This is a genomic window from Streptomyces sp. NPDC051315 (assembly GCF_044455165.1).
Lineage (GTDB): Bacteria > Actinomycetota > Actinomycetes > Streptomycetales > Streptomycetaceae > Streptomyces.
Map to the genome: position 1 here is coordinate 1 of NZ_JBITEN010000011.1, position 224,912 is coordinate 224,912.

Consider the following 224,912-nt stretch of genomic DNA (forward strand, 5'->3'; position numbering starts at 1 on the left):
CATATCTGGCGTTGACTTTTGGCACGCTGTTGAGTTCTCAAGGAACGGACGCTTCCTTTGTACTCACCCGAGAGACTCTCTCGCGGCTTTCCTCCAGGCGCTTCCCTTCGGTCTTGCGTTTCCGACTCTATCAGATCTTTTCTCGATCCGATTCCCTGTCGGCGGGTTTTGCCTCGGGCTTTCGGCTTTCGCCTGTCGGCCTTTCGACATTCACTACGTTAGCCGATTCCCTCGCCAGCTCATAATCGAGCTCCGCCGAGTTCGAATTCGGGCATGCGGACATACCGAATTCGACCCCGCTGAGGGGCGTCGTAGGTAGTGGGTTGGCCGCTTCCGGCTGCAGGCGATCGCCGTACCCGGTTCAAGCGGCTCGGGCTACGTTACGCCCCGGCCCTGAGCGAGTCAACTTCGTCGGCGCCGCGGGACATGGGCCCGATAGGGGCTCACCGTCGGGTCGTTGGCGACCCAGTAGCGCCACGGGTGGACGGCGCCGTCGCCGGAGACTCCCGTGCGGGGTCCGTTGCGTACCTGGTCGGCTGGTACGGGGGTGCCCTTGAGGATGCGGAGGGGGGTGTCTGCCGGGGTGCAGGCGTCCGTGCCGTCGAGGGCTCGGTCCACGTCGAGGGCCGTTGCCAGGCGGGCGGGGCCTTTGGCCAGTTCCTTGTCGTTGCGGGCCGAGAGTCGACGGGCGCGGGCCAGTTCGGCGCCCTCGACGATCTCGCCGGCGCGGAGGAGGACGGCGCTCGCGCTGCCGTCGGGGCCGCAGACGAGGTTCATGCAGTGCCACATGCCGTAGGTGAAGTAGACGTACACGTGTCCGGGGGGACCGAACATCACGCTGTTGCGGGCCGTGCGGCCTCGGTAGGCGTGGGAGCCCGGGTCGTTCGGGCCGTCGTAGGCCTCGACCTCGGTGAGGCGGAGGGTGATCGGACCGTCCGGGGTGGTGCGGACGAGGAGGCGGCCGAGAAGGTCGGGGGCCACTTCCAGGACGGGGCGGTCGAAGAAGGACCGGGGAAGGGGCGTACGGTCGGCAGTCGCGATCATGCCCTCCGAGCGTAGTGCAGACGGCTGGGTGCGTCGGGGTGGTCGGCGGGCACTCGGGTTGCCAGGGTGTGACTCGGAACCGGCCAGTGCCGGATCGCGTTTGTAGGGATCAAGGAACCCGTCGTAGAGGTCGTAGAGGGAGAGTCATGGCGTTCAAGAAGCTGCTCGCGAGTCTCGGAGCCGGTGGGGCTTCGGTCGAGACGGTGCTGACGGAGGTCAACGTCGTCCCGGGCGGCGTCGTGCAGGGTGAGGTGCGGATCCAGGGCGGGTCCGTCAACCAGCAGATCGAGGGGCTGTCGGTCGGGCTGCAGGCCAAGGTCGAGGTCGAGAACGGCGACCAGGAGTACAAGCAGGACATCGAGTTCACCAAGCAGCGTCTCGGCGGGGCCTTCGAGCTGCAGGCGAACGCGGTGCACGCCGTGCCGTTCGGGCTGGAGATCCCGTGGGAGACCCCGGTCACGATGATCGACGGGCAGCCGCTGCGCGGCATGAACATCGGTGTGACCACCGAGCTGGAGATCGCGCGGGCCGTGGACTCCGGTGACCTGGACCCGGTGAACGTGCACCCGCTGCCGGCGCAGAAGGCGATCCTGGATGCCTTCATCCAGCTGGGCTTCCGTTTCAAGAACGCGGACCTCGAGCGCGGTCACATCCGGGGTACGCGCCAGAAGCTGCCGTTCTACCAGGAGATCGAGTTCTTCCCGCCGGCCCAGTACCGGGGGCTGAACCAGGTGGAGCTGAGCTTCGTGGCCGACGCGCAGGCGATGGACGTCGTGCTGGAGATGGACAAGAAGCCGGGGCTGTTCAGCGAGAGCAGCGACACCTTCCGGTCTTTCCAGGTGGGGCTGAACGACTACCAGGGGACGGACTGGACGGTGTACCTCAACCAGTGGCTGTCCGAGGTCGGCAGCAAGCGCAACTGGTTCTAGGCACAGGGTTGTGGAGACGGGGAAGGCCCGGAGCGCCGTGCGGTGCTCCGGGCCTTCCCCGTCCGGCCTCACATGCGGGCGTAGCCCTGCGCGGTGACCTTCTCGAAGGGGAGGTGGACGACCGTGCCCCCGTCTGTGGGAGCGGTGTTCGTCTCGCGCAGCGTCGTGATCTCGTCCGCGGTCAGGGTGCGGCGGATCTGGCGGAACTCGTCGAGGGAGCCGGTGAGGCGGGTCGAGGCGGCGCCGTCGGGGCGGACGCCGAGGTGGATGCCGGTCACGTCGAAGGTGTCGCCGTAGTGAGGGAGCCCGCCGGGACGGTGCCGGGGGTGCCGCTCACGCCGTCGATGGACAGGGTGAGGCGGGTGCCCTCGCGTTGGAGGACGACGTGGTGCCACTGGGCGCCGGTGCGGAAGGGGGTGTCGGGGGCGTAGGCGGTGGGGCGGCGGCGCTCTCGGTCTGGACGAGGGCGGCGAGGCGGCGGGAGCCGGGTTCGGCCCGCAGCCAGAGCTGGCGTTCGGCGGCGCCCATGCCGTAGACCCAGGCCGTCGAGGGAGCCGGTGAAGGTGTCACTGCCGTCGGCGGGTTTGGCGCCGAGGCGGATGCCGTCGACTCCGGAGGCGCGGGGTGAGGTGAGCGAGCCGGTGGGGCCGGTGCGGGTGACGGTGGTGCCGTCGACAGCGAGGCGGACCTGGTCGCCGACGCGGACGAGGGTCAGGTGGTGCCAGGCGCCGTCGCGGTGGGCCGCCGAGCCGTCCGGGGCCTGGAGGGTGAGGCTGATGCGGCTGCCGGATCCTTCGGCGCAGGGCGAGGACCGAAGCCAGGGCTCTCGTACGCGCCGACGACCAGGCGGCCGGCGTAGGGGCCGTTCCTGAGCTGGATGCCGTGGGCGGGGCCGGTGGCGAACGAGCCGGTGGTCCTGCCGCTGAGGCGGGTGAGGGCGCGGGATGCGCCGAAGGTGAGGCCGTCGTCGGTGCTCTTCTGGACGTACGGCGGGCGGGTGCCGCGGGTGGCCGGTTCGCCGGTGGAGACGAGGGAGACGTCTCCGGTCTGCTGGTCGGCGACGGGGTGGCGTTGTCGCGGGTGTACGGCGCCTCGGTCGGTGGGGCTGCCGGACAGGACGGTGCGGATCGGGCTCAGGTGCGGCCGTCGTTGGTGGAGCGGCGTACGACGAGGTCGATGGGGCCGCGGTCGGCGCGGGACGGGGAGGACCTGCCTTCGGCGAAGGCGAGGAGGGTGCCCGCCTTGGTGCGCACGAGGGAGGGGATGCGGAAGCAGCCGTAGCCGCCGGTGCCGGAGCGGAAGAGGGTCTGCTGGGTTCCGGTGAGCCGGTCGTCGGAGATGCGGGTGCCGCTCGCGTCGGCGGGCGGGGCGGTGACGAGCGTGGCGGCCATCGAGAGCAGAACAGTGGCCAGGGTTCTTCGGCGGGCAGGGCGTGACACTGATCGCTGGTGAGGCATGGGGGAACGGTATGTGACGGTGTGAAAGCCGTAGGCTCGCAGGTGGAATCCGTTTCCGATCGATCAGGAGGTATCGAGGTGACCGAGCTGAAGAGGCGGCCGCTGCCCCACGACTTCCATCCGCCGGTGCCGTCGTTCACGGTCACGAGCGAGGACGTGCGGGAGGGCGCGACGCTCAAGAGCGCTCAGGTGCACTCCGAGGGGAACACCTCGCCGCAGCTGCGGTGGGAGGGTTTCCCGCCGGAGACCAAGAGCTTCGCCGTGACCTGCTACGACCCGGACGCGCCGACCGGCAGCGGGTTCTGGCACTGGGTGCTGTTCGACATCCCGGCCTCGGTGACCGAGTTGCCGGTGGGTGCGGGCAGTGGCAGGTTCGAGAAGTTGCCGGAGGGTGCTGTTCACGCCCGCAACGACTACGGCACCAAGGACTTCGGCGGGGCGGCGCCGCCGCCCGGGGACGGACCGCACCGGTACGTCTTCACGGTGTACGCGGTGGACCAGGAGAAGCTCGGCCCGGATTCCGACGCCTCGCCGGCGGTCGTCGGTTTCAATTTGCGGTTCCACACGATCGCGCGGGCCCAGCTGATCGGTGAGTACGAGAACCCCGCGCAGAGCTGAGACGGCGGCCCGAGTAAGCTCATCGTTCATTCAACGTTTGCCCGTCCCTGGTCTTGGAAGTGATCAGGGGCGGGCATTTTTGTTGCCGGGGGTCGCGGGGGTCACCCCCCGTGGAGCAGCAGATATTGCGTTGTCCATCTCGGCGTGCCCGGCCAGAGTTGGTCCCAGCCCGCCACGGGGTGGGCCGGTGCACACGGGAGGTGGGCTGGTATGCGGGACACGCTGGTACTGAACGCAAGCTTCGAGCCGCTGTCGACGGTGACGTTGAACCGAGCCGTCGTTCTGGTGCTTCAGGACAAGGCCGTCGTCGAGCAGGCCCACCCCGAACTGCGGATGCGCGGGGCCGCCGTCGACATACCGGCGCCCCGGGTGATCAGGCTGTGCAGGTACGTACGGGTGCCGTTCCGAAGACAAGCACCGTGGTCGAGGCGGGGTGTGCTGATCAGGGACCGCCACCGGTGCGCTTACTGCGGCCGGCGGGCGACCACGGTGGACCACGTGGTGCCTCGGGCTCAGGGTGGTCAGGACTCCTGGCTCAACACGGTCGCCTCGTGCGCGGAGGACAACCACCGCAAGGCGGACCGGACTCCGGAGCAGGCGGGGATGCCTCTGCTGAGGCAGCCTTTCGAACCGACCCCCCAGGACGCGATGTTGCTGGCGCTGGGCCAGGAGGACTTGGCCGCGCTGCCTCAGTGGTTGTCCGTGGACGCGGCTTAGCGGTTCGCCCTGGGGGTCTTCGTCGTCCGTTCGGCTCGGGCCGTACGTGGCGGGTCACCCGGTTCCCCGCATCCCCTCAAGTGGGTGCGGGGAACGGTTTTTTCCAGCTGCCGTCAGTCGATCGACGGCTTCTCCCGGCGTTCCGTCGTCCTTTCGGAGCCGCCGCCGTTCGAACCGCCGCCCAGGGAGCCGAAGTTGCCCATGGCGCCGGAGAGCCCCTTGAGGGCGTCGCCGATCTCGCTGGGGACGATCCAGAGCTTGTTGGCGTCGCCCTCGGCGATCTTCGGGAGCATCTGCAGGTACTGGTAGGACAGGAGCTTCTGGTCCGGGTCGCCGGCGTGGATCGCCTCGAAGACCGTACGGACCGCCTGGGCCTCGCCCTCGGCACGCAACGCGGCTGCCTTGGCCTCGCCCTCGGCCTTGAGGATGGCGGACTGCTTCTCACCCTCGGCGGTGAGGATGGCGGCCTGGCGCGTGCCTTCGGCGGTGAGGATGGCGGCGCGCTTGTCACGGTCGGCGCGCATCTGCTTCTCCATCGAGTCCTGGATGGAGGTCGGCGGCTCGATCGCCTTGAGCTCGACGCGGTTGACGCGGATGCCCCACTTGCCGGTGGCCTCGTCGAGGACGCCGCGCAGGGCCGCGTTGATCTCCTCGCGGGAGGTCAGGGTCCGCTCCAGGTCCATGCCACCGATGATGTTGCGCAGTGTGGTGACGGTGAGCTGCTCGATCGCCTGGATGTAGCTGGCGACTTCGTACGTGGCGGCGCGGGCGTCGGTCACCTGGTAGTAGATGACGGTGTCGATGTTGACGACCAGGTTGTCCTGGGTGATCACCGGCTGCGGCGGGAACGGCACGACCTGTTCCCGCAGGTCGATGCGGTTACGGATGGTGTCGATGAACGGCACGACGATGTTGAGGCCCGCGTTGAGCGTGCGCGTGTAGCGGCCGAAGCGCTCCACGATGGCGGCGCTCGCCTGCGGGATGACCTGGATCGTCTTGATCAGGGCGATGAAGACCAACACCACCAGGATGATCAAGACGATGATGACCGGTTCCATCGTGCTCCCCGTACCCTTCTCCGCCTCGGCGCTTTCGGAAGATCTTAGGCTTGTTGAAGATCTTGCTGGTCGAGTCTGACAGACCGTCGTGCGGCGCGTGGTGTGTTCGGTTCACTTGCGTCGTGCGGGAGTTGTGCAAGGTCAGATGACGAGCGCCGTGGCCCCCTCGATGTCCACGACGTCCACTTCCTGGCCCACCTCGTAGGTACGGTCGGTGTCGAGGGCGCGCGCGGACCAGACTTCGCCGGCGAGCTTGATGCGTCCGCCGGAGCCGTCGACGCGCTCGAGCACGACGGCCTGTTTGCCCTTCAACGCGTCGACACCGGTGGCGAGTCGGGGTCGCTGCGCGCTGTGCCGGGCCGCGATGGGCCGTACGACGGCGATGAGGGCGACCGAGACGGCGACGAAGACGAGCACCTGGGCCACGGTGCCGAGGCCGAAGCCCGCGGCGACCGCGGCCGCGACGGCGCCGACCGCGAGCATGCCGAACTCCGGCATCGCGGTCACCACGAGCGGGATTCCGAGCGCTGCCGCGCCGACGAGCCACCACACGTACGCGTCGATGTCGTTCACGCGTTCATGGTAGGACCGTGGGTCCTGCCGCCGACAGGGCGCGAAAGGGGGCGGTCGGCAAGGCGGTCAGGACAGCGGCAGGCCCTGGGCGGTCCAGCGGTCGCCGACCTGTTCCACGACGAGGGGCAGGCCGAAGCAGTGGGAGAGGTTGCGGGAGGTGAGTTCGAGCTCGACCGGGCCGGCGGCGAGGACCTTGCCCTGGCGGATCATGAGGACGTGGGTGAAGCCGGGGGCGATCTCCTCGACGTGGTGCGTCACCATGATCATCGACGGGGCGATGGGGTCGCGGGCGAGGCGGCCGAGGCGGCGTACGAGGTCCTCGCGGCCGCCGAGGTCCAGGCCGGCGGCGGGCTCGTCGAGGAGCAGCAGTTCGGGGTCGGTCATCAGGGCCCGGGCGATGAGGGTGCGCTTGCGCTCGCCCTCGGAGAGGGTGCCGAACCTGCGGTCGAGGTACTCGCTCATGCCGAGGCGGTCGAGGAAGGCGCGGGCGCGCTGCTCGTCGACGGCCTCGTACTCCTCCTGCCAGCCGGCCGTCATGCCGTACGCGGCGGTCAGGACGGTCTGCAGGACGGTCTGGCGCTTGGGCAGCTTGTCGGCCATGGCGATGCCGGCCATGCCGATGCGGGGGCGCAGCTCGAAGACGTCGGTGCCGGGCGTGCCGAGGGTCTCGCCGAGGATGGTGGCGGTGCCCTTGCTGGGGTAGAGGTAGCTGGACGCGACGTTCAGCAGGGTCGTCTTGCCGGCTCCGTTGGGGCCGAGGATGACCCAGCGCTCGCCCTCCTTGACCGACCAGGAGACCTGGTCCACCAGAGCCCGGCCCTCGCGGACCACGGATACGTCCTGAAGCTCCAGAACATCGCTCATGAGCGCGTTGTCTCCCCTTGCAGTGTGGCCGGACTCGGTCGTCGCGTACGCCTGTGGCTCGGACCGCCGCGCGCGGGTGGGCGCGGCCCTCCGGGAAAATCTACGCCACCGGCCGGGTGAGCCGTTCCATCGGTCCGCTCCTTAGGCTGGGGGCATGCTCTCGGAACCGCGCTCTGGTCGCCTTGCCGCTTGGGGAAATGCCCTGTTGGCCGGATTTGCCTCACCGGACGACGCCATGCTCGCCGTCGTCGGGGAGGACGCCGTGCACCGGGTGGAGGGGGTGCCGGGTGAGACGGCGCCCGTCGGGCTCACGCTCGCGTTGGGGCGGCTGCGGGCGCTGGGGGTGAAGGGGCTGCGGGTGGCGCTGCCGGCGCCCGGGCATCCGCTGGGGCTGAGCGGGCCGCCGGAGTTCAACGCGCGGGCGCTGGAGGCGGAGGAGGCGGTGGTGTGCCACGGGGCGGCCCTGGGGCTGGTGCCGGAGGTCTACGAGGCCGGGCCCGAGGGTGATGTGCACGTCGAGGTGGTGTGGCACTGCCTCGCGGTACGGGAGGCTCCGCCGGCGGATGTGCCGTCGCTCGGTGAGGCGGAGCGGGAGCTGGCGGAGGCGTTGCGGGAGGCCACGGCGGTGTTGGCGCGGTTGGACGTGGCGGCGTCGGGGCCGGTGGCGGAGGCGGCGATCGACGCGTACCGGGCTCGGGCCGAGCGGGGGCGGGAGGTGCTGGCCCCGGGGTATCCGCCGCGGGCGGTGCGGGTGCTGGAGCTGGCGCAGCGGGTGGGGTTGTTGATCTCCCTCGCCGTGGAGAACGGGCACGGGGGCGCGGTGAGCGCGTCGGAGATGGCGGCGCGCAGGGAGGCGCTGCGGCCGGTGGAGCGGACGGCTCGGCGGGCGCAGGTCGCCGCGTACAACGCGTATGTGGAGGAGTTGGAGCGGGGGGTCCGGTGACGGAGGCGGCCCGGTGAGGACGGGGTGAGGTGAGCGTCGGTTCGAGCGGTGGCCGGGGGCGGTGCCGGCGGGTGGGGTGCGCGGCCCGGCGCTGACGGGGCCCGTCGCGCGGCCCGTGTCGCCGGGGCGGTTCGGCTGCCCGGGGTCGGGCTGCCCGCGGTACGGCAGGGTCGGCCGACTGCGGGCGCCGGTCTCGGGGACGGCCGGGCGGGGGTTGGGGACGGCGAGCAGGCCGGCCTCCCCCGGAGTGGGGCCGGGGGAGGCCGGGGGCCCTGCGGTCCGGAAGGGACCTCGGGGGGCGAGGGACGTCAGTGGTTGAGGCCCGTGTTGCCGAAGGCCGGGTTCAGCACGCCGATGACGTTGGCGCTGTTGCCGACGGCGTTGACCGGGATGTGCACCGGGGCCTGGACGAGGTTGCCCGAGACGACGCCCGGCGAGCCCTTGGCCTCGCCTGCGGCCGAGGCGCCGCCGGCGGCGGAGGCCATGCCGGCGCCCGCGGCCACCAGCCCGCCGGCCACCATCGTCACGGCCGCCGCCTTCTTCAGGTTCTTCACTGCTGAGCCCTCCTGGCCCTCTGGCGATCGCCGCGGCGGTCGCCGCGGCACACACGGGAGAACGCCGGCGCTCGCCGGAGGATGCGCCATCCGGGGGACATTCCCACGACGGTATGAATCTCGGACCGGCCGGGACGCCTCCGGACGGGCGTCCCGGCGTGCCCCCGGGCGTGCGCCGGAGCGCGTCTCAGCCGGTCACGCCATGGCGTACGGCCCACAGGGCGGCCTGGGTGCGGTCGGCGAGGTCGAGTTTCATCAGGATGTTCGAGACATGGGTCTTCACGGTCTTCTCCGACAGCACCAGGGCGCGGGCGATCTCGCGGTTGGAGCGGCCGTCCGCTATCAGGCCCAGCACCTCGCGCTCCCGTTCGGTGAGCGAGCCGCCCCTTCCCTGCCCGGAGTTGGCCTCCTCCTGGGAGAGCAGGGCCCCGGCGACCTCCGGCTGGAGCAGGATGTGGCCGGCGTGGACCGAGCGGATGGCCCCGGCCAGGGCGTCGGGGTCCACGTCCTTGTAGACGTACCCGGCGGCCCCCGCGCGCAGGGCGGGGACGACGGTGCGCTGTTCGGTGAAGCTGGTGACGATCAGCACGCGGGCGGGATGGTCGAGTTCGCGGAGCCTGCGCAGGGCCTCGACGCCGTCCATGCCGGGCATCTTGACGTCCATCAGGACGACGTCGGGCTTCAGCTCCTCGGCTCGGGCGACTCCCTCGGCGCCGTCGGAGGCCTCGCCGACGACCTCGATGTCGTCCTGTACCTCCAGGAAGGTGCGCAGGCCCCGGCGGACGACCTGGTGGTCGTCGACGAGCAGCACCTTGATTGGGTCAGCCACCGGGGGCCTCCATCTCGATCGTGGTGCCCTTGCCGGGCGCCGATTCCACCGTCAGGCTGCCGCCGACGCCACTCGCCCGGTCCCGCATGGACACCAGGCCGAGATGGCGGCCGGCCCTGCGGATCGCCGTGGGGTCGAAGCCGCTGCCGTCGTCCGTGATGCGCAGCACGGTGTCGGGGCCGCGCTTGTGCAGGGTGACGTCGACGTGCTCCGCGCCGGAGTGGCGCAGCGCGTTGTGCAGGGCCTCCTGGGCGACGCGCAGCAGGGCCTCCTCCTGGGCGGCCGGGAGGGCGCGCACGCCGTGGCTGGTGAAGGTCACGCGCGCGGAGTGGGCGCGGTCGAGGACCTGTACCTGGGTGCGGAGGGTGGCGACGAGTCCGTCCTCGTCGAGCGCCGCGGGCCGCAACTCCACGACGGCGGCGCGCAGTTCGTCGGCGGCCTCCGCGGCGAGCGCGGCGACCTGCTGCAGCTCGCCCTTGGCGCGGGACGGGTCGCGGTCGACGAGGGCGGCGGCGGCCTGCGCGGTCAGGCGCAGGGAGAACAGCTTCTGGCTGACCGCGTCGTGCAGTTCGTGGGCCAGCCGGGAGCGCTCCTCGGCGATGGTCAGTTCACGGCTGCGCTCGTAGAGGCGGGCGTTGGTCAGGGCGATCGCGGCGTGCTGGGCGAGGATGGCGAGGAGTTCCTCGTCGTCCTCGGTGAAGCCGCAGCCGCCCGCGGGCTTCGCGCAGTTCTTGTTCGCGAGGAACAGGGCGCCGATGACCTCGTCGCCGTCGCGGATGGGCAGGCCCAGGAAGTCGGACATCTCCGGGTGGGCGGAGGGCCAGCCCTCGAAGCGCGGGTCCTCGCGCACGTCGGCGAGGCGCTCGGGCCTGGCATCGTGGAGCATCGCGGCCAGGATGCCGTGCTGGCGGGGCAGGGGGCCGATGGCCTTCCACTGCTCCTCGCCGACGCCGTCGACGACGAACTGGGCGAACCCTCCGTGGTCGTCCGGGACGCCGAGCGCGGCGTACTGCGCGTCGAGCAGCTCGCGGGCCGAGGCGACGATCGTCTTGAGGACGTCGCGCACCTCGAGGTGCCTGCTCATGGCCAGCAGCGCGGAACTCACCGCGGCGAGGCCGGACCGGGGGCCTTGACTCATGTCCTCACGGTACCGGCGGGGTGTGACAGCCGGGATCGGACCTGTGGCGGCGGTGGGGTAGGGCCCTGGACCTAGGGCCGGGGTCCCCTGCGCAGGGCGTAGGGCGAGCGGCGGGGGCACGGGGGCGTACGACGAAGGGACCCGGCGGCCCCGCCCCGCGTCCGAGGCGGGGTGGGCGGCCCGGTTCCTAGGTTGAGGTCACCGTCGAGTGGAGGCGGGTCGGACGAGGGGACGGATGGCATGCCGGTAGCGATCATCACGGGAGCGTCGAAGGGTCTGGGGCGGGCGCTGGCCGAGGCGCTGGCCGCGCGGGGCTGGGATCTGGTGCTGGGCGCCAGGACGGCGGCCGTGCTGAAGGAGACGGCGGCCGTGGTCGCGGAGCACGGGACGCGGGTCAAGGCCGTCACGGGGGACGTCACGGAGCCCGCGCACCGGTCCGCGCTGGTGGCGGCGGCCCGGCGGCTCGGCGGCTGCGACCTGCTGGTGAACAACGCGAGCGCGCTGGGTGCCGAGCCGCTGGTCCGGCTGGAGGAGCTGCCGCTGGACGGGCTGCGGCGGGCGCTGGAGGTGAACGTCGTGGCCGCGTTGGGCCTCGTCCAGGAGGCGCTGCCGCTGCTGCGCGGGGCGCGGGCGGGCGCGGTGATCACGGTCAGCTCGGACGCGGCGGTCGAGGCGTACGGGACCTGGGGCGGGTACGGGGCCTCGAAGGCGGCCCTCGACCAGCTCGCGGCGGTGCTCGGCGAGGAGGAGCCGGGACTGCGGGTGTGGGCGGTGGACCCCGGGGACATGGCGACGGACCTGTACGCGGCGGCCGTACCGGACGACGCCGGTACGCGGCCGGAGCCGGGCGGTGTGGTGCCGGGGTTCCTGCGGTTGCTGGACGAACGGCCGGCGAGCGGGAGGTACGGGGCGCCGGCCCTGCTGGAGGGACGGCGATGACACTGGCCCTGCGGGTACCGGAGGAGTTGTCGGCGCGCGTTCCGGCGGAGCAGCGGGGGCCCGGGCGCGAGCGGGACTCCGTACGGCTGCTGGTGTCGCGGGGGACGCAGGTGGCGCATCACGTGTTCCGGGAGCTTCCCGGGCTGGTGCGGGCCGGGGACCTGCTGGTGGTGAACACCTCCTCCACGCTGGCGGCCGCCGTGGACGGGTGGATCGGCCACGCGCGTGTGGTGGCGCACTTCTCCACGCGGGGGGACGACGGGCGGTGGGCCGTCGAGCTGCGGGATCCGGACGGGAGGGGCACCACGCGTGCGCGTGCGGGCGGGCCCGCCGGGACGGAGGTGCGGCTGGCCGGGGGTGTGCGGCTCGTGTGCGAGGAGCCGCTGAGCGGGGGCAGTGGGCGGCTGTGGTGGGCGCGGGTGTCCGGCGGGACCGTACCGGGGCTGCTGCGGGAGCACGGGCGGCCCATCCGTTACTCCTATACGGAGCGGGAGCAGCCGTTGTCCGTCTACCAGACGGTGTTCGCGCTGCCGTCGGACGACGGGTCGGGCAGTGCGGAGATGCCGAGTGCGGCGCGGCCCTTCACGGCGCGGCTGGTGGCGGAGCTGGTGAGCCGGGGGGTGTGCTTCGCGCCGGTCACGCTGCACACCGGGGTCGCCTCGGCGGAGGTGCACGAGCCGCCGTATCCGGAGCGGTTCGCGGTGCCGGAGGCGTCGGCGCGCTTGATCAACGCCGTCAGGGCGGGTGACGGAAGGGTGATCGCGGTGGGGACGACGGCGGTGCGGGCCGTGGAGTCGGCGGCCGGGCCGGACGGAGTCGTCCGCGCGTGTGAGGGGTGGACGGACCTCGTCGTCACGCCCGGGCGCGGGGTGCGGGTGGTGGACGGGCTGCTGACCGGGCTGCACGAGCCGGAGGCCTCGCATCTGCTGATGCTGGAGGCGGTGGCGGGGCGGGCCGCGATCGACCGGGGCTACGCCGAGGCGCTGCGCGGACGCTACCTGTGGCACGAGTTCGGGGACGTGCATCTCGTCCTGCCGGAGGAGCCTCACACAGAGCATTGCGACAGCAACATGCTGTGAGAACGGCGGGTGTCGGATGTGAGCCCGAGCATAGGGTGCACATCACGTACGAAGGACCATAGGAGTCAAAAGGGTCAGGCGTGAACGGGACAGACGGTGTGGTCTGTCCCGTTTTGCCCTTCCCTGATCCACTACCCGGGATCGTACGTCACACCGTTGCCTCCGAATTTTGCGCCCGCTAACAATTACCCCCGTCGCTCAGCGCTGCGGGTTCCCCCGCGGCGCTCGTGCCGAAAGCACCCGTGTCCACCGACGGACAAAGAGAGCGACCTCCGCGCTATTCGAAGAGGTCCTTCACTCATGCCCAAGAACACTCACAAGATCGCGATCGCCGGTGTCGCCACGCTCGGTGCTGCCGCCCTCGCCTTCTCCGTGGTGCCGGCCGACGCTCAGACGACCACGACGGAGACCGTCGCCTCGTCCCGCGTCGCCTACGGCTCCGAGCAGGTGAAGGACCTCAAGCCCAGCGTGACCGACCAGATGGCCGGCGCCGCCCTCAAGGTCGAGGCCATCGCGGCGAAGAAGAAGGCCGCCGCCGACGCCGCTGCCGCCGTCGCCAAGAAGAAGGCCACCGCCGACGCCGCCGCTGCCGCCGCCAAGAAGAAGGCCGCCGCCGCGACCGCCGCGAAGAAGGCCGCCGCCCGCAAGGCCGCCGCACAGCGCACGGCCCAGGAGACCGCGAGCCGGACCGCGAACCGCGTCGCGATCAAGAAGGCCGCCGCGAAGTCCTACCCCGACAACCTCGACGGCTGGATCCGTGAGTCGCTCGACATCATGAAGAAGCACGGCATCCCGGGCTCCTACTCGGGCATCCACCGCAACATCATGCGGGAGTCCTCGGGCAACCCGAACGCCATCAACGACTGGGACATCAACGCCATCAACGGCGTCCCGTCGAAGGGCCTGCTGCAGGTCATCCCGCCGACCTTCAAGGCCTACCACGTGCCCGGCACGTCCTGGAACATCTACGACCCGGTCGCCAACATCACCGCCGCCTGCAACTACGCGGCCGACCGCTACGGCTCCATGGACAACGTCAACAGCGCGTACTGAGCCTGTCCGCCGACGCCGAAGGGCGGCACCCCGGTCGGGGTGCCGCCCTTCGGCGTCGTGCGCGACACGACTACTTCCGCATGACCTCGGGCTCGTGGCGGCGCAGGAAGCGGGCCACGAAGAAGCCGCAGATCACACCGAGGGCGATCAGGGCGGCCATGTCCATGGCCCAGGCGCCGACGGTGTGCTCCCACAGCGGGTCGTTGCCGGCGCCCTCCTCGGGCGGGCTGATCTTGTTGAAGTCCAGCGTGGCGCCCGCGGCGGCGACCGCCCAGCGCGAGGGCATCAGGTACGAGAACTGGTTGACCCCGATCGAGCCGTTCAGGGCGAACAGACAGCCGGTGAAGACGACCTGGATGATCGCGAACATGACCAGCAGGGGCATGGTCTTCTCGGCGGTCTTCACCAGCGCGGAGATGATCAGGCCGAACATCATCGAGGTGAAGCCGAGCGCCATGATCGGCAGCGACATCTCGAGGAGCGTCAGCTTGCCGAGGACCAGGCCCTCTTCGGGGATCTCCCGGCTGGAGAGGCCGATGACGCCGACCAGCAGACCCTGGAGCACGGTGATCATGCCCAGCACGAACACCTTGGACATCAGGTACGCGGAGCGCGACAGGCCGGTCGCGCGCTCCCGCTCGTAGATGACCCGTTCCTTGATCAGCTCACGGACGGAGTTCGCGGCACCGGCGAAGCAGGCGCCGACGGCGAGGATCAGCAGGACCGTGGTGGCCGTGCCGTTCGGGATGACCCGGCCGGTCTGCGGGTTGGCCGGGTTCGGCAGCAGCCCGCGGTCCGGGTCGATGAGCAGGCTCACCGCGCCAAGGACGGCCGGCAGGATCACCATCAGGGCGAGGAAGCCCTTGTCGGAGACGATCACCGAGATGTAGCGGCGCACCAGCGTGACGAACTGGGACATCCAGCCCTGCGGCTTCGGCGGCTTCATCGCCTGCATCGGCGGCACCTGTACGGACTGCGGCGCGATGGCGTCGATGTCCGCGGCGTACATCTGGTAGTGCTGCGAGCCCTTCCAGCGGCCCGCCCAGTCGTAGTCGCGGTAGTTCTCGAAGGCGGAGAAGACGTCGGCCCAGGTGTCGTAGCCGAAGAAGTTCAGCGCCTCCTCCGGCGGGCCGAAGTACGCCACGGCGCCGCCCGGCGCCATCACCAGCAGCTTGTCGCACAGGGCGAGTTCGGCCACGGAGTGGGTGACGACGAGGACCGTACGACCGTCGTCGGCGAGGCCGCGCAGCAGCTGCATGACGTCGCGGTCCATACCCGGGTCGAGACCGGAGGTCGGCTCGTCCAGGAAGATCAGCGACGGCTTGGTGAGCAGCTCCAGGGCCACCGAGACACGCTTGCGCTGGCCGCCGGAGAGGGAGGTGACCTTCTTCTCCTTGTGGATGTCCAGCTTCAGTTCGCGCAGCACCTCGTCGATGCGGGCCTCGCGCTCGACCGCCGTGGTGTCGGCGGGGAAGCGGAGCTTGGCCGCGTACTTGAGGGCCTTCTTGACGGTCAGCTCCTTGTGCAGGATGTCGTCCTGCGGAACCAGACCGATGCGCTGGCGCAGCTCGGCGAACTGCTTGTAGAGGTTCCGGTTGTCGTAGAGCACGTCGCCCTGGTTGGCGGGCCGGTAGCCGGTCAGCGCCTTGAGCAGGGTGGACTTGCCGGAGCCGGACGGGCCGATGACCGCGATCAGCGACTTCTCCGGGACGCCGAAGGAGACGTCCTTCAGGATCTGCTTGCCGCCGTCGACCGTGACGGTCAGGTGGCGGGCGGAGAAGGAGACCTCACCGGTGTCGACGAACTCCTCGAGGCGGTCGCCGACGATCCGGAACGTCGAGTGGCCGACACCGACGACGTCGGTCGGGCCGAGCAGCTGCGAGCCGCCCTTGGCGATCGGCTGACCGTTGACGTACGTGCCGTTGTGCGAGCCGAGGTCGCGGATCTCCATGCGGCCGTCGGGCGTCGAGTGGAACTCGGCGTGGTGACGGGAGACCTGGAGGTCGGAGACGACCAGGTCGTTCTCCAGGGAACGGCCGATGCGCATGACGCGGCCGAGGGAGAACTGGTGGAACGTGGTCGGGCTGCGGTCGCCGTAGACCGGCGGCGCCCCCGCGCCGACGCCGGAACCCTGCTGCTGCGGGATGGGCGCCGCGGCCTGCTGCGGCTGCTGCCAGCCGGCCTGCACGGCCTGCGGCTGCGGCGCCTGCTGGGCCCAGCCCTGGTTCGCCCCCTGCGCGGCGTACGGCTGCTGCTGCGGCTGGGCCTGCGGCGCTCCGGCCTTCGCGGCCGCCGCGGAAAGGCTCAGGCGCGGTCCGTCGCTCGCGTTGCCGAGGTGCACCACCGAGCCGGGGCCGACCTCCACCTGCTGGATCCGCTGACCCTGCACGAACGTGCCGTTGGTGCTGCCGGGGTCCTCCAGCACCCAACCACGGCCGTTGAAGCTGACCGTGGCGTGACGCCAGGAGACCCTGGCGTCGTCGAGGACGATGTCGCCCTGCGGATCGCGTCCGAGGGTGTAGGCCCTGGACGGATCGAGCGTCCAGGTGCGTCCGTTCAATTCCAGTACGAGTTCCGGCACTCCATGCCCCACTGAGTAGTCCCCCGAGTTACCCCCATCACAGGGAGTCTAGGGATGTCGAACATCGTCGGGAACTATTTCAGGCGCGGCCCCCTGACCGAAAGTCGGGCCTTGTGAAGACCGGGCACAAGCTCATCGGCCGTTGCCGTTGACGGGGTTGAAACCGGGCCGGAGAGTGGTAAACGCACGCGAGGGGGGACGGAAGCGGCGATCTTCGCCGTTCCGCGCCGCGGATCGGGGGGTCTGCATGAGTTCCGGCACGGGTGTCGGGTCCGTCGGGAGCGCGGAGTACGGCGGGGGCGTGCCGTGGGCGGATGTGCTGCTGTCCGCGATCGCCGCGGTGAGCTGGGCGTTGATAGGAATGGCGGGGACCGCGGCGCTCGGGCTGCATCTGCTGGAGGCGGACGCGGGAGGCTCGTTGGGCCCGATGACGGCGGCGGTGGTGGCGCTCGGGGCGGGTGGTTCGGTGACGCCGTCGGGCGACGTGTCGGCGTTCGGCCTCACGGGCGCGGCAGGGAACACCGCCATCGAGATCACGCCACTGGGCGTGGGCCTGGTCGGGGCGCTGCTGCTGTCGTGGTTCTTCCTGCGGTCCCTGCGTACGGCGGGAGTTGTGGTCGCGCCCGCCGAACTCCTCGCGCGCGGGGGCACGGTGGTCGCGTTGTTCGTGGCGACACTGGGCGGGCTGGCCTGGGCGGGGCACGACGTCATCACGATCGACGGTGGGGCACTGGGCCTCGACGACCTGCCCGACGGGGACGGTGGGGGCGGCGGTGCGGGGTTCCCCGTGCCGGGCGGCCTCAAGGACATCGACGGGCTGCTGCCGGACCGGATCGGGGACCTGGTGGACGCGCGGGCGGCCGTGGGTTTCACCGTCGACACGGCCCCGACGCTGCTCGGTGGGCTGTTCTGGTCGGCGGGGGTCCTGCTGATCGCCCTGCTGGCCTCGCGCCGTACACCGCTGCCGCGCGGGTGGGGGGCCGTGCACCGGGTGGTGCGGCCCGCCGTGTCCGCCGTCGTCACCGTGCTGCTGGTGGCCGTCGCGGCCGGGTTCGCCGCGGCCGCGTACGCGGCGATCGGCGACGACCATCCGAGGCGGATCGCGGGGGCGGCGCTGCTCGGCGCGCCGAACGGGGTCTGGCTGGGCGTCGGCATCGGCCTGTTCGTGCCGTGGGACGGCCGGGCCACGGGCCTTCCGACGCACTTCCTGCCGCATCCGATGGACGACTTGCTGGGCGTTCCGGGCGAGCACTCGGTGACGCTGGCACGGCTCGCCGGACTCGACGGCCGGGTGTGGCTGTTGGGGGTCGCCGCGGCCTTGATGACGCTGTCGGCGGGGGTGTTGGTGGCCGTACGGACGCCTGTCGGCGGGGTGCGGGGTCCGTCCGTCCCCGGCTTCGTCGGGTGGTGCGCGCTGCGGCTGGGGGTGGTCACCGCGGTGACGCTGCCGCTGCTCGCCCGACTGACGGACGTGTCCGTGGACGCCTCCCTGTCGGTGCTCGGGTTCGACGCGTTCGAGGCCGGGATCGAGCTGCACGGGCACCTCGGTATGGCCGTGCTGCTCGGCGCCGCGTGGGGCGCGGGGGCGGGCGCCGCCGGCGCGCTGCTGGCCTGCGCGACCGGGGCGGCGGGCGGCCGGGCGGCGCCGTTGGCACTGGGTGACAGCGGGGTACGCGCGGCGCGGGGCGAAGGCGACTGGCGGACGGGGGCGGGGACTTGGGGGGTCGGCGGGGGTGCCGGTGCGGCCGGTGCCGGGGGTGCCGGTGCCGGCGGGAGTGCCGGTGCGGCCGGTGCCGGGGGTGCCGGTGCCGGCGGGAGTGCCGGTGCGGCCGGTGCCGGAGGTGCCGGCGGCGGTTCGGATGTGGCTGCGGCTGCGGGGCAGGGGGCCTATGGGGAGGGCCGGGGTGTGGTGGCGGGGCCGCCGCCGTACGGGGAGGGCCGGGGCCCGGCAGCCGGGAGGGCCGGCGAGGGCTCGGGCGATGCGTCCTTGCCGGACGGCGGACGCACATCGGCGGGGCCTTCCGTCGGGGGAGTCGGGCATCCGTCGTCCGGGGACGACCGGTCCGGGCCGTACGCGCCGAGTACGCCGTACCGGCCGCCCAACCCTGCGACCAATCCGTATCTGCGGGTGCCGGAGCACCTGAGGGAACCGGAGGACGCGCCCGGCCGGCCCGACGCGGGCCGGCCCGTGGACCCTCCGGCCGGGTCCTGGTCCGTGAGCCGCCGACCCGCACAGCCTCCCGCCGGGCGGCGACCCCGCGCGGGACGGCTCACGCCACCCCCGCCCGACTCCGAGCCCGGCACGGGCCGACCCGCGTCGCCCCCGGGCGGCTCCCGGCCAGGCGAAGGCCGCCCCCGCCCTGCAGGCCCCCAGCTCGACGAAGGCCGGCCAACACCGCCCCCACCCGACTTCCAGCCCGGCACAGGCCGACCGACGCCACCCCCGGGCGGCTCCCGGCCAGGCGAAGGCCGCCCCCGCCCCACACGCCCCCAGCCCGGCGAAGGCCGGCCAACACCACCCCCACCCCGCTCCCGGCCCGGCTCCGCAGGGCAGGGCGGGGCTTCGGACGGAGGGCCGGCGGCCGAGCCCTCCGGTGCCGGGGAGGAGCGGGGGACGGACGTGCCGCCGCCCCTGGGGGACCTGTACGACGCGCCCACGATGGTCCGGCCCGTCGGGCGGCCACCCCGGCGGCCCACCCCGCCTCCGCGTTCCGGGGAACGGTCGTCGCCGCCCTCGGACGACGGACCGCCGCCACCCCCTTCCCCACCTCCGGCCGCTCCCCCGCCGGACAGGCCGAGGAGGCCTCGCTGAGGCGTCAGGCGCGCGCCATCCGCACGTCACGCACTGTTCGGTGTCCGCTAGACGGACCTCAGCGGCGGCAGGCACTCAGTGCCGGATACGGTGGGTACACCATGAGCGCTGAGCAGACCTCGCCGACCGACGTCCCCACCCTCCTTGTCAAGATCTTCGGCAAGGACAGGCCGGGCATCACGGCCGGCCTCTTCGACACCCTCGCCGCCTACTCCGTCGACGTGGTCGACATCGAGCAGGTCGTCACCCGTGGCCGCATGGTGCTGTGCGCGCTGGTGACCGAGCCTCCGCGCGGGCTGGAGGGGGACCTGCGGTCGACCGTCCACAGCTGGGCGGAGTCGATGAAGATGCAGGCGGAGATCATCTCCGGTATCGGTGACAACCGTCCGCGTGGCCTCGGCCGCTCCCTCGTCACCGTGCTGGGGCACCCGCTGACCGCGGAGGCGACAGCCGCCGTCGCCGCCAGGATCACCAAGGTGGGCGGCAACATCGACCGTATCTTCCGGCTGGCGAAGTATCCCGTCACGGCCGTCGAGTTCGCGGTCTCCGGCGTGGAGACGGAGCCGTTGCGCACCGCCCTGGTCACGGAGGCGGCCGCGCTCGGGGTCGACGTCGCCGTCGTGGCGGCGGGCCTGCACCGGCGGGCCCAGCGGCTCGTCGTCATGGACGTCGACTCCACGCTCATCCAGGACGAGGTGATCGAGCTCTTCGCCGCCCACGCCGGCTGTGAGGAGGAGGTCGCCGAGGTGACGGCGGCGGCGATGCGGGGCGAGCTGGACTTCGAGCAGTCGCTGCACGCGCGCGTGGCGCTGCTGGAGGGGCTGGACGCGTCGGTCGTCGAGAAGGTGCGCGCGGAGGTGCGGCTGACGCCGGGCGCACGCACCCTCATCCGGACGCTGAAGCGGCTCGGCTACCAGGTGGGTGTCGTCTCCGGTGGCTTCACCCAGGTCACCGACGACCTGAAGGAGCGGCTCGGGCTCGACTTCGCCCAGGCCAACACGCTGGAGATCGTCGACGGGAAGCTGACGGGCCGGGTCACCGGGGAGATCGTGGACCGCGCGGGCAAGGCACGGCTGCTGCGCCGGTTCGCCGCGGAGGCGGGCGTACCGCTGTCGCAGACCGTGGCGATCGGTGACGGCGCCAACGACCTGGACATGCTCAACGCGGCCGGTCTCGGTGTCGCCTTCAACGCCAAGCCCGTGGTGCGCCAGGCGGCGCACACCGCGGTGAACGTGCCGTTCCTGGACACCGTGCTGTATCTGCTGGGCATCACCCGCGAAGAGGTCGAGGCCGCGGACACGCACGACGAGTAGCGGCCCGACGTCGACGACAGGCCCGGCGCCGTGGTGGCGCCGGGCCTGTCGCGTGGTGGAAGACCTACGCCCGGTGGGCGGTCACTCCGACGGGGTCCAGTAGTCGAGCAGGGTGCCCACGCCCGGCTCCAGGGACTTCCAGGAGCCGTCGAAGGACACGACGGCGAAGGCGGCGGCCGGGAAGCCACGGCGGTTCATTCGCTCCCGGGCGTCGCCCTCGTCGTTGCCGGAGAGGATGTCGGCGAGTCCCTGGATACCCGGGTTGTGGCCGACGAGGAGGATGTTGCGGACGTCGTCGGAGGTCTCGTTGAGCAGGGCGATCAGCTCGCCCGGGGAGGCCTCGTAGATCCGCTCCTCGTAGACGGTTTTCGGCCGGTGCGGGAACTCGTGGACGGCGAGCTTCCATGTCTCGCGGGTGCGGGTCGCGGTGGAACACAGGGCCAGGTCGATGGGGATACCGGTGTCGGTCAGCCTGCGTCCGGCGAGTGCGGCGTCCTGACGACCCCGCTCAGCGAGGGGCCGCTCGTGATCGGTCACCTGGGGCCAGTCGGCTTTCGCATGCCGGAAGAGGACGATCCTGCGGGGTTCTGCGACGCTCATGGCTCCCAGCTTCGCACGAAACAGGCCACGGGGCGCAGGGAGTTGACATGGGCCTTCGCCGGTGGACCGGGGTGTGAAGGGTGTGCCCGGGGCGTGATCGACACGGCTAGCGCGCGAGCAGCTGCCGCACGCGCTCGAGGAGCTGTGTGATCGCCGGGTCGCCGGCGGCCGCCTGGGCGTCGGCCGGGTTCAGTATCAGCGCGAGCAGGGTGACGAAGGCGAGGGTCGGGAGGGCGAGGGCCCACCAGGGCAGCCGGGTGCCGACGCCGCCGCCCGTGGCGACCGGGTGGGGCCGGGTGTGCGTAGGGGCCGACATGGGTGCCTCCGCTGTCCTCGAGTGGTCCGTGGTCCGCCTCGCGCGGTCACTCTTCGAAGGTACGGATCCGGCGGCCCCCAACCCATCCGGTGGTCCACCCACTTGACCCTGACCCTGACCCCCTAGGGGACAGGGGGGCTAGCCCCACCATGGCCGGCCGGGGCGGATCCGTCAGGGTGAGGCGATCGTCGCGATGACGGCGATGATCACGAAGATGAGGAGGAACGAGCCGAAGACGATCAGCATCTTCTTCTGGCCGTTCTGGGGGTTCGGATCGAGCACTGGCATGGGCTCAGTCTCGCACCTCACGGCCGCGCCGGTCGCCGCGGGGTCGGCGGGGCCACCTCGTCCTCCACGGTGCGGTCCCGCCCGGCCAGGACGCCCACGACCATCTGCGGGACCATCAGGGCCGCCATCAGCGCGAGGGGCAGCCCCCAGCCTCCGCTGTGCTGGTAGAGCACGCCCACCAGCAGCGGGCCCGGGATCGAGATCAGATAGCCGGTGCTCTGGGCGAAGGCCGACAGCTGCGCCACGCCCGCGCCGGTCCTGGCCCGCATGCCGACCATGGTGAGGGCGAGCGGGAAGGCGCAGTTGGAGACGCCGAGCAGCAGCGCCCAGGCCCAGGCGCCACCGGCGGGCGCGAGGTAGAGGCCGGCGTACCCGGCGAGGCCGCAGACGCCGAGCGTGAGCACGATCGGGCCCTGGTGCGGGAGCCGGGCCGCCACGCGCGGGATGACGAAGGCCAGCGGCACGCCCATCACCATCGTGACGGCGAGGAGGAGGCCCGCCGTGCTCGCGGCCACACCCGCGTCCCGGAAGATCTGCGCCATCCAGCCCATGGTGATGTAGGCGGCGGTGGCCTGGAGTCCGAAGAAGACGGCGAGCGCCCAGGCGGTACGGCTGCGGGTGACGCGCAGCCCGGCCGGTGGCTCCGCGGGCGCGGTGGCCTGCGCCTCGGGCGCCGCCTCCCGCGCGCGCACCAGCGGCAGCCACGGCAGTACGGCGGCCGCCGCCAGCCCCGCCCAGACCGCGAGCCCGGACTGCCAGTCGCCGCCCAGCGCCCCGGTCACGGGCACGGTGGCCGCCGCGGCGGCCGAGGTGCCGAGCGCGAGGGCCATCGAGTACAGGCCGGTCATGGAGCCGACCCGGTCGGGGAACCAGCGCTTGACGATGACCGGCATCAGGACGTTGCTGACGGCGATGCCCATGAGGGCGAGGGCGCTGGCGGCCAGGAAGCCCGCCGTACCGCCGGCGTACGGCCGCACGAGCAGGCCCGCGGTGATGGCCGCCATGCCGGCGCAGACCACCGCGCGCGGTCCGAAGCGTCGGGCGAGGCGGGGGGCCGTGACGCCGAAGACGGCGAAGCAGAGCGGGGGCACCGAGGTGAGCAGGCCGGCCACGCTGCCGCTCATGCCGAGGCCGTCGCGGACCTCTTCGAGCAGGGCGCCGAGGCTGGTGATGGCGGGGCGGAGGTTGAGGGCGGACAGCACGATGCCGACCACGAGCAGCCGTGTCGGCCACGCGCGCGTGGCCGCGCGGGTGGACGCGTCCGCCCCCTCGTCCGCCGACGGAGTCCGCGGGACCGGGGGCGTGGTCGTCCGGGGTGCTTCGGTACGGGGTGCTGCCGATGTCGTCGTCCGGGTTTCTCCGCTGGCCATGGCACCCATCATAGAATCATAGGATGATTGGCTGTCCAGGGCCGAGTGCCCCTCCCCCGGCCCGCGCGTGCGAAGGTGTGCCATGCCCCTGAGCCATCCCCGTCGCTCGGCGCTGTCCGAGCAGGTCATCGCCGAGCTGCGCGCCCAGATCACCTCGGGCGAGTGGCCGGTGGGTTCGCGCATCCCGACGGAACCCGAGCTGGTCGAGCAGCTGGGTGTCGCCCGCAACACGGTCCGCGAGGCCGTCCGCGCGCTCGCGCACAACGGTCTGCTGGACATCCGGCAGGGCTCGGGCACGTACGTCGTGGCGACCAGTGAGCTGGCGGGCGTGATGCACCGCCGCTTCGCCGACGCCGACCCCCGGCACATCGCCGAGATGCGCTCCACGCTGGAGTCCGGTGCGGCGGGGCTGGCGGCCGAGCGGCGCACGGAGAAGGACCTCAAGCAACTGGACGCGCTGCTGCTGCGGCGCGAGGAGGCGTGGGAGTCGGGCGACGCGGAGGCGTTCGTCGCTGCGGACGCGACCTTCCACCTGGCCGTGGTGGCCGCCTCCCACAACGACGTCATGACCGCGATGTACGCGGACCTCGGCGAGGTGCTGCGGGACTGGCTGCGCGAGGACGTCGGCGAGGAGCTGACGCCGGAGACGTACATGGACCACGCACGGCTGGTGGACGCGATCCGGGCCGGGGACGCGGAGCGGGCGGCCGTGGAGGCGGCGAGCTATCCGTTCCTGTGCCGGCCCGGGCGGTTCACGGCCTCCGGTGGCTGACCCAGGCCGTGGCGACCTCCTTCCAGCACCGGCCGGTCAGCCGTACGGTCATGGCGGGCCCGGCGTCGACGGGGGCGCCGTCGGTGTCGAGATCCCACCAGCGGGCGCACTCGATGTGCAGGCGCACGCGGTCGGTGTCGGCGTAGGGGTTGTGGCAGTGGGCGACGACATGGGAGCCCTGGACTGCGACACGGCACTCCGCGCCGAACGGCTCCGGCGTGGCGGTGGGTTTCGATGCCGCCACGCGCGCGTGGGGCAGGGCGTCGTACGGCAGTACGAGGACGAGGCAGACGGCGACAGTCACTGGGGCCAGGCTGCGAGACAGGCGCACAAGGGGACCTCCTCGGCCGTGCTGGGGAGGGAAACCTGCGGAACGCTTACTTCATCGTGCCTGGTGATGGCCGTCCGGCGCCCGGCCGAGTGGGCCGAACGAGTGACGCCCCGTCCCCCGCACGGGTGCGGGGGACGGGGCGTCGACGAGGACGGGGCGGGGATCAGGCGCCGATGGCGTGCAGACCGCCGTCCACGTGGATGATCTCGCCCGTGGTCTTCGGGAACCAGTCGCTCAGCAGGGCGACGACACCGCGGCCGGCCGGCTCGGGGTCCTTGAGGTCCCACTCCAGCGGGGAGCGGGAGTCCCACACGGAGGCCAGGTCGGCGAAGCCCGGGATGGACTTGGCGGCCATGGAGCCGATCGGGCCCGCCGAGATGAGGTTGCAGCGGATGTTCTGCTTGCCCAGGTCGCGCGCCATGTAGCGGCTGGTGGCCTCCAGGGCGGCCTTGGCCGGGCCCATCCAGTCGTACTGCGGCCAGGCGAACTGCGCGTCGAAGGTGAGGCCGACGACCGAGCCGCCGTTCTGCATCAGCGGCAGGCACGCCATGGTGAGCGACTTCAGGGAGTACGCCGAGACGTGCATGGCCGTGGCGACCGACTCGAACGGCGTGTTGAGGAAGTTGCCGCCGAGGGCGTCCTGCGGGGCGAACCCGATGGAGTGCACGACGCCGTCGAGGCCGCCGAGCTCCTCGCCGACGATGTCCGCGAGGCGGCCGAGGTGCTCGTCGTTGGTCACGTCGAGCTCGATGACCTTGGTGGGCTTCGGCAGCTTCCGGGCGATGCGCTCGGTCAGCGTGGGCCGCGGGAACGCGGTCAGGATGATCTCGGCACCCTGCTCCTGGGCCAGCTTGGCGGTGTGGAAGGCGATGGAGGACTCCATCAGCACACCGGTGATCAGGACGCGCTTGCCCTCGAGAATTCCGCTCATGGTGATCAGTGACCCATTCCCAGTCCGCCGTCAACGGGAATGACGGCTCCAGTGATGTACGAGGCGTCGTCCGAGGCGAGGAACCGCACCGTCGCGGCGATCTCCTCCGGCTGCGCGTACCGGCCGAGCGGGACCTGCGAGACGATGCCCGCGCGCTGCTCGTCGGTGAGCACCTTGGTCATGTCGGTGTCGACGAAGCCGGGCGCGACGACGTTGAAGGTGATGTTGCGCGAACCCAGCTCACGGGCGAGGGAACGCGCGAAGCCGACCAGGGCGGCCTTGGAGGCGGCGTAGTTCGCCTGTCCAGCGGAGCCGAGCAGCCCGACGACCGAGGAGATCAGCACGACGCGGCCCTTCTTGGCGCGCAGCATGCCGCGGTTGGCACGCTTGACGACCCGGAAGGTGCCGGTGAGGTTGGTGTCGACGACCGAGGTGAAGTCCTCCTCGGACATGCGCATCAGGAGCTGGTCCTTGGTGATGCCGGCGTTGGCGATGAGGACCTCGACGGGGCCGTGCGCGTCCTCGATCTCCTTGTAGGCCTGCTCCACCTGCTCGGGGTCGGTGATGTCGCACTTGACCGCGAGGCAGCCCAGATCCGTGAGGGCGGCCGGCGGCTCCCCCGAGCGGTACGTGATCGCGACCTTGTCGCCGGCGTCGGCGAACGCGCGGGCGATGGCGAGGCCGATGCCCCGGTTTCCTCCGGTGACGAGAACCGAGCGGCTCAACGGATCACCCTTTCGATAGGGGTCTGACACACCGCCCGAACGCTGGGTGACAGGCGGCTTCCTTCGAAACCTATCGGTCCGCCCCGGCCGGGGAACATTCGGGCACCGACAGTGGGGCAGGGGCGCTGCTGTCGGATTCCTACAGTCGTGACGTGTCACGGCCCCGTCGGGGATCGGTCGCCGTCGGTTCGGCGCACAGATCGTCGAGGCCCTCGCCCGCGAGCACCCGTCGGTGCGCCGGCCCGGTGCGCGCCTCGACCAGGGTCGTGCGGGCGGTGGAGTCCGCGCCGGGCCCGCGCGCGGTGACGGGATTTTCCCGCACTCGGGGCCGTGGGGACATGATTCACTCCCAGGAACGGTCCTCGAACGGTCTTCACAGGCGACAGCGCGAAGGGAAACCCATCCGTGCCCCATGAAATCGACCAGTCATTTCTGGCACTGCCCCTACGCGCCCTGGCCGACGCCGCGCTCGCACGCGCGCGTGCGCTGGGGGCGGAGCACGCGGACTTCCGGTTCGAGCGGGTGCGCAGCGCGTCCTGGCGGCTGAGGGACGCCAAGCCGGCCGGGTCGTCGGACACGACCGACCTCGGGTTCGCGGTGCGGGTGGTGCACGGCGGCACGTGGGGGTTCGCGTCCGGCGTGGACCTGACGATGGACGCGGCGGCCAAGGTCGCCTCGCAGGCGGTGGCGATGGCCAAGCTGTCCGCCCAGGTCATCAAGGCCGCCGGGTCCGACGTGGGGGCGCCTCCCACGCCTTTCGGGCAGTGGGGGAGGGTCGAGCTCGCCGACGAGCCGGTGCACACCGACAAGACGTGGATCTCGTCGTACGAGATCGACCCGTTCACCGTGCCCGACGAGGAGAAGTCGGCGCTGCTCGCGGACTGGAGCACACGGCTGCTCGCCGCCCAGGGGATCAACCACGTGGACGCCTCGCTGCTCACCGTCCACGAGAACAAGTTCTACGCGGACACGGCGGGGACGGTGACCACGCAGCAGCGCGTGCGGCTGCACCCGCACCTGACCGCGGTGTCGGTCGACGAGTCCAGCGGTGAGTTCGAGTCGATGCGGACGATCGCCCCGCCGGTGGGGCGGGGCTGGGAGTACCTCACGGGCACCGGCTGGGACTGGGACGACGAGCTGGAGCGCATCCCGGACCTGCTCGCCGAGAAGATGCGGGCGCCCAGCGTCGAGCCGGGGCTGTACGACCTGGTCGTGGACCCGTCCAACCTGTGGCTGACCATTCACGAGTCCATCGGGCACGCCACCGAGCTGGACCGGGCCCTCGGCTACGAGGCCGCCTACGCCGGCACGTCCTTCGCCACCTTCGACCAGCTCGGCAAGCTGCGCTACGGCTCGGACCTGATGAACGTCACCGGCGACCGCACCGCCGAGCACGGCCTGGCGACCGTCGGCTACGACGACGAGGGCGTGGAGGCGCAGTCCTGGGACCTGGTGAAGGACGGCACGCTCGTCGGCTACCAGCTGGACCGGCGGATCGCGAAGCTCACCGGGTTCGAGCGCTCCAACGGGTGCGCGTTCGCCGACTCCCCCGGTCACGTGCCGGTGCAGCGCATGGCGAACGTGTCGCTGCTGCCTGATCCGGCGGGCATGTCCACGGAGGACCTCATCGGGGGCGTCGACCGGGGCATCTACGTCGTCGGGGACCGGTCCTGGTCGATCGACATGCAGCGGTACAACTTCCAGTTCACCGGGCAGCGCTTCTTCCGCATCGAGAACGGGCGGATCACCGGCCAGCTGCGGGACGTGGCCTACCAGGCGACGACCACCGACTTCTGGGGCTCCATGGCCGCGGTCGGCGGCCCGCAGACCTACGTCCTCGGCGGCGCCTTCAACTGCGGCAAGGCCCAGCCGGGACAGGTCGCGGCCGTGTCGCACGGCTGCCCGTCGGCCCTGTTCAAGGGCGTCAACATTCTGAACACCACGCAGGAGGCCGGCCGATGAGCGCGCGCACCGACAAGGCGAACAAGCCGCACGAGGTCGTCGAGCGGGCCCTGGAGCTGTCGCGGGCCGACGGCTGTGTCGTCATCGCCGACGAGGAGTCGACCGCCAACCTGCGCTGGGCGGGCAACGCGCTCACCACCAACGGTGTGACGCGTTCGCGCACGCTCACCGTGATCGCGACGGTCGACGGCAAGGAGGGAACCGCCTCCGGGGTCGTCTCGCGGGCGGCCGTGACCGCCGACGAGCTGGAGTCGCTGGTGCGGGCCGCCGAGGCCGCCGCGCGCGGGGCCGGCCCCGCCGAGGACGCGCAGCCGCTGGTCACGGGGGTGGCGCAGTCCCCGGAGTTCACGGAGGCGCCCGCCGAGACCTCGTCCGCGGTGTTCGCCGACTTCGCGCCGTCGCTGGGCGAGGCGTTCGCACGCGCGCGTGCGGGGGGCCGCGAGCTGTACGGCTTCGCGCAGCACGCGCTGGTGTCGACGTACCTGGGCACGTCGACGGGGCTGCGGCTGCGGCACGACCAGCCGAACGGGACGCTGGAGCTCAACGCCAAGTCTCCGGACCGTACGCGCTCGGCGTGGGCGGGGCGGTCGACCCGGGACTTCAAGGACGTCGACCCGGCGTCGCTCGACGCGGAGCTCGCCGTACGCCTGGGCTGGGCCGAGCGGCGGATCGAGCTGCCCGCCGGGCGGTACGAGACGCTGTTGCCGCCGACCGCCGTCGCGGACCTGATGATCTACCAGCTGTGGTCGGCGTCGGGACGGGACGCGGCCGAGGGCCGGACGGTGTTCTCCAAGCCGGGCGGCGGCACCCGCCTCGGCGAGAAGCTGACCGAACTGCCGCTGACCCTGCGCAGCGACCCGCACGAGCCGGGTCTGGAGTCGGCTCCGTTCGTCGTCGCGCACTCCTCCGGCGGTGATCAGTCGGTCTTCGACAACGGGCTGCCGATCCGGGCCACCGAGTGGATCGACGGGGGCGAGCTGAAGCACCTCGCGACCAGCCGGCACAGCGCGGCCCTGACCGGTCTGCCGGTGGCTCCCGCGGGCGACAACCTGATCCTGGACGGCGGCGACGACCGCTCGCTGGACGAGATGGTGGCGAGCACCACGCGCGGGCTGCTGCTGACCTGTCTGTGGTACATCCGCGAGGTCGACCCGGCGACGCTGCTGCTGACCGGCCTGACCCGGGACGGCGTGTACCTCGTGGAGAACGGCGAGGTCGTCGGTGAGGTCAACAACTTCCGGTTCAACGAGTCGCCGGTCGGCCTGCTGAGCCGGGCGACGGAGGCGGGGCGCACGGAGAAGACGCTGCCCCGGGAGTGGAGCGACTGGTTCACCAGGGCCGCGATGCCGGCGCTGAGGGTGCCGGAATTCAATATGAGCTCTGTCAGCCAGGGCGTATAACCTCGTACCTGACCACGAGCCCATTCCAAGGAGATACGAGAACCGTGACGGACATCGTCGACGAGCTGAAGTGGCGGGGGCTGTTCTCCCTGTCCACTGACGAGGACGCTTTGCGCAAGGCGCTCGCGGACGGTCCCGTCACGTTCTATTGCGGCTTCGACCCGACCGCCCCGTCCCTGCACGTCGGACACCTGGTGCAGGTGCTGACCGTGCGCCGGCTCCAGCAGGCCGGGCACCGGCCGCTGGCTCTGGTCGGCGGGGCGACGGGCCTGATCGGCGACCCCCGCCCGACGGCGGAGCGCACGCTGAACGACCCGGAGACGGTCGCCGGCTGGGTCGACAGGCTGCGCGGGCAGATCGAGCCCTTCCTCTCCTTCGAGGGGGAGAACGCGGCCGTGATGGTCAACAACCTCGACTGGACGGCCGGCCTGTCCGCGATCGAGTTCCTGCGGGACATCGGCAAGCACTTCCGCGTCAACAAGATGCTGACGAAGGACTCCGTGGCCCGCCGCCTGGAGTCCGACCAGGGCATCAGCTACACCGAGTTCAGCTACCAGATCCTCCAGGGCATGGACTTCCTCCAGCTCTACCGGCGTTACGGCTGCACACTCCAGCAGGGCGGCAGCGACCAGTGGGGCAACCTCACGGCCGGCCTGGACCTGATCCACCGGCTTGAGCCGGACGCCACCGTGCACGCGCTGGCGACGCCGCTGATGACGAAGGCGGACGGCACCAAGTTCGGCAAGACCGAGGGCGGCGCCGTCTGGCTCGACCCGGAGATGACGACGCCGTACGCGTTCTACCAGTTCTGGCTGAACGTGGACGACCGGGACATCTCGAAGTACATGCGCATCCTGTCCTTCCGCTCCCGTGAGGAGCTGGAGGAGCTGGAGCGGCAGACCGAGGAGCGGCCGCAGGCGCGGGCCGCCCAGCGGGCGCTGGCCGAGGAGCTGACGACGCTGGTGCACGGCGCGGATCAGACGGCCGCCGTGATCGCCGCGTCCAGGGCGCTGTTCGGGCAGGGCGAGCTGGCCGAGCTCGACGACCGGACGCTGGCGGCGGCCCTGTCCGAGGTGCCGCACATCCGGGTCGCCGAGCTCGGACCGGTCGTGGACCTGTTCGCCGAGGTCGGCCTGGTGGCCAGCAAGTCCGCCGCGCGGCGCACGGTGAAGGAGGGCGGTGCCTACGTGAACAACGTCAAGGTCGCCGCCGAGGACGCCGTACCGGCCGAGGAGGACCTGCTGCACGGGCGGTGGCTGGTGCTGCGGCGCGGCAAGAAGAACCTGGCGGCTGTGGAGGTCACCGGGGCCTAGCCGGTCGTGATCGGCGGCCCGCCGGGTCCGCGCGCACGGGTCCCCGCGCCCCTCGGAGCGTCTGCTGCTGTCGGCGGCGTCCGCTCCGGGGGGCGCGCCGTCGTGGTGCCTGGCGTCAGGTGGTGCGGTGCCCGGGTGTGGGCGGTGCGGTGTCCGGCGTCAGGTGGTGCGGTGGTGCTTGCGCTTGCCCAGCGTCGCCATGTATAGCATGTCGCCGAAGGCCACGATGATGATCGCGGCGATCAGCTGGAAGATGTGGCGGCTCCAGTCGATGCCGGGAGTCTCGTCGACGCCGAAGCCGCGGGCGACGGCGTTGCCCACGATGGCGCCCAGGATGCCGAAGATGGTGGTCAGCCAGAGCGGACTGTGCTGCTTGCCCGGGATGACCGCCTTGGCGATCAGGCCCAGCACGAATCCCACGATGATCGCCCACAACCAGCCCATGGCTGCCTCCTCGTACGGCTCGACGTGAGCATTGCACCCAGTCTGGCGCCGTGCGCCGTACGGCGCATGTCGGGTACGGCCGTACGCGGTACGGCGCACCGGGACCGCTCGGGCGGGGGGGTGCCCCGGTCTCGAAGGCGGCCGAGGCGCGGCGTACCGTGGGTGCCGGGGAGAGTTCGATGCGGTCGGATGGTGGAACGTGATGCGGAAGCAGAGTGGCGGCGGCAACGTCCAGGTGTTCCGGATCACTGGAGCCCGGCAGGGGCTCCAGGACGACGTGCGCGGCCGGCAGCGGCGGTACGTGATCTCGATGTCGATCCGCACCCTGTCCGTGATCCTCGCGGCGGTGCTGTGGAACGTGGAGCGCCATGTGGCTGTGGTGGCGCTGGTCCTCGGGGCGGTCCTGCCCTACATCTCGGTGGTGATCGCGAACGCCGGGCGGGAGAACGCGCCGGGGCTTCCCTCGACGTTCCTGACCACGCCGGTACGGCCGATGCTCACGCCGCCGCACGCGGAGGACGGTCCGGGTGCGTCCGGGCCGGAAGAGGAGCGCTTCACGGAATCCGTCCGTACGGACGGGGAGGCCGGTCCGGCCGAGCGGCGGCCATGATCCGGCCATGAGTCGACTGTGCGCCAAGCTCAGGAAAAGCTCAGATCAATCATGCTGTTCCGGTGCCCTGGGGCTGGTTACCCGTGACATACTTCGTACGCGCTCCGCATCCCCCGTCGGAGCGACGGACCGACGCCGGGCAGCTCCCCCCGTGGCTGCTCGGCGTCGCCTTTGTCTGCCCACCTGTGAGACGAATCTGTGAGTGACGCGATCTGCTCCGCCAAGGGTTGCCGTGCCGATGCCGTGTGGGTGCTGGCCTGGAACAACCCGAAGATCCACACGCCGGAACGGCGGAAGACGTGGCTGGCGTGCGAGGAGCACCGCGAACACCTGTCCCAGTTCCTCGGTGTCCGGGGTTTCCTGAAGGACGTGGTGAAGTTCGAGGAGTGGGAAGCACCCGAAGGCTCGCAGCCGTAGCGGGTGTCGCGTGATCTTGTCCGGGGCCGCGGTCCCTGGCACGCGCATCTGTCGCGTTGTCGTCGGTTGTCCTCGTCGGTTGTCCCGTCGGTGTCCACTCCCCCACGCCCGGCTGCGCTCGCGCGGGAGGACCTCCATCGCGTCGACGCCCTCCTCCGCCGTGCCGTTGCACGCACCCGTTCCTCTCGGCCAGGCCGAGAGGAACCCGCACCCGAAGCCGACCTGATCCACCGCCCGGGAGCGACGGGTCTCAGCCCCCGATCGCCGACATCGGTCGGTCCGGCTGGACGAACGACGGGTCGTCGAGGCCCGCGCCGGCCTTCTTGCCCCACATGGCCAGGCGCCAGATGCGGGCTATCTCCTCGTCGGGGGCGCCGGAGCGCAGGGCCGCTCGGAGGTCCGTCTCCTCGCGGGCGAAGAGGCAGGTGCGGATCTGGCCGTCGGCCGTGAGGCGGGTGCGGTCGCAGGCGGCGCAGAACGGGCGGGTCACGGAGGCGATGACGCCGACGACATGCGGGCCGCCGTCCACCAGCCAGCGCTCCGCCGGGGCCGAACCGCGTGCCTCGTCGCCCTCGGGGGTCAGGTCGAAGCGGGTCCGCAGGGAGGCCAGGATGTCCCCGGCGGTGACCATGCCCTCGCGCTTCCAGCCGTGCTGGGCGTCCAGGGGCATCTGCTCGATGAAGCGCAGCTCGTAGTCGTGCTCGACGGCCCAGGCGAGCAGGTCGGGGGCCTCGTCGTCGTTCAGGCCCGGCATCAGGACCGAGTTCACCTTCACCGGGGTCAGGCCGGCCTCGCGGGCGGCCTGCAGGCCTTCGAGGACGTCCTTGTGGCGGTCGCGGCGGGTGAGGGTCTTGAAGACGTCCGGGCGGAGCGTGTCGAGGGAGACGTTGACCCGGTCCAGGCCCGCGGCCTTCAGGGCGGTCGCCGTGCGCCTGAGACCGATGCCGTTGGTCGTCAGCGACATCTGGGGGCGTGGCTCGAGGGCGGCGACCCGCTCGACGATGCCGACGAGGCCGGGGCGCAGCAGGGGCTCGCCGCCGGTGAAGCGGACCTCCTCGATGCCGAGCGTGCGGACCGCGATGTCGATCAGGCGGACGATCTCGTCGTCCGTGAGGAGGTCGGGCTTCGCCAGCCACTGCAGGCCCTCCTCGGGCATGCAGTACGTGCACCGCAGATTGCACCGGTCGGTCAGCGAGACCCTCAGGTCGGTGGCCACTCGGCCGTAGGTGTCGATGAGCACGCGGGCCCCCTCCCTCGTAGCGGATCGCATGTGTCCCTCCTCTGCGAGCCTACGTGACGGCGCCGACAACGACAGCCGCCGATCCCACGACGTAAGACGCGGCCGCGTCGTAGGGATCTACGACGCGGCCGCTTCGGTGACGTGGCTCAGTGGGCGCCGGTGCCGGTCAGGGACCGCACCTCCAGCTCCGCGTACTTGCCGACGTCCGGCTCCTCCTTGGACAGGACGGTGCCGAGGAAGCCCATCAGGAAGCCGAACGGGATGGAGATGATGCCGGGGTTCTTCAGCGGGAACCAGGCGAAGTCGACGTCGGGGAACATCGCCTTGGGGTCGCCGGAGACCACGGGCGAGAACAGCACCAGGCCGACCGCCACGATCAGGCCGCCGTAGATCGACCACAGGGCGCCCTGGGTGGTGAACCGCTTCCAGAACAGGCTGTAGAGGATGGTCGGCAGGTTCGCGGACGCGGCGACCGCGAAGGCCAGCGCGACCAGGCCGGCGACGTTGAGGTCGCGGGCGAGGGCGCCCAGGCCGATGGAGACGACGCCGATGAAGACGGTCGCCCAGCGGGCCGCGCGGACCTCCTCCTTGCCGGTGGCCTGGCCCTTGCGGATGACGTTGGCGTAGATGTCGTGCGCGAAGGACGACGACGAGGCGAGGGTGAGGCCGGCGACCACGGCGAGGATCGTGGCGAAGGCCACCGCCGAGATCGTGGCGAGGAGGATCGCGCCCCAGGCCGAGTCGACGCCGCCCAGGTGGAGGGCGAGCAGCGGCGCGGCCGTGTTGCCGGACGGGTTGGAGGCGATGATCTCGTCCTGCGAGATCAGGGCCGCGGCGCCGAAGCCGAGCGCGATGGTCATCAGGTAGAAGCCGCCGATGATGCCGATCGCCCAGTTCACGGACTTCCGGGCGGCCCTGGCGTCGGGGACCGTGTAGAAGCGGATCAGGATGTGCGGCAGGCCGGCCGTGCCGAGCACCAGGGCGATGCCCAGGGAGATGAAGTCCAGCTTGGAGGTGCCGGTCGCGCCGTACTGGAGGCCGGGCTCCAGGAAGGCGGCGCCCTTGCCGCTGTTCTCGGCGGCCGTGCCGAGCAGGTCGGAGATGTTGAAGTTGAACTTCAGCAGCACCAGGAAGGTGATCAGCAGGGTGCCGCCGATGAGCAGCACCGCCTTGACCATCTGCACCCAGGTGGTGCCCTTCATGCCGCCGATGGAGACGTACACGATCATGAGCAGGCCGACGAGGGCGACGATCAGGATCTTGCCGGCGTCGGAGGTGATGCCGAGCAGCAGGGAGACGAGGACGCCCGCGCCCGCCATCTGGGCCAGCAGGTAGAAGATCGAGACGACGATCGTGGAGGTGCCGGCCGCGGTACGGACCGGTCGCTGGCGCATGCGGTACGCCAGGACGTCGCCCATGGTGTAGCGGCCGGAGTTCCTCAGCGGTTCGGCCACCAGGAGCAGCGCCACCAGCCAGGCGACGAGGAAGCCGATGGAGTACAGGAAGCCGTCGTAACCGAAGAGGGCGATCGCGCCGGCGATGCCGAGGAACGACGCGGCCGACATGTAGTCGCCGGAGACCGCGAGGCCGTTCTGGAAGGCGCTGAACTGACGGCCGCCCGCGTAGAAGTCGGCGGCGTCCTTGGTCTGGCGGCCCGCCCAGATGGTGATGACGAGTGTCGCGACGACGAACACCGCGAACAGACTGATGATCAGTGGCCGGTGCTCGCTGGCCTCGCCGGCTGCCAGAGTGATCGCGGGGCTCATGCGCCGCCCTCCATCCGGGACTTGATGGCATCGGCCTTGGGGTCGAGCTTCGCGGCGGCGTGCCGCGAGTACCACCAGGCGATGAGGAACGTGGTGACGAACTGGGCGACGCCGAGGACGAAGGCGACGTTGATGTTGCCGAACAGCTTGGTGCCCATGAAGTCGCCCGCGTAGTTGGACAGCAGGACGTACAGCAGGTACCAGGCGATGAAGGCCACGGTCAGCGGAAAGGCGAAGCTGCGGTAGGAGCGGCGCAGCTCACCGAACTCCGCGCTCTCCTGCACCGCGCGGAACTCCTCGGTGGAGGGGAGTTGGGCTGAGGTTTTCGAGGGGGGCGGTGTCTCGGTGGCCACGGGGTCTCCTCGCATTGCGGATGGCGGGTGTGCGGGGGGCTCGATCGTCCTCGGGCTCCCTGCCCAAGGTCACGGCGGCGCGCGTGGACCGGTTCAACTCGATCGGCTTCAACTCGATCGGGTTCCACTCGATGGGGTTCGCGCCGATCGGGTTCTTCCCCGTCGGGATCTCCCGGCCGGGTTGATCCCTGTCGGGTTCTTCCCTGCCGGGTTCCTCCGGTCGGGTCGTTCCCGGTCGGGATGCTCCGGTCGGGTCGTTCCCGGTCGGGATGCTCCGGTCGGGTTGCTCCGGTCGGGTTCTTCCCGGTCGGGTTGCTTCGATCGGATCTTCCGATCGGGTCTTCCATCGGGTTCTTCCCGCCGCGGACCGGACTCTTCGGGAAGTCATCGCCGTAGGTCATTGCTGGCCGGCGAGTCAGGAAGATAGCTTCAGGCCTGCACCACCCGTCATGTACCTGCCCAGGCGCGACCGCGTCCCGGGCCGGTCTCGATTCCGGATGATGTGGAGACCCCATGGCTCATCTGCCTTCCAGACGCCGCCTCGCCCTCGCGGTGCCCGTCGTGCTCTCGCTGACCGCCTCCCTCGGCTTCCTGCCGACGGCGGCCTCGGCGGCCCCGGTCACGACCTCCGCCACGCAGACGGCCGACGCCGGGACCCTGGCGTACGTCGTCAACACGAAGGTGGACCACCGCACGATCGAGTCGGTGAAGAAGGCGATCGCCGCGGCCGGCGGCACCGTCACCGTGGCGTACGAGAAGATCGGCGTGCTCGTCGCGCACTCGGCCAACCCCGACTTCGGCCCGGCGATACGCGCGGTACGCGGGGTGCAGTCGGCGGGCGCGACCCGGACCGCACCGCTGTCGCTCGCGGGAACCACCGACGAGGGTGCGGCCCAGCTGCTGTCCAAGGCGGACGCCGCGAGGACCGCGACCGCGTCGGCCGCGGCGGGCGAGAGCGAGCCCCTCGAGGCCGACCAGTGGGACCTGCGCGCGATCGGCGCCGACAAGGCGGCGGAGATCAACCCGGGCAGCGAGAAGGTGACGGTCGCCGTCATCGACACCGGCGTCGACGACACCCACCCGGACCTCGCCCCGAACTTCTCCGCGTCCCAGTCGGCCAACTGCGTCGGCGGCGTCGCGGACACCTCCGAGGGCGCCTGGCGCCCGTACACCGCCGAGGACTACCACGGCACGCACGTCGCCGGTGAGATCGCGGCGGCCCGCAACGGCGTCGGCGTGGCCGGTGTCGCGCCCGGCGTGAAGGTCTCCAGCATCAAGGTGAGCGACCCCAAGGACGGCCTCTTCTACCCGGAGAACGTCGTCTGCGCCTTCGTGTTCGCCGCCGACCACGGGGTCGAGATCACGAACAACAGCTACTACGTCGACCCGTGGCTGTACAACTGCATGGACGACCCCGACCAGAAGGCGATCGTCGACGCGGTCAACAGGGCGCAGCTGTACGCGCAGAAGAAGGGCACGCTGAACATCGCCTCCGCGGGCAACTCCAACCACGACCTGGACGCGGACGAGATCGTCGACACCAGCAGCCCCGACGACTCCACGCCGGTGACCCGGACGGTCGACCCGCACGTGTGCCTCGACGTGCCGACCCAGCTGCCGGGGGTCGTCACGGTGAGCGCGACGGGCGTCAAGGGCACCAAGTCGTACTACTCCAGCTACGGCCTGGGCGTCACCGACGTGGCGGCGCCGGGCGGCGACCGGTACCAGATCCCGGACACCCCGTCGGCCAACGGCCGCATCCTGTCGACGATGCCGAACAACGCGTACGGCTTCCTGCAGGGCACCTCGATGGCGTCCCCGCACGTCGCCGGTGTGGCCGCGCTGCTGAAGTCGACCCACCCGTACGCCTCCCCGGCGATGCTCCAGGCGCTGCTCAAGGCCCAGGCGGACAACCCGGGCTGCCCGACCGAGCCGTACGACGGCAACGGTGACGGCGTGGTGGACGCCACCTGCGTGGGCGGCAAGCGGGTCAACGGGTTCTTCGGCTTCGGTGTCGTGAACGCGTTGCGTGCGGTGAAGTAGGCGAGCAGGCGAGGTGTTGTGGGGCCGGGCGGGGATCCGTCCGGCCCCTTCCTCGTCCTGTCTCCCCGTGCGGACAGCCTTGTTCCGTGCGGGCAGCCCTCTCCCGTGCGGATATCGACGTTCTGTGCAGACATCAGGTCAGTATGTTGATTGGATCAATACTGCATAGTTCAGTCATGACTGACATCGAGTTCGCCTGGTCGGAACTGGACGGCGATCCCGCCCTCCTCGCGCGCGTGTCGACCGTTGCGCGCGAGGGCGCCCTCGCCGCACGGCTTCCCGTACGGGAGTTGGCGCGGGCCTGTACCGGTGTGTGCGCGCTGGCCGGTGCCGAACTGGCCGCACGACGGTCCGACTCGGCGGAGGTGCCCCGGGTGCGGGTGGACGACGGTGCGGTGGCCACCGCGTTCGTGAGTGAACGGCATCTGCTGGTCGACGGCAGGGCGCCGGTCGCCTTCGCGCCGCTGTCGCGGTTCTGGCGGACGGCCGACGGGTGGGTGCGCACGCACGCCAACTACCCGCACCACCGCACCCGGTTGCTGCACGCCCTGGGCCCGGGCCTGCCGGAGGATCCGGCCGCCGTCGGGGCGGCACTCGCCGAGCGCTCCGCCCTGGAGGTGGAGGAGACGGTGTACGCCGCCGGGGGCCTGGCCGTGGCGCTGCGGACGCCGGAGGAGTGGGCCGCGCACGAGCAGGCGGTGGAGATCGCACGGCGGCCGCTCGTCGAGAGCGCGCGTCTGGACACGGCACGCGCGCGTGCGCTCCCGCCCCTGGACGGCACTCCCCTGCTGCCCGCCGCCGGGCTGCGCGTGCTGGACCTGACGCGGGTCGTCGCCGGCCCGGTCGCCACCCGCACTCTCGCCCTGCTGGGCGCCGACGTTCTGCGTCTCGACGCCCCCCACCTGGCCGAACTTACCGACCAGCATGCCGACACGGGCTTCGGGAAGCGGTCGGCGACCCTGGACCTCCGCGCCGACCGGCGGACGTTCGAGGACCTGCTCGCCTCGGCGGACGTCGTCGTCACCGGCTACCGCCCCGGTGCCCTGGACCGGTTCGGCCTCTCACCCGAAGCACTGACCGAGCGCCGGCCCGGGCTGGTCGTGGCGCAGTTGTCCGCCTGGGGGGCGTACGGGCCGTGGGGCGGGCGGCGCGGCTTCGACAGCCTCGTCCAGGCCGCGACCGGTGTCGCGGCGATCGAGGGGACGGCCGGGCGGCCCGGAGCGCTCCCGGCCCAGGCGCTGGACCACGGCACGGGCTACCTCCTGGCGGCGGCGGTCCTGCGCGCGCTCACCGAACAGTCGGCGGAGGGCTACGGCCGGGTCGTGCGGGTGGCGTTGGCCCGGACGGCGGCCTGGCTGACGGAGGGGGCGCGGCGGGACCCGGGTGAGGGCGAGGCCGGCGCCGCCTACGACGGCCCGGAGCCGTGGCTCAACGAGACCGGCGAGACCGACGGCCGCTCCGGACGGCTGCGGTACGCCCTGCCGCCGGTCTCCTTCGACGGCGGACCCGGCGACTGGACACGGTTGCCGGGGCCGTGGGGGGGCGGACCAGGCTCGATGGCTGGGTGAACCGGTGGGCTGATCAGCGGATAGGGCCCGCCAGGGAGGGCTGGAGCAACGCGCCGGACGTACCGGGTCGGGCGACGCACCGGGAAGGGCGGAGTCCGCGCCCTGGCCGAGTCGGCGCGCCGGGCGAAGTCCGCGCGCCGGGCCGAGTCCGCGCCCCGGACGTAGGCGGCACGCCGACGGACGCAGGCGGCGCGCCGGACGGGCGGAGCCGTCCCCCGACCCGGGACGTCGTCGTCCTCCCGACCCGGGACCTCGTCGTACCCCCGACCCGGGACCGTCGTACCCCCGACCCAGGACGTCGTAGTCCTCCCGTGCGACCCCGGTCAGTGCCTCAGTCGGTGACCATGACCTTGAGGGCGACGCGCTCGTCCATCGCCTTGTAGCCCTCCGGTACGTCCTCGATGCCGACGGTCATGTCAAAAACGGGCGAGGGGTCGATGGTGCCGTCCAGGACGTCGGGCAGCAGCTCGGGTATGTAGGCGCGGACCGGGGCGACTCCGCCGCGCAGCGCGATGTTGCGGTCGAACATGACGCCGAGGTCGAGCCCCGTGCCGCTGCCGTGCGGCACGCCGACGAAGCCGATGGCGCCGCCGTCGCGCGTGATGTTGACGGCCGTCCGCATGGACTGCTCGGTGCCGACCGCCTCGACGACGGCGTGCGCGCCCCGGCCCCGGGTGAGGGCGCGGACGGCCTCGACGGCGGCCTCCCCGCGCTCGGCGACGACGTCGGTGGCGCCGAAGCGGCGCGCCAGGTCGGTGCGGGCCTGGTGGCGACCGAGCGCGATGATCCGTTCGGCGCCCAGTCGCCTGGCGGCGAGGACCGCGCACAGGCCGACGGCTCCGTCGCCGACGACGGCGACCGTGGCGCCCGGGCGGGCCCCCGCGCCGAGGGCCGCGTGGTGACCGGTGCCCATCACGTCGGAGAGGGTCAGCAGCGCGGACAGCAGGTGGTCGTCGGAGGCCGCCTCCTTGGGCAACTGGACGAGGGTGCCGTCGGCGAAGGGCACGCGCACCGCCTCGCCCTGGCCGCCGTCGTAGCCGACGGAGCCCCAGAAGCCGCCGTGCTCGCAGGAGGTGGTGAGACCCTCGCGGCAGTAGTCGCAGACGCCGTCGGACCACATGAAGGGCGCGACGACCAGGTCGCCGCGGCGCACGGTGCGCACGTCGGAGCCGGTCTCCTCCACCATTCCGAGGAACTCGTGTCCGATCCGCTGCCCCGGCTGCCGGGCCGCCTCACCGCGGTACGCCCACAGGTCGCTGCCGCAGATGCAGGCGCGCACCACCCGGACCACCGCGTCGGTGGGCAGTTGTACCACGGGGTCGGGAACGTCCTCCACGCGCATGTCGAACGGGGCGTGGATGGTGGTGGCACGCATGACGAGGGTCCTTCTCTCTGCTCTGCTGGGTGCGCTCAGCGGGTGGTCGAGGGCACCTCACCGTACGCCGTCGTCGGCGCGGGGCTCGCTTCGAGGGCGCCGCGGGCCAGCAGGACCTGTGCGGCGGCGTACGTGAGCATGATCCAGAAGTCGGGACGCGGGGGCTGCGGCCAGTCGGCGACGCCGGTCGCGATGAGGGTGTCGGAGAGCAGGAACAGCGCGCCGCCGAGCCCGGCGACGAGGCCGAGCCGGGTGGCGGCGGTGTACGCCATGGCCGTGAGCAGGGTGCTGTAGCAGGCGACGGGGACGCGGAGGTCCGCCGGGAGGTCCGGCCACAGCAGGACGACCGTGGCGATCAGGGCGGTGGCGTAGCAGGGGGCGAGGAGGCCGGCACACGCGCGTGGAGGCCTGTGTCCGCGTCCGTGTCCGCGGAAGAGGACGAGGTAGCAGACGTGGCCGGCGGCGAAGGAGGCCATGCCGGCGAGGAAGGCGGGGTCGGCGTCGAAGAGGAGCAGGGTGTCGCCGCCCCAGCCGCACAGGAGGGCGGCGACGAGCAGCCGGGGCGCGCCGCCTACGGCGGCCCAGGCGGCGAGCAAGGGCATCAGCAGGGGCTTGGCGACCAGGTGGCCGGTCCCGAAACCGACCGCGAGGCTGACCAGGTCCGCGGCGGTGGCGACGGCGAAGGCGGCGAGGAGGAGACGGGAGCGGGTCACGCGGGCGTGGTCTCCTCGACCGACGCGGAGGAGGACTTCGAGGTGGTCGCGGGACCGGTGGGAGTGGTCGTGGTGGCGGGGTCGGTCGTGGTGGCGGGGTCGGTCGTGGTGGCGGAGGCGGTCGTGATGGCGGGGTCGGTCGTAGCGGCGGAGGGGGTCGTGGTGGCGGGCGCCGCCTGCCAGCCAGGTCCGCCGAACACGCGTCCCGCGCGCTCGCGCCAGCTGCGGGCCGCCCTCAGGTCCTTGGCGATGGCGACGTACTCATGGGTGGCCACCTTGATCGGGTTGAACGTGTTGATGTTCTTCGTCAACCCGTAGACGGGCCGCTCGACCTCCGGCACGAACGACCCGAAGAGCCGGTCCCAGACGATGAGGATGCCGCCGAAGTTGCGGTCCAGGTAGCCGCCCTGGGAGGCGTGGTGGACGCGGTGGTGGGAGGGCGTGTTGAACACGAACTCGAACCAGCGGGGCATCTTGTCGATGCGCTCGGTGTGGATCCAGAACTGGTAGACGAGGTTCGCGGAGGAGCAGAAGGCGAGCGCGGCCGGGTGTACGCCGGCGGCGACGAGGGGGACGTAGAACGGCCAGACGGTCAGGGAGGTCCAGGGCTGGCGCAGGGCTGTGGTGAGGTTGAACTTCTCGCTGGAGTGGTGGACCACGTGACAGGCCCACAGGATGCGGATGACGTGATGGCCGCGGTGCGACCAGTAGTAGAAGAAGTCCTGCGCGAGCAGCATCAGCGGGATCGTCCACCACAGGACGGGGACCCGCAGCGGGGTCAGTTCGTACAGCGCGGTGTAGATCGCGACGATCGGGATCTTCCAGAGGAAGTCGAAGCCGAGGCTTCCGAGCCCCATGCCGATGCTGGTGGCCGCGTCCTTGGCCTCGTAACCGGCCGCCTCCTCATCGGGATGGAGGCGCACACTGATCATCTCGACCACGGTGAGCAGCACGAAGGCGGGTATCGACCACAGCACGACATCGGGCAGGTTCGGCATGGGGGCACCGTAGAACCGCTGGTGGGCTGCGGCTAGACGTTGTTACTGACAAGTATTACCGACGGTACGCGCTTGCTTCTTGGTGATCCCGGCCAACAGGGCGGCCCGGAGGGCGCCGTTGCGCGGCGGCCGGTCGCAACGATTGCCCGGAGGCCGGCGCCGACTGGGCCCGCGGCGCCGGCCGTCGAGACCGACACGGCGGTCCTGCTGATGGCGGCGACGCAGGAGGGGTGGCCGGCAGGGGCCGAGAAGCGGGGCGCGGTGATCGCACCGGACCGACCACCAGGGGCCGGGGAGGCCCCGATGCCCCGCCCCCTCAACGCCCCGCCCCGCCGGGCGGGTGAAGGAGAACAGTCATCGACACGGGCCCCGCCACCGCTCCCGCACGCGTACGCGTCCCGGCAGAAAAAACAGTGGCGGGTCTTTTCCCGACTGTCCTACAGTCATGCCAACGGGGGCGGCTCCGCCGCGTGCTTCCTTCTTCACTTCCTATGAATCCGTAGCGCGCCCACTCTCCGCCCCCGTCTCAGCCGGTCGTTCGACCGGCTTCTCGACCGGCCTTTCGCCCCGACGGCTTCGGGGCTCTCCACGCGTTCCGGGGGATTTCCGCTTGTCCGTACTCGCGTCCGTGCTGCTCCGCCGTCTCCGTACCGTCTACGTCGACCAGGCCGGGCCACGGCCGGGCGACCCGTCGACGGACGAGGGGCTCGTCGCGCTCGAAGCCGAGCTGCTGGATCGGGGGTTCGCACCGAACGCGCAGTTGCGGGCGGCGCTGGCGTGGCTGGGGCCCGCCGGGCTGGCCGACGCCGGGCGGCAGCTGATCGCGCACATCGACGCCGAACTGGGCGCCGACCGCACGCACATGCCGCTGTTCCGCAGCTTCCCGGCCTCGGTGCCCGACGACACGTTCCAGCTGTGGATCGACCGCGTCTTCACGCTGCTGTTGCAGTGGCCGAAACAGCCGTGCGTGCTGTGCGGCACGGTCGGCAGCGTGCACGCGGTGTCGCCGTGCGCGCATCTGGTGTGCCGGGAGTGCTGGGACGGCGCCGACTACTCGGGCTGCCCCCTCTGCCACCGCCGTGTGGACCCCGCCGATCCGTTCCTGAAGCCGGCGCATCCGCGGCACGCGCGCGAGGTGTCCGTGGGGCCGCTGAAGCTGCTCGCGCTCGGCCGGGACGCGCGCGCCGACGCCGTGACGGCGCTGCGGACGCTGCTGGCCCGGCGCACGCCGCTGCCCCCGCGGGACCGGGAGGACCTGGCGGTGCTGCTGGCCCACGCGCCCGCGGGGGTGGCGTGGTTCCCGCGGGAGATCCCGGTGCGGGAGACGAAGGCGCTGGTACTGGGCCGGATGCTGCGCGTACGTGAACGCCGTGCCGACGCACTGGAGTTGATCGACGAGCATCTCACGACCGCGACGGACGTGCTGCGGCTGCTGTGCGTGTGGTCCGGGGGCGAGGCCGACCTGATCGATCCGCCGCGGATGCGGTCGCTGCCGCGCGCGCTGCGCCGCCGGCTGCTCGCCGTGCTCGACGGGCTGCCGGCGCCGTCGCTGGTGGAGGACGTACTGCGGCATCCGGTCCTGTGGAAGCGCGCCGCGGAGATCCTGCATCCGCACGAGCGGTTCGCCCGGCATCCGAAGGCCGCGCTGGCCTTCGCGGTACTGCGCGGGACGGACGTCTCTCCGGCGGCCGGGGGCGGCGCGGGCACCCCGGGGGCGGCGCTCGGCGAGGCCCTCCTGCGGACCGCCGCCACCCACCCCGACGCCGTACGCGTCGACGGCGGCCGGCTGCGTGCCGTCACCTGGAGTGCCCGCGTCGAGCAGGCGCTGGCCGAGAAGGACACCGAGGGCGCCCTCGCGCTGCTGGCCGGGCGCCCCGGTGAGCTGCTGCGCCGCCTCGACCACCTGCTGCGGCTGCGCGAGCTCGACGTCCTGCCGGAAGGCTTCGCGGACGTGCTGCGGCGGGCCTTGCCCCAGGCCGGTCCGGCGCCGCTGCTGGCCGCGCTCGGGCGGCTGCGGATCCGTCACCTGCCTTCTGAGCGACGGGTGTTCTTCCCGCGCGGCCAGGTCACGCACGCGTACACCCTCGACGACACGCGCGCCCCGCTGTCGCCGGCGGTGACGCGCGAGGTGTGCGCGCTGCTGGAGGCGGAGGCGGTGCGCCGGCTGGCCGCCGCGCCGCGCGTGGAACTGGCCGTGCTGGACTCGGCGCTCACCGGCCTCGCGGTGCCGGCCACCGAACGCGCCGACACCAAGTCCCTGGTCGCGGTGCCGCGCGGCAGCACGCAGCCGCTTCCCGACGGCGAGGTCATGCGGCTGTTCCTGCACTGGACGCAGCCCGCGAAGACCCGCGTCGACCTCGACCTGTCGGTGGCGCTGTACGACGAGAACTGGGAGTTCGTCGACCTGTGCGACTACACCAACCTCGTGTACGGCGACCGGTGGGCGGTGCACTCCGGCGACCTGACGTCGGCCCCCGCACCCCAGGGTGCGACCGAGTACGTCGACCTGGACCTCACCTCGCTCGGCGACCTCGGCGTGCGGTACGCGCTGCCCGTCGTCTTCAGCTTCAACGACATCCCGTTCGAGCGGCTCCTGGACGCCTTCGCGGGCTTCATGACGCTCCCCTCGGCCGCAGAGGAGGCACAGGACGCGTCGTACGACCCGCGCACCGTGCGCCAGCGCTACGACCTGGTCGGCGACTCCCGTGTCCACGTCCCGCTCGTGGTGGACCTGCGCCACCGCACGTTCCTGTGGACGGACCTGCACCTGTCGGCCGCCGAGGGCTACCACAGCGTGCACCGGCACGCCGCCGACCTGGGCCGGGCCGGCCGGGACCTGCACCAGTACTTCGCCTCCGGCCGTACGACGCTGTGGGACCTCGCGGTGTGGCACGCCGCCGCCCGCGCGGACGAGGTGGCCGTGGTACGGCGCGCGCCGCGGCCGGGCGTCGGCGACGAGCTGTGGCACTACGTGCGGCGGGACGGCGAGACCGACACGGCGTTCGCGGCACGCGTGCGTGCGCTGGACGCACCCGAGCGACGCGAGCGGCCGGAGACCGGCGGCGCCCCCGCCGACGAGCTGGCCGCCGAAGCCGCCGCCAAGAAGCGCGTGTTGCTCGCACTGGTGCACGGCGGCGTGGCACCGGAGCGCGCCACCGGAGAGGTGTACCGGCTGCTGCCCGGCCCGGTCGACGGGTGCGGCCTGACGCCGCTGGCAGCCGGGGACCTGGTCGCGGCGCTGGGTTGACGGTGCCCGCCCGTACGGGTGGGCCGCGCGGCCCCGCACCCTGCTCGGTCCGGCGCCGGTCCACGGCGCTGCCGAACTGTCGTACGCCTCGGGCACCTTCCGTCCGCCTTCGTCCCGCACGCGCGTGTGGCCGTGCCGGTGCGGTACCGGGAGGTGTGCGCTGCGTGTCAGTGGCGGCCCGTATCCTCAGGGACCATGCTCGAAGACCGTATGCCCACCGTGTCCTCCCCGATGGAGTGGCCGGCCGCGTATCCCCAGGGATACGCGGTCGTTGACGTGGAGACCACCGGCCTGGCCCGCGACGACCGGATCATCTCCGCCGCCGTCTACCGGCTGGACGCGCGCGGTGAGGTCGAGGACCACTGGTACACGCTGGTCAACCCGGAGCGCGACCCGGGTCCGGTGTGGATCCACGGTCTGACGAGCGAGGCACTGGAGGGCGCGCCCCTGTTCCGGGAGGTCGCCGAGGAGTTCGCGGCCCGGCTCGCGGACCGGGTGCTCGTGGCGCACAACGCCGTCTTCGACTGGCAGATGATCGCGCGGGAGTACGCGCGCGCGGAGCGAGAGGCCCCGGTCAAGCATCGGCTGTGCACCATCGCGCTCTCCAAGGAGCTGCGCCTGCCGCTGCCCAACCACAAGCTGGAGTCGCTGGCCGCCCACTTCGGCGTCGTCCAGCGGCGTGCGCACCACGCGCTCGACGACGCGCGCGTGCTGGCGGAGGCGTTCCGGCCGAGCCTGCGGGCCGCGGCGGCGGGCGGCGTACGGCTGCCGCTGCACGAGTGCCGTCCGCTGACGGAGTGGCAGGACCGCCCCCTCCCCCGGATCGGGCAGCAGGCGGGCGGTTCCGGCGGATACGGCGGCGGCTACCGGCCCAGCAGTTGGCGCCCGTCCCGGAAGAGGCCCGCGTGCCCGTATCCCAATCCCGGACGGTACGAAGAGGGCAAAAGGCTCAAGCAGGGCATGCGGGTGGCCTTCTCGGGCGACACCTCGGTCGAGCGCGATCTGCTGGAGGACCGGGCGACCGAGGCGGGGCTGCACGTGGCGACGAGCCTGTCGCGGCTGACCAGCCTGCTGGTCACCAACGATCCCGACTCGGGCACGTCCAAGGTGGTCAAGGCGCGGCAGTTCGGGACGCCGGTCGTCGACGAGGCCGCCTTCGGGCAGCTGCTGCGGGACGTGGAGCCCGCGGCGGGGGACGCGACACCGACGACGGGAGGCACGACACACGCGGCGGGGGACGCGACCCCACCGCAGGAAGCGTGACACGCGCCACGAGGGACGCGACACCCACCACAGGGGGCGTGACGCGCGCCACGGGGGACGCGACACCCACGGTGCCGGAGGAACGACGCGCGCGGCGGGAGAGGTGACGTCCGCGGGCCGGTGACCCGTACGTACGGGTGATTGCCGCGCGACTCGCCCGGCGCCCGCTCGCCCGCGCCACGGCGACCACTCACCCTGTGGCGCATGGCGAGATGCGAAGTTTGTGGCAATGACTACGGAATGACCTTCGAGGTGCACGCGCAGGGCGCCGTGCACGTCTTCGACTGCTTCTCCTGCGCGATCCACCGCATGGCCCCCATCTGCGAGCACTGTCGCGTGCAGATCATCGGCCAGGGCGTCGAGGTCGAGGGTCACTGGTACTGCGGCGCCCACTGCGCGCGGGCGGAGGGGAAGGTGGGCATCGTCGACCGCGTCTGAGCGCACCCTGCCGGAGGCACCCCACGGCCCGAGAGGTACCGTCGTGGGGTGTACCGCTTCCTGTTGTCCCGGCAGTGGGTGATCCTCACGCTGGTCGCCCTCCTCCTCATCCCCACGATGATCAGGCTGGGCTTCTGGCAGATGCACCGCTACGAGGAGCGCACCGCCCGGAACCAGCTGGTCTCCGAAGCGCTCACCGCCGAGCCCGTGCCGGTGGAGCGGCTGACCTCCCCGGGACACACCGTCACCAGCGGCGAGCGGTACCGCAGGGTGACCGCCACCGGCCACTTCGACACCGACCGGGAAGTCGTCGTCAGGCGGCGGGTCAACGCCGACGAGGAGGTCGGCTTCCACGTCCTGACCCCGTTCGTCCTGACGGACGGCAAGGTGCTGCTGGTCAACCGCGGCTGGATCCCCGCCGACGGCCCGAGCCAGACCGCCTTCCCCGAGGTCCCCGCGCCACCCGCGGGCCGGATCACCGTCACCGGCCGGCTGATGCCCGACGAGACGACCGCCGCCAGCGGCATCAAGAACCTCCAGGGACTGCCGGACCGGCAGGTCATGCTCATCAACAGTGAGCAGCAGGCCGAGCGGCTCGGCGCCCAGGTGCTCGGCGGCTACGTCGCGCAGACCGCCCCCGAGCCCAGGGGCGACACCCCGGAGCTGATCGGCAGGCCCGGCGACGAGGACGCCGCGCTGAACTACGCGTACGCCGTCCAGTGGTGGCTGTTCTCCGCGTGCGTGCCCGTCGGATGGGTGATCCTGGCCCGCCGCGAGCGGCGCGACCGGGCGGAGGCGGCGCGCCAGGAGACGGAGCGGTCCCAACCGGCGACGGTGTAGCCCGGCGACGGTGTGGCGGGACGGCTGCGGGGCCCGCCCGCGGCACGGGTACGCGCCTCCCGGCCGGCGGCGGCTCCGCCGGTGCCCCTCGCGTCCCGCGCGCGGCGGCCGGTCCTCGCGGCGGGCCGCGAGCCGGGACCGGCGTGTCTCCTCGGGCGTCGACGGCGCGGTGGGCCTGCGCCACTCCCGCGGCCGCGGCCCTGATTGCCCCCCGCTCCCACCGGGAACCCGCACCCCGTGCACCCCCGTATCGAGGACTACGCCCTCATCGGCGACGAACAGACCGCCGCCCTGGTCGGCCTGGACGGCTCCGTCGACTGGCTGTGCCTGCCCCGCTTCGACTCCGCAGCCTGCTTCGCCCGCCTCCTCGGCACCGAGGACAACGGCCACTGGCGGATCGCGCCCAAGGGCGTGCGCGGCCCCTGCACGCGCCGCGCCTACCGCCCCGGCACCCTCGTCCTGGACACCGTGTGGGAGACGGACGAGGGCGCCATCCGCGTCACCGACCTGATGCCGCAGCGCGACCGGGCCCCGGACGTCGTACGCATCGTGGAGGGCCTGCGCGGCCGGGTCACCGTCCGCAGCACGCTGCGGCTGCGCTTCGACTACGGCTGGGTCGTCCCCTGGATGCGCCGGGTCGACGGGCACCGGGTGGCGATCGCCGGACCGGACGCGGTCTGGTTCCGCAGCGAACCGGACGTGCGTACCTGGGGTGAGGACTTCAGCACGCACTCGGAGTTCACCGTCGCCGCGGGCGAGTCGGTCGCGTTGGTGATGACCTGGCACCCCTCGCACCACCCGCGCCCACCGCTCGTCGACCCGTACGAGGCGCTGCGGGGCAGCGTCGAGGACTGGCAGGCGTGGTCGGCCCGCTGCTGCTACCGAGGACCCCACCGGGACGCCGTCCTGCGCTCCCTGATCACGCTCAAGGCCCTCACCTACGTGCCGACCGGCGGGATCGTCGCCGCGCTCACCACCTCCCTGCCCGAGGAGATCGGCGGGGTGCGCAACTGGGACTACCGCTACTGCTGGCTGCGGGACTCCACCCTCACCCTCGGCGCGCTGCTCGCGGCCGGATACCAGGAGGAGGCGGAGGCCTGGCGCAACTGGCTGCTGCGCGCCGTCGCGGGCGACCCGGCGGACCTGCAGATCATGTACGGGCTGGCGGGTGAGCGGCGGCTGCCCGAGTGCGAACTGCCCTGGCTGTCCGGTTACCTGGGATCCACGCCGGTACGCATCGGCAACGGCGCCGTGGACCAGCTGCAACTGGACGTCTACGGCGAGGTCATGGACTCGCTGTCGCTGGCCCGCACCGTCGGCATGTCGCCCAGGCCGCACATGTGGTCGCTGCAGCGCGCGCTGATGAAGTGGCTGGGCGAGCACTGGCGGCAGCCGGACGAGGGGCTGTGGGAGGTGCGCGGCGGACGCCGCCAGTTCGTGCACTCCAAGGTGATGGTGTGGGTGGCGGCCGACCGGGCCGTCCGCGCCATGGAGCACTACCCCAAGCTGCGCGGCGACCTGGAGGCCTGGCGGGCGCTGCGCGACGAGGTCCACCGCGAGGTGTGCGAGAAGGGCTACGACCCGGAGCGCAACACCTTCACCCAGTACTACGGCTCCCGCGACCTGGACGCCTCCCTGCTGCTGATCCCCCGCGTCGGCTTCCTGCCGCCGGACGACCCGCGCGTGGTCGGCACCGTGGACGCGGTCCGCGCGGAGCTCGGCCACGGCGGGCTGGTACGCCGGTACAGCACCGACGACACCGCGGTCGACGGTCTGCCGGGCGGCGAGGGCACGTTCCTGGCGTGTTCGTTCTGGCTCGCCGACGCGCTGCACATGACGGGCCGCACGAAGGAGGCACGCGAGCTGTTCGAGCGGCTGTGCGGGCTCGCCAACGACGTCGGCCTCCTGGCGGAGGAGTACGACCCGGTGACCGGCCGCCACCTCGGCAACTTCCCGCAGGCGTTCAGCCACATCGGCCTGGTCAACACCGCCCTCACCCTGTTCGACGGCGAGGAGGCAGGATAGGGCCATGGATCTTGGACTGAAGGACCGGGTGTACGTCGTCACCGGGGCCACGCGCGGTCTCGGCAACGCCGCCGCGCGCGAGCTGGTCGCGGACGGCGCGAAGGTGGTCGTCACCGGACGGGACGCGCAGCGCACCGCCGACGCGGCGAAGGAGCTGGGGCCGAACGCCGTCGGGGTCGCCGTGGACAACGCCGACCCGGAGGCACCCGCACGGCTGATCGCGGCCGCGCGCGAGCACTTCGGCGGGTTCGACGGCATCCTCGTCAGCGTGGGCGGACCGCCGCCGGGGTTCGTCGCCGACAACACCGACGAGCAGTGGCAGTCGGCGTTCGAGTCGGTGTTCCTGGGCGCGGTGCGGCTCGCGCGGGCGGCCGCGGCCGGGTTGGAGGCCGGGGGTGTCATCGGGTTCGTGCTGTCCGGGTCGGTGCACGAGCCGATTCCCGGGCTGACCATCTCGAACGGGCTGCGTCCGGGGCTCGCGGGGTTCGCGAAGTCCCTCGCGGACGAGCTGGGGCCGCGGGGCATCCGGGTCGTGGGACTGCTGCCGGCGCGGATCGACACGGACCGGGTGCGTGAGCTGGACGGGTTGTCGGCCGATCCGGAGGCCACCCGGGCCGCGAACGAGGCGCGGATCCCGTTGCGGCGGTACGGGACGCCGGAGGAGTTCGGGCGGACGGCGGCCTTCCTCCTGTCGCCGGCCGCTTCCTACCTGACCGGGATCATGATTCCGGTCGACGGCGGGATGCGGCACGGCTTCTGACGGACCGGGACCGGCCTCAGCCGACCCTCTCCGCCCGGTGCCTGGCCGTCCTCAGCCGACCGACCCTCTCCGCCCGGTGCCTGGCCGTCCTCAGCCGGACCTTCGCCGGGAGGGCCTTCAGGGCCGCCGAGTCCCTCGCGTGGGCCAGGGACTCGGCCGTCAGGTGGTGCAGGGCGTCCGCCGGGTTCACATGGGGCTCCAGCACGAGCCGCACACGGGCGTCGGGGGCGTCCCTGCGGCCCGTCAGGTGGGCGTGCGCCTGCGCCACGCCGTCCAGGCGGGCCGCGTCGGCGGCCAGCACGTGCTCCAGGGCCCGGCCTCTCAGCAGGGCTCCCGCGCCGTCGCCGGTGTCGACGAGGACCTCGTGGAGCCGGCGGCGGCGCAGGTTCGCGACCAGCCACCACAGGGCGAGCAGGACGAGGAGGGTGAGGACGGCGAGGACCACCGGCCACCACCAGGTCTCGGCCCGCCAGCGGGTGCGTTCGGCGGTGGTGAGCAGGACGTCGTGCGGGCCGTCGTGGATCCACCAGGAGGGCGGGGAGGCGCCGAGGCCGACAGCCAGCACCGCGCCGCCGACAACGGCCAGGACGAGCCCCACGAGCCCCAGTGCCACACGGTTGACCGTCCTGAGCACCGCCCTCACCCCTTCCGTCCGGGCCGGCGCACGCGCACCGACAGCGCGGGCGGGCGGGCCAGGCCCAGGCCGCGGACCGCGTCGCCGAGCACGGCGTCGAGGTCGGCGCGGACGTCGTCCACGTCGCGGAAGTGGGAGACCGCGCGGACGTCGGCCCGGCGGCGGCCGGTGCGCACCCGTACCGACTGCACACCGGCGACCTCCAGGGCCCGGTCGCGCAGCACCAGCGCGGCGGCGCCCCGGTGGAGGCCGGCGCGGACGTCGGGGTGGCTGCGGTGCATCGGCAGGAGGTCGCGCAGGCCCGGGGTGAGGGCGAGGGCTAGCAGCCACAGACCGAGGGCGGCGGCGACGCCCGCGCCGACGAGCACCCAGATGTCGTCCAGGGGCCGTTCGGCGAGCTGCCGGGCCAGTTCTCGGCGGGCGTACAGGGCGGGCCGGTGGGCGCGGACGGCGGCGATGTCGTAGAGGAAGGCGCCCGCCAGGCCCATGAGCAGGAACGCGACCACGGCCGCCGGGACGCGGCGCGTCGACCAGAAGCGGCCACTGCTCGCCGCGGGGGCCGCCCGGGTCTCCGGTACGTCCTCGGAATCCAGAGCCTTCTCCAGGACCGGCAGTCTTTGTGTGGTGCCCTCGGAGCTCCGGGGCTCGCTCATCGCGTCCTCCCGTGTACCGCGCCGTGTGCCGCCGTCGGGTGCAGCCGTTCGACCCGGACGGCGACCTCCGGGACCTTCATGCCCACCAACGCGCCTACCCGCTCGGTGACATGACGACGCACCGCGTGACAGCGCGGGCCGATGTCGGTCGGGTAGTCGAGTTCCAGATGGACGCTGATGCGGGCGACGTCGTGGTGGACGGCGACGGTGGCGTGCGGGTGGGCGGCCCCGGGCGGCAGCGGGCCGACGGCCTCGCGTGCCGCCTGGGCGGCGATCTTCGCCACGACCCGGTCGGCGATCCGGGTCGCGCCCCGCTCGCCCGGCGGGACCCCGGTCGGCCCGGTGCCGAGCCCACCGGTCCCCTCACTCACGTACGTCACCGACGTCTGTTCTCACGCGTACGGAAGAAGTCGCCGGGCTCCAGGTCCCCCTCGAGGAACCGGCCGACGACGAACCCGACGGCGCCCAGGGCCGCCACCAGCAGGAAGGCCCCGAACCCCCCGAAGTATCCGGCGAAGCCCAGTGCCACGCCGGCGATCATGCCGACCACGGCCATGTTCACGGTGCACTCCCCTCAGCGGTCCGGTTGTCCGGTTGCCGGCACGTCACTGGAGCCGGGACTCCGGCTCCTCGTCCTCTTCCTCGAGCAGCTTGACGTCGCTCACCGCGATGTTGACCTCGACCACCTCGAGACCGGTCATCCGCTCCACGGCCGCGATGACGTTCTCGCGCACGTCCCCCGAGACGTCGGTGATCGACACTCCGTAGTCGACGACGATCTCGAGGTCCAGCGCGGTCTGCACCTCGCCGACCTCGGCCTTGACGCCCCGCGTCACCGACTTCGACCCGCCGGGCACCCGGTCGCGCACGGCGCCGAAGGTGCGGCTGATGCCGCTGCCCATCGCATGGACGCCCATGACGTCCCGGGCCGCCAGTCCGGCGATCTTCTCCACGACGCCGTCGGCGATCGTGGTGCGCCCTCGGGAGGCGGGGTCTCCGCCGCCGCGACGGGCGGTCCTGCGGGTCTGCACGGCCTCGGAGCCGCTGTCGGGGATCTGTGTCCGGTTCTGCTCCGTTGTCTCACTCATCGCCGTACGTCCTTTTCGGTCGTCCTCCTTGGACCACCGTAAGCGCGGTTGCCGCGCGGCGCCCCAGGGATGCGGCAGGCTGGAGGAATGACGGCGGACAGATGGACGCGTGCGGTGCGCGAGCAACTGGGTCTGGGCAGGCTGCTGCCCCTGGGCGGGCCGCGGGACGGTGCGTGGATCGCGGAGCATGCGGCGGATGCGGTACTGCGGCGGGCGGTGCGGGGGATGCCGGGGGTGCGGCTGGGGCAGGTGCGCATCGCGGTGGCCGATCCGGACACCGTGTACGAGCCGGTCGTACCGCCTCCGCCGAGCGCGCTGCCGCCGGGACCGCTGCGGGTGACGGCGGACTTCGCGGCGGCGGCCTCCGAGCCGTTGCCGACGACGGCGGCCCGGCTGCGGACGGCCCTGGCGACGGCCGCGGCGGAGCGGCTGGGGCTGGTGGTGGCGGAGGTGGACCTGCGGGTGACCGCGCTCCTGGAGGAAGGCGCCGGGGAGGAGCCGCGGGAGGTGCGCGCTCCGCGGCCCTCCAGGGCGGTGCCGGAGGGCGACGAGGGGCGCGCGGCCGCGGCGGCTCTCTCCGTGCCCGGCGTGACGGGGCTGACCGATGTGCTCGGGCGGGCGGCCCGTGTCGAGGAGCGGCAGGACGGGACCGCCGCCCTGCCGCGTCGGCACGCGCGCGTGGAGATCGCGGTGGCCGCGGACCACCGGGCGCTGGACGTGGCCCGGGAGGTCCGCGGCGTGGTGTCGGAGGCGTTGCGGGATCAGCCGACGGTGACGGTGCTGGTGACGGCGGTGGGCTGAACGCTATTCGCCCACGCCGGCGAGGTCGCGCAGGCGTCGTGCCTGGGCGGCGCGCTCGGCGGCCCGCTGCTCGTCGTAGGAACGGTCGCCCGCGCCGCGCAGCAGCGCCTTGGTCTCGACGACGGCGTCCCGGGGCGCGGCGAGGATCGCCGCGGCCAGTTCACGGACCGTGGCGTCCAGTTCGGCCACGGGCACCGCGATGTTGGCGAGCCCGGAGCTCACCGCCTCCTCGGCGTGGACGAAGCGGCCGGTCAGGCAGATCTCGGCGGCGCGGCCGTAGCCGACCAGGGAGACGAGGGGGTGCGTGCCGGTGAGGTCCGGTACAAGGCCGAGGCTGGTCTCGCGCATGGCGAACTGCACATCGTCGGCGACGACGCGCAGGTCACAGGCGAGCGCGAGCTGGAAGCCCGCACCGATGGCGTGGCCCTGGACGGCGGCGATGGAGACGAGGTCGTTCCGTCGCCACCAGGTGAAGCCCTCCTGGAACTCCGCGATGGCAGCGTCGAGTTCGGTGTCACCGCTGCGCGCGAGGTCGATGAAGGACGGCTCGCCCTCGATCCCCTCGGGCGTGAACATCTGCCGGTCGAGGCCGGCGGAGAAGGACTTGCCCTCGCCGCGCAGCACGACGACCCGGACGGAGCCCGGCAGGTGCCGCCCGGCTTCGGCGAGCGCGCGCCACATCGCGGGGCTCTGCGCGTTGCGCTTGGCCGGGTTGGTCAGCGTCACCGTGGCGAGCGCGTCGTCGACGGTGAGCCGTACGCCGTCCTTGTCCAGCAGGGGAGCGAGTTCCTGGTCGGGCGAAGCCATGGGGCGCCTCCGATGAGTGCGGTCAGCAGAGCAGAGCTGCTAGCGATGCCAAGTGACTGCACAGTAACCACCCGGCCGATCTGGGAGTCCCCCGGGTCCCTCAAGGGCCCGGCAGGAGATCGACCGGGTGGCCACCATCGAAGCCGGTGGGCCGCCCGGGATCAGGACGAGGCGGCCTTCTTGCCCCGCGTCGCGCCACCACGCCCACGGAGCGTGACGCCCGACTCGCTGAGCATCCGGTGTACGAAGCCATACGAGCGGCCGGTTTCCTCGGCCAGTGCCCGGATGCTCGCACCGGAGTCGTACTTCTTCTTCAGGTCTGCCGCGAGCTTGTCGCGCGCGGCGCCGGTCACCCGGCTGCCCTTCTTCAGAGTCTCGGCCACCCGTGCCTCCTCATGGGAAGTGCGCTCTGGTCTCCTCATGATCACCCCTCCGGGGCGTGATGGCCACCCATTCGGCAAGGTCCGTGCGACAGGGTTGTGACGACAGGAGCGCGCCCCCACAAGTGGAACCTGTCATTCCACGCGGTGATGTTCGTGGGGCCGAACGGGTTCTTTCGCGAAGTACCAGGTCAGAGACGCACGACGGCCGATCCCTTGTCGACAAGGGATCGGCCGCAGAATCGGTGTAGGACACACCTCGATACGAGGAGATCTCACACAGATGATGGATCACCGGTAGGCGGAATGATCCATACACCGTGGATCACGCATTCGATCAAGCCAGGGCGACAAGATCCGCGTAGTCGGAACCCCACAGGTCCTCGACGCCGTCCGGCAGCAGGATGATCCGCTCGGGCTGCAGCGCCTCGACGGCGCCCTCGTCGTGGGTGACCAGGACGACCGCGCCCTTGTAGGTGCGCAGCGCGCCCAGGATCTCCTCGCGGCTGGCCGGGTCGAGGTTGTTGGTGGGCTCGTCGAGCAGCAGCACGTTGGCCGAGGAGACCACCAGGGTGGCGAGGGCGAGCCGGGTCTTCTCGCCGCCGGACAGGACACCGGCCGGCTTGTCGACGTCGTCGCCGGAGAACAGGAACGAACCGAGCACCTTGCGGACCTCCACGAGGTCCATGTCGGGGGCGGCGGAGCGCATGTTCTCCAGGACCGTGCGGTCCGCGTCCAGGGTCTCGTGCTCCTGGGCGTAGTAGCCGAGCTTGAGGCCGTGGCCGGGGACGACCGCGCCGGTGTCGGGCTGCTCCACGCCCGCCAGCAGCCGCAGCAGGGTGGTCTTGCCGGCGCCGTTCAGGCCGAGGATGACGACCCGGGAGCCCTTGTCGATGGCCAGGTCGACGTCGGTGAAGATCTCCAGCGAGCCGTAGGACTTCGACAGGCCCTCGGCCATCAGCGGGGTCTTGCCGCAGGGCGCGGGCTCGGGGAAACGGAGCTTGGCGACCTTGTCGGACTGACGGACCGCCTCCAGGCCGGCGAGCAGCTTGTCGGCGCGGCGGGCCATGTTCTGCGCGGCGACCGTCTTGGTGGCCTTGGCGCGCATCTTGTCGGCCTGCGAATGCAGCGCGGCGGCCTTCTTCTCCGCGTTGGCGCGCTCGCGCTTGCGGCGCTTCTCGTCGGCCTCGCGCTGCTGCTGGTACAGCTTCCAGCCCATGTTGTAGACGTCGATCTGGGAGCGGTTGGCGTCCAGGTAGAACACCTTGTTGACGACCGTCTCGACCAGGTCGACGTCGTGGGAGATGACGATGAAGCCGCCGCGGTAGGTCTTGAGGTAGTCGCGCAGCCAGATGATCGAGTCGGCGTCGAGGTGGTTCGTCGGCTCGTCCAGCAGCAGGGTGTCCGCGTCGGAGAACAGGATGCGGGCCAGTTCGACACGGCGGCGCTGACCGCCGGAGAGCGTGTGCAGGGGCTGCCCGAGGACGCGGTCGGGCAGGTTGAGCGCGGCGGCGATGGTGGCGGCCTCGGCCTCGGCGGCGTACCCGCCCTTGGTGAGGAACTCCGTCTCCTGGCGCTCGTACTGCCTCAGGGCCTTCTCTCGGGTGGCGCCCTGGCCGTTGGCGATCCGCTGTTCGTTGTCGCGCATCTTGCGGATCAGGACGTCCAGGCCGCGCGCGGAGAGGATCCGGTCGCGGGCGAGGACGTCGAGGTCGCCGGTGCGGGGGTCCTGCGGGAGGTAGCCGACCTCGCCTGAACGGGTGACGGTGCCGCCGGCCGGGATGCCCTCGCCGGCCAGGACCTTGGTCAGGGTGGTCTTCCCGGCACCGTTGCGGCCGACCAGGCCGATGCGGTCACCCTTGGCGACACGGAAGGAGGCGTTCTCGATGAGGATGCGGGCACCGGCGCGCAGCTCGATGCCGGAGGCGGAGATCACGGACAGACTCCAGTGCGGGGTCGTTGGCGGGATGGGCGGCTGAGGACGTTCCCGCCGTCTAATGCGCGAGGAGAATGGCCATGGGGGCCAGTCTAACGGTGCCGTGCAACCAGTTTTCCGGGGTTCGGGTGTTCGATCACCCCGCGCTCCTCCGCGACTGCGTGCGAGGGGCGTTGTCGGTGGGGGCTGCCAGACTGGGCAGTGGATGACATTTCCGGCGGGGATCACAAGGGAGTGATCGGCATGGCGGGGACGAGCGGCGGGCGTCCGAGCATCTGTCCGACGGTGCTGTACCGGGACGCGAAGGCGGCGATCCGGCAGCTCACGGAGGCCTTCGGATTCACCGAGCTGTCCGTGTACGAGGGTGAGGACGGCCTCGTCCTCCACGCCGAGCTGGCGCAGGGCAACGGCGCGGTGATGCTGGGCTCGAAGGGCCGCGGCGGTGTCTTCGACGCCGCGATGAAGGACGCGGGCCCGGCCGGGGTGTACGTCGTCGTGGACGACGTCGACGCCCACCACCGGCGGGCCGTGGAGCACGGCGCGGAGATCCTGATGCCCCCGACGGACCAGGACTACGGCTCCCGGGACTACATGGCCCGGGACGCCGAGGGCAACATCTGGAGCTTCGGCACGTACGCGCCCGACATACAGGGCTGACGGCCGCCCTCGGCCGTCAGGGGTCAGTTGCCCCCGGTGTGGACCTGGAAGGCGGCCCGGCGGACGGCCTTGGCCAGGGCCGGGTCGGGGTGGGCGGCGGCGAGCGCGACCAGGACCTGCACGGTGCGCGGGTGTCCGACGGCGCGCACCTCGTTCAGGAGGGCGGGGACGGTCGGCTGGAGCGCCGACTCCAGGTGCCGCACCAGCATCGGCGCCTCGCCGTGGTCGGCGACGGCCGCGGCGGTGTCGACCCACAGCCAGGTCGCCTCCTCCCGGGTCAGCACCTCGTGCGCGTCCTCGGGGTCCACCCCGTCGTGCTCGGCCAGCCACAGCAGCGCGTACGGCCTCAGGGCCGGCTCGTCGACGACGGCGCGGACGTCGGGCTCGGCGGGGGCTCCGACGACGCGCAGCGCCTCGAAGGCGAGGCCGCGCAGCAGGGCGTCCTCACCGCGGGCGGCCGACAGCAGCTCGGTGACGGCGCTGCCGACGGGGCGGGCGGCGAGCCAGGCGCGGTACTCGGCGCGGGCCGCGTTCGGGCGGAGCTGGGCGCAGCCGCGGAGCATCTCCTCGGCGGAGACCTCGATGTTGCCGGCGGGGCTCTGCGCGGCGACGCAGATCTGCTCCAGCTTGACCCACACCGCCCAGTTGCCGAGCGGGGTGAGCGTCGCCTGGCCGTCGCCGTAGGTCAGGGCGCCCACGGAGGCCAGGGCCCGCAGGGCCCAGTCGAGGAGGGGCGCGAGTTCGGCGGCCTGCGCCGGCTCCGCGGGGTCGGCGTCCGCGGAGGGGGCGGGGAGGGGGACCGTCGCGGGAGTCGCGGGCGGGGGCGCGGCCGGGGTCTCGGGGCTCGTGGTGACGGCCTCGGGGCCGTAGGAGACCTCGCAGCGCTCGGTGCGCAGTTCGGTGACGCGCTGGCGCAGGAGGTCGAGGAGCTGGTCCACGGGGACCGGGCCGGCGGACAGCTGGAGGAAGGAGAGCACCTGCGGCATGGCCGAGACGACCTCGGCGACGGCGGCGGCCTCCAGGTCGGCGGGTTCCGGGGTGGCGAGCGACCAGGCGTCGAAGAGGGCGACCCAGCCGCGCAGTACGGCGCTGTCGTCGCGGTCCCAGGCGCGCAGGCGCCAGCCGGGGCGGGCGCTGTCGCCGTGCACCTCGACGAGGCCGGCCAGGCGGGCGGTGTCCCAGTCGGCGCGGACCTGAGCCGGGGTCAGGCCGAGCTCCGCCGCCGCCCGTTCGGCGGTCGCGTCGGAGAGGGTGGCCTTGCCGTCGTCGGTCGCTCCGTTGCGGCCGGGGCCGAGGGCGGCGTCGGCCCAGCGGGCGACGCGGGCGGCGTCGGCGAGACCTGAGCGCGCCATTCTGGCCAGCTCCGCCGGGGCCGGGGTGCCCTCCGGCGGTCGGGGCGCGGGGCGGCGCGGGCGCCGCTGGTTCACAGCTGAGGGGGCGGCGGCCAGGGGTCGCGGGCGGACGAGTCGAAGCCTGGAGTCGCGCGGGATACGGGACGTCACGGGTGCAGTCTTCCGGTTGACGGTCCGAAAACCCAAACGGAACGTCACGGGGGGCTTGGGGAGGGGGGCGGGGATGGGGGTGGGAAAGGGTGAGAAGTGTGATCAAGCCAGTGGTACGGGCTTAAACGGAACCGTGGAGGGGTGGGCGGGGGCAGGACATGGGTCCGGGGTGGAGCGGGCTCCGGGGTGGAGCGTGGTGTGGTCGGGGGCGGTCGCCTCGCGCGCGGGTGGTGGATGGGTCGGGGCCGTGGCGGTGCGGCGAGCCCGTCGCGTGTGGGGCGTACGGCTGCCCGTCGGTGGGAGTGGGAGTTGGCTGTGCAGCGCTGAGCGACGGGCTGCGCCGCACCGCCACGACCCGCTCCCGGCGCCTCGCGGGTGCGGGAGCGTTCGGGGCGGTTCCACTCGCTCCCGCCGTCTCGGGGGTGCGGGAGCGTTCGGGGGCGGCCCGGCTGCTCCCGCCGGCTCGCGGGGTTCACATCAACGGCGTCAGGAAGCGGCGTAGGGCTTCTTCGTAGGGGGCGGGGTCGGCGTTCCACATGGCGGCGTGGGGGGCCTGGGGGACGCGGCGGAGGGTGATCAGGTCGGGGCGGCGGTCGGCCAGGTGGCGGGTGGCCGTCCAGGGGGCGACCGTGTCGTCGGGGCCGTGGAAGACCAGGGCCGGGACGCGGAGGTGGGACGGATCCGTGGCCTCGTCGGGGTGGCCGGCGGGCAGGCCCGTGCGGCCCTGGGCGGCGCGGACGGCCAGGGGCAGCAGCACGCCCGGGGTGTGGCGGGCGGCGGCCAGGGCGCGCAGGGTCGCCTGCCAGTCGAGGACCGGCGAGTCCAGGACGAGGCCCGTGACCAGGTCGCGCAGGCCCGAGCGGGCGGCGGCGCGCAGGGCCATGGTGGCGCCGGTGGACCAGCCGAGCAGGACGACGCGTTCGGCGCCGCTCCGGGCGGCGAACCGCATCGCCGCGTCCACGTCGCGCCACTCGCTCTCGCCGAGGTGGTTGAGGCCGTCCGGGGGGCGGGGCGCGCCGAGGTCGCCGCGGTAGGCGAGGGCGAGCACCGGGAAGCGGCGGCGGTGCAGGAAGCCGACGAGGTTGAGGGCGTGCTCGCGGGTGGTGCCCAGGCCGTGGACGGCGATCACCCAGGTGCGGCGGGCGCCGGGGACGAACCAGGCGGGCAGCGTGCCGAGCTCGCCGGGGATGTCGACGTCGGAGTAGTCGAGCCCGAGGGCACTGCCCGGGTCGCCGACGTGCAGGTTGGGGGTGAGCCACACCGCGTCGCCGGGATTCAGCGTGCCGTGGGTGACGCGTTCCAGGCGGCGTACGACCGTGTCGGCGGAGTGCGGCGCGGTGGCCAGGACGGGGCCGACGACCGCGTGGGAGCCGTTGCCGGCGAGGCCGTAGGTGCCGGGGCGCAGGGCGGCCAGATCACGGGTGAGCGTGATCTGGCCGGCCGCGGTGCCGTGGACGGTGAGGCGGGGTTCGGTGGGCAGGGGTCGGCCGGGCGGCGCCTTGAGTGCGGCGTCGCTGGCGAACCGGCCGACGGCGACACTGGCGGCGCCGGCGGCCAGGGCTGCGGTGACGGCGGCGGCCGTCGCGGTGACAGTGCGCACCCGTCCAGTGTCCTGGCCGATCCTGTTACCGGCCAGTGGTGCGGCGGGCGAAGGGTGCCGTCACCCCTTCTGGCCGTAGCCGCGCAGCCGCTCCCCCACCTCCGCCAGCTGTTCGTCGGTCAGGAGGGACGGCGTGCGGCCCGGTACTGACGACGCCGTCAGCCACAGCCGGCACATCCACTCCAGCTGGGCGGTGCGGTCGTAGGCCTGGTCGAGGGTGGTGCCGTAGGTGAGGGTGCCGTGGTTCTGGAGGAGGCAGCCGGAGCGGTCGGTGAGGGCCTCGAGCATGTTCTCGGCCAACTGCCGGGTGCCGTAGGTCGCGTAGGGGGCGACCCGGACGGGTCCGCCGAGGGCGCTGGTCATGTAGTGGACGGACGGGAGCACGGTCACGAGGGTGGAGACGGCCGTGGCGTGCACGGCGTGGGTGTGGACGACGGCTCGGGCGTCGGTGGTCCGGTAGACGGCGAGGTGCATGGGCAGCTCGCTGGTCGGGATCAGGGTGCCGAGCACCTGTCGGCCGTCGAGGTCGACGCCGGTGATGTCGTGCGGTGCGAGGCGGTCGTAGGGCACGCCGGAGGGTGTGACCAGGACGGTGTCGCCGACCCGGACCGAGACGTTGCCGGAGGTGCCCACGACCAGCCCGTCGGCGACGGTCCGGCGGGCCGTCACCACGAGCGCCTCCCACGCCCGCGTCTCCTGCGCGCTGGGTGCGATGTCCTTGCCGTCACGGGTGTTCCGCTGGTCTCGTCGCTGCTCAGCCATGCGGTGATCCTGCCAGGAGGGGCGCGGGTTGTGCCGCGGCCCGTACCACTTCGCCCGGCCGGACAGGGGCTGCGGCACCGCCCGGGCCGCTCGCTCCGGGCGCGGCACCGCCCGCCCCTGACATCGCATACAACCCGTACGGCCGCGAGCGGCGGTGCCGGGGCCCGAGCAGGGCGGCGGGCGGTCGCCCGGATCCGTGCGTTCGGCGGCGAGGGGACGGTCGTGGCGGGTGCCACGGCCGGGGCGGCGTGCGGGGTGACCAGAATCTCTTCGCCTGCTCCGCGGACGGGTCGGGGAGGCGCGTCGAGGGCCCTTGGCCGTGCGGCGCACGGGTCGCGGCGGTGGGGCGGGGTGGAAAGCATCCCTCCCGGTCACCGTGATGCCCGCCCCAGTTCACCTTCCGTTCACTCAGGTTACCTACGTTCAATCAGCCAATGACCTCGAACGATTGCCTGGGTAAATGGAAAGCTTCTCGCTGATCCTCGCGATTGTGGTGGTAACCGCACTCGCGTTCGATTTCACGAACGGTTTCCACGACACCGCCAACGCGATGGCCACGACCATCTCGACCGGTGCGCTCAAGCCCAAGGTCGCGGTGGCCATGTCCGCCGTGCTGAACCTTGTGGGTGCCTTCCTCTCGGTGGAGGTCGCCAACACGATCTCCAAGGGTCTCGTCGACGAGACCGGCATACGTCCTGAGGTCATCTTCGCCGCCCTGGTCGGCGCGATCCTCTGGAACCTGCTGACCTGGCTCGTGGGCCTCCCGTCCAGTTCCTCGCACGCCCTCATGGGCGGCCTGATCGGTGCCACCATCGCCTCGGCGGGCGTCGGCGCGGTCCACGGCGACGTGCTCGTCACCAAGGTCCTCATCCCGGCGATCGCGGCCCCGCTGGTCGCGGGCGTCGCCGCGATGCTCGCGACGCGTCTGTCGTACTCGCTCGGCCGCAAGGCCGACGGCAAGGCGGCGGAGAAGGGTTACCGCGCGGGCCAGATCGCCTCGGCCGGCCTGGTCTCCCTCGCCCACGGCACCAACGACGCGCAGAAGACGATGGGCATCATCACCCTCGCCCTGGTCGCCGGCGGCGCCGTCGCCCCCGACTCCGACCCGCCCCTGTGGGTCATCCTCTCCGCCGGCATCGCGATCGCGCTCGGCACCTACCTCGGCGGCTGGCGCATCATCCGCACCATGGGCAAGGGCCTCACCGACCTCCAGCCGCAGCAGGGCTTCGCCGCCCAGACCAGCGCGGCCACCGTCATCCTCGCCTCCTCCCACCTCGGCTTCTCCCTCTCCACCACGCACTCGGTCTCCGGTGCGGTGATGGGTGCGGGCCTCGGGCGCAAGGGCGGCGTGGTCCGCTGGTCGACGGCGACCCGGATGTTCGTGGCCTGGGGTCTGACCCTGCCGGCCGCGGCCCTGGTCGGCGCGATCGCCGAGTACGTGACCGGCTTCGGCGACTGGGGCACGGCGGTCGTCGCGGTCTTCCTCGTCGGATCCAGCGCCGCCATCTGGAAGATCTCCCGCCGTGAGGTCGTCGACCACACCAACGTCAACGACTCCGAGGAGCCGGCCGGCGTGGTGACCGCGGCGATCGCCGCGGTGACCCCGCCTCCGGTGGGTACGGTGGCCGACGACCTGACGGCCACGATCCCGGCCCCCGCGAGCGAGCCGGCCCCGCCGGCCGCCACCACCACCGTCTGAGCCCGGCCCCCAGGTACGAAGGAAGAGAAGCATCATGAAGATCGACTGGGCGGCCCTCGGCTCCGTCTTCGGCGTCAGCCTCGTGGTCACGGTGGCCCTGGTGGGCCTGTTCACCCTCGGCATCATGGGCCTGTCGCGACGCGAGCGGGCCGTGGCACAGGGTGACTCCGCCGCGTTCGCGGTCACCGGGGCGTACGCGTGCTTCGCGGCTTGTGCGGCTGCGGTGGCGTACGGGATCTCGTTGATCGTGGCCTGACCCACGGCCGACTCGGTCCGCCCTGTCCTGGCCCTCATCGGGGATCGGGACAGGGCGGAGTCATGTCCGCGTCCGGGGAGACCCCGAGGGACTCGGCGGCCACGAACTCCGTCACGTCCGGGGGGCGGGGGCCGCGAAGGCGGCAGAGCGGCTCGATCACGACGCCCGCAAGAGGGGGAGCACTCCGGCGCGGACCAGCGACGACTTCCCGACCCCGGACGCCCCGGCCACCGGGACGAAGGGGTGGACGCGGAGGGCCACCGCGATGCGTTCGCTGTCCGCCCTGCGGGCGAAGAACACACCGGCGTCCTGCTCCCGGAAGGGTTCCGGGCCCGCGAAAGGGTGAGGGGCGCAGCGCCGGGTCCAGGCCCAGCAGCAGCGCGGCCGGGAGAAGATACGCCGTCGTCGCGCCCGTGCCCGTCTCCGCCGCCACCGTCATGCCCACCACCCCGCCCTGGTCGGTGTCCCACACCGGGGCGCCGCTGAAGCCCCGGCCGACGGGTGGGCCGCCGGGGAGGGGGCGGGCCTCCATCGCCGTCCAGCCCTTGCCGACGGGGGCGCGGAGGCGGCCGTCCACCCAGACGCCGTGGTCGTCGGTGCGGGCGGGGAAGCCCAGGACGCGGAAGGCGTGGTCCCAGGTCGCCGTGCCGCCGGCGAAGCGGACGGGGGCGGTGCCGGGGGCCGCGTCCGCCAGGGTCAGCAGGGCGATGTCGCCGCCGCCGTCGGGTCTGACGGGGCGCCAGTGGGTGACCGTGGCGCGGAGGTCGGAGGGTGGGGTGAGCGGGGGGAAGTCGACCGTCACCGGGGCGGCCGGCGGTGTCTCGGCCGCTCGTCGGTGCCCTGGGCGCTCGCCACCAGGTGGGCGCAGGTGCACAGTGTCCGGCGCGCGATCAGGAAGCCGCTGCCGGTGACCCGGCCGTCGGCGCTCCGGAAGCGGGCGATGGCGCACGGGAGTTCGTCGTCAGCGGTGGTCGGTGCCATCGCGCTGTCCGGGGAGGGCGGATTCGTCCTGCTGCGTCCAGTGCATGCTCACCGTGAAGTGGGCCTCGGTGGGGCCCCGCGCCACCACGACGCCCGCCTCGGCGCTGAGCGTGATGCCGAACTCGACGCTCACCGAGGCCGGCGGTCTCGGCAGGCCCCGCGCGCCGTCCAGGACCGCGCCGAGCGCCGGGCGCACCCGGGCCAGGGCCTGCTGGAGGGTCTCGGCCGCCCCGGCGACGGCCCCGCCGCGGGAGACGCGCTGGACGCCCGCCGGGCCGTCCCCGGCCACCTCCCGCAGCAGGATCTGCCCGTCGTCCAGCACCATTTGGCCCACGTACGCCACAGTGAGTCCCTCTCCCGCCCGTCCCGTCGTCCACGGGATTCACGGGGTATTGCAGGTGTTCGCGGCGGGCCGTCGCAAGCGGAGTCCGGCAGGACCACCTGGGTGAGGGGAATGCGGCCCGAGCGGCTCCCGCCGGTTCGCCCGCCGTGCTAGCGGTGTGGGGTTCTGCACACTCTCCCTGTGCAGGTCAACAGCAAGTTGACGGCTCTTCCGGGCCCGTGGTGGACTGCCGGGGCCATGTACGGCGACAGGAGAGGAAGCCGGTGTGAGTCCGGCGCGGTCCCGCCACTGTCACCGGGGTAGGTAGCCCCGGGAGCCAGGAACTCTCGTCGCCGGTCTCGTCGAACCAGGGCGTGGACACCCTGAGTGAGGACATATACGCCATGCTCGGCTGCCGTTCGAGGTACAGCACCCTGTCGTCGCCCGACTCCGCGGTCGGCTGAGCCGATGGGTGCCGATCGCGTTCACGCGTACGGCGCCGCCGCCGGCCTCCTGGGGGACCTGCTCCTCGGCGATCCGCGCCGGGGACATCCGGTCGCCGTGTTCGGGCGGGCCGCGGCCGGCGTGGAGCGGGTGCTGTGGCGGGACCACCGCGGGTGGGGCGCGCTGCACACCGTCGTGTGCGCCGGCGGGGCCGTCGCCCTGGGAGCCGTCGCCTCGCGTGCCGTACGGTCCTCCACCGCCGGCTCCGCCGCCCTCACCGCCGCGGCCACCTGGGCGGTGGTCGGGGGGGCCTCCCTCGTGCGGGAGGCCCGAGCCGTCGGGCGGGCCCTCGAGGCGGGGGACGTGGAGGGCGCGCGGGCGCGGTTGCCGCATCTGTGCGGCCGGGATCCGCAGGCGCTCGACGCGGACGGGATCGCCCGGGCGGTCGTGGAGTCCGTCGCCGAGAACACGTCCGACGCCGTCGTGGGGGCGCTGGTGTGGGGCGCCGTGGGCGGGGTGCCGGGGCTGCTCGGGTTCCGGGCCGTCAACACCCTCGACGCCATGGTCGGGCACAGGTCGCCGCGTCATCTGCGGTTCGGGTGGGCGTCGGCGCGGCTCGACGACCTCGCCGGGTGGCCGGGGGCGCGGCTGACGGCCGTACTCGCCGCCGTGGCGGGGGACGATCCGCGGGGCGCCGTACGGGCCTGGCGGGCCGACGCCGGCAAGCACCCCAGTCCCAACGCGGGGCCGGTGGAGGCCTCGTTCGCGGGCGCCCTCGGGGTGCGGCTGGGCGGCACCCTCTCCTACGGCGGCCGGGTCGAGCACCGGCCCGTGCTCAACGGGGCGGCGGGGCGGCCCGTCGTCCCGCACGACATCGAACGCGCCGCACGGCTCTCCCGCCGCGTCGGCCTGCTCGCGCTCGGCGTCACGGTCGCCGCGCGGGCCATCGCCACGAGAGCGAAGGGGCGTACGTCATGAGCGGGGGTCTCCTCGTCGCCGGCACCACCTCCGACGCCGGCAAGAGCGTCGTCACCGCCGGGATCTGCCGGTGGCTGGTGCGGCAGGGGGTCAAGGTCGCGCCCTTCAAGGCGCAGAACATGTCGCTGAACTCGTTCGTCACCCGCGAGGGTGCCGAGATCGGGCGGGCTCAGGCCATGCAGGCGCAGGCCTGCCGGGTGGAGCCCACCGCGCTGATGAACCCCGTGCTGCTGAAGCCGGGTGGGGAGCAGAGCAGTCAGGTGGTGCTGCTCGGGAAGCCCGTGGGTGAGCTGAGTGCCCGGGGCTACCACGGGGGGCGGCAGCAGAAACTGCTGGGGACCGTGCTGGAGTGTCTCGCCGAGTTGCGGGGCACGTATGACGCGGTGATCTGTGAGGGGGCGGGCAGTCCGGCCGAGATCAATCTGCGCCGGACGGACATCGTGAACATGGGGATCGCCCGGAATGCCGGGCTTCCGGTCCTCGTCGTCGGCGACATCGATCGCGGCGGTGTCTTCGCCTCCTTCTTCGGGACCGTCGCGCTGCTCTCGCCCGAGGACCAGGCGCACGTCGCCGGGTTCCTCGTGAACAAGTTCCGGGGGGACGTGTCCCTGCTGGAGCCCGGGCTCGACATGCTGCACGGCCTCACCGGACGGCACACGTACGGCGTCCTGCCCTTCCGGCACGGCCTCGGCATCGACGAGGAGGACGGGATGGCGGTGTCCCTGCGGGGGGCCGTGCGGGAGTCGGACGTCGCCCCGCCCGTGGGCCAGGACGTGCTGCGGGTCGCCGTCTGCGCGATCCCGCTCATGTCCAACTTCACCGATGTGGACGCGCTGGCCGCCGAACCGGGCGTCGTGGTGCGGTTCGTGGACCGGCCGGAGGAACTGGCGGACGCCGACCTCGTGGTCGTCCCGGGGACCCGGGGGACCGTACGGGCGCTGGAGTGGCTGCGGGAGCGGGGGCTGGCGGACGCGCTGGTGCGCAGGGCCGCCGAGCACAGGCCCGTCCTCGGCATCTGTGGCGGCTTCCAGATCCTCGGCGAGCGCATCGAGGACGACGTCGAGAGCCGGCTCGGTCAGGTGGAGGGCCTGTCGGTCCTGCCGGTCCGGGTGCGGTTCGCGCGCGAGAAGACGCTCACCCGGCCCGTCGGCGAGGCCCTCGGCGAGCGGGTCGAGGGGTACGAGATCCATCACGGGGTCGCCTCGGTCGACGGGGGCGAACCGTTCCTGGACGGCTGCCGGGTCGGGCAGACCTGGGGCACGCACTGGCACGGTTCGCTGGAGTCGGACGGTTTCCGGCGGGCCTTCCTGCGCGAGGTGGCGGCCGCCGCGGGCCGCCGTTTCGTGCCGGCCCCGGACACCTCGTTCGCCGCGCTGCGCGAGGAGCAGCTCGACCGGCTCGGCGACCTGATCGAACAGCACGCGGACACGGACGCGCTCTGGCGGCTCATCGAGTCGGGCGCGCCACAAGGACTGCCTTTCATTCCACCGGGAGCGCCCGCATGAGCACAGTGTTGTTGTTGTCGACCGCCGACACCGATCTGCTGGCGGCCCGGGCCGCCTCCGGTGCCTCCTACCGGATCGGCAACCCCACCCGGGTGGACGTGGCCGAGGAGCTCCCCGGCCTGATCGAGGGCGCCGACATCGCCGTCGTACGGCTGCTGGGCGGCAAGCGGGCCTGGGAGGACGGGCTCGCCGCGCTGCGGGCGTCCGGTGTGCCGACCGTGCTGCTGGGCGGGGAGGCCGTTCCCGACGCGGAGTTGATGGCCGAGTCGTCGGTACCGGCCGGTGTCGTCGCGGAGGCCCTGAAGTACCTCGTGGAGGGCGGGCCGGACAACCTGACCGAGCTGGCGCGGTTCCTGTCGGACACCGTGCTGCTGACGGGTGAGGGGTTCGTCGAGCCGCGGAAGATGCCCGAGTACGGGGTGCACGGGGAGCGGGACCTCGTCGAGGGCCGGCCGACCGTGGGGGTGCTCTTCTACCGGGCGCACGAGCTGAGCGGCAACACCGCCTTCGTGGACACGCTGTGCGACGCGATCGAGGCGCGGGGCGCCAACGCCCTTCCCGTTTTCTGCGGTTCGCTGCGGGGTGCGGAGCCCGGGCTGTACGAGATCCTCGGGCGGGCCGACGCGCTCGTCGCCACCGTCCTCGCCGCCGGCGGCACGCACGCCTCGCACGCCTCCGCGGGCGGCGACGAGGAGGCCTGGGACATCGGGGCGCTCGCCGACCTAGACGTGCCGGTGCTGCAGGGGCTGTGCCTGACCTCGTCGCGGGCCGCCTGGGACGAGTCCGATGCCGCCCTCTCCCCCATGGACGCGGCGATGCAGGTCGCGATCCCGGAGTTCGACGGACGCCTGATCACGGTCCCCTTCTCCTTCAAGGAGCAGGGGCCGGACGACGTGCCGGTGTACGTCGCCGACCCGGAGCGGGCCGCGCGGGTCGCCGGGATCGCCGTACGGCACGCCCGGCTGAAGCACAGGGCGAACGCCGACAAGAAGGTCGCGCTGGTCTTCACCGCGTACCCGACCAAGCACTCGCGGGTGGGCAACGCGGTGGGTCTGGACACGCCCGCGTCGGCGGTGCGGGTGCTGGACGCGCTGCGGGACGCCGGGTACGTCGTCGAGGGGTACCCCGACAACGGTGACGAGCTGATCCACCGGCTCATCGAGGCCGGCGGCCACGACGTGGAGTGGCTGACCGAGGAGCAGCTGTCCGCGGCGCCGGCGCGCGTGCCGTTGGCCGACTACCGGGCCTGGTTCGACCGGCTCGACCCGGGGCTCAGGGAGGCGATGACCGAGGCGTGGGGCGAGCCGCCGGGTTCCCTCTACGTCGACGGCGACGACATCGTGCTCGCCTCCCTGCGGTTCGGGAACGTCGTCGTGATGATCCAGCCGCCGCGCGGCTTCGGCGAGAACCCGATCGCGATCTACCACGACCCGGACATGCCGCCGTCCCACCACTACATGGCGGCCTACCGCTGGCTCGAGAACAGCTTCGGCGCCGACGCGATCGTCCACATGGGCAAGCACGGCACGATGGAGTGGCTGCCCGGCAAGGGGCTGGGGCTGAGCGGCGGGTGCGCCCCGGACGCCGTGCTCGGCGACCTGCCGCTGATCTACCCGTTCATCGTCAACGACCCCGGTGAGGGCACCCAGGCCAAGCGGCGCGGGCACGCCACCGTCGTCGACCACCTGGTGCCGCCGATGGCGCGCGCGGACACCTACGGCGACCTGGCCAAGCTGGAGCAGCTGCTCGACGAGTACGCCCTCGTCTCCGACCTGGACCCGGCCAAGGCGCCGGCCGTGCGGGCGCAGATCTGGACGCTGGTGAAGGCGGCCGAGCTCCACCACGACCTGCATGTCGACGAGCAGCCGGACGACGACACGTTCGACGAGTTCGTCATGCACATCGACGGCTACCTGTGCGAGATCAAGGACGTGCAGATCCGCGACGGCCTGCACATCCTGGGCGGCGGGCCGGTCGGTGAGCCCCGGGTCAACCTCGTCCTCGCCGTGCTGCGGGCCTCGCAGGTGTGGGGCGGGCAGGCGAACGCGCTGCCGGGGCTGCGGGCCTCGCTGGCCGCTCACTTCGGGCTGGTGGAGAAGGAGCTACTGGCCGAGCCGGGCGCGCCGGTGAAGGTGCCGGTCGAGCTGACCGACCTGGTGGAGGGGCCGTCGCGTACGGCCGCCGACGCGATCGACCTGCTGGAGCAGTTGTGCCGGCGGCTCGCGGAGGCGATGGAGGCGCGGGACTGGGCGGTCGCGGAGAGCGCCGCGCTGGTCCGTGAGGTCCTCGGTACCGAACTCCCCGCCGCCGTGGGGGTGCTGGAGTTCGCCTGCGCCGAGGTCGTGCCGCGGCTGGCCCGGACCACCGACGAGATCGGCCACATCCTGAGGGCGCTCGACGGCGGGTACGTCCCGGCGGGTCCGTCCGGTTCGCCGACGCGGGGGCTCGTCAACGTCCTGCCGACCGGCCGGAACTTCTACTCCGTCGATCCCAAGGCCATTCCCTCCCGGCTGAGCTGGGAGGTGGGGCAGTCGCTCGCCGACTCGCTGGTGCAGCGCTACCTCCAGGACACCGGTGAGTACCCGACGTCCGTCGGCCTGACGGTGTGGGGCACGTCCGCGATGCGGACGCAGGGCGACGACATCGCCGAGATCCTCGCGCTGCTGGGCTGCCGCCCGGTGTGGGACGACGCCTCGCGCCGGGTGACCGGCTTCGAGATCGTGCCGCTCACCGAGCTCGGCCGGCCGCGCATCGACGTCACGGTCCGAATCTCCGGCTTCTTCCGGGACGCCTTCCCGCACGTCGTCGGTCTGATCGACGACGCGGTGCGGGCGGTGGCCGACCTCGACGAGCCCGCCGAGTCCAACTTCGTCCGCGCGCACGTCGACGAGGACGCGGCCGGGCACGGCGACCGGCGGCGGGCGACCGCCCGTATCTTCGGCTCCAAGCCGGGGGCGTACGGCGCCGGGCTGCTGCCGCTGATCGACGCCCGGAACTGGCGGTCGGACGCCGACCTCGCCGAGGTGTACGCGGTGTGGGGCGGGTACGCCTACGGGCGCGGACTGGACGGGCGGGCGGCCCGCGGGGACATGGAGACCGCGTTCAGGCGGATCGCCGTCGCCGCGAAGAACGTCGACACGCGTGAGCACGACCTGGTCGACGCCGACGACTACTTCCAGTACCACGGCGGCATGGTCGCCATGGTGCGGCACCTGACGGGCGCCAACCCCGAGGCGTACGTGGGCGACTCGGCGACACCGGACCAGGTGAGGACCCGCACGCTGGGCGAGGAGACGCACCGTGTCTTCCGCGCCCGGGTGGTCAACCCGCGCTGGATGGCGGCGATGCGGCGGCACGGCTACAAGGGCGCCTTCGAGATGGCGGCGACCGTCGACTACCTGTTCGGCTACGACGCCACGGCCGGCGTCGTCGACGACTGGATGTACGAGAAGCTCAGCGCGGAGTACGTCTTCGACGCGGAGAACCGCAACTTCATGAAGAAGTCCAACCCGTGGGCGCTGCGCGGGATCACCGAGCGGCTGCTCGAGGCCGCCGACCGGGGGCTGTGGGCCGAGCCGGACGCGGACACCCTGGAACGGCTGCGGGCCACCTACCTGGAGCTGGAAGGCGACTTGGAGGGCGACCAGTGACCACCCCGTTCCCGTTCACGGCCGTCGTCGGCCAGGACGACCTGCGGCTCGCGCTGCTGCTGAACGCCGTGTCCCCGGCAGTCGGCGGGGTGCTGGTGCGCGGCGAGAAGGGCACCGCCAAGTCGACGGCGGTGCGGGCCCTGTCGGCGCTGCTGCCCGAGGTCGACGTCGTCGCCGGGTGCCGCTTCTCGTGCGACCCGGCGTCCCCCGACCCGACCTGCCCGGACGGACCGCACGAGGCGGCTCCCGGAGTCCGGCGCCCGGCGCGGATGGTGGAACTGCCCGTCGGCGCCTCGGAGGACCGGCTGGTGGGCGCGCTGGACATCGAGCGGGCGCTCGCCGAGGGCGTGAAGGCCTTCGAGCCGGGCCTCCTCGCGGACGCGCACCGCGGCATCCTCTACGTCGACGAGGTCAACCTCCTCCACGACCACCTGGTCGACCTGCTGCTGGACGCGGCGGCGATGGGCGCCTCGTACGTCGAGCGCGAGGGTGTCTCCGTGCGGCACGCGGCACGGTTCCTGCTGGTCGGCACCATGAACCCCGAGGAGGGCGAGCTGCGGCCGCAGCTGCTCGACCGGTTCGGGCTGACCGTCGAGGTCGCGGCCTCGCGGGAGCCCGACCAGCGGGTGGAGGTCGTCCGGCGGCGGCTGGCCTACGACGACGACCCGGCCGGCTTCGCCGCGCGGTGGGCGGACGAGGAGGCCGCCGTACGGGCGCGGGTGGTGGCCGCGCGGGCGCTGCTGCCGCGGGTGCGGCTGGGTGACGGGGCGCTGCGGCAGATCGCGGCGACCTGTGCGGCCTTCGAGGTGGACGGCATGCGGGCCGACATCGTGATGGCGCGGACGGCGACGGCGCTGGCCGCCTGGGCCGGGCGGACCGACGTACTGGCCGAGGACGTGCGGCAGGCCGCGCTGCTGGCGCTGCCGCACCGGCGGCGGCGCAACCCCTTCGACGCGCCGGGACTCGACGAGGACAAACTCGACGAGACGCTGGAGCAGTTCTCCGGCGACGACGATCCCGACGCCGATCCCGATCCCGACGGGCCGGACGGACCCGGCGGGGGCGGTGGGCAGCCGTCGCCCAACGAGGGCCCGCAGGGCGGTGACACGGGCGCGCGGCCCGAGGCCGGTGAGGGCGGGGAGCCCCGGGCCTCGGGTTCCCGGGAGCAGGCCGCGGCGCGTGCCGCCGAGCCCTTCCGCACCAAGGTGCTGAGCGTGCCCGGGATCGGTGAGGGTGCCGCCGGGCGGCGTTCGCGGGCGCGGACCGAGCACGGCCGGACGACGGGTGCCCGGCGGCCGAGGGGGGCGCTGACCAAGCTGCACCTGGCGGCGACCGTGCAGGCGGCGGCGCCGCATCAGCGGGCCCGGGGGCGCTCGGGGCCGGGGCTGGTGGTGCGGCGGGACGATCTGCGGCAGGCGACCCGGGAGGGGCGTGAGGGGAACCTCGTGCTGTTCGTGGTCGACGCCTCCGGGTCCATGGCGGCGCGGCAGCGGATGAGTGCCGTGAAGGGGGCCGTGCTGTCGCTGCTGCTGGACGCCTACCAGCGGCGGGACAAGGTGGGGCTCGTGACGTTCCGGGGGGCGGACGCCGAGGTGGCGCTGCCGCCGACGTCGTCCGTCGACGCCGCGGCCGTCCGGCTGGAGTCGCTGCCCACCGGTGGGCGGACGCCGCTGGCCGCCGGGCTGCTCAGGGCGCACGACGTGCTGCGGGTGGAGCGGCTGCGGGATCCGGCTCGGCGGGCGCTCGTGGTGGTCGTGACGGACGGGCGGGCCACCGGTGGGCCCGAGCCGGTCGCGACGGCCGGGCGGGCGGCTCGGCTGTTCGCCGCCGACGGCGTCGCGTCGGTGGTCGTGGACTGCGAGTCGGGGCCCGTGCGGCTGGGGCTCGCCGGGCAGCTCGCGGGTGAGCTCGGCGGTACGGCGGTGACGCTGGACGAGCTGCGGGCGGACTCCATCGCCGGGCTGGTGCGAGATGTGCAGGGGACTTCGAGGAGGGCCGCGTAAATGCCGCAGGGACAGCCGAGTGTCGTGCCGGACGACGGACTGACGACGCGCCAGCGGCGTAATCGTCCGCTGGTGGTCGTGCACACCGGGATCGGGAAGGGCAAGTCGACCGCCGCCTTCGGGCTCGCGCTGCGCGCCTGGAACCAGGGGTGGCCGATCGGGGTGTTCCAGTTCGTCAAGTCGGCGAAGTGGAAGGTCGGCGAGGAGAACGCGCTGCGGGTCCTGGGAGCCTCCGGTGAGGGCGGTTCCGTCGACTGGCACAAGATGGGTGAGGGATGGTCGTGGGTGCAGCGCGACCGGCAGATGGACAACGAGGAGAAGGCCCGGGAGGGCTGGGAGCAGGTCAAGCGGGACCTCGCCGCCGAGACGTACCGGCTGTACGTGCTGGACGAGTTCGCGTACCCGATGCACTGGGGGTGGGTCGACACCGATGAGGTGATCGACGTGCTGCGGAACCGTCCGGGGACCCAGCATGTCGTGATCACCGGGCGGAACGCGCCCGACAAGCTCGTCGACCTCGCCGACCTCGTGACCGACATGTCCAAGGTCAAGCACCCCATGGACGTCGGTCAGAAGGGGCAGAGGGGCATCGAGTGGTGATGTCCTCGTCCGTGCCCCGGCTGGTCGTCGCCGCGCCCTCCTCGGGCAGCGGCAAGACCACCGTCGCCACGGGGTTGATGGCCGCGCTGAGCGCGCGGGGGCTCGCCGTGTCCCCGCACAAGGTCGGGCCGGACTACATCGACCCCGGGTACCACGCGCTCGCCACCGGGCGCGCGGGGCGCAACCTCGACGCGTACCTGTGCGGGCCGGAGCTGATCGCTCCGCTGTTCCGGCACGGGGCCCGGGGGTGCGACATCGCCGTCGTCGAGGGCGTGATGGGGCTGTACGACGGGGCCGCGGGGGAGGGTGAACTGGCGTCCACCGCGCAGGTGGCGAAGCTGCTGCGGGCGCCGGTGGTGCTGGTGGTGGACGCGTCGTCGCAGTCGCGGTCGGTGGCTGCGCTGGTCCACGGGTTCGCTTCGTGGGATCCGGAGGTCCGGATCGGGGGCGTGATCCTCAACAAGGTCGCGTCGGACCGGCACGAGTCGTTGCTGCGGGAGGCGCTGGACGCGGCCGGGGTGCCGGTGCTGGGGGTGCTGCGGCGGGTCGCCCAGGTGGGTACGCCGTCGCGGCATCTGGGGCTGGTGCCGGTCGCCGAGCGGCGGGCTCAGGCCGTGGAGGCGGTCGCCGCCATGGCGGAGCAGGTGCGCGCGGGGTGCGATCTCGAGGCGTTGGTCGCGCTGGCGGGGAGTGCCGGCGCGCTGTCGTGCGCGGCCTGGGACGCGGCTGAGGTGCTGGCTTCCTCGCCCCCTCCCTCCCTCACCGCCCCGATCCCGGGGGCCACCGCCCCCGGATCCCCGCTGTCGGCCCCGGACGGGCCCGGTCCTCACGCGCCGGACGGGCCGAACACCGCCGGCCCGGACTCGAAGGTGAGAGTCGCCATGGCAGGCGGTCCCGCCTTCACCTTCTCCTACGCCGAGCACGCCGAACTCCTCACCGCCGCCGGTGCGGACGTCGTTGCGTTCGACCCGCTGCGCGACGAGCGGCTTCCGGACGGCACCCGCGGACTGGTCATCGGCGGCGGGTTTCCCGAGGTGTACGCCGCCGAGCTGTCCGCCAACGAACCCCTGCGCGAGGCCGTCGCGGCCCTCGCGAAGAGCGGCGCTCCCGTCGCCGCCGAGTGCGCGGGGCTGCTGTACCTGTGCCGTGAGCTCGACGGGCAGCCCATGTGCGGGGTCCTCGACGTCACCGCGCGCATGTCCGAGCGGCTCACCCTCGGGTATCGGGACGCCGTGGCCGTCAGCGACAGCGTGCTCGCCGAGGCCGGGACGCGGATGCGGGGACACGAGTTCCACCGGACCGTGGTGGAGCCCGGGTCGGGGGAGGTCGCCGCCTGGGGTGTGCGCACCCCCCGACGGCGACTCGAAGGTTTTGTACAGCAAGGTGTGCACGCGAGTTATCTGCACACGCACTGGGCGGCCGAGCCCGGTGTGGCCCGTCGGTTCGTGGAGAGGTGCCGGACGTCATGAGCAGCAGGCTGGTCGGAGTCGGGGTCGGGCCCGGTGATCCGGAGCTGGTGACCGTCAAGGGCGTCAACGCGCTGCGTGCGGCCGACGTCGTCGTCGTACCCGTGATGGACACCGGGGAGCGGGGGCGGGCCGAGGCGACCGTCCTGCACTACGTGCCCGAGGAGAAGGTCGTCCGGGTCGTGTTCGCGCTCAACGAGCGCAGTGACCGGGCGCGGCGGGAGGCGGCCTGGGATGCCGCCGGGGAGCGGGTCGCGGGGTTGCTGGAGCGGCACGGCCATGTCGCGTTCGCGACCATCGGGGATCCCAACGTGTACTCGACCTTCACCTACCTCGCCCAGACCATCGGGGAGTCGGTGCCGGGCACCGTCATCGAGACCGTGCCCGGCATCACCGCCATGCAGGATCTCGCGGCGCGGTCGGGGGCGGTGCTGACGGAGGGCACCGAGCCGTTGACGCTGGTGCCCGTGACCGCCGGTTCCGCCGTGCTGAAGGACGCGCTGGCCGGGCCGGGCACCGTCGTCGCCTACAAGTTCGGGCGGCAGGCCGCCGAGGTCGCCGAGGCGCTGCGGGAGACCGGGCGGATCGGGGACGCCGTGTGGGGGGCGGCGCTCGGGCTGCCCGAACAGTCGATCCGGCCCGCCGCCGACCTCGGTGCGGAGCCCCTCCCCTACCTCTCCACGCTCATCGCGCCCGCCCGGCGTGACGGCGGACGGGGCGGCAAGCTGTGAGACCGTCCCCCTCAGCCCGCCAGGCCCACCACCAGCCAGATGAACGCCACGCCCGCTACCGTGCACAGCAGGGTCGAGCGGGCGGGGTGTGTGTGGTGGGCCTCGGGGAGGATCTCGGCCGCCGCGAGATACAGCAGCGCGCCGCCGAACAGACCGAGATAGGCGCCGAGCAGGTGCTCGGGGATCGTGACGAACACGGTCGAGGCGGCGCCGGCCACCGGGGCCACCGCGTCCGCGAACAGCATGATCAGGGCCCTGCGGCGGGCGTTCCCGTACACGCTGGTGATCGTGTACGTGTTGAAGCCGTCCGCGAAGTCGTGGGCGACGACGGCGAGCGCGACGGCCGCGCCCATGCCGCCGCCGACCTGGAAGGCCGCGCCGATCGCCACGCCGTCCATGGCGCTGTGGCCGACCATCGCCGCGGCCGCCGTCAGGCCCACCTCGGGGGTACGGCCGTCGTCCTCCTCGGCGCCGTGCGCGGCCTGACGGTGGGCGAGAAGACGTTCCACCAGATGGGCGAGGAGGAAGCCCGCGACGAACAGCAGCAGGGCGGCCGGAACGCCGAAGATGTCGGTGCCGGCCGCCTCCAGGGCCTCCGGCAGCAGGTCCAGGCCGACCACGCCCAGCATCAGGCCGCCGGCCAGGCCCAGCACCAGATGGCGGCGGTCGGTGACCCGCTGCGCCGTCCAGCCGCCGGCCAACGTCATCAGGAACGCGCCGAGCGCGACGATCACCGCCATGTGCCCTTCGTATCCGATCGGGCCCCGGCCCCGCGCATCCGGCCACCGCGCGTGTCCGGCCCGGGGCGGGGCGCGGACGGCCGCCGTGCGCTCACATCCGGTGGGGGCCCGGCCGCGCGCGCCCGGCAGCCGCTCGTCACCCGTCCGGCCCCGGCCCCCCGCATCCGGCACCCGCTCCTGACCGCTCCGGGCCCGGCCCCCCGCACCCGGACCCCGCTCACCCCCAGTCCAGCCCCGGCCGTTCCCGTCCGGGCCCCTTACCCCATCCCGTCATGAGAGGACCCGAACCCATGGCCGACGCCCCCACCGGCAAGGTGACCTTCGTCGGTGCCGGCCCCGGTGCCGCCGACCTGCTGACGTTCCGTGCCGCGCGGGCCATCGCCGAGGCCGACGTCGTGATCTGGGCCGCGAGCCTGGTCCAGGCGGAGGTCCTCGACCACGCCCGCGAGGGTGCCGAGATCCTCGACTCGGCGACCATGTCCCTGGAGGACGTCGTCGCCGTGTACGAGCGCGCCCGCGTGGAAGGGCTGCGCGTCGCCCGGATCCACTCCGGTGACCCCGCGCTGTGGGGCGGTACGCAGGAGCAGCTCGACCGGTGTGACGAGATCGGGATCGAGACGGAGATCGTGCCGGGTGTGTCCTCGTTCTCGGCCGTCGCCGCGCTGGCCCGGCGGGAGCTGACGATCCCCGAGGTGGCGCAGTCCGTGATCCTCACCCGGCTCGGCGGCGGCAAGACGCCGATGCCGCCCGGGGAGGAGGTGCGGGAGTTCGCCAGGCACGGCACCACCATGGCGATCTTCCTGTCCGCCGCCCGCAGCGGACAGCTCGTGCGGGAGCTGCTGGAGGGCGGCTATCCGACCGCCACCCCGGTCGTCATCGCCTACCAGGCGACCTGGCCGGAGGAGCTGGTCGTGCGCTGCACGGTCGGCACGCTGGAGGAGACCGTCAAGGAGCACAAGCTCTGGAAGCACACGCTCTTCCTCATCGGCCCGGCCCTCGACGCGCACGGCACCCGCTCGCACCTGTACCACCCCGGCCACTTCCACGGCTACCGCAAGGCCGACCCGGCCGCCCGCAGGGCGCTGCGAGAGCGGGGTGCGAGTACGTGAGCCGTCCGATCACCGTCGTCGGGACGGGGACCGGGGCGCCGCCGGGCGAGGACGTCCTCGCGGGCGCCGACCTCGTCGTCGGCGGGCGCCGGCATCTGGACGCCGCGGTGCTGCCCGCGCGCGCCGGACGGATCGTGCTCGGCCCGCTGGCGCCGGCCCTCGACGCGATCGAGGAGTACGTCGTCGAGGAACGGCCGGTGGCCGTGCTGGCGTCCGGGGATCCCGGGTTCTTCGGGATCGTGCGGGCGCTGGCCGAACGGTTCGGGGCGGAGCGGCTGGAGGTGCGGCCCGGGGTGTCGTCCGTGGCCGCCGCCTTCGCCCGGCTCGGACTGACCTGGGACGACGCCGTGGTCGTCAGCGCGCACGGGCGGGATCCGCGGACGGCCGTCCACGTGTGCCGGGCGCATCCGAAGGTCGCCGTGCTGACCGGGCCCGGGTCGGGCCCCGCCGAACTGGGTGCCGCGCTCGCCCGGACCGCCCCCGGGCGGGTCCTCGTCGTCGCGTCCGCACTGGGCGACCCCGAGCGCGAGCGCGTCGAGCGGGTCACCCCGGCCGAGGCCGCGGACCGGGACTGGGGCGCGGCGGTGAGTGTGGTGCTGTGCCTGGACGAGGCGCGGCTGCTCGGTCCGGTGCGCACCCTCGCGGGGCCGGCGCGCCGGCCCGCCGGATGGGCGCTGGACGAGGCGGACTTCGCCCACCGCGACTCGATGATCACCAAGTTCGAGGTGCGGGCGCTGGCGCTGGCCCGGCTGGGCCCGCGGATCGGCGACCTGGTCTGGGACGTCGGCTCCGGGTCGGGGTCCGTGGCCGTGGAGTGCGCCCGGCTGGGGGCCGCCGTCAGCGCGGTCGAGAAGGCCGGGGACGGTGTCGCGCGGATCCGCGCCAACGCCGACGCGCACGGGGTCGACGTGCACGTGGTGCACGGGGAGGCGCCACAGGCGCTGGCCGGGCTCGACGATCCGGACGCCGTGTTCGTCGGGGGCGGCGGGCGGGAGCTCGCCGACATCGTCGGGGTGTGCGCGCGGCGGGCCCGGCGGTCCGTGGTCGTCGCCATGGCCGCGCTGGACCGGGTGCCGGCGGCGCGGGCCGCCCTCACCGACGCCGGGTTCGACTGCGACGGCGTGCTGCTGCAGTCCTCGCGGCTCGCGCCGCTGCCGGGGGACGTGACCCGGCTGGCGGCCACCAATCCCGTTTTCCTGCTGTGGGGCGTCCGGCCCCCGGCCTGCGACGTAGAAGGAGTTGCTCAGTGATCGGCCTCATTTCCGCCACCGCGGCGGGGGCGGCGGCGCGGGACCGGCTGGCCGCGGCGTGGCCGGACCGCACGCGCGTGTACGACGGTCCTGTCGGGGACGCCGTACGGCGGGCGTTCGCGGAGTGCGAGCAGCTCGTGTGCTTCCTGGCGACGGGGGCCGTGGTACGGCTCCTCGCGCCGCTGCTGGACGACAAGGCGTCCGATCCGGGTGTGGTGTGCGTCGACGAGGCCGGGCGGTTCGCTGTCTCGCTGGTCGGCGGGCACGGCGGCGGCGCCAACGAACTGGCCCGTGCCGTGGGCGGGGTGCTGGGCGCCGAGCCCGTGGTGACGACGGCGACGGACGCCGTCGGCATCCCCGGCCTGGACACCCTCGGACTGCCCGTGGAGGGAGATGTCGCCGGGGTGACGCGGGCCCTGCTGGACGGGGAGCCGGTCGCGCTCGAGACCGAGGTGGCCTGGCCGTTGCCGCCGCTGCCGTTCGCCGGCCCGGACCGGGACCGGGGGACGTACACCGTGCGGGTGACGGACCGGGCGGTGGAGCCCGGCGCCCACGAGGTCCTGCTGCGGCCGCCGTCCCTGGTGGTCGGGGTCGGTGCGTCCAAGGGAGCCCCGGCCGGGGAAGTGCTCGACGTGATCGAGGGTGCCCTGCGGGAGGCGGGGCTGTCCGCGGCCGCCGTGGCCGAGCTCGCCACCGTCGACGCGAAGGCGGACGAGCCCGGCGTTCTCGCGGCCGCCTCCCGGCTCGGCGTGCCCGTGGTGACGTACTCCGCCGGGGAGCTGGCCGCCGTAGAGGTGCCGAACCCGTCCGACGCACCCCTCGCCGCCGTCGGCACACCGTCCGTCGCGGAGGCCGCGGCGCTGGTGCGCGGCGGCGAACTCCTCGTGCCGAAGCGGAAGTCGGAGCGCGCGGATGGCCGGCCCGCCATGGCGACCTGCGCGGTCGTACGGCGTCCGGGGCGCGGGCGGCTCGCGGTGGTCGGGCTCGGGCCGGGCGCCCGCGATCTGCTCACGCCGCGCGCGAAGGCGGAGCTGGAGCGTGCCGCGGTGCTGGTCGGGCTCGACCAGTACGTCGACCAGATCCGTGACCTGCTGCGCCCCGGTACCCGGATCCTGGAGTCGGGACTCGGGGCCGAGGAGGAGCGGGCCCGCACGGCCGTCGCGGAGGCGCGCAAGGGGCAGGCCGTCGCGCTGATCGGCAGCGGGGACGCGGGCGTGTACGCCATGGCGTCGCCCGCGCTCGCCGAGGCCTCCGACGACATCGACGTGGTCGGGGTGCCGGGGGTGACCGCCGCGCTGGCCGCCGCCGCGCTCCTGGGCGCGCCGCTGGGCCACGACCACGTGTCGGTCAGCCTGTCCGACCTGCACACGCCGTGGGAGGTCATCGAGCGGCGGGTGCGGGCGGCGGCCGAGGCCGACATCGTGGTGACCTTCTACAACCCGCGCAGCCGGGGCCGTGACTGGCAGCTGCCGAAGGCGCTGGCGATCCTCGCCGAGCACCGGGAGCCGTCGACTCCGGTGGGTGTCGTGCGCAACGCCTCGCGGCCGGACGGGTCGAGCCGGGTGACGACGCTGGCCGGCCTGGACCCGGCGACGGTCGACATGATGACGGTCGTGACGGTGGGCAACACCGCGACCCGGACCATCGCGGGGCGCATGGTGACGCCGCGCGGCTACCGCTGGCAGGAGGAGCCCAAGTGAACCGTGTGGTCCACCCGATCGAGCAGGAGTCCTTCCGGCGGCTGCGGGCCCGTCTGGACACCGCGCACTTCCCGCCGCTGACCCGGGCGGTGGTGGAGCGGGTCATCCACTCCGCCGCCGACCTGGAGTACGCGAGCGATCTCGTGATGGACGAGGCGGACCTGGTCGCGGCGCACGCCGCGCTGCACGCCGGGGCGCCCGTCGTGGTGGACGTGGAGATGGTCGCGGCCGGCATCACCCGTCGCGAGACCGTCTGCCGTCTGAAGGACGCCGAGTCCGGCCCCGGGCTGACCCGTTCGGCGCACGCGGTCCGGCTCGCGTACGAGGAGGTCGGGCCCGGCGCCCTGTGGGTGATCGGCTGTGCGCCCACCGCCCTGGAGGAGCTGCTGACGCTCGACGCCTCCCCCGCGCTCGTCATCGGTCTGCCCGTCGGCTTCGTCGGCGCGGCCGAGTCCAAGGCCGCGTTGCGGGAGAGCGGGCTGCCCGCCGTGAGCAACGTGTCCGAGAAGGGCGGGTCGGCGGTCGCCGCCGCCGCGCTCAACGCCCTCCTATACCACCCCGTTCCGCATTCCGAGGAGACTTCGTGACCACCCCGCCGCCCGCTCTGCTCATCGCCGGCCATGGCACCCGGGACGACGCCGGTGCCGAGGCGTTCCGTGACTTCGTCCGGGAACTGGGGCGCCGCCACCCCGAACTGCCCGTCGCGGGCGGCTTCATCGAGCTGTCCCCGCCGCCGCTCGGCGAGGCCGTCACCGAACTGGTGGAACGGGGCGTACGGCGGTTCGCCGCCGTACCGCTGATGCTGGTGTCCGCCGGGCACGCCAAGGGGGACATCCCGGCGGCGCTGGCCCGCGAGAAGGAGCGGCACCCGGGGATCTCGTACACCTACGGGCGTCCGCTCGGCCCGCACCCGGCGCTGCTGAGCGTGCTGGAGCGACGGCTGGACGAGGCGCTGGGCGGGGCCGGGCGCACGCCCGACGACCGGTCGGACGTGACCGTGCTGCTGGTCGGGCGCGGCTCGACCGACCCGGACGCCAACGCCGAGGTGTACAAGGCGGCCCGGCTGCTGTGGGAGGGGCGCGGATACGCGGGGGTGGAGACGGCGTTCGTGTCGCTGGCGGCGCCGGACGTGCCGAGCGGGCTCGACCGGTGTGTGCGTCTGGGCGCGCGGCGGATCGTCGTCCTGCCCTACTTCCTGTTCACCGGAATCCTGCCGGACCGGGTGCGGCAGCAGACCGAGGGCTGGGCGGCCGCGCACCCGGAGACCGAGGTGCTCTCGGCGGACGTCATCGGGCCCGAGCCGGAGCTGCTGGACCTGGTGATGGAGCGGTACGAGGAGGCCGTCAAGGGCGATCTGCGGATGAACTGCGACTCGTGCGTGTACCGCATCGCGCTGCCGGGCTTCGAGGACAAGGTGGGGCTGCCGCAGCAGCCGCACTTCCACCCCGACGACGACGGCCACCATCACCACGGGAACGGTCACCACCACCACGGAGGGCACGCGCACTCCCATGCACACTGACGGGCACGACCTGCGCCACCACGGTGACGCGGAGATACGCGACGACGGGTCGGCGCTGGTCGACCTCGCGGTCAACGTCCGCGCGGACACGCCTCCGGAGTGGCTGCGCGAGCACATCGCCGCCTCCCTGGCCGGTCTCGCCGCCTACCCGGACGGGCGGGCGGCGCGGGCGGCGGTGGCGGCGCGGCACGGGCTGCCGGCCGAGCGGGTCCTGCTGACGGCGGGTGCGGCGGAGGCGTTCGTGCTGCTGGCGCGCGCGCTGAGGACCCGGCGGGCGGTGGTGGTGCACCCGCAGTTCACGGAGCCGGAGGCGGCGCTGCGGGACGCCGGGCACGCGGTCGAACGGGTGCTGCTGCGGGAGGCGGACGGTTTCCGGCTGGCTCCGGGGGACGTGCCGGAGGACGCCGACCTGGTGGTGGTCGGCAACCCGACGAACCCGACGTCGGTGCTGCACCCGGCCGGTGTCCTCACCGGACTGGCCCGTCCCGGGCGGACGCTGGTGGTCGACGAGGCGTTCATGGACGCGGTGCCGGGTGAGCGCGAGGCGCTGGCCGGCCGGACGGACGTGCCCGGCCTGGTGGTCCTGCGCAGCCTGACCAAGACGTGGGGGCTGGCCGGGCTGCGCATCGGCTACGTCCTCGCCGCCCCCGACACGATCGCCGAGCTGGAGCGGGCCCAGCCGCTGTGGCCGGTCTCCACGCCGGCGCTGGCCGCGGCGCAGGCGTGCGTGTCGCCGCGGGCGCTGGCCGAGGCCGCCCACGCGGCGCACCGGGTGGCCGCGGACCGGGCGCACCTGGTGGCGGGGCTCGCGGAGTTCGCCTCCGACGGGCTGCGGGTCGTCGAGCCCGCGGAGGGGCCCTTCGTCCTGGTACGGCTGCCGCGGGCGGCGGCTGTCCGGCACCATCTGCGCACCCTGGGTTTCGCCGTCCGCCGGGGAGACACCTTCCCCGGGCTGGGCGAGGAGTGGCTGCGGCTCGCGGTGCGGGACCGCAGCACGGTGAACCGGTTCCTCCAGGCCCTGGACCAGGCACTGGCGCTGGCGTCCCGCTGAGCGGGGGGCGCCGCCCCGGCCGCCCTGCCCTTGTCGTCCCGGGCCCTGGGCCGGGGGTCCGGGAGCGGGCCCCACGGACCGGCCGGGGCAGGGGGTTCGGGGGCGGAGCCCCAGGACCGGCCGGGCAGGCCTGAGGGGCCGAAGGACCGTCCGGGCACGGTCTGAGAGCGCAACCCCGGGACCGGCCGGGCAGGGATCCGAGAGCGGACCCACGAAGACCGGCCGGGCAGGGGATCCAAGGGGTCCCGAGGACCGGCCGGGCAGGCGGTCTGAGAGCGCAGCCCGAGGACGGGCCGGGGCGGCGGTGGGGAGCGCCTCGTCAGCCCCCCGTCCGGCCCCGTCGCCGCGCCAGCGCCACCGCTCCCCCGCCCATCGCCAGCAGGGCGACCGCGGTACCAGCGGCGTACGGAGTCGCCGATCCGCCGCCCGTCACCGCGAGGCCGGACTCGGCGGGGGCGCCCTGCGGCTCGATCGCACCGCCCGGCCGAGCGCTCGCCGGCGCCGGCTCCACCGCCGCCTCCACCGCGGGCGCCTCGCACGTCGCCCGCGCCACCGTCACCGTGCCGGTCACCTCGGTGACGTTCAGCTTCAACGGGTTCACGGAGACGGTGAGTTCCAGGGCCGTGGCCGCGGCCGTGCGGGAGGTCGTCGCCCGCTGCGACAGGTCGAGCCGCACCTCGCCCGCCCCGGGCACCTTCACCTCGCTCGGCCCGCCGACGGAGAGCGACACCCGCTTGCCGAGGACCGTCACCGGGCCGAGCAGGTTCGAGGAGGCCACCGGCGCCTTCCCCGCCTCGCAGACGGCCTTCGAGGAGACCCCCTCGAGCTCGACGACCGACAGCGACGGCATGCCGGGGACGTGCAGCCGGGCGTGGGCGAGCCGGGTGGAGGCCTCGGCCTTGCCGTCCGTCACCGTCGCCGTCGCCTCGGCCACGTCGGCGCGCAGCACGTCGGCCGGACGGCCGCCGTCGACACCGTCGAGCGCGACCGTCAGCGCCGTCCGCCGCGCGCTGCCCGGCGCCCGGACCTCGTTGAGGGAGGCGGTGAGCGGCACGTTCACGCTCTTGTCGAGCAACGCCACGTCGAGGCCGGTGCGCAGCACGACGGCGTCGGCACGCCCCTCGTCGGTCGCGTGCGCGCGGTTCGCGCCGGCCAGGGCCGCGGGCCCGGCGACCAGGGCCGTGGCCGCGACGACGGTGGCGCAACGGCGTGCGGGCATGCGGAAGTTGTTGCCGTTCACGGTGGTGGGACCCCCAGGGAGAACAATCTCGGGACCTCGAAAGGATGTCGCCCCATCGGTCGTTCGACAGCGATCCCACCGGAGTTCACCCCATCGTGGCGCATCCGCGCACGCTTTCGAGTCGCCGTTCAGCGTCCGGAGACCGTCCCGTCCCCGCGGCTCACCCCACGACCCGCCCGTTCACCACCACCCGTGAGGGGGCCCCCAGTACGCGTACGTCCGTGCGGGGGTCCCGTTCGTACACCACCAGGTCCGCCGCCGCGCCCTCGTCCAGGCCGGGGCGGCCCAGCCACGCGCGGGCCGACCAGGTCGTCGCCGACAGGGCGTCCACCGGGGGGATCCCCGCCGTCACGAGTTCCGCGACCTCCTCCGCCACCAGGCCGTGCGGCAGGGTGCCGCCCGCGTCCGTGCCGACGTACACCGGGATGCCGGCGTCGTAGGCGTTGCGGACGGTGTCGTAACGGCGGGCGTGGAGGCGGCGCATGTGGGTGGACCAGCGGGGGTACTTGGACTCGCCGCCGGCGGCCAGCTTCGGGAAGGTGGCGATGTTCACCAGGGTGGGGACGATCGCCACGCCGCGCGAGGCGAACAGCGGGATCAGGTCGTCCGTCAGCCCCGTCGCGTGTTCGATGCAGTCGATGCCCGACTCCACCAGGTCCTGGAGGGAGTCCTCGGAGAAGCAGTGGGCGGTGACCCGCGCGCCCAGGCGGTGGGCCTCCGTGATCGCCGCCTCGACGGCGTCCCGGGGCCAGCAGGCCGACAGGTCGCCCGCCTCACGGTCGATCCAGTCGCCGACCAGCTTGACCCAGCCGTCGCCGCGCCGGGCCTCCCGGGCGACGTGGGCGACCAGGTCCTCCGGCTCGATCTCGTGCGCGTAGCCGCGGATGTAGCGGCGGGTGCGGGCGATGTGCCGGCCCGCCCGGATGATCTTCGGGAGGTCCTCGCGGTCGTCGATCCAGCGGGTGTCGGAGGGCGAACCCGCGTCGCGGATCAGCAGTGTCCCGGCGTCCCGGTCCGACAGGGCCTGCTTCTCCGCCTCGTCCCTGTCGACCGGGCCGTGCGCGCCCAGGCCGACGTGACAGTGGGCGTCGACCAGACCGGGCAGCGCCCAGCCCTCCACCGTGCGCACGTCACGCGCGGCGGCGGGACGGTCGTAGGTGATCCTGCCGTCGACGATCCACAGGTCGTCGCGGACGTCCTCCGGGCCCACCAGGACCCGGCCCTTCACGTGCAGCACCGGCTCATCGCTCATGTACCGCACCTTAGAGCCCCGAGCAAAAGGGGCCCGGCTCGCGGCGTCCGGCACACACGCTCGCCGCGTTGCCGGAAGGCCCTGGTAGCTCCGCTGCGAGGGCCTTCCGGCGCCTTGCGATCGCACGCACCGGACGCCGCGAGCTGATCGGACTCCCCTTTTGTCCGGAGCTCTCGGTCAGGCGCCGCCGCCCACCTGGTCGGACCTCTCCTCCTCCACCTCCGCCATCGCCGGGTCGAGCAGCCTCGACAGGAAGTGGCGGGTGCGTTCGTGCCGGGGGTCGCCGATGACCTGCTCGGGGGTGCCGTCCTCGACGATCACGCCGCCGTCCATGAAGACGACCCGGTCGGCGACCTCGCGCGCGAAGGTCATCTCGTGGGTGACGACCATCATCGTCATGCCGTCCCGGGCGAGCATGCGCATGACCGCGAGGACGTCGCCCACCAGTTCCGGGTCCAGTGCCGACGTCGGCTCGTCGAACAGCATCACCTCGGGACCCATCGCGAGGGCGCGGGCGATGGCGACCCGCTGCTGCTGGCCGCCGGAGAGGGAGGACGGGTAGGCGTCCGCCTTCTCGGACAGGCCGACGCGTTCCAGGTTCTCGGCGGCCACCCTCGCGGCCCGCGCCTTGTCCCGCCGGAGCACCCGGCGCTGCGGCAGGGTCAGGTTCTCGGTCACCGTCAGGTGCGGGAAGAGGTTGAACTGCTGGAAGACCATGCCGATCCGGCGCCGTACGGCGTCGATGTCGACGTCGGGGTCGGTGAGCTCGGTGCCGCCCACGAAGACCTGGCCCCTGGTCGGCTCCTCGAGGAGGTTCACGCAGCGGAGCAGCGTCGACTTGCCCGAGCCCGAGGGGCCGATGACGCAGACGACCTCGCCCTGGCCGATCTCCAGGTCGATGCCGCGCAGGACCTCGTTCTCCCCGAAGGACTTGTGCAGGCCGCGTACGGCGATCTCCGGTCGGCTCATTTCACGGCCTCCTGGGCCTTCGCCTCCATACGGCGCACGACGAAGCCGAGCGGGATCGTGACCAGCAGGTAGCACAGGCCGGCGACGAGGATCGGCGTGGAGTTGGCGGTCGTACTGGCCAGGTCACGGCCGTACTTGGACAGTTCGCGCTCCTCCAGGGTGACACCGAGGAACAGCACCAGGGAGGAGTCCTTGAACAGCAGCACCAGCTCGTTGGTGAGCGGCGGGAGGATGATGCGGAAGGCCTGCGGGATGATGATCGAGACCATCGCGCGGGCCGGGGAGAAGCCCAGGGAGCGGGCCGCCTCCATCTGGCCCTTCGGGACCGCCTGGATGCCCGCGCGGATCGTCTCCGCCATGTAGGCCGCCGCCACCAGGCCGAGCGCGAGGGCGACCTTTCCGTAGGTGCCGCCGACGATCTCGGTCCCCGGGAACGCCAGCGGCACGGCCACGCCGATGAAGATGAAGATCAGCAGGGCGGGCAGACCGCGGAAGATCTCGATGTAGACGCCGGCGAGCCAGCGGTAGGGCCCCACGGACGACAGCCGCATCAGCGCGATGACCATGCCGAGGGCCAGCCCGACGGCGAAGCCGGACAGCGTGTAGAGCACGGTGTTCTTCAGCGCCAGCGTGATGACGTCCGGGAACATCTGCTCGGCGATGTCGGCCTGCGCGAACTGGTTCTGCAGCCGGTCCCAGTCCGCCGAGACCGCGAAGGCGATCACGGCGGCGACGAAGACGGCGTACTGGACGCCGCGCGAGACGCCGCGCTTCTGGCGGCGGGTCAGCCCCTTGCGGCGGGGTGGTGTCCCGAGCTTCGTGTCCTCACTCATGAGGCGGACGGAGAGGCCGCGGACGCGTCGTAGGGGCCGATCCACTGCTCGTACAGCTTCTTGTACGTGCCGTCGGCCTTGGCGTCGGCGATCGCCTTGTTGATGGCGGAGACGAGCTCGGTGTTGCCCTTCTTCACGGTGAAGCCGTACTGCTCACCGGTGTTGAGGTTGTCGACGACCTCGAAGGCGCCGGCGTTGGCCTTGTCCTTCAGCCAGCCCTGGACGACCGGGTAGTCGATGACGACGGCCTTGACCTGGCCGGTGCGCAGGCCGTTGAGGACGGCGTCGGAGGACTCGAAGGAGACCGGGTCGAAGCCCTGCTTCGTCACGTAGTCCTCGCCGGTGGTCTGGGCCTGGGCGCCGAGCTTGACCTTCTTGGACTTCACGTCGGCGAGGGAGGTCACGCCGGCCTTCTTGTCGACCAGGACGGCCTGGGTGGCGTCGAAGTACGGGTCGGAGAAGTCGACGTTCTTCTTGCGCTCCTCGGTGATGGTCATGCCGGCGGCGGCCAGGTCGCACTCGCCGGAGTTGAGGAAGGCGCCCGTCTTGAAGTTCTCGAAGGGGGTGTCGAGGATCTCCTGCTTCACGCCCAGGTCCTCGGCGACCAGGTCGACGAGGGCGACGTCGAAGCCCTGGACCTTGCCGTCGATCTCCGACTGGAAGGGCGGGTACGGCAGGTGGGTGCAGGTGGTGAGCTGCCCGGCCTTGACGAGCTCGACACCACCGGCCGCGGTCTTGGAGCCGCTGCCGCCGTCGTCGCTGGACGTGCAGGCAGCCACGAGCAGCAGCCCGGCCGTCGCGGTGGTGGCGGCCAGGATGCGGGTCCGGCGCCCGGGGAGCGTGTTCACGGCGGGCCTTCCTGTAAGAGAACTGTGGGTTCCGATTATAAGGAGAGGTTTGAGTCTCTCAAACCAAACCGATGGTTCGGGAGCCCTTCGACCTACGAAGTCGCCGTCGGAGCAAGGAGACACATCCCGGTTACTCTCGTCACCTCTACCCCGTGAGTGAAGAGAGCACCGCCGTGACACACCCGTTCCTGGACCTGACTCCGCTGAGTGCCGCCCACTTCGCGTCGATCGAGGACCGCGTGGCGCGCCTGCTGAGCACCGAACAGAACGTCGTGATCATGCAGGGCGAGGCGCTGCTGCCGCTGGAGGGCGCGATCCGGGCGACGGCCGGTCCCGGCACCACGGCGCTGAACGTCATCACCGGTCCGTACGGGCAGACCTTCGGCGACTGGCTGCGGGACTGCGGCGCCACGGTGATCGACCTGGCGGTGCCCTTCCACACGGCGGTCGGCGCCGGGCAGATCCACCAGGCCTTCGCCGAGCACCCGGAGATCGACTTCGTGTCCCTGGTGCACGCGGAGGCGGCCACCGGCAACACCAACCCCGTCGCCGAGATCGGCGAGGCGGTGAAGGAGCACGGCGCGCTGTTCTACCTGGACGCGGTCGCCTCCGTGGGGGCCGAGCCGGTGCTGCCGGACGCGTGGGGCGTGGACCTGTGCGTGATCGGCGCGCAGAAGGCGATGGGCGGCCCGGCAGGCGTGTCGGCGGTGTCGGTGAGCGAGCGCGCGTGGGCCCGGATGGCCGCGAACCCGGGCGCGCCGCGCCGCTCGTACCTCTCCCTCCTCGACTGGAAGGAGCGGTGGGTCGACGGCGGCCGCAGGACGCTGCTGCACGCGCCGGCGCAGCTGGAGATGCTGGCGCTGGAGGCGTGCCTGGAGCGCATCGAGGCGGAGGGCCTGGAGAAGGTGATGGCCCGGCACGCGTCCGCCGCCGCGGCGACCCGCGCGGGCGCGACGGCGCTGGGGGGCGGTCTGGAGCCGTACGTGTACGACGCGGCCGAGGCGGCTCCGGTCGCCACGACCCTGCGCTCCCCGTCGGGTGCCGTGGCCTCGGAGCTGGTGGCGCGGGCCCTGGCGAGCGACCCCGCGCTGCCGCTCTCGGCGGGCGGGGGCGCGCTGGCCAAGGAGATGATCCGGGTCAACCACTACGGCGCCGACGCGACGCCGGGCGCGGTCCGCGGCAGCCTGACGGCCCTGGGCGCGGCCCTCGCGGAGCAGGGGCTGGACGTGGACCTGGCGGGCGCGCTGCGGGCCGCGGACGCGGCCTGGGGGTAGACGCCCCGGCAGGTCTTCGGTGAGCGGCGCCGGGTCGGCGAACCCGGCGCCGCCGCCGTGTCACCTCCGCGACGGCACCGCCGGCGGCGGGTCCGGTCCGGCGGCCCGCGCCGTTGTCAGGGGGTGGTGCGGATACATCTCATCGAGAAGTACGCGCGGCACAACGGTCATGCGGACATTCTTCGGGAGCGTATCTACGGGGTTACCGAAGCCTGAATTCACGGCAATACACGAGCAATTCGAGCGGGTGGATTTCCGTTACTCTTCTGCCCGCTTTCCCCGGCGCTAAACGCAAAGATTTCGCGAACGTCGAGAGGCGCGATTCGCGCAGATCTCGTGAGGGTTTCAACCATGTGACACGTTCCACAGCGCGCCCGTTTTGCGACTTTCCTGGCGGATAAATCATCCCATAGCACCCGACCGTCACCTCCACCTCACGCTCGCGCGAATAACACAGGAACAGCCTTCACGTAACCCCCTCCCCCCATGCATTTTTTAATTTCCCTCGGTAAATTCAATCCGCATGACTGCCACACAAGCAGACCTGCAGATCGACCGCCCTTCGGTGGCGGACGGGGCCGCTCTCTGGCGTATCGCCAAGGAATCCGGGAAGCTCGACCTGAACTCGTCCTACAGCTATCTGCTGTGGTGCCGTGACTTCGCCGGCACCTCGGCGGTGGCGCGCGCGGAGGACGGCGAGCCCGTCGGGTTCGTCACCGGCTACGTCCGCCCGGAGGCCCCGGACACCCTGCTGGTCTGGCAGGTGGCGGTCGACTCCGCGTACCGCGGCCGTGGCCTGGCCGCGGCCCTGCTCGACGGACTGACCGCGCGGCTCACCGCCGAGCGCCCGATCACCACCGTCGAGACCACGATCACGCCGGGCAACACCGCCTCCGAGCGGCTGTTCACCTCCTACGCCGCCCGGCACGGGGCGGACGTCACCCGTGAGGTGCTGTTCGGCGCGAGCCTCTTCCCGGACGGCCCGCACGACCCCGAAGTGCTGTACCGCATCGGCCCGTTGACCTCTGCCTGACCCCCACCCTCCCCACCGTCGCTTTGAGGAGCGTTTCGCCGTGACCATCACCCAGCCCGATCTCAGCGTCTTCGAGACCGTCGAGTCCGAGGTGCGCAGTTACTGCCGCGGCTGGCCCGTCGTCTTCGACCGCGCCCGGGGCAGCCGTATGCACGACGAGGACGGCCACCAGTACCTCGACTTCTTCGCCGGCGCCGGGTCACTCAACTACGGTCACAACAACCCCGTTCTCAAACGGGCGTTGCTCGACTATCTGATGCGGGACGGCGTCACCCACGGGCTCGACATGTCCACCGTCGCCAAGCGGTCCTTCCTGCAGACCTTCCAGAACCTGGTGCTGCGGCCGCGCGACCTGCCGTACAAGGTCATGTTCCCGGGGCCGACCGGCACCAACGCCGTGGAGTCCGCGCTGAAGCTGGCGCGGAAGGTGAAGGGCCGCGAGGCGATCGTGTCGTTCACCAACGCCTTCCACGGGATGTCGCTCGGCTCCCTCGCCGTCACCGGCAACGCCTTCAAGCGGGCCGGGGCGGGCATCCCCCTCGTGCACGGCACGCCGATGCCGTTCGACAACTACTTCGACGGCACCGTTCCCGACTTCCTCTGGTTCGAGCGGCTGCTCGAGGACCAGGGGTCCGGGCTGAACAAGCCCGCCGCCGTGATCGTCGAGACCGTGCAGGGCGAGGGCGGCATCAACGTCGCCCGCCCGGAGTGGCTGCGGGCGCTGGCCGGACTGTGCGAGCGCCAGGACATGCTGCTGATCGTCGACGACATCCAGATGGGCTGCGGCCGCACCGGGGCCTTCTTCTCCTTCGAGGAGGCCGGGATCGTCCCGGACATCGTCACCGTGTCCAAGTCCATCAGCGGCTACGGCCTGCCCATGTCGCTGTGCCTGTTCAAGCCGGAGCTCGACGTGTGGGAGCCGGGCGAGCACAACGGCACCTTCCGCGGCAACAACCCGGCCTTCGTCACCGCCACCGCCGCGCTGGAGACGTACTGGGCCGACGGCTCCGCCATGGAGAAGCAGACCCGCGAGCGCGGTGAGCAGGTCGAGCGGGCGCTGATCTCGATCACCGAGGAGAACCTCGCCGACATCAAGGAGTACCGGGGCCGCGGCCTGGTGTGGGGCCTGGAGTTCCACGACAAGGCGCGGGCCGGACGGGTGGCGCGGCGCGCCTTCGAACTCGGGCTGCTGGTCGAGACGTCCGGGCCGGAGAGCGAGGTCGTCAAGCTGCTGCCCGCTCTCACCATCACCCCGGAGGAGCTGGACGAGGGCCTGAGCGTCCTCGCCCGCGCCATCCGGGAAACCGTCTAGTCAGGAGGAAGTACACCACTGTGATCGTCCGTTCGTTCAAGGACATCGAAGGCACCGACCGGCATGTGAAGGCGGCGTCCGGCACCTGGGAGAGCAAACGCATCGTCCTCGCCCGGGAGAGGGTCGGCTTCTCCCTCCACGAGACGGTCCTCTACGCGGGCACCGAGACGTCGATGTGGTACGCGAACCACGTCGAGGCCGTCGTCTGCGTCGAGGGCGAGGCCGACCTGACCGACCACGAGACCGGGCGGACGTACACCATCACGCCCGGGACCATGTACCTCCTCGACGGACACGAGCGGCACACGCTGCGCGTCAAGGAGGACTTCCGCTGCCTCTGCGTGTTCAACCCGCCCGTGACGGGACGCGAGGACCACGACGAGAACGGCGTCTACCCGCTGCTCACCGAGCCCGAGGAGGTGTGAGATCCCCATGACCACTCACCTGACCACCGCGACCGCCGCCCCCGCCGCGACCGCCTTCCCCGACCTCTACCCCAGCCGCGGCGCCACCGAGGTGACCGTCCCGCGCCAGGACCCGGTCGTCTGGGGCGCCCCCGACGCGCCCGGCCCGTTCGAGCCGCTCGACCTGCATTCCTTCGAGCGTGACGGCTTCGTCGCCGTCGACCAGCTCCTCACCGACGACGAGGTCGCCGTCTACCGGCAGGAGCTGGACCGCCTGGTGGCCGACCCGGCGATCCGGGCCGACGAGCGGTCCATCGTCGAGCCGAAGTCCCAGGAGATCCGGTCCGTCTTCGAGGTGCACCGGATCAGCGAGGTCTTCGCGAGGCTCGTGCGCGACGAGCGGGTCGTCGGCCGGGCCCGGCAGATCCTGGGCTCGGACGTGTACGTCCACCAGTCGCGGATCAACGTCAAGCCGGGCTTCGGCGCCTCCGGGTTCTACTGGCACTCCGACTTCGAGACCTGGCACGCCGAGGACGGGCTGCCCCGGATGCGGACGGTGTCCGTCTCGATCGCGCTGACCGAGAACCACGACACCAACGGCGGCCTGATGATCATGCCGGGCTCGCACAAGACGTTCCTCGGCTGTGCCGGCGCCACGCCGAAGGACAACTACAAGAAGTCGCTGCAGATGCAGGACGCGGGCACGCCCTCCGACGAGGCGCTGACCGCGATGGCCTCCGAGTACGGCATCAAGCTGTTCACCGGCCGGGCCGGTTCGGCGACCTGGTTCGACTGCAACTGCATGCACGGGTCGGGCGACAACATCACGCCGTTCCCGCGCAGCAACGTCTTCATCGTGTTCAACAGCGTGGAGAACGCGGCGGTCGAGCCGTTCGCGGCGCCCGTGCGCAGGCCCGAGTTCATCGGCGCCAGGGACTTCACCCCGGTGCGGTAGCGCCCGGCCGGGCAGCCGCCCCCGACCGCCGGGCCGGGGCCTCCCCTTGCGGGACGGGAGGCCCCGGCCCGGTCGTGCGTCAGCCCGACAGCACGTCCAGCAGGCGGTCCACGTCCGCGGTCGTGTTGTACAGGTGGAAGGCCGCGCGCAGGTTGCCGGCGCGGTCGGAGACCTCGATGTCCGCCCGGCCCAGCTCGGGCTGGCGGTGACCGAGTCCGGGCACGGAGACGATCGCCGAGCCGGGGGCGGGCACGGGCTCGTGGCCCAGGGCCGCGAGCCCGGCCCGGAACCGGTCGGCGAGGGCCAGGTCGTGGGCGTGGACGGCGTCGACGCCGAGTTCCTCGATCAGGTCGAGGGAGCGGCGCAGGCCCGCCAGGGTGAACAGGGCGTGGGTCACGTCGAACCGCCGTGCGGAGTGGGCGAGTTCGGCCACCGGCCCGTAGCAGCTGTCCCACGGCCTCTCCGCCGCGACCCAGCCCGCGAGCAGCGGTGTCAGTCCCCCGAAGTCCTCCGGGACCACGAGGAAGGCCGTGCCGTGCGGTCCGAGCAGCCACTTGAAGGAGACCGAGGCGGTGAAGTCGTGGGCGCCGGCGTCCATCGGCAGCCAGCCGGCGGCCTGGGAGAAATCGACGTACGTGCGCGCCCCGTGGGCGCGGGCCGCCTCGCGCAGGGCGGGCAGGTCGGCGATCCGCCCGTCCGCGGACTGGGCGGCGCTGACCGCGACGAGCGCCGTGCCGGGGCGGACGGACTCGGCGATCCGCTCCAGCGGGACCGTGCGGACCTTGAGGTCGCCGCGGACGTGGAAGGGGTTGAGGACGGAGGTGAAGTCGTCCTCGGCGGTGAGCACCTCGGCGCCCGCGGGCAACGAGGCGGCGATGACCCCGGTGTGCGCGGCGACCGAGGCGCCGACCGCCACCCGGGAGGCCGGGACGCCGGCGAGCCGGGCGTACGCGGCCCGGCAGGCCTCCACGTCCTCGTACAGCGCGGTCAGCGGCCTGCCCTCGGCCCGCAGCAGCGCCGCCTCGTGCAGGGCGGCGACGGTACGGGCCGGGAGCAGGCCATTGCTCGCCGTGTTGAGGTAGGTGGTCTTCGGGGCGAACTCGGCGCGGACGAGGGTCTCGAAGGTCTCCGTGCGTCCCGTGCTCTCCGTGGTCTCCATGGATCCACTGTGCGGCCCGGAGAAGTAGAAGTCCATTGCGGATTCTTACGTGATTCCCCTAAGGAACGCTTATATGTGGGCGCCGCCGCCCGCGCTCCCGCCCGCGCCGCAGGCCCGCGCCGGGGCGCTCAGTGCTGCGGGACCGCGCACCCGTCCGGCCCGCAGGCCTCCGCGTCCCGCTGCTCGACCGGCTTCAGCGGCGAGCGCTCGCCCCACGCCTGGGTCAGCGCCTGCGCGAAGACCTCGGCGGGCTGGGCACCGGAGACGCCGTACGTGCGGTCGAGGACGAAGAACGGCACGCCGTTGGCGCCGAGCCGGGCGGCCTCCCGCTCGTCGGCGCGGACCTCGTCGGCGTAGGCGGCCGGGTCGGCGAGCACCCGGCGGACGGCGTCGGCGTCGAGACCGGCCTCGACGGCCAGCTCCACCAACCGCTCGTCGCCCTCGCTGAAGACGGACCGCTCCTCGGCGAAGTTCGCCCGGTACAGGATCTGGATCAGCGCGTCCTGCCGGCCCCGCTCCTTGGCGAAGTGCAGCAGCCGGTGCATGTCGAAGGTGTTGCCGTGGTCCCGGCCCCGGGTGCGGTAGGCGAGGCCCTCGGCGGCCGCCTGCGCGCCGAGGTTCTCCTCACCGGCCTGGGCCTGGGCCTCGCTCATGCCGTACTTCCTGGTCAGCATGGTGATCACGGGCTGGACGTCGTCCTTGGCGCGCCCCGGGTCCAGCTCGAAGGAGCGGTGCACCACCTCGACCTCGTCCCGGTGCGGGAAGGCCTCGAGCGCCTTCTCGAAGCGGGCCTTGCCCACGTAGCACCAGGGGCAGGCGATGTCGCTCCAGATCTCGACGCGCATGTCTCGGCTCTCTCCAGGTCGTACGGCTGCGGAGGCGTCCGGGGACGCGACCTGCGGGGTACGCGTCCGTCCGACGGACGCGACCCGTCCGGGGACACGACCGTCCGGGGACGGCGACGCCCTCCGCGCGGAGGCTCTCTCCGCCGGGTGCGTGAACGTTCAAGCAGCTCGGTTCATTCCCCGGCGCCGGGATCACCCGGTCCGCGGTCGCCCGGCCGGCCGCCACCCGGCCGGACGCACGTCACTCCGCGCTCGCGGTGACGCCCGCCTCAGCTTCCGTCGCGCAGGTCGTCCGGCCAGCTCGGGCGGAACTCCAGGTGGTCGTACGTGACCACGCACCCCTCCCCCATCGGCGCCTGCGCCATGAAGCCGACCAGGGCCGCGCCCGTCTCCTTCTCCTCGCCCAGCGTGAACAGCCGCACGAAGGTCCAGCGCTCGCCGTCCCGGGAGGCGTGGAAGGCGAACGCCCGCCCGGTCCTGCTCACCCGCAGCCAGACCGAACTGCCGTCCACCGGGAAGGAGTTGGCGTCGTCGGAGTGTCCCCGGGTGACCACCGTGCAGACGGTGGGCACGTTCGGGGAGTACTCCAGGCAGAGCTTGGCCCACGCCCGCTCGCCGACGTGGACGTACAGCACCCCCGCGTCGAAGGCGCCGTTGAACCCCACGGTGACCCGCGCGATGAGCTGGAAGTCCCCCTCGGGGGCCCCGAGCAGCCGGGGCGCGTCGGAGGCGGGCTCCAGCGCCTCCCCGGTGGGCGGCACGAACCGGTCCTGCCGGGGCCCGGCCCATCCGGTGAGGACACCGCCCTCGTAGGACCAGTTGCCGTCGGGGCCGTAGGTGCGCAGCGGGAAAGGGAGTTCGGGAAGTTCCATGTCCATGCTCAGAGTTTCCCAGCTCCCTTTCTCCCTACGGGCAGGGGGTGTTCAGCGTTCGAGGTGGTTGTTGAAGCGCCGGGGCAGGCCGAGCGGGTTGTCGTCGCGCAGCTCGGGCGGCAGCAGCGCCTCGGGGGCGTTCTGGTACACCACCGGCCGCAGCCACCGCTCGATGGCGGTCCCGCCCACGGAGGTGGACGTGGAGGTGGTCGCCGGGTACGGACCGCCGTGGTGCTGGGCCGGAGCGACGGCGACGCCCGTCGGCCACCCGTTCACCAGGACGCGTCCGGCGAGCGGCGTGAGGTCCGCGAGGATCTCCGCGCCCCGCCCCTGCCCGGCCGCCTCCTCCTCGGACAGCTGGACCGTCGCCGTCAGGTTGCCCGGCAGCCGGGACAGCACGCCCTTGACCTCGTCCTCGGAGTCGTAGCGGGCCACGACGGTGACCGGGCCGAAGCACTCCTCCAGCAGCAGGTCGTACTCGCCCTCCTCCGCCAGCCGGGCCGCCGGCACGGTCAGGAACCCGGCGCTGACGGTGTGCTCCCCGCCCGCGCCCGGCGTCACCGGCGACTCCACCTCGGGCAGCTGCGTCCGCTCGGCGACCCCCGCGATGAAGTTGTCCCGCATGCGGTGGTCGAGCAGCACGCCCGCGTCGGTGTCGCTGACGGCGTCCGTCAGCGACTTGACCAGCCCGTCGCCGGCGGCGCCGGACGGCACCAGCACGAGTCCGGGCTTCACGCAGAACTGCCCGACCCCGAGGGTCATGGACCCGGCGAGCCCCGTGCCGATCGTCTCGGCACGCTCGGCGGCGGCCGCCTCGGTCACCACCACGGGGTTCAGCGAGCCCAGCTCGCCGTGGAAGGGGATCGGCACCGGCCGGGCCGCCGCCGCGTCGAACAGCGCGCGGCCGCCCCGGATGGACCCGGTGAAGCCCGCTGCGGCGACCAGCGGGTGCTTGATCAGCTCGACGCCCGCTTCGAAGCCGTGGACGAGACCCACGACGGCCTGGTCGATGCCGTGCTCGGCGGCGGCCGACCGCAGGACGTGGGCGACCAGCTCGGACAGGCCGGGGTGGTCGGGGTGGGCCTTGACCACGACCGGGCAGCCGGCGGCCAGCGCGCTCGCGGTGTCGCCGCCGGCGACGGAGAAGGCGAAGGGGAAATTGGAGGCCGAGTAGACGGCGACGACACCCAGGGGCACCTTGTAGCGGCGCAGGTCCGGGACGGGCGGGGTGGCCGTGTCGTCCGGGTGGTTGATGACGACGTCGAGGAAGGCGCCCTCGTCGACGATGTCGGCGAAGGCCCGCAGCTGGTAGCAGGTGCGGGCGAGCTCGCCGGTCAGCCGGACCGGGCCGAGCGCGGTCTCGGCGTCCGCGACCTCGACCAGGTGGTCCCTGGACGCCTCGAGGCGGTCGGCGGCGGTGCGCAGGAAGGCCGCGCGGACGGTACGGTCGACGAGCGCCTCGCGCGTGGCGTGCGCGGCGCGGACGACGGAGTCCACCTCCTGGGCCGTGGCCTCCACCGCAACCTGTTCACGCTGCTTCCCGGTACGGGGGTCGACACTCCAGACTGGTGCTGCTGCCACCGCGGGTCCCTCCACGTTTGTTGCCGCATGCCGCATTTCCATGCCGCGCAGTACTTACGTCACCACCAGGGGCGTTCGATATACTGAACGCCGTCTGTGATGGTGAATATGCTGTTGGAGACTATTTCCCGTCGAACGAAGGGGTCAAGGGCGATGTCGGCTGGCGAGACGGGGGGCGGGGCGCAGGTCAAGTCCGCCGTGCGGACGGTTGAACTGCTCGAGTACTTCGCCGGCCGCCCCGGCATGCACTCCCTCGCGTCGGTCCAGGAGGCCGTCGGGTATCCCAAGTCCAGCCTCTACATGCTGCTGCGCACGCTGGTGGAGCTGGGCTGGGTGGAGACGGACGCGACCGGCACGCGCTACGGCATCGGCGTACGGGCCCTGCTGGTCGGCACCTCCTACATCGACGGCGACGAGGTGGTCGCGGCCGCCCGCCCGACGCTGGACCGCCTCTCGGACGACACCACCGAGACCATCCACCTGGCCCGCCTGGACGGCACCAACGTCGTCTACCTCGCGACCCGTCAGTCACAGCACTACCTGCGCCCCTTCACACGGGTCGGCCGCCGGCTCCCGGCCCACTCGACCTCCCTCGGCAAGGCGCTGCTGAGCACCTACACCGACGAGCAGGTCCGCAAGATGCTCCCGGAGACGCTGCCCGCCCTCACCGAGCACACCATCACGGACCGCGAGAAGCTCATCGAGGAGCTGCACCAGGTCCGCGAGCAGGGCTTCGCCGTGGACCGCGAGGAGAACACGCTCGGCCTGCGCTGTTTCGGCGTGGCGATCCCGTACCGTACCCCCGCGCGCGACGCGATCAGCTGCTCGGTGCCGGTGGCCAGACTCACCCCCGCGCACGAGCAGATGGTGAAGGACGCGCTGTTCGACGCGCGCGACCGGCTGACCCTGGCGACCCGGAGGCTCTGAACGGTGCAGGTGGTACTCCGCGAGGTGCACGACAGCGACCTGCCGGTCTTCTTCCGGCAGCTCAACGATCCCGAGGCGCTGCGCATGGCCGCCTTCACCCCGCAGGACCCGGCCGACCGGGACGCATTCGACGCCCACTGGCGCCGTATACGGTCCACCGCCCTGGTCCGCACGATCCTCGCCGACGGCGACGTGGTCGGCAACGCGGCTGTGTACGGGGAGCCCGGCGAGCGAGAGGTCACGTACTGGGTGGACCGCGCCTACTGGGGGCGGGGCGTGGCGACGGCCGCGCTGCGTGGACTGCTGGCCGAGGTGCCGGAGCGACCGCTGTACGCGCGGGCCGCGGCGGACAACGCCGGCTCGCTGCGCGTGCTGGAGAAGTGCGGGTTCCGGGCGACGACCCTGGCCACGGGGTACGCGCCAGCGCGCGGGGAGGAGATCGACGAGGTGGTCCTCCTCCTGGAGGCGTGAAGCGGCCGTAGATGAACGGACGATGAGAAAACCGGGCGGACGGGAACGATTCCCCTCCGCCCGCTCGTCTCCCGGACGTCATGAACAAGACGATCAGGCGCGCCTCGGTCTTCGCGCTGCTGCTGGTGTTCGCCCTGCTGGTGCGGGCGACCTGGGTGCAGTTCTACGAGGGCCGGGCGCTGGCGGACGACAAGGACAACCGGCGCACCGCGATCGAGACGTACGCGGAGCCGCTCGGGAACATCATCGTGGCCGGCGAGGCCGTCACCGGTTCGGCGGCCACGACGGACGGCGACCTCAGGTACAGACGCACGTACACGGACGGCGCGCTGTACGCGGCGGTCACCGGCTACGCCTCGCAGAGCTACGCCCCCACACAGCTGGAGGGCATCTACGCGGACCTGCTGAACGGCACGGACACCCGGCTGAAGACCGTGATGGACACGGTCACCGACGAGCGGGCCGACCCGGGCAACGTGATCACGACGATCGATCCGGCCGTGCAGAAGGCGGCCTACGACGCGCTGGGCGACACCAAGGGCGCGGCCGTCGCGATCGATCCGACGACCGGCCGGATCCTCGCGGTCGTGTCGACGCCGTCGTACGACCCGTCCTCGCTCACCGACGCCAACACCGCCGGGGCGGCCTGGAAGAAGCTCACCGCGGATCCGGACAAGCCGCTCACCAACCGCGCGCTGCGGCAGCCGCTGCCGCCGGGTTCGACGTTCAAGCTGGTGGTGGCGGCGGCCGCGCTGGAGGACGGGCTGTACACGTCGGTGGACGAGAAGACGGACAGCCCGGACCCCTACACGCTGCCGGGCACCACGACCGTCCTGCGCAACGAGAACACGTCCGCGCCCTGCGAGAACGCCTCGATCCGGGTCGCGCTGCAGTACTCCTGCAACAACGTCTTCGCCCACATGGCCGTGCAGCTCGGGCAGGACAGGGTGAAGGCGATGGCGGAGAGGTTCGGCTTCAACGACACGACGCAGGACGTGCCGGTCCGGGCCTACCCGAGTGTGTACCCGTCCGGCATGGACGAGTCGTCGACCGCGCTGACCGGCATCGGCCAGTTCGACGTGACCGCGACCCCGCTCCAGATGGCCATGGTCTCCGCGGCGATCGCCAACGGCGGCGAACTGGTCTCGCCGCACATGGTCGCGCGGATCACCGACAGCGGCGGCGACGTGCTGACCGACTACGACGGCGAGGCCTCGACCACGCGGGTCGTCGGCTCCGACACGGCCGAGCAGTTGCAGTCGGCGATGCGGACGGTCGTCGAGAAGGGCACGGGGACCAACGCGCTGATCGACGGGGTCACCGTCGGCGGCAAGACCGGTACCGCCCAGCACGGCGAGAACAACAGCAGGACGCCGTACGCCTGGTTCACGTCCTACGGCAAGGCCGACGGCAAGGAGGTCGCCGTGGCGGTGGTGGTGGAGCAGTCGGACGCGGCCCGGTCGGAGGTCAGCGGGAACGGCCTGGCGGCGCCTGTGGCCAGGGCGATGATGGAGGCGGCGCTGACCTGACCCGGCGAGGGGCGCGGGGCTGTGCCGGTCCGCGGCTCCGCCGCGTGGGCGCGATCGGCCGCGGACGTCCCGCGGCCGATCGCGCGGCGCACCTCACTTCGCGCCGAGAAGCTGCTCGATCGGGTCGATCGCGAAGTACACCACGAACAGCGCCGAGGCCCCCCACAGCAGCCAGTGGACCTCCTTCGCCCTGCCCAGCACGGTCTTGATCACCACGTAGGCGAGGAAGCCCGCGCCGATGCCGTTGGTGATGGAGTAGGTGAACGGCATGACGGCGATCGTCAGGAACGCGGGGATGGCGATCTCGTACCGGTCCCAGTCGATGCTCTTGACCTGAGTCATCATCAGGAAACCGACCGCCACCAGCGCGGGTGCCGCCGCCTGCAGCGGGACGATGGTGAGCAGCGGGGTCAGGAACAGGGCGAGGGCGAACAGGCCGCCGGTGACCAGGTTGGAGAAGCCGGTGCGCGCGCCCTCGCCGACGCCGGCCGCCGACTCGATGTAGGAGGTGGCGGAGGAGGACGAGGCCGCGCCGCCCGCCACCGCCGCCGCGCCGTCGATGAGCAGCACGCGGCCGAGGTGGGGCACCTTGCCCTCGTCGTCCAGCAGGTTCGCCTCGGCGCTGATGCCGACGACCGTGCCCATGGTGTCGAAGAAGTCGGACAGGATCAGCGTGAAGACGAGCAGGACGACCGTGATGGCGGTGGTCTCGCCGAACGCGCCGAACAGGCTGAAGTGACCGATCAGCCCGAAGTCCGGGGTGTCGACGATCCTGTCGGGCCACTGGGGCGTGGTCAGGCCCCAGGACTCGATGTCGGCCAGCGAGTCGATGACGATCGCGACGAGCGTCATCGTGACGATGCTGATGAGGATGGCGCCCTTGACCTTGCGGGCGAGCAGTCCGATGGTCAGCAGCACACCGAGGCAGAAGACGAGGATCGGCCACCCGGTGAGGGTGCCGGAGCCGCCGAGCTGGACGGGCACGGTGGTGTTGGCGGCGTCGGGGATGCGGCTGACGAAACCGGCGTCGACGAAGCCGATGAACGCGATGAACAGGCCGATGCCGACACTGATGGCCTGCTTGAGCGGCTGCGGGATGGCGTGCATGACGGCCTCGCGCAGACCGGTGACCACGAGCACGCAGATGAGCAGGCCCTCCAGCACGATCAGGCCCATCGCGTCGTCCCAGCTCATCAGCGGGGCGATCTGGAAGGCGACGACGGCGTTGAGCCCGAGGCCCGCGGCGAGCGCGAGGGGCAGGTTGCCGGCGACGCCCATGATGATCGTCATGACGGCGGCCACCAGGGCGGTGGCGGTGGTGAGTTGGACGGGGTCCAGGGACTCGCCGAACTTGTCCTTGGCGCTGCCCAGGATGATGGGATTCAGGACAAGGATGTAGGCCATCGTGAAGAACGTGGCGAAGCCGCCGCGTATCTCCCGGCCGAAGGTCGACCCCCGTTCGGAGATCCTGAAGAACCGGTCGACGCTGTTCGCCGCCGTGGGCGGGGGACTTGGCCGGTCGGTCGCCTTCTGCGTTTCGGACATGGCGGACACTCCTCGTGGCCTGCTTGATCAGTGTGCGGATGCTGGCTGGATTGTTCCCCCGTCGAACCCCGTTCAGGTTTTCACCGTGTTACGGAATCAGGGTTCGCACTACGTTCGAGCTTCCATACGACGTTCGAACCCCCGTACCGAACCAGGCAGTAGATCACTGCTACGCTTCCGGATCTCGTCCCGACCCCTCCTCGGGACATCCCCATGTCATTTACATGACACGCACAGCAGGCGCCCCCCGCCGGGCGCCGGAAGTCACCGAGAAGAGGTCACCCGTGGGCACAGTCGTCGACGACGCCGCCTCCGTGGAGTTCCATGCCTTCTTCGAACGCCACTACGCCGAACTGTCGCGCCTGGCCCACCTGTTGACCGGAGAGGCGGACGCGGCCGACGATCTGGCGGCGGACGCGCTGCTGGCGCTGTGGAACCGCTGGGACCGGGTGCGCGCGGCCGACCATCCGGTGGCGTACGCGCGCGGCGTCGTCGCGAACCTGGCCCGCACCCGGATCCGCAGCGCCGTGCGCGAGCGCCGCAGGATCAACCTGTTCTGGTCGCAGCGTGAGGAGAAGACGGAGAATCCCGATGTAGCGGGCGTGGTGGACGTGCAGTCGGCGCTGCGTAGACTCCCCTTCCGCAAGCGGGCCTGCGTGGTGCTCCGGCACGCCTTCGACCTCTCGGAGAAGGACACCGCGCTCGCCCTGGGGGTCTCGGTGGGTACGGTGAAGAGCCAGACCTCGAAGGGAATGGCCGAGTTGCAGAAGCTGCTCGGCGGCACAGCAGCTCCGCAGAAGGTGCACGCCGTGATGGCGGCCCGCACCGGTGAGTCCGGAGGAAGGGACCGATGACGATGCAGCGGGACGTGCACGACGAGCTGCGCGCCCGGCTGCACGAGGCGGCCGAGGCGCACGAGCCGAACCGCGAGCGGATCCTCGCCCGGATCGAGCGCGGCATGGCGGGACAGGAACGGACCGATCACCGGGCGACGCGTCCGCCGCTGTGGGGCTGGGCGCGGATCGTCGGCGCCACGGCCGCGGTCGCGGGCATGCTCGCGGCCGGCGGTTACGCGGTGGCGTCCGCGGTGAAGGACGACACACGGCAGCAGCAGACGGTCGCGGTCTCGCCGACTCCGGTGGAGTCCCCGGACGCCACGAGCCGTCCGCCGGTCTCCCCGAAGGCGACGCCGAGCTCCGGCGGCGGGGCGCAGGACCCGGTCGAGCCGAGCGGCCCCCCGTCGAGCCCCGAGAAGTCGACGCCCTCCGCGCCGGCCACCGTCGAGCTGCTGCCGGCCACGGACGACGACGATGACGGGCCGCTGTGGTCGGACGGCTCCGTCGACCCGCACAGCAACGACTTCTGGGCGCAGAGCAATGTCACGGTGAAGGCGAAGCAGGAGGTCACCGCGCTCACCGTGCAGCTGAGGATCGCCCAGACCGGCGGGGTCTCCTCGACCGGCGCCTGGCGCTCGCTGCCGGAGGACGACTTCACCCTCACGGTCACCGAGCAGGACGACTTCCTCGTCTACACCTGGGTGCTCAAGGAGGGCCGTACGCTCGCCGCGGGCGAATGGGTGTTCGCCGGGCAGTACGACCACGACCGCGGGGGCCGCGACGCCAAGGACGACAGCTACGTGATCGCGGGCGTGTCCGACGGCGAGGACCGTTCGCTGGGCGGCGGCTTCGCCGCCCAGGACGACGGGGACGACTCGTAGGGAGCGCGCGAGGGACTCGCGGGCGGCTCGCAGGAAGCTGCGCGAGGAGCTCGCGGGCGGCTCGTGAAAGACTTCTGCGGACGGCGGCAACCTTCCTCCCACCGGTGGCGACCACACAGCGCAAGAGTCACCACCCACTTGAGGAATCGGTACATGACTGCACCAGCAGAACCGCGCGTCCGGCACCGCCGCAGGGTCACCAAGCGGCGGGCGCTGATCGCCGGCTCCGCCGCTCTCGCCCTCTCCGGCGCGGCGGTCGTCACCACGACGATGCTCTCGTCCGCGGGCGCCGCCTCCACCTGGCCGACGGCCAGCGGAAGCAAGGCCGTCTCCTCGACGATCAAGGTGTCGGGTACGTACGACGGCAAGCTGAAGAAGTTCTACGGCTCCGGTGAGCTGGGCGGCAGCGGCCAGGAGGAGGGCCAGGACCCGGTCTTCGAGCTGGCCGACGGTGCCGTCCTGAAGAACGTGATCATCGGGACTCCGGCCGCGGACGGCGTCCACTGCAAGGGCTCCTGCACGCTGGAGAACGTGTGGTGGCTGGACGTCGGCGAGGACGCCGCCAGCTTCAAGGGCACGTCGTCGTCGGCCGTCTACAAGGTCGTCGGCGGCGGCGCGAAGAACGGCGCCGACAAGGTCCTGCAGTTCAACGGCGCCGGCAAGCTGGTCGTGACCGGCTTCCGGGTCGAGAACTCCGGCAAGCTGGTCCGCTCCTGCGGGAACTGCAAGAAGCAGTACAAGCGCACCGTCGTGCTGAGCGACATCGACGTGGTCGCGCCGCTGAAGGCGATCGTCGGGGTGAACGCCAACTACGGCGACACCGCCACGCTGTCGAAGATCCGCATCCAGGGCGACAGCAAGAAGAAGACCAAGACGTGCGTCCGCTTCCAGGGCAACAACACCGGCAAGGAGCCGACGGAGCTCGGCACCGGGGCCGACGGAACGACCTGCAAGTTCTCGTCGTCGGACATCACGTACAAGTAGGCACGCACGCGTCGGCCCTCCGCCCGGGTCCCGCCCGGGCGGAGGGTGGCCGCAAAAGCGCCCCGCCGGTGGTCACCGGCGGGGCGCTTCCACTGCCACCGTCAGTTCATCGTCGATCCGATCGTGGTGGACCCGGTGGTCAGGAACGTCGTCGCCGGAAGCGAGCCGTCGGCCTTCCGGGCGCCGTACGCGGTGGTCGCGTCCGTCGACCGGAAGGCCGGCGTCGACACCCCGCTGTCCCAGTTGTTCGCGGCCGACACGGTGGCAGAACCCAGCTTCGCCGGACCGCCCTTGTTGCCGACGGCGAGGTTGCGGGCCGGCCGGGCCTTCCCCGTCGCGAAGTAGAAGCCCGCCTGCGCGTTGACGTACGCGGTGTTGCGGTTCAGGGCGATCGCCCCGGTGTTGGAGTTCTCGGTGAACCCGTTCGCCATGTTGTCCCAGGCCGCGTTGTCGTTGACGACATGGGCGACCGCGACACCCCCGCCGCCCAGCTTGAACCCGTTGCCGTTGCCCTCGAACGCGGCGTCGTTCCAGCGGTTCTCGCCGTTGCCGAAGGCCCACGAGTGCTCGATGGTGACCGGCGTGGAGAACTGCCACAGGTCCAGCCCGTCGTCGGCGTTGTTGTAGAGACGGGCGCCCGTGATCCTGTTGCCGCTCCCCGAGCCGAACTTGACGGCGATCCCGTCCGCGTTCTGGCCGTGGCCGGCGGCGTCGTAGTTGCCGTGACTGTCCAGGTTCTGCACGAGGTTGCCGACGGTGTTGTCGCCGCGCAGGGTGAACCCGGAGTCGCCGTTGTCGGCGGTGACCAGGTTCCTGAAGACGCCTCCGGTGGAGGAGGTGACGACGAGGCCCTGGGCCGGCGCCTTCTGGAAGGTCAGGTTCTGCACGGTCCAGTAGCTGCCGTAGATCCCGGCGAGCCAGGAGCCGGCGGGCAGCCTGGAGCCGTCGATCTTCACCTTCTCGCCGCCGTGGGCCTGGAGGGTGATCCGGTTCGACGCGGTGCCGCCGGTCGTCGACTTGAGGGTGGCCGTCGGGTAGTAGGTGCCGCCGCGCACCTGGATGACGGTGCCGGCGGTCGCGTTGCGCACGGCCGACTCCAGTTGCGCGGTGGTGGAGACGGTGACCGTCGTCGACGCGGCCTGCGCACCGTCGTTCGTCAGGCCGAGGTAGACCCCGCCCGCCCCCGCGGTGAGGGCCACCGAGGCGGCGATCGACAGGGTGCGCGTCCTGCGGTGGCGTCCGGTGCTCAAGCGCACGGGGCGTTCCTTTCCTGGAGGGAGTCGGAGGAAACGGGCCGCAGGGGCCGCTCCGGCCCGTTTCCGCACAGCAGTCGCCGCCATGGCCGGAACGGGTTGCCGGGTCCGGCGAAAAAGATCGAAAGTTTCGCTCCCCTCGCGCCCCGCCTCCACCGATTGACGCCCCCGACCCCCGCTGGTGAGACTCCCAGAGCACCCCCGACCCAACAGAATCCCCCACACTCCCACAGGATGTGTCATGCGTTCCCACTCCGCCCGCACGCTCCTGGCCGTCCTCCTCGCCCTCCTGCCGGCCCTCCTGATCTCACCTCCCAGTACCGCGACCCCCGGAGCACCCCCCGTGACACATCCGCAGTACGCCGGCTACCTCTTCGCCTACTTCACCGGTGAGGGCACCGCGGACGGCGAGCAGATCCGCTACGCGCTCAGCCGGGGCAACGATCCGCTGCACTGGCGGGAGCTGAACGCCGGTGAGCCGGTTCTCACCTCGACGATCGGCGAGAAGGGTCTGCGCGACCCGTTCGTGATCCGCTCCCCCGAAGGCGACCGGTTCTACCTGATCGCCACCGACCTGCGGATGTACCGCAACAGCAGCGGCAGCTGGGACCAGGTCCAGCGGCACGGCAGCAAGTCGATCATGATCTGGGAGTCCACCGACCTGGTCCACTGGACCGACCAGCGCCTGGTGCGGGTCGCCCCCGACAACGCGGGCAACACCTGGGCGCCGGAGGCCTACTGGGACGACTCGCTGGGCGCGTACGTCGTCTTCTGGGCGTCGAAGCTGTACGCCGACGACGACCCCGGCCACACCGGGTCGACGTACAACAAGATGCTGTACGCGACCACGAAGGACTTCCGCGCCTTCAGCGAGCCCAAGGTCTGGAACGACCCCGGCCACTCGGTCATCGACTCGACGGTGGTGCGGCACAAGGACACCTACTACCGCTACACCAAGGACGAGCGGGACCCGGCCTCCGGCTCACCCTGCGCCAAGTTCATCACCGGGGAGAAGTCGACGAGTCTGACGTCGACCGCGTACGACCTCGTCGCGGACTGCATCGGCAGCGGGGCGATGGAGCGCGGTGAGGGCCCGACGGTGTTCAGGTCGAACACCGAGGAGAAGTGGTACCTGTTCATCGACGAGTACGGCGGCCGCGGCTACGTGCCCTTCGAGACCACCGACCTCGACTCGGGCAGGTGGACCCCGTCCACGGGCTACCAGCTGCCCGCCAGTCCCCGGCACGGCACGGTCCTGCCGGTGACCCGGGCGGAGTACGACCGGCTGCTGGCCGCGTATCCGACGTCGCCCACCTCCGTCGTGGACGCCACGGCGAAGGACCAGAAGGGGTACGCCGTCGTCACCGAGAGCGCCTCGAAGGTCGTCCTGCCGATGGACCCCGACGCCGACCTCTCACGGCTGGCGCCGAGGCTGTGGGTCGGTGAGGGGGCGTCCGTGAGCCCCCGGTCCGGTACCCGCCGCGACTTCCGCACACCGCAGACGTACACCGTGACGGCCGCGGACGGGACGCGGCGGACCTGGACGGTCGAGGCGGTCCGCACCCGCAGCCCGCTCCTGCCCGGCCTCAACGCCGACCCGGACGTGCACCGGCTGAACGGCGAGTACTGGATCTACCCGACGACGGACGGCTTCCAGGGCTGGAGCGGCACGCGGTTCACGGCGTACTCGTCGAAGGACCTGGTCCACTGGAAGGACCACGGGGTGGTCCTGGACCTGGGGCCGGACGTCAGCTGGGCGGACAGGTACGCGTGGGCCCCGGCGATCGCCGAGCGGAACGGCAGGTACTACCTCTACTTCTGCGCCGAGCAGCAGATCGGCGTGGCGGTGGCCGACTCCCCCGCCGGCCCGTTCCGGGACGCCCTCGGCAAGCCCCTGATCGCCAAAAACGGCGCGTTCAGCGGTCAGATGATCGACCCGGCGGTCTTCACGGACGACGACGGAACGTCGTACCTGTACTGGGGCAACGGCCACGGGTACGTCGTCCCGCTCAACGACGACATGGTGTCGTTCGACGCGTCGGAGGTCCGGGACATCACCCCGGACAACTTCCGCGAGGGGTCCTTCGTGATCAAGCGCGGGGGCACGTACTACTTCATGTGGTCCGAGGACGACACCCGCAGCGAGGACTACCACGTGGCGTACGCGACGGGACCGTCCCCGCTCGGCCCGTGGACCGAGCGCGGGACGATCCTGTCCAAGCGTCCGGAGTACGGCATCCTCGCCACGGGCCACCACTCCGTGGTGAACGTGCCCGGCACCGACGACTGGTACGTCGTCTACCACCGGTTCGCCCTGAACGGCCCCGGGAAGCCGGGCGGTGACGGCACGCACCGGGAGACCACCGTCGACCGCCTGGAGTTCGCGGCCGACGGCACGATCGAGCCGGTGGTGCCGACGCTGGAGTCGATCAGGCCCGTGCGGCGGTAGCTCCCGCTCAGTCCATCGTCGCGCCGATGGTGGTGCTGCCCGTGGTCAGGAACGTGGTCACGGGCAGCGCGCCGCCCGTCTGGCGGGCGTTGTACGTCGTCGAGGCGTCCGTCGACCTGAAGGCCGGCGTGGAGACCCCGGAGTCCCAGTTGTTCCCGGCGGACACCACCGAGGCGCCCTTGGTGACCGGGCCGCTGCCGTTGCTCACGGCGAGGTTCTTGCCGAGCCGGGCCGCGCCGGTGGCGAAGTAGTAGCCCCACTTGGCGTTGGCGTACGCCGTCGTCCGGTTGATGACGACGGCGCCCTTGTTGCTGTTCTCGGTGAAGCCGTTGCCCGCGTTGTCCCAGGCGGCCGAGTTGTTCACGACGTGCGCGACGACCTCTCCGTCGCCGCCCAGCTTGTAGCCGTTGCCGTCGCCCGCGAAGGCGGAGTCGCCCCAGCGGTTCTTGCCGTTGCCGAAGGCCCAGGTGTGCTCGATGGTGACCGGCGAGGAGAAGGACCAGAAGTCGAGGCCGTCGTCGGCGTTGTTGTAGAGCCTGGCGCCGGTGATGAGGTTGCCCGTGCCCGAGCCGAACTTCACGGCGATGCCGTCCGCGTTCTCGCCGTGGGTGGCGGCGTCGTAGTGCCCGTAGCTGTCGATGTTCCTCACGGTGTTGCCGACCGTGCCGTCCCCGGTGAGGGTGAAGCCGGAGTCGCCGCCGTTGATGGTCTTGATGTTGTTCCAGTTGGTGCCGGTGCAGGACTGGCAGACGACGGCGCTGTCCGGGGAGTTCTGGAAGGTGATGTTCGAGACGTTCCAGTAGTCGGCGGTCAGCTTGAGGATCCAGGAACCGGAGGGCAGCGACGATCCGTCGATCTTCACGGTCTCCGAGCCGTACGCGGTGAGGGTGACCGGCGCGGACGAGGTGCCGTTGGCGGTGGACTGGAGGGTGGCCGTCGGGTAGTAGGTGCCGCCGCGGACCTGGATGACGGTGCCGGCGGTGGCGTTCTTGATCGCGGCGGACAGGTCGGTGGAGTTGCTGACGACGACGGTGGCGGCCTGCGCCTGGGTGGGGAGGGCGGCGAGGCCGGCGCCCAGGGTGAGGGCCGCGAGGGCGCTGAGAGCGGTACGACGAGACATGGAGTGCGGGGTCCTTGGCGTCGGGGGGAGGGGTGGGGGGATCACAGGACGCGGTCGAGCCAGGTGAAGACCTCGTCCTGCATGCGGTCGACGAAGACATGGCCGAGGTCGGGCCAGGACTTCAGGTGCAACCGCTCCTCGGCGTGGCGGGAACGCCAGACGGCGCGCAGCTTGTCGTGGGCCACGCGGACGCCGTCGGCGGGGAACAGCGGATCGAGGCCGCCGTCGAAGAAGAGCATCGGCCTGGGTGCGGCGATGCTCGCCACGTCGGGGAAGTCGAGATGGCGGGGCAGCCCGGGGTGGAGCATGTAGTACGACGACTGCCCGCGCAGGGTGTTGTTGCCGGGCACCATCATCTCCTTGAGGCCGGTCATCCAGCAGACGGCGGCCGCGGCGGCGACGTCGTCGCTGAGCGCCGCCGTCTGCCAGGCGCGGAAGGCGCCCATGGAGAAGCCGACGGCGGCGATCCGCCGCCGGTCCACCCGGTCGAGCCGGGCGAGGAACCCGGCGGCACGGGCGTCCTCGCGGGCCATGAGACCGGCCAGGGAGGAGCCCAGATGGAAGAAGGTGGAGGCCAGGGCCTGCTGCTGGTCGTAGGCGAGGGATCCGCGGTCGCCCCAGCCGAGGGCGTCGGCGGCCAGCACCACGTATCCCCGCCGGGCCAGCTCGTCGCCGACGAAGCGCCCGCTGAAGTACTTCTCCGTCCACGCCTGGGCGGAGGCGAGCCGGGTGGCGTCGTACCAGGGCCGGACCAGTTTCTCCTTGCCGATGTCGAACTTCGCCCCGTGGTCGTGCAGGAGCAGCACGGCCGGGAAGGGGCCGGGTCCGTGCGGGGTGAGGAGGGCGGCGCGGACGCGTTCGTGGCGGGTGAGGGAGAGGGTCACCACCTCCCTCGTGTAGCCGTCGTGTTCGGAGCGATCGGCGAACTCGGGCGCGTACGGTGTCCGGTCCTCCCGGTCGACGATCAACGCCTCCTCGACCTGGGCGCGGGCCGCCCGGCGCCAGGCGCCGAAGTCGCGGATCGGGGAGTTCCCCCAGGCCAGCGGGAAGGTCAGCGCGTCCTTCAGCGCGGGGTGGAAGTCGGGCAGCGGCCCGTCCACCACGGCCGCCTCCGCCCCGGTCGCCGCCGCCCCGGCCAGCAGCGCCGCGCCCGTCCCGACCACGAACGCGCGCCGGCCCACCGCGTCACGGCCGCTCATCCGGCCTCCAGTCGCCGAGGTAGGTCCGCCGGGTGTGCCCGGCCGCCTCGGCCGCCGTCAGCTGCGGCCGGTTCTCCGGCCGGGTGATCACGGCCCCGGGACCGGAGTTGGCGTACTCACGGAAGCGCATGGACTGCCAGGGGTAGGCGTCCCGCATGTTGGTGTACGGGGCGGCCGGGTCGACACCGGGACCGATCCAGGTGTCCCGCACGACCAACGAGGGCCAGGCGGTCGTCTCGTACGACGGCACCCAGGGCCGGGCCAGCTTGTACGCCCCGTCCTCGGCGCCGGAGGTGATCCGCCCGCGGACGACGAGGAAGCCGTAGGGGTTGGCGCGGGCGGTGGCGGGGGCGAAGACCATGCCCTTGGGGGTGAAGGTCACGTCCCGCTGGAGGGTGTGGAAGTGGCAGGCGTCGAAGACGGCCCGCGCCCGGCCGAAGACGAAGTCGACGTCGCCCTCGACGAAGCAGCGGCGGTAGTACTGCCGGTCGAAGGCGTCCAGGGCGGTGGTGTCCGCGAAGAGGGTGTCCTGGTGGCCCAGGAAGCGGACGTTGTCGAAGTGGGAGCGGTCGCCGGTGACGTACGCCGCCACCGCCTGCGTGCCGGTGATGTCGGGGTGGTCGGCGCGCAGCCAGTCGTTGGCGAGGGTGAGGTCGCGGACGGTGAGGCCGGGGGCCGCGGAGGTGAAGGTGGCCGAGCCGGCCGTGCCGTAGGTGGTGCCGTCGGGCTTCTTCGTGCCGTTGGCGTTGTCGTACACGAGGACGGCGGCCCGCGGGTCGCGTGAGGCACCGCGCAGGGTCAGCCGTCCTTTCTCCGCCGGGACGTTCACGACCTCGCGGTAGGTGCCGGGGTGGACGACGATCGTCCAGCCGGGTCCGTCGACGGCGTCCACGGCGGCCTGGACGGAGTCGCCGGGCCGGACGTGCAGGACGCGGCGGGAGTGCGCGTGGGCGGGGGCCGCGACCGTCAGGGTCCCGGCGGCGAGGCCCGTGAGGAGAGTGCGCCTGCGCATGTCAGCAGGCCTCCTTCCAGGGTGTCCAGTCGCCGAGGTGGGCGGCGCGGGTCGCGGACGCGGCCTGCTCGGGGGTGAGCTGGGGCCGGTTCTCGGGGACCGTGATCCGGGCGCCCGGCCCGGTGTTGCGGTACTCGGCGAACCGCTGGTTCTGCCACGGGTGGGAGGCCGACATGTTGGTGTACGGGGCGACCGCGTCGATGCCGGGGCCGAGGTGGGTGTCGCGGACGGTGAGCATGGGGCGGGCGGTGGTGTCGGAGCTGGGCACCCAGGGGCGGGCCAGCTTGTAGAAGGCATCGGGGGCCTCGCTCGTGACGCGGCTCCCGGTCACCAGGTAGCCGCGCGGGTTGGCGCCCGCCGTGGAGGGCGCGAAGACGAAGCCGTAGGGGGCGGACGCCAGGTCGGTGCGGTTCAGGGCGTGGAAGTGGCAGTGCTCGAAGACGGCGGTCGCCCGGCCGAAGACGAAGTCGACGTCCCCTTCGGCGTAGCAGTGGGAGAAGTACTGGCGGGCGAAGGTGCCGAGGGCGATCGAGTCGGCGTACAGGGTGTCCTGGTGGCCCAGGAAGCGGCAGTGGTGGAAGGCGGAGCGGTCGCCCTGGACCTTGAGGGCGACGGCCTGGGTGCCGGTGATGTCGGGGTGGTCGGCGCGCAGCCAGTCGTTGGCGAAGGTGATCCAGCGTGCGGTGAAGCCGTCGGCCTGCACGGTGGTGGTGGCCGATCCGGTGGTCCCGTAGGTGCCGCCGCCGGGCTTGGGGGTGCCGGCCGCGTTGTCGAAGACGATCACCACGTCCCGCGGGTCCTCCGAGGCGCCGATCCAGGTCGCCTCCGTGCGGGTGACGTCGACGGCGACCGTCTCGCGGTAGGTGCCGGGTGCGATGACGAGGGTCCGGCCGGTGCCGGCGGCTGCGGTCACGGCGGCCCGGACGGAGGTGTGGTCGCCGCGTCCTTGCGGGTCGACGTACAGGGTCTGCGGGGTGAGACGGGCGGACGGTGAGCCGTAACGGCCGAACGGCCGGCGGGTGCCCGCGCGGGCGGGGGTGGCCAGGAGGCCGAGCGCGGCGCCCGCGCCGGCGCTCGCCGTCAGAAAGCCCCGTCGGGACAGGGGGAGTCGGGAGTGGGGCGAGGACATGCGGGTGCTCCTAAGCGGTGCGGCTCGTCAGGCGGGGTACCTCGGGGTGTGGGGGGTGCGGGCCGGGGCGAGGCCCCGGCCCGGTCGGTGGTGGGGACGTCAGCAGATCTTTCCGGCGCCGGCGCGGGCGCCGACGATGCCGGGGACGGCCTTGGCCGGGTCGACCTTGGTGCGCAGGGTCGGCGTCCAGCCCGCGCCGGACTGGAGGGTCTCGGCGGGGATCTCCGCGTTGTGCACGGCGATCAGGTCGACGGGCTTGCCGTTGACGTAGTTGCCGTCGGCGGTGACCGGCGCCTCGTTCCACTTCTTCAGCGTCTTGGCGGCGCTGACCCCGGCCGGCAGCGTGAACGCGTTGTGCTGGGCGACGAGCTGGGACTCCTTGCCGATGCCGAAGGTGTAGGCGTAGGAGTCGTCCGCGACGAAGTGGTTGTTGTAGGAGTCGACCTGCCCGAAGCGGACCCGGGGCGCGCGCTCGACCAGCTTCGAGAAGAGGTTGTGGTGGAAGGTGACCTTCAGCTTGCCCCGGTCCCCCACCGCGGTGGACTCGCTGTCGCTGTTGCCGATCAGGATCGTCTTGTCGTGCTCGGTGAAGACGTTCCAGGACGCGGTGACGTAGTTCGAGCCCCGGACGATGTCCAGCTCACCGTCGTGCTGCTGGTAGAGCATCCCGAAGTAGGTGGGCGCCGCGCTGTCGGGGTGGCTGCCGTCGGTGAAGGTGTTGTGGTCCAGCCAGACGTGGGTGGAGCCGTAGACGACGGCGGTGTCGTACTCGGAGTTCCAGTTGCCCTGGGAGCCGTCGGTGGGGTCCCACTGCGGGAAGCAGTCGACGGGGCTCTCGAAGGCGAGGTTGCGGATGATGACGTTGTCGACGGCGCGGATCTGCAGGCTCGCGCCCTTGAACCCCGCGTTCTTGCCGACGCCGATGATGGTGGTGTTGGCGGGGATGCTCGCCTTGATGGCCTTGTCCTGGTTGGCGGCGGAGACCCGGCGCAGCCCTTCGGGGCTGTCGGCGGGCTCACCGCTCAGGTCGGTGTCGAGCCCCCAGGTCTGCGGCGCGTACGCGGCCAGGTAGGCGTCGAAGTCGTAGCCGGGGGCGGCGAAGGCGTCGCACCCCTCGGAGACCGCGTCGATCGTGCCCTTGACCTTGATGATCTTCGGCGCGCTGCCGCCGGCGGCGAGGGCGGCCTTGAACTCGGCCCAGGTGGTGACGGTGTAGACGTGCTCGGCGTCGGCGGCGGCCCCGCCGGTGGTCCCGGTGCCGTACGACGCCCAGCCGTCGTTCGCCGGGAGGGTCTGCCGGGCGGCGTCCCGCGGCTGCGCCTGGGCGGTGGTGCCGGTGACGGTCAGGGCGAGGGCGGTGCAGCCGACCACGGCGGCGCTTGTGACATGCCCATGCCATCTCTGTGCGTTCATTGTGCGGCTCTCTCGTTCGGCGGAAGGGGGGTTACGCGGTGGCCGGGGGCCAGGTGATCCAGGACTCCGGGATCTCCGTGTCGAGCCGGCGCACGTCCCGGGGTTCCAGCACCCGGCGGCGCAGCAGCTCGGCGGCGACGAGCCGGGCCACGGCGATCGCGCCCGGCGGATTGAAGTGCGTGTTGTCCTGCTCGGTCTCGGTCCAGTTGAAGTACGTCTTCGTCCCCTCCACCCCGAGCTCCTGCCACAGCGCGAGGGACCGCGCCTGGATGTCGAGCAGCGCGACGCCCTCCTCCTCGGCCAGCGCACGCATCGCCGCCGGGTAGTCGCCGTGACTGGGCACGGCGTTGCCCGCCGCGTCGAACCTGCGCCGCTCGACGGGAGTCAGCAGCACGGGCCGCGCCCCACGGGCCCGGGCACCGTCGACGTACAGCCGCAGGTAGTCCTGGTACGTCGTCCAGGGCTCGGTGTAACGGGCCGGGTCGGTGGTCTTCTCGTCGTTGTGCGCGAACTGGATGAGCAGGAGGTCCCCCGGCCGGATGGAGGCGAGAACGGCCTCGAGCCGCCCCTCGTCGACGAAGCTCTTCGAACTCCGCCCGTTCACGGCGTGATTGGCGACGGGCCGGTCCTTGTGGAGGAAGAAGGGCAACGCCATGCCCCACCCGGTCTCGGGCGCGGCGTCGGCGAACTTCTGGGCGGCGGTGGAGTCACCGGCGATGTAGAGGGTGCGGGGGCGGTGGGAGGAGGCGCGGGCGTCAGTGGTGGCCGCGGCGCCGAGCGGAAGGGCGGCAACGGCCGCGGAAGTGACCTGTCTGCGGGTGAGGGACACGATCGTGCGCCTTTCAACAGGGGGATGTGACATGCACTCGAGGGGCGGGGGCCGTGCCGGCACGCGGCGTGCGCCGCGTGGCCGCGCCCGGCCGGGGACGGCCCGCGGCCCGCGGCGAAACGGACCGTCCCCCGGCGAGACCCGGCACCGTCAGCCGGTCTGCTGCTTCCACTCGGCCTGAGCCTCGTTCAGCTGGTCGGCGAGCGTGTCCAGGAACTGCTTGGCGCTCATCTTCCCGAGCAGCACCTTCTGGAAGTTGGGCTCGTTGTCCGCCTTGGAAATGGTGTTCCAGTCCGGCAGGTAGTACGGCAGCTGCACGATCGTCGTGGAACCGTCCGTCAGTGCCTGCGCCGCCAGCTTCGTCGGCTCGGCCTTCTGGATCCACGCGTCCGAGGACGCCTCGGTGTTGGCGGGCACCTGCCCGGCCGACTCGTTGAACTTCGAGTTCTCCGCCTTGGAGAGGGCGAACTCGATGAACTTCCAGGCGGCCTCCTTGTTCTTCGAGCTCTTGAACAGGCCGAGCCCGTCGACCGGGTTGGACACCTGGACCCGCTTGCCGCCGGGACCCGTCGGCTGCGGAATGCCACGGAACTTGTCGGCGCCGAACGCCTTCACGTGGTCCTGGTAGGAGCCGAGGTTGTGGTTGAGCATGCCGATGGTGCCGGAGTCCCACTGGGCGACCATCTTGGTGAAGTCGTTGTTGAGGTCGGCCGCCGGGGTGACCGTCTTGTAGAGGCCGGCGTACTTCTCCAGCGCCGCGACGTTCTTCGGGTCGTTGACCGTGGTCTTGTCACCGTTCCAGAACGAGGTGATCCCGCTCTGCCCGTACATCGCGTCCAGCGCCTGCGCGATGGAACCGGCGCCACCGCGGATGGTGTAGCCGAACTCGTTCTTCTTGGAGTCCGTGAGCTTCTCCGCCGCCGTGTAGAACTTGTCCCAGGTCGTCGGCTCCTCCAGGCCCGCGGCCTGGAACAGGTCGGTGCGGTAGTACAGCACACCGTTGTTGGCGGAGGTCGGGATCGAGTACAGGGTGCCGTCGCCACCGCCGGCCGCCTTCAGCGACTTGACCATGTCCTCGTTGAGCTTGCCGTTGAGGGAGGACTTGCCGAGCCGGCCGTCGAGCGGCTCGAGCGCGCCCTGCGCGGCGAACCCCGCGAGCATGGCGGCGCCCACACCGCCGACGTCCGGCAGGCCGCCGCCCTGGATGGCCGTGTCGACCTTGGACTGGTACTCGGTGGAGGCGATGCCGACGTACTCGACGTCGATGTCCGGGTTCGCCTTCTCGAAGTCGGCGATGATCTCCTTCCAGATGTCGGTGCGGACACCGCCGTTGTTGTCCCAGAAGACGATCTTGCCTTTGCCGCTGCCCTCGGAACCCTTGTCGCCGCCGGCGCCGCTGCCGTCGTCACCGCAGGCGGTGGCGGTCAGGGTGAGCACGGCGCCCAGGGCGACGGCCGTGGCGGCGCGCCTGCTTCTGCGGATGCTGATCTTCATTGGTCGGCTCTCTTCTTCTGGATCCAACTGGCTGTGACGTTGTGGGGGTCAGTGGCGGGCGTACGGAGCCCAGTCGTCCGTGCCCCGGAGGTAGTGCGCGACGGTGTGGGTCCGCGCCTGCGCGTCACTCATCTGCGGCCGGTCGGCGGTCACGGCCGCCCCGGGCCCGTGATTGCGGTACTCGGCGAACCGCGCGTCCTTCCACGAGAACCCGCTCATGTCGGTCCACGGGGCGGACTTCACCGCGGCGGGCAGCTCGGTGTCCCGGATCAGCACCTGGGCGACCGCCGCGGGTTCCCCGCCCGGGTGCCAGGGCCGTCCGAGGTGGAAGGTCCCGTCGGGTGCGTCGCTCACGATCCTCGACCGGGTGATCAGGAACCCGTACGGGTTGCCCGTCCAGGTCGAGGCGGCCGTGATGTAGCCGTTGTTGGTGGCGGACCCGCGGCTCAGCGCCCGGATCACGGAGCGCTCGATGACGGTCGTCGCCCGCCCGTAGACGAAGTCGACGTCGCCCTCGATGTAGGAGTCGCGGATGTAGACCCGGCTGACGACGTCCAGCTTGGGGCTGTCGGTCATCAGGGTGTCCTGGTTGCCCAGGAAGGCGGTGTCCTCGAAGACGATCCGGTCACCGGTCGTCTTCATCGCCAGCGCCTGCTCGCCGTTCAGCTCGTGCGCGGCCTCGTCGAAGTCGTTGCTGAAGGTGAGGTTGCGGGCGGTGACGTCGTTCGCGGCGATCCGCACGGTCGCGCTGCCGGTGGAGCCGCCGTACGCCGCGGGCGTGTCGTAGACGATGACGGTGTCCGAGCGGTCCTGTCCAGTCCCCTGCAGCGAGATGTTCGGCCTGCTCGCCGGGATGAGGACCTTCTCGCGGTAGGTGCCCGGCGCGACGGCGACGGTCACCGGGACGGAGTTGCCCTCGGGTACGGCGTCCACGGCGGCCTGGACGGTCGGGTAGTGCGCCGGGACGTGCAGGGTCACCGCGTCGCCGATCCGCTTCTGCGGGCCGGAGAAGCGGGTCACCAGCGCGGGCACGGCCGCCGCCGGGTCCAGCCGGTAGGTGTAGAAGTCCCGCGGGTCGAAGGCGGCGCCCCACTCGTCGTGCCGCCCCGTCGTGTTCCTCAGGATCGATCCGCGTTCCACCAGCTCCGCGGTGGCGTCGGCCTGGTAGGGGTGCTGGACGTCCTCGTAGTAGCTGTTCTCGATGACCATCCTCGTCCGGCCGCGCGACCAGTTCCCGTACGTCCACACCGGGTCGCCCGGGTCCGCCTGCGCCGTCAGGTAGTTGTTGTAGAGGTGCGCGTAGGCGGCGTTGTCGACGGACGGGTTGCGCTGCTTGGTGCGTGCGAACAGGTTGTGGTCGACGGTGATCTGCGTCCTGACATCGGTGGTCCAGCCCAGGCCGAAGGTCTTGTTGTTGTTCTCGAACCGGTTGTAGGAGACGGTGACGTACTCGCTGTCCTTGCGGACGTCGAGCTGGCCGTCGCAGATGTCCGAGAAGCGGTTGTGGTCCACCCACACGTGGTGGACGGTGTCCATCTGGATGCCGTCGAAGTCGGTGTCCTTGCAGTCCCAGTTGCCCTCGACCGCCGAGTCGCGGATCGTCAGGTTGCGGATGACCACGTTGTGGGTGCCGGGGTTCAGGTGCAGTTCCCCGTGCACGATCTCACCGGTGTCGCCGACACCGATGACGGTCTTGTCCGAGGCCACGACGATCTCCGCGCCGAAGGGCTGCACGGCGATCGAGCCGGCGACCCGGATGACGTACGGCTCCTCGGCGGCCGCGTACCTCGCCAGCGAGGCCTGGTCGGTGACGGTGACGACCTTGCCGCCGGCGCCTCCGGTGGTGCCGCCGGCCAGGGAGGCGAAGCCGTGCGCCCGGTCCGTCCAGCGGGAGGCGGCGGCCGGCTCGGCCCTGGTGCCGGCCGGTCCGGCCCCGGCGCCGGCCGCCTTCGCCTCGCCGACCACGCCGAGGCCGAGCGCGGCGACGAGACCGGCCACGACGGCCAGCACGACACCGCGCCTCGGCAAGCGCTTGCTCTGGAAGTGCGTCATTGCGGCTCCCAACAGGCGTACAACTACGGGGGATTACAGGGGTCTGATCCGGAATTCCGTGAACGTGGCCGCCCCGGCGTCGCCCGCTCCCTCGGGGGCGAGGGCGAACAGGCCGAGCAGGGCGCCGACCCAGCGCCAGGGGGTGGCGGCGAAGACGGGACCGGAGTACCGCAGGCCGTCGCCGACGTCGTAGGCGAAGCGGCAGCGGGCGCCGGTGCCGATCTCCACGCGCAGCCGGGCGCGTCCGCGCGGGGCGGGCCGCGGGTGGCCGGCGTCCCGTTCCCGCTCGGCGACGGCTTCCGCGAACCGGTGCACGAGGTGGACCGTCCCGTCCGCCCCGCGTTGCAGCCCGATCCAGGCGAAGGCGTCCCCGAGGACCGAGAGGCCGGCCCGGGCGCCCGGTTCCCCACCGCGCAGTTCCAGCTCCACCTCCACCGCCGAGGGCGTGCCGGGCAGCCGCTGGGTGAGCAGGTTGGGCAGTCTGCGCAGGTCGTGCGCGTCGGCCGTGCGGACGCAGCTCAGCCGCAGTCCGTCCCCGGAGTGCTGGGTGGCCCAGCCGTCCTGCGGGTTGGCCGTCCACGACCACTGGCGGCCGAAGCGTCCGCCGGGGAAGTCGTCGTCGGTGGCGGGCGCCGCGGACGGCTGCGGCGGCAGGTCGGGGCGCCGGTGGACGGTGACGGGGGCCCCGTCGTCACCGAGGACCGGCCAGCCGTCCGCACCCCACCGCATCGGCTGGAGGTGGACGACCCTGCCGTACGCGCCGCGCTGCTGGAAGTGCAGGAACCAGTCCTCGCCGGACGGGGTGCGCACCCAGCCGCCCTGATGGGGGCCGTTGACGTCGGTGTCCTTCTGCTCCAGGACGATTCTCTGCTCATAGGGGCCGAAGAAGTCCCGGGCGCGGAAGGCGCCCTGCCAGCCGGTCTCCACTCCCCCGGCGGGCGCCAGGATCCAGAACCAGCCGTCGTGCCGGTAGAGCTTGGGGCCCTCGAGGGTGAACCAGCCGGGGATGCGGTCGCCGTCGACGATCAGCTTGCCCTCGTCGAGCAACGACGTGCCGTCGGGGTGCATACGGTGGCCGGTGAGGCGGTTCTTGACGCCGGAGCGGGACTTGGCCCAGGCGTGGACCAGGTAGACCTCGCCGGTCTCGTCGTCCCACAGCGGGCAGGGGTCGATCAGGCCCTTGCCCTCCTTCACCAGGTGCGGTCGGCTCCAGGGGCCCCTGATCCGCGGGGCGTTGACCTGGAAGATGCCCCGGTCGGGGTCGCCCCAGAAGATCCAGAAGCGGTCGTCGTGGTGCCGGAGCGAGGGGGCCCACACACCGCAGTCGTGCCGGGGCCCGCTGAACTCGTCGGCGGGTTCCAGGCGTTCGAGGGCGTGGCCGACCAGGGTCCAGTTGACCAGGTCGCGCGAGTGCAGCAGCGGCAGGCCGGGGGCGCGGCCGAAGCTGGAGGCGGTGAGGTAGAAGTCGTCGCCGACCCGCACGACGTCCGGGTCGGACCAGTCGGCGTTCAGGACGGGGTTCTCGTACGTCTCGTTCCGTACCGGGTTCTCGTACGTCTCGCGTGTCATTGGCTGACCGCCTTCCGTGCCAGGGCCGCCGCCTCGTCCCGGGCAAGACGGCCGTCGGCGACGACGGTGACGACGCGGCGGACGGCGGTGTCGCCGGGCGCGATCGCGAGCCGCTCGGCGGAGGCGAGGGAGGAGCCGACGCCCGGGTACTCGGCGGTGCGGACGAACCAGGGGTCGCGGCGGGTGGCGTCGGTGGCGCCCGCGAAGACGAGCGTCCAGCCGGCGCCGGCCAGGGCGAGCCAGTCGGCGCGGGTGCCGTGGACCTCGGCCTCGCCCTCGGCGCCGGCGGTGAAGACGTCGGGGGCCGTGTCCTCCTTGCGGGCCCGCCAGAAGAAGCCGCCGTAGGCCGCGCCGGGGCGCCCGTTGGTGGCGGGGCTGCCGATCGTCACCGGGTCCGGGGTGACGTTGGTGAGGGAGAAGGTGAAGTCCAGTGCCCAGGCGGAGTCGGTCAGTCCGGTGGCCGCGACGGTACGGCGCTCGCGCAGCAGCTCGGCTCCGGCGGCCACCCAGCGCAGCTCCTCCACGAAGCCGTCGGGGTCGCGGAGCTGGAAGCCGATGTGGCGCTGGGCGCCGTGGTTGTCGAGCTCGGTCGGGCCCTGGTCACGGACGAAGGTGCGCCCGCCCCAGAAGTTGTGCCCCTCGACGTCGGGAACGGCGACACCGACGCCGAGGTGGTGGGTGTGGTCGACCGGGCTCAGTTCGGTGACCGCCGTGCCGGCCAGGGTGGTGACGGGGTGCACGTAGGGGCGCGGGGAGAGCCGCGCGGGCAGCTCGGGCCGGGTGACGTAGCGGCCGACGGGGCGGCCCGCGACGCGCAGGACGACCGGTGCGTCGGGTGCCGTCATCAGGTGCTCACCTCTTTCGGATGCGCGGTCGGGGACGCCCAGGCGGCGCCCAGTTCGGAGTAGAGGGCGAGGGTGTCGGCGGCGGCCGCGACGAGCCCGTCGATGCCGGGGACCACCCGGCGGTCCTCGTCGGGCAGCAGGTGCCAGGTGCCTTCGGGGAGCCGCACGGGGTCGGGGGCGACCCGGATCGCCTCGACGACCCGCATGAACGCCTCGGTCACGGCCGGCGGGACCAGCAGCTCGGCCCCGTCGGTGAGGTGGTCGACGAGGTTCTCCAGCAGGTCGGTGCGGCCGTACTCGAACTCCTCGGGGCCGTGGTCGGCGCGCTGGAGCAGGACGCGGTCCTGCTTGTACCAGAAGGTGATCCGGCCACGGCTGCCGTGGACGAGCACGTAGGGGTCGTCGGGGTCCTCGGCGCACAGGGTGGCCGCGACGACGACCGGGCGGCCGTCGGCGGTGGTGACCCGCACGCAGGAGGTGTCGTCGGACTCGATCGCGTTGGCGTGCGCCAGCTCGGTCTCGATGCCGGTGACGTCCTCGGCGCGGGTGGCTCCGGCGAGCGCGAGGGCGGTGGCGACGGCGTGCGCGAGCGGGTTGGTGAGGGCGCCGTCGATCACGTCGACGCCGTTCAGCCGCCGCTTGCCCGCCCAGGGCGCCCGCCGGAAGTACGACTCCGCGCGGGCCCAGGCGCCGGCCCCGCCGATCCCGGCCACCTCGCCGATCACCCCGTCGGTGATCAGCTCGCGGATGGCGGGCAGGGCGTGCGAGCCCAGCGACTGGAAGCCGATCTGGCAGACGACGCCCGCCTCGGCGACCCCGTCCGCCATCCGGCGGAACTCCGCGTACGAGGGGGCCGGCGGCTTCTCCAGCAGCAGGTGCACGCCCTTGCGGGCCGCGGTCAGCGCCAGGTCGGTGTGGGTGGGGATCGGGGTGCAGACGACGGCGATCCGGGCGCCGGTGGAGTCGAGCAGCGCGCCGAAGTCGGCGGACTGCTCGGGCGTGCCCAGCCCTTCCGGGATCTCGTCCGGGGCGAGCGGGGTCAGCTCGCAGACACCCGCGAGGCGGACGATGCCCTTGTCCTGGAGGCGGCGGATGTTGTCCAGGTGCCAGCGGCCGTGACCGCGCGCACCCGCGAGGACGATGGGTACGGTCATGGGATCCTCCCTGCGCCCGCGCCGCGTGCCACCTCTCGGTCGGCCGTCCCGGCGCTGTCGATCTTCGTGTGCAGGGTGGGCGTCCAGCCGGCGTCCGCCGTCAGATCACGCTCGCTGCCGCTGTTGTAGGCGTTGTATATGGCGAGCAGGTCGACCGGATAGCCGTTGAACAGGGTGCCGCTCTGGTGCAGGGCGGTGCCGTTCCAGCTCTTGACCAGGTCGGCGGCCTCCACGTGTCCGGGGGTGTGGAAGGCGTTGTTCTCGGCGTACAGGGCGGACTCGGTGGAGACACCCAGGGAGTAGCGGTAGTCGGCGTCGTCCTCGTGGACCACGTACCGGTTGTTGTAGAGGTGCACCTGTCCGAAGCGGACGCGCGGCGCGCGCTGGACGACCGACTCGAAGGTGTTGTGGTGCAGGGTGACCCGCAGCCTGCCGCGGTCGCCGGTCGCCGTGTCCCCGTTGCCGATGAGGATCGCCTTGTCGTGGTCGGCGAACCGGCTCCAGGAGACGGTGACCAGGTCGGAGCCGTTGGTGATGTCCAGCAGGCCGTCGTGGCGGAGGTAGTTGCGGGCGAAGTAGGTGGGTTCGGCCGCGTCGGGGTGGCCCTTGTCGGAGGCGGTGACGTGGTCGACCCACACGTGCGTCGCGCCGGCCAGCCAGACGTTGTCGTACGCCGTCTTCCAGTCGCCGAGGCCGCCGGTGTTGGGCTGCCAGACGGGGAAGCAGTCGTGGGCGTCGCGCAGGTCGAGGTTGCGGAGGATGACGTTGTCCGCGTTCCTGACCTGGAGGCTGGCGCCCTTGAGGACGGCGCCCTTGCCCAGCCCGACGATGGTGGTGTTGGAGCCGACGGGCAGGACGACCCGTTCGGCCTGCCGGGCGGCGGAGGCCTGGCGGGCCTCCTCCTGCGGGCCGCTCGGCTTGGCCGGACCCCAGGTGCGGGGGTCGTAGGCGGCCAGGTACTTCTTCAGGTCGTAGCCGTCGGTGGCGTAGTCGGCGCAGTCCAGGTGGTCGCCGTCGTCGTCGGTGTTGGCGTCGATCGTCCCCGCGATCCTGATGATCTTCGGGGTGTCGCTGCCGTGGTCGAGGGCGCGGACCAGGCCGGCGCGGTCGGTGACCGTGTACACGTGGGCGTCGTCGGCGGCCGCGCCGCCCGTGGTGCCGCCCGCGGCGGAGGCCCAGCCGTCGTTCGGGGCGAGGGTGTCGCGGCTGATGTCACGGGCCTCGGCGTGGGCCGGGACGCACAGCAGCCCCAGCGTCCCCGCCACGACGGCGATGTGACGTGCTCTCATCCCTTGACCGCCCCCGCGCTGAAGCCCGTGATCAGCCACTTCTGGATGAAGGCGAAGACGATCACGACGGGGACGGCCGCGATGATGCCGCCCGCGGCGAGCGCGCCGAGGTCGACGCTGTCCGCGCTCATCAGGGTGTTGAGGCCGACCGGGATCGTCTGCTTGTCCTGGTTGTTCAGGAACATCAGGGCGAACAGGAAGTGGTTCCAGGAGTGGACGAAGGCGAAGGAGCCGACGGCGATCAGTCCGGGGCGCAGCAGCGGCAGGACGACGATCCGGAAGGCCGTCATGCGGTTGCAGCCGTCGACCCAGGCCGCCTCCTCCAGCGAGTACGGCACGTTCTTGATGAAGTTGCTGATCAGGATCATCGACAGCGGCAGCTGGAAGACGGTCTCCGCGAGGATGACGCTGCCCAGCGAGTTGATCATCTGGAGCTCGGCGAAGATCTCGAACAGCGGGACCAGCAGCAGCGCGCCCGGCACGAACTGGGAGCAGAGCAGGGCCAGCATGAAGGCCTGCTTGATCTTGAAGTCGAAGCGGGCGAGGGCGTAGCCGCCGGCCAGCGCTACCACGGTCGTCATCACCAGGGTGGCGACACCGACGAGCAGGCTGTTCTGGAAATAGGTGCCGAAGCTGCGGTCCGTCCAGACCTTGTCGAAGTGGTCGAAGGTGACCGGCCAGGGCACGAGCGAGGTGGAGCCGGCCGGGCGCAGCGCGAAGAGCAGGATCCAGTAGAAGGGGATGAGGGTGAAGACGAGGTAGATGGACAGGGGCAGGTAGATCTGCCAGCGCGGGGCCTCGTCCCAGGCGCGGTGCTTCCGGCGCGGCCGTCGCTCGGTCTCGGTGGGGACGCTCACGGGCGTGGGCGCCACCTCGGTGGCCTCCTTGGTGATCACTTGGCCTCCCTTCCGAACTTGCTCAGCCGCAGGTAGACCATCGAGCAGAAGAGCAGGATCACGAACGCGACCGTGGTCAGGGCGGACGCGTAACCGAAGTTGTGGGCGTCGACGGAGGTGTTGGCGATGTAGAGCGGGAGAGTCGTGGTCTCGCCCGCCGGACCGCCCCCGGTCAGGGTGTAGAGCAGGTCGACGTTGTTGAACTCCCACACCGCGCGCAGCAGCGTGGACAGGACGATGGCGTCCTTCAGGTGCGGCAGCGTGATGTGCCAGAACTGCTTGATCTTGCTCGCCCCGTCGACCTCGGCGGCCTCGTACAGGTCCTTCGAGACGGACTGGAGGTCGGCGAGGATGAGGATGGCGAAGAAGGGGACACCGCGCCACAGGTCGGCGACGACCGCCGCCGGGAACACGGTGGAGGTGTCCGACAGCCAGCTGGTGCCGTAGGTGCCGATGCCCATGTCCGCGAGGTAACGGGTGATGCCGGTCTGGGAGTTGTAGAGCAGCACCCAGATCGCGGAGGTGAGCACGCCGGAGACGGCCCACGGGGAGAAGACCAGGGCGCGTCCCAGCGCCCGGCCCACGAAGGTCTGGTTGACGATGAGCGCCAGCGCCAGACCGAACAGCAGTTGCAGCCCCACCTCAACGAAGACCCACTTGGCGCTGAAGGTCAGCGTGTCCCAGAAGACCGGGTCGTCGGTGAAGGCGTGGACGAAGTTGTCGAAGCCCGCGTAGCCGTTTCGCCACGGCTTGGTGGGGTTGTAGTTCTGCAGGCTGTAGTAGAAGACGCTGATCACCGGGTAGGCGATGAAGCCCAGCATGAGCAGGGCCGCCGGGGCGATCAGCAGGTACGGCAGCCTGCGCGGCGTGGCGGAGGCACGGCGCCGCCGGGGTGGCGCGGGCGGTTTCGCCACGGCTGCGGCTTGGGCCATGACTGTTCTCCGTTTCTCGTACTTCGTGCGTGCGTCGTGCGTGCGTCGTGCGTGGAAGCGCTTTCTCCGGTGGCGCGGTCGGGTTCTGGCCGAGCGGGGGTGGCGGTGGTCAGCCCGCGTACGGGTCCTGCACCTTGCCCGGCCGGGCCAGGAACTCGAAGTCGCAGCCGGTGTCGGCCTGGGTGATCTGTTCGTTGTAGAGCGCGCCGTAGCCGCGCTCGTACCGGGTGGGCGGCGGCGTCCACTGCGCCCGGCGCCGCTCCAGCTCCTCGTCGTCCACGTTGAGCTGCAGGGAGCGGGCCTCGACGTCGAGGGTGATCGAGTCCCCCGTGCGCACCAGGGCGAGGGGGCCGCCGATGTACGACTCGGGTGCCACGTGCAGCACGCACGCGCCGTAACTCGTGCCGCTCATACGGGCGTCGGAGATACGGACCATGTCCCGCACGCCCTGCTTGAGCAGGTGGTCGGGGATGGGCAGCATGCCGTACTCGGGCATGCCCGGGCCGCCCTTGGGGCCGGCGTTGCGCAGCACCAGGACGCTGTCGGCGGTGATGCCGAGCGAGGGGTCGTTGATGGTCCGCTGCATCGTCCGGTAGTCGTCGAAGACGACCGCGGGACCGGTGTGCTTGAGCAGGTGCTGCTCGGCGGCGATGTGCTTGATGACCGCGCCGTCCGGGCAGAGGTTGCCGCGCAGCACGGCCACCCCGCCCTCGCTCGCGACCGGGTTGTCCCGGGGCCGGATCACGTCGTCGTTGTGCACCTGCGCGCCGGCGATCTGCTCGCGCAGGGTGTCGTGCGAGACCGTCGGCCGGTCGAGGTGGAGCAGGTCCCGGATCCGGGAGAGGAAGCCGGGCAGGCCGCCGGCGAAGTGGAAGTCCTCCATGAGGTACTTCTGGCCGCCGGGACGGACGTTGGCGAGGACGGGGACCGTGCGGGCGACGCGGTCGAAGTCGTCGAGGGTGAGCTTCACGCCGGCCCGGCCCGCCATGGCGATCAGGTGGATCACGGCGTTGGTGGAGCCGCCGAGGCCGAGGACGGTGGTGACGGCGTCCTCGAAGGCGTCACGGGTGAGGATGTCGTTCAGCGTCCGGCCCCTGTGGACCAGTTCGACGATGCGCAGTCCCGCCGCGGCGGCCATGCGGTCGTGTCCGGAGTCGACGGCCGGGATGCTGGACGCGCCCGGGACGGTGACGCCGAGGGCCTCCGCCGCGGCGGTCAGCGTGGACGCGGTCCCCATCGTCATGCAGTGGCCGGGCGAGCGGGCGAGGCCGTTCTCCAGCTCGGCCATCTCGCAGTCGCCGATGAGACCGGCGCGCTTGTCGTCCCAGTACTTCCACATGTCGGTGCCGGAGCCGAGGACCTCGTTGCGCCAGTGGCCCGGCAGCATGGGGCCGGCGGGCACGAAGACGGTCGGCAGGTCGACGCTCGCCGCGCCCATCAGCAGGGCGGGGGTCGTCTTGTCGCAGCCGCCCATCAGGACGGCGCCGTCGACCGGGTACGACCGCAGCAGCTCCTCGGTCTCCATCGCGAGCATGTTGCGGTAGAGCATCGGGGTCGGCTTCTGGAAGGTCTCGCTGAGGGTGGAGACCGGGAACTCCAGGGGGAAACCGCCCGCCTGCCACACCCCGCGCTTCACGGCCTGGGCGCGGTCGCGCAGGTGAACGTGGCAGGGGTTGATGTCCGACCAGGTGTTCAGGATCGCGATGACGGGCTTGCCGAGGTGTTCCTCGGGGAGGTAGCCGAGCTGGCGGGTACGGGCGCGGTGGCTGAAGGACCGCAGGCCCTCGGTGCCGTACCACTGGTGGCTGCGCAGTTCCTCGGGGCGCTTCCCGACGGGCTCGGTCATATGGACCATCCGGCGGCGATGGCGGCGACCTCGGCGCGCTCGTCCTCGGGCAGCGGCCGGCTCGGCGGGCGGACCTCACGGCGGCACAGTCCGAGGGAGGCCAGGGCCTCCTTGACGACGGTGACGTTGTTGGCGGAGCCGTTGGCGGCGCGCAGTTCCTCGAAGCGGCGGATCTGCTCCCAGACCTTCATGGCGGCCGGGTAGTCGCCGGACCGGAGCGCCTCGATCATGTTCAGCGAGACGGCCGGGGCGACGTTGACGAGGCCGGAGGTGAAGCCGGTGGCGCCCGCGGAGAAGTAGGAGGGGGCGTAGGGCTCGGCGAGGCCGGCCACCCAGACGAACCGTTCCAGCCCGGCGTCGCGGGCGAAGGCGGCGAAGCGGGCGGCGTCCGGGACGGCGTACTTCACGCCGATCACGTTGGGGCAGGCGTCGGCCAGTTCGGCGAGGCGGCCGCCGGCGAGCTGCGCGTTGCGGATGTAGGGGACGACCCCCAGCTCGGGCACGGCCTCGGCGATGGCGCGGTGGTAGTCGACCCAGCCGCTCTGCGAGACGTACGGGTGGACGGGCTGGTGGACCATCACCATCTGCGCGCCGAGCTCGCGGGCGTGGCGGGCGGAGGCGACGGCGGTGGGGACGTCGTGTCCGACACCGACCAGGATCACGGCGCGGTCGCCGGCCTCGTCGACCGTCAGCTCGGTGACCGTCCGGCGCTCCTCGGGGGTGAGGGCGTAGAACTCGCCGGTGTTGCCGTTCGGCGTGAGGGTGGTGATCCCGCCGTCGAGCAGACGGCGCAACAGGGCCCGGTGGGCGTCCTGGTCGACGGAGCCGTCCTCGGCGAAGGGGGTCACCGGGATGGCCACGACATCGGCCAGGGCCGCACGTTGGGTCTCGAACGCCACGCTGCTCATTCCTGACCTTCCTGTCCCGGCGCCGTCTCCCCTGCTTCGGGGAAGGCGCGCTGCACGAACGACGCGATGTGGGCGTGGAGAGCGCGTGCCGCACCGTCCGCGTCGCCCTCCAGGGCGAGCCGCAGGATCTCGCGGTGCTCGCAGGCCTCCCGCTCCCAGGAGGGCGAGGCCGCCCACGCCACGGCGGAGACCAGGGCGGCCTGGTCGCGGACCTCGTCGAGCATCCGGCCGAGCAGCGGGTTGCCGCACGGCAGGTAGAGGGCGCGGTGGAACTCGCGGTTGGCCAGGGACCGTTCGGCGGTGTCCGTCGCCTGGTCGGCCATGGTCAGCGCGGAACGGGCGGCCTCCAGGGAGGCACCGCGCCGAACGGCGCGCCTGAGCGCCTCGGGCTCCAGCAGCAGCCGCACGTCGTAGACCTCGCGCGCCATGTCCGCGTCCACCATGCGCACCGTGACGCCCTTGTACTGGCTCATGACGACCAGCCCGGTGCCGGCGAGCGTCTTGAGCGCTTCGCGCACCGGGGTCTTGGACACTCCGAACTGCGCGGCGAGCTCGGTCTCGACCAGCGCCTGGCCCGGCGTCAACTGCCCGGTGAGGATGCGGCGTTTGATCTCCTCCAGCACGTACTGCGTGCGGGAGGGGATCGGCGTGGGCACAGAGGTCATGCGCGCCTCTCGGATGTCGCGTATCTGATCTCGCGTATCGCGTCTCATATATGACGTACGAAGTACGACGCGTTGAACGTAGGAGGGGCCCTGTGTTTCGTCAATGCTTCTGACAGAGGAAGTTGGTGTTGCGCTGAAAAAGGTTCAGAGCGAGAGGGTGACGCCCTCGACCGCGGCACGGGTCGGGCCGCCGAACGCGACGCCGGCCCGCGCGGTCGCGCAATCCCTGGTCAGCGTGGGACCGACGTGGGTGACGACCAGCTCGCGCACCCCGGCCTTGCGGGCGGCGTCACCGGCGTCCTCCGGTGTCAGGTGCACCTGTTCGCCATCGCGATGCCGGTCGATGTCGGCCTCGCACAGGAACAGGTCGGCGCCGGAGGCGAGCGAGGTGAGCGCGTCGCACGGCCCGCTGTCCCCGGAGTACGCGAGGACACTGCCCTGGCACTCGGCGCGCAGCCCGTACGCCTCGGTGTCGTGGACCACCGCGCGGGAGGTGAGCCGCAGGTTCCAGTGCCGGACGGCATGCCCGTCGTACAGCGGCCGGAAGTCGAGAACCCCGCTCATGGAGCGGGCGTCCGGCCGCCCGAGGAAGGCGGCGAGCCGCTGGGCGCAGCCCGCCGGGGCGTACACCGGCACGGGGGCCGGCGGGGTGAGGCCGCCGTAGGCCAGCGCGTAGAAGGCGGCGAGGAGGTCGGCGCTGTGGTCGGCGTGCAGATGGGAGATCCAGATCGCGGTGAGCCGCCGCGGATCCGTGTGCCGTTGCAACTCGGCGAACGTGCCCGTCCCCGCGTCCACCCACACCTCGGCACCCCCGCCGCGCAGCAGGTACCCGGAGCAGGGACGGTCGGGCCCCGGATGCGGGGAGGCGGTGCCGAGGACGGTGAGGCTGAGGGGCATGGTGGGGAGCGTACGGTCCCCTCCCGTCGCATGCGCCCCGATCGCGTCCGTCTACGCCGTGCTCATCGCGTCGGCTACGGCGTCCAGCCCGGATCACGCCCGCTCAGCCCGACGGCCCGGTCGAGCAGCGGGGCGTCCTCGGGGACGGGGACGACGGGACCGAAGATCCCGTCCCCGCCGCCGGTCTCCTCGGCGCTCTCCCGCAGGAACGCGTAGGACGCCCGCAGCGCCGCCGGGTCGGGCACGTACTCCTGCCCGGTGGCCCGCGCCAGGTCCCACCCGTGGATCACCAGTTCGTCGGCGGCCACGGCGCCCGCGACCGCGCCGGGCAGGTCGATGCCGCCCGCCCGGGTCGCGCCCGTCCAGGCGGCGGGGTCCCTCCAGGCGTCGGCGAGTTCGTCGAGCGCCTTGGGCAGGTCCTCGCGCCAGCCGGGGCCGATGTCCGGTACGGCGGTGTCCGGGGCGGTGTCCGTCGTGGGGCCCAGGTTCTTGCGGGCGGCGTCGCGGAAGGCGACGGCGAGCCCGGTCAGGTGCCCGAGGAGGGCACGCACGGCGTATCCGGGGCAGGGCGTACCGTCCGCGAGCCGGTCGTCCCGCACCCCCTCCGCGAGGCGCGCCACGATCCGGGCCTGCGGTCCGAGGTCGAGAGGGATGGTCGTGTGGGTCATCTGCCACTCCTTCGCACGCGTGGTGGTGGCTCAGGAGGTGGACCGGCGGCGGCCCGGAAACTCATCGCCGCCTAGGGATTCCGACCGATGCCGGCCCGACCTCCTTAGATCCACGATGGCCAGGCATGAGGAAGACGACGACCTGGTCCGTGGTGCGCGTGGTGCGCGACCGCGACGCGGCGCTCCATCTGGCCGCTCTCGTGCTCTCCGGTTTCGGCACGTCCGCGCTGTGGCTGGCGTCCGGTGTGTGGGTCAAGGACCTCACCGGTTCGGACGGACTGTCCGCGCTGTGCGCGTTCGCCCTGTGGCTGCCGACCGCCGCCGGTCCCGCGCTGGGCCCGCTCGCCGACCGCACCCGCCGCAAACCCCTGCTGATCGCGCTCAACCTGCTGCTCGCGGCCGTGCTGCCGGTCCTCCTCGCCGTCGGCTCCCCGGGTGACCTGTGGCTGCTCTTCACGGTCCTGCTGGTGTACGGCACGGCGTCCGTCGTCCACGAGGCCGCGAAGTCCGCGCTGGTCGCCTCCGCCGTCGCCCCCGGCCTGCTGGGCGACTTCAACGGCCTGCGCACCACGGCCCTGGAGGGCATGAAGCTGCTGGCCCCACTGGCCGGCGCGGGCGTGTACACGGCCTGGGGCGGCCCGGGCGTGGCGCTCCTGGACGCGGCGACCTTCCTGGGCGCGGCCCTGCTGTATGCCTGCGTCCGGGTGCGGGAGGACAGGCCGCAGCCGCCGGCGACGGGCCGGTGGGAGCGGACGGCGCAGGGTGCCCGGCACCTGTGGCGGGACCGGCGGCTGCGGCCCCTGGTCCTGGCCGGCGGTACGACGATGCTGTTCGCGGGGGTCAACGGCGCGCTGGTCTACGCCGTCGTCGAGGGCCTCGGCCACTCCCCCGCGTACACCGGCGTGCTCTACGCCGTCCAGGGCGCCGGGTCGGTCGCGGTCGGGCTGGTCGCGGGGCCCGCCCTGCGCCGGCTGGGCGAGCGGGGGTTCGCGGCGGCCGGCATCGCGCTGACCGGCGTGGCGGTGGCGCTGCGGGCGGTGCCGTCCGACGCGGTGGTCCTGGCGTGCGGCGCGGCGATCGGGGCGGGTCTGCCCTGTGTGCTGATCGCCGCGCTCACCGCCGTGCAGCGCGAGACGCCGGACCGGCTGCTGGGGCGGGTCACCGCCACCGCGAACACGCTGATGTTCGCGCCGAACGCGGTCGGGCTGGCGGTGGGCGCGGCCCTGGTCGAACTGGTCGACCACCGGCTGCTGCTGGTCGTCCTGGGCGCGGCACAGCTGGCGGCGCTCGCTCAGAGCGCGCTGAGCCCCTCGCGCACGGCCGCCAGGTCGCCGTCCGACGCCAACCCGGCGTGATAGAGGCGGATCTCCGTGGCCCCCAGCTCCCGCGCGCGGGCCGCGTCGGCGGCGAGCGTGCCGGGGCTGCCGCCCATACCGGAGACGACGGTGAGGTTGGCGGCGACGACGGCGCCGTCACGGCCCTGCTCGGCGAAGGGCGTGAGCAGACCGGGGCCGCCCGCGCAGGGCACGACGACCCCGTCCGCGACGGACAGGATGTGCGCGGGGTCGACGCCCGGGTTGGCGCCGACGTGGTGGGTCACGGGGTCGGCGTGCAGCAGGACCTGGAAGCCCTCCGGTGCCGCCGAGCGGACCGCCGTGACGGCCGCCTCCTGGAGGGTCCGGGCGGTTTCGTCGCGCCACGCGCGCGTGGCCGCCGCCGTCCCCTCCCCGAGGAGCTTCTCGACGCCCGTCCAACTCCCCTCGTCGGGCGCGCCCTGCCACAGCGGCTCCAGCGCGGTCCGAACGGCCGCCGCCAGCTCGTCCGCGTCCAGGCCCTGCGCGCCGTAGCCCTCCCGGCAGGCCGGGCAGAAGCAGAGCGCCATGAGGTACTGGCCGGCTTCCCCGAGACCGACCCCGCCGGTCTTGTCGTGGGCGTGCAGGTGCTGGAGGCCGTACCAGCCGAGGGACTCCAGCTCGGTGCCGGCCGCGCCGGGCCGTACGGCGGCCTCGGCGGCCAGGTCGACGAGGTACGCGCGGGTGGCGGGCTGCGCGATGCACGGGGCCCACGGGTAGCGGTCGCCGTAGGCGTTGACGACCGAGGTGTCCGGGTGTTCGGCGCCCAGGCGGGAGTTGTGCGCGAGGACCACCCAGGTGTGCACCTCCAGACCGGCCTCGGTGAGGGCGGCGGCGGCCTCGCCCCAGGCGTCGCCGGGAGCCCAGTCGCCGGCCGGGTAGGGGCGCAGGGTGCGGCCCTCCCAGCGCTCGTCCGTCGGGTACAGCACGGCCGCGTGCTCGGCGGTGACGATGCGGTGACGCGGGTGGCGCGGGGTGAGGGCGCGGGTGGAGTGGTAGGCGGCGGCGAGCGTCACCTGCGGCACGCCGAGCGCGGCGATGCGGCCCGGTGCCTCCGGGTCCCCGTTGACGTCCCACGGGTAGACGAATGTCGACGCCTTCACTGGTCCTCCGTCGTGTCCTCTTCGAGCAGCGCGTATCCGCGCTCGATCACCTGGGCGAGCTGCTTGACATGATCCTCGCCCGGCTCGTGCAGCGGGGGCCGGACCCGGCCGACGTCCAGCCCGCGCAGCCGTACGCCGGCCTTGACCAGGGAGACGGCGTAGCCGCGGCCCTGGGCGCGCAGTTCGACGAACGGGCGGTAGAAGCCGTCCAGCAGGCGGTGCGCGGTGGTCTCGTCGCCGGTGGTGAGGGCCCGGTGGAAGGCGAGGGCGATCTCGGGGGCGAAGCAGAAGACGGCCGACGAGTAGAGGGTGACGCCGATGCCGTGGTAGGCGAGCTGGGTCTGTTCGGCGGTCGGCAGTCCGTTGAAGTAGAGGAAGTCGCCGGGCGCCTCGGTGCGGACGGCGCTGACGATCCGCTGCATGAGGTCGAGGTCGCCGAGCCCGTCCTTGAGGCCGATGACGCCCTGGGTGCGGGCCAGTTCGACGACGGTCTCCGGGGTGAAGACGGCGTTGTCGCGCTGGTAGACGATGACCGGGAGTTCTGTCGCGGCGGCCACCTCACGGTAGTGGCGCAGCAGTCCCTCCTGGCCGGCGACGACGAGGTAGGGCGGCATCGCGAGCAGGCCGTCCGCCCCGGCCGCGTGCGCGAGGCGCGCGTAGCGCACCGCGAGCGCGGTGCCGTAGCCGGCGCCCGCCACGACCGGCACCCGCCCGCCGGTCTCCTCCACCGCCGCCCGCACGCACCGCTCGAACTCCTCCGGGGTGAGCGCGTGGAACTCCCCGGTGCCGCAGCAGGCGAAGACGGCCGCCGCGCCGGCCTCGACCCCTCGGCGGACGTGGGCCCGGAAGGAGTCGAGGTCGACGGAGCCGTCGGGGCCGAAGGCGGTGACGGGGAAGAACAGCGGTCCGCTGGGGACGCGCAGGCGTGCGGCGAGCGGGGCTGACGTCACGGGCTCTCCCTGGACTGGGGCGGACTGGCGCGGCCGGCACGCCCAACACTCAAGAATCTGATCAGCGTCCATATTTCTGAACACGGTCACCCTAAGGACGCCTCCGACTGCCGGTCAAGCTCCACAAACCGCCCCCCACAGGCGGATTCACCGAATCGGCACACCCCTTGACGGCGAGTGTCGACGATCCCTAGCGTGTCCACGCATGTGAATATCGTCCATGCATGCGGCTCTGTGCCTGCGTCGAACCAAGGAGACCCGAGGATGCCCGCTCCCCGCACCGTCCTGCTCACCGGCGCCGCCGGTGGCCTCGGCACCCTGATGCGGGACCTGCTCCCCGCCCACGGCTACGAGCTGCGGCTGCTGGACCTGCGTCCGATCGAGGGCGAGCCGGACGCCGTCGTCGCGGACCTCGCCGACAAGGACGCCGTCCGGGAGGCCGTACGGGGCGTCGACGCGATCATCCACCTCGCGGGCATCTCCCTGGAAGCCCCCTTCGAGAAGATCCTCAAGGCGAACATCGAGGGCACGTACCACCTGTACGAGGCCGCCCGTGAGGAGGGCGTCGGCCGGATCGTCTTCGCCTCATCCAACCACGCGGTCGGCTTCACCCCCCGTCCCCAGGGCGACGACCCCCTGATCCCGGTCGACACCCCGCGCCGCCCGGACACCTTCTACGGCCTGTCCAAGTGCTTCGGCGAGGACCTCGCCCAGTTCTACTGGGACAAGCACGGCCTGGAGACCGTGTCGGTGCGCATCGGCTCCTGCTTCCCCGAGCCGACCAGCGTGCGCATGCTGTCGGTGTGGATGAGCCCGGACGACGGCGCCCGCCTCTTCCACGCGGCCCTGACCGCCGAGAACGTCGGCCACACCGTCGTTTACGGCTCCTCCGCCAACACCCGGCTGTGGTGGGACCTCAGCAGCGCGCGGGCGCTCGGCTACGAGCCCCAGGACGACTCCGAGCCGTACGCCGAGAAGCTGATCGCCGAGCAGGGCGAGCTGGACCCCGACAACATCGAGCACGCCTACCTGGGCGGCCACTTCGTCAGCAACCCGCCGATCTGGCCGTACTGACCGGAACACGACGTCGAAGCGGCGGGCGGGCACCGAACGGGCCCGTCCGCCGCCGCATTCGGGCACGACCGCTGCCCGCTCCCACTCGGCCCACCACAATCACGCAGGTCCGCGACGGGCCCGCGCGATCGCGAAACGGGCCCACACGGGCAGCATCGGGCCCGCAAGAGGCCTGGTCAGCGCCCGCAGACCCGCTGTAGAACTTCCCCCATGGGCCCCACCGGGCCCGAACGGGCAGACCAGCGGAGGACAGGTGACGGCCGTGAATCCGAGGACGGCGGAAGAACGCCAGCGGGCGATCGTGCGGGCCGCACGCGCCGCCGGCTCCGTCGACGTCACCGCGCTCGCGGCCGAGCTGGGCGTGGCCAAGGAGACCGTGCGACGGGATCTGCGCGCCCTGGAGGACCACGGACTGCTGCGCCGCACCCATGGCGGCGCCTATCCCGTGGAGAGCGCCGGCTTCGAGACGACCCTCGCCTTCCGCGCCACCAGCCACGTGCCCGAGAAGCGCCGGATCGCCGCCGCCGCGGCCGGGCTCCTCGGGGACGCCGAGACCGTCTTCGTCGACGAAGGCTTCACCCCGCAGCTCATCGCCGAGGCGCTCCCCAGGGACCGGCCGCTGACCGTGGTCACCGCGTCCCTGCCGGTCGCCGGCGCGCTGGCGGAGTACGACAACGTCTCGGTCCTGCTGCTGGGCGGCCGGGTCCGTGCCGGCACCCTGGCGACCGTCGACCACTGGACGACGAGGATGCTGGCCGGCTTCGTCGTCGACCTCGCCTACATCGGCGCCAACGGCATCACCCGTGAGCACGGTCTGACCACCCCCGACCCGGCCGTCAGCGAGGTCAAGGCGCAGGCCGTGCGGGCGGCGCGGCGCACCGTCTTCGTCGGCGTGCACACCAAGTTCGGCGCGGTCAGCTTCTGCCGGTTCGCGGAGGTCGGCGCGCTGGAGGCGATCGTGACGAGCACCCTGCTGCCGGCCTCCGAGGCCCACCGCTACGCGTTGCTGGGGCCGCAGGTCATCCGCGTCTGATCTTCCCGTCCACCCCCTCCAGGGCACTCCCCTGCCCGCAAGGCGCCCCTCATCTCCCCATACGTCCCCCTTTCCTGCCACCACGTTCAACTCCCCACACGTCCAGGAGCGATCCATGCGAACCCAGAGCCGACGACGGCCACCGCGAGCCCCGCTCGCCCTGGCCGTCGCAGGGACGCTGCTCGCCCCGCTGCTCTCCGGCTGCTGGGCCGGGGCGGGCGGGGCCGGATCGGGCGGAAACTCGATCAACGTCCTGATGGTCAACAACCCCCAGATGACAACGCTGCAGAAGCTCACCGCCGCGCACTTCACCAAGGACACCGGCATCAAGGTGAACTTCACCGTCCTGCCCGAGAACGACGTCCGCGACAAGATCAGTCAGGACTTCGCCAACCAGGCCGGCCAGTACGACGTGGCGACCCTCTCCAACTACGAAATACCGATCTACGCCCGCAACGGCTGGCTCCACGAGATGGACTCCTACGTCGCCGAGGACCCCGCCTACGACGAGCAGGACGTCCTCGAGCCGATGCGCGAGTCCCTCACCGGCGACGACGGCAAGCTCTACGGCCAGCCCTTCTACGGCGAGTCGTCCTTCCTGATGTACCGCAAGGACGTCTTCGCCCGGCAGGGCCTGACGATGCCCGCGCACCCCACCTGGACCCAGGTGGCCGACCTCGCGGCGAAGACCGACGGCGCCGAGCCCGGCATGAAGGGCATCTGCCTGCGCGGACTCCCGGGCTGGGGCGAGGTCATGGCACCGCTCACCACCGTCGTGAACACCTTCGGCGGCACCTGGTTCGACAAGGACTGGAAGGCCCGGCTCGACTCCCCCGAGTTCGAGGAGGCCACGAGGTTCTACGTCGACCTCGTCCGCGAGCACGGCGAGTCCGGCGCCGCCCAGTCCGGCTTCGCCGAGTGCCTGAACAACATGACCCAGGGCAAGGTCGCCATGTGGTACGACGCCACCTCCGCCGCCGGTTCCCTGGAAGCGGCGAACTCCCCGGTCAAGGGCAAGGTGGGCTACGCCCCCGCCCCCGTCGAGAGGACCGGCTCCTCCGGCTGGCTCTACACCTGGGCCTGGGGCGTGCAGAAGGCCTCCCGCAACCCCGACAAGGCCTGGAAGTTCGTCTCCTGGGCGTCGAGCAGGGAGTACGAGGAGCTGGTCGGCGAGGAGGTCGGCTGGGCCGACGTCCCCGCGGGCAAGCGCGCGTCGACGTACGAGAACGCGGCCTACCGCGCGGAGGCCGCCGCCTTCCAGGAGATGACCAGGGAGGCCATCGAGGCCGCCCGCCCGAACGATCCCGGCGTGCAGCCGCGGCCCGCGCCCGGCATCCAGTTCGTCGGCATCCCCGAGTTCACCGACCTCGGCACCAAGGTCTCCCAGGAGATCAGCGCGGCCATCGCCGGACGCCAGTCCGTCGCGTCGGCCCTGAAGAAGTCCCAGCAGCTCGCCGAGCGGATCTCCAAGGAGTACGAGGGACGATGACCGCCACCACGGCCCCCGTGGCCACCACCCCCGTCCCCGCCGCGCGGCAGCCCTCCGCCCGCCTGCGCGCCTGGGCCACCCGCGCCCCGCTGCTCCCCGCCCTCGTCTTCATGATCGCCGTGACCCAGCTCCCGTTCGTGGCCACGCTGGTGATCTCCTTCTTCGACTGGAACGCCCTCTATCCCGACGCCCGCCGCTTCACCGGACTCGACAACTACCGTCAGGTCCTGACCGACGCGGACCTGCGCCACTCGGTGTGGACGACCGTGCTGCTGACGGTGGCGGTGGTGCTGGCCAGTCTGGTCCTGGGCCTGCTGCTGGCCCTGCTGCTGGACCGCAGGTTCCGCGGCCGGGGCGTCGTCCGCACCCTGCTGATCGCCCCGTTCCTGGTGGTGCCGGTGGCGGCGGCGCTGCTGTGGAAGCACGTGCTCTACAACCCCGAGTACGGCCTGCTGAACGGCCTGCTGCACTACGTCGGCGGCCCGCAGCCCGACTGGATCTCCAGCACCCCGCTGCTGGCGGTCGAGGCCTCACTGGTGTGGCAGTGGACGCCGTTCATGATGCTCATCCTGCTGGCCGGCCTGCAGAGCCGCGACCAGCAGCAGATCGAGGCCGCCCGGGTGGACGGCGCGAGCGACTGGCAGATCTTCCGCCACCTCACGCTCCCGCACCTGCGCCGCTACCTGGAGCTGGGCGCCCTGCTGGGGTCGATCTACATCGTGCAGAACTTCGACGCCGTGTTCACGATCACCTCCGGCGGCCTGGGCACGGCCAACCTCCCCTACACCGTCTACCAGAGCTTCTACCAGGCCCACGAGAACGGCCTCGCCTCCGCCGCGGGCGTCCTGGTGGTCATCGGCTCGCTCGTCATCGCGACCTTCGCCCTGCGGGTCGTCTCGTCCCTGTTCCGCGAGGAGGTGTCCCGCGCATGAGCACACGCACCGCGCCCGTCCGCCGCAAGGCCACCGGTCTGGGCCTGCTGGCCTGGCTGGCGGGAATCGTCTTCTTCCTGCCCATCGCGTGGATGGCGCTGACGTCCTTCCACTCGGAGGAGGACGCGGCGACCAACCCGCCGTCCTTCACGGCGGCCCTGACCCTGGACGGCTACCGCGAGTTCTTCGGCACGGGCGGCGGCGCGAGCCCCTGGCCGGCGCTGATCAACTCCACGGTGGCGTCGGTCGCCTCGACCCTGCTGGTCCTGCTGCTGGCGCTGCCCGCCGCGTACGCGCTGTCGATCCGCCCGGTCCGGAAGTGGACGGACGTGCTGTTCTTCTTCCTGTCGACGAAGATGCTGCCGGCCGTGGCGGGCCTGCTGCCGGTCTACCTGTTCGCGAAGAACGCGGGCCTGCTCGACAACATCTGGCTGCTGGTCGTCCTCTACACCTCCATGAACCTGCCGATCGCGGTGTGGATGATGCAGTCCTTCCTCGCCGAGGTCCCGGTCGCGGTCATCGAGGCGGCCCGGGTGGACGGCGCCCGCCTGCCGACGGTCCTCGCGCGCGTGGTGGCCCCCATCGCGCTGCCCGGCATCGCGGCGACCGCGCTGATCTGCTTCATCTTCAGCTGGAACGAGCTGCTGTTCGCCCGGGTGCTGACCGGCGTGGTCGCCGAGACCGCCCCCGTCTTCCTGACCGGCTTCATCACCAGCCAGGGCCTGTTCCTGGCCAAGGTGTGCGCCGCGTCGCTCGTCATCTCCCTGCCGGTGCTCGCCGCGGGGTTCGCCGCCCAGGACAAGCTGGTCCAGGGCCTGTCGTTGGGAGCCGTGAAATGAAGGCCGCCGTCATCGAGTCCGTGGGCCGGGCCGTCGTCGCCGAGGTCCCGGACCCGACGCCCGGGCCGCGCGAGGTCGTCGTCGAGGTCGCCGCCTGCGGCCTGTGCGGCACCGACCTGCACATCCTCCAGGGGGAGTTCGCACCCAAGCTGCCGATCGTGCCCGGACACGAGTTCGCGGGCGAGGTGGTCGGGGTCGGCACCCAGGTCACGGAGGTGTCGGTGGGCGACCGCGTCGCGGTCGACCCGTCGCTGTACTGCCACGAGTGCCGCTACTGCCGTACCGGCCACAACAACCTCTGCGAGCGATGGGCGGCGATCGGCGTGACGACGGCCGGAGGCGCCGCCCGGTACGCGGTGGCACCGGTGGCGAACTGCGTGAAGCTGCCCGAGCACGTGCGCACCCAGGACGCGGCCCTGATCGAGCCCCTGTCGTGCGCGGTACGGGGCTACGACGTCCTGCGGTCGCGCCTCGGCGCCCACGTCCTGGTCTACGGCTCCGGGACGATGGGCCTGATGATGCTGGAGCTGGCCAAACGCACGGGCGCGGCGAGCGTGGACGTGGTCGACGTGAACCCCTCCCGCCTGGAGACGGCCCGCCGGCTGGGCGTGTCGGGGTCGGCGGCCACCGCGGACGAGCTGGACCGCCCCGAGGGCTGGGACGTGGTCGTGGACGCGACGGGCAACGCGGCGGCGATCCAGGACGGGCTGGAGCGGGTGGCGAAGGCGGGGACGTTCCTGCAGTTCGGCGTGGCCGACTACGCGACGCGGGTCACGATCGACCCGTACCGCGTCTACAACCAGGAGATCACCATCACCGGCTCCATGGCCGTCCTGCACAGCTTCGAACGCGCGGCGGAGCTGTTCGCGAACGGGGTGCTCGATCCGGATGTCTTCATCAGCGACCGGGTGCCGCTGGAGCAGTATCCGCAGGCGCTGGAGCAGTTCGCGGCGGGGGTGGGGCGCAAGATCGTGGTGGTGCCGTAGGCGGGTCCGTCACCGCGCGCACGCCGGTTCGCAGGCGCGGGGCCGACGGGGCGCAGACACCCCGCCGGCCCCGTCTCCCACTGATTGGGGACGGTAAGGGAACGGCAAAAAGCCCCCGCTCGTTCATCCGGCATGACAGCTATGACCCCCGGCTCGAACATTGCTCTCCCCGCCGTCCGCGTGACGGTGGACGTCGCCGCCCCGGTGCGGCTCGACGTTTCGGGCCTGCTGCTCACCGCCGACGGCAAGGTGCGCTCCGACGACGACTTCATCTTCTACAACCAGCCGAGCGGCCCCGGCGTGACGTACCGTTCCGGCGGCGGCACCGCCCCCGACGCGATCACGGTCGACACCTCCGCCCTCCCCCCGGGCATCGAGAAGATCGTCGTCACCGCGAGCCCGGACGCCGCCGGCCAGACCTTCCAGGGCGTCGAACCGACGGCCACGATCCGCAACGCGGACGACAACAGCGTCCTGGCCACGTTCACGCCCCCGCAGCTCGGCACCGAGACCGCGCTGGTGATCGTGGAGATCTATCTGCGCAACGGCGCCTGGAAGGCCCGCGCGGTCGGCCAGGGCTACGCCAACGGCCTGGCCGGCATCGCCACCGACTTCGGCGTCACGGTGGAGGAGCCCGCGCCGGCCCCGGCCCAGCCGGTCGCCCCGCCCACGCCCGCCCCGCAGCCGCCGGCCCCGCGGACCGCGCCGGCCGCTCCCCCGGCCCCGCCCGCGCCGCCCGCCGCGCCCGCCCCCGGCGCCGGGAAGATCAACCTCGACAAGGGCCGCGTCAGCCTGCAGAAGAACCAGACCGTCTCCCTCGTCAAGGGCGGCCGTCCGCTGCTCTCGCAGGTCAAGATGGGCCTCGGCTGGGAGCCGGCGTACCGCGGCAGGGACATCGACCTGGACGCCTCGGTCATCGCCTACGGCCCCCAGCGCAACCACGTCGACAGCTGCTACTTCGGCAAGCTGCAGATCGTCAACGGCGCGATCAAGCACTCCGGCGACAACCTCACCGGCGAGGGCGGCGGCGACGACGAGGTGATCTCCGTCGACCTCGGCCGCCTCCCCCAGGAGGTCACGGGGCTGGTCTTCACCGTCAACTCCTTCTCCGGCCAGAAGTTCACGGAGGTGGCCAAGGCCTACTGCCGTCTGCTGGACGGCACGACCGGCGAGGAGCTCGTCCGCTTCGACCTCACCAGCGCCGAGCCGCAGACGGGCGTGATGATGGCCAAGCTGATCCGCCAGTTCTCCGGCGAGTGGGAGATGACGGCCATGGGCGAGTTCGTGAAGGCCCGGACGGTACGCAACATGGTGAAGCCGGCGGCCCAGGCCCTCTGACGGCACCCCGGCGGACACCATCCGACGGCGGGGCGGCACCACGCCGACCTCCCCGGCACCGTGGCGGGCACCCCGGCGGCGAGGCGGGCACCCCAGCGGCGGCCGGGGGTGCCCGCCGCCGGGACGCCCGCCGCCCTCCGCCGTCGCTCACCGTGCCGCCCGCAACCCCTCCGTCAGCAGGGACACGTACCGCCGGATGCTGTCGCCGTCCCCGTTCGCCAGCTCCGCCGCCGTCGACACGCCGTGCGCCAGCCGCAGCACGTCGACGGGCTCGACGTCCGCCCGCAGGGTCCCCTCCCGCTGCGCCGCCTCGACGAGCCGGGTCGCCGCGTCCCGCACCCGCGTGCCGCAGGCCGTGACCGCGGCGATGTCGCCGTCCGTGACGGCCGACCCGAGCAGGGCCTTCATCCCGCGTACCTGGATGGATCCCACGCACAGCTCGTTCAGCCAGGCCACCAGCGCCTCGCCCGGCGGCAGCTCCTCGCCCAGTTCGCCGGCGCGCACGGCGAGCGCCTCGATGCGGTCGACGTACGCCGCCTCCAGCAGCGCCCGACGTGTCGGGAAGTGCCGGTACAGCGTGCCGGAGCCGACCCCCGCCCGCTTGGCGATGTCGTCGAGGGACGCGCCTTCCCCATGCTCGGCGAAGGCCTCCGCCGCCGCCTTCAGCAACCGCTCGTAGTTGCGGCGAGCGTCCGCGCGCATGGGCTTGACCTGCGTCATCCAGTTACTCCTAGCCAACTTCGGGCACGTCGTGCTGTCCGCATGGTCCACCACTTCGCCTGGGCGCACCAGACGGGCGACGCCCGGCGGCGCCGCTCTCAGAACAGGGCGCTGTACGCGTTCAGCGCCGGCTGCCCGCCCAGGTGGGCGTAGAGCACGGTGGAGTCGCGGCCGATCTCGCCGCGTGCGACCAGGTCGATCATCCCGGCCATCGACTTCCCCTCGTAGACGGGGTCGGTGACCATGCCCTCGGTCCGCGCGGCGAGCTTCATCGCCTCCAGGGTGACCTCGTCGGGGACGCCGTAGACACCGGCGTGGTACCGCTCGTCCAGCTCGACGTCCGCCTCGGTCAGCTCCCGTTCGACGCCGATGAGCCGGCCGGTGCGGTGGGCGATGCGGGCGATCTGCGCCCGGGTCTCGGCCGGCTGGGCGGAGGCGTCGACGCCGATCACGCGCCGGGGGCGTCCGCCCGCCTCCTCGAGGGCCGCGAACCCGGCGACCATGCCCGCCTGCGTCGACCCGGTCACCGAGCAGACGACCACGGTGTCGAAGAAGACGCCCAGCTCCCGCTCCTGCTCGGCCACTTCGTAGGCCCAGCCGGCGAAGCCGAGACCGCCGAGCGGATGGTCGGAGGCCCCGGCCGGGATGGCGTACGGCTTGCCGCCCGCCTCCTCGACATCGCGCAGCGCCTGCTCCCAGCTCTCCTTGAAGCCGATCCCGAACCCGGCCCGCACCAGCCGCACGTCGGCCCCGGCGAGCCTGCTGATCAGGATGTTGCCGACCTTGTCGTACACGGAGTCGGGCCATTCCACCCAGCTCTCCTGCACCAGCACGCACTTCAGCCCGGCCCGGGCGGCGACCGCCGCGACCTGCCGGGTGTGGTTGGACTGCACCCCGCCGATCGACACGAGGGTGTCGCAGCCCTGCGCGAGCGCGTCGGCGACCAGGTACTCCAGCTTGCGCGTCTTGTTCCCGCCGTAGGCGACACCGGAGTTGCAGTCCTCCCGCTTGGCCCACAGCGAGGCACCGCCGAGGTGTTCCGTCAGCCGGTGCAGCGGGTGCACCGGCGAGGGGCCGAACAGCAACGGGTGACGCTCGTACGCGGGAAACGGCGTGGCACGGGACATCGGGGTCTCCCTCAGCAGGGTCAGGGGCGGGTCAGTCGCCGGATTCGGCCAGGTCGGCCAGGGTGCGCCAGATCTCCGCCGTGACCCGGACCGCCTCGTCCACGTCACCGTCGGCGCACGCCTCGATCAGCCGGTCGTGCAGCCCGGCCGAACGGCAGGTGCCGCCCTCGCCGAAGCGCCGTCGCTCCAGCCGCCGGATCAGGGGGGTGTAGCGGGCCACGGTGGCGGCGGCCGCGCGGTTGCCGCTGACCCGGACGAGGACGTCGTGCAGGTCGTCGTCCGCGCGCAGGGCGCCGTCCACGTCACCGGCGCCGACGGCGGCGGTGAACCGCTCGTTGGCGGCGCGCATCGCCTCGACGTCCGCCGCGAAGAGCCGGGGCACCGCGGTCCGGGCGACCAGCTCGTGCATCGCCCCGACCACGGCCGCCGCGTCCCGTACGTCGGCGGCGACGACCGGGGTGACCCGGGTGTAGCTCTGCGGCTTGCTCTCCAGCAGCCCCTCGTCCACGAGCCGCGAGAAGGCCTGGCGCACCGGCGCCCGGGACAGCCCGAGCCGCTCGGCGAGGTCGGCGTCCCGCACCACCGCGCCCGGCTCGATCTCGCCGGTGACGATGGCATCCCGGAGGGCGGCGTACGCGCGCTCCCTGAGGAGGGTGCGGGGCACGGGTCGTAGGGGCTCCACGACTGAAATGTTAGATGTCAACGCTGTGCGAGGAAAGGGGCCCGCACCAGAAGTGAGTGCGGGCCCCGGGCGCCGGGACGGTCAGGCCCTCCACGGCCAGTCGGCGTCCCGGGCCGCTTCGAGCAGGGGCACCATCCGGAAAGCCGCGTCCGACAGGCCTCCGAAGGTGTGCCGGTTCCCCTCCCCCGACGGGCCGTGGCCCGCGCGGTACCCGGCGAGGTTCCAGGTGTGCACCGGCACCGTGGCCGGGACCTGCTCGGTCGGTGAGCCGTGCCGGCTGAACGCGTACTGCTCGTCGGTGACGATCAGCACCCGGTCGTGCCCGCGGTAGTGCGCGCGCACCGCCCCGGTCGTGTCGGTGCCGCCCAGTTCGCCGAAGCGCTCCAGGACCTTCAGCACCGACTCGCCCGTGCGGAACGGCACGCGGTTGCTGCCGGTCCCGAACTCGACCAGGTCCGCGTCCGCCGCCCGCAGCGCGAGCGCCGTACCGAAGACCGCCGCCGCGTCGGCGCGGTTGAGGTCGGAGCGGTCCGACAGCCGCGAGAAGGACATCGAGCCCGAGCGGTCGACGAGCACCAGCGTGCGGCCGGGCAGCGCGGGCACGTGGGCCAGCGAGTGGCCGAGCGCCTGTTCCAGCGGGTACGCCCAGCGCAGCGACGGCGCGTGCTGGTACGCGGCGAGGTACCGGAAGGGGAACTGCCGCGAACGCGCGACCTCCGCCGGGTCGCTGATCCGGGCCGCGACCCGCGCCGCGACCTCGTCGCGGACTCCGGCCTCGTCGACATTGCGCAGGTTGCGCACGAGCGCCATCGGACCCATGGACGGGATGAAGGCCTCCCAGGCCGCCTTGTCCATCGGCCCCTGCAACCAGCCCGCCAGCGCCTCCCACGTCATCCCGGCCGCGGCGAGCCGCTCGGCACCGCCCTCGGAGGTGACGACCGCGCGCCGCTCCTCGACCGGCAGCGCCATCAGCTCGCGGTGGGCGGTCAGGACCCGGCTGGAGGCGGGCGGTACGGCGGTGTCCGGGTGGTGCCGGCGGTCCAGGGCGTACCGGAAGAGCTCGCCCTGCCACGGCTTGTCCGGGTCCGGCGCCGCGTGCACGAGGTTCAGGACGTCGCCGAAGCGGTAGCCGCGGGACGCGGTGTCGTACTTCAGCAGCGACGTGCCGCCGTAGAGGCGCCGTACGGCGTCGGCGATGCCGCGCTTGACGGGCTTGGGGACGGTGCGGCCGTAGGTCGCGGTCCAGTACGCGAGCAGTTCTCCGGGCTCGTCCGGGCGCTGGAGCACCGAGTCGACGACCCGCCGGTTGGAGGGACCGTCGGTCGCGCCCGCCGCGAGGCGCGCCCTGACGTACTCGGTGGCGCCCACGACGGCGGCCGTGCGCAGGTTGCCCTCGCCGCGCAGCCAGCCGAGCAGGCCGGCCGTCCACGTCGGGTCACGGACGGCGAGCTCGCGCACGAGGCGGGCGAACCGGTCGTCGCGGTCGGCGCCGTTCTCGTGGAAGGTCCGCTGCGTCACGAAGTGGGACACCGCGAGCAGGAAGAGCTCGGAGCGTGCGTCCCGTTCGTGGCCCCGGCCGCCCTCATGCGTGCGCAGGACGCGGCCCGTGATCCGCACCCCGGAAGTGGGCTGCGCCTTGGCGGCCCGGATGTTGAAGCGCGCCATGCCGAATTCCCCCCGAATTCCCTCGCATGCCGTGCGTTCGCCAGAGAGGCGCAGCAAAGGGAGGGTGCCCGAGATCAGAAGTCGGCGACGGACTCAGCCAGATGCTCTACCCATTGAGCTACATCGACCCGAAGTCGATGACGGGACTCGAACCCGCAACTCTCCGATCCAAAGGAAGTAACCGTTGCCTGCGCTCCGGGCACCCACCGCATGCTGCGCCTCCCGAGATCAGGTCGGCTGCGGTCGGGATTCTTCGGACAGAGGAAGTAACCGCTGCCATCGCACCGGGAGGTGCGCTGTCGTGATCTCACTGTAGGCAGCGCGGGCCGCGAACGAATAATCTCCGGCCCGTGCCGATCGGAGCGGAACGGAGAATCACCGCGGGGGCCCGCCTGCGTGAACCGCGCGGACCCCCTCCCCGCAGGGGGTAACGCCTCTCACCCGCCCTGCTGCGAGCGCGCCTTGAAGGCGGCCTTGCGTGCCTCCTTGGCGATCCTCTTGTCGGGGTGGAGCCGCCCCATCGCCTCCAGGACGTCGGCCGTGGCCGGATGCTCCACCCGCCAGGCCGCCGCGAAGAAACCGCTGTGCTGCTGGGCGAGCCCCTCGACGAGTCCCTGGAGCTCCTCCGAGTTGCCCTCGGCGGCCAGTTGGGCGGCCACGGTGTCGATGGTGAGCCAGAAGACGAGGTCCTCGGAGGGGGCCGGTACGTCGGCGGCGCCCAGCTCGCTCAGCCAGACCCGGGCGAGGCCGCCGAGCTCGGGGTCGTCGAGCACCTCCCGTACCGCCGGTTCGGCCTGCCCGCCGACGAGGGAGAGGGCCTGCTGGCAGCGGAGCCGGCGCAGCGGCGCGCCCTCGTCCGCGCCGCGCGCGGCGGCGAGCAACTCCCGTGCGGCGGCGACCGGTTCGCGGCGGGCCAGCCACTGCTCGGTCTCGGCGCGCGCGGCGCGCGGCCCGTAGGAGGCGCTGCCGTCGAGGAGGGCGTCGGCGCCCTTGTCGGCGAGTTCGCCGACGGCGGGCGCCTGGAAGCCGGCCTCCAGCAGCCGGGCCCGCAGGCCGTACACGCCGAGCGGGGTGAGGCGGACCATGCCGTAGCGGGAGACGTCGGTCTCGTCGACGGGGGAGGCGGGCTCCTCCTCGGGGTCGCCCATGAGGGCCTCGTCGACGGGCTGGTAGACGACGAGCCCGATCGGCTCCAGGAGCCGGAACTGGTCGTCGAGGCGCATCATCGCCTCGGAGACCTGCTCCAGTATGTCGTTGGTGGGCTCGCCCATGTCCCCGGGGACGATCATGGAGGCGGCGAGCGCGGGCAGCGGCACCGGGCCGTCGCCGGGGCCGTCCTCGTTGACGGTGAGCAGGTAGAGGTTGCCGAGCACGCCGTCGAGGAAGGCGGCCTCACGCTCGGGGTCCCAGTCGAGCCGGGAGAAGTCGACCTCGCCCCCCTCGTCCATGGCCTCGACCAGCTCGTCGAGGTCGGGCACGCTCGCGTCGGCGAGCACCGCCTCGAGGGCGGCGAGCCAGACCGCGAGCACGTCGTGCGGGGATCCCCCGGTCAGCCGGGCGAGGTCCTCGCCGGCGGTGACGGTGCCGGCCTCCTCGTCGGTGACCTCGACGAGTCCGGCGTCCACGGCGATCCGCCAGGCCTCGCTCGCGTGGGCGGCGGCCTCGTCGCCGGTCAGTCCGAGGACCTCGGCGGCGGCCGGCAGCTGCTCGTCGACCAGTCCGCCGCCGGCGTCGACGCGGGTGTCGGGTCCGGCCCAGCGGGCGAGGCGGACGGCACGGGAGAGCAACGGGGTCGACAGCGCGTCGCGCGCCAGCTCCGCTTCGGGGTGCAGCCGTACGGGCGGCAGGGGGGAGCTGTCTGACATCGGCTGGTTCTCCTCGGACGCGTCGTGCCACTCAACCGCTCAGCCTAGACGGATTTCCACCCATGCCGCCCGGTTCATCTCCCGGTCGGCTTCCGTACATGGCTGAAACCTTGACAAGTGGCCTGAGCAGGCAGGAGATTGACGCGCGTAGAAGTTGGGGGGACAGGTGTTCACTGTTTTCTACGCGCGTCCGCGCCCCACGCCTCACCCTCGTCCCGGCGCTCATGCACGTCCCCGGAGGGAACCCGTTGCCTAGCAGGTCTTCCGCGCGCCTCGCCGCGCTCACCGTCGCCGCCGTGTGCTCCGCGGCGTCCACCGTCGTCATCGCCGCGCCCGCGCACGCGGACTCCGTACGGATTCATGACATCCAGGGCACCACGCGCATCTCGCCGTACGCCGGCAAGCAGGTCACGGACGTGACCGGAATCGTCACCGGCGTGCGCACCTACGGCTCCTCCAGGGGCTTCTGGATCCAGGACCCGAACCCGGACGCCGACCCGGCGACCAGCGAGGGCGTCTTCGTCTTCACCAGCTCCACCCCGAAGGTCGCCGTCGGCGACGCGGTCACCGTCTCCGGCACGGTCTCGGAGTTCGTCCCGGGCGGCACCTCGTCCGGCAACCAGGCGGTGACGGAGATCGTCCGCCCCACGGTGACCGTGGTCTCCGGCGGCAACGCGGTCCCGGCCGCCACCGTCGTCGGCGCGACGTCGGTCCCGGCGGCGTACGCCCCGGCGGGCGACCCGGCCGCGAACAACTCGATCAACGCCCTCACCCTGCGGCCGGGCACGTACGCCCTGGACTACTACGAGTCGCTGGAGGGCATGAACATCCAGGTCGGCGACGTGCGGGTGGTCGGCGCGACCGACCCGTACACCGAGCTGTGGGTCACGGTGAAGCCGTGGGAGAACCGCAACCGCCGCGGCGGCACGGTCTACGGTTCCTACGACTCCCAGAACACCGGCCGGCTGATGATCCAGTCGCTCGGCAAGGTCGCCGACTTCCCGACGGCGAACGTCGGTGACACGCTCACCGGCACCACCGCGGGCCCGCTGGACTACAACCAGTTCGGCGGCTACACCCTCGTCGCCCACCAGATCGGCGCCCTGAAGAGCGCCGGCCTGGAGCGGGAGACGACGCGGAAGCAGAAGAACGGCGAGCTGGCGGTCGCGACGTACAACGTCGAGAACCTCGACCCGTCCGACGCCACGTTCGCCGAGCACGCCTCCGCGATCGTGAACAACCTCAAGTCGCCCGACATCGTGTCCCTGGAGGAGATCCAGGACAACAACGGCGCGACCAACGACGGCACCGTGGCCGCCGACCGGACGGTGACCAAGCTGATCGACGCGGTCGTCGCCGCGGGCGGCCCCCGGTACGACTGGCGCGCGGTCGACCCGGCGAACAACACCGACGGCGGCGAGCCGGGCGGCAACATCCGCCAGGTGTTCCTCTTCAACCCGGACCGCGTCTCCTTCACCGACCGCGCGGGCGGCGACGCCACGACCGCCGTCGGTGTCACCACGGAGCGCGGCAAGGCGGCCCTGACGGTCTCACCGGGCCGTATCGACCCGGCGAACGCGGCCTGGAACTCCAGCCGCAAGCCGCTGGTCGGCGAGTTCGCCTTCCGGGGCCGCACGGTCTTCGTGATCGCCAACCACTTCAACTCCAAGGGCGGCGACCAGGGGCTGACCGCGCAGTACCAGCCGGTGGCGCGCAGCTCCGAGACCCAGCGCCACCAGCAGGCGGCGCTCGTCAACGCCTTCGTCAAGGACATCCTCGACACCCAGAAGAACGCGGACGTCATAGCCCTCGGCGACATCAACGACTTCGAGTTCTCCGGCACCGCCGACATCCTCGAGGGTGACGGCGAGCTGTGGTCGGCGATCAAGTCGCTGCCCAGGAGCGAGCGTTACTCGTACGTCTACCAGGGCAACAGCCAGGTCCTCGACCAGATCCTGGTCAGCCCGTCGATCCGGCGCGGCTGCGACTTCGAGTACGACAGCGTGCACATCAACGCGGAGTTCAACGACCAGATCAGCGACCACGACCCGCAGGTGCTGCGCTTCAAGCCGTGACGCCGGCCGGAGCACGGCGCGGGGCCGCCCGGACACCCGTCCGGGCGGCCCCGCCGCACGTCCGCCGCACGTCCGCCGCACGTCCGCCGCACGTCCGCCGCACGTCCGCCGGGCGTCCGCCGGGCGTCCGCCGGGCGTCAGTCCGGCACGAGACCGACGGCGTGGGTGAAGCGGCTGCCGGTGAGGCCCTTCACCCCGGGGTACGTCCGCACCCGCTCCCACGACTCCTTCTCCGGCGCGGCCACGCTCTCGTCGTAGGCCCGCGCGCTCTCCCACTCGGCGTAGTTGAGGACGTGGGTGCCGTCGGTGCTGAGGTGGAAGTGGGCGGAGATCAGGCCGCGGTGGCCGTCGGGGTCGTCGGCGAGGGACTCCAGGACGAGGTCGGCCCAGTCGGCGCGGTACTCGGCGGCGCCCGGTTCGAAGTCGATCCGTACGGTGACGATCAGTCCCGGGACCCGGGTGTCGCCGGCGGCCCGCTCACGGCTGCGGTGGCGCCGGTAGCGGCCGAGCCACTGCCGCTCGATGCCGGGCACGGCGGTGTCGATCTCGTCGTTGCGCTCCTGCCGGTGGGTCCTGACGAAGGCCTCGTAGGCCTGCTCGCTCGTCCATCGGGAATGGTGCAGCAGGGTCGAGCCGTCGTGGCCGGTGTAGAGGTGGTAACCGAGCAGGCCGGCGGTGGGCCAGGGGCGCCGCTCCCAGGTGTGCGCGACGGCCTCGACCGACCTGGCCTGGCGTTCGGGTGTGCCGACGCGCCAGGTGCTGAAGAAGGGGGCGCCGACGCGCGGGTCGGTGACGTCGGGGTGGGTGTCGGTACGACGAGTCATGTCCACCACGTTCCGACCTCAACCATGATTCAGGTCAAGTCCGCGGTTCGCGGCCCGCTTTCGGGCAACCCGCCGGACATGGACGAAGACACGGACGACATGGACGGCAGGGACAGTCCCGGCCGATTGCCCGCACGGTCGTGGTGGGCGGTGGCGCGGCGCACGGCGAAGGAGCTGCTCGACGACGAACTCTCCGACCGTGCCGCCGCGTTGACGTACTACGGTGTGCTGTCGCTGTTCCCGGCGCTGCTGGTGATGGTGTCGCTGCTGGGCGTCGTGGGACAGCGGGCCACGGACCAGATCCTCGACAACACGGGTGAGTTGGCGCCGGGTCCCGCCCGGGACATCCTGCGGGACGCGGTGGTCCAGCTCGGCGACAGCGGCGGCACCGGGAGCGTGCTCGCGGTCGTCGGCCTGCTCGCCGCCCTGTGGTCGGCGTCCGGGTACGTCGCCGCGTTCATCCGGGCGTCCAACGCGGTGTACGACCTGCCGGAGGGCCGCCCGGTGTGGAAGCTGACCCCGCTGCGGCTGGCGCTGACCGTGACGCTGATGCTGATGCTGGCGGTGAGCGCGCTGATCGTCGTGTTCACCGGTCCGGTGGCGGAGCGGGCGGGCCGGCTGGTGGGCATCGGCGACGCGGTGATCGCGGTGTGGGACGTCGCCAAGTGGCCGGTGCTTTTCCTCCTGGTCACGCTGATGATCGGCCTGTTGTACTGGGCGGCCCCCAACGTCCGTGGCCGCGGCTTCCGCTGGATCTCCCCCGGCAGCGTCGTCGCCACGCTGATCTGGCTCTGCGCCTCCGCCGGCTTCGCGGTCTACGCGGCCAACTTCTCCCTGTACAACCGGACGTACGGCACGCTCGCCGGTGCCGTCGTCTTCCTGGTGTGGCTGTGGCTGAGCAACCTGGCGATCCTGCTGGGGCTGGAGTTCGACGCGGAGCTGGCCCACGAGCGGGCGGTGGTCCGGGGCGGACGGACGGCGGCGGAGCCGTACGTGGAACCCCGTGACGTCCGCAAGTGGCCGGCGCGGCTGCGGACGGCCTGGTGCGGGGCGCGCCGTGGGGGCGGCGTGTGGAAGGCCGCGCGCCGGTGAGGCAGAGGCGGGGACGAGGGAGCGGCGGCCGCGGGGGCAGGCGAAGGGCCCGGCACCCGCGGTGGGGGTGCCGGGCCCTTCCGGCCGTCGCCCGGTCGTCCGGTGACGCCCGGCCCGCGGCTCTCTAGTGACCGGCCCTGCGCCAGGTCAGCACGGCCGCCGCGGCGAGCGTCGCGCCCGCCGCCACCATCACCACCGGCCGCGGATGCCGCACCGCGAACTGCACCGGCACGCGCAGCGGCCCGGGAACACGGTGCTCGACGGGGTGGCGGGCGTGGGTGGTCCTGTCCTGGAGGGTGTGTCCGGTCTCCCTCGCCTTGTCCTGGAGGGTGTGACCGGTCTGCTTCGCCTTGTCCTGAAGGGTGTGACCGGCACCCTTGGCCCGGTCCTGGACGGCGTGGCCCGCGCCCTTCGCCTTGCCCTGGACGGTGTGGCTCGCCTGGGCGGCGGTGCTGCGGAGCTGGACCGTCATCGCGCCGGCGCGGTCGCGGAGGTCGGCCGCGCGGGCCCGTGCCCGGCCCCGGATGTCCGTCTTCGCGGCCAGCTCCTCCACCGTCTGACCCAGCTGGTGCCTGGTCTCCACGATCTGCCGACGCAGCTCCGCGGTGCCGCCGCTCCCGGTCGCCCTGCCGTCCGGCCCTGTCCTGTCCGTCATCGGTGCGCCCTTTCCCTGATCTCCTCGACGTCCGCCCTGACGCTGCCGAGGGCTTCCTCGGGGGTGGGAGGTGCGGCCCGGCGCAGCTGGCCGCGGCCGATCGCGGCCAGTACGGCGGCGATCACGAACAGCACCGCCGTCACGATGAGCGCCGCGGCCCAGACGGGCAGCGCCAGCGAGAGGGCGGCGACACCCGTGCCGGCGAGGGCGAGCAGGCCCGCGTAGGCGAACGCGCCCGCCGCTCCGAGCAGACCGCCGCCGCGGCCGGCACGACGGCCCTTCTCTGCGAGTTCCTCCTTGGCCAGGGCGATCTCCTGCCGTACGAGCCGGGAAAGCTGCTCGGTGGCCTGGCCGACGAGTTCGCCGACCGTGTGGTGCCCGTCCTGGACGGGCCGGGTGTGCATGGTCCCGGTCACGGTGTTCCGCCTCCTCTCGGTTTCGGAACACCCGGGTACCCCGGCGGGCCGCCACTACCCCTGCGCCGTCCCGCCGCAGCCGCGCTCGCCGGGCCTCGCGGACCGGCTCCTGACACCGTCGTGCCAGGAGACAACGGGGGTGGTGCCGAGGCCGGTTCGGCGCACCCGCCGCGTCGCGTACGGCACCGCCCGCTCTGTCGCCCCCAGGACAATGTCACAGCATCCCTTACTCATACCTCGTAGAAGATTTAAGTTGAGCTTCACGGTGACGCTGCCGACACTACTCCCATGACGACCGCACGCCCCCTCAGCGCACCCTTCGGCCGCGCCCTCTGCGCGATGATCACGCCCTTCACCGAGGCGGGCGCCCTCGACCTGGACGGCGCCCAGCGGCTGGCCGCGCGGCTGGTGGCGCGAGGCTGCGACGGGCTGGTGCTGTCCGGGACGACGGGTGAGTCGCCGACGACCACCGACGCCGAGAAGACCGAGCTGGTCCGGGCCGTCCGCGCGGCCGTCGGCGACCGGGTCCCCCTGGTGGCGGGCGTGGGAAGCGCCGACACCCGGCACACCGTCGCCCTCGCCCTCGCCGCCGAGAAGGCGGGCGCGGACGGAGTGCTGGTGGTCAGCCCGTACTACAGCCGCCCGCCGCAGGACGCTCTGGAGGCCCACTTCCTGGAGGTCGCGGACGCGTGCGGGCTGCCCGTCATGCTGTACGACATCCCCGGCCGCACCGGCACCCGCATCGAGCCGGAGACGATGGTCCGGCTCGCCGGGCATCCCCGGATCGTCGCCGTGAAGGACTGCGCCTACGACCTCCTCGGCACCCAGAAGGTGCTGTCCCGAACGGAGTTGGCGTACTACGCCGGCTGCGACGAACAGATCCTCGCGCTGTACGCGGTGGGTGCCGTGGGCTACGTCAGTACCGTCGCCAACGTCGTACCGGACCGACTCCGGGCCATCGTCGACGCGTTCGACGCGGGCGACACCGGCGGGGCCGCCCGTCTGCAGCGACAGGCCATGGAGCTCATCGAGTTGCTGATGGCCGCGGGTCTGCCGGGCACCGTCACCGCCAAGGCCCTGCTGGACGACCTGGGCCTGCCGGCCGGTCCGGTCCGGCCACCGCTGCGCCCCGCCGGACGCGGGACACGCGACGCGCTGCGGGCCGCTCACGACCGGCTCGTGTCCGCCTGAGAACGAGGCGCTGCTCCCCGGCGCCTCCCGGCTGCGCCATACCCGTGAGCGGATGAAGCGCCCTCTGCCGTCCTCGACGTCGACGGCCCCCTCGGCCCGTACGCCGCGCAGCCCGAGAGGCGGCCCGCCGGCTGCACGGCGATCAGGGCCTGCGTCCGGCCCGGCCGCCCCCTGCGGGCCTGGCTGAACCCCGGGTACGGGCCAGTCACCCGCCGAAGAGGCCCGCGTCGCCCGCCACCACCCCGCACCGGTCCTGCCGCACCGCGTCGGTCCACGGACCGGGCTCCGGGAACTGGACGTCGAGGCACCGAGGCGGTTCGCCGCCACGCCACGGGACTGACACGGCGCACTCCCGGTGGGGGAAGGCCGCACCCGGGGCCACCGTCCGCGGGCGGACACCGCGCGCCGCACTGAGTACGGCTACTCATGCCGGCCCGCGCCGGGCCGAGGACGATGGGCCGTGTCGACGTACGACGGAAGGCGGGGCATGGGCAGGTTCCTGGGGGCGCTGGTGGCCGTCGTGGCGGCGGCCGCGGCACTGGTCCTCGCCTGTGTGGCGGGGACACCGCCCGCGGTGGTGTTCGCCGTCGGGGCGGGCGTGCTGAGCCTTCTGTGGCTGCTGCTCCTGCTCACGCTGCCCTGGAACCTGTACTTCCGCGCGCATGCGGTGCTGGCCGAGATCGCGGTGAGCCGTGAGAAGGGCATGGAGGTCTCCACGGCCCGGGACGCCGAGGCCACGCGCATCGCCCGCACGATGCTCCGGGCGGCGGTCGCGGGCCACGTCCTGACGGCGGCGGTGGTCCTCGCGGTCACCTGGGCGACGGGCGCGTTCACGGGGTACTGGTTCGCCGCGTTCTTCCTGCTGAGCACCTTCTTCCGTCCGGCCGGCGCCTACTTCGGCCAGCTCCGGCGGCGCCTCGGCACCCTCCTCACCGACGTCACGTATCCGCGGGACGACGTCGTCGAGCTGCACGCCCGGCTGGACCGCGCCGAGGCCGGGACACGGGTCCTGGAGGAGAAGGCGGAGGAACAGTACCGAGCCCTCGCCGAACTGCGCCGCGCCGTGGACGCGCTGGCCGTGAGCACGTACGAGCGGACCGAGGAGACGGGCCGCAGGATCGCCGCGCTGGGCAGGGAGTTCGAGTCCACGGTGAACCGCCTCACCGACAACCAGGAGATCATCGCGGGCGTGAAGGCGTTCCTGCGCCTGCTGCGCTCCACCGACGCGGCCGACGGCGCCCCGGCCTCCGGGTGACCGGGGCCGACCCCGGTCGGCGCCCGCGAGGGGTCCCGTTCGCAGCAGCCGGCCGCGGGGACCGGGCGGCGGGACGGGGCGGCGGGACCGTGCGGCGGCGCGGGAGGCCACCGCACGCGCGAGCGCCCTCCCGGGCCGTCCTCCGGCCGTGGCAGGGCGCTCGGTGACGACCGGCGTCGACCGCCGCCGACGGACGGACGGCAGGTCAGGACGCTGATCGTGCACGGCGGCCGCAGGTCACGGCCGCCGCCGCTCAGTTGTGGCTGTGCAGGATCTCGTTCAGGCCGCCCCACACCGCGTTGTTCGGACGGGCCTCGACCGTGCCGGTGACCGAGTTGCGGCGGAAGAGGATGTTGGAGGCGCCGGAGAGTTCGCGGGCCTTGACGATCTGGCCGTCGGGCATCGTCACGCGGGTGCCCGCGGTGATGTAGAGGCCGGCCTCGACCACGCACTCGTCGCCGAGGGCGATGCCGACGCCCGCCTCGGCGCCGATGAGGCAGCGCTCGCCGATGGAGATGATCACGTTGCCGCCACCGGAGAGGGTGCCCATGGTGGAGGCGCCGCCGCCGATGTCCGAGCCGTCGCCGACGACCACGCCGGCCGAGATGCGGCCCTCGACCATCGACGTGCCGAGCGTGCCCGCGTTGAAGTTGACGAAGCCCTCGTGCATGACGGTCGTGCCCTCGGCGAGGTGCGCGCCGAGGCGGACGCGGTCGGCGTCGGCGATGCGGACGCCCTTGGGGGTCACGTAGTCCGTCATGCGCGGGAACTTGTCGATCGACGTCACCTGCAGGTGCAGGCCCTCGGCGCGCGCGTTGAGGCGGACCTTCTCGATGTCGTCGACCGCGACCGGGCCGAGGGAGGTCCAGGCGACGTTGGCGAGGAAGCCGAAGATGCCGTCGAGGCTCTGGCCGTGCGGCTTGACCAGGCGGTGGGAGAGAAGGTGCAGGCGCAGGTAGACGTCGTGCGCGTCGACCGGCTTCTCGTCCAGGGAGGAGATGACCGTACGGACCGCGACCACCTCGACGCCCCGGCGGGCGTCCGGGCCGGTCGCCGCGGTCGCGCCTCCGCCGAGCAGCTCCGCGGCACGCTCGGCGGACAGCCGCTCGGTGCCGGAGGGGCCGGGCTCCGCGACCAGCTCGGGCGCGGGGAACCAGGTGTCGAGGATCGTGCCGTCGGCGGCGATGGTGGCGAGCCCGGCGGCCGCGGCGCCGGTGGTGCGAGGAGCAGTGGTGTCGGTCATGAGGGAAACCTAACCGGCGGGGGGGCGGGGACGCTAACCAGCGGGGTGGTGTCTCAGGTGGCGGGCGGGAGCCCGCGGCTCACGCCCGCCGCCGGCCGCGGGCGGACCGTGCGGGACGCGCGGTGCCCGGTGCCGCAACGAGCCGGGCCGGCATGTCCCGGGCGTACTCCTCGTCGTACGGGGTGCCCGTCAGGGCACCTGGAGGCCGGTGCCGTCCGTCAGCGCCACCGGCGCGCGTGCCGTGACGGGGTCGGTGCGGCGGGCGAGCCGGTCGGTGACGTCCTCGGCCCACTCGGCGGCGACGGGACGCGGGGCGGCGCGGGGCGGTGGGACAGAGCTCGTACTCCAGCTCGACGCGTCAGTGCGCGCCCCCGAGGTGAGGGACCACCACTCCCCCGACGATCAGCAGGATCCCGCCACTCCTGGTGCAGGTGAGGGCCTCGTCGAAGAGGACGAGGCCGAGGACGGCGCCTCGCCGCGGTGCCGACGCCGGACCGGATCGCAAGGCCGTGCCGATCCCGACCGACTTCAGGGTCTGGGCGAGCAGGACGAGGGAGACGACGTATCCGAGCGCCGTCAGGGAGGGTGGGCCAGAACCTGGTGAAGCCCTGGCTTTACTTCATGGCGGTGGTCGGGGCCGCCTCGGCCGCGACGGCTCCGGCGGGGGTCGCATATCCCATGCGGACGAACGTACCCAACGGGGGACTTGAGGCTGACGGCCTCTCACGTCGTCGCGACGGGCGGTGAGAGAACGTTGTGGAAACCGCTCACTCAAACAGCTACTCGTGAGTCACACGTTCCACTACTGTTTCACCGTTCACATACCGGGCCATCGCAGCCGCGGCCGCCGTCAGGGGCGCCGCGAGAGGAACAGCGCATGCCAGACAACGAGTCCCGGCCTTCCCTGGACCACCCCTGGGAGAACGGTTGGGCCCCGGACACCTCCCGGGCACCCGGAACGCGACGGCTGTGGCTGGCCGGCGCGCTCGCCGTGGCCACCATCGTGGCCTGCGTGACGGCGATCGGCCTCAACGACCAGCCCGCTGACGGGACGTCAGCCGCCGGTCGGGGCCGGACGACGTCCGACAAGGAGACCTCCGCGGGGCTGATCTCCTTCGCCTCCCCCTCCGCGAGCGGATCCCCCACGCCGTCGGCAGGGAGCGGGAGCCCGTCGCCGTCCGCGTCGGCCTCGGTGTCCGCCTCGCCCCGGCCGCAGGGCAGTTCGTCACCGCGTACGTCCGCCCCCGCGTCCGCGCCGACGGCCTCGCCGACCAGGGGGACGTCCGGCTCCGAGCCGGCCGCCGTGCGGCGGTCCGTGCAGTCGGTCAACTACCCCGACCGGTACTGGCATCTGAGCGACGGCTCCGTACGGCTCGACGTGATCGGCTCCGGACGCGAGCAACGGGAGGACTCCACCTTCACGTTGGTCAAGGGCCTCGCCCACTCCTCCTGCCACTCCTTCCGCACCTCGGACGGCACCTATCTGCGCCACCGCAGCTTCGTCCTGGTCAAGGACCGCGACGACGGTTCGGCCCTCTTCCGGCAGGACGCCACCTTCTGCGCCCGCGCCACCTCCTCGGGCGTGATCGCGCTGGAGTCGGTGAACTACCCCGGCCACTTCCTGCGTCACGAGCGCTTCCAGCTGAAGCTGCAGCGCTACGAGCACAACGGCCAGTACGGCGCCGACTCGGCCTTCCGGCTGGTGGAGGGGCTTGCCTGAGCCCCGGTCCGCGACAAGGGGAAAGCGGCGGCACCCGGTGGGTGTCGCCGCTTTCCCGTGTCGGTGGACCTCAGACGTTGAAGCCGAGCGCCCGAAGCTGCTCGCGCCCGTCGTCCGTGATCTTGTCCGGGCCCCACGGCGGCATCCAGACCCAGTTGATGCGCAACTCGCTGACCAGACCGTCCGTGGCGGACTTGGCCTGGTCCTCGATGACGTCCGTCAGCGGGCAGGCCGCGGAGGTCAGGGTCATGTCGACGGTCGCCACATTGGAGTCGTCGATGTGGATGCCGTAGATCAGGCCGAGGTTGACGACGTCGATGCCCAGCTCGGGGTCGACGACGTCCATCAGGGCCTCGCGGAGTTCCTCCTCCGAGGCCGGCTTCATCTCCACGGTCTCGCTCATGCCGTCTTCCTTTCGGCGTCGGCGCCCAGCGCCTGGGCCGTCGCGTCCTTCCACGCCATCCAGCTCAGGAGGGCGCACTTGACCCGGGCCGGGTACTTGGAGACACCGGCGAACGCGACCGCGTCCTCCAGCACCTCCTCCATCGCGTCGTCCGGCTCGATCCGGCCCTTGGACTGCATCAGCTCCAGGAAGGTCTCCTGGATCCTCTGCGCGTCGGACAGGTCCTTGCCGACGAGGAGCTCGTTCAGCACGGACGCGCTCGCCTGGCTGATGGAGCAGCCCTGGCCCTCGTACGAGACGTCCTCGATCGTCGTGCCGTCGTACTTCACGCGCAGAGTGATCTCGTCGCCGCACGTGGGATTGACGTGGTGTACCTCGGCGTCGCCCTCCCGAAGACCACGCCCGTGCGGGTTCTTGTAGTGGTCCAGGATGACTTCCTGGTACATGGAGTCCAGCTTCACCTTGTCAGCACGCCCCTCAGCCGAAGAAGTTCCGTACGTGCTCCAGGCCCTCGACCAGCGCGTCGATCTCGGCAGGCGTGGAGTACAGATAGAACGACGCTCGCGTGGTCGCGGGAATTCCGTAGCGCAGGCAGACGGGTCGGGCGCAGTGGTGACCCACCCGGACAGCGATGCCCTGCTCGTCCAGCACCTGGCCCACGTCGTGCGGGTGGATGTCGCCCAGCGTGAAGGAGATCGCCGCACCCCGGTCCTCGGCCGTGGTCGGGCCGATGATCCTCAGGTCCGGGACCTCCGCCAGCCGCTTCACCGCGTACTCGGTGAGCGCGTGCTCATGGGCGAGGATCCGGTCCATGCCGATCGAGGTCAGGTAGTCGATCGCCGCGCCCAGGCCGACCGCCTGCGCGACCGGCGGCGTGCCCGCCTCGAACTTGTGGGGCGCCGGGGCGTACGTCGACGAGTGCATCGACACGGTCTCGATCATCTCGCCGCCGCCGAGGAACGGGGGCAGGTCCTCGAGGAGCTCCTGCCGGCCCCAGAGGACGCCGATGCCCGTCGGACCGCACATCTTGTGGCCGGTGAAGGCCACGAAGTCGGCCTGGAGGGCCTGGACGTCGAGGGGCATGTGCGGCGCCGCCTGCGAGGCGTCGATCAGGACCAGGGCCCCGACCTCCTGCGCACGGCGCACTATCGCCTCGACCGGGTTGACCGTGCCGAGGATGTTCGACACCAGGACGAAGGAGACGATCTTCGTCTTCTCCGTGATGACCTCGTCGATGTTCGACAGGTCGAGGCGGCCGTCGTCCGTGAGGCCGAACCACTTCAGCTTCGCGCCCGTGCGCTGCGACAGCAGCTGCCAGGGCACGATGTTGGAGTGGTGCTCCATCTCGGTGATGACGATCTCGGTCTCGGAGTCCACGCGGTAGGGCTCGTCGGCCCAGCCCAGCATGTTCGCCACGAGGTTCAGCGACTCGGAGGCGTTCTTGGTGAAGATCACCTCGTCGCGGCTGGGCGCGTTGATGAACTCCGCGACCTTGTCGCGCGCGCCCTCGTACAGCGCCGTGGCCTCCTCGGCGAGGACATGCACACCGCGGTGGACGTTGGCGTTGTACCGCTCGTAGTACTCGCTCAGGGCGTCCAGCACCTGGCGCGGCTTCTGCGAGGTCGCCGCGTTGTCCAGGTACACGAGCTTCCGGTCGTCGTGGACCAGTCGGTCCAGGATGGGGAAGTCCTTGCGGATCGCCTCGGTGTCGAGGAGGCCCGGCAGCTGTGTCACGCGGATGCGCCACCCTTCGTGTATGCCTCGTAGCCCTCGTTCTCCAGCTTGTCGGCGAGCTCCGCGCCGCCGGACTCGACGATGCGACCGCCGGAGAAGACGTGGACGTGGTCGGGCTTGATGTAGCGCAGGATGCGCGTGTAGTGCGTGATCAGCAGGGTGCCGACCTCGCCGGTCTCGCGGACGCGGTTGACGCCCTCGGAGACGACCCGGAGCGCGTCGACGTCGAGGCCGGAGTCGGTCTCGTCGAGGATCGCGACCTTCGGCCTGAGCAGTTCGAGCTGGAGGATCTCGTGGCGCTTCTTCTCACCGCCGGAGAAGCCCTCGTTGACGTTGCGCTCGGCGAAGGCGGGGTCCATGTGGAGACGCTCCATGGCCTCCTTGACCTCCTTCACCCAGGTGCGCAGCTTGGGAGCCTCGCCGCGGATGGCGGTGGCGGAGGTGCGCAGGAAGTTGGAGACCGAGACGCCGGGGACCTCGACCGGGTACTGCATCGCCAGGAAGAGGCCGGCGCGGGCGCGCTCGTCGACGGACATCTCCAGGACGTCCTCGCCGTCGAGGGTGACGGTGCCGCCGGTGATCGTGTACTTCGGGTGGCCCGCGAGGGAGTAGGCGAGGGTCGACTTGCCGGAGCCGTTGGGGCCCATGATGGCGTGCGTCTCGCCCTGCTTCACGGTGAGATCGACACCCTTGAGGATTTCCTTCGTGCCGTTCTCGACCTCGACGGTGACGTGCAGGTCTCGGATTTCAAGCGTTGCCATGGGTGCCTCAGGACTCCTGGGTGAGGGAGACGAGCACGTCGTCCCCTTCGATCTTTACGGGGTATACGGGGACGGGGCGCGTCGCGGGAAGGCCGGACGGCTTGCCGGTGCGGAGGTCGAACGCGGAGCCGTGCAGCCAGCACTCGATCTGGCAGTCCTCCACCTCGCCCTCGGAGAGCGAGACGTTCGCGTGGGAGCAGATGTCGTGGATGGCGAACACCTCCCCCTCGGTACGGACGACCGAGACCGGCGTGCCGTCGAGTTCCACCCGCTTCGGGGTGTCCTCCTCCAGCTCGCTCAGCCCACAGGCGCGTACGAACGACGTCATGCGACCGACGCCTCCAGCTCCTCTTCGATCTTGGCGATCAGGCGGTCCTCGATGTCCTGGACACCGATCTGCTGGACCAGCTCGGCGAAGAAGCCGCGGACCACGAGACGCCGGGCCTCGTGCTCCGGGATGCCGCGGGCCATCAGGTAGAAGAGCTGCTCGTCGTCGAAGCGGCCGGTGGCGGAGGCGTGGCCCGCGCCGACGATCTCGCCCGTCTCGATCTCGAGGTTGGGGACCGAGTCCACGCGCGCGCCGTCCGTGAGGACCAGGTTGCGGTTCATCTCGTAGGTGTCGGTGCCCTCGGCCTTGGCCTCGATGAGCACGTCGCCGATCCACACCGCGTGCGCCGCGTCGCCCTGGAGCGCGCCCTTGTAGACGACGTTCGACTTGCAGTGCGGGGTGTTGTGGGTGACCAGGAGGCGGTGCTCCTGGTGCTGCCCGGCGTCCGTGAAGTACAGGCCGAAGAGCTCGGCCTCGCCACCGGTGCCGGCGTACTCGACGCGCGGGTGCAGACGTACGACGTCGCCGCCGAAGGTGACGACCACGGACTTGAAGGAGGCGTCCCGGCCGACGAGGGCGTTGTGCTGGGCGACGTGGACGGCCTTGTCGTCCCAGTCCTGAACCGAGACGACGGTCAGCTTGGCGCCGTCGCCGAGGATGTAGTCGACGTTGGCGGCGAGCACGGCGTCACCGGTGTGGTCGATGACGACGACGGCCTCGGCGAAGGCGCCCAGCTCGATGACCTGGTGGCCGAAGGCGGTGCCGCCCTGGCCGTGGACGGCGATGCGGATCGGCTCGGTGAGCACCGTCTCCTTGGGGACGGTGACCACGCCGGCCTTCTCGAACGACGAGTAGGCCTGCGCCGCCACGCGGTCCACGGGGGTGCCCGCCCTGCCGAGCCGGGCGTCGTCACGGCCGACGGTCTCGACGACGACACCCGCGGGGGCGTCGACCTCGACCTTCACGCCGTCGCCGGACGCGACGGCGGTGCCGTCGTGCAGTCCGCGCAGGCGCTCCAGCGGGGTGAACCGCCACTCCTCCTCGCGGCCGTGCGGGACGGGGAAGTCCGCCACGTCGAAGGACGGGGGCGCGCTCATGCGCGAGACGACGGTCGACTCAGCGGCGACCGCGATCGAGCCCGCGGTGGTCGACCCCACGGGGATGTTCTGGGCCTCAGCCATGGCTGTCGTGTTGCTCTCTTTCCTACGTCAGTGGAGATCCTCGGCCCGCCCGGAGGGGGCGGGCCGGTGCTGCCGGACGGCGGCGGTCGTCAGCCGACCGCGCCCTCCATCTGCAGCTCGATCAGCCGGTTGAGCTCCAGCGCGTACTCCATCGGCAGCTCCTTCGCGATGGGCTCGACGAAGCCGCGCACGATCATCGCCATCGCCTCGTCCTCGCTCAGACCGCGGCTCATCAGGTAGAAGAGCTGGTCCTCGGAGACCTTGGAGACGGTCGCCTCGTGGCCCATGGACACGTCGTCCTCGCGGACGTCCACGTAGGGGTACGTGTCCGAGCGGGAGATGGTGTCGACGAGCAGCGCGTCGCACAGCACGTTGGACTTGGAGCCCGGGGCACCCTCGCCGATCTCGATGAGACCGCGGTAGGAGGTGCGGCCACCGCCACGCGCCACCGACTTGGAGACGATGTTGGAGGAGGTGTTGGGCGCCATGTGGACCATCTTGGCGCCGGCGTCCTGGTGCTGGCCCTCGCCCGCGAAGGCGATGGAGAGGGTCTCGCCCTTGGCGTGCTCGCCCATCAGGTAGACGGCCGGGTACTTCATCGTCACCTTGGAGCCGATGTTGCCGTCGATCCACTCCATGGTCGCGCCCTCGTAGGCGACGGCGCGCTTGGTGACCAGGTTGTAGACGTTGTTCGACCAGTTCTGGATGGTCGTGTAGCGGCAGCGGGCGTTCTTCTTGACGATGATCTCGACGACCGCGGAGTGCAGCGAGTCCGACTTGTAGATCGGGGCCGTACAACCCTCGACGTAGTGCACGTAGGCACCCTCGTCGACGATGATCAGGGTCCGCTCGAACTGGCCCATGTTCTCCGTGTTGATGCGGAAGTAGGCCTGGAGCGGGATCTCGACGTGCACGCCCTTCGGCACGTAGATGAAGGAGCCGCCGGACCACACCGCGGTGTTCAGGGCCGCGAACTTGTTGTCACCGGCGGGGATGACGGTCCCGAAGTACTCCTTGAAGAGCTCCGGGTGCTCCTTCAGGGCGGTGTCGGTGTCGAGGAAGATGACGCCCTGCTCCTCCAGGTCCTCGCGGATCTGGTGGTAGACGACCTCCGACTCGTACTGGGCCGCGACACCGGCGACGAGGCGCTGCTTCTCCGCCTCGGGGATGCCGAGCTTGTCGTACGTGTTCTTGATGTCCTCGGGCAGGTCCTCCCAGGACTCCGCCTGCTTCTCCGTGGAGCGCACGAAGTACTTGATGTTGTCGAAGTCGATGCCCGACAGGTCCGAGCCCCAGTTCGGCATGGGCTTCTTCTCGAAGAGCTTCAGGCCCTTGAGACGCAGCTTGGTCATCCACTCCGGCTCGGACTTCTTCGAGGAGATGTCCTTGACGACGTCCTCGTTGATGCCGCGCCGCGCAGAGGCACCGGCCGTGTCGGAGTCGGCCCAGCCGTATTCGTACTTGCCCAGGCCCTCGAGTTCGGGGTGAGCAGTCTCCGTGGGGAGAGTCATGCGGGGTTCCTCCCGGCCGTGCTTGCGGATGCGTTGTGGGAAATCTTGGGGATGAACGTCGTGCAGACGCCGTCGCCGTGGGCGATGGTCGCCAGTCGCTGGACGTGCGTTCCGAGCAGCTTGGAGAAGATCTCGGTCTCCGCGTCGCAGAGCTGCGGGAACTTCTCCGCGACGTGGGCGACCGGGCAGTGGTGCTGGCACAGCTGCTCGCCGACCGGTGCGCTGCGCGCCGTAGCAGCGTACCCGTCCGCGCTCAGGGCCTTGGCCAGCGCTTCGGTGCGCTGTTCGGGGGCCGCGGCCTCGATCGCCTGGCGGTACGCGGCGGCCTGCTCGGCGATCCTCGCGCGCGCGAAGGCGACGACGGCCTCGTCCCCGCCGAACTGCTGCTGGATCCAGCGCAGCGCGTCCGCGGCGAGCTTGTCGTACGACTGGTCGAAGGCGTCGCGGCCGCAGTCGGTCAGGGCGAAGACCTTTGCGGGGCGTCCGCGGGTCCGCGCTCCGTACACCCGCTGCTCGCGGGCCTCCACGACGTCGTCGGCGGCCAGCGCGTCGAGGTGCCGGCGTACGGCCGCCTGGGTCAGCCCCAGCCGTCCGGCCAGCTCGGCGACGGTCGACGGCCCGTGGTCCAGGATGGAGCGCGCGACCCGGTTGCGCGTCGAGCGCTCACCGGTCGCTAGCTCCTCCTGAGGGGCCCCCGTGGGGGTCTCCCGAGCCTCGCCGACGTTTTTCACAACGCCATTGTTGCGTAATTCCTCGGAGGCAGGCAAGCCACGTCCGGACGGGCGGACGGTGCCCTGCGTCACTTAGGCATACCTAATCTGACCTGCGGAAACGATCTTCGGTCGATCGGCGCGCCAGGCAAAGCCCTGGCCTGCGGGGCCCGCTTCGACGACACTCCGAAACCATGCCCACACCCCCTCCGACCGGCCCACTTGTCACCCGCGACACCCTCGCCGCCACGCTGCGCCGACTGGGTGTCGAAACGGGAGAAACCCTCCTCGTCCACACCTCGCTCAGCTCCCTCGGCTGGGTCTGCGGAGGCGCCGTCGCGGTCGTACGGGGACTGCTGGACGCCCTCGGCCCGGACGGCACGCTGGTGGTCCCCACCCAGTCCGGCGACCTCTCCGACCCGGCCGTGTGGGGCAACCCGCCCGTGCCACGGGAGTGGTGGGAGACGATCCGCGCCACCATGCCCGCCTACGACCCTCTCGTCACGCCCTCCCGGGGAGTCGGCGTGCTCCCGGAGACCGTCCGCACCTGGCCCGGCGCCCTGCGCAGCGCGCACCCGCAGACGTCGTTCGCGGCGCTCGGTCCCCGTGCCGCGGAGATCGTCGAGGGGCACGCGCCCGACTGCCGGCTCGGCGAGCGCAGCCCGCTGGCCCGGCTGGAGAAGCTGGGCGCGCGGGTCCTGCTGCTGGGCGCGGGGTACGACAGCTGCACCAGCTTCCACCTGGCCGAGTACCGGATCCCGGCCCCGCTCGTCGCGGTCGGCCGCCCGGGCCCGGACGGGCGGTGGGAGGTCGTGACCGAGGTGTCGATCGACTCCGACCGGTTCGACGAGCTCGGCCATGACTTCGAACGGGACCGTCCCGTCGTACGAGGCACGGTGGGCGCGGCCGACACGCGTCTGTTCCCGGTCGCGGACGCGGTGGCCCACGCCGAACGGTGGCTGCCGCTGCACCGGCCCCGCGAGGAGGCAATCGCCCACCCGCCCGCCCGACACCCGGCCGTGCGCCGGGAGTGGTTCCCGCACCCGCCGACCTGAGCCCCCGCCCGCGAACCTAGACTCTGGACATGCGAAGTGAGCCTGTCGTCCGGGTCCAGGCCCTGGTGAAGCGGTACGGGACGAAGACCGCTGTGGACGGCCTCGACCTGACGGCCCGGCCGGGCGTCACCGCCGTCCTCGGCCCCAACGGCGCCGGCAAGACGACGACGATCGAGACCTGCGAGGGGTACCGCAGGCCGGACTCCGGCACCGTGCGGGTCCTCGGCCTCGACCCGGTGCGGCAGGCCCGCGCGCTGCACCCCCGGATCGGCGTGATGCTCCAGTCCGGAGGCGTGTACTCGGGCGCACGGGCCGACGAGATGCTGCGGCACGTCGCCAAACTCCACGCCCGTCCGCTGGACGTGGACGCCCTGATCGAGCGGCTCGGGCTCGGCAGCTGCGGCCGGACGACGTACCGGCGGCTGTCCGGCGGGCAGCAGCAGCGGCTCGCGCTGGCGATGGCCGTCGTGGGCCGCCCCGAGCTGGTGTTCCTGGACGAGCCGACGGCCGGCCTCGACCCGCAGGCCCGGCGCGCCACCTGGGACCTCGTCCGGGACCTGCGCGCCGACGGCGTGTCCGTCATCCTGACCACCCACTACATGGACGAGGCCGAGCAGCTCGCCGACGACGTGGCGATCATCGACGCCGGCCGGGTCATCGCCCAGGGCTCCCCCGAGGAGCTGTGCCGCGGCGGCGCCGAGAACACCCTCCGCTTCACCGGCCGCCCCGGCCTGGACGTCGGCTCCCTGCTCAAGGCCCTGCCCGCGGACTCCTCCGCCGCCGAACTGACGCCGGGCTCCTACCGGGTGACCGGCAAGATCGACCCCCAGTTGCTGGCCACGGTGACCTCGTGGTGCGCACAGCACGGGGTGATGCCGGACCGGATCTCGGTGGAGCGGCACACCCTGGAGGACGTGTTCCTGGAACTGACCGGCAAGGAGCTGCGCTCGTGACCACCCCTGGCACCTACACCCCCGAGCCGGGCGCGGCCCCCCTCCCCCGCATGATCGCGGCCCAGGCGGCGCTGGAGACGAAGATGCTCCTGCGCAACGGCGAGCAGCTGCTGCTCACCGTGGTGATCCCGACGCTGCTGCTGGTGCTGTTCAGCTCGGTGGACATCGTCGACACGGGCACGGGCGAGGCGGTGGACTTCCTCACCCCGGGCGTGCTCGCGCTCGCCGTGATGTCGACCGCGTTCACCGGCCAGGCGATCGCGACCGGCTTCGAGCGCCGGTACGGCGTGCTGAAACGGCTGGCGTCCTCCCCGCTCCCGCGCTGGGGCCTGATGACCGCGAAGACCCTGTCCGTGCTGGTGACGGAGGCCTTGCAGGTGGTCCTGCTGACGGTGATCGCCCTCGCCCTGGGCTGGTCCCCGCAGGGCAACCCCCTCGTCGTCGTCTCCCTGCTGGTCCTGGGCACGGCCGCGTTCTCCGGCCTCGGCCTGCTGATGGCGGGCACGCTGAGGGCGGAGGCGACGCTGGCCGCGGCCAACCTGGTCTTCCTGCTGCTGCTGGTGGGCGGCGGGGTCATCGTGCCGCTGGAGAAGTTCCCCCCGGCCGCGCAGGACGTCCTCGGCCTGCTGCCGATCTCCGCGCTCTCCGACGGGCTGCGGGACGTGCTCCAGCACGGGGCGGGGATGCCCTGGGGCGACCTGGGCGTCCTGGCCGTGTGGGCGGTGGCCGGCCTGGCCGCCGCCGGGCGGTTCTTCCGCTGGGAATGAGCCACCGGCACCCCTCGTGAACGCATGCACAAGCGGCCCCCTACGATGGAACGCGTGCCAAACGTGACCCGCGCCGACGCCGTAGCGGCCGTCCGCAACCCCCTCGCCTTCATCGCCGCCCGCTGGACCCCCACCCCCCGGACGGTCCAGCGGGCGGCGCTCACCGCGCTCGTGATGTCGGTGGTCATCGTGGTCACCGGGGGTGCGGTGCGGCTCACCGGGTCCGGGCTCGGCTGCCCGACCTGGCCGAAGTGCACCGACGACTCCCTCACCGCCACCAGCGCGATGGGCGTCCACGGCGCCATCGAGTTCGGCAACCGCATGCTGACGTACGTGCTGTGCGCGGCGGTCGGCTGGGCGATCATCGCCGCGCGCTCGGAGAAGCCCCAGCGGCGCGGCCTGACCCTGCTGGGCTGGGCCCAGTTCTGGATCGTGATGAGCAACGCGGTCCTCGGCGGGATCGTGGTCCTCGTCGGCCTCAACCCGTACACGGTCGCCGCGCACTTCGTGGCGACGTCCGCGCTGATCGCGGTCGCCACGGTGATGTGGCAGCGCACGCGCGAGGGCGACGCGGCGCCCCGTCCGCTGGTCGGCAGGTCCGTGCAGCAGCTGGTGTGGTGCCTGGTCGCGGCCTCGGTCCTGCTGATCCTGGTCGGCACGGTCGTGACCGGCGCGGGTCCGCACGCGGGCGACTCCAGCGAGGTCGAGCGGATGCCGGTCGACTGGGAGACGGTCAGCAAGGTGCACGCCGTCCTGGCCTGGATCGTGGTGTCGCTCACGTTCGCCCTGTGCTTCGTCCTCAAGGCGATCGACGCCCCCAAGGTCCCGCTCCACCGCACCCGCGAACTGTTCGTCATCCTGCTGTGCCAGGGTGCGGTGGGCTACATCCAGTACTTCACGGACCTTCCCGAAGCTCTGGTCGGCCTCCACATGCTGGGCTCCGCCGTGATGTGGATCTGGATACTGCGGGTGCTCCTGTCGCTGCGTGAACGCCCGCACACCGGCCCTGACATGCCGGTCGCCGCCCCCGGCGACCGTCTGGAGCCCGCTTCGAAGTGACGGGGGCGTGCGCCGCGCGAGGCGGGGACGAACCTCCGGACGCGTGATCGTCGGGTGTGTCCGGTACGGTCCACCCCCGCAGGCGGCGCACGCCTACTGTCCCGATGGTCGGTCCGTTCTTCAGTCACCCAGCGAATACACCCGCCGAGCGTTCCCCGCCGCCACCAGCCCCGCGACCCGCTGCGCGTCCGTCAGCGACCACGCGCCCTCCGCGACCCAGGCGCCCAGGACCCGCCCCAGCGCCTCGCGGAAGAGGCGGGCGCCCACCACGTGCAGTTCGGGCAGCCCCCGGGCGCCGGTGGAGAAGAGGATCTTGCCGAAGGGGGCCAGTTCCAGGATCTCCGCGAGGACCGTCGCCGCGCGGGCGCCGGTGCGTACGAGTGCGGCACCGGAGTCGGCGTAGACGTGCGGGAAGACGCCGGCGAGGTGGGCGGCGTGGCGGTGGTAGGGGTAGCCGTGCAGCAGGACCAGGTCCGTGCCGAGGCCGGCCGTCGCGCGGACGAAGTCCGTCAGCAGGACCGGGTCCGTGCGGTCGATGCGCAGGCCGGGCGCGCCGAGCCCCGCGTGCAGCTGGAGGGGCAGCCCCGAGGCGACGGCCATCCACAGCAGGTGGCGCAGCAGCACCGGGTCGCTCAGTTCGCCGCCGACTCCCCGCGCGGCCAGCCAGCGGCCCGCCGCGCCGCGCACCTCCCCCGGCCCGGGAGGCTCCGGCGCGAGCGCGAGGCCGTGCCGGACACCGGCCACGGAGGTGAAGGCGACGGCGTGGGCGGCGGCGCCGTGCACGGCCGCGGCGAGGTTGGCGAGGAAGGACTCGACGGTGCCGGAGGTGTCGGCGACCTGTTCGGCGAGGAGTTCCAGACGCACGATCTCGCGGGCCTGCGCGCCGCCCGCGGAGGCGATCTCGTCGGGGCCCGTGAGGTCGCCGGGCAGGCCGGTGTCGACGAGGTACGTCGCGATGCCGCTGCCGCGCAGCAGCCGACGGCCCGCCTCCAGCACGCCGAGCTCACGACGCCGGGCGAGATAGCGCGCTGGCGGACAGTGCGGCTCCAGGCCGAGGAGCGGGGGGCACCAGCGGCGTACGGCGAAACCCGTCTGGGTGTCGAAGAGGGTGGTGCCGGGGGCGGGCGGGCCCTCGGTGCGGGCCAGCTGGGTCTCGAAGGTGCCGAGACCCAGCTCCGTTCTCAGGACGCCGTGGCAGTACTGGTCCACCAGGGACGGCGTTTCGATCATCCGGGACCCCCGTCGGCTGGACCGTGTGCTCGGCGTACTCCTCACACGGCCTAACGGGTGAACCCGGTGTCAGGTGTTGCTCAGGTGCCGCTCAGGTGTTGGACGGACCGCCGACCTGGATCCCGGCCATGCGCGTCCACTCGTACGGGCCGGTCCTCACCTTGGCCGCGAACTCGCCGTCGAAGGCCTCGTGGACGGTGATGCCGGCCTTCTCCACGGCCTGGCGGGCGATCTCCACGGAGGGCGCCACGAGGTCGCCCCAGCCGCCGTCCTCGCCGACGAGCACGATCCGGGCGCCGCGCTCCCCGAGGTACGCGACCTGGCCCTCGGCCCCGCCGTGCGCCGCGGAGAAGGTGCTGATCTGCTTGGCGAGCCGGGCCACCTTGCGCCCGTCCTTCGCGTCAACCTGCTTGGTGTCTGCCATGGTCAGGATGCTACCGACGGGTAGGTCAAACGGCGACGGCCGGGGCGCGTGGCCTTGACCACGCACCCCGGCCGTCCGGCCGTACCCCGACTACCGAAGGAAGGGGTCCACCGCCAGCGCCACGAACAGCAGCGAGACGTAGGTGATGGACCAGTGGAACAGACGCATCTCCTTCAGCTTCACGCCCGTGGTCTCCGCCTTGGCGCGCTGTTGCAGGGCGTGCGCCTCCCACAGCCACCAGCCGCCGGCCGCCAGCGCGACCGCCGTGTAGAACCAGCCGGTGTAGCCGAGCGGGGTCAGCAGCAGCGAGACGGCGACCATCACCCAGCTGTAGATCACGATCTGCTTGGCGACGACCTTGTTGGAGGCGATGACCGGCAGCATCGGCACCCCGACCCGCGCGTAGTCCTCCTTCACCCTCATGGACAGCGGCCAGTAGTGCGGCGGCGTCCAGAAGAAGATGACGGCGAAGAGGACGACCGGGGCCCACGACAGCGAGTTCGTCACGGCCGACCAGCCGATCAGCACCGGCATGCAGCCCGCGATGCCGCCCCACACGATGTTCTGCGAGGTACGGCGCTTGAGGATCATCGTGTAGACGACGACGTAGAAGAGGAGCGCGCCGAGGGCGAGCCAGGCCGACAGCCAGTTGACGGTCAGGCCGAACAGGAGCGTCGAGACGACCGCGAGGGTGATGCCGAAGACGAGGCACTCGCGCGGGCTGACCATGCCGGTGACCAGCGGACGCTGCGAGGTGCGGTCCATCAGCGCGTCGATGTCGCGGTCGATGTACATGTTGAGCGCGTTGGCGCCGCCCGCGGAGAGGTAGCCGCCGAGGGAGGTGAGCAGGACCAGCCCGAGGTCCGGCACCCCCTGCTCCGCCAGGAACATCACCGGAACGGTGGTGATCAGCAGCAACTCGATGATCCGCGGCTTGGTCAGCGCCACGAACGCCTTGACGCGGGCCCCGACCGGCCGCCGACTCGGGCTCTGGCTCGTCCCGATAACCCCCGCTGGACGGGATTCAACGGCCGTCACGCACACCCCTGACAGAGACATCCCAGCGAGCCTCCCCGTGTGAAGTCCGGGTAAAGGCTCGCGCGTACCACGCCACTGTAGACGTTGCCCATACCTCGCCCTTCGCGGGGGTGGGGTCGTGTTGGCGGGGGCCACCCGGGGGTGTGTCCGGGGCCTTCCCGGCGGCCCGCTCATCGGTCGTACGCGAGCTCGATTGAGCAGTCAGATGAGCGGCTCCGTATTCAAGTGCCGACTGGGGTTCCGGCCAGTCGGGAGGCGGATCCCCCTAAGGCCCGGCAGTCTGGAATGACTCGAAAAAACGCACGTCCTCACGGGGGTAGGCTCGACAACGGCCGGTGGGCACCCAGTGCACCGGCAGCCGGTGGGCGCGTGCCCAAAGCAGCCGGTATTCGACATGTGGAGAGGAGCCCTGACTCAGGGTGAGCACCAAGCCGACCACCACAGACCTCGAGTGGACCGAGTTGGACCAGCGGGCCGTGGACACCGCCCGCGTTCTGGCCGCCGACGCCGTACAGAAGGTCGGCAACGGCCATCCGGGTACGGCGATGAGCCTGGCGCCTGCCGCCTACACCCTCTTCCAGAAGGTGATGCGGCACGACCCCGCGGACGCCGACTGGGTCGGCCGCGACCGTTTCGTGCTGTCCGCGGGCCACTCGTCCCTGACCCTCTACACCCAGCTCTACCTGGCCGGCTTCGGCCTGGAGCTGGACGACCTGAAGGCCTTCAGGACGTGGGGCTCGAAGACCCCGGGTCACCCGGAGTACGGCCACACCGTGGGCGTGGAGACGACGACCGGCCCGCTGGGCCAGGGTGTCGCCAACGCCGTCGGCATGGCGATGGCCGCCCGCTACGAGCGCGGTCTGTTCGACCCGGAGGCCCCGGCCGGCGAGTCCCCCTTCGACCACTTCGTGTACTGCATCGCCGGTGACGGCTGCCTCCAGGAGGGCATCTCCGCCGAGGCGTCCTCGCTGGCCGGCCACCAGAAGCTCGGCAACCTCGTGCTGCTGTGGGACGACAACCACATCTCGATCGAGGGCGACACCGAGACCGCCGTCTCCGAGGAGACCGTCAAGCGGTACGAGGCCTACGGCTGGCACGTGCAGCGCGTCGCCCCGAAGCCGGACGGCGACCTCGACCCGCAGGCCATCTACGACGCGATCGAGGAAGCGAAGAAGGTGACGGACAAGCCGTCCTTCATCGCGATGCGCTCGATCATCGCCTGGCCGGCCCCGAACGCGCAGAACACCGAGGCCGCGCACGGCTCGGCGCTCGGCGACGACGAGGTCGCGGCCACCAAGCGCGTCCTGGGCTTCGACCCGGAGCAGACCTTCGAGGTCGCCGACGAGGTCATCGCCCACACCCGCAAGGCGCTGGAGCGCGGCGCCGAGGCGAAGGCCGCGTGGGAGAAGTCGTTCCAGCTGTGGCGCGACAGCAACCCCGAGCGCGCCGCCGAGTTCGACCGCATCGCCGCGGGCGAGCTGCCGGCCGGCTGGGAGGAGAAGCTCCCGGTCTTCGAGCCCGGCAAGTCCGTCGCCACCCGCGCCGCGTCCGGCAAGGTGCTGCAGGCGCTCGGCGCGGTCATCCCCGAGCTGTGGGGCGGCTCCGCCGACCTGGCCGGCTCCAACAACACGACGATCGACAAGACGTCGTCGTTCCTCCCCGAGGGCAACCCGCTGCCGGAGGCGAACCCCTACGGCCGCACCGTCCACTTCGGCATCCGCGAGCACTCCATGGCCGCGGAGATGAACGGCATCGCCCTGCACGGCAACACCCGGATCTACGGCGGTACGTTCCTCGTCTTCTCCGACTACATGCGCAACGCGGTGCGCCTGTCGGCCCTGATGCACCTGCCGGTGACGTACGTGTGGACGCACGACTCCATCGGCCTCGGTGAGGACGGCCCGACCCACCAGCCGGTCGAGCACCTGGCGTCGCTGCGCGCCATCCCCGGCCTGAACGTGGTCCGCCCGGCCGACGCCAACGAGACCGCTATCGCCTGGCGCGAGATCCTCAAGCGCCACACCAAGGTCTTCGGCAAGGGCGCCCCGCACGGCCTCGCGCTGACCCGCCAGGGCGTGCCGACGTACGAGCCGAACGAGGACGCGGCCAAGGGCGGTTACGTCCTGTTCGAGGCCGACGGCGGCGAGCCGCGGGTCATCCTGATCGCCACCGGTTCCGAGGTGCACGTGGCCGTCGAGGCGCGTGAGCGGCTCCAGGCCGACGGGGTGCCGACGCGGGTCGTGTCCATGCCGTCCGTGGAGTGGTTCGAGGAGCAGGACCAGGGGTACCGGGACAGCGTGCTGCCGCCGTCCGTGAAGGCCCGGGTCGCCGTCGAGGCGGGCATCGGCCTCACCTGGCACAAGTACGTCGGGGACGCCGGCCGCATCGTTTCCCTGGAGCACTTCGGTGCTTCGGCCGACGGCAAGGTCCTCTTCCGCGAGTACGGCTTCACTGCCGAGAACGTGGCCGACCAGGCCCGGGAATCGCTCGCGGCCGCCCAGCGCTGACGCTCACACACGACCCGTAGGAGATGTAATTCCATGACAGACGCACTCAAGCGCCTCTCCGAGGAAGGCGTCGCGATCTGGCTGGACGACCTGTCGCGCAAGCGGATCACGTCCGGCAACCTCGCCGAGCTGATCGACCAGCAGCACGTCGTGGGCGTCACCACCAACCCGTCGATCTTCCAGAAGGCGATCTCGCAGGGCGACGGCTACGACCAGCAGCTGTCGGACCTCGCCGCCCGCAAGGTCACGGTCGAAGAGGCCATCCGCATGATCACGACGGCGGACGTGCGCGACGCCGCCGACATCCTGCGCCCGGTCTTCGACGCCACCGGCGGCCGGGACGGCCGTGTGTCCATCGAGGTCGACCCGCGCCTGGCCCACCACACCAAGCCGACGGTCGCCGAGGCCAAGCAGCTGGCCTGGCTGGTCGACCGGCCGAACACGCTGATCAAGATTCCCGCCACCATGGGCGGCCTGCCGGCCATCACCGAGGTCATCGCCCACGGGATCAGCGTCAACGTCACGCTGATCTTCTCGCTGGAGCGCTACCGCCAGGTCATGGACGCCTACCTGTCCGGCCTGGAGAAGGCGCGCGAGAAGGGCCTGGACCTCTCCACGATCCACTCGGTGGCGTCCTTCTTCGTGTCCCGCGTGGACACCGAGATCGACAAGCGGCTCGACGCGCTCGGCACCGACGAGGCCAAGGCCGCCCGCGGCAAGGCCGGCGTGGCCAACGCGCGCCTGGCCTACCAGGCGTACGAGGAGGTCTTCTCCTCCGACCGCTGGCTGGCCCTGGAGAAGGCGGGCGCCAACAAGCAGCGTCCGCTGTGGGCCTCCACCGGCGTGAAGGACCCGGCGTACAAGGACACCCTGTACGTGGACGAGCTGGTGGCGCCGAACACGGTGAACACCATGCCGGAGGCGACCCTGTTCGCCACCGAGGAGCGCGGCGAGATCCGGGGCGACTCCATCGCCGGCACCTACGAGCAGGCCCGCGCCGACCTCGACGCCGTGGAGAAGCTCGGCATCTCCTACGACGACGTGGTCCAGCTCCTCGAGGAGGAGGGCGTCGAGAAGTTCGAGGCGTCCTGGAACGACCTGCTCAAGTCGACCGAGGCGGAGTTGCAGCGCCTCGCCCCTTCGGAGGGCTGAGAACTTGTCGAGCAGCAACCCGCTGCGTGACCCCGCAGACCGACGGCTCCCGCGTATCGCGGGGCCGTCGGGCCTGGTCATCTTCGGCGTCACGGGCGATTTGTCACGTAAGAAGCTGATGCCTGCGGTGTACGACCTCGCCAACCGGGGTCTGCTGCCGCCGGGCTTCTCCCTGATCGGCTTCGCCCGCCGTGAGTGGGCCAACGAGGACTTCGCCCAGGAGGTCCACGACGCGGTCAAGGAGCACGCCCGTACCCCCTTCCGCGAGGAGGTCTGGCAGCAGCTCATCCAGGGCATGCGCTTCGTCCAGGGCACCTTCGACGACGACGACGCCTTCGAGCGGCTGCGCTCGACCATCGAGGAACTCGACAAGGCGCAGGGCACGGGCGGCAACTTCGCCTTCTACCTGTCCGTGCCGCCGGGCGCCTTCCCGGTGGTCATCCAGCAGCTGAAGAAGCACGGCCTGGCGGACCAGAAGGGCGGCTCCTGGCGGCGGGCGGTCATCGAGAAGCCGTTCGGCCACGACCTGAAGTCGGCCGAGGAGCTCAACGCGATCGTCCACGAGGTCTTCGCCCCGGACCAGGTCTTCCGCATCGACCACTACCTGGGCAAGGAGACCGTCCAGAACATCCTGGCGCTGCGCTTCGCCAACACGATGTTCGAGCCGATCTGGAACCGGTCCTTCGTGGACCACGTGCAGATCACGATGGCCGAGGACATCGGCATCGGCGGCCGGGCGGGGTACTACGACGGCATCGGCGCGGCCCGTGACGTCATCCAGAACCACCTGCTCCAGCTGCTGGCGCTCACCGCCATGGAGGAGCCCGCCTCCTTCGACGCGGACGCGCTCGCCGCGGAGAAGACCAAGGTGCTCGGAGCCGTGCGGCTGCCCAGGGACCTGGGCCGGGACACCGTGCGCGGCCAGTACGCGGCCGGCTGGCAGGGCGGCGAGAAGGCGGTCGGCTACCTCCAGGAGGAGGGCATCGACCCGAAGTCGAAGACCGACACCTACGCGGCGATCAAGCTGGAGATCGACAACCGCCGCTGGGCGGGCGTCCCCTTCTACCTGCGCACCGGCAAGCGGCTCGGCCGGCGCGTCACCGAGATCGCGGTGGTCTTCCAGCGCGCCCCGCACTCCCCCTTCGACCACACGGCGACGGAGGAGCTGGGCAAGAACGCGATCGTCATCCGCGTCCAGCCCGACGAGGGCGTGACGGTCCGCTTCGGTTCGAAGGTCCCCGGCACCTCCATGGAGATCCGGGACGTGTCGATGGACTTCGCCTACGGCGAGTCGTTCACCGAGTCCTCTCCCGAGGCGTACGAGCGGCTGATCCTGGACGTGCTGCTGGGTGACTCCAACCTCTTCCCGCGCACCGAGGAGGTCGAGCTGTCCTGGAAGATCCTCGACCCGATCGAGGAGTACTGGGACGCGAACGGCACGCCCGCGCAGTACCCGGCCGGCACCTGGGGGCCCGTCGAGGCGGACGAGATGCTCGAACGAGACGGACGGAGCTGGCGCCGGCCATGAAGATAGACCTCACGGACACCACGGCCAGCAAGATCAACAAAGCGCTGGTGCAGGGCCGGCGGGCGATCGGCACACCGGCCGTGGGCATGGTGCTCACGCTGGTGATCGTCACCGACGAGGAGAACGCGTACGACGCCCTGAAGGCCGCGAACGACGCCTCGCACGAGCACCCCTCGCGCACGCTCGTGGTCATCAAGCGCGTCTCCCGCTCCCCCCGCGACCGCACCCAGTCCCGCCTGGACGCCGAGGTGCGGGTCGGCGCGGAGGCCGGCACCGGCGAGACGGTCGTCCTGCGGCTGTACGGCGAGGTGGTCGACCACGCGCAGTCGGTGGTGCTGCCGCTGCTGCTGCCGGACGCGCCCGTCGTCGTCTGGTGGCCGGTGAACGCGCCTCTCGACCCGGCGGCCGACCCGCTGGGCGCGCTGGCCCAGCGCCGTGTCACCGACACCTACGCCGCCGAGCAGCCGGTACGGGACCTGGTGGCCCGCTCCAAGGCCTACACCCCGGGCGACACCGACCTGTCGTGGACCCGCATCACGCCCTGGCGTTCCATGCTGGCCGCGGCCCTGGACCAGGTCACCTGCACGGTGGAGTCGGTCGAGGTGGAGGGCGAGGAGTTCAACCCGAGCTGTGAGCTGCTGGCGATGTGGCTCGGTGACCGGCTGGGCGTGCCCGTCAGGCGCTCGCTGTCCGGCGGGCCGGGGCTCACGGCGGTGCGCATGGCGACCGACTGCGGTGCGATCGTGCTGGACCGGGCCGACGGCTCGCTGGCCACGCTCTCCATCGAGGGCCAGCCCGACCGTGCGGTGGCGCTCAAGCGCCGGGACACGGCCGAGCTGATCGCGGAGGAGCTGCGGCGGCTGGACCCGGACGACACCTACGCGTCGGCGCTGCGGTTCGGGGTGGAACGGCTGAACGCGCCGGCGGCCGAGGCGGACGCCGCCGCGGAGCAGCCGGCCGGACCGGCGACGTCCGACGAGCCGGTCGCGGTCGGGACGCCCGTCGAGGAGGCCGCGAAGGCGCCCGCCAAGCAGGCGGCGAAGAAGACCGCCCGGAAGGTCCCCGCGAAGAAGGCGACGGCGAAGTGAGTGCTCCGCAGCTCGTCGTGCACCACGACAAGGACCTCATGGCGCAGGCCGCCGCGGCCCGGCTGATCACGAAGATCGTGGACGCGCAGGCCTCCCGGGGCCACGCGTCCGTGGTCCTCACCGGCGGCCGCAACGGCAATGGACTGCTGGCCGCGCTGGCGGCCGCGCCCGCCCGGGACGCCGTCGACTGGAGCCGGCTCGACCTGTGGTGGGGGGACGAGCGCTTCCTGCCGGAGGGCGACCCGGAGCGCAATGTCACGCAGGCCCGCGAGGCCCTGCTGGACTCCGTCCCCGTGGACCCGAAGCGCGTGCACGCCATGCCCGCGTCCGACGGTCCGTACGGCGCCGACGTGGAGGCGGCCGCGGAGGCGTACGCCGAGGAGCTGGCCCGGGCGGCCGGCCCCGAGAACCACGGCGCCGTCCCCACCTTCGACGTCCTGATGCTGGGCGTCGGCCCGGACACCCACGTCGCCTCGCTCTTCCCGGAGCTGCCGGCGGTGCGGGAGACCGAGCGCACGGTGGTCGGCGTCCGCGGGGCGCCCAAGCCCCCGCCGACCCGCGTCACCCTCACCCTCCCGGCGATCCGGGCGGCCCGTGAGGTGTGGCTGCTCGCGGCCGGCGAGGACAAGGCGCAGGCGGCCGCCATCGCCCTGTCGGGCGCGGGCGAGATCCAGGCCCCGGCGGCGGGTGCCCGGGGCCGCTCCCGCACCCTGTGGCTCCTGGACGCGGCGGCGGCCTCCCAGCTGCCGCGGTCGCTGTATCCGCCGGCGTCTCCGTGACGTGAGCGGCGGCGTCCTCGTGACGGAAGGGGCGGTGGAGGTCTGGTGACCTCCACCGCCCCGCAGCTTTCCCGGGCTTCCCGCGTTACTTGACAGACCCGGCCATGACCCCCTCCACGAAGTGCCGCTGGAAGGCGAAGAACACCACCACCGGCACGATCAGTGACAGGAACGCCCCCGGCGCCAGGACGTCGATGTTGCTGCCGAACTGGCGTATCTGGGACTGGAGCGCGACGGTCAGCGGCTGGGCGGAGCTGTCGGCGAAGAGCAGGGCCACCAGCATGTCGTTCCAGACCCAAAGGAACTGGAAGATGGCGAGGCTGGCGATGGCCGGCCGTCCCACCGGCAGGACCAGGCGGGTGAAGATCCGCCACTCGCTGCCGCCGTCCATCCGCGCCGCCTCCAGCATCTCCTTGGGGATCTCGGCGAAGTAGTTGCGCAGCAGGAACACCGCGAACGGCAGCCCGTAGGCCACGTGGAAGAGCACGACACCGGGGATGGTGCCGAACAGTCCCAGCTGTCCGAAGAGTTTGGCGACCGGCAGCAGCCCGATCTGCACGGGCACCACCAGCAGCGCCACCACGACGAGGAAGATCGCTTCACGGCCCGGGAAGTCCAGCCAGGCGAAGGCGTATCCGGCGAGCGCCGCGACCACGACCACCAGCACCGTCGTCGGGACCGAGATCAGCACCGTGTTCCAGAACGCCTGGGTGATGCCCGCGTTCTGCAGCAGCGCCGCGTAGTTGTCGAAGGACAGCTGCCCGGGACTGGCGAACACCGTCCACCAGCCGCCCTTCGCGGTGTCCTCGGCGGACCGCAGTGACGACAGGAACAGTCCGGCCAGGGGGGTCATCCACGCCAGTCCGACGACCACGAGGAAGGCCTGGACGAGTCCGTTGCCCAGTCCGCGCCTGACGGCGTTCATCGCTGACTCCCTCGGAAACGGCGGACGTTGAAGACCATCGCGGGGACGACCAGCAGCAGGAGCAGCACGCCGAGCGCGCTGCCCAGCCCCTGGTTGTTGCCACCGCCGAACGACACGAGCCACATCTGCGTCGCGAGCACGGTCGCGTCCTCCTGCACGGGCCCGGGAGCGATGATGTAGACGAGGTCGAAGACCTTCATCACGTTGATCACGAGAGTCACGAAGACGACGGTCAGCACGGGTGCCAGCAGCGGGACCGTGATCCGCCGGAAGATCTGCCACTCGTTGGCGCCGTCCATCCGGGCCGCCTCCAGCGCGTCCCGCGGCAGGGTCGACAGCCCGGCGCCGATCAGCACCATGGCGAAGCCGGTCCAGATCCACAGGTAGGCCCCGATGATCGCCGGGGTGACGAGCGCCGGCCCGAGCCAGGAGATCCCGTCGTACGGCGGGGCGAAGTTCGACGCCGGCAACCGCACCGCGTAGGAGCCGTCGGCGAGCCCCTCGAAGCGGAAGGAGCCGTCGGACGCGGTGGTCGTCGTGGCGACCGTCCTCCCGTCGCGCACGGCCTCCACCGTCATCTCCGGCAGCCCGCTCTCCCGCCGGTCGACCTCGCCCTGCTTCCCTCCCCCGCCGGGCGTGAAGTCCAGGTAGACGACCCCGCGCAGTTCGTCGGGGGCGGCCTCGCGGCCCGCTGCGGCGTAGGCCGGGCCGGCGTCCCCGGGCAAGTCGTCGGGGCCCACCCCGACCAGGCCGAGCGTCACCGTGTCGCCGGGCGCCGCGCTCGCGCCCGTCCGGTAGGAGCCGTCCGTGCCGCGGGTGAGGCCCTGGCCGTCGCGGGCCCTGGCGGTCGGGTAGGACGACGTGCCCTGGAAGGCGTCGTGGACGGAGACCACGGCGGCGTTCAGCACGCCCTTGTCGGGGTCCTCGTCGTAGGCCAGCCGGAAGATGATGCCGGCCGCGAGGAAGGACACGGCCATCGGCATGAACAGCAGGAGCTTGAAGGCCGTGGCCCAGCGGACCTTCTCCACCAGCACGGCCAGGATCAGGCCGAGGCCGGTCAGCAGGGCCGGCGCCACGACCACCCAGATCGCGGTGTTGCGGATGGCCTTGACCGTCGCCGGGTCGCGGAACATCTCGGTGTAGTTCTCGCCGCCCACGAACCGGGTGCCGGAGGCGTCGAAGAGACTGCGGCCGATCGAGAACAGCACGGGGTAGACGACGAGCGCGCCGAGCAGGAGCAGTGCGGGGAGGACGAACAGCAGGGCGAGGACGCGCCCGCGCCGCCGGGAGCGCCGCGCACGCTCGGCGAGGCCGACGGGCGGTGGACTCGTCTCTTTCACCAGGGTGGCGGTCATGACCGGTCAGCCCTTGTAGGCCTGGGCCGCCGCGGCCTCCAGCCGCGCCGCGGTCCCCTTCGGGTCCGACGGGTCGCGCAGGAAGTCCTGGAGCAGCTTCCACTCGCCCGCGCCCTTGGTGCCGCCGAAGGCCGCCGGGGCCTGGTCCGACATGTCGAAGCGGACCGAGTCCCCGGCCGCGACGAGGGACCGGGCGGTCGCGCGGGTGACGTCGTCGCCGTAGGAGGCGAGGTCGAGGTTCTTGTTCGGGGACAGGAAGCCGCCCGCCTTCGCCCACACGGCCGCGGCCTCGGGGGTCGCCAGGTACTCCAGGAGCGCCTGGGCGGCCTTCTGGTTCTTGCCGTCCTTGAGGACGACCGCCGCGTCACCGCCGCTGACCACGGGTGCCTTGCCGCCCGCGACCGCCGGGAAGGGGAAGAAGTTCGCGTCCTCGCCGATCGCCTTCCCGAACTGGTCCTTGGCGACCCCGGCGACGAAGTCGCCCTCGTAGACCATGCCGGCCTCGGGCTCGGGTCCGAACACCTTCTCCACCGAGCCGGGGAAGTCGGTGTTGAGGGCGCCCTTCTGACCGCCGGCGATCAGCTGCTTGTCCTTGAAGAGCTTGCCGAGCGTGGTGAGCGCCTCGACCACGCTCGCGTCGGTCCACTTCAGCCGGTGGGCGGCGAGGGCGTCGTACTTCTCGGGCCCGGCCTGGGAGAGGTAGATGTTCTCGAACCAGTCGGTGAGGGTCCAGCCGTCCTGGCCGGCCACCGCGAAGGCGGCGAGGCCGGAGTCGGAGACGGTGCGTCCGGCGGTCAGCATCTCGTCGTACGTCGTCGGCGGCTCGACGCCGGCCTGGGCGAGGGCGTCGGGGCTGTACCACACGGTCGATTTGTGGGCGGCCTTGAAGTACAGGCCGTAGAGGGTGCCGTCGACGCTGCCGTAGTCCTTCCAGACGGGCGCGTAGTTGGTGTCGACGGACTGCTGGGTCTTCGTGGACAGCGGCTTGAGCCAGCCGTTCTGCGCGAACTGCTTGAGCACGCCGACCTGCGGGACCATCACCACGTCGGGGGCGTTGCCGCCCTCGATCTTGCTGCCGACGACGGTGGAGACGTTGTCCCCGGTGGACACGAACTGCGTCTGGGCGCCGGTCTTCTCGGTGAACGCGTCCAGCACCTTCTGGAAGTTCTTCTGCTCACTGCCGGACCAGACACCGGCCACGGTGACCGTCTGGCCGCCGAGCGCCTTGTCGCCGCCGCCGGCGGAGACCGGGCCGCCACCGCCGCAGGCGGTGGCGCCGAGCGCCAGGGCGAGGGCGGTGCAGCTCGTGAGCAGGGTGGTACGTCGTCGCATCATCGTTGATGTCCCTTCGGGGAAGAGGGCGTTGACGGAAAATCGGGGGCTCAGAGGTCGCTGACCCACCAGGCGGCCGTCGAGCCGGGCAGCACCCCGGCCGGGCAGGGGCCGCTGGACAGCAGGGGGGTGCCGGAGACCGGCGCGGGCATGGGGGCCGTACCGAAGTTGACGGCGCAGACGAGGTCGTCACCGCGGACGAAGCCGAGGACTCCGGGCGGGGTGTCCAGCCAGCGGAGCGGGCCCTCGCCCAACTGGGGCAGCGCCGACCGCAGTTGCAGTCCGTCGCGGTACAGGTGCCAGAAGGAGCGGGTGTCGGCGAGGGCCCGGTCGGTGGCGTGCTCGGCGAACCACTCCGGTTGCGGCAGCCAGGGCTTGGCGCCCTCGGCGCCGGAGGTGAAGCCGAACGGGGACGCCTGTCCGGACCACGGCAGCGGCACCCGGCAGCCGTCGCGGATCCGGGCCCGGCTTCCCGTGCGGCGGAAGATCGGGTCGGTGAGCACGTCGTCGGGCAGGTCGACGACCTCGGGCAGGCCGAGTTCCTCCCCCTGGTAGATGTACGCGGCTCCGGGCAGCGCCAGCATCAGCAGCGCGGCGGCGCGGGCGCGGGCGGCGCCGAGGCCGCTGCCCTCGGTGGCGGGTTCGCCGTAGCGGGTGACGGTGCGGACCTGGTCGTGGTTGTTGAGGACCCAGGTGACCGTGGAGCCGGTACCGGCGATGTCCTGCATGGCCTCGGAGATGACCTTGCGGAAGGCGTCGGCGTTCCAGGGGGCGCTGAGCAGGTCGAAGAAGAACGCCTGGTGGAGCTCGTCCGGGCGGACGTACCGGGCGTGTTCGCGGGCGGTGGGGACGGACACCTCGCCGACCAGCAGCCGCTCGCGGCCGTCGTGGGCGGCGTACTCGTCGCACACCGCCCGCCAGCGCCGCCACACGTCGTGCACCTCGGGCTGGTTCCAGGCGAGCGGGTTGACGGAGTCGCGGGTGCGGGCGTCGGCCTCGGGGTCCGGGGAGTCGGGCAGGTCCGGGTGCTTGAAGAGGCCGGCGGCGACGTCGATGCGGAAGCCGTCGACGCCCCGGTCGAGCCAGAAGCGGAGTATCCGCTCGAACTCCGCGGCCACCTCGGGGTTGCGCCAGTTCCAGTCCGGCTGTTCGGGCGTGAACATGTGCAGGTACCACTGGCCGGGGCGGCCGTCCGCCTCGGTGACCCGGCTCCAGGCCGGGCCGCCGAACATGGCGTGCCAGTTGTTGGGCGGCTCGGTGCCGTCCGGGCCGCGGCCGTCGGCGAAGTGAAAGCGGGCGCGGGCCGGGCTGCCGGGGGCCGAGGCGAGCGCCTCCCGGAACCACGGGTGCTCGCTGGAGCAGTGGTTGGGGACGATGTCCAGCAGCACCTTGATGCCGAGCCGCCGGGCGGCCGCCACCAGCAGGTCGAATTCGTCGAGGTCGCCGAAGAGCGGGTCGACGTCGCAGTAGTCGGAGACGTCGTAGCCGTGGTCGTGCTGCGGCGAGGGGTAGAAGGGGCTCAGCCAGATCCCGTCGACGCCCAGCTTCTTCAGGTACGGCAGCCCGGCCCTGACCCCGGCGAGGTCACCGATGCCGTCGCCGGTGCTGTCGAGGAAGCTGCGGACGTACACCTGGTAGATCACTGCGTCGCGCCACCAGCGGAGCCTGTTCAAACCCATCGACCTGTCTTTGTGAAGGGCAGCTGTTATGCATGCATGTTAGGTAGAGGTGTCGCGGGAGTGTCAATGAACAGAACAGAAGCTACCGCTGAGTTGGCCGGACATATGGGACCTTAAGGGGTCACACGGACCCGAGATGAGATGTCGGCGTTACCTAACACGTAACTAGCGACGGGCGATGGCGTCGAGTTCCCGTGCCAGTCGGCGCACCGCTGCCTCGGGCGTCTCGCGCCCGGTCATCGCGTCGTGCACGACCGCCTGCACCACCAGGCTGACCTGGTCGTAGCGCGGGCTCTTGGGCCGCGGCGCGGCCGCCAGCACACCGGCCCGCAGGGTCGGCAGGTACGGGAACTCCCGCACCAGCTCGGGATCCTCGTACAGCGCGGCCCGTACGGGCGGCAGCGCGCCGTGCGTGAGCACCTGGCGCTGGACGGGCTCACTCGTGAGGTACGCGATCAGACGCGCCGCGGAGTCGGGGTGCCGCGCGTGCGCGCTGACCGCCAGGTTGGAACCGCCGAGGACGCTGGTCCCGGGCCCGTCCGGTCCCGGCAGCGGTACGGCGCCGATCCTCCCGGCGACCGGCGAGCCCTTCGCGGAGGCCACGGCGTACGCGTACGGCCAGTTGCGCAGGAAGAGCAGCCTGCCGTCCTGGAAGGCCTGTTTGGACTCCTCCTCCTTGTACGTCAGCGCCGTCTTCGGAATCCACCCTTCGCGCACCCCGCGCGCGAGGAAGCCGATGCCCTCGCGGGCCGCCGCGGAGTTCACGGTGACCCGCTCGCCCTCGTCCCCGAGGATGGTGCCGCCCGCCGAGTAGACGGCCTCGGCCGCGTTGACGGTGAGGCCCTCGTACGGCAGGAACTGACCGGCGTAGCCGTCCAGCCCGTGCTTCGGGGCGATGGTCTTCGCGGCCCGCTCCAGTTCGGCCCAGGTGCGCGGCGGAGGCACGCCCTCCTCGGCGAGGACGTCCTTGCGGTAGAGGAGCAGGCCGGCGTTGGTGACGTACGGGACGGCGTACAGCTGTCCGTCGTAGGTCGCCGTGTCCACGACCGGCGGCAGGAAGGTCTTCAGGGGGAAGCGGTCGGGGGGCAGGGGGCGGATCCAGCCCGCGGCGGCGAACTCGGAGGTCCAGTTGACGTCGATGTTGAGGACGTCGAAGCGGCTGCGGTCGCCGGCGCGCAGGTCGGTGGCCATCTGCGCACGGGTCTCGTCGGCGGAGTCCGGGAGTTCGACGAGGGTGACCCGCTCCCCGGGGTGGGCGCGGTTCCAGCCCTGGAGGAGAGGGCCGAGGTAGCCGGTGAGGTCCCCGGCGGTGGCCAGGGTGAGCGGCCCGCGGCGGCCCGCCGCCCCGTCGTCGGCGTGCGCGCCGGAGGCGACATAACCGGTCAGGACCACCGCGAGGACGAGAAGGCCCCTACCGGCGGCGTGCATCCACCGCATAGGTTCCTCCCTGTACACCTGGCACCGGGCACCCTCGCCCGGTCAGAGGCCATGTATACCTGTTAGGTATGGGCGATACTAGGGCCTGGAGCACATTACGAGGACAGGAGGACCGCGGTAGTGCGCCTGCCCCTCCTGGCACTCCTCGCCCGTGGTCCGGCCCACGGCTACGAGCTGAAGCAGGACCTTGAGCAACTGCTGGGCTCCGCGTACCCTCAGCCGAACGTCGGCCAGGTCTACGTGACCCTCGGCCGCCTCGAGAAGCAGGGACTGATCGAGGGCGAGGACATCGCGCAGTCCAGCCGGCCCAACAAGAAGGTCTACCACCTCACCGACAGCGGGCGGGAGGCACTGCGGGCCTGGTTCGAGGAGCCCGAGGACGAGCCGCGGGTGCGGGACGAGTTCTTCATGAAGCTCGCCCTCGCCCCGCAGACCGGTCTCGCCGACCAGATCGCCCTCATCAACAAGCAGCGGCGCCAGTACCTGAACACCATGCGCAACCTGTCGAAACTGGCCGCCGCCGAGAACCGGGACAACCGTATCGCCCAACTGCTGATAGAAGGCGCGATGCTGCATCTGCAGGCCGACCTCGACTGGCTGGAGCGGTGCCAGGAAGAGCTGGAGGAACTGGAGTGAACGACGGCGCTCCCGTGCTGCGCGCCCAGGGCCTGGTCAAGACGCACCACGGCGAGGGCGCGCCGGCACGTGCCGTGCGCGGGGTCGACCTGTCCGTACGGCAGGGCGAGTTCGTGGCGATCACCGGTCCGTCCGGCGCCGGGAAGTCGACCCTGCTGCACCTGCTCGGCGGGCTGCAGCGCCCGGACAGCGGCAGCGTCTGGCTGGACGGCGAGTGCACCGACGCGTACAGCGAGGCCCGCTGGGCGGTGGAGCGCAGGAAGCGCATCGGCATCGTCTTCCAGTTCTTCAACCTGGTGTCGAACCTGTCCGTCGCCGACAACGTCGAGCTGCCCGCGCTGCTCGGCGGGGCCTCCCCCCGGCAGGCGCGCGCCGCGCGCGAGGAACTCCTCGCCGAGCTGGGGCTGGCCGGCAAGGAGCGGAGCATGCCGGGCGAGCTGTCCGGCGGCGAGCAGCAGCGGGTCGCGCTGGCCCGGGCCCTGGTCAACCATCCGCCGCTGCTGCTGGCCGACGAGCCCGCCGGCAGTCTGGACAGCAAGGGCACCCGCGAGGTGATGCGGCTGCTCTCCCGCTTCCACCGGCGCGGCCAGACGATCGTGCTGGTCACCCACGACGCCCGGCTGGCCAGCGCCGCGGACCGCGTGATCAGCTTCTTCGACGGACGCATAGCCGACGACGCGGAACTGGACGGCACACCGTCGCGCGGGACCGGTATATCCGGGGTGCTGGAGCTCAAGGACTGACATGCGGGTCCACGACGGTCGGCTCGCCCCGCGCGAGCGGAGAGGCTGAGCCCGTGCGAGCCACCCTGCGCTGGGCGCACTCCGATCTGCGCACACACCGCGGCGAGGCGCTGTTCCTCGTCCTCGCCACCGCCGGCATCGTCGCCTCCCTGCTGCTGGCCACGGCGCTCTTCGGATACGCGACCAACCCCTGGCAGCGGGTCTTCACCCAGGCGCGCGGCGCGCACGTGTGGATCCACACCGGCCCGTCCGCCGAAACGGGGAAGCTGTCCACGCTGGACGGCGTCGAGTCCGTCGCGGGCCCCTACCCCGTCGCCTCCGCCACCCTCACCTCCCGCGGCACCCGCGCCTCCGTCGAACTGCGCGGCACGCCCGAGCGGCCCGCCGTCGGCCGCCCGCTGATCACCTCCGGCCACTGGCTGGACCCCGCGACCCCCGACGGCGTGGTGCTGGAGAGCCGCCTCGCCCGCGCCCTGGTGGCCGGACCCGGCGACACCCTCACCCTGCCGGGCACCGCACGGAGACTGACCGTTCTCGGCGTCGCGGACAGCGCCGAACCCCGCTTCCGCCCGGGCGAGCACCCCGGGCTCGTCTGGGCCCTCCCGTCCGCCGTGCCCGACCCGGACGGCCAGGTGACCGGGGTGCGCCTGACCGATCCCGACGACACGGACTACGCCGTCCAGCGCGCCGTCACCGTCCTGGGCGCGGGCGCGGTCAGCGAGGTCTCCACCTGGCAGCAGGCCCGCGCCGAGGCACAGGGCGACAACCGGCTGCTCGGACAGGTGCTGGGCCTGTTCGGCCTGGGCGCGCTGGTCGCCGCCGGACTCGCCGTGCACGGCGCGATCAGCACCCGCATCCGCGGCCACCTGCGGGACATCTCGGTGCTGAAGGCGATCGGCTTCACGCCCGGGCAGGTCGTGCGGATCTTCCTGCTCCAGCACATCGCCTACGCGCTGCTGGGCGCCGTGGCCGCGGCGGCGCTCACCCAGGCGCTGGGCAGCCGTGTCCCGGGACGTCTGGGGGACGCGGTCGGCGTGTGGCAGGGGCTGCCCGCGCACACGGTGGCGCTGTTCGCAATACCGGTGGGGGCGGTGCTGTTCATCGGCGCGACCACCGGGCTCGCGGCCTGGCGGGCCGGGCGTGTGCCTCCCGTACCGGTGCCGCGGCCCGCGGCACCGGTGGGCGGACGTCTTTCCGGCGTGGCGCGCCGGGCGCTCGGACTGCGGCTGCCGCCCGCCCTGGTCCTCGGCTGGCACAAGGCGTTCACCAGGCGCCCGCGGTCGCTGGCGACGGTGGCCCGGCTCGCGCTGCCGCTGCTGCTGATCGTGGTCGCGATGAGCGCCTGGACCACCATCGACCGCTTCCAGACCAGGCCCGAGCAGATCGGCCTGCCGACCGCGCTCACCGTCCACGCGGACGCCGGCCTCACCGACCGGGAGACGCGAACCCTGCTGGAACGCGACACCCAGGTCGCGACGGCCTACCCGGGCGTGGAGGTGGCGGCCCTCGTCCCGGGCCAGACGGCCACCATCGCCCTGCGCGGCCTCGGCACCCGCCAGGACCCCTACCCGTACGCCGTGGCCGAGGGCCGCCCGGCGCGCGGCCGCGACGAGGCGGTGGCCGGGCAGGGCCTGCTCGACCTGCTCGACGTGCGCGTCGGCGACTGGGTGCGGATGACCGTGGGCGAGCAGCCGCAGATCCTGCACATCGTGGGCCGCAGCATCGAGCCGGAGAACGCCGGCCGGGTCATCTCCACCTCGCTCGACACCCTGCGCGAGAACGACCCCGGGCTCGGCCCGACCCTGTACCAGCTACGACTGCGCCCCGGCGCCGACCCGCACACGGTGGCCGGCCGGCTGGCCGCGGCAGGCCAGGGTCACCTGGACGTGCGCGCCGCGACGAACCCGGCCGACGGGCTCTCCCCGCTGCGCGGAGTCGTCGTGGGTCTGATCGCGGTCCTGGCCCTCATCGGACTCATCGAACTGCTGACCGTGATCGGCGGCACCGTGCGCGAGGGCGAACGGGATGTGCTGGCGCTCAAGGCCATCGGCCTGTCCCCGCGGCAGATCACCGCGATCACCGTCACGGCCACCGGCGGCACCGCCCTGGCCGCGGTCCTCGTCGGCACGGCGCTGGGCACCCCCCTCGCGCACTGGGTGATCGACGCCCAGGGCAGATCGAGCGGTGTCGGCGCCGGGATCGCCCAAGGCCCGTCCCCCGCCTTCCTGCTGCTGTTCTGCGCCGCGACGGTACTGGGAGCGACAGCGCTCGCCGCCGTACCGGCGACCCGCGCCGCCCGCCGCCGTCTCGCGGACACCTTGAGCGCGGTGGCCTGAGGGGTGTCGGGGGCCCCGGGTCTGCTGGGGGATCCGCGTTGGCCGGGGGCGCCGGGTTGGCCGGGGGATCCGGGTTGGCCGGGGGATCCGGGTTGGCCGGGGGATCCGGGTTGGCCGGGGGATCCGCGGAGCTCCGTGGGAGGGGGCCGCCCGTGCCGGGAGGTTCCCCAGGGGGCCGGCGCCAGGTGGTTCCCCGGGACAGAGGCCGCCCGTCGCGAGAGGCTCCGCGGGACGACGTCGCCGACCGCCGAGAGGCTCCGCGGGACGGGCGGTCGGTGCCACCGCGTCCCGCGGCGGTGGTCAGCGTCGGCCGCGCAGCTCCCGGTACCTGGCGACCAGCGCCCGCGTCGAGGCGTCCAGGCCGGGGACCTCGGCCCCCTCGGTCAGGGCCGGTTCGACGCGCTTGGCGAGCACCTTGCCGAGCTCCACGCCCCACTGGTCGAAGGAGTCGATGTTCCACACCGCGCCCTGCACGAACACCTTGTGCTCGTAGAGCGCGACGAGCTGACCGAGCACCGACGGGGTCAGCTCACGGGCGAGGATCGTGGTCGTGGGGTGGTTGCCCTTGAACGTCTTGTGGGCCACCAGCTCGTCCGGCACGCCCTCGGCCCGGACCTCGTCCGGCGTCTTGCCGAAGGCCAGCGCCTGGGTCTGGGCGAAGAAGTTGGCCATCAACAGATCGTGCTGCGCCCTGAGTTCGTCGCTCAGCTCGGCGACGGGCTCGGCGAAGCCGATGAAGTCCGCCGGGATCAGCTTCGTGCCCTGGTGGATCAACTGGTAGTAGGCGTGCTGGCCGTTGGTGCCCGGCGTGCCCCATACGACGGGCCCGGTCTGCCAGTCGACCTCCCTGCCGTCCCGGCCGACGTACTTGCCGTTGGACTCCATGTCGAGCTGCTGGAGATAGGCGGCGAACTTCGACAGGTAGTGCGAGTACGGCAGCACCGCGTGCGACTGGGCGTCGTGGAAGTTGCCGTACCAGATGCCCAGCAGGCCCAGCAGCAGCGGGGCGTTGGCCTCGGCGGGGGCGGTGCGGAAGTGCTCGTCGACGAGGTGGAAGCCGTCGAGCATCTCGCGGAACCGGTCGGGGCCGATGGCGATCATCAGGGAGAGGCCGATCGCCGAGTCGTAGGAGTAACGGCCGCCGACCCAGTCCCAGAACTCGAACATGTTGGCCGTGTCGATGCCGAAGTCGGCGACCTTCTCCGCGTTGGTCGACAGGGCGACGAAGTGCTTGGCGACGGCCGCCTCGTCGCCGAGCGCGTCCAGCAGCCAGCCACGGGCCGAGGTGGCGTTGGTGATCGTCTCGATGGTGGTGAACGTCTTGGACGCGATGATGAACAGCGTCTCGGCCGGGTCCAGGTCCCGGATCGCCTCGTGCAGGTCGGCGCCGTCCACGTTGGAGACGAAGCGGACCGTGAGGTCACGGTCGGTGTAGCTGCGCAGCACCTCGTAGGCCATGGCCGGGCCCAGGTCGGAACCGCCGATGCCGACGTTGATCACGTTCTTGATGCGCTTGCCGGTGTGGCCGGTCCAGGCACCCGAGCGGACCCGGCCGGCGAAGTCGGCCATCTTGTCGAGGACGGCGTGCACCGCGGGGACGACGTTCTCCCCGTCGACCTCGATCACCGCGTCGCGCGGGGCGCGCAGGGCGGTGTGCAGCACCGCGCGGTTCTCGGTCGTGTTGATCTTCTCGCCTCGGAACATCGCGTCCCGCAGTCCGAAGACGTCGGTGGCGGCCGCCAGCTCACGCAGCAGCCGCAGCGTCTCGTCGGTGACGAGATGCTTGGAGTAGTCGATGTGCAGGTCGCCGACCTGCACCGTGTACCCGTCGGCGCGCCCGGGGTCGGCGGCGAACAGCTCACGCAGCTGCACCTCGCCGAGTTCCTCGCGGTGCTTGGCCAGAGCGGTCCACTCGGGCGTCTGGTTGAGCCTCGTACGGCCGTCTGCGTTCATGTCGGACCCAGCCCTCTTTCCTCACCTGTCCGTACTGCGCGTGCTGTCCCGCTGCGGGTCCCAACCTAGTTGATCAGCCGGTGACGCGAGCTGCGGTGGGACCGTCCGTCGGTACAACAACAGGTACGTCCGCCTTGCCCGCCGGTATCAACGCGGTGACGGCCAGGGCGAACAGCAGGGCCGCGAGGAGTGCGGGCGCGTTCAGGCCGGAAGCCGCCGCCGCGGCTCCGCCGAGCAGGGCGCCGAGCGGGGCACCGGAGGTGGAGGCCGTGCGGAAGGCGGAGGAGATACGGCCCACCATGGCCTCGGGGCTGCGTTGCTGCATCAGGGTGACCTGGTGGACGTTCCACACCATGTTCATGACGCCGAGCAGCAGCATGCCCGCGAGAAGGGCGCCGAGATGACGGACGCCGCCGATGAGCAGCAGGGACACCGTCTGGACGGTGCCGCCGAGCAGCAGGGCCCGGGCCCGCCCGGTGCGCCGGGCGATCCGCTGGGCGACGAAGCCGCCGGCGAGGCCGCCGACGGCGTACACCGTCAGGGCGGCGGCGAACCCGGTGCTCCCCGCGTGCAGCCAGTGCGTCACATGCAGCACCAGGGTGGCGATCAGGGCGCCCATGCCGATGTTGCAGAGCAGGGTGGCCAGGCAGACGGGCCGCAGGACACGGTCGCGCCACAGGGCGCGCAGCCCCTCGCCGATCTCCGTCCGCAGGGTGCTGCCCGCGGGGCGCGGCTCCCGCCCGGGCGGGCGTATCCGCAGGGAGGCGACCAGGGCGGCGGCGAGCAGATAGGTGGCCGCGTCCGCCGCGAACGGCACGAAGGCGCCGGCGCCGAGCAGCAGCGGCACGACCGGCCCGGCGAGCAGGCCGCCGGCGAGTTGCTGACCGGTCATCAGCCGGGCGTTGGCCCCGCCCAGGGCCTCGCGCTCCACCAGGGACGGCAGCAGTGCCGTGGCCGCGTTGTCGAAGAGCGTCTGGAGGGTGGTGAGCAGGAACGCGAGGGCGAGCAGCAGCGGGATCGAGGCGTGCCCGAGGGCGACGGTGAGCGCGAAGGCGGCCACGAGCAGGCCGCGCACGGTGTCCACGGCCCACATCGCGCGCCGCTGGTCCACCCGGTCGGCGACGGCCCCGCCGAGCAGGCCGAACAGCAACCAGGGGACGTAGGCGCAGGCGGTCACGGAGGCGATGACCAGGGGGTCGTCGGTGAGCTGCACGGCGAGCAGGGGCAGCGCGGTCGTCCGTAACGCGTCCCCGAACCGGGAGATCACGGCGGCACTCCACAGTCGCCCGAAGCCACCGCGCCACGCGGGCGCGCGGCCGTCCGCCGTTCCGACCGTCGTCACAACTCCCCCTTCCGGCTGTCCGGTTCGTCCTCGTCGGGGAAACCGCGACGAGGACCACTACGAAAACCGTAGAGGGCACCACTGACAATCGGTGGGGAGGCGGCCGGCCGCCGGTGTGCGAAACAGGTCCGGCCAGGCGCCCACGGGCACCCGGCCGGTCCTCAACTCCTAGATCTCGCCCCGCAGTTTGGCGAGCGCCTCGGCGAGGATCGCCTCGCCGTCCGCGTCGCTGCGCCGCTCCCGCACATAGGCGAGGTGCGTCTTGTAGGGCTCGGTGCGCGGCGGGTCCGGCGGGTTGTCCCGGTCCTGGCCGGCCGGGAAGCCGCAGCGCGGGCAGTCCCAGGTATCGGGCACTTGCGCGTCGCTGGCGAAGCTGGGCTGCGTCTCGTGCCCGTTGGAGCACCAAAAGGAGATGCGCAGACGCGGCGCGGACTCGCCGCGCTCGGCCTCGCCCATCGGCCCCGCCCCGACCCGGCTTCCTCGGATCGCGTTGCCACTTGCCACGGTCGTAACTCCCTGCGTGATGGTGCCGCAAAGCGAGTCGGCGTTTCGCTTCGCTGCGAGCGCCTCAGTCTACGTAAGGCCCAACGCGCGTCCAGTGATTGGAGTTACAGCCCCCACACCTAGACGCAAGCCCCATGATAGGCCGCGCTCAGCTGCGCGTACCGAACATGGGGCCTTACGTGCGGAATGTGCGTTTGTGTGCGTCGCGGATCAGCTGTTCGTCTTCATCATGAGGCCGAGGACAACAATGCACGCGAACCACAGCAGACCGACCACGACGGTGATGCGGTCGAGGTTGCGCTCGGCGACCGAGGAGCCGCCGACGGAGGACTGCATGCCGCCACCGAACATGTCGGAGAGGCCGCCGCCCTTCCCCTTGTGCATCAGCACCAGCAGCATCAGCAGCAGGCTGAAGACGATCAGGGCGATCGAGAACCCCAAAACCACGGCTGGACCAACTTCCTCGGAATCGGATAACGACGGGGGCACAGCGACGGCGCTGTGCCCCCGCAAGGGTACGACGGATCGCGTCTACCGCATACTCACAGCTCGGATCACTGGTCGCGGAAACGCACGATCTTGACGAACTCCTCGGGGTCCAGCGAGGCACCGCCCACCAGCGCGCCGTCGATGTCGGCCTGCGCCATGATCTCCGCGACGTTGCCGGACTTCACGGAGCCGCCGTACTGGATGCGGACCTTGTCGGCCACGTCCTGCGAGTACAGCTCGGCGAGCTTGCCGCGGATGGCGGCGCAGACCTCCTGCGCGTCCCCGGCGCCGCAGACCTTGCCGGTGCCGATGGCCCACACGGGCTCGTAGGCGATCACGATCGTCTCGGCCTGCTCGGCCGGGAGGTCCTTCAGACCGCCCTCGACCTGGGCGAGGGTGTGCGTGACGTGGTTGCCAGCCTCGCGGACGGCCAGTTCCTCGCCGACGCACAGGATCGGGGTCAGGCCGTGCTTGTAGGCGGCCTTGACCTTGGCGTTCACCAGTTCGTCGGTCTCGCCGTGGTACTGGCGGCGCTCGGAGTGGCCGATCGCGACGTAGGTGCACCTCAGCTTGGCCAGCATCGGGCCGGAGATCTCGCCGGTGTAGGCGCCGGAGTCGTGCGCGGAGATGTCCTGGGCGCCGTACTTGATCTTCAGCTTGTCGTGCTCGACCAGCGTCTGCACGGAACGCAGGTCGGTGAAGGGCGGCAGGACGGCGACCTCGACGGCGTCGTAGTCCTTGTCGGCCAGGGCGAAGGCGAGTTTCTGGGTGTGGGCGATGGCCTCGAGGTGGTTGAGGTTCATCTTCCAGTTGCCCGCCATCAGCGGCGTGCGCGTGCTCATCTAGGTCAGTCCTCCAGTGCGGCGAGGCCGGGGAGCGTCTTGCCCTCGAGGTACTCGAGGGAGGCGCCGCCGCCGGTCGAGATGTGGCCGAATGCGTCCTCGTCGAAACCCAGGAGGCGGACGGCCGCGGCGGAGTCGCCGCCGCCGACGACCGTGAAGGCCGGGGAGTCGAGGAGGGCCTGGGCGACCGCCTTGGTGCCCTCGGCGTAGTCGGGGTGCTCGAAGACGCCCATCGGGCCGTTCCAGAAGACGGTGGCCGCGTCGGCGAGCTTCGAGGCGTACAGCTTGCGGGTCTGCGGGCCGATGTCCAGGCCCTCCTGGTCCGCGGGGATCGCGTCCGCGGCGACGGTGGTGGGGTTGGCCGGGGCCTTCGTCTTCAGGTCCGGGAACTCGGTGGAGACCAGGACGTCGACGGGCAGGACCAGCTCGACGCCGGTCTTCTCCGCGCGCTCGATGTACTCCTGGACGGCCGGGATCTGGTCCTCCTGGAGGAGGGAGATGCCGACCTCGTGGCCCTTGGCCTTGAGGAAGGTGTAGGCCATGCCACCGCCGATGAGGAGGCGGTCGGCCTTGCCGAGCAGTTCGTCGATGACGGCGAGCTTGTCGGAGACCTTGGCACCGCCCAGGGCGACGACGTACGGGCGCTCGACGTCCTCGGTGAGCTTCTTCAGGACGCCGACCTCGGTGGCGATGAGGTAGCCGGCGGCGTGCGGCAGGCGGGCCGGGAGGTCGTACACGGAGGCGTGCTTGCGGTGCACCGCGCCGAAGCCGTCGCCGACGTAGACGTCGGCGAGCTCGGCGAGCTGGTCGGCGAAGGCGCCGCGCTCGGCGTCGTCCTTGGCCGTCTCGCCCGGGTTGAAGCGCAGGTTCTCGATGACCGCGACCTGGCCGTCGGCCAGCGCCGCGACGGTGGAGCGGGCGGACTCGCCGACCGTGTCGGTCGCGAAGGCGACGTCGGACCCGAGGAGTTCACCGAGGCGGGAGGCGGCGGGGGCGAGCGAGAAGGCGGGGTCCGGCGCGCCCTTGGGGCGGCCAAGGTGCGAGGCGACGACCACCTTGGCGCCCGCGTCCGCGAGGGCCTTGACGGTCGGCAGCACGGCGCGGATGCGGCCGTCGTCGGTGATGGTGCCGTCGTCGAGCGGCACGTTGAGGTCGGCGCGGACGAAGACCCGCTTGCCGGCCACGCCTTCGGAGAGGAGTTCGTCGATCGTCTTCATGTAAAGGGCTCCCGGGAGGGCTGGTGTTGCTCCGTGATCGTAGAGAGGGCCGATCCGTACGTGAGTCAGGGCCCGGGCGGCGCGTCCCTGCGCTGCCCGAGCCCTGCCCTCACATCGAGGTACCTGCTCTGTTGATCAGAGCTGGTTGCCGACGAAGACCGTCAGGTCGACGAGGCGGTTGGAGTAGCCCCACTCGTTGTCGTACCAGCCGATGACCTTCACGTTCTTGCCCTCCTGGACCATGGTCAGGGAGGAGTCGAAGGTGCAGGACGCCGGGGCGTTGACGATGTCGGAGGAGACGATCGGGTCCTCGGTGTACTCGAGGATGCCCTTGAGCTCGCCCTCGGCGGCCTTCTGGAAGGCGGCGTTGACCTCTTCCTTGGTGACCTCGCGGCTGAGCTCCAGCACCAGGTCGGTGACCGAGCCGGTGGGGACCGGGACGCGCATGGCGATGCCGTCCAGCTTGCCCTTGAGCTGCGGCAGCACCAGGGCGGTGGCCTTGGCGGCACCGGTGGTGGTCGGGATGATGTTCTCGGCGGCGGCACGAGCGCGGCGCAGGTCCTTGTGCGGGAAGTCCAGGATGCGCTGGTCGTTCGTGTACGCGTGCACCGTCGTCATCAGGCCCTTGACGATGCCGAAGTTCTCGTCGAGGACCTTGGCCATCGGCGCCACACAGTTGGTGGTGCAGGAGGCGTTGGAGATGACGTGGTGGTTGGCGGCGTCGTACTTGTCCTGGTTGACGCCCATCACGATGGTGACGTCCTCATCCGTGGCCGGAGCCGAGATGATGACCTTCTTGGCGCCGCCGGCGATGTGCTTCTCGGCGTCGGCCTTCTTGGTGAAGATGCCGGTGGACTCGATCACGATGTCGACGCCCAGCTCGCCCCACGGGATGTCGGCGGGGTTGCGCTCGGAGAGGACCTTGATGGTCCTGCCGTCGACGGTGATCGTGTCGGCGGTGTGCGAGACCTCCTGCTTCAGGCGGCCCAGGATGGTGTCGTACTTGAGCAAGTGAGCGGTGGTCGCGGTGTCACCCAGGTCGTTGACAGCCACGATCTCGATGTCAGCACCCTGCTCCAGTAGCGCGCGGAAGTAGTTACGACCGATGCGGCCAAAGCCGTTGATGCCTACGCGGATCGTCACGAACCGATCTCCTCGTTGGTACGCCGGCCATGCGGTGCCGGCGAGCTGTATTTGGGATGTCCCCGACCACCCCCGACCCTACCTCTCCGAGGCGCCCGGGGTGACATCGAGTCGCCCCATACACGGCAGGACGGCCCGTACCCGCCAGTAGGGGTACGGACCGCCCTGGCCCGAAGGCCCGGTCACTCGTTCTGATCACATCGCGTCGCGCGGTGTTGACCTCAGCGTGTCACTCGTCAAGTGAGGCGAGGGCCTTTCCGATGAGCGCGTTGCGGTCGGCCGCCGCGGTGACGTGTTCCAGGCCGAAGCCCAGCAGCACGGTGTCGTCCGTGGTGACCGACGCGTACGTCTGGAAGAGCGCGCCGGAACGCGCCCAGTCCTTGACGACCGCGGGGCTGCCCGCGGGCGGGCCCGGCACGCTCCAGGCGCCCAGCGACGTCTCGAAGCCCTCGGTCTCGGTCGCCGTGCCACCGGTCACGAGGGACGCGTTGTCGACGAGGACGCCGCGGCCGCCGGAGCCGGGGTCGGTGATGTAGGAGAGCGCCACCTCGACGGTCTTCCCGGCGTACGCGGACAGGTCGAAGGACACCTCCTGCCAGCCGGCCGAGGCCCCGGTGAAGCTGTTCCAGGAACCGCTGGCGCCGGTGGGCGCGCAGGCCCCGCCGGAGAGCGTCAGGTACCGCCGGAGGGCGGGGTGGGCCTGGATGAGGTAGCCGGCCTCGCACTCGACGGGTACGGCGGTGCTGGTGGCGCCGCCGGTCTCCGGGAGCGTGGTCCAGTCGTCGGCCCCTGCGGTGTGCGCCTCCAGGACGGCGTGGTCGTAGCCCTCCTCCGTGTTCCACAGCATGCGGGTGCGCAGGCCCGGCTTGTCGGACGCGCTCACCCCGGTGAGGTCGATGGTGCGGGTGAGGCGGTTCCAGGCGTAGTCGCTGTGCGTGACGGCGGCCATGGAGGTGCCCTCGTAGGGCCCGTACGGGTTGGCGGTGCCGGGGTAGCGGCCCGCGCCCGCGCTGGCGAACTGTGGGAACGTGGCCACGGGCAGGGTCTCGGAGGTGACGCTGTAGGACCCGGCCTGGTTGAGCGGGTTGCCGGGCGCGGCGCCCAGGGGTCCGCCCGCGCCGGCGAGCGCGCCGGTGCCCTCGTAGGAGGTGGCGCCGGACAGGGACGTCCGGGTGTAGGCGCCCAGGTAGTACTGGCTGAAGTCGTTGGACGGGGTGCCGTCGCCGAGGTCGACGTTGCCGCCGGCCAGTTCGCCCGCCTCGATCAGCTTGCCGCCCTCGTTGAGGAAGGCGCGCAGCTCGAGCTGGGTCGGGTTGCCGGGGACGCTCGCGCCCGTGTAGTGGACGACCGTGTCGAAGTGGCCGAGCACGCCGAGCGCGTCGGGCGGGCCCTGGGTGGCGACGTCCCAGACGATCGCCCTGCGGCCGTTCGCCTTCAGCGCGTCGACGTAGGTCTGCGCCTGTGTGGCGGCCGTGCCCTCCTCGGCGACGACGAGGGTGTCGGCCCGGGGCCGCTCGGCGATGGTGTAGGTGAAGTGCTCGCTGGAGACCTTCCTGCCGCTCGGCGTCTCGCCGGTGAACCACACCTCGACCTTGTCGCCCGGTTCGCCGTCCTGCACCTTGGCCCGGTACTCGTCGAAGTAGAGGTTGTCCTCACCGCCGAAGGTCTCGCCGCCCTTCCAGGGCCTGAGCGCCTGGTCGTACGTACGGCCGCCGTTGACGCGGTACTTGAGTTCCTTGTCGCGCAGCGCCTTGCGGGCGACGACGGAGACCTCCTGGTCGGCGCCGCGGGAGTACGACGTGGTGAAGCCGGCCGGGGTGAAGTCGGCCGCGGTCAGGCCGACCGAGGACTTCGGCTGGTCGGGACGGGCGGCGCTCTCGGCGACGGAGAGCGCGAACGGGATGTTCTTCTCGAACTCCTGCTGGATCAGCTTCTCGTCGTCCGGGAAGTTGAACACCGACTGGCAGTCGGCCGCGTTCCACTGGTCGTTCGGGTCGAGGTTCGAGATCGTCTGGCAGGTCGACATCTCGGGGGTGAACATCGCGGTGCCGTTGACGTTGGCCGCGTGACCGTCGGCCTCGCCGTTGGTGGTGTACAGCTCCGAGGAGACCTGCGGGTGGTAGCCGGGGATCGCGGAGTTGTCCGGGGTGCCGGCCAGCGCCTCGTAGAGGACGTCGTCCGGGGTGTCCGTCGCGACCTGCCAGCCGACGCCGTAGAGGAGGAGTTCGGCGGCGGAGTGGTAGTTGATGCCGTACTCGAAGCCGATGCGCTTCTCGAACGCGTCCAGCGCCTGGGTCTCGGGCTCGGAGTTCGGGCCCGCGCCGCGGTAGGTCTGGCTGGTGGGGTTGGGGGACGAACCCTCGTCGTCGTAGCCCCACTTGTAGGCGAAGTTGCGGTTGAGGTCGACGCCGTCGCCGGTGGATATCACGCCGTCGGCGTTGACGTCCCGCAGGTTCTTGCGCCACAGGCGGTTGTCGGTGTCCTCGAAGGTGTAGTCGTAGCCGTCGGGGTTGGCCGACAGGACGAACCACAGCTCGGTGGTGTCGACGAGCTTCTTGATCCGCTGGTCCGTCCGGTAGTTGTCCAGGTAGTGGTGGAGCAGCCGGCGGGTCATCTCCGGGGTGATCCACTCACGCGCGTGCTGGTTGGACAGGTACAGCACGGAGGGTCTGGAGCCGTCCTTGGTCTTCTTCGCGTTCTTGGTGAGCTTGAGCGCGAGGATGTCCTGGCCCTTGATCGTCTTGCCGATGGAGACGACCTTGGTGAGGCCGGGGTTCTCCTGGCCGGTGCGGAGGATCTCCTCCTTCAGTCCGCCCTTGCCGCTGTAGGGGCGGAACACGCCGTCGGCGGCGGCTTCGACGCGGTCCTCGGCACTGGCGGACAGGGTGTGCTCGGTGAGCGGTACGCCCTGCTTCTCGAGCTTCTTCGCCTGGTCGTCGGTGAGGTAGACCTCGATGGTGGCGGTGCCCTGCTCGGGCGCCTGCTCACTGAGTTCGTGAGCGTCCTGGCCTGCAGCCAGCAGCAGGGGTACCTGCTTCTTGGTGACCTCGGCGCGGAAGACCTTGACCTCGTCCGCGTCGGATGTCCCGGACGAACCTCCGGGTTGTGCCTGGGCGATGGGTGCGATGCTCGCTCCGCCGATCAGGAGCGCGCCGACAGCGAGGATCGATCTCGCTCTACGTCTCATGAACCCCCCTAGCGTGGGTCCGCCACAGCAGCGAACACAAGCCAGGCTCATGACACTTCATGATCGAGTCAAGAGTGCCGCAAGTACGGGGAATTGGGGTCAAGGGACGGGAAAACGCCGACACCGGCGGCCCAAACGGGCGCCCGCACCGGCGGGTTGACGAACCGGGTCGGGGCTCGGGTGAGTGGACGAAGCCGGTCGGGGGCCGGTCACGTCGCCGAGCCGGGTCGCGGTCGCGGACCTGACGGGGTGAGGAAACGGGCCGAGATCCGGCGGGTCACGAACGGGGTCGGGCGGGGAACGGGCGCGTTGACGAACCGGGGTCGAGTCGGGGAACGGGCGGGTCGACGAGCCCGGGTCGGGGAACGGGCGGGATAACGACCCGGGCCGGGGATCGAGCCGCCACCGAGCCGGCGGGTGACGAGCCAGGCTGGGACCCTGGCGAGTTGACGACCCGGGTCGGGGAGCGGGGGGTTCGAGGAGCGCGGGGCAGGATGACGACCTGGGCCGGGGACCAGGCGGTCGACGGCCCCGATCGCGGACCTGGCGCAGTGACGAACCAGGCCGGAACCCGGGCGGGTCGATGACCCCGGGTCGGGAGCGGCGGGTCACCGAACCGGGTCGCGGACCCGGCGCAGTGACGAACCAGGCCGGGACCGGGACGGGTCGACGGCCCAGGGTCGGGGAGCGGCGGGTCGCCGAACCGGGTCGCGGACCCGGCGGGGTGACGACCCGTTCCCTTCGCGGTCCCGTCGCGCTCTCAGCCCGCCAGGTTGTCGGCGAGTTCCTCGCTGAGGTTGGCCTCGGTGCCCGGGATGCCGAGGTCGGAGGCCCGCTTGTCGGCCATCGCCAGCAGCCGGCGGATACGGCCGGCGACCGCGTCCTTGGTCAGCGGCGGGTCGGCGAGCGCGCCCAGTTCCTCCAGGGAGGCCTGCTTGTGCTCCATGCGCAGCCGGCCGGCGGCCGCCAGGTGCTCGGGGACCTCGTCGCCGAGGATCTCCAGGGCCCGCTGGACCCGGGCGCCGGCGGCGACGGCCGCACGGGCGGAGCGGCGCAGGTTGGCGTCGTCGAAGTTGGCGAGACGGTTCGCCGTGGCGCGCACCTCGCGACGCATCCGGCGCTCCTCCCAGGCCAGCACCGACTCGTGGGCGCCGAGGCGGGTGAGCAGGGCGCCGATGGCGTCGCCGTCGCGCACCACCACCCGGTCGACCCCGCGCACCTCACGGGCCTTCGCGGCGATGGACAGGCGGCGGGCGGCACCGACGAGGGCCAGCGCGGCCTCGGGGCCGGGGCAGGTGACCTCGAGGGAGGAGGACCGGCCGGGCTCGGTGAGCGAGCCGTGCGCCAGGAAGGCCCCGCGCCAGGCCGCCTCGGCGTCGCAGGTGGCGCCGGAGACCACCTGCGGAGGCAGGCCGCGGATCGGCCGGCCCCGGCCGTCCACCAGGCCGGTCTGACGCGCCAGTTGGTCACCGCCCGCGACGACGCGCACGACGTAGCGCGAGCCGCGGCGCAGACCGCCGGGCGCCATCACGATGAGCTCCGAGCTGTGGCCGAAGATCTCCAGGACGTCCCGCTTGAGCCGGCGGGCCGCCATCGCGGTGTCCAGCTCCGCCTCGATCACGATGCGCCCGCTCACCAGGTGGAGGCCGCCGGCGAACCGCAGAATGGCGGAGACCTCCGCCTTTCTGCAGCAGGTCCGGGTGACGGGTAGCCGGGAGATCTCGTCCTTCACCGCTGCCGTCATCGCCATGGGCCGATCCTTCCATGCATCCGAAAAATACGGTCGTACGCGGCGGCCAGCAGCTCCGGATCATGCCGCGGAGTTCCATCGGGCCGGGCCACCGGCGCCAGCTCGACCGCGGCCCCGAACCGCTTGGCGGCATCGGTCAGCGAGTCGCGGTCGGGCACGGCGGCCTCGTCGGCCAGCACCACGTCCAGGGCGAGTTTAGGGGCGTGTCGTCCCAAAACCTCCAAATGACGCTGCGGGGAGAAGCCCTCGGTTTCTCCCGGCTGCGGCGCGAGGTTCAGGGAGAGTACCCGGCGAGCCTTCGTCTCCGTGAGGGCGTCCAGCAGTTCCGGCACCAGCAGGTGCGGGATGACCGAGGAGAACCAGGAGCCGGGTCCCAGCACCACCCAGTCCGCGTCCAGGACGGCCTCGACCGCTTCGGGGACGGCCGGCGGGTCGTGCGGCACGAGGTGCACGGACTGCACCTCGCCGGGCGTCAACGCGACGGTCGCCTGCCCCCGCACCGTGTCGACGTCCTCGGGCCGCGCCGGGTCGTGCCCCTTGACCAGCGCCTGGAGCTCCAGGGGGACCGCCGACATGGGCAGCACGCGCCCGTGCGCGCCGAGGAGCTTGCCGACCAGGTCCAGGGCCTGGACGTGGTCGCCGAGCTGCTCCCACAGAGCCACGATCAGCAGGTTGCCGACCGCGTGGCCGTTGATCTCGCCCTGGGACTGGAAGCGGTGCTGGATGACCCGGGCCCAGGTCTGGCCCCAGTCGTCGTCGCCGCACAGCGCGGCCAGCGCCTTGCGCAGGTCGCCGGGTGGCAGCACGCCCAGCTCGTCGCGCAGGCGCCCGCTGGAACCGCCGTCGTCGGCCACCGTGACGACGCCGGTGAGGTCGCCGGTGATCCGGCGCAGCGCGGCGAGCGAGGCCGACAGGCCCATGCCGCCGCCGAGGGCGACGACCTTGGGCTGGGTGCCGCGGCGGCGTGGTTTGCCGCCCCGGGCCTCGACCGGCCGGCTCACGCGCCCCTCCGGCGCCGTCCCGCGCAGCCGGCCCAGCCGCAGAGTACGTCCTGTCATTCCCGTCCCATGTCCCGGTGCACGACCACCGTCTCCACGCCCTCGGCCGCGAGGCGCGCGGCGAGCTTCTCCGACATCGCGACCGAGCGGTGCTTGCCTCCCGTACAGCCGACCGCGATGGTCACGTAGCGCTTGCCCTCCCGGCGGTAGCCCCCGGCGATGAGCTGGAGGAGCTCCGCGTACCGGTCGAGGAACTCCTTGGCTCCGGGCTGGTTGAGGACGTAGGTGGCCACCTCCTCGTTCAGGCCGGTGTAGGCGCGCAGTTCCGGGACCCAGTGCGGGTTGGGCAGGAAGCGCATGTCCACGACCAGGTCGGCGTCGACGGGGAGGCCGTACTTGAAGCCGAAGGACATGACGGTGGCCCGCAGCTCGGGCTCCTCCTCGCCCGCGAACTGGGCGTCCATCTTGGCGCGCAGCTCGTGCACGTTGAGGCTGGAGGTGTCGATCACCAGGTCGGCGTCGCCGCGCAGCTCGCGCAGCAGCTCGCGCTCGGCGGCGATGCCGTCGACGATCCGGCCGTCGCCCTGGAGGGGGTGCGGGCGGCGCACCGACTCGAAGCGGCGCACCAGGGCGTCGTCGGAGGACTCCAGGAAGACGATCCGCCGGGTGACGTTCTTCGCCTCGAGGTCGGCGAGGGACTCGCGAAGGTTGTCGAAGAAGCGCCGGCCGCGGACGTCGACGACGACCGCGATCCGCGCCACGTTGCCCTGGGAGCGGGCGCCGAGCTCCACCATGGTGGGGATCAGGGCCGGCGGGAGGTTGTCGACGACGAACCAGCCGAGGTCCTCCAGACACTTGGCGGCCGTCGAGCGGCCCGCCCCGGACATGCCGGAAATGATCACCAGCTCGGGGATGGCCGCCTCGGGGATACCGGGCGGTGTGACGTCCGTACTCACCTGTGCTCCGTCTTCGTGGCCTGCGGTCTGCTCGGCGCCGCCGGGGCCCGTGCCGGGCTGGGCGGCGTCGTGCGGTGTGTCGTGCCGGGTGGGATCCTCGCCGGTTTCCCTGGGCGTCTGCTGGGGCGCTGCTGTGGGCGCCTGATCTCGGTCCGCTGTGGGCTGTGCGTCGTGCTCGGTCATGTCTCCTGCCCCCGTCGTTCTTCCGGGGCGCCCGCGGTGACGGGCTCCCCGGGGGAGTCCGCCGTCGTATCGGGCTCCCCCTCTTCCATGATCTCTCCCGTCGCCGTGTTCACGGCGGGCGCGGGCGGAGCCGCCTGGGCGAGGGCCGCGACGATCGTCTCGGCCGTCTTGCGGCCTATGCCGGGTACCTCGCAGATCTGGTCGATCGTCGCGGACCGCAGCTTCTTCACTGAGCCGAAGTGCTTGATCAGCGCCTGCCTGCGGGTCTCGCCGAGGCCCGGGACCTCATCCAGGGGGCCGGAGCGGAACCGCTTGGCGCGCTTGGTGCGCTGGTAGGTGATGGCGAAGCGGTGGGCCTCGTCGCGGACGCGCTGGAGCAGGTAGAGGCCCTCGCTGGTGCGGGGCAGGACGACCGGGTCGTCGTCGTCCGGCAGCCAGACCTCCTCCAGCCGCTTGGCGAGGCCGCAGACGGCGATGTCGTCGATGCCGAGCTCGTCCAGGGCGCGCTTGGCGGCCGCGACCTGCGGCTGCCCGCCGTCGACGACGACGAGCTGCGGCGGGTACGCGAAGCGCTTGGGCCGGCCGTCGTCGTCCTTGAGGGCATCGGCGAGGGGGGCCTCGGACAGGCCGGCGGCCTCATCGGAGGGCGTGGCGGCGAAGCCGTTCCTGCGGGCGGCCGCGGAGCCGTCGGCAGGGGCGACCGCGGAGCCGTCCGTGGAGGTGGGCTCGCCGTCGCTGGAGGTGGGCTCGCCGTCGGTCCACTCCCCCGTCCGTTCCTTCTCGGCGAGATAGCGCCGGAAGCGGCGGGTGATCACCTCGTGCATGGAGCGGACGTCGTCCTGCCCCTCGAAGCCCTTGATCTGGAAACGGCGGTACTCGCTCTTGCGCTGCAGGCCGTCCTCGAAGACGACCATCGAGGCCACGACGTCGTCGCCCTGGAGGTGCGAGATGTCGTAGCACTCGATCCTGAGCGGGGCGCTGTCCAGGTCGAGTGCCTCGGCGATCTCCTCGAGGGCCCGCGAGCGTGTGGTCAGGTCGGAGGCGCGCCTGGTCTTGTGCAGGACGAGCGCATGCTGGGCGTTGCGCTCGACGGTCTCCATGAGGGCCCGCTTGTCGCCGCGCTGCGGGACCCGCAGCGAGACGGCCGAGCCGCGGCGGCCGGTGAGCCACTCCTGGACCGGTTCCACCGGATCCGGCAGGGCGGGGACCAGGACCTCCTTGGGGACGGCGTCCCCGGTCTCCTCGCCGTAGAGCTGCTGGAGGGCGTGCTCCACGAGGGCGCCGGTGGTGATCTCCTCGACCTTGTCGGTGACCCAGCCGCGCTGGCCGCGCACGCGTCCGCCGCGCACGTGGAAGATCTGGACGGCCGCCTCGAGCTCGTCCTCGGCGACCGCGATCAGGTCGGCGTCGGTCGCGTCCGCGAGCACGACCGCGTTCTTCTCCATGGCCTTCTTCAGGGCCTCGATGTCGTCGCGCAGGCGGGCGGCCCGCTCGTACTCCATCTCCTCGGCCGCCTCCATCATCTGCTTCTCCAGACGACGCAGGTACGTGCCGGTGCGGCCGGTCATGAAGTCGCAGAACTCGTCCGCCAGTTCCCAGTGGTCGTCGGGCGAGATCCGGCCGACGCAGGGCGCGGAGCACTTGCCGATGTAGCCGAGCAGGCAGGGGCGGCCGGTGCGGGCGGCGTTCTTGAAGACGCCGGCGGAGCAGGTGCGCACCGGGAAGACGCGCAGCAGCAGGTCGACGGTGTCGCGGATCGCCCACGCGTGCGCGTACGGCCCGAAGTAGCGGACGCCCTTCTTCTTGTGGCCGCGCATCACCTGCACGCGCGGGAACTCCTCGTTCATCGTCACCGCGAGGTACGGGTAGCTCTTGTCGTCGCGGTACTTGACGTTGAACCGGGGGTCGTACTCCTTGATCCAGGAGTACTCCAGCTGGAGTGCCTCCACCTCCGTGGACACCACCGTCCACTCCACGGACGCGGCCGTGGTGACCATCGTGCGTGTGCGCGGGTGGAGACCTGCCAGGTCCTGGAAGTAGTTCGCCAGGCGCTGGCGCAGGCTCTTCGCCTTTCCGACGTAGATCACCCGGCGGTGCTCGTCGCGGAACCTGTAGACCCCGGGCGAGTCCGGGATCGATCCCGGCTTGGGGCGGTAGCTGGAGGGGTCGGCCATGTCTCACACCCTACTGGCGCGGAGTGACACTCCGACGAGGCTGTGGACAACCACGGGCAGGTGTCCCGGGCTGGGGGTGCGCCCGGCCGACGGGGCTGTGGACAACTGGCGGGTGCGGGGTGGGGCTGCGCCCCGCCGGCATCTGCCGTGGCCGGCCCCACCTGTGCTGGATCCGGCCTCACTGCCGAGCAGCCGCCTGCCGCGCCGGGCTGCCGCGCCCCTGGCTCGCACGGCGGCTCACTGGTCCGCGTTCGACGGGTGGGAAGGGCGGGACCCGGCGGTCGGTCGGGCGGTCGACAGGGCTCAGCGGTCGGTCGGCCGCGCTGGCGTCGCGCGGCGGGGCTGGTCAGTCGCGCGGCGTCGGGCGGCGGGGCTGGTCAGTCGCGCGGCAGGGCTCAGCGGTCGGCCACCCACGCGGCGTCAGCAAGCCCGCCGCGGCCTCAGTCACCCACCCGGCGACCAGAAGCACGCCTCAGCACCAGTCACCCACCCGGCGGCGGACGGCGGGGCGCCGCCGTGCGCCTCGCACACCCGGCCGGTGAACCGGCGCGGCCTACCCGTCGTCCTGGGCGTGGGCAAGAGCCCCGAGTCGGCCAACGGCAGGCCACGTTCGGGCATCAGGTGTTGTCGGGATGGGGTCAACACGCTTCAATGCGGGGGAACTGGGGGCGGTGAAGCACGCCCTACGGATGTGAAGGCGCCCCCGCGTCACCGGAGGCCCGGCCACCGACACGAACGGTCCGACCAGCCGTCGTGCGCATTCCCAGAAAGGGCCCTGCATGCCGCACGCCCCTCATCACGCGGACGCCGCCGGCCACCACCCGGACGCCGCCGTCGGCGCAGCCGCCGCGGAACTGGACACGGCCCTGCGAGGCGGCCCCTTCCACGTCGCCCTGCGTGCCGCGATCGCCGCACGAGGGCTGCCTCTGCAGCGCGTGCAGCACCACCTGTCACGGCACGGCGTGAAGGTCGGTGTCACCAGCCTGAGCTACTGGCAGCAGGGCGCCCGGCGCCCGCAGCGCCCCGAGTCACTCCGCGCCGTCCGGGCTCTGGAGGAGATACTGCGGCTGCCGGACGAGTCCCTGATCCGGCTGCTCACGCAGGCCGACGCGGACACGGTGGGCGGACACCCGACGGGCCGCTCCTACCGTTCGCTCGTGGCGGCCTCGGACGTTCTCGACAAACTGCTCGCCGAACTGGAGTGCCCTCCGGACGACGGGCTGCACACCCTCGGCCACCATGAGCGCGTCCGCATCGGCGCGCGCCGGGAACTCCTGGGGCGCGAGTCGCAGCACATCGTCCGCGCCCACCGCGACGGCGTCGACCGCTTCGTGGCCGTCCACCACGGCGATCCCGGCTGCGCTCCGGACCGGATGACGCTGCACGCCCTGGAGAACTGCCGCGCCGGCCGCGTCCGCCGGCACCACGAAACGGGCGTCCTCGTCGCCGAACTCCTCTTCGACACCCGCCTCCGGGCCGGCGACACCTTCCTCTTCCGGTACGGCGTCGAGGACGGCACCGCCGGCGCCTGCCGCGAGTACGTCCGGGGCTTCGGCACCCCGGGCGGCCAGTACGCCCTGCAGATCAGGTTCGACGAGAACACACTGCCCACCCGCTGTCACCGCTTCACCCGGCACTCGGCGGCGGCACCGCGCGGCAGCCGTCAGGAACTGCCTCTCAGCCGGCGACACCACTCCGTCCACCTCGTCGAGCCGCGGGTCCGGTCGGGCATGGTGGGCATCGGGTGGGACTGGGAGTGAGCACAGGCGGGACTGAGAGCAAGCCCGCCCCCCGGGCGAGGGCCTAACGGTCAGGCACCCGGCTCCACGACGATCCTGCCGTTCTCCGTCCTGACCGGCAGCTCGTTCAGCGGTTCGGTCGCCGGCTCCCGCACCACCTGACCGGTCGTCGCGTCGAACTCGCTGCCGTGGCAGGGACAGATCAGGGTCGTCCCGTCGAGCTTGTTGATGGGACACCGTGCGTGCGTGCAGATCGAGCTGTACGCCCTCAGCTGGCCGCTCCCGGACCGGCTGACCACCACGTTGTGGTCGCGGTAGAGCCTCGCGCCGCCTTGCGCGACCTCGCTGTCCGCGCCGAGTTCCACCGGAGCGGTGGGGGTCGCGGGCGCCGTCGTTCCACCGGTCGGCGAACAGGCGGCCAGACCGAGCGCCGCGGCGGGCGCGAGGGCCGCGGCCGGCGCGAGGGCCGCTCCTCGCAGGACGGTACGGCGGCTCGCGGAGGGTCGGCCGGGCATGCGGGCTCCACTGGTCGAAAGGCGGTACGAGGGCGGTCGCCGTGCGGCGTACGAGGACGGTCGGCGTGCAGCGGAGGGGTGCGGTGCACGATGACGCCGCGTGCCCTCCCACTGATCGACTGTGGATCAACCACTGCCGACTGCTGCCCCGCGCGCACGATACCGCCGGGGGTGGTGCGGGGGTGACGGCGGGTTGCGTTGCTTGTGACGGGTCAGGTAGACGTAAACGCTTGCGCAAGCGTTTACGCGCCTCGTCCGATGGGATACCGTCCCGCTCAGCACGGCGCCCGCCGCATTCAGGGAGGGGAGGGAGACCATGCCGACCATGGCCGACGTCGCACGGCACGCCGGTGTTTCCGTGGCGACCGTCTCGCACGTACTGAACGACACCCGTCCCGTCCTGCCCCACACCCGCCAGGCCGTCCTCGACGCCATGGACGAGCTCGGCTACACGCCCAACACCCTCGCCCGCTCCCTGGTGACCGCCCGCACCCGCTCCATCGGGCTGGCGGTGTCGGCGATCAGCAACCCCTACTTCACCGAGATCCTCCAGGGCGTCGAAGCCGCCGCCCTGGAGCAGGGCTACAGCCTGCTGATCGCCGATCCGCACGACGACCCCGCGCACGAACGCAAGGTCGTCCAGCTCCTGCACGAACGCCGCGTGGACGGCATGGTCGTCGCGCCGTCGGCGGAGCCGGGCGAATTGCTCGCCTACCTCACCCGCCACCGCGTGCCGACCGTCCTCCTCGACCGGATCGTCGACCCTTCGGCGGAGGGCGCGCCCCGCTTCGACCAGGTCTGCGCCGAGAACGCGGAACCCACAGCCCGCCTGGTCACGCATCTCGCCGGACTCGGCCACCGCCGCATCGCCCTCGTCGCCGGCCGGCCCGGCCTCAGCACCACCGTCGAACGTGTCACCGGCTACCGGCACGGCCTCGCCTCCGCCGGGCTTCCCCACGACGAGCGGCTCCTGGTGCACGGCGACTCCGAGTCGGCCGACGCCGAACGGGCCACCGCCGCCCTGCTCTCCCTGCCCACCCCGCCCAGTGCGCTGGTCACCGCCAACAACGCCATGACCCTCGGCGCCCTGCGGGCTCTGCGCGCGCACGGGCTGGCCGTGCCCGACGACATCGCGCTGTGCTGCTTCGACGACTTCCCCTGGGCGGACCTGTTCTCCCCCCGGCTGACCGCGATCGCCCAGCCCAGCAGGGACATCGGTGTCCAGGCCGTCCGTGTGCTCCTCGAACGCCTCGCCGCACCCGACCGGCCCGCCCGGACCGTGCGGCTCCCGTGCACCTTCGTCCACCGCACGTCGTGCGGCTGCCCCGACCCGCCGGAGCGGCCTTCGCAACCGCCGGGCCATGGCCTCCGGCGATCCGATCCGAGCAGTGACCAGTGAGCAGTCCGATGCCTTCGGAGAAAGGAACGACCCCTTGATCGTCGTCGCAGGTGAGGCCCTGATCGACCTGGTTCCGCAGGGCACGGGTGCCCTCGCGGGTCTGCAGCCTGCCCTCGGTGGCGGCCCCTACAACACGGCCGTGGCCCTCGGCCGCCTCGGCTCCCCCACGGCCTTCTGCTCCCGCACCTCCTACGACGCCTTCGGCGAGGCGCTGCTGGACGGACTGAGGGACGCGGGCGTGGACGTGGCGGCGGTGCAGCGCGGCCCGGAACCGACCACTCTCGCGGTCGCCACGATCGACGGGAACGGCGCGGCCGCCTACTCCTTCTACGTGGAGGGCACCGCCGACCGGCTGTTCACCGTCCCGGCCGGCCTGCCCTCCGGGACGCGGGCGGTGTCCTTCGGCACCTGCTCGCTCGTCCTGGAGCCGGGTGCGAGCGCCTACGAGGAGCTGATGCGGACCGCGGCGGCGCAGGGCGTGTTCACCGCGCTCGATCCGAACATCCGGCCCGGCCTGATTGCCGACGCCGACGCCTACCGGGCCCGCTTCAAGAGCTGGCTGCCCTCGGTGACCCTGCTCAAGCTCTCCGAGGAGGACGCCCGCTGGCTGGGCGGCACTCCTCACGAGTGGCTGTCCGCCGGCCCCTCGGCGGTGGTGATCACGCACGGCGGCGACGGGCTGACCGCGTTCACCCGGGACGGCGCCGTGTACCCGGTGCCGGGCGAGAAGGTCGACGTCGTGGACACCATCGGTGCCGGCGACACCGTGAACGCGGCGCTTCTGCACGGACTGTCGGCGTGGGACGCCCTGTCTGCGGCGGCGCTCGCAGGCCTGGGCCGCGAGGGCTGGGAGCGCCTGCTGCGCTTCGCGGCACGCGCGGCGGCGATCACCTGCTCCCGGGCGGGCGCCGAGCCGCCGTACGCCGCCGAGGTCGGCGACCTGTAGAGGGCGGGTGGGCAGTCATGCGTCCACCGGCCGGTGTGCATCAGCCGCTCACCGCGCGAAGGGCCCCGGGTCTGCGCCCGTTGAGGTGGTCCAGCGCCGTGGCCGTCGCCTCGTCGGCCGGGAGGTGGACCATCAGGCGCTGGCCCTCCTCGGGCAGGGACAGCGTCTCGTACGACAGACGTAGCCGCCCCGCCTCGGGGTGCTCCACGATGTCCGTGCCGAACCGGGCCGGCATGGACGGAACGGCCGTGAGCCGCTCGGTGAACGGGGCGCCCGCGGTGACCGTCAGCTCGTCGGCGAGCGCGGCGACGTTCGGGTCGTGCAGGGAGGCCTCGTGTCGCAGGTGGGCGACCTGCTCGTCGGCGAGACGGTCCCAGCCGGGGAACACGGTCCGGGCCCGTTCGTCGGTGAACAGGTACCTCACGAGGTTGGGCGCGCTGCCGTCGAGCACGCCCAGCGGGCGGGCGAACCGCTCGTAGCCAAAGGTGTGCGCCACGATGTCGCCGATCCAGGTGAGGAGCACGGCGGGTGTCGGCTCCAGCCGGTCGAGGAGCGCGCGCACGGTGGGACGTACCGTGCGGATCGGCGGTGCCGCCGAGGTGCACAGCACCTTGTCGGCGCCGGCCTCCTTGGCCAGCCGGCGCAGCAGGATCCGGTCCGGCACGGTCAGGCGCAGCGCGTCACCGAGGGCACCGAGCACCTGGGGCGAGGGATTGCGGTCGCGTCCCTGTTCCAGGCGGGTGAGGTACTCGACGCTGACGCCGGCGAGCGTGGCCAGTTCCGCGCGGCGCAGTCCGGGCGTACGGCGTCTGGGGCCCGTGGGCAGCCCCACCTCGGCCGGGGTGACGGCTTCGCGGCGGGTGCGCAGGAACGTGCCCAGCTCGTTGTCGCTCACCCGCCGAACGTACAACGGGATCCGCCGCCGAGGGTGGCCCTCTCACTACCACCCTCCAGCCGGTCTCCCTCCCGTCCGCCGGCGCGCGGAGGGTGAAGACATGACTCAGGACAACACCGCTCAGACGCTGACCACCACGGCCCTGCCCCTGGCGCCCGGCGACTGGGAACTCGACCCGCTGCACTCGGCGGTCAACTTCACCATCCGGCACCTCGGGATCGCCAAGGTGCGTGGCCGGTTCCGGGAGGTGACGGCCACGCTGTTCGTCGGGGAGACGGCCGACGAGGTGCGGGTGAGCGCCGAGATCGCCCTTGCCTCCATCGACACGGGAAACCCCGACCGGGACGCGCACACCCGCGCGGCCGGCCTGCTCGACGTGGAGAAGCGTCCGACGATGGCCTTCCGCTCGACGCGCGTGTTCGGGGAGGGCGAGGACTGGACGATGGAAGGGGACCTGACCATCGGGGACGTGACCCGCCCGGTCACGCTCGCCGTCGACTTCGGCGGGGTGGTGGACTCCCCTGTGGATCAGAGGAGGCACGCCGGTTTCGAGGCCACGGGTGAGATCCGGCGCAGCGACTTCGGGCTGGACTTCGGCGCCGGGTTCCTCGGTGACGTTGTCAAGGTGCAGCTGGACATGCAGTTCGTCGAACCGCAGGGCCAGGGTGGCTGATGGTGGAACGGACGGCGCCCCGCGGGGAGTTCCCGCGGGGCGCCGTGTTTCTCGCGAACTTCCGGTTTCTTCAGCACTGTTCAGGACTCGCCATGACCTGACGGACATTCCGTCGAGTCCGGCAGGCCTTGGCGGTCTTGACGTCCGCTCGCTCAGGCCTTGCGGGTCCGCGTCGTCTTCTTCGCGGGCGTCGCCTTCTTCGTGGCCCCGGCCGCCTTCTTCGTCGCCGTGTTGTTGGCGGACGTCGTGGCGGTCGCCGTCTTCTTCGTCGTCGACCTGGCCGCGACCGTCTTCTTCGCCGCCGTGGTGCGCGGTGCCTTGACCGGGGCCGCGTCGCTGATGCGGTCGGCGCCGAGTACCTCCCGCAGGAACTTGCCGGTGTGGCTGGCCGGGACTCCGGCGACCTCCTCCGGTGTGCCCTCGGCGACGACGAGGCCGCCGCCTGCACCGCCCTCGGGGCCCATGTCGACGATCCAGTCGGCGGTCTTGATCACATCGAGGTTGTGCTCGATGACGATGACCGTGTTGCCCTTCTCGACCAGGCCCGAGAGGACCTTCAGGAGCTTGCTGATGTCCTCGAAGTGCAGGCCCGTGGTCGGCTCGTCCAGGACGTAGACCGTGCGCCCGGTGGAACGGCGCTGCAGCTCGCTGGCGAGCTTGACGCGCTGGGCCTCGCCGCCGGACAGGGTGGTCGCGGACTGGCCGAGCCGGACGTAGCCGAGACCGACGTCCTTCAGCGTGTTGAGGTGACGGGCGATCGCGGGGACGGCCTCGAAGAACTCCTTGGCCTCCTCGATCGGCATGTTCAGGACCTCGGCGATGGACTTGCCCTTGTAGTGGACCTCCAGGGTCTCCCGGTTGTAGCGGGCGCCGTGGCAGACCTCGCACGGGACGTAGACGTCCGGGAGGAAGTTCATCTCGATCTTGATCGTGCCGTCGCCGGAGCAGTTCTCGCAGCGGCCACCCTTGACGTTGAAGGAGAAGCGACCGGGCTGGTAGCCGCGGACCTTCGCCTCGGTGGTCTCGGCGAACAGCTTGCGGATGTGGTCGAAGACGCCGGTGTAGGTCGCCGGGTTCGACCGGGGGGTGCGGCCGATGGGCGACTGGTCGACGTGCACGACCTTGTCGACGAGGTCGTCGCCGTCCACGCGGGTGTGCCGGCCCGGCACGTTCCTCGCGCCGTTCAGCTCGCGGGCCAGGTGCGTGTACAGGATGTCGTTGACCAGCGTCGACTTGCCCGAACCGGAGACACCGGTGACCGCGGTGAACACGCCCAGCGGGAAGGAGACGTCGATGTCCTGAAGGTTGTTCTCCCGGGCGCCGTGGACCGTGAGCTGCCGGGAGGGGTCGCGCGGGCGCCGGATGTCGGGCACGGGGATGGACTTCTTGCCGGACAGGTACTGGCCGGTCTGTGACTCGGCGTTGGCGAGCAGTTCCTTCAGGGAGCCGCTGTGCACGACCTTGCCGCCGTGTTCACCGGCGCCGGGGCCGATGTCGACGACCCAGTCGGCGACCTTGATGGTGTCCTCGTCGTGCTCCACGACGATGAGCGTGTTGCCCATGTCACGCAGCCGGACGAGGGTCTCGATCAGCCGGTGGTTGTCACGCTGGTGCAGGCCGATGGACGGCTCGTCGAGGACGTAGAGCACGCCGACGAGGCCGGAGCCGATCTGGGTGGCCAGCCGGATGCGCTGGGCCTCACCGCCGGAGAGCGTGCCGGCCGCGCGGTTGAGCGAGAGGTAGTCCAAGCCGACGTCGACCAGGAACCGCAGCCGCTCGTTGACCTCCTTCAGCACGCGCTCGGCGATCTTCTTGTCGCGGGCGCTGAGCTTCAGCTCGCCCAGGAAGTCCGCGCAGTCGCTGATGGACATCGCGGAGACCTCGGCGATGGACTTCCCCATGATCGTGACCGCGAGGACGACCGGCTTCAGGCGAGTGCCCTCACAGGTCGGGCAGGGCACCTCGCGCATGTAGCCCTCGAAGCGCTCACGGCTGGCGTCGCTCTCGGCCTCGCTGTGCCGGCGCTTGACGAAGGGGACGGCGCCCTCGAAGGGCGTGGTGTACACGCGCTCGCGGCCGTACCGGTTGCGGTAGCGGACCTCGATCTGCGTCTTGTGGCCGTACAGCAGTGCCTTCCTGGCACGCTGCGGCAGGCCGGCGAAGGGGATGTCCGTCCGGAATCCCAGCGCGTCCGCGAGAGCGCCGATCAGACGGCCGAAGTAGTCCTTGGTGTGACCGTGCGACCACGGGTGGATGGCGCCCTCGTCGAGGGACTTGTCCTCGTCGGGGACGATCAGCTCGGGGTCGACCTCCATGCGCGTGCCGATGCCGGTGCACTCGGGGCAGGCGCCGAAGGGCGAGTTGAAGGAGAAAGAGCGGGGCTCCAGCTCCTCGAAGGACAGGTCGTCGTACGCGCAGTACAGGTGCTCCGAGTACATGCGCTCGCGCTCGGGGTCGCCCTCGGGGAGGTCGACGAAGTCGAGCACGACCATGCCGCCGGACAGGCCGAGGGCGGTCTCCACGGAGTCGGTGAGCCGGCGCTTGGCGGACTCCTTCACCGTGAGGCGGTCGATGACCACCTCGATGGTGTGCTTCTCCTGCTTCTTCAGGGTGGGCGGGTTCGAGAGCTGGATCGTCTCGCCGTCCACGCGCGCGCGGGAGTAGCCCTTGGTCTGCAGGTCGGCGAAGAGGTCGACGAACTCGCCCTTGCGCTCGCGCACCAGCGGCGACAGCACCTGGAAGCGGCTCCCCTCCGGCAGCTCCAGGACCTTGTCGACGATGGCCTGCGGCGACTGGCGCGAGATCGGGCGGCCGCACTCGGGACAGTGCGGCTTGCCGATGCGCGCGAAGAGCAGACGCAGGTAGTCGTAGACCTCGGTGATGGTGCCGACCGTGGAGCGCGGGTTGCGCGAGGTCGACTTCTGGTCGATGGAGACCGCCGGGGAGAGGCCTTCGATGAAGTCGACGTCCGGCTTGTCCATCTGGCCGAGGAACTGCCGGGCGTACGAGGAGAGCGACTCCACGTAGCGCCGCTGGCCCTCGGCGAAGATCGTGTCGAAGGCCAGCGAGGACTTGCCCGACCCCGACAGGCCCGTGAAGACGATGAGCGAGTCGCGTGGCAGGTCGAGCGAGACATTCTTGAGGTTGTGCTCGCGCGCGCCACGGACGATGAGACGGTCGGCCACGCCGGTCCGCACCTTTCTTGAGAGAAGTGACAGGGGCGGGGCCCCCGTCTTTCTCAGACTAGGGGGAGCCACTGACAACGCCGGTTCGGATTCACCGGTTGACAACAATCCCCGACCATCCAGCATGCCCGACGCCGCCACCGACCATATAGCACGCGCATTCGATTTGCGGGCGCGGTCCGTCACCTTCACCCGAAGGGGTGGCGGAGCTAGGGTCAGCAGCATGACTGATCACGCTCATGACCTGGGGTCTGTACGTGAGGCGACCGAGCGACTGCTGAGCGCAGTCGCCGAACTGGACAACGCCGCTGTGGCCGAGTCGTCACGCCTGCCCGGCTGGAGCCGGGGCCATGTCCTCGCCCACCTGGCACGCAACGCGGACGCCCTCGTGAACGTCCTCCAGGGCCGTCCCATGTACGTCACCGACGACGCCCGGGACGCGGACATCGAGCGGGACGCCCAGCGCGCCCTGGACGTCCAGCTCGCGGACCTGCGTGACAGTGCGGCCCGCTTCCAGGAGGCCGCGGCCCAGCCCGCCGACTGGTCGCGCACGGTGGAGCTGCGCAACCGCGTCACCGACGCCGCGGCCCGGGTGCCCTTCCGACGGTGGATCGAGGTCGAGCTGCACCACGTGGACCTCGGCATCGGCTACGAGCTGGAGGACCTGCCGGCGGAGTTCACCGAGCGGGAGATCGACTTCCTCGCGGAGCGGTTCACCGGGCGCCCCGACGTGCCGCCGACCCGCCTGACGGACGGCACGCGCGCGTGGCGCACCGGCCGGGAGGCCGACGGCCCCGAGGTGACCGTCACGGGGTCCCCCGCCGACCTCCTGGGCTGGCTCGCCGGGCGCCGCGACGGATCCCGGCTGGCCGTCGGCGGCGGCCCTCTGCCGGCCCTCCCCCCGCTATAGGCTGGCCGTCATGACGTACAGCGGAGAGGTGACGGTCGGCGGCCCGGCGGACGTGCACGAGCTCAAGGACCTCATGATCACCAAGATCGCGGTCGGCCCGATGAACAACAACGCCTATCTGCTGCGCTGCCGGGCCACCGACGAGCAGTTGCTGATCGACGCGGCCAACGAGGCGGAGACACTCCTCGGCATGATCGGTGACGACGGCATCGCGTCCGTGGTCACCACCCATCGGCACGGGGACCACTGGCAGGCGCTCGCCGCGGTCGTGACGGCCACGCACGCGCGTACGTACGCCGGCCGGGACGACGCCGAGGGCATCCCCGTGCCGACCGACGTCCCGGTCGACGACGGAGACGTCATCCGGGTGGGGAACGTGGAGCTCACCGCCCGCCACCTGGTCGGGCACACGCCGGGCTCGATCGCCCTCGTCTACGACGACCCGCACGGGCACCCTCACGTGTTCACGGGCGACTGCCTCTTCCCGGGGGGTCCTGGTCGGACAACGCGTCCGGAAGAGTTCAACTCCCTGATGGACGGCCTGGAGACCAAGCTGTTCGACGTCCTGCCCGACGAGACGTGGATCTACCCCGGCCACGGCAACGACACCACCATCGGCACGGAGCGGCCCCACCTCGCGGAGTGGCGCGCACGAGGCTGGTAACCGTCCAACGCCGACCGCTCCAGTTTCGAGACCGAAGCGGGGGCGGTCGCGCATTCAGGCCCGTTCCGCGCTCGGGAGGGTCATGCCCCACGGACGGTGGCCTCCAGAGCACCGCACCGACGCCGGCAGCGGTGACCGCCATGGTCAGGGGGACTGTTGCATGGGCTGCGGTCTGCCGGGCGGGTTCACCTGGCAGGCAGCGGAACCTCCCCCTTCTCCGCAATCCATCCCTTCGGCTCCCAGCCGTACCACGGGCCCGAAACACCCGCACGCAGCTGGAGGCCGCGCTCAAGCGGGCTGCGACCGCCGCTGTCACCTCACGGCCCTTGGCCTCCGGGCCGCCCCGGAGGCCAGGGACGGTGAGGTGTTCCGGCAGAGGACCCGTGTCGCTGTGGACCGTGGACCACGCCCGCGCCCTGCGCGTCTCGCGCCGCCGGGCTCCTGCCCGACGCGCCTGGCGGGCGATCCGGCGGAGGCGGTGCCCGGCGACCCGGCGGACGGCGTCCCCGGCGATCCAGTGGACGCCCCGCCGGCGATCTAGCGGATGGCCCCGGTGTGCTCCCGCACAGTCGCCGCCTCGCTCGCCGCCGTCCCGGCCCCCGGCTCGGCGCTCTTCCCCGCGAACCCGCGCCGGCCCGGCAGGATGGCGAGGACGATCAGTGTTCCGGCGGCCATGATGATCCCGCCGATGAGGCTGGTCTGGGCGACTCCGTGGGCGAAGGCCTGGTGGACGGCGTCCACGGCGGCCTGGGCCTGCTGGGGCCCGGCGGAGGGATCCTGCGCGACCCGCTCCGCGACGGCCAGGCCGGCGCCGACCGAGTCCTTGGCGGTCTCCATCGCCTGCGCCGGGAGCCGGTTGCCCACCAGGTCGGTCAGCTCGTCCCGGTAGGCCGTGCCCAGCAGCGAGCCCAGCACCGCGATGCCCAGCGCCCCGCCCAGCTCCAGCGCGGTGTCGTTGACACCGCCGCCGACGCCCAGCTCGGACTCGGGGAAGGAGCCCATGATCGTGTCGGTCGCCGGGGAGATGGCCAGTCCGAGCGCGAGGCCCAGCATCATCAGCGGCGCCAGGAAGTCCCCGTACGTCGACCCCTTGTCGATCTGGGTGAGCAGAAACATGCCCGCCGTGCCGACGGCCATGCCGGTCACGGCCATCACCCTCACCCCCAGCTTCGGGGCGAGCACCCCGGTCACCGCGGACCCGAGGAACACCGCACCGCCCAGCGGCAGCAGCCGTACACCCGTGTCCAGGGCGCCGTAGCCGAGGACGAACTGCAGGAACTGCGTCGAGTAGTAGATCACGGCGAACATGCCGAAGAAGAAGAACATCACCGCGAGCATCGAGCCGCTGAAGGGCCGCAGCGCGAACTTTCGGACGTCCAGCATCGGGTGCGGGTGCCGCAGCTCCCAGGCGACGAAGGCGACCAGACCGACACCGGCGACCGCGGCGGCGGTGACGGGGCCGGCGCCCCAGCCGGAGTGCGGTCCCTCGATGGCGGCGTAGATCAGGGAGCCGACGGTGACGATCGACAGCAGACCACCGACGTAGTCGATCCGGCCCATGCCCTCCGCCTTGGACGGCGGTACCAGGGCGAGCGCGCCGAACACGGCGAGGACGGCGATCGGCACGTTGATCAGGAAGGTCGAGCCCCAGGCGTGGTCCTCAAGCAGCCAGCCGGAGACCAGCGGGCCGACGGCTACCGCCAGCCCGGAGGTCGCGGCCCAGGCGGTGATGGCCTTGGCCCGCTCGCTCCGGGGGAAGGTCGCGACCACGAGGGACAGCGTGGCCGGCATCACGACCGCGGCACCGATACCCATGATCGCGCGGGCCACGATGACCAGTGAGGTCTCGTCGACCATGCTCCCCATCACCGAACCGCCGGCGAAGATCAGCAGACCCAGCACCAGCGCGCCGCGCCGGCTGTACTTGTCGCCGATCGCGCCCAGTACCAGCATCAGCGCCGCGTACGGAACGGTGTAGGAGTCGACGACCCACTGCAGATCACTGCTGCTCAGGCCCAGGTCGGTGGTCATGTCGGGGGCGGCGACGATCAGCGACGTGTTCGCCATCACCGTGATCAGCAGGCTCAGGCACAGCACGAGCAGCGCCCACCAGCGCCGCGCGTACGGCCCGGTCATCTTCTCCACGGGGGTGTTCGCAAGGAAGGGCATCAGTAGCTCCTGAGGGGGACGGGGCGGACGAGCGGAATCACTTGATTGCCCGTGAGGCGAGCGGGCGACGGGCTGAGATCTCCGGGCTTCAAGATCATCCTGTGGCCCCTTGTGGGCTTCCCTCGGCGATCCCCTGGAGGGCCGCGTCGGTGTCCGCGATGGCCAGCATCCTGTTGATGTCGGCGCCGGCCAGTGCGCCGGCCGCTGCGGAGGCCCCGACCTGGGCGACCGGATCGGTGGCGTTGCCTGCCACCCACACACCCGGCACCTCGGTGGCGCCGGCCGTGCCGGAGGCGAAACCGCGGCCCACCGGCAGGTCCTGCACCGGCAGGCCCAGACCCTCCAGGCCCTGGGTGCGGGCCTGCATCCGCGGGCCGACCGCGAGGACGCGGCGGGCCACGACCTGCCCGTCGGCCAGGCGCACCCCGGCGAGGGCACCGCCGGCGTCGTTGACGACCTCGGTGACCGGGGTGTCGACGATGCGGATGCCGCGGGCGGCGAAGCGGGCGCGGCTGTCCTCGTCCAGGTCGGTGCCGTGGGTGAAGTAGGTCAGGTCCTCGGTCAGCTGACGGAACAGATACGCGTGGCCGATGGAGGCCGGGCCGGTGGCGAGGATGCCGATGGGCTCGTCGCGCACCTCCCAGCCGTGGCAGTACGGGCAGTGCACCACACTGTCCCCCCAGTGCTCGGCGAGCCCGGGCACCTGTGGCAGCACATCCGTGAGGCCGGTGGCCACCAGGACGCGGCGGGCGGTGATGCTGCGGCCGTCGGCCAGGGTGACGGTGAACCGCAGGTCCCCGTCCGCCGACGGGGCGGCAGGCTCGGCCGCGACCACCTCGCCGGACACGACGCGTCCGCCGTACCGGCGCACCTGCTCCCGGCCCCGTCGAAGGATCTCGGACGGCGGGGTGCCGTCCAGGGCGAGAAGGCCGTGCACGGCCTGGGCGGGTGCGTTGCGCGGGGAGCCGGTGTCGATCACGACGACCGAGCGGCGGGAGCGGGCGAGGATCAGTGCACCGTTCAGCCCCGCGGCGCCCCCGCCGATCACCACCGCGTCGACGGTCTGCTCGGGCAGTGCGTCGCTCGCGTCCAGAGGAGTCGCCACAGCCATGGCCTCCTGCCTTTCCTTATCAGTCATGGTTCGGTCAACCCTTCGAGTTCTGGGTGGTGGGAGGGGGTCAGCTGTTCAGAAAGCCGAGGATGTGGTCGGCGACCGTCTTGGGCTGTTCGAGGTGCAGGAAGTGCCCCGCGCCGAGGACAGCCCGACGTTCGTGATGTACGGATCCAGTCCGGCGATGGAACTCGCCGTCGCCAGGATCGCCAAGATCAGACCGGGCCTTGCCGGCCTGGAAGGCGTCGCAACGTTGGGTGGTGCGGAGGAGCGCAAAGGCATGGGTTGCTCTCCATCGCGCCAGGCGTACACACACCCTGTCCGGTGAGCCCAGGATGGTTGTGTACTGAACAGTCAGAAACCTAGATGGTTCTGTACTGGGTTGTCAATAACGGCGGGTCGGCTTTACCTTCGGTGTATGGCGAGACCACGAAGCTTCGACCGCGACCACGTCCTGCATGCCGCCGAGCGGCAGTTCCGCGCCTCGGGCTACAACGGCACGAGCGTCGACGACATCAGCGCCGCCACCGGCCTGGGCCGCGGCAGCCTCTATGCCGCGTTCGACGGCAAGCACGGCGTGCTGCTGCAGGCGATGGCCGGCTACTTCGCCCGGCTGGGGCAGTTTGCGCCGAAGGCGCTCGCCGGACCGGACGAGGGTGCCCTGGAACGACTGCACGCGTACTTGCTCCGCGCCGTCCACGGGGTGCCACTCGCCGCCGACGTACCCCCCGCCCCTGACCGGGCGGCGGCAGCCTGCTTCGCCGCCAAGATGGCCCTGGAGATCGGCGCCTCCGACTCCGAGGTGAAACGCCTGGCCAACGACTGCTTCTCCGTGCTCGCGACGGCGGTGGCCGAGTGTGTGCGAGCGGCGCAGCGCAACGGCGACATCGACCCCGACGCGGATCCCGACGACCTTGCGTACCTTCTGCTGACCATCATCCGCGGGACCGATGTCGTAGGCGCGTACGGCCACAGTCCCGCCCGCCTGACCTCGATTGCGGAGAGCGCGTTCGCCTTGCTGCCTCGCCCGCGCCACCGCTGAGAAGGGCACGGCCGGCCTCATTGCACAGGCATCTGATGCGGTCGGCCCACTTCGACGCCGCGGAGGCAGGGCCCGCGGGTTTACGCGCCGCCGTGACCTCGCGGGTTGGCGCGTGCTGTGGTGTTCCCGGGCGGCGTCGGCAACACGGGCAAGGATCCGCAGGCGTTCGCCAGCCTCATCCACGACGTCGAGACGAAGCTCTTCGACGTGCTCCCGGACGAGACATGGGTGTACCCCGAGCACGGCAACGACACCACGCTGGGCGCCGAGCGTCCGCACCTGCCGGAGTGGCACGCGCGCGGGTGGTGAGTCGGCCGTGCGCCCGGAGGGGCGCGCGGTGCCTACACAGGGGGCTGCGTCACCGTGCGCGCCCCGTGTGAAGGGCGTGCACGCGCCGGTGCCCCGTGCGCGCTCCCCCCGGTCATGGTCGCGCGGTCAACTGGTGGTAGCCCCGCGCGGGATGACGGCTCCCGCACGGAAGGGGCCGCCGGCCTCCGTTCCCCGCCCTCGGCCGGCGGCCCAGGCGCCTTTCCTCCGGCCTGTTCACGAGACTGCAACACCCGCTCCCACCATGCGGACAGTCGGCGATGCGACCTCGACAAGCAGGGCTTTCGCTGCCACTCTCCCGCCATGCATCCCGCCCCTCGTGTCCTGCGCCGCGCCGTCGCCGGCGCCACCGTAGCCCTCCTCACCACCGTCGTCGGCTGTGCTCCGCAGCCGGAGGAGAAGGCGGCCGCCGCGCCGTCCGGTTCGACCGGGAACACCTGCGCCAAGGGCAAGTTGGCCACCAAGACCTCGGGCAAGCTGACGATCGCCACCGACGAGCCCGCGTACGCACCGTGGTTCAGGGACGACGAGCCCGCCAACGGCGAGGGCTTCGAGTCGGCGGTGGCCTACGCCGTGGCGGAGCAGCTCGGCTACGCCAAGAGCGCCGTCGTGTGGCAGAGCGTGCCCTTCAACAAGGCCTTCGCGCCCGGCGAGAAGACCTTCGACTTCGACATCAACCAGGTGTCGATCAGCGACGAGCGCAAGAAGGCCGTGGACTTCTCGTCCGGCTACTACGACGTGCGTCAGGCGGTCGTCGCGCTGAAGGGAACGAAGGCGGCGCGGGCGACGAGCATCGCGGACCTCAGGGGCCTCGAGCTGGGCGCCCAGGTGGGCACCACGAGCCTGAACTACATCGACGACGTGGTGAAGCCGACGCGGGCCGCGGCCGTCTACGCCAAGAACGACCAGGCCAAGTCCGCGCTGAAGAACGGTCAGGTCGACGCCATCGTCACCGACCTGCCGACCGCCTTCTACATCACCGCCGCCGAGGTCACGGACGCGAGGATCGTGGGACAGTTCGAGAACCGGGGCGGCACTCCGGAGCAGTTCGGGCTGGTGCTCGACAAGGGCAGCGCGCTCACCGCCTGCGTGACGGACGCCGTGGACACCCTCCGCGACAACGGCACCCTGGCGAGGATCGAGCAGCAGTGGCTCTCCGACGCCGTCGACGCACCGGTGCTCAAGTGACGGTGACGAAGGAGGAGCCCGGCCCCGAGGGAGCGGACGACGGGGGTGACATGACCGGGAGCGGCACGGACGCTCCCGTCGACGGTTACGTGCCCTCGCGACGGCGGCTGGAGCGCGAGCGCTACCGGCGCACGCGCGCCCGCCGCGCCACGGCGATCGCCGCGCTCTCGACGCTGGTGACCGCTGTCGCCCTCTATCTGGTCGTCGTCGGCGCGCCCGGCTGGCCGCGCACCAAGGAGACGTTCCTCGACGGGCAGTACGCGCGCGAGGCGCTCCCCAAGGTCCTGGAGGGGCTCTGGCTGAACGTGCGGCTGCTGCTGGTCTGCGGCGCCGCCGTGCTGGTCCTCGGCATGCTGATCGCCGTGGCCCGCACCCTGCGCGGCCCGGTCTTCTTCCCGCTGCGCGTCCTGGCGGCGGCGTACACGGACTTCTTCCGCGGACTGCCACTGATCATCAACCTGATGATCGTGGTGCTGGGCGTGCCGGCGCTGCGTCTGCAGGGGGTGACCGTCGACCCGGTGCTCCTCGGCGGTACGGCCCTCACGCTGACGTACTCGGCGTACGTCGCCGAGGTGTTCCGCGCGGGCATCGAGTCCGTGCATCCCTCGCAGCGCGCGGCGGCCCGCTCGCTGGGACTGAGCAACCGGCAGGCGCTGCGGTACGTGGTGCTCCCCCAAGCCGTGCGCCGTCAGGTGCCGCCGCTGCTGAACGACCTGGTGTCCCTGCAGAAGGACACGGGTCTCGTGTCGATCGGCGGCGCCGTCGACGCCGTGCGCGCCGCCGACATCATCGTGGGCCGCAGCCTCAACTACACGCCGTACATCGTCGCGGGCCTGGTCTTCGTGGCGCTGACCATTCCGATGACCCGGTTCACGGACTGGGTGACGGCCCGGATGGACCGTCAGCGGGCCCAGGGAGGAACGACATGAGCGACGCCGACACCGCGGTGCTGCGGATGGAGTCCGTCCGCAAGACCTTCGGCGGCTCCGTCGTCCTGCGGGACGTCGATCTAAAGGTCGCCCCGCACACGGTGACCGCGCTGATCGGCGCCTCCGGCTCCGGCAAGTCCACGCTGCTGCGCTGCGCCAACCTGCTGGAGGACATCGACGACGGCGCGATCTGGCTGGACGGCGAGGAGATCACCGATCCCCGCGTCGACCAGGACGCGGTTCGGCGCCGTATCGGCGTCGTCTTCCAGGCGTACAACCTGTTCCCGCACATGACCGTGCTGGAGAACATCACGCTCGCGCCGCGCCGCGTGCACGGCGTGGACCGCGCGGAGGCCGAGGAACGCGCCCGGGAGCTGCTGGAGCGGCTCGGACTGGGCGGCAAGGCCGGTGAGTACCCCGACCGGCTCAGCGGGGGCCAGCAGCAGCGCGTCGCCATCGTGCGCGCCCTCGCCGTACGCCCGCGGTTGCTGTTGCTCGACGAGATCACCGCGGCTCTCGATCCGGAGCTGGTGGGTGAGGTCCTGAACGTCGTCCGCGACCTGAAGGGCGACGGCATGACCATGGTGCTGGCCACGCACGAGATGGGCTTCGCCCGGGAGGTCGCCGACCAGGTGTGTTTCCTGGACGGAGGAGTGGTGCTGGAGCGCGGGGCCCCCGAGCAGGTCTTCGGCGATCCGCGGCAGGAGCGCACGCGGCGCTTCCTGCGGCGGATCGTGGAGGCGGGACGTCTGTGAAGGGTGGGCGCCTGGAGGCCGGCCGCCTGTAAGGGGTGGGCGCCTGGAGGCCGGTGCTTACGCGTCGGCCTTCCCCGGCCCCACCAGTGCGGCGACCCGCTCCACGCCGAAGACGTATCCCTGCACTCCGCAACCCGCGATGACGCCGTCGGCGCGCTGGGAGACGTACGAGTGGTGCCGGAACGACTCGCGCTGGTGGATGTTGGAAATGTGCACCTCCAGCACCGGCAGACCGTCGCAGGTGCTGAGTGCGTCCAGAATCGCGACCGACGTGTGCGAGTAGGCGCCCGGGTTGATCACGATCCCGCAGTGGTTCACACGCGCCTCGTGGATCCAGTCCACCAACTGCCCCTCGTGGTTCGACTGCCGGAAGTCCACGGTGCCGCCGTGCGCGGCCGCCGCCTTGACGCACATCTCCTCGACGTCGGCGAGGGTGTCGGCCCCGTAGATCTCGGGCTGGCGCTGCCCGAGGAGGTTCAGGTTGGGACCGTTGAGAATCATGATCGGGGCGTTGGCGAGGGTGCGGGGCACGGTTCCTCCGGTCCGTTCGACGTGGGGCGGCCCGTCGGGGACCGCTGCTCAGACCCGGTTTATCACGGTGAAACAGCGAGGCAGCAGGCCGTACCCTCCCGCCATGACGAGTCC

General features: G+C 72.0%; 205 protein-coding genes, 4 pseudogenes and 1 riboswitch (1 of these 210 running past the window's edge). Of the genes and pseudogenes, 91 read left to right on the plus strand and 118 right to left on the minus strand.

Translation table 11 applies throughout. The features are described from left to right. Positions 1 to 402: 402 nt before the first annotated feature. Entirely contained in the window at positions 403 to 1,044 is a 642-nt protein-coding gene (locus ACIBBD_RS21350; RefSeq protein ID WP_399421039.1) for a DNA-3-methyladenine glycosylase, read from the minus strand. 146 nt (positions 1,045 to 1,190) lie between these two features. Between ACIBBD_RS21350 and ACIBBD_RS21355 the strand changes: the two genes are divergently transcribed. Beyond that, entirely contained in the window at positions 1,191 to 1,973 is a 783-nt protein-coding gene (locus ACIBBD_RS21355) for a sporulation protein (RefSeq protein ID WP_399421040.1), read from the plus strand. Positions 1,974 to 2,041: 68 nt separating this feature from the next. On the opposite strand, the gene ACIBBD_RS21360 is transcribed toward ACIBBD_RS21355, so the two are convergent. The 3 genes from ACIBBD_RS21360 to ACIBBD_RS21370 form a co-directional block, all read right to left on the minus strand. Then, the gene (locus ACIBBD_RS21360) at positions 2,042 to 2,251 is read right to left on the minus strand and encodes a hypothetical protein (RefSeq protein WP_399421041.1); all 210 of its coding nucleotides are present in this window, start codon (positions 2,249 to 2,251) and stop codon (positions 2,042 to 2,044) included. Further along, on the minus strand, positions 2,248 to 2,919 hold the full coding sequence (locus ACIBBD_RS21365; protein WP_399421305.1) for a LamG-like jellyroll fold domain-containing protein: 672 nt from the start codon (positions 2,917 to 2,919) through the stop codon (positions 2,248 to 2,250). The genes ACIBBD_RS21360 and ACIBBD_RS21365 overlap by 4 nt, the downstream gene beginning before the upstream one ends. 187 nt (positions 2,920 to 3,106) lie before the next feature. Then, a complete protein-coding gene (locus ACIBBD_RS21370) occupies positions 3,107 to 3,364 on the minus strand; it encodes a hypothetical protein (RefSeq protein ID WP_399421042.1) in 258 nt (85 codons plus the stop codon). Positions 3,365 to 3,508: 144 nt separating this feature from the next. Here ACIBBD_RS21370 and ACIBBD_RS21375 point away from each other — a divergent pair, with 144 nt between their 5' ends. Both ACIBBD_RS21375 and ACIBBD_RS21380 read left to right on the plus strand, forming a co-directional pair. After that, a complete protein-coding gene (locus ACIBBD_RS21375; protein WP_399421043.1) occupies positions 3,509 to 4,048 on the plus strand; it encodes a YbhB/YbcL family Raf kinase inhibitor-like protein in 540 nt (179 codons plus the stop codon). Positions 4,049 to 4,258: 210 nt separating this feature from the next. Then, on the plus strand, positions 4,259 to 4,765 hold the full coding sequence (locus ACIBBD_RS21380) for an HNH endonuclease (protein WP_399421044.1): 507 nt from the start codon (positions 4,259 to 4,261) through the stop codon (positions 4,763 to 4,765). A gap of 113 nt (positions 4,766 to 4,878) precedes the next feature. Here the strand turns inward: ACIBBD_RS21380 and ACIBBD_RS21385 are convergent, their stop codons facing one another. The 3 genes from ACIBBD_RS21385 to ACIBBD_RS21395 form a co-directional block, all read right to left on the minus strand. After that, positions 4,879 to 5,823 (minus strand): SPFH domain-containing protein, encoded by a 945-nt coding sequence (locus tag ACIBBD_RS21385; protein ID WP_399421045.1) that lies wholly within the window; start codon positions 5,821 to 5,823, stop codon positions 4,879 to 4,881. A 141-nt stretch (positions 5,824 to 5,964) separates the two neighbouring features. Then, complete coding sequence (locus tag ACIBBD_RS21390) at positions 5,965 to 6,396, minus strand: NfeD family protein (protein WP_399421046.1); 432 nt, start codon at positions 6,394 to 6,396, stop codon at positions 5,965 to 5,967. Positions 6,397 to 6,462: 66 nt separating this feature from the next. Then, positions 6,463 to 7,260: an ABC transporter ATP-binding protein gene (locus ACIBBD_RS21395; protein WP_399421047.1), complete on the minus strand. Its 798-nt coding sequence runs from the start codon at positions 7,258 to 7,260 to the stop codon at positions 6,463 to 6,465. Positions 7,261 to 7,414: 154 nt separating this feature from the next. Here ACIBBD_RS21395 and ACIBBD_RS21400 point away from each other — a divergent pair, with 154 nt between their 5' ends. Next, the gene (locus ACIBBD_RS21400; RefSeq protein ID WP_399421048.1) at positions 7,415 to 8,203 is read left to right on the plus strand and encodes a hypothetical protein; all 789 of its coding nucleotides are present in this window, start codon (positions 7,415 to 7,417) and stop codon (positions 8,201 to 8,203) included. Positions 8,204 to 8,511: 308 nt separating this feature from the next. On the opposite strand, the gene chpE is transcribed toward ACIBBD_RS21400, so the two are convergent. The 3 genes from chpE to ACIBBD_RS21415 form a co-directional block, all read right to left on the minus strand. Next, a complete protein-coding gene (chpE, locus tag ACIBBD_RS21405; RefSeq protein WP_399421049.1) occupies positions 8,512 to 8,757 on the minus strand; it encodes a chaplin ChpE in 246 nt (81 codons plus the stop codon). Between the two features lie 187 nt (positions 8,758 to 8,944). Further along, complete coding sequence (locus ACIBBD_RS21410) at positions 8,945 to 9,586, minus strand: response regulator (RefSeq protein ID WP_399421050.1); 642 nt, start codon at positions 9,584 to 9,586, stop codon at positions 8,945 to 8,947. Next, positions 9,579 to 10,724: a GAF domain-containing sensor histidine kinase gene (locus ACIBBD_RS21415; protein ID WP_399421051.1), complete on the minus strand. Its 1,146-nt coding sequence runs from the start codon at positions 10,722 to 10,724 to the stop codon at positions 9,579 to 9,581. The genes ACIBBD_RS21410 and ACIBBD_RS21415 overlap by 8 nt, the downstream gene beginning before the upstream one ends. A 240-nt stretch (positions 10,725 to 10,964) precedes the next feature. Between ACIBBD_RS21415 and ACIBBD_RS21420 the strand changes: the two genes are divergently transcribed. From ACIBBD_RS21420 to ACIBBD_RS21430, 3 genes are all read left to right on the plus strand, one after another. Continuing rightward, positions 10,965 to 11,663 carry an SDR family NAD(P)-dependent oxidoreductase gene (locus ACIBBD_RS21420; protein ID WP_399421052.1) on the plus strand — a complete coding sequence of 233 codons (699 nt, stop codon included), beginning with the start codon at positions 10,965 to 10,967 and terminating at the stop codon, positions 11,661 to 11,663. After that, a complete protein-coding gene (locus ACIBBD_RS21425) occupies positions 11,660 to 12,742 on the plus strand; it encodes an S-adenosylmethionine:tRNA ribosyltransferase-isomerase (protein WP_399421054.1) in 1,083 nt (360 codons plus the stop codon). The genes ACIBBD_RS21420 and ACIBBD_RS21425 overlap by 4 nt, the downstream gene beginning before the upstream one ends. A 300-nt stretch (positions 12,743 to 13,042) precedes the next feature. Continuing rightward, positions 13,043 to 13,795, plus strand: coding sequence for a transglycosylase SLT domain-containing protein (locus ACIBBD_RS21430; protein ID WP_399421055.1), 753 nt, complete (start codon positions 13,043 to 13,045; stop codon positions 13,793 to 13,795). Between the two features lie 70 nt (positions 13,796 to 13,865). Here ACIBBD_RS21430 and ACIBBD_RS21435 read toward each other — a convergent pair whose 3' ends face one another. Next, a complete protein-coding gene (locus ACIBBD_RS21435; RefSeq protein ID WP_399421056.1) occupies positions 13,866 to 16,376 on the minus strand; it encodes an FHA domain-containing protein in 2,511 nt (836 codons plus the stop codon). A 247-nt stretch (positions 16,377 to 16,623) separates the two neighbouring features. Between ACIBBD_RS21435 and ACIBBD_RS21440 the strand changes: the two are divergent. Both ACIBBD_RS21440 and serB read left to right on the plus strand, forming a co-directional pair. Continuing rightward, positions 16,624 to 18,525, plus strand: a pseudogene (locus tag ACIBBD_RS21440) (streptophobe family protein); the annotation flags it as partial. Positions 18,526 to 19,289: 764 nt separating this feature from the next. Further along, entirely contained in the window at positions 19,290 to 20,501 is a 1,212-nt protein-coding gene (gene serB / locus ACIBBD_RS21445) for a phosphoserine phosphatase SerB (RefSeq protein ID WP_391643732.1), read from the plus strand. Positions 20,502 to 20,582: 81 nt separating this feature from the next. Here serB and ACIBBD_RS21450 read toward each other — a convergent pair whose 3' ends face one another. From ACIBBD_RS21450 to ACIBBD_RS21465, 4 genes are all read right to left on the minus strand, one after another. Beyond that, positions 20,583 to 21,101, minus strand: a complete 519-nt coding sequence (locus ACIBBD_RS21450; protein WP_399421057.1) for a SixA phosphatase family protein — start codon at positions 21,099 to 21,101, stop codon at positions 20,583 to 20,585. A gap of 106 nt (positions 21,102 to 21,207) precedes the next feature. Further along, the gene (locus tag ACIBBD_RS21455; RefSeq protein ID WP_399421058.1) at positions 21,208 to 21,417 is read right to left on the minus strand and encodes a hypothetical protein; all 210 of its coding nucleotides are present in this window, start codon (positions 21,415 to 21,417) and stop codon (positions 21,208 to 21,210) included. A 171-nt stretch (positions 21,418 to 21,588) separates the two neighbouring features. After that, entirely contained in the window at positions 21,589 to 21,705 is a 117-nt protein-coding gene (locus ACIBBD_RS21460; RefSeq protein ID WP_399421059.1) for an SGM_5486 family transporter-associated protein, read from the minus strand. A 17-nt stretch (positions 21,706 to 21,722) separates the two neighbouring features. Then, complete coding sequence (locus tag ACIBBD_RS21465; RefSeq protein WP_399421060.1) at positions 21,723 to 23,087, minus strand: CynX/NimT family MFS transporter; 1,365 nt, start codon at positions 23,085 to 23,087, stop codon at positions 21,723 to 21,725. Positions 23,088 to 23,157: 70 nt separating this feature from the next. On the opposite strand from ACIBBD_RS21465, the gene ACIBBD_RS21470 reads away from it, so the two are divergent. Next, entirely contained in the window at positions 23,158 to 23,847 is a 690-nt protein-coding gene (locus ACIBBD_RS21470) for a FadR/GntR family transcriptional regulator (protein ID WP_399421061.1), read from the plus strand. Here the strand turns inward: ACIBBD_RS21470 and ACIBBD_RS21475 are convergent. The 4 genes from ACIBBD_RS21475 to ACIBBD_RS21490 form a co-directional block, all read right to left on the minus strand. Beyond that, positions 23,828 to 24,178, minus strand: a complete 351-nt coding sequence (locus ACIBBD_RS21475; RefSeq protein ID WP_399421062.1) for a hypothetical protein — start codon at positions 24,176 to 24,178, stop codon at positions 23,828 to 23,830. The genes ACIBBD_RS21470 and ACIBBD_RS21475 overlap by 20 nt on opposite strands. A gap of 163 nt (positions 24,179 to 24,341) precedes the next feature. Beyond that, the gene (gene fabI / locus ACIBBD_RS21480) at positions 24,342 to 25,109 is read right to left on the minus strand and encodes an enoyl-ACP reductase FabI (protein ID WP_399421063.1); all 768 of its coding nucleotides are present in this window, start codon (positions 25,107 to 25,109) and stop codon (positions 24,342 to 24,344) included. 5 nt (positions 25,110 to 25,114) lie between these two features. Further along, complete coding sequence (gene fabG / locus ACIBBD_RS21485) at positions 25,115 to 25,834, minus strand: 3-oxoacyl-[acyl-carrier-protein] reductase (protein ID WP_399421065.1); 720 nt, start codon at positions 25,832 to 25,834, stop codon at positions 25,115 to 25,117. A gap of 139 nt (positions 25,835 to 25,973) precedes the next feature. Continuing rightward, positions 25,974 to 26,174, minus strand: coding sequence for a hypothetical protein (locus tag ACIBBD_RS21490; protein WP_399421066.1), 201 nt, complete (start codon positions 26,172 to 26,174; stop codon positions 25,974 to 25,976). 65 nt (positions 26,175 to 26,239) lie between these two features. Here ACIBBD_RS21490 and ACIBBD_RS21495 point away from each other — a divergent pair, with 65 nt between their 5' ends. The 3 genes from ACIBBD_RS21495 to tyrS are packed head-to-tail and all read left to right on the plus strand — an operon-like array spanning position 26,240 to position 30,509. Further along, entirely contained in the window at positions 26,240 to 27,796 is a 1,557-nt protein-coding gene (locus ACIBBD_RS21495) for a TldD/PmbA family protein (RefSeq protein WP_399421067.1), read from the plus strand. Further along, positions 27,793 to 29,196: a metallopeptidase TldD-related protein gene (locus ACIBBD_RS21500; RefSeq protein ID WP_399421068.1), complete on the plus strand. Its 1,404-nt coding sequence runs from the start codon at positions 27,793 to 27,795 to the stop codon at positions 29,194 to 29,196. The genes ACIBBD_RS21495 and ACIBBD_RS21500 overlap by 4 nt, the downstream gene beginning before the upstream one ends. 44 nt (positions 29,197 to 29,240) lie before the next feature. Then, a complete protein-coding gene (tyrS, locus tag ACIBBD_RS21505; protein WP_399421069.1) occupies positions 29,241 to 30,509 on the plus strand; it encodes a tyrosine--tRNA ligase in 1,269 nt (422 codons plus the stop codon). Between the two features lie 159 nt (positions 30,510 to 30,668). Here the strand turns inward: tyrS and ACIBBD_RS21510 are convergent, their stop codons facing one another. After that, positions 30,669 to 30,953, minus strand: a complete 285-nt coding sequence (locus tag ACIBBD_RS21510) for a GlsB/YeaQ/YmgE family stress response membrane protein (RefSeq protein ID WP_399421070.1) — start codon at positions 30,951 to 30,953, stop codon at positions 30,669 to 30,671. A 202-nt stretch (positions 30,954 to 31,155) separates the two neighbouring features. On the opposite strand from ACIBBD_RS21510, the gene ACIBBD_RS21515 reads away from it, so the two are divergent. Continuing rightward, positions 31,156 to 31,563, plus strand: a complete 408-nt coding sequence (locus ACIBBD_RS21515) for a DUF3099 domain-containing protein (protein ID WP_399421071.1) — start codon at positions 31,156 to 31,158, stop codon at positions 31,561 to 31,563. Positions 31,564 to 31,761: 198 nt separating this feature from the next. Beyond that, entirely contained in the window at positions 31,762 to 31,980 is a 219-nt protein-coding gene (locus tag ACIBBD_RS21520; protein WP_399421072.1) for a hypothetical protein, read from the plus strand. Positions 31,981 to 32,230: 250 nt separating this feature from the next. On the opposite strand, the gene moaA is transcribed toward ACIBBD_RS21520, so the two are convergent. The 3 genes from moaA to ACIBBD_RS21535 form a co-directional block, all read right to left on the minus strand. Beyond that, positions 32,231 to 33,220 carry a GTP 3',8-cyclase MoaA gene (gene moaA, locus ACIBBD_RS21525; RefSeq protein ID WP_399421306.1) on the minus strand — a complete coding sequence of 330 codons (990 nt, stop codon included), beginning with the start codon at positions 33,218 to 33,220 and terminating at the stop codon, positions 32,231 to 32,233. Positions 33,221 to 33,366: 146 nt separating this feature from the next. Continuing rightward, positions 33,367 to 34,986 carry a cation acetate symporter gene (locus ACIBBD_RS21530; RefSeq protein WP_399421073.1) on the minus strand — a complete coding sequence of 540 codons (1,620 nt, stop codon included), beginning with the start codon at positions 34,984 to 34,986 and terminating at the stop codon, positions 33,367 to 33,369. After that, positions 34,983 to 35,339: a DUF485 domain-containing protein gene (locus ACIBBD_RS21535; RefSeq protein WP_399421074.1), complete on the minus strand. Its 357-nt coding sequence runs from the start codon at positions 35,337 to 35,339 to the stop codon at positions 34,983 to 34,985. The genes ACIBBD_RS21530 and ACIBBD_RS21535 overlap by 4 nt, the downstream gene beginning before the upstream one ends. A 513-nt stretch (positions 35,340 to 35,852) precedes the next feature. Here ACIBBD_RS21535 and ACIBBD_RS21540 point away from each other — a divergent pair. After that, entirely contained in the window at positions 35,853 to 37,382 is a 1,530-nt protein-coding gene (locus ACIBBD_RS21540; RefSeq protein WP_399421075.1) for a S8 family peptidase, read from the plus strand. 176 nt (positions 37,383 to 37,558) lie between these two features. Then, positions 37,559 to 38,950: a CoA transferase gene (locus ACIBBD_RS21545; protein ID WP_399421076.1), complete on the plus strand. Its 1,392-nt coding sequence runs from the start codon at positions 37,559 to 37,561 to the stop codon at positions 38,948 to 38,950. A 331-nt stretch (positions 38,951 to 39,281) separates the two neighbouring features. Here ACIBBD_RS21545 and ACIBBD_RS21550 read toward each other — a convergent pair whose 3' ends face one another. Genes ACIBBD_RS21550 through ACIBBD_RS21560 form a run of 3 tightly spaced genes read right to left on the minus strand, consistent with a single transcriptional unit; the run spans position 39,282 to position 42,036 of the window. Then, the gene (locus ACIBBD_RS21550) at positions 39,282 to 40,325 is read right to left on the minus strand and encodes a zinc-dependent alcohol dehydrogenase family protein (RefSeq protein ID WP_399421077.1); all 1,044 of its coding nucleotides are present in this window, start codon (positions 40,323 to 40,325) and stop codon (positions 39,282 to 39,284) included. Between the two features lie 35 nt (positions 40,326 to 40,360). After that, positions 40,361 to 41,038, minus strand: coding sequence for a lysoplasmalogenase (locus ACIBBD_RS21555; protein WP_399421078.1), 678 nt, complete (start codon positions 41,036 to 41,038; stop codon positions 40,361 to 40,363). Further along, positions 41,035 to 42,036 carry a sterol desaturase family protein gene (locus ACIBBD_RS21560; RefSeq protein WP_399421079.1) on the minus strand — a complete coding sequence of 334 codons (1,002 nt, stop codon included), beginning with the start codon at positions 42,034 to 42,036 and terminating at the stop codon, positions 41,035 to 41,037. The genes ACIBBD_RS21555 and ACIBBD_RS21560 overlap by 4 nt, the downstream gene beginning before the upstream one ends. A 610-nt stretch (positions 42,037 to 42,646) precedes the next feature. On the opposite strand from ACIBBD_RS21560, the gene ACIBBD_RS21565 reads away from it, so the two are divergent. The 6 genes from ACIBBD_RS21565 (at position 42,647) to ACIBBD_RS21590 (ending at position 50,609) form a co-directional block, all read left to right on the plus strand. Further along, entirely contained in the window at positions 42,647 to 45,283 is a 2,637-nt protein-coding gene (locus ACIBBD_RS21565; RefSeq protein ID WP_399421080.1) for an MXAN_6230/SCO0854 family RING domain-containing protein, read from the plus strand. A 195-nt stretch (positions 45,284 to 45,478) separates the two neighbouring features. Continuing rightward, on the plus strand, positions 45,479 to 46,546 hold the full coding sequence (locus ACIBBD_RS21570) for a DEDDh family exonuclease (protein ID WP_399421081.1): 1,068 nt from the start codon (positions 45,479 to 45,481) through the stop codon (positions 46,544 to 46,546). 204 nt (positions 46,547 to 46,750) lie between these two features. Then, a complete protein-coding gene (locus tag ACIBBD_RS21575) occupies positions 46,751 to 46,984 on the plus strand; it encodes a hypothetical protein (protein WP_398863515.1) in 234 nt (77 codons plus the stop codon). Between the two features lie 48 nt (positions 46,985 to 47,032). After that, the gene (locus ACIBBD_RS21580) at positions 47,033 to 47,824 is read left to right on the plus strand and encodes an SURF1 family protein (RefSeq protein ID WP_399421082.1); all 792 of its coding nucleotides are present in this window, start codon (positions 47,033 to 47,035) and stop codon (positions 47,822 to 47,824) included. Positions 47,825 to 48,061: 237 nt separating this feature from the next. Beyond that, entirely contained in the window at positions 48,062 to 49,849 is a 1,788-nt protein-coding gene (locus ACIBBD_RS21585; RefSeq protein ID WP_399421083.1) for a glycoside hydrolase family 15 protein, read from the plus strand. 4 nt (positions 49,850 to 49,853) lie between these two features. Further along, a complete protein-coding gene (locus tag ACIBBD_RS21590) occupies positions 49,854 to 50,609 on the plus strand; it encodes an SDR family oxidoreductase (RefSeq protein ID WP_399421084.1) in 756 nt (251 codons plus the stop codon). Positions 50,610 to 50,625: 16 nt separating this feature from the next. Here the strand turns inward: ACIBBD_RS21590 and amaP are convergent, their stop codons facing one another. Genes amaP through ACIBBD_RS21615 form a run of 5 tightly spaced genes read right to left on the minus strand, consistent with a single transcriptional unit; the run spans position 50,626 to position 52,984 of the window. Continuing rightward, on the minus strand, positions 50,626 to 51,252 hold the full coding sequence (gene amaP / locus ACIBBD_RS21595; RefSeq protein WP_399421085.1) for an alkaline shock response membrane anchor protein AmaP: 627 nt from the start codon (positions 51,250 to 51,252) through the stop codon (positions 50,626 to 50,628). Further along, positions 51,249 to 51,896: a DUF6286 domain-containing protein gene (locus ACIBBD_RS21600; protein ID WP_399421086.1), complete on the minus strand. Its 648-nt coding sequence runs from the start codon at positions 51,894 to 51,896 to the stop codon at positions 51,249 to 51,251. Before ACIBBD_RS21600 ends, amaP begins: the two co-directional genes overlap by 4 nt. After that, the gene (locus ACIBBD_RS21605; protein ID WP_399421087.1) at positions 51,893 to 52,276 is read right to left on the minus strand and encodes an Asp23/Gls24 family envelope stress response protein; all 384 of its coding nucleotides are present in this window, start codon (positions 52,274 to 52,276) and stop codon (positions 51,893 to 51,895) included. Before ACIBBD_RS21605 ends, ACIBBD_RS21600 begins: the two co-directional genes overlap by 4 nt. Beyond that, the gene (locus ACIBBD_RS21610; RefSeq protein ID WP_399421088.1) at positions 52,273 to 52,458 is read right to left on the minus strand and encodes a hypothetical protein; all 186 of its coding nucleotides are present in this window, start codon (positions 52,456 to 52,458) and stop codon (positions 52,273 to 52,275) included. Before ACIBBD_RS21610 ends, ACIBBD_RS21605 begins: the two co-directional genes overlap by 4 nt. A gap of 43 nt (positions 52,459 to 52,501) precedes the next feature. Further along, a complete protein-coding gene (locus tag ACIBBD_RS21615) occupies positions 52,502 to 52,984 on the minus strand; it encodes an Asp23/Gls24 family envelope stress response protein (RefSeq protein ID WP_399421089.1) in 483 nt (160 codons plus the stop codon). Positions 52,985 to 53,071: 87 nt separating this feature from the next. Here ACIBBD_RS21615 and ACIBBD_RS21620 point away from each other — a divergent pair, with 87 nt between their 5' ends. Further along, on the plus strand, positions 53,072 to 53,785 hold the full coding sequence (locus ACIBBD_RS21620) for a nucleopolyhedrovirus P10 family protein (protein WP_399421090.1): 714 nt from the start codon (positions 53,072 to 53,074) through the stop codon (positions 53,783 to 53,785). A gap of 3 nt (positions 53,786 to 53,788) precedes the next feature. Here the strand turns inward: ACIBBD_RS21620 and ACIBBD_RS21625 are convergent, their stop codons facing one another. The 3 genes from ACIBBD_RS21625 to ACIBBD_RS21635 form a co-directional block, all read right to left on the minus strand. Beyond that, positions 53,789 to 54,592, minus strand: a complete 804-nt coding sequence (locus ACIBBD_RS21625) for an enoyl-CoA hydratase/isomerase family protein (RefSeq protein ID WP_399421091.1) — start codon at positions 54,590 to 54,592, stop codon at positions 53,789 to 53,791. A 161-nt stretch (positions 54,593 to 54,753) separates the two neighbouring features. Then, a complete protein-coding gene (locus ACIBBD_RS21630) occupies positions 54,754 to 54,975 on the minus strand; it encodes a helix-turn-helix domain-containing protein (protein WP_004002281.1) in 222 nt (73 codons plus the stop codon). A 334-nt stretch (positions 54,976 to 55,309) separates the two neighbouring features. Then, entirely contained in the window at positions 55,310 to 56,908 is a 1,599-nt protein-coding gene (locus tag ACIBBD_RS21635; RefSeq protein WP_399421092.1) for an ABC-F family ATP-binding cassette domain-containing protein, read from the minus strand. 243 nt (positions 56,909 to 57,151) lie between these two features. Between ACIBBD_RS21635 and ACIBBD_RS21640 the strand changes: the two genes are divergently transcribed. After that, positions 57,152 to 57,565, plus strand: coding sequence for a VOC family protein (locus tag ACIBBD_RS21640; protein WP_399421093.1), 414 nt, complete (start codon positions 57,152 to 57,154; stop codon positions 57,563 to 57,565). A gap of 23 nt (positions 57,566 to 57,588) precedes the next feature. Here ACIBBD_RS21640 and ACIBBD_RS21645 read toward each other — a convergent pair whose 3' ends face one another. The 3 genes from ACIBBD_RS21645 to ACIBBD_RS21655 all read right to left on the minus strand — a co-directional run bounded on the left by ACIBBD_RS21645 (position 57,589) and on the right by ACIBBD_RS21655 (position 61,429). Next, positions 57,589 to 59,067, minus strand: a complete 1,479-nt coding sequence (locus ACIBBD_RS21645) for a hypothetical protein (RefSeq protein ID WP_399421094.1) — start codon at positions 59,065 to 59,067, stop codon at positions 57,589 to 57,591. A gap of 472 nt (positions 59,068 to 59,539) precedes the next feature. Further along, entirely contained in the window at positions 59,540 to 60,667 is a 1,128-nt protein-coding gene (locus tag ACIBBD_RS21650; protein WP_399421095.1) for an alpha/beta hydrolase, read from the minus strand. Between the two features lie 60 nt (positions 60,668 to 60,727). Further along, entirely contained in the window at positions 60,728 to 61,429 is a 702-nt protein-coding gene (locus ACIBBD_RS21655) for a class II aldolase/adducin family protein (RefSeq protein WP_399421096.1), read from the minus strand. 460 nt (positions 61,430 to 61,889) lie between these two features. Here ACIBBD_RS21655 and ACIBBD_RS21660 point away from each other — a divergent pair, with 460 nt between their 5' ends. Next, positions 61,890 to 63,128 (plus strand): anion permease, encoded by a 1,239-nt coding sequence (locus tag ACIBBD_RS21660; protein ID WP_399421097.1) that lies wholly within the window; start codon positions 61,890 to 61,892, stop codon positions 63,126 to 63,128. Positions 63,129 to 63,162: 34 nt separating this feature from the next. After that, complete coding sequence (locus ACIBBD_RS21665; protein ID WP_399421098.1) at positions 63,163 to 63,384, plus strand: hypothetical protein; 222 nt, start codon at positions 63,163 to 63,165, stop codon at positions 63,382 to 63,384. Between the two features lie 156 nt (positions 63,385 to 63,540). Here ACIBBD_RS21665 and ACIBBD_RS21670 read toward each other — a convergent pair whose 3' ends face one another. The 3 genes from ACIBBD_RS21670 to ACIBBD_RS21680 form a co-directional block, all read right to left on the minus strand. Then, positions 63,541 to 63,684 (minus strand): hypothetical protein, encoded by a 144-nt coding sequence (locus ACIBBD_RS21670; RefSeq protein WP_399421099.1) that lies wholly within the window; start codon positions 63,682 to 63,684, stop codon positions 63,541 to 63,543. 498 nt (positions 63,685 to 64,182) lie between these two features. Beyond that, positions 64,183 to 64,365, minus strand: a complete 183-nt coding sequence (locus ACIBBD_RS21675; RefSeq protein ID WP_399421100.1) for a hypothetical protein — start codon at positions 64,363 to 64,365, stop codon at positions 64,183 to 64,185. Further along, positions 64,346 to 64,690 carry a CU044_2847 family protein gene (locus ACIBBD_RS21680; RefSeq protein WP_399421307.1) on the minus strand — a complete coding sequence of 115 codons (345 nt, stop codon included), beginning with the start codon at positions 64,688 to 64,690 and terminating at the stop codon, positions 64,346 to 64,348. The genes ACIBBD_RS21675 and ACIBBD_RS21680 overlap by 20 nt, the downstream gene beginning before the upstream one ends. 270 nt (positions 64,691 to 64,960) lie before the next feature. After that, positions 64,961 to 65,034, plus strand: a riboswitch (cobalamin riboswitch). Positions 65,035 to 65,155: 121 nt separating this feature from the next. Between ACIBBD_RS21680 and ACIBBD_RS21685 the strand changes: the two genes are divergently transcribed. From ACIBBD_RS21685 to cobI, 7 genes are read left to right on the plus strand one after another with little or no spacing between them, the layout of a single operon-like run. Then, positions 65,156 to 66,109 carry a cobalamin biosynthesis protein gene (locus ACIBBD_RS21685; protein WP_399421101.1) on the plus strand — a complete coding sequence of 318 codons (954 nt, stop codon included), beginning with the start codon at positions 65,156 to 65,158 and terminating at the stop codon, positions 66,107 to 66,109. Then, a complete protein-coding gene (locus ACIBBD_RS21690; RefSeq protein ID WP_399421102.1) occupies positions 66,106 to 67,614 on the plus strand; it encodes a cobyric acid synthase in 1,509 nt (502 codons plus the stop codon). Before ACIBBD_RS21685 ends, ACIBBD_RS21690 begins: the two co-directional genes overlap by 4 nt. Then, the gene (gene cobN, locus ACIBBD_RS21695) at positions 67,611 to 71,264 is read left to right on the plus strand and encodes a cobaltochelatase subunit CobN (protein ID WP_399421103.1); all 3,654 of its coding nucleotides are present in this window, start codon (positions 67,611 to 67,613) and stop codon (positions 71,262 to 71,264) included. Before ACIBBD_RS21690 ends, cobN begins: the two co-directional genes overlap by 4 nt. Continuing rightward, entirely contained in the window at positions 71,261 to 73,267 is a 2,007-nt protein-coding gene (locus tag ACIBBD_RS21700; RefSeq protein ID WP_399421104.1) for a putative cobaltochelatase, read from the plus strand. The genes cobN and ACIBBD_RS21700 overlap by 4 nt, the downstream gene beginning before the upstream one ends. Then, positions 73,268 to 73,867 (plus strand): cob(I)yrinic acid a,c-diamide adenosyltransferase, encoded by a 600-nt coding sequence (cobO, locus tag ACIBBD_RS21705; RefSeq protein WP_399421105.1) that lies wholly within the window; start codon positions 73,268 to 73,270, stop codon positions 73,865 to 73,867. Further along, a complete protein-coding gene (locus ACIBBD_RS21710) occupies positions 73,867 to 75,336 on the plus strand; it encodes a cobyrinate a,c-diamide synthase (protein WP_399421106.1) in 1,470 nt (489 codons plus the stop codon). The genes cobO and ACIBBD_RS21710 overlap by 1 nt, the downstream gene beginning before the upstream one ends. Then, positions 75,333 to 76,064: a precorrin-2 C(20)-methyltransferase gene (gene cobI / locus ACIBBD_RS21715; protein ID WP_399421107.1), complete on the plus strand. Its 732-nt coding sequence runs from the start codon at positions 75,333 to 75,335 to the stop codon at positions 76,062 to 76,064. Before ACIBBD_RS21710 ends, cobI begins: the two co-directional genes overlap by 4 nt. Before the next feature lie 11 nt (positions 76,065 to 76,075). Here the strand turns inward: cobI and ACIBBD_RS21720 are convergent, their stop codons facing one another. After that, the gene (locus tag ACIBBD_RS21720) at positions 76,076 to 76,804 is read right to left on the minus strand and encodes a ZIP family metal transporter (RefSeq protein WP_399421108.1); all 729 of its coding nucleotides are present in this window, start codon (positions 76,802 to 76,804) and stop codon (positions 76,076 to 76,078) included. A 290-nt stretch (positions 76,805 to 77,094) separates the two neighbouring features. On the opposite strand from ACIBBD_RS21720, the gene cobM reads away from it, so the two are divergent. Genes cobM through cobC form a run of 6 tightly spaced genes read left to right on the plus strand, consistent with a single transcriptional unit; the run spans position 77,095 to position 83,436 of the window. After that, positions 77,095 to 77,913: a precorrin-4 C(11)-methyltransferase gene (gene cobM, locus ACIBBD_RS21725; protein ID WP_399421109.1), complete on the plus strand. Its 819-nt coding sequence runs from the start codon at positions 77,095 to 77,097 to the stop codon at positions 77,911 to 77,913. After that, positions 77,910 to 79,163, plus strand: a complete 1,254-nt coding sequence (cbiE, locus tag ACIBBD_RS21730) for a precorrin-6y C5,15-methyltransferase (decarboxylating) subunit CbiE (RefSeq protein WP_399421110.1) — start codon at positions 77,910 to 77,912, stop codon at positions 79,161 to 79,163. Before cobM ends, cbiE begins: the two co-directional genes overlap by 4 nt. Next, the gene (gene cobJ / locus ACIBBD_RS21735) at positions 79,160 to 80,863 is read left to right on the plus strand and encodes a precorrin-3B C(17)-methyltransferase (RefSeq protein WP_399421111.1); all 1,704 of its coding nucleotides are present in this window, start codon (positions 79,160 to 79,162) and stop codon (positions 80,861 to 80,863) included. The genes cbiE and cobJ overlap by 4 nt, the downstream gene beginning before the upstream one ends. Further along, complete coding sequence (locus ACIBBD_RS21740) at positions 80,860 to 81,450, plus strand: precorrin-8X methylmutase (RefSeq protein WP_399421112.1); 591 nt, start codon at positions 80,860 to 80,862, stop codon at positions 81,448 to 81,450. The genes cobJ and ACIBBD_RS21740 overlap by 4 nt, the downstream gene beginning before the upstream one ends. Beyond that, on the plus strand, positions 81,447 to 82,385 hold the full coding sequence (locus ACIBBD_RS21745) for a sirohydrochlorin chelatase (protein WP_399421113.1): 939 nt from the start codon (positions 81,447 to 81,449) through the stop codon (positions 82,383 to 82,385). Before ACIBBD_RS21740 ends, ACIBBD_RS21745 begins: the two co-directional genes overlap by 4 nt. Next, positions 82,375 to 83,436, plus strand: a complete 1,062-nt coding sequence (cobC, locus tag ACIBBD_RS21750) for an Rv2231c family pyridoxal phosphate-dependent protein CobC (RefSeq protein WP_399421114.1) — start codon at positions 82,375 to 82,377, stop codon at positions 83,434 to 83,436. The genes ACIBBD_RS21745 and cobC overlap by 11 nt, the downstream gene beginning before the upstream one ends. A gap of 319 nt (positions 83,437 to 83,755) precedes the next feature. Here the strand turns inward: cobC and ACIBBD_RS21755 are convergent, their stop codons facing one another. The 5 genes from ACIBBD_RS21755 to ACIBBD_RS21775 all read right to left on the minus strand — a co-directional run bounded on the left by ACIBBD_RS21755 (position 83,756) and on the right by ACIBBD_RS21775 (position 88,578). Next, positions 83,756 to 84,676: an SCO1860 family LAETG-anchored protein gene (locus ACIBBD_RS21755; protein WP_399421115.1), complete on the minus strand. Its 921-nt coding sequence runs from the start codon at positions 84,674 to 84,676 to the stop codon at positions 83,756 to 83,758. 160 nt (positions 84,677 to 84,836) lie between these two features. Next, entirely contained in the window at positions 84,837 to 85,928 is a 1,092-nt protein-coding gene (locus ACIBBD_RS21760) for an amidohydrolase family protein (protein WP_399421116.1), read from the minus strand. A 177-nt stretch (positions 85,929 to 86,105) separates the two neighbouring features. Then, positions 86,106 to 86,897, minus strand: coding sequence for an amino acid ABC transporter ATP-binding protein (locus ACIBBD_RS21765; protein ID WP_399421117.1), 792 nt, complete (start codon positions 86,895 to 86,897; stop codon positions 86,106 to 86,108). Beyond that, complete coding sequence (locus ACIBBD_RS21770; RefSeq protein ID WP_399421118.1) at positions 86,894 to 87,730, minus strand: amino acid ABC transporter permease; 837 nt, start codon at positions 87,728 to 87,730, stop codon at positions 86,894 to 86,896. Before ACIBBD_RS21770 ends, ACIBBD_RS21765 begins: the two co-directional genes overlap by 4 nt. After that, complete coding sequence (locus ACIBBD_RS21775; RefSeq protein WP_399421119.1) at positions 87,727 to 88,578, minus strand: transporter substrate-binding domain-containing protein; 852 nt, start codon at positions 88,576 to 88,578, stop codon at positions 87,727 to 87,729. Before ACIBBD_RS21775 ends, ACIBBD_RS21770 begins: the two co-directional genes overlap by 4 nt. A 173-nt stretch (positions 88,579 to 88,751) precedes the next feature. On the opposite strand from ACIBBD_RS21775, the gene ACIBBD_RS21780 reads away from it, so the two are divergent. From ACIBBD_RS21780 to thpD, 6 genes are all read left to right on the plus strand, one after another. After that, a complete protein-coding gene (locus tag ACIBBD_RS21780; RefSeq protein WP_399421308.1) occupies positions 88,752 to 89,852 on the plus strand; it encodes a pyridoxal-phosphate-dependent aminotransferase family protein in 1,101 nt (366 codons plus the stop codon). A 57-nt stretch (positions 89,853 to 89,909) separates the two neighbouring features. Beyond that, positions 89,910 to 90,068 (plus strand): DUF664 domain-containing protein, encoded by a 159-nt coding sequence (locus ACIBBD_RS21785; RefSeq protein ID WP_399421120.1) that lies wholly within the window; start codon positions 89,910 to 89,912, stop codon positions 90,066 to 90,068. Between the two features lie 307 nt (positions 90,069 to 90,375). After that, positions 90,376 to 90,885 (plus strand): diaminobutyrate acetyltransferase, encoded by a 510-nt coding sequence (gene ectA / locus ACIBBD_RS21790; RefSeq protein ID WP_399421121.1) that lies wholly within the window; start codon positions 90,376 to 90,378, stop codon positions 90,883 to 90,885. Positions 90,886 to 90,925: 40 nt separating this feature from the next. After that, positions 90,926 to 92,197 (plus strand): diaminobutyrate--2-oxoglutarate transaminase, encoded by a 1,272-nt coding sequence (gene ectB / locus ACIBBD_RS21795; protein ID WP_399421122.1) that lies wholly within the window; start codon positions 90,926 to 90,928, stop codon positions 92,195 to 92,197. Positions 92,198 to 92,217: 20 nt separating this feature from the next. Beyond that, positions 92,218 to 92,622 (plus strand): ectoine synthase, encoded by a 405-nt coding sequence (locus tag ACIBBD_RS21800; protein WP_399421123.1) that lies wholly within the window; start codon positions 92,218 to 92,220, stop codon positions 92,620 to 92,622. Positions 92,623 to 92,629: 7 nt separating this feature from the next. Then, positions 92,630 to 93,556, plus strand: coding sequence for an ectoine hydroxylase (gene thpD / locus ACIBBD_RS21805; RefSeq protein WP_399421124.1), 927 nt, complete (start codon positions 92,630 to 92,632; stop codon positions 93,554 to 93,556). A 79-nt stretch (positions 93,557 to 93,635) separates the two neighbouring features. Here thpD and ACIBBD_RS21810 read toward each other — a convergent pair whose 3' ends face one another. The 4 genes from ACIBBD_RS21810 to ACIBBD_RS21825 form a co-directional block, all read right to left on the minus strand. Next, the gene (locus tag ACIBBD_RS21810) at positions 93,636 to 94,715 is read right to left on the minus strand and encodes an aminotransferase class V-fold PLP-dependent enzyme (protein ID WP_399421125.1); all 1,080 of its coding nucleotides are present in this window, start codon (positions 94,713 to 94,715) and stop codon (positions 93,636 to 93,638) included. Positions 94,716 to 94,843: 128 nt separating this feature from the next. Continuing rightward, on the minus strand, positions 94,844 to 95,560 hold the full coding sequence (locus ACIBBD_RS21815; protein WP_399421126.1) for a DsbA family oxidoreductase: 717 nt from the start codon (positions 95,558 to 95,560) through the stop codon (positions 94,844 to 94,846). Positions 95,561 to 95,829: 269 nt separating this feature from the next. Beyond that, a complete protein-coding gene (locus ACIBBD_RS21820) occupies positions 95,830 to 96,438 on the minus strand; it encodes a DUF1349 domain-containing protein (protein ID WP_399421127.1) in 609 nt (202 codons plus the stop codon). A 45-nt stretch (positions 96,439 to 96,483) separates the two neighbouring features. Further along, positions 96,484 to 98,013, minus strand: coding sequence for an aldehyde dehydrogenase (NADP(+)) (locus ACIBBD_RS21825; RefSeq protein ID WP_399421129.1), 1,530 nt, complete (start codon positions 98,011 to 98,013; stop codon positions 96,484 to 96,486). Positions 98,014 to 98,166: 153 nt separating this feature from the next. Here ACIBBD_RS21825 and ACIBBD_RS21830 point away from each other — a divergent pair, with 153 nt between their 5' ends. The 3 genes from ACIBBD_RS21830 (at position 98,167) to ACIBBD_RS21840 (ending at position 100,940) form a co-directional block, all read left to right on the plus strand. After that, positions 98,167 to 98,940 (plus strand): IclR family transcriptional regulator, encoded by a 774-nt coding sequence (locus ACIBBD_RS21830; protein ID WP_399421131.1) that lies wholly within the window; start codon positions 98,167 to 98,169, stop codon positions 98,938 to 98,940. Between the two features lie 3 nt (positions 98,941 to 98,943). Next, on the plus strand, positions 98,944 to 99,411 hold the full coding sequence (locus ACIBBD_RS21835) for a GNAT family N-acetyltransferase (RefSeq protein ID WP_399421132.1): 468 nt from the start codon (positions 98,944 to 98,946) through the stop codon (positions 99,409 to 99,411). A gap of 80 nt (positions 99,412 to 99,491) precedes the next feature. Further along, entirely contained in the window at positions 99,492 to 100,940 is a 1,449-nt protein-coding gene (locus ACIBBD_RS21840) for a peptidoglycan D,D-transpeptidase FtsI family protein (protein WP_399421133.1), read from the plus strand. A gap of 93 nt (positions 100,941 to 101,033) precedes the next feature. Here ACIBBD_RS21840 and ACIBBD_RS21845 read toward each other — a convergent pair whose 3' ends face one another. After that, a complete protein-coding gene (locus tag ACIBBD_RS21845; RefSeq protein ID WP_399421134.1) occupies positions 101,034 to 102,485 on the minus strand; it encodes an NCS2 family permease in 1,452 nt (483 codons plus the stop codon). Between the two features lie 284 nt (positions 102,486 to 102,769). On the opposite strand from ACIBBD_RS21845, the gene ACIBBD_RS21850 reads away from it, so the two are divergent. The 3 genes from ACIBBD_RS21850 (at position 102,770) to ACIBBD_RS21860 (ending at position 105,186) form a co-directional block, all read left to right on the plus strand. Next, a complete protein-coding gene (locus tag ACIBBD_RS21850; protein WP_399421135.1) occupies positions 102,770 to 103,339 on the plus strand; it encodes a SigE family RNA polymerase sigma factor in 570 nt (189 codons plus the stop codon). After that, complete coding sequence (locus tag ACIBBD_RS21855; protein ID WP_399421136.1) at positions 103,336 to 104,202, plus strand: hypothetical protein; 867 nt, start codon at positions 103,336 to 103,338, stop codon at positions 104,200 to 104,202. The genes ACIBBD_RS21850 and ACIBBD_RS21855 overlap by 4 nt, the downstream gene beginning before the upstream one ends. Before the next feature lie 153 nt (positions 104,203 to 104,355). Then, the gene (locus tag ACIBBD_RS21860; RefSeq protein WP_399421137.1) at positions 104,356 to 105,186 is read left to right on the plus strand and encodes a pectate lyase; all 831 of its coding nucleotides are present in this window, start codon (positions 104,356 to 104,358) and stop codon (positions 105,184 to 105,186) included. A 101-nt stretch (positions 105,187 to 105,287) separates the two neighbouring features. On the opposite strand, the gene ACIBBD_RS21865 is transcribed toward ACIBBD_RS21860, so the two are convergent. After that, positions 105,288 to 106,442 carry a right-handed parallel beta-helix repeat-containing protein gene (locus tag ACIBBD_RS21865; protein ID WP_399421138.1) on the minus strand — a complete coding sequence of 385 codons (1,155 nt, stop codon included), beginning with the start codon at positions 106,440 to 106,442 and terminating at the stop codon, positions 105,288 to 105,290. A 238-nt stretch (positions 106,443 to 106,680) separates the two neighbouring features. Between ACIBBD_RS21865 and ACIBBD_RS21870 the strand changes: the two genes are divergently transcribed. Then, complete coding sequence (locus ACIBBD_RS21870) at positions 106,681 to 108,888, plus strand: family 43 glycosylhydrolase (protein WP_399421139.1); 2,208 nt, start codon at positions 106,681 to 106,683, stop codon at positions 108,886 to 108,888. Positions 108,889 to 108,895: 7 nt separating this feature from the next. Here the strand turns inward: ACIBBD_RS21870 and ACIBBD_RS21875 are convergent, their stop codons facing one another. From ACIBBD_RS21875 to ACIBBD_RS21965, 19 genes are all read right to left on the minus strand, one after another. Continuing rightward, positions 108,896 to 110,008, minus strand: coding sequence for a chondroitinase-B domain-containing protein (locus ACIBBD_RS21875; RefSeq protein ID WP_399421140.1), 1,113 nt, complete (start codon positions 110,006 to 110,008; stop codon positions 108,896 to 108,898). Between the two features lie 41 nt (positions 110,009 to 110,049). Then, positions 110,050 to 111,207, minus strand: coding sequence for a dienelactone hydrolase family protein (locus ACIBBD_RS21880; RefSeq protein WP_399421141.1), 1,158 nt, complete (start codon positions 111,205 to 111,207; stop codon positions 110,050 to 110,052). Continuing rightward, positions 111,194 to 112,219, minus strand: a complete 1,026-nt coding sequence (locus ACIBBD_RS21885) for a pectinesterase family protein (protein WP_399421142.1) — start codon at positions 112,217 to 112,219, stop codon at positions 111,194 to 111,196. The genes ACIBBD_RS21880 and ACIBBD_RS21885 overlap by 14 nt, the downstream gene beginning before the upstream one ends. Before the next feature lies 1 nt (position 112,220). Then, complete coding sequence (locus tag ACIBBD_RS21890; RefSeq protein ID WP_399421143.1) at positions 112,221 to 113,348, minus strand: pectinesterase family protein; 1,128 nt, start codon at positions 113,346 to 113,348, stop codon at positions 112,221 to 112,223. Between the two features lie 99 nt (positions 113,349 to 113,447). Next, positions 113,448 to 114,761, minus strand: a complete 1,314-nt coding sequence (locus ACIBBD_RS21895) for a polysaccharide lyase family 1 protein (RefSeq protein ID WP_399421144.1) — start codon at positions 114,759 to 114,761, stop codon at positions 113,448 to 113,450. 31 nt (positions 114,762 to 114,792) lie between these two features. After that, on the minus strand, positions 114,793 to 115,590 hold the full coding sequence (locus tag ACIBBD_RS21900; RefSeq protein WP_399421145.1) for a rhamnogalacturonan acetylesterase: 798 nt from the start codon (positions 115,588 to 115,590) through the stop codon (positions 114,793 to 114,795). 150 nt (positions 115,591 to 115,740) lie between these two features. Then, a complete protein-coding gene (locus ACIBBD_RS21905; RefSeq protein WP_399421146.1) occupies positions 115,741 to 117,084 on the minus strand; it encodes an ABC transporter substrate-binding protein in 1,344 nt (447 codons plus the stop codon). Between the two features lie 48 nt (positions 117,085 to 117,132). Beyond that, the gene (locus ACIBBD_RS21910) at positions 117,133 to 119,136 is read right to left on the minus strand and encodes a pectinesterase family protein (protein ID WP_399421147.1); all 2,004 of its coding nucleotides are present in this window, start codon (positions 119,134 to 119,136) and stop codon (positions 117,133 to 117,135) included. 33 nt (positions 119,137 to 119,169) lie between these two features. Beyond that, complete coding sequence (locus tag ACIBBD_RS21915) at positions 119,170 to 120,705, minus strand: family 43 glycosylhydrolase (RefSeq protein ID WP_399421148.1); 1,536 nt, start codon at positions 120,703 to 120,705, stop codon at positions 119,170 to 119,172. Then, complete coding sequence (locus ACIBBD_RS21920; RefSeq protein ID WP_399421149.1) at positions 120,702 to 121,550, minus strand: PmoA family protein; 849 nt, start codon at positions 121,548 to 121,550, stop codon at positions 120,702 to 120,704. Before ACIBBD_RS21920 ends, ACIBBD_RS21915 begins: the two co-directional genes overlap by 4 nt. After that, positions 121,550 to 122,704 (minus strand): Gfo/Idh/MocA family protein, encoded by a 1,155-nt coding sequence (locus ACIBBD_RS21925; protein ID WP_399421150.1) that lies wholly within the window; start codon positions 122,702 to 122,704, stop codon positions 121,550 to 121,552. Before ACIBBD_RS21925 ends, ACIBBD_RS21920 begins: the two co-directional genes overlap by 1 nt. Beyond that, entirely contained in the window at positions 122,701 to 123,993 is a 1,293-nt protein-coding gene (locus ACIBBD_RS21930) for a polysaccharide lyase family 1 protein (protein WP_399421151.1), read from the minus strand. Before ACIBBD_RS21930 ends, ACIBBD_RS21925 begins: the two co-directional genes overlap by 4 nt. Further along, entirely contained in the window at positions 123,990 to 124,889 is a 900-nt protein-coding gene (locus ACIBBD_RS21935; RefSeq protein WP_399421152.1) for a carbohydrate ABC transporter permease, read from the minus strand. Before ACIBBD_RS21935 ends, ACIBBD_RS21930 begins: the two co-directional genes overlap by 4 nt. Further along, positions 124,886 to 125,821: a carbohydrate ABC transporter permease gene (locus tag ACIBBD_RS21940; RefSeq protein ID WP_399421153.1), complete on the minus strand. Its 936-nt coding sequence runs from the start codon at positions 125,819 to 125,821 to the stop codon at positions 124,886 to 124,888. The genes ACIBBD_RS21935 and ACIBBD_RS21940 overlap by 4 nt, the downstream gene beginning before the upstream one ends. A gap of 109 nt (positions 125,822 to 125,930) precedes the next feature. Next, a complete protein-coding gene (gene araD, locus ACIBBD_RS21945) occupies positions 125,931 to 127,676 on the minus strand; it encodes an L-arabinonate dehydratase (protein ID WP_399421154.1) in 1,746 nt (581 codons plus the stop codon). Next, positions 127,664 to 128,575 carry a dihydrodipicolinate synthase family protein gene (locus ACIBBD_RS21950; protein ID WP_399421155.1) on the minus strand — a complete coding sequence of 304 codons (912 nt, stop codon included), beginning with the start codon at positions 128,573 to 128,575 and terminating at the stop codon, positions 127,664 to 127,666. Before ACIBBD_RS21950 ends, araD begins: the two co-directional genes overlap by 13 nt. Beyond that, complete coding sequence (locus tag ACIBBD_RS21955; RefSeq protein WP_399421156.1) at positions 128,572 to 129,240, minus strand: GntR family transcriptional regulator; 669 nt, start codon at positions 129,238 to 129,240, stop codon at positions 128,572 to 128,574. Before ACIBBD_RS21955 ends, ACIBBD_RS21950 begins: the two co-directional genes overlap by 4 nt. Before the next feature lie 144 nt (positions 129,241 to 129,384). Next, positions 129,385 to 130,137 (minus strand): MBL fold metallo-hydrolase, encoded by a 753-nt coding sequence (locus ACIBBD_RS21960; RefSeq protein ID WP_399421157.1) that lies wholly within the window; start codon positions 130,135 to 130,137, stop codon positions 129,385 to 129,387. 74 nt (positions 130,138 to 130,211) lie between these two features. Then, complete coding sequence (locus tag ACIBBD_RS21965) at positions 130,212 to 130,805, minus strand: TIGR03086 family metal-binding protein (protein WP_399421158.1); 594 nt, start codon at positions 130,803 to 130,805, stop codon at positions 130,212 to 130,214. Positions 130,806 to 130,930: 125 nt separating this feature from the next. Here ACIBBD_RS21965 and ACIBBD_RS21970 point away from each other — a divergent pair, with 125 nt between their 5' ends. After that, a complete protein-coding gene (locus ACIBBD_RS21970; protein ID WP_399421159.1) occupies positions 130,931 to 132,160 on the plus strand; it encodes an MFS transporter in 1,230 nt (409 codons plus the stop codon). On the opposite strand, the gene ACIBBD_RS21975 is transcribed toward ACIBBD_RS21970, so the two are convergent. Then, on the minus strand, positions 132,097 to 133,260 hold the full coding sequence (locus ACIBBD_RS21975) for a hypothetical protein (protein WP_399421161.1): 1,164 nt from the start codon (positions 133,258 to 133,260) through the stop codon (positions 132,097 to 132,099). The genes ACIBBD_RS21970 and ACIBBD_RS21975 overlap by 64 nt on opposite strands. Next, positions 133,257 to 134,210, minus strand: coding sequence for a 5-dehydro-4-deoxyglucarate dehydratase (locus ACIBBD_RS21980; protein ID WP_399421162.1), 954 nt, complete (start codon positions 134,208 to 134,210; stop codon positions 133,257 to 133,259). Before ACIBBD_RS21980 ends, ACIBBD_RS21975 begins: the two co-directional genes overlap by 4 nt. A 264-nt stretch (positions 134,211 to 134,474) precedes the next feature. On the opposite strand from ACIBBD_RS21980, the gene ACIBBD_RS21985 reads away from it, so the two are divergent. The 7 genes from ACIBBD_RS21985 to ACIBBD_RS22015 all read left to right on the plus strand — a co-directional run bounded on the left by ACIBBD_RS21985 (position 134,475) and on the right by ACIBBD_RS22015 (position 141,901). Then, positions 134,475 to 135,284 (plus strand): NAD-dependent epimerase/dehydratase family protein, encoded by an 810-nt coding sequence (locus tag ACIBBD_RS21985; protein ID WP_399421163.1) that lies wholly within the window; start codon positions 134,475 to 134,477, stop codon positions 135,282 to 135,284. 262 nt (positions 135,285 to 135,546) lie between these two features. Then, the gene (locus ACIBBD_RS21990; RefSeq protein ID WP_399421164.1) at positions 135,547 to 136,317 is read left to right on the plus strand and encodes a DeoR/GlpR family DNA-binding transcription regulator; all 771 of its coding nucleotides are present in this window, start codon (positions 135,547 to 135,549) and stop codon (positions 136,315 to 136,317) included. A gap of 115 nt (positions 136,318 to 136,432) precedes the next feature. Continuing rightward, a complete protein-coding gene (locus ACIBBD_RS21995) occupies positions 136,433 to 137,806 on the plus strand; it encodes an ABC transporter substrate-binding protein (protein WP_399421165.1) in 1,374 nt (457 codons plus the stop codon). Continuing rightward, on the plus strand, positions 137,803 to 138,738 hold the full coding sequence (locus ACIBBD_RS22000) for a carbohydrate ABC transporter permease (RefSeq protein WP_399421166.1): 936 nt from the start codon (positions 137,803 to 137,805) through the stop codon (positions 138,736 to 138,738). Before ACIBBD_RS21995 ends, ACIBBD_RS22000 begins: the two co-directional genes overlap by 4 nt. After that, entirely contained in the window at positions 138,735 to 139,577 is an 843-nt protein-coding gene (locus tag ACIBBD_RS22005; protein WP_399421167.1) for a carbohydrate ABC transporter permease, read from the plus strand. The genes ACIBBD_RS22000 and ACIBBD_RS22005 overlap by 4 nt, the downstream gene beginning before the upstream one ends. Next, positions 139,574 to 140,563, plus strand: coding sequence for a zinc-dependent alcohol dehydrogenase family protein (locus ACIBBD_RS22010; protein WP_399421168.1), 990 nt, complete (start codon positions 139,574 to 139,576; stop codon positions 140,561 to 140,563). The genes ACIBBD_RS22005 and ACIBBD_RS22010 overlap by 4 nt, the downstream gene beginning before the upstream one ends. A 141-nt stretch (positions 140,564 to 140,704) precedes the next feature. Beyond that, positions 140,705 to 141,901 (plus strand): TerD family protein, encoded by a 1,197-nt coding sequence (locus tag ACIBBD_RS22015; protein ID WP_399421309.1) that lies wholly within the window; start codon positions 140,705 to 140,707, stop codon positions 141,899 to 141,901. A gap of 147 nt (positions 141,902 to 142,048) precedes the next feature. Here the strand turns inward: ACIBBD_RS22015 and ACIBBD_RS22020 are convergent, their stop codons facing one another. From ACIBBD_RS22020 to ACIBBD_RS22040, 5 genes are all read right to left on the minus strand, one after another. Further along, on the minus strand, positions 142,049 to 142,621 hold the full coding sequence (locus tag ACIBBD_RS22020; RefSeq protein WP_399421169.1) for a TetR/AcrR family transcriptional regulator: 573 nt from the start codon (positions 142,619 to 142,621) through the stop codon (positions 142,049 to 142,051). A gap of 98 nt (positions 142,622 to 142,719) precedes the next feature. Continuing rightward, entirely contained in the window at positions 142,720 to 143,748 is a 1,029-nt protein-coding gene (locus tag ACIBBD_RS22025; protein ID WP_399421170.1) for a 1-aminocyclopropane-1-carboxylate deaminase, read from the minus strand. Between the two features lie 31 nt (positions 143,749 to 143,779). Beyond that, complete coding sequence (locus ACIBBD_RS22030; protein WP_399421171.1) at positions 143,780 to 144,430, minus strand: GntR family transcriptional regulator; 651 nt, start codon at positions 144,428 to 144,430, stop codon at positions 143,780 to 143,782. 81 nt (positions 144,431 to 144,511) lie between these two features. Continuing rightward, positions 144,512 to 146,095, minus strand: a complete 1,584-nt coding sequence (locus tag ACIBBD_RS22035) for a TROVE domain-containing protein (RefSeq protein WP_399421172.1) — start codon at positions 146,093 to 146,095, stop codon at positions 144,512 to 144,514. Between the two features lie 437 nt (positions 146,096 to 146,532). After that, entirely contained in the window at positions 146,533 to 147,960 is a 1,428-nt protein-coding gene (locus tag ACIBBD_RS22040) for a hypothetical protein (RefSeq protein WP_399421173.1), read from the minus strand. A gap of 248 nt (positions 147,961 to 148,208) precedes the next feature. Between ACIBBD_RS22040 and ACIBBD_RS22045 the strand changes: the two genes are divergently transcribed. Further along, positions 148,209 to 150,035, plus strand: a complete 1,827-nt coding sequence (locus ACIBBD_RS22045) for an endonuclease/exonuclease/phosphatase family protein (RefSeq protein ID WP_399421174.1) — start codon at positions 148,209 to 148,211, stop codon at positions 150,033 to 150,035. A gap of 137 nt (positions 150,036 to 150,172) precedes the next feature. On the opposite strand, the gene ACIBBD_RS22050 is transcribed toward ACIBBD_RS22045, so the two are convergent. Further along, the gene (locus tag ACIBBD_RS22050; RefSeq protein WP_399421175.1) at positions 150,173 to 150,859 is read right to left on the minus strand and encodes an antibiotic biosynthesis monooxygenase; all 687 of its coding nucleotides are present in this window, start codon (positions 150,857 to 150,859) and stop codon (positions 150,173 to 150,175) included. A 78-nt stretch (positions 150,860 to 150,937) separates the two neighbouring features. Between ACIBBD_RS22050 and ACIBBD_RS22055 the strand changes: the two genes are divergently transcribed. Next, a complete protein-coding gene (locus tag ACIBBD_RS22055; protein WP_399421176.1) occupies positions 150,938 to 151,951 on the plus strand; it encodes a YihY/virulence factor BrkB family protein in 1,014 nt (337 codons plus the stop codon). 124 nt (positions 151,952 to 152,075) lie between these two features. Here the strand turns inward: ACIBBD_RS22055 and ACIBBD_RS22060 are convergent, their stop codons facing one another. Both ACIBBD_RS22060 and ACIBBD_RS22065 read right to left on the minus strand, forming a co-directional pair. Further along, positions 152,076 to 152,606 carry a DUF3618 domain-containing protein gene (locus ACIBBD_RS22060; protein WP_399421177.1) on the minus strand — a complete coding sequence of 177 codons (531 nt, stop codon included), beginning with the start codon at positions 152,604 to 152,606 and terminating at the stop codon, positions 152,076 to 152,078. Beyond that, the gene (locus ACIBBD_RS22065; RefSeq protein WP_399421178.1) at positions 152,603 to 153,022 is read right to left on the minus strand and encodes a phage holin family protein; all 420 of its coding nucleotides are present in this window, start codon (positions 153,020 to 153,022) and stop codon (positions 152,603 to 152,605) included. Before ACIBBD_RS22065 ends, ACIBBD_RS22060 begins: the two co-directional genes overlap by 4 nt. Positions 153,023 to 153,310: 288 nt before the next feature. Between ACIBBD_RS22065 and dapA the strand changes: the two genes are divergently transcribed. Continuing rightward, a complete protein-coding gene (gene dapA / locus ACIBBD_RS22070) occupies positions 153,311 to 154,213 on the plus strand; it encodes a 4-hydroxy-tetrahydrodipicolinate synthase (protein WP_399421179.1) in 903 nt (300 codons plus the stop codon). Positions 154,214 to 154,700: 487 nt separating this feature from the next. Continuing rightward, positions 154,701 to 155,468, plus strand: coding sequence for a hypothetical protein (locus ACIBBD_RS22075; protein ID WP_399421180.1), 768 nt, complete (start codon positions 154,701 to 154,703; stop codon positions 155,466 to 155,468). Between the two features lie 253 nt (positions 155,469 to 155,721). Here ACIBBD_RS22075 and dapD read toward each other — a convergent pair whose 3' ends face one another. The 3 genes and pseudogenes from dapD to ACIBBD_RS22090 all read right to left on the minus strand — a co-directional run bounded on the left by dapD (position 155,722) and on the right by ACIBBD_RS22090 (position 157,391). Further along, positions 155,722 to 156,711 (minus strand): 2,3,4,5-tetrahydropyridine-2,6-dicarboxylate N-succinyltransferase, encoded by a 990-nt coding sequence (gene dapD / locus ACIBBD_RS22080; protein ID WP_399421181.1) that lies wholly within the window; start codon positions 156,709 to 156,711, stop codon positions 155,722 to 155,724. A gap of 79 nt (positions 156,712 to 156,790) precedes the next feature. Then, positions 156,791 to 157,066, minus strand: a pseudogene (locus tag ACIBBD_RS22085) (hypothetical protein); the annotation flags it as partial. 3 nt (positions 157,067 to 157,069) lie between these two features. Then, positions 157,070 to 157,391, minus strand: a pseudogene (locus ACIBBD_RS22090) (DMT family transporter). 197 nt (positions 157,392 to 157,588) lie between these two features. Here ACIBBD_RS22090 and ACIBBD_RS22095 point away from each other — a divergent pair. Further along, positions 157,589 to 158,431, plus strand: a complete 843-nt coding sequence (locus tag ACIBBD_RS22095) for an AbfB domain-containing protein (protein ID WP_399421182.1) — start codon at positions 157,589 to 157,591, stop codon at positions 158,429 to 158,431. A gap of 70 nt (positions 158,432 to 158,501) precedes the next feature. Here ACIBBD_RS22095 and ACIBBD_RS22100 read toward each other — a convergent pair whose 3' ends face one another. The 8 genes from ACIBBD_RS22100 to ACIBBD_RS22135 form a co-directional block, all read right to left on the minus strand. Next, positions 158,502 to 158,834 (minus strand): metal-sulfur cluster assembly factor, encoded by a 333-nt coding sequence (locus ACIBBD_RS22100; protein WP_073942328.1) that lies wholly within the window; start codon positions 158,832 to 158,834, stop codon positions 158,502 to 158,504. Beyond that, positions 158,831 to 159,295, minus strand: a complete 465-nt coding sequence (gene sufU, locus ACIBBD_RS22105; RefSeq protein ID WP_399421183.1) for a Fe-S cluster assembly sulfur transfer protein SufU — start codon at positions 159,293 to 159,295, stop codon at positions 158,831 to 158,833. Before sufU ends, ACIBBD_RS22100 begins: the two co-directional genes overlap by 4 nt. Before the next feature lie 16 nt (positions 159,296 to 159,311). Beyond that, complete coding sequence (locus ACIBBD_RS22110; RefSeq protein ID WP_399421184.1) at positions 159,312 to 160,568, minus strand: cysteine desulfurase; 1,257 nt, start codon at positions 160,566 to 160,568, stop codon at positions 159,312 to 159,314. Next, positions 160,565 to 161,329, minus strand: coding sequence for a Fe-S cluster assembly ATPase SufC (gene sufC / locus ACIBBD_RS22115; protein ID WP_399421185.1), 765 nt, complete (start codon positions 161,327 to 161,329; stop codon positions 160,565 to 160,567). The genes ACIBBD_RS22110 and sufC overlap by 4 nt, the downstream gene beginning before the upstream one ends. Positions 161,330 to 161,336: 7 nt before the next feature. Next, the gene (locus ACIBBD_RS22120) at positions 161,337 to 161,657 is read right to left on the minus strand and encodes a non-heme iron oxygenase ferredoxin subunit (RefSeq protein ID WP_250403840.1); all 321 of its coding nucleotides are present in this window, start codon (positions 161,655 to 161,657) and stop codon (positions 161,337 to 161,339) included. Beyond that, positions 161,654 to 162,838, minus strand: coding sequence for a Fe-S cluster assembly protein SufD (gene sufD, locus ACIBBD_RS22125; protein ID WP_399421186.1), 1,185 nt, complete (start codon positions 162,836 to 162,838; stop codon positions 161,654 to 161,656). The genes ACIBBD_RS22120 and sufD overlap by 4 nt, the downstream gene beginning before the upstream one ends. Before the next feature lie 89 nt (positions 162,839 to 162,927). Further along, on the minus strand, positions 162,928 to 164,349 hold the full coding sequence (gene sufB, locus ACIBBD_RS22130) for a Fe-S cluster assembly protein SufB (protein WP_399421187.1): 1,422 nt from the start codon (positions 164,347 to 164,349) through the stop codon (positions 162,928 to 162,930). Then, positions 164,346 to 165,080, minus strand: a complete 735-nt coding sequence (locus ACIBBD_RS22135) for a helix-turn-helix transcriptional regulator (protein WP_399421189.1) — start codon at positions 165,078 to 165,080, stop codon at positions 164,346 to 164,348. The genes sufB and ACIBBD_RS22135 overlap by 4 nt, the downstream gene beginning before the upstream one ends. A 173-nt stretch (positions 165,081 to 165,253) precedes the next feature. Here ACIBBD_RS22135 and ACIBBD_RS22140 point away from each other — a divergent pair, with 173 nt between their 5' ends. The 4 genes from ACIBBD_RS22140 to ACIBBD_RS22155 are packed head-to-tail and all read left to right on the plus strand — an operon-like array spanning position 165,254 to position 168,893. Further along, positions 165,254 to 166,114, plus strand: coding sequence for an aminoglycoside N(3)-acetyltransferase (locus ACIBBD_RS22140; RefSeq protein WP_399421190.1), 861 nt, complete (start codon positions 165,254 to 165,256; stop codon positions 166,112 to 166,114). A gap of 29 nt (positions 166,115 to 166,143) precedes the next feature. Further along, positions 166,144 to 167,067 (plus strand): ABC transporter ATP-binding protein, encoded by a 924-nt coding sequence (locus ACIBBD_RS22145; protein ID WP_399421191.1) that lies wholly within the window; start codon positions 166,144 to 166,146, stop codon positions 167,065 to 167,067. Between the two features lie 50 nt (positions 167,068 to 167,117). Next, the gene (locus ACIBBD_RS22150; protein WP_399421310.1) at positions 167,118 to 167,834 is read left to right on the plus strand and encodes an ABC transporter permease; all 717 of its coding nucleotides are present in this window, start codon (positions 167,118 to 167,120) and stop codon (positions 167,832 to 167,834) included. 24 nt (positions 167,835 to 167,858) lie between these two features. Continuing rightward, a complete protein-coding gene (locus tag ACIBBD_RS22155; RefSeq protein ID WP_399421192.1) occupies positions 167,859 to 168,893 on the plus strand; it encodes a heme A synthase in 1,035 nt (344 codons plus the stop codon). Between the two features lie 120 nt (positions 168,894 to 169,013). Here the strand turns inward: ACIBBD_RS22155 and ACIBBD_RS22160 are convergent, their stop codons facing one another. From ACIBBD_RS22160 to ACIBBD_RS22170, 3 genes are all read right to left on the minus strand, one after another. Continuing rightward, positions 169,014 to 170,123 (minus strand): amidohydrolase family protein, encoded by a 1,110-nt coding sequence (locus ACIBBD_RS22160; RefSeq protein ID WP_399421193.1) that lies wholly within the window; start codon positions 170,121 to 170,123, stop codon positions 169,014 to 169,016. Positions 170,124 to 170,214: 91 nt separating this feature from the next. Then, complete coding sequence (locus ACIBBD_RS22165; protein ID WP_399421194.1) at positions 170,215 to 170,547, minus strand: hypothetical protein; 333 nt, start codon at positions 170,545 to 170,547, stop codon at positions 170,215 to 170,217. 90 nt (positions 170,548 to 170,637) lie between these two features. Next, positions 170,638 to 171,606, minus strand: coding sequence for a heme o synthase (locus ACIBBD_RS22170; protein WP_399421195.1), 969 nt, complete (start codon positions 171,604 to 171,606; stop codon positions 170,638 to 170,640). A gap of 398 nt (positions 171,607 to 172,004) precedes the next feature. Between ACIBBD_RS22170 and tkt the strand changes: the two genes are divergently transcribed. Genes tkt through pgl form a run of 5 tightly spaced genes read left to right on the plus strand, consistent with a single transcriptional unit; the run spans position 172,005 to position 178,639 of the window. Further along, positions 172,005 to 174,092, plus strand: coding sequence for a transketolase (gene tkt / locus ACIBBD_RS22175; protein ID WP_399421196.1), 2,088 nt, complete (start codon positions 172,005 to 172,007; stop codon positions 174,090 to 174,092). 33 nt (positions 174,093 to 174,125) lie between these two features. Then, on the plus strand, positions 174,126 to 175,244 hold the full coding sequence (gene tal, locus ACIBBD_RS22180) for a transaldolase (protein WP_399421197.1): 1,119 nt from the start codon (positions 174,126 to 174,128) through the stop codon (positions 175,242 to 175,244). 4 nt (positions 175,245 to 175,248) lie between these two features. Then, positions 175,249 to 176,772 carry a glucose-6-phosphate dehydrogenase gene (gene zwf / locus ACIBBD_RS22185; protein WP_399421198.1) on the plus strand — a complete coding sequence of 508 codons (1,524 nt, stop codon included), beginning with the start codon at positions 175,249 to 175,251 and terminating at the stop codon, positions 176,770 to 176,772. Beyond that, a complete protein-coding gene (opcA, locus tag ACIBBD_RS22190) occupies positions 176,769 to 177,860 on the plus strand; it encodes a glucose-6-phosphate dehydrogenase assembly protein OpcA (protein WP_399421199.1) in 1,092 nt (363 codons plus the stop codon). The genes zwf and opcA overlap by 4 nt, the downstream gene beginning before the upstream one ends. Continuing rightward, complete coding sequence (pgl, locus tag ACIBBD_RS22195) at positions 177,857 to 178,639, plus strand: 6-phosphogluconolactonase (RefSeq protein WP_399421200.1); 783 nt, start codon at positions 177,857 to 177,859, stop codon at positions 178,637 to 178,639. The genes opcA and pgl overlap by 4 nt, the downstream gene beginning before the upstream one ends. Positions 178,640 to 178,724: 85 nt before the next feature. On the opposite strand, the gene ACIBBD_RS22200 is transcribed toward pgl, so the two are convergent. The 5 genes from ACIBBD_RS22200 to ACIBBD_RS22220 all read right to left on the minus strand — a co-directional run bounded on the left by ACIBBD_RS22200 (position 178,725) and on the right by ACIBBD_RS22220 (position 185,367). Continuing rightward, positions 178,725 to 179,564 (minus strand): carbohydrate ABC transporter permease, encoded by an 840-nt coding sequence (locus ACIBBD_RS22200; protein ID WP_399421201.1) that lies wholly within the window; start codon positions 179,562 to 179,564, stop codon positions 178,725 to 178,727. Then, positions 179,561 to 180,919 carry an ABC transporter permease subunit gene (locus ACIBBD_RS22205; RefSeq protein ID WP_399421202.1) on the minus strand — a complete coding sequence of 453 codons (1,359 nt, stop codon included), beginning with the start codon at positions 180,917 to 180,919 and terminating at the stop codon, positions 179,561 to 179,563. Before ACIBBD_RS22205 ends, ACIBBD_RS22200 begins: the two co-directional genes overlap by 4 nt. A gap of 6 nt (positions 180,920 to 180,925) precedes the next feature. After that, the gene (locus ACIBBD_RS22210) at positions 180,926 to 182,254 is read right to left on the minus strand and encodes an ABC transporter substrate-binding protein (protein ID WP_399421203.1); all 1,329 of its coding nucleotides are present in this window, start codon (positions 182,252 to 182,254) and stop codon (positions 180,926 to 180,928) included. A 47-nt stretch (positions 182,255 to 182,301) separates the two neighbouring features. Continuing rightward, complete coding sequence (locus ACIBBD_RS22215; RefSeq protein ID WP_399421204.1) at positions 182,302 to 183,930, minus strand: glycoside hydrolase family 13 protein; 1,629 nt, start codon at positions 183,928 to 183,930, stop codon at positions 182,302 to 182,304. Between the two features lie 165 nt (positions 183,931 to 184,095). After that, positions 184,096 to 185,367 carry an ABC transporter substrate-binding protein gene (locus ACIBBD_RS22220; protein ID WP_399421205.1) on the minus strand — a complete coding sequence of 424 codons (1,272 nt, stop codon included), beginning with the start codon at positions 185,365 to 185,367 and terminating at the stop codon, positions 184,096 to 184,098. Between the two features lie 120 nt (positions 185,368 to 185,487). Between ACIBBD_RS22220 and ACIBBD_RS22225 the strand changes: the two genes are divergently transcribed. The 3 genes from ACIBBD_RS22225 to ACIBBD_RS22235 are packed head-to-tail and all read left to right on the plus strand — an operon-like array spanning position 185,488 to position 189,082. Continuing rightward, entirely contained in the window at positions 185,488 to 186,003 is a 516-nt protein-coding gene (locus ACIBBD_RS22225; RefSeq protein ID WP_399421206.1) for a PadR family transcriptional regulator, read from the plus strand. Beyond that, complete coding sequence (locus tag ACIBBD_RS22230; RefSeq protein WP_399421207.1) at positions 186,000 to 186,746, plus strand: ABC transporter ATP-binding protein; 747 nt, start codon at positions 186,000 to 186,002, stop codon at positions 186,744 to 186,746. Before ACIBBD_RS22225 ends, ACIBBD_RS22230 begins: the two co-directional genes overlap by 4 nt. A 53-nt stretch (positions 186,747 to 186,799) precedes the next feature. Then, the gene (locus ACIBBD_RS22235; protein ID WP_399421208.1) at positions 186,800 to 189,082 is read left to right on the plus strand and encodes an ABC transporter permease; all 2,283 of its coding nucleotides are present in this window, start codon (positions 186,800 to 186,802) and stop codon (positions 189,080 to 189,082) included. 300 nt (positions 189,083 to 189,382) lie between these two features. On the opposite strand, the gene pgi is transcribed toward ACIBBD_RS22235, so the two are convergent. The 12 genes from pgi to uvrC all read right to left on the minus strand — a co-directional run bounded on the left by pgi (position 189,383) and on the right by uvrC (position 205,820). Next, complete coding sequence (gene pgi / locus ACIBBD_RS22240; RefSeq protein ID WP_399421209.1) at positions 189,383 to 191,035, minus strand: glucose-6-phosphate isomerase; 1,653 nt, start codon at positions 191,033 to 191,035, stop codon at positions 189,383 to 189,385. A 73-nt stretch (positions 191,036 to 191,108) separates the two neighbouring features. Next, a complete protein-coding gene (locus ACIBBD_RS22245) occupies positions 191,109 to 192,377 on the minus strand; it encodes an MFS transporter (protein WP_399421210.1) in 1,269 nt (422 codons plus the stop codon). A 168-nt stretch (positions 192,378 to 192,545) separates the two neighbouring features. Then, positions 192,546 to 192,881 carry an RNA polymerase-binding protein RbpA gene (locus tag ACIBBD_RS22250; protein ID WP_003957010.1) on the minus strand — a complete coding sequence of 112 codons (336 nt, stop codon included), beginning with the start codon at positions 192,879 to 192,881 and terminating at the stop codon, positions 192,546 to 192,548. Positions 192,882 to 193,091: 210 nt separating this feature from the next. Continuing rightward, positions 193,092 to 193,328 carry a preprotein translocase subunit SecG gene (secG, locus tag ACIBBD_RS22255; RefSeq protein ID WP_399421211.1) on the minus strand — a complete coding sequence of 79 codons (237 nt, stop codon included), beginning with the start codon at positions 193,326 to 193,328 and terminating at the stop codon, positions 193,092 to 193,094. A 107-nt stretch (positions 193,329 to 193,435) separates the two neighbouring features. Next, on the minus strand, positions 193,436 to 194,212 hold the full coding sequence (gene tpiA, locus ACIBBD_RS22260) for a triose-phosphate isomerase (RefSeq protein ID WP_399421212.1): 777 nt from the start codon (positions 194,210 to 194,212) through the stop codon (positions 193,436 to 193,438). A gap of 5 nt (positions 194,213 to 194,217) precedes the next feature. After that, entirely contained in the window at positions 194,218 to 195,429 is a 1,212-nt protein-coding gene (locus tag ACIBBD_RS22265) for a phosphoglycerate kinase (RefSeq protein WP_399421213.1), read from the minus strand. A gap of 135 nt (positions 195,430 to 195,564) precedes the next feature. Then, positions 195,565 to 196,572, minus strand: a complete 1,008-nt coding sequence (gap, locus tag ACIBBD_RS22270) for a type I glyceraldehyde-3-phosphate dehydrogenase (protein WP_399421214.1) — start codon at positions 196,570 to 196,572, stop codon at positions 195,565 to 195,567. 229 nt (positions 196,573 to 196,801) lie between these two features. Then, positions 196,802 to 199,759 carry a M14 family zinc carboxypeptidase gene (locus ACIBBD_RS22275; protein ID WP_399421215.1) on the minus strand — a complete coding sequence of 986 codons (2,958 nt, stop codon included), beginning with the start codon at positions 199,757 to 199,759 and terminating at the stop codon, positions 196,802 to 196,804. A gap of 760 nt (positions 199,760 to 200,519) precedes the next feature. Then, positions 200,520 to 201,509, minus strand: coding sequence for a DNA-binding protein WhiA (whiA, locus tag ACIBBD_RS22280; RefSeq protein ID WP_399421216.1), 990 nt, complete (start codon positions 201,507 to 201,509; stop codon positions 200,520 to 200,522). Further along, the gene (gene yvcK / locus ACIBBD_RS22285) at positions 201,500 to 202,567 is read right to left on the minus strand and encodes a uridine diphosphate-N-acetylglucosamine-binding protein YvcK (protein WP_399421217.1); all 1,068 of its coding nucleotides are present in this window, start codon (positions 202,565 to 202,567) and stop codon (positions 201,500 to 201,502) included. Before yvcK ends, whiA begins: the two co-directional genes overlap by 10 nt. Continuing rightward, the gene (gene rapZ / locus ACIBBD_RS22290) at positions 202,564 to 203,646 is read right to left on the minus strand and encodes an RNase adapter RapZ (protein WP_399421218.1); all 1,083 of its coding nucleotides are present in this window, start codon (positions 203,644 to 203,646) and stop codon (positions 202,564 to 202,566) included. Before rapZ ends, yvcK begins: the two co-directional genes overlap by 4 nt. Further along, positions 203,643 to 205,820, minus strand: a complete 2,178-nt coding sequence (gene uvrC, locus ACIBBD_RS22295) for an excinuclease ABC subunit UvrC (RefSeq protein WP_399421219.1) — start codon at positions 205,818 to 205,820, stop codon at positions 203,643 to 203,645. The genes rapZ and uvrC overlap by 4 nt, the downstream gene beginning before the upstream one ends. Positions 205,821 to 206,599: 779 nt before the next feature. Between uvrC and ACIBBD_RS22300 the strand changes: the two genes are divergently transcribed. Further along, positions 206,600 to 207,580 (plus strand): hypothetical protein, encoded by a 981-nt coding sequence (locus ACIBBD_RS22300; RefSeq protein WP_399421220.1) that lies wholly within the window; start codon positions 206,600 to 206,602, stop codon positions 207,578 to 207,580. 50 nt (positions 207,581 to 207,630) lie between these two features. On the opposite strand, the gene ACIBBD_RS22305 is transcribed toward ACIBBD_RS22300, so the two are convergent. Continuing rightward, a complete protein-coding gene (locus ACIBBD_RS22305) occupies positions 207,631 to 208,074 on the minus strand; it encodes a Rieske (2Fe-2S) protein (protein WP_399421221.1) in 444 nt (147 codons plus the stop codon). A 316-nt stretch (positions 208,075 to 208,390) separates the two neighbouring features. Here ACIBBD_RS22305 and ACIBBD_RS22310 point away from each other — a divergent pair, with 316 nt between their 5' ends. Together ACIBBD_RS22310 and ACIBBD_RS22315 are read left to right on the plus strand one after the other, a co-directional pair. Then, positions 208,391 to 209,473 carry a LacI family DNA-binding transcriptional regulator gene (locus tag ACIBBD_RS22310; RefSeq protein WP_399421222.1) on the plus strand — a complete coding sequence of 361 codons (1,083 nt, stop codon included), beginning with the start codon at positions 208,391 to 208,393 and terminating at the stop codon, positions 209,471 to 209,473. Between the two features lie 34 nt (positions 209,474 to 209,507). Beyond that, positions 209,508 to 210,419 (plus strand): carbohydrate kinase, encoded by a 912-nt coding sequence (locus tag ACIBBD_RS22315; RefSeq protein ID WP_399421223.1) that lies wholly within the window; start codon positions 209,508 to 209,510, stop codon positions 210,417 to 210,419. Positions 210,420 to 210,459: 40 nt separating this feature from the next. Here ACIBBD_RS22315 and ACIBBD_RS22320 read toward each other — a convergent pair whose 3' ends face one another. Further along, positions 210,460 to 211,314, minus strand: coding sequence for a helix-turn-helix domain-containing protein (locus ACIBBD_RS22320; RefSeq protein ID WP_399421224.1), 855 nt, complete (start codon positions 211,312 to 211,314; stop codon positions 210,460 to 210,462). Positions 211,315 to 211,414: 100 nt separating this feature from the next. Between ACIBBD_RS22320 and ACIBBD_RS22325 the strand changes: the two genes are divergently transcribed. After that, positions 211,415 to 211,987, plus strand: coding sequence for a YceI family protein (locus ACIBBD_RS22325; RefSeq protein WP_399421225.1), 573 nt, complete (start codon positions 211,415 to 211,417; stop codon positions 211,985 to 211,987). 152 nt (positions 211,988 to 212,139) lie between these two features. Here the strand turns inward: ACIBBD_RS22325 and uvrA are convergent, their stop codons facing one another. Then, complete coding sequence (gene uvrA / locus ACIBBD_RS22330; protein WP_399421226.1) at positions 212,140 to 215,172, minus strand: excinuclease ABC subunit UvrA; 3,033 nt, start codon at positions 215,170 to 215,172, stop codon at positions 212,140 to 212,142. Positions 215,173 to 215,395: 223 nt separating this feature from the next. On the opposite strand from uvrA, the gene ACIBBD_RS22335 reads away from it, so the two are divergent. Together ACIBBD_RS22335 and ACIBBD_RS22340 are read left to right on the plus strand one after the other, a co-directional pair. After that, positions 215,396 to 216,082: a maleylpyruvate isomerase family mycothiol-dependent enzyme gene (locus ACIBBD_RS22335; protein WP_399421227.1), complete on the plus strand. Its 687-nt coding sequence runs from the start codon at positions 215,396 to 215,398 to the stop codon at positions 216,080 to 216,082. Between the two features lie 10 nt (positions 216,083 to 216,092). Continuing rightward, the gene (locus ACIBBD_RS22340) at positions 216,093 to 216,746 is read left to right on the plus strand and encodes an MBL fold metallo-hydrolase (RefSeq protein WP_399421228.1); all 654 of its coding nucleotides are present in this window, start codon (positions 216,093 to 216,095) and stop codon (positions 216,744 to 216,746) included. A 537-nt stretch (positions 216,747 to 217,283) separates the two neighbouring features. Here ACIBBD_RS22340 and ACIBBD_RS22345 read toward each other — a convergent pair. Next, positions 217,284 to 218,915, minus strand: a complete 1,632-nt coding sequence (locus ACIBBD_RS22345) for an MFS transporter (RefSeq protein ID WP_399421229.1) — start codon at positions 218,913 to 218,915, stop codon at positions 217,284 to 217,286. Between the two features lie 94 nt (positions 218,916 to 219,009). Then, positions 219,010 to 220,026 carry an NAD(P)/FAD-dependent oxidoreductase gene (locus tag ACIBBD_RS22350; RefSeq protein ID WP_399421230.1) on the minus strand — a complete coding sequence of 339 codons (1,017 nt, stop codon included), beginning with the start codon at positions 220,024 to 220,026 and terminating at the stop codon, positions 219,010 to 219,012. On the opposite strand from ACIBBD_RS22350, the gene ACIBBD_RS22355 reads away from it, so the two are divergent. The 6 genes and pseudogenes from ACIBBD_RS22355 (at position 220,025) to ACIBBD_RS22380 (ending at position 224,267) form a co-directional block, all read left to right on the plus strand. Then, positions 220,025 to 220,354, plus strand: a complete 330-nt coding sequence (locus ACIBBD_RS22355) for a hypothetical protein (RefSeq protein WP_399421231.1) — start codon at positions 220,025 to 220,027, stop codon at positions 220,352 to 220,354. The two genes, ACIBBD_RS22350 and ACIBBD_RS22355, sit on opposite strands and share 2 nt — an antisense overlap. Positions 220,355 to 220,444: 90 nt before the next feature. Continuing rightward, a complete protein-coding gene (locus ACIBBD_RS22360) occupies positions 220,445 to 221,068 on the plus strand; it encodes a TetR/AcrR family transcriptional regulator (protein ID WP_030246735.1) in 624 nt (207 codons plus the stop codon). 120 nt (positions 221,069 to 221,188) lie between these two features. Continuing rightward, positions 221,189 to 221,377, plus strand: a pseudogene (locus ACIBBD_RS22365) (MBL fold metallo-hydrolase); the annotation flags it as partial. Between the two features lie 321 nt (positions 221,378 to 221,698). Continuing rightward, positions 221,699 to 222,583 (plus strand): ABC transporter substrate-binding protein, encoded by an 885-nt coding sequence (locus ACIBBD_RS22370; protein ID WP_399421232.1) that lies wholly within the window; start codon positions 221,699 to 221,701, stop codon positions 222,581 to 222,583. After that, a complete protein-coding gene (locus ACIBBD_RS22375) occupies positions 222,580 to 223,512 on the plus strand; it encodes an amino acid ABC transporter permease (protein WP_399421233.1) in 933 nt (310 codons plus the stop codon). The genes ACIBBD_RS22370 and ACIBBD_RS22375 overlap by 4 nt, the downstream gene beginning before the upstream one ends. Continuing rightward, positions 223,509 to 224,267, plus strand: coding sequence for an amino acid ABC transporter ATP-binding protein (locus tag ACIBBD_RS22380; RefSeq protein ID WP_399421234.1), 759 nt, complete (start codon positions 223,509 to 223,511; stop codon positions 224,265 to 224,267). The genes ACIBBD_RS22375 and ACIBBD_RS22380 overlap by 4 nt, the downstream gene beginning before the upstream one ends. Before the next feature lie 57 nt (positions 224,268 to 224,324). On the opposite strand, the gene aroQ is transcribed toward ACIBBD_RS22380, so the two are convergent. Further along, positions 224,325 to 224,798: a type II 3-dehydroquinate dehydratase gene (gene aroQ / locus ACIBBD_RS22385; protein WP_399421235.1), complete on the minus strand. Its 474-nt coding sequence runs from the start codon at positions 224,796 to 224,798 to the stop codon at positions 224,325 to 224,327. A gap of 103 nt (positions 224,799 to 224,901) precedes the next feature. Here aroQ and ACIBBD_RS22390 point away from each other — a divergent pair, with 103 nt between their 5' ends. Beyond that, positions 224,902 to 224,912: the beginning of a S66 peptidase family protein gene (locus tag ACIBBD_RS22390; protein WP_399421236.1), read on the plus strand. The gene runs 1,036 nt beyond the window's last position; 11 of the gene's 1,047 nt are visible here — the first part of the coding sequence; it begins with the start codon at positions 224,902 to 224,904; its stop codon lies off the right edge, out of view.

What these genes read in the sequence shown, in the direction of transcription:
- ectA (WP_399421121.1), top strand. Translation starts at nt 90,376, where the DNA reads ATGACTGCCACACAAGCAGACCTGCAGATCGACCGCCCTTCGGTGGCG.
- ACIBBD_RS22060 (WP_399421177.1), bottom strand. Translation starts at nt 152,606, where the DNA reads ATGACGGACAGGACAGGGCCGGACGGCAGGGCGACCGGGAGCGGCGGC.
- cobC (WP_399421114.1), top strand. Translation starts at nt 82,375, where the DNA reads ATGCACACTGACGGGCACGACCTGCGCCACCACGGTGACGCGGAGATA.
- ACIBBD_RS21985 (WP_399421163.1), top strand. Translation starts at nt 134,475, where the DNA reads ATGCCCGCTCCCCGCACCGTCCTGCTCACCGGCGCCGCCGGTGGCCTC.
- ACIBBD_RS21540 (WP_399421075.1), top strand. Translation starts at nt 35,853, where the DNA reads ATGGCTCATCTGCCTTCCAGACGCCGCCTCGCCCTCGCGGTGCCCGTC.
- ACIBBD_RS22275 (WP_399421215.1), bottom strand. Translation starts at nt 199,759, where the DNA reads ATGAGACGTAGAGCGAGATCGATCCTCGCTGTCGGCGCGCTCCTGATC.
- ACIBBD_RS21400 (WP_399421048.1), top strand. Translation starts at nt 7,415, where the DNA reads ATGCTCTCGGAACCGCGCTCTGGTCGCCTTGCCGCTTGGGGAAATGCC.
- ACIBBD_RS21450 (WP_399421057.1), bottom strand. Translation starts at nt 21,101, where the DNA reads ATGAGCGTCGCAGAACCCCGCAGGATCGTCCTCTTCCGGCATGCGAAA.
- ACIBBD_RS21690 (WP_399421102.1), top strand. Translation starts at nt 66,106, where the DNA reads ATGAGCGGGGGTCTCCTCGTCGCCGGCACCACCTCCGACGCCGGCAAG.
- ACIBBD_RS21665 (WP_399421098.1), top strand. Translation starts at nt 63,163, where the DNA reads ATGAAGATCGACTGGGCGGCCCTCGGCTCCGTCTTCGGCGTCAGCCTC.
- ACIBBD_RS21515 (WP_399421071.1), top strand. Translation starts at nt 31,156, where the DNA reads ATGCGGAAGCAGAGTGGCGGCGGCAACGTCCAGGTGTTCCGGATCACT.
- ACIBBD_RS22360 (WP_030246735.1), top strand. Translation starts at nt 220,445, where the DNA reads ATGGCGAGACCACGAAGCTTCGACCGCGACCACGTCCTGCATGCCGCC.
- ACIBBD_RS22205 (WP_399421202.1), bottom strand. Translation starts at nt 180,919, where the DNA reads ATGACCGCCACCCTGGTGAAAGAGACGAGTCCACCGCCCGTCGGCCTC.
- ACIBBD_RS22265 (WP_399421213.1), bottom strand. Translation starts at nt 195,429, where the DNA reads ATGAAGACGATCGACGAACTCCTCTCCGAAGGCGTGGCCGGCAAGCGG.
- ACIBBD_RS21905 (WP_399421146.1), bottom strand. Translation starts at nt 117,084, where the DNA reads ATGAAGATCAGCATCCGCAGAAGCAGGCGCGCCGCCACGGCCGTCGCC.
- ACIBBD_RS22005 (WP_399421167.1), top strand. Translation starts at nt 138,735, where the DNA reads ATGAGCACACGCACCGCGCCCGTCCGCCGCAAGGCCACCGGTCTGGGC.
- ACIBBD_RS22000 (WP_399421166.1), top strand. Translation starts at nt 137,803, where the DNA reads ATGACCGCCACCACGGCCCCCGTGGCCACCACCCCCGTCCCCGCCGCG.
- ACIBBD_RS22120 (WP_250403840.1), bottom strand. Translation starts at nt 161,657, where the DNA reads ATGACGTCGTTCGTACGCGCCTGTGGGCTGAGCGAGCTGGAGGAGGAC.
- ACIBBD_RS21590 (WP_399421084.1), top strand. Translation starts at nt 49,854, where the DNA reads ATGGATCTTGGACTGAAGGACCGGGTGTACGTCGTCACCGGGGCCACG.
- ACIBBD_RS22210 (WP_399421203.1), bottom strand. Translation starts at nt 182,254, where the DNA reads ATGATGCGACGACGTACCACCCTGCTCACGAGCTGCACCGCCCTCGCC.
- ACIBBD_RS21465 (WP_399421060.1), bottom strand. Translation starts at nt 23,087, where the DNA reads ATGATGGGTGCCATGGCCAGCGGAGAAACCCGGACGACGACATCGGCA.
- cobM (WP_399421109.1), top strand. Translation starts at nt 77,095, where the DNA reads ATGGCCGACGCCCCCACCGGCAAGGTGACCTTCGTCGGTGCCGGCCCC.
- thpD (WP_399421124.1), top strand. Translation starts at nt 92,630, where the DNA reads ATGACCACTCACCTGACCACCGCGACCGCCGCCCCCGCCGCGACCGCC.
- ACIBBD_RS21490 (WP_399421066.1), bottom strand. Translation starts at nt 26,174, where the DNA reads ATGTCCCCACGGCCCCGAGTGCGGGAAAATCCCGTCACCGCGCGCGGG.
- ACIBBD_RS21685 (WP_399421101.1), top strand. Translation starts at nt 65,156, where the DNA reads ATGGGTGCCGATCGCGTTCACGCGTACGGCGCCGCCGCCGGCCTCCTG.
- cobO (WP_399421105.1), top strand. Translation starts at nt 73,268, where the DNA reads ATGCCGCAGGGACAGCCGAGTGTCGTGCCGGACGACGGACTGACGACG.
- ACIBBD_RS21680 (WP_399421307.1), bottom strand. Translation starts at nt 64,690, where the DNA reads ATGGTGCTGGACGACGGGCAGATCCTGCTGCGGGAGGTGGCCGGGGAC.
- ACIBBD_RS21845 (WP_399421134.1), bottom strand. Translation starts at nt 102,485, where the DNA reads ATGTCCGAAACGCAGAAGGCGACCGACCGGCCAAGTCCCCCGCCCACG.
- ACIBBD_RS21545 (WP_399421076.1), top strand. Translation starts at nt 37,559, where the DNA reads ATGACTGACATCGAGTTCGCCTGGTCGGAACTGGACGGCGATCCCGCC.
- ACIBBD_RS22035 (WP_399421172.1), bottom strand. Translation starts at nt 146,095, where the DNA reads ATGGCGCGCTTCAACATCCGGGCCGCCAAGGCGCAGCCCACTTCCGGG.
- ACIBBD_RS21575 (WP_398863515.1), top strand. Translation starts at nt 46,751, where the DNA reads ATGGCGAGATGCGAAGTTTGTGGCAATGACTACGGAATGACCTTCGAG.
- ACIBBD_RS22050 (WP_399421175.1), bottom strand. Translation starts at nt 150,859, where the DNA reads ATGACTCGTCGTACCGACACCCACCCCGACGTCACCGACCCGCGCGTC.
- ACIBBD_RS22145 (WP_399421191.1), top strand. Translation starts at nt 166,144, where the DNA reads ATGCGAAGTGAGCCTGTCGTCCGGGTCCAGGCCCTGGTGAAGCGGTAC.
- ACIBBD_RS21385 (WP_399421045.1), bottom strand. Translation starts at nt 5,823, where the DNA reads ATGGAACCGGTCATCATCGTCTTGATCATCCTGGTGGTGTTGGTCTTC.
- ACIBBD_RS21530 (WP_399421073.1), bottom strand. Translation starts at nt 34,986, where the DNA reads ATGAGCCCCGCGATCACTCTGGCAGCCGGCGAGGCCAGCGAGCACCGG.
- opcA (WP_399421199.1), top strand. Translation starts at nt 176,769, where the DNA reads ATGAAGATAGACCTCACGGACACCACGGCCAGCAAGATCAACAAAGCG.
- ACIBBD_RS21855 (WP_399421136.1), top strand. Translation starts at nt 103,336, where the DNA reads ATGACGATGCAGCGGGACGTGCACGACGAGCTGCGCGCCCGGCTGCAC.
- ACIBBD_RS22380 (WP_399421234.1), top strand. Translation starts at nt 223,509, where the DNA reads ATGAGCGACGCCGACACCGCGGTGCTGCGGATGGAGTCCGTCCGCAAG.
- yvcK (WP_399421217.1), bottom strand. Translation starts at nt 202,567, where the DNA reads ATGACAGGACGTACTCTGCGGCTGGGCCGGCTGCGCGGGACGGCGCCG.
- ACIBBD_RS21615 (WP_399421089.1), bottom strand. Translation starts at nt 52,984, where the DNA reads ATGAGTGAGACAACGGAGCAGAACCGGACACAGATCCCCGACAGCGGC.
- cobI (WP_399421107.1), top strand. Translation starts at nt 75,333, where the DNA reads ATGAGCAGCAGGCTGGTCGGAGTCGGGGTCGGGCCCGGTGATCCGGAG.
- sufC (WP_399421185.1), bottom strand. Translation starts at nt 161,329, where the DNA reads ATGGCAACGCTTGAAATCCGAGACCTGCACGTCACCGTCGAGGTCGAG.
- ACIBBD_RS21875 (WP_399421140.1), bottom strand. Translation starts at nt 110,008, where the DNA reads ATGTCTCGTCGTACCGCTCTCAGCGCCCTCGCGGCCCTCACCCTGGGC.
- ACIBBD_RS21500 (WP_399421068.1), top strand. Translation starts at nt 27,793, where the DNA reads ATGAGCGCGCGCACCGACAAGGCGAACAAGCCGCACGAGGTCGTCGAG.
- ACIBBD_RS21720 (WP_399421108.1), bottom strand. Translation starts at nt 76,804, where the DNA reads ATGGCGGTGATCGTCGCGCTCGGCGCGTTCCTGATGACGTTGGCCGGC.
- ACIBBD_RS21815 (WP_399421126.1), bottom strand. Translation starts at nt 95,560, where the DNA reads ATGCGCGTCGAGATCTGGAGCGACATCGCCTGCCCCTGGTGCTACGTG.
- ACIBBD_RS22160 (WP_399421193.1), bottom strand. Translation starts at nt 170,123, where the DNA reads ATGATCGAAACGCCGTCCCTGGTGGACCAGTACTGCCACGGCGTCCTG.
- ACIBBD_RS21710 (WP_399421106.1), top strand. Translation starts at nt 73,867, where the DNA reads ATGTCCTCGTCCGTGCCCCGGCTGGTCGTCGCCGCGCCCTCCTCGGGC.
- ACIBBD_RS21920 (WP_399421149.1), bottom strand. Translation starts at nt 121,550, where the DNA reads ATGACGGCACCCGACGCACCGGTCGTCCTGCGCGTCGCGGGCCGCCCC.
- ACIBBD_RS22150 (WP_399421310.1), top strand. Translation starts at nt 167,118, where the DNA reads ATGATCGCGGCCCAGGCGGCGCTGGAGACGAAGATGCTCCTGCGCAAC.
- ACIBBD_RS22300 (WP_399421220.1), top strand. Translation starts at nt 206,600, where the DNA reads ATGCCGCACGCCCCTCATCACGCGGACGCCGCCGGCCACCACCCGGAC.
- ACIBBD_RS21885 (WP_399421142.1), bottom strand. Translation starts at nt 112,219, where the DNA reads ATGCGCAGGCGCACTCTCCTCACGGGCCTCGCCGCCGGGACCCTGACG.
- ACIBBD_RS22325 (WP_399421225.1), top strand. Translation starts at nt 211,415, where the DNA reads ATGACTCAGGACAACACCGCTCAGACGCTGACCACCACGGCCCTGCCC.
- ACIBBD_RS22170 (WP_399421195.1), bottom strand. Translation starts at nt 171,606, where the DNA reads ATGTCTCTGTCAGGGGTGTGCGTGACGGCCGTTGAATCCCGTCCAGCG.
- ACIBBD_RS22355 (WP_399421231.1), top strand. Translation starts at nt 220,025, where the DNA reads ATGGCCTCCTGCCTTTCCTTATCAGTCATGGTTCGGTCAACCCTTCGA.
- ACIBBD_RS21890 (WP_399421143.1), bottom strand. Translation starts at nt 113,348, where the DNA reads ATGTCCTCGCCCCACTCCCGACTCCCCCTGTCCCGACGGGGCTTTCTG.
- ACIBBD_RS21675 (WP_399421100.1), bottom strand. Translation starts at nt 64,365, where the DNA reads ATGGCACCGACCACCGCTGACGACGAACTCCCGTGCGCCATCGCCCGC.
- whiA (WP_399421216.1), bottom strand. Translation starts at nt 201,509, where the DNA reads ATGGCGATGACGGCAGCGGTGAAGGACGAGATCTCCCGGCTACCCGTC.
- ACIBBD_RS21955 (WP_399421156.1), bottom strand. Translation starts at nt 129,240, where the DNA reads ATGACCTCTGTGCCCACGCCGATCCCCTCCCGCACGCAGTACGTGCTG.
- ACIBBD_RS21970 (WP_399421159.1), top strand. Translation starts at nt 130,931, where the DNA reads ATGAGGAAGACGACGACCTGGTCCGTGGTGCGCGTGGTGCGCGACCGC.
- ACIBBD_RS22305 (WP_399421221.1), bottom strand. Translation starts at nt 208,074, where the DNA reads ATGCCCGGCCGACCCTCCGCGAGCCGCCGTACCGTCCTGCGAGGAGCG.
- ACIBBD_RS21995 (WP_399421165.1), top strand. Translation starts at nt 136,433, where the DNA reads ATGCGAACCCAGAGCCGACGACGGCCACCGCGAGCCCCGCTCGCCCTG.
- ACIBBD_RS21915 (WP_399421148.1), bottom strand. Translation starts at nt 120,705, where the DNA reads ATGACACGCGAGACGTACGAGAACCCGGTACGGAACGAGACGTACGAG.
- ACIBBD_RS22100 (WP_073942328.1), bottom strand. Translation starts at nt 158,834, where the DNA reads ATGAGCGAGACCGTGGAGATGAAGCCGGCCTCGGAGGAGGAACTCCGC.
- ACIBBD_RS21930 (WP_399421151.1), bottom strand. Translation starts at nt 123,993, where the DNA reads ATGAGAGCACGTCACATCGCCGTCGTGGCGGGGACGCTGGGGCTGCTG.
- ACIBBD_RS22340 (WP_399421228.1), top strand. Translation starts at nt 216,093, where the DNA reads ATGACGTACAGCGGAGAGGTGACGGTCGGCGGCCCGGCGGACGTGCAC.
- ACIBBD_RS22215 (WP_399421204.1), bottom strand. Translation starts at nt 183,930, where the DNA reads ATGGGTTTGAACAGGCTCCGCTGGTGGCGCGACGCAGTGATCTACCAG.
- ACIBBD_RS21870 (WP_399421139.1), top strand. Translation starts at nt 106,681, where the DNA reads ATGCGTTCCCACTCCGCCCGCACGCTCCTGGCCGTCCTCCTCGCCCTC.
- ACIBBD_RS22055 (WP_399421176.1), top strand. Translation starts at nt 150,938, where the DNA reads ATGGACGAAGACACGGACGACATGGACGGCAGGGACAGTCCCGGCCGA.
- ACIBBD_RS21760 (WP_399421116.1), bottom strand. Translation starts at nt 85,928, where the DNA reads ATGAGCGATGAGCCGGTGCTGCACGTGAAGGGCCGGGTCCTGGTGGGC.
- ACIBBD_RS21510 (WP_399421070.1), bottom strand. Translation starts at nt 30,953, where the DNA reads ATGGGCTGGTTGTGGGCGATCATCGTGGGATTCGTGCTGGGCCTGATC.
- ACIBBD_RS21840 (WP_399421133.1), top strand. Translation starts at nt 99,492, where the DNA reads ATGAACAAGACGATCAGGCGCGCCTCGGTCTTCGCGCTGCTGCTGGTG.
- rapZ (WP_399421218.1), bottom strand. Translation starts at nt 203,646, where the DNA reads ATGACCGAGCACGACGCACAGCCCACAGCGGACCGAGATCAGGCGCCC.
- ACIBBD_RS21770 (WP_399421118.1), bottom strand. Translation starts at nt 87,730, where the DNA reads ATGAGTGAGGACACGAAGCTCGGGACACCACCCCGCCGCAAGGGGCTG.
- ACIBBD_RS22075 (WP_399421180.1), top strand. Translation starts at nt 154,701, where the DNA reads ATGGGCAGGTTCCTGGGGGCGCTGGTGGCCGTCGTGGCGGCGGCCGCG.
- ACIBBD_RS21655 (WP_399421096.1), bottom strand. Translation starts at nt 61,429, where the DNA reads ATGGCTGAGCAGCGACGAGACCAGCGGAACACCCGTGACGGCAAGGAC.
- ACIBBD_RS21965 (WP_399421158.1), bottom strand. Translation starts at nt 130,805, where the DNA reads ATGACCCACACGACCATCCCTCTCGACCTCGGACCGCAGGCCCGGATC.
- araD (WP_399421154.1), bottom strand. Translation starts at nt 127,676, where the DNA reads ATGGTCCATATGACCGAGCCCGTCGGGAAGCGCCCCGAGGAACTGCGC.
- serB (WP_391643732.1), top strand. Translation starts at nt 19,290, where the DNA reads ATGAGCGCTGAGCAGACCTCGCCGACCGACGTCCCCACCCTCCTTGTC.
- ACIBBD_RS22220 (WP_399421205.1), bottom strand. Translation starts at nt 185,367, where the DNA reads ATGCGGTGGATGCACGCCGCCGGTAGGGGCCTTCTCGTCCTCGCGGTG.
- dapD (WP_399421181.1), bottom strand. Translation starts at nt 156,711, where the DNA reads ATGACCGACACCACTGCTCCTCGCACCACCGGCGCCGCGGCCGCCGGG.
- ACIBBD_RS21880 (WP_399421141.1), bottom strand. Translation starts at nt 111,207, where the DNA reads ATGAGCGGCCGTGACGCGGTGGGCCGGCGCGCGTTCGTGGTCGGGACG.
- ACIBBD_RS21425 (WP_399421054.1), top strand. Translation starts at nt 11,660, where the DNA reads ATGACACTGGCCCTGCGGGTACCGGAGGAGTTGTCGGCGCGCGTTCCG.
- ACIBBD_RS21570 (WP_399421081.1), top strand. Translation starts at nt 45,479, where the DNA reads ATGCTCGAAGACCGTATGCCCACCGTGTCCTCCCCGATGGAGTGGCCG.
- ACIBBD_RS21820 (WP_399421127.1), bottom strand. Translation starts at nt 96,438, where the DNA reads ATGGACATGGAACTTCCCGAACTCCCTTTCCCGCTGCGCACCTACGGC.
- ACIBBD_RS21625 (WP_399421091.1), bottom strand. Translation starts at nt 54,592, where the DNA reads ATGGCTTCGCCCGACCAGGAACTCGCTCCCCTGCTGGACAAGGACGGC.
- ACIBBD_RS21370 (WP_399421042.1), bottom strand. Translation starts at nt 3,364, where the DNA reads ATGGCCGCCACGCTCGTCACCGCCCCGCCCGCCGACGCGAGCGGCACC.
- fabI (WP_399421063.1), bottom strand. Translation starts at nt 25,109, where the DNA reads ATGAGCGGAATTCTCGAGGGCAAGCGCGTCCTGATCACCGGTGTGCTG.
- ACIBBD_RS21430 (WP_399421055.1), top strand. Translation starts at nt 13,043, where the DNA reads ATGCCCAAGAACACTCACAAGATCGCGATCGCCGGTGTCGCCACGCTC.
- ACIBBD_RS21455 (WP_399421058.1), bottom strand. Translation starts at nt 21,417, where the DNA reads ATGTCGGCCCCTACGCACACCCGGCCCCACCCGGTCGCCACGGGCGGC.
- ACIBBD_RS21940 (WP_399421153.1), bottom strand. Translation starts at nt 125,821, where the DNA reads ATGGCCCAAGCCGCAGCCGTGGCGAAACCGCCCGCGCCACCCCGGCGG.
- uvrC (WP_399421219.1), bottom strand. Translation starts at nt 205,820, where the DNA reads ATGGCCGACCCCTCCAGCTACCGCCCCAAGCCGGGATCGATCCCGGAC.
- ACIBBD_RS21600 (WP_399421086.1), bottom strand. Translation starts at nt 51,896, where the DNA reads ATGAGCGAGCCCCGGAGCTCCGAGGGCACCACACAAAGACTGCCGGTC.
- ACIBBD_RS22155 (WP_399421192.1), top strand. Translation starts at nt 167,859, where the DNA reads ATGCACAAGCGGCCCCCTACGATGGAACGCGTGCCAAACGTGACCCGC.
- ACIBBD_RS21660 (WP_399421097.1), top strand. Translation starts at nt 61,890, where the DNA reads ATGGAAAGCTTCTCGCTGATCCTCGCGATTGTGGTGGTAACCGCACTC.
- ACIBBD_RS22165 (WP_399421194.1), bottom strand. Translation starts at nt 170,547, where the DNA reads ATGGCAGACACCAAGCAGGTTGACGCGAAGGACGGGCGCAAGGTGGCC.
- ACIBBD_RS22095 (WP_399421182.1), top strand. Translation starts at nt 157,589, where the DNA reads ATGCCAGACAACGAGTCCCGGCCTTCCCTGGACCACCCCTGGGAGAAC.
- ACIBBD_RS21925 (WP_399421150.1), bottom strand. Translation starts at nt 122,704, where the DNA reads ATGACCGTACCCATCGTCCTCGCGGGTGCGCGCGGTCACGGCCGCTGG.
- ACIBBD_RS22020 (WP_399421169.1), bottom strand. Translation starts at nt 142,621, where the DNA reads ATGACGCAGGTCAAGCCCATGCGCGCGGACGCTCGCCGCAACTACGAG.
- ACIBBD_RS21640 (WP_399421093.1), top strand. Translation starts at nt 57,152, where the DNA reads ATGGCGGGGACGAGCGGCGGGCGTCCGAGCATCTGTCCGACGGTGCTG.
- ACIBBD_RS21830 (WP_399421131.1), top strand. Translation starts at nt 98,167, where the DNA reads ATGTCGGCTGGCGAGACGGGGGGCGGGGCGCAGGTCAAGTCCGCCGTG.
- ACIBBD_RS21895 (WP_399421144.1), bottom strand. Translation starts at nt 114,761, where the DNA reads ATGAACGCACAGAGATGGCATGGGCATGTCACAAGCGCCGCCGTGGTC.
- ACIBBD_RS22200 (WP_399421201.1), bottom strand. Translation starts at nt 179,564, where the DNA reads ATGAACGCCGTCAGGCGCGGACTGGGCAACGGACTCGTCCAGGCCTTC.
- ACIBBD_RS21960 (WP_399421157.1), bottom strand. Translation starts at nt 130,137, where the DNA reads ATGCCCCTCAGCCTCACCGTCCTCGGCACCGCCTCCCCGCATCCGGGG.
- ACIBBD_RS22345 (WP_399421229.1), bottom strand. Translation starts at nt 218,915, where the DNA reads ATGCCCTTCCTTGCGAACACCCCCGTGGAGAAGATGACCGGGCCGTAC.
- ACIBBD_RS22010 (WP_399421168.1), top strand. Translation starts at nt 139,574, where the DNA reads ATGAAGGCCGCCGTCATCGAGTCCGTGGGCCGGGCCGTCGTCGCCGAG.
- ACIBBD_RS21560 (WP_399421079.1), bottom strand. Translation starts at nt 42,036, where the DNA reads ATGCCGAACCTGCCCGATGTCGTGCTGTGGTCGATACCCGCCTTCGTG.
- ACIBBD_RS21765 (WP_399421117.1), bottom strand. Translation starts at nt 86,897, where the DNA reads ATGAGCCGACCGGAGATCGCCGTACGCGGCCTGCACAAGTCCTTCGGG.
- ACIBBD_RS22310 (WP_399421222.1), top strand. Translation starts at nt 208,391, where the DNA reads ATGCCGACCATGGCCGACGTCGCACGGCACGCCGGTGTTTCCGTGGCG.
- tpiA (WP_399421212.1), bottom strand. Translation starts at nt 194,212, where the DNA reads ATGAGCACGCGCACGCCGCTGATGGCGGGCAACTGGAAGATGAACCTC.
- pgi (WP_399421209.1), bottom strand. Translation starts at nt 191,035, where the DNA reads ATGAACGCAGACGGCCGTACGAGGCTCAACCAGACGCCCGAGTGGACC.
- ACIBBD_RS21460 (WP_399421059.1), bottom strand. Translation starts at nt 21,705, where the DNA reads ATGCCAGTGCTCGATCCGAACCCCCAGAACGGCCAGAAGAAGATGCTG.
- ACIBBD_RS21350 (WP_399421039.1), bottom strand. Translation starts at nt 1,044, where the DNA reads ATGATCGCGACTGCCGACCGTACGCCCCTTCCCCGGTCCTTCTTCGAC.
- ACIBBD_RS21355 (WP_399421040.1), top strand. Translation starts at nt 1,191, where the DNA reads ATGGCGTTCAAGAAGCTGCTCGCGAGTCTCGGAGCCGGTGGGGCTTCG.
- ACIBBD_RS21810 (WP_399421125.1), bottom strand. Translation starts at nt 94,715, where the DNA reads ATGGAGACCACGGAGAGCACGGGACGCACGGAGACCTTCGAGACCCTC.
- ACIBBD_RS21395 (WP_399421047.1), bottom strand. Translation starts at nt 7,260, where the DNA reads ATGAGCGATGTTCTGGAGCTTCAGGACGTATCCGTGGTCCGCGAGGGC.
- ACIBBD_RS21910 (WP_399421147.1), bottom strand. Translation starts at nt 119,136, where the DNA reads ATGACGCACTTCCAGAGCAAGCGCTTGCCGAGGCGCGGTGTCGTGCTG.
- ACIBBD_RS21415 (WP_399421051.1), bottom strand. Translation starts at nt 10,724, where the DNA reads ATGAGTCAAGGCCCCCGGTCCGGCCTCGCCGCGGTGAGTTCCGCGCTG.
- ACIBBD_RS21420 (WP_399421052.1), top strand. Translation starts at nt 10,965, where the DNA reads ATGCCGGTAGCGATCATCACGGGAGCGTCGAAGGGTCTGGGGCGGGCG.
- ACIBBD_RS22015 (WP_399421309.1), top strand. Translation starts at nt 140,705, where the DNA reads ATGACCCCCGGCTCGAACATTGCTCTCCCCGCCGTCCGCGTGACGGTG.
- tal (WP_399421197.1), top strand. Translation starts at nt 174,126, where the DNA reads ATGACAGACGCACTCAAGCGCCTCTCCGAGGAAGGCGTCGCGATCTGG.
- ACIBBD_RS22335 (WP_399421227.1), top strand. Translation starts at nt 215,396, where the DNA reads ATGACTGATCACGCTCATGACCTGGGGTCTGTACGTGAGGCGACCGAG.
- ACIBBD_RS22370 (WP_399421232.1), top strand. Translation starts at nt 221,699, where the DNA reads ATGCATCCCGCCCCTCGTGTCCTGCGCCGCGCCGTCGCCGGCGCCACC.
- sufB (WP_399421187.1), bottom strand. Translation starts at nt 164,349, where the DNA reads ATGACTCTCCCCACGGAGACTGCTCACCCCGAACTCGAGGGCCTGGGC.
- dapA (WP_399421179.1), top strand. Translation starts at nt 153,311, where the DNA reads ATGACGACCGCACGCCCCCTCAGCGCACCCTTCGGCCGCGCCCTCTGC.
- ACIBBD_RS22140 (WP_399421190.1), top strand. Translation starts at nt 165,254, where the DNA reads ATGCCCACACCCCCTCCGACCGGCCCACTTGTCACCCGCGACACCCTC.
- sufD (WP_399421186.1), bottom strand. Translation starts at nt 162,838, where the DNA reads ATGGCTGAGGCCCAGAACATCCCCGTGGGGTCGACCACCGCGGGCTCG.
- ACIBBD_RS21380 (WP_399421044.1), top strand. Translation starts at nt 4,259, where the DNA reads ATGCGGGACACGCTGGTACTGAACGCAAGCTTCGAGCCGCTGTCGACG.
- ACIBBD_RS21550 (WP_399421077.1), bottom strand. Translation starts at nt 40,325, where the DNA reads ATGCGTGCCACCACCATCCACGCCCCGTTCGACATGCGCGTGGAGGAC.
- ACIBBD_RS21860 (WP_399421137.1), top strand. Translation starts at nt 104,356, where the DNA reads ATGACTGCACCAGCAGAACCGCGCGTCCGGCACCGCCGCAGGGTCACC.
- ACIBBD_RS21620 (WP_399421090.1), top strand. Translation starts at nt 53,072, where the DNA reads ATGACGGCGGACAGATGGACGCGTGCGGTGCGCGAGCAACTGGGTCTG.
- ACIBBD_RS21470 (WP_399421061.1), top strand. Translation starts at nt 23,158, where the DNA reads ATGCCCCTGAGCCATCCCCGTCGCTCGGCGCTGTCCGAGCAGGTCATC.
- ACIBBD_RS22025 (WP_399421170.1), bottom strand. Translation starts at nt 143,748, where the DNA reads ATGTCCCGTGCCACGCCGTTTCCCGCGTACGAGCGTCACCCGTTGCTG.
- ACIBBD_RS22350 (WP_399421230.1), bottom strand. Translation starts at nt 220,026, where the DNA reads ATGGCTGTGGCGACTCCTCTGGACGCGAGCGACGCACTGCCCGAGCAG.
- ACIBBD_RS22040 (WP_399421173.1), bottom strand. Translation starts at nt 147,960, where the DNA reads ATGTCAGACAGCTCCCCCCTGCCGCCCGTACGGCTGCACCCCGAAGCG.
- ACIBBD_RS21950 (WP_399421155.1), bottom strand. Translation starts at nt 128,575, where the DNA reads ATGAGCAGCGTGGCGTTCGAGACCCAACGTGCGGCCCTGGCCGATGTC.
- cobN (WP_399421103.1), top strand. Translation starts at nt 67,611, where the DNA reads ATGAGCACAGTGTTGTTGTTGTCGACCGCCGACACCGATCTGCTGGCG.